Here is a 177,225-nt window from a genome sequence, read left to right as displayed (position 1 = left end):
TTGGCGACACACTCGTTCCACACCCAGCGGCATCGGTCCCACTCCGCCACCAGGGCCGTACGCGCCGTGGACGGCACACGCAGCCGGTAGGTGTATCGGGCATGCCCCGCCTCCGCAACCGCCCCCACCTGCGTCATCTCGCCTCCCCTCACGACCCCGGCCGGGACACCGCGCTATCCCGAACCCTGCGAAGGACCATACGTACGACAGCCGCACATACGCACCCCTATCCCCCAGCCATCACCCCGACCAGCGACCACAGGCACACGCGTTCGCATCACCCCGGCGATACCGACAGCGGTACGGGCGCCCCGCGCCCTGAACCGGATGCGGCGACGCTCCACGTCGCGACACCCGGATGCGATTCCTCCCCGGCGTGAACGCCGGAGCCTCCTCGCAAGAAGCAGGTCACGATTCGCCGCAGGTGTCCCACTCGACCGGATCGGGCGCGCGGACGAGGTCGCCGACGCGGTGGCCCCGGCCCCGACCGTCACTGACGCGGCACCCCGTCCAGGCGGCCAACCCCGCGCCCCTGAAGGGGCTCAGCCCTTCTTCAATACCAGCTCCGTGTTGCGGTCTCCCGCCTCGCCGCTCAAGTCCGTTCGGGCGCCCGGGGCGTTGGAGGAGAGTTCTCGGTAGAGGGCGGCGAGGCCCGTCTGGGAGAGGTCGGCGAAGTCCGTGGTGTGCGGGGCGCCGGACTCGATGAGCGTGGTGAACAGGGAGACCGTGCCGTCGTGGTTGTCGACGATCTCGATCACCCGGGCGAGCTGCGGGAAGTCGACGTGGGAGGCGGTGGAGACCTCCCAGAAGGAACGGCCGTCCGGGGCGGAGTGCGGGGTGATCTTGTTCTTGTGGCTGTGGCCGTTCACCCAGGCCAGCACCGAGCGGTACTTGCCGAGGAGGGCGAGCACCTCGTCGCCGCCGTGCCGCCGCTCGCCCGGGTGGGCCGGGTCCTCGCGGAGGTTACGCATCGACTTGCTGGTGTGGTGGCTGAACACGACGACGTGTTCCTTGTTCTTCTCGGCCGCCTTCAACGTGCGCTCCAGCCACCGCAGTTGGGCGGTGCCGAGCGAGCCCTCGTAGTGGCCGCCCGGGTCCGTGCTGTCGAGGCTGACGCCGAGCAGGCCGTCGGCGATGCGGAAGGTGTAGTACTGCGTCCTCGCGGCGAGGTTGGCCTGCGAGTAGCCGTGCCCGACGGGGCCCGCTCCGGTGTGCGCGGGGTCGAGGTGTGCCTGGAGGTACTCGGCGGGGGTGAAGGGGGCGCGGCCCTCGTCCGGGGTGACCGAACGCATCCTCCGTGCCTGGGACTTGAGCATCGCCTTGAAGGCCGCGCCCTTGGGGTCGCCGCCCTTCTTGACGTTGTTCCAGATGGCGACGCCCTGCGACTCGTCGAGGGTCATCAGCTTCTTGCCGCCGACCGCGAAGTCGGTGAAGAAGGAGTCGCCGGGCGCGTAGCAGCCGCCGGGCAGGGAGTCGTGGTTGCCGACCGTGGAGTACCAGGGGAGGTTGAGGCCGGGGCTGCGCAGTTCGCGGATCGCGGCGGCGAGGAAGCCGTCGATGCGCGGGAAGCCGAGCTGCTTGTCGGCGTCGCGCAGGGCCGCGTCGGGCTGCCAGTACAGCTTGAGGTCGCTGTTCTGGACGCCCTCGTAGCGGTTCGGGTCACCGGAGTTGGGGGTGATCCGGCCGCCGCTCATCACCTTCAGGAACCAGTCCAGCTCCGTCTTGGCGTTGTTGTCGGTGTTGTCGCCGGTGGTCATCACGAAGTGCAGGGGCGAGCCGGTGACGGGGGCGCCGCGCAGCGCGTTGACCCGCTCGACGAGCGAGACCGCGCCGGGCACCGACAGGGCCTCCTGGGGGCGCCAGGCGCTGGCGGTCTGGGCGCGCAGGTACTCGTAGCGCAGCGGGTGCTGTACGTCGACCAGGTGCAGGTCCGTGAACTGCACGAACGCGGCGAGCGCGGTGCGCCGTTCGCCGCGGCCCGCCTTGGGCGCGGCCAGGTCGCCGCGGACGACGCGGGACCAGGCGGGCCCGTCGCCGAGCCGCCGGTAGCCGGAGCCGCCGCGCGGGACCGCGACCGTCGAGAGGGTGGTGCCGCGGGTGTACGGGGCCAGCGGCGCGGCCGGTGCCGGGCGGGAGACCGCGAGGGGCTGCCCCTGGGTCGAGGCGGTGTGCGCGGCGGCCTCGCCCGAACCGGGCCGCAGCGCGAGGCCGATGCCCGCGGAGAGGGACACCGCCCCGGTGGCGGCCAGGAAGGCTCGGCGGTCACGAACAGTGGCGGTGGCGACAGAGCGTATGCGCGACATGGCGCGATCTCCCCGGGTCCGAACGCGTCAGCAGTGGTCGCGGGCGGTTCACTGACGCGAACTGCCCGCTCATACTGGATCGTTGGCACCAGGGGTGACCTGCGCGTTAACTGGACAGCAACGGGCAGCGCCGATCACCGTACGTGGATCTTGGTTACCCTCCGCGTCCACCGAGCCCTCTTCGAACCGAGAGGAGGCGGTCACTCCAAGTTCACCTGGCTGGGTACGGAAACTATTTCCCGGAGGTCTCGGGGTACTCGGGGATGCCCGTCGCTCGCCCCACCGCCGGCCGGTCCCGCCACAGTTTGAGACCCACGTCGACGAGGCCGACCCGGTCCAGGGCGGACACCTCGTCGAGAGGATGCCAGGCGGCCAGGTCGGTGGAGCCGTCGGTCTCGGGGCGCAGTTCGCCGCCGGTGACGCCGACCTCGTAGACGATCCGCAGGCCCTGGAAGTCGGCGGCGGGTCCGAGGCGGCGCGCGTAGCTGCGCCGGACGGAGTCGACGCCCAGCAGCGCGAGGGGCTCGACCGTGTACCCGGTCTCCTCCTCCGCCTCCCGGATCACGGTGTCGTACGGGTCCTCGCCGTGGTCCATGCCGCCGCCGGGCAGCGTCCAGGGCCTGGTGCCGTTCTTCTCCACCAGGCGGGCGAGCAGAATCCGGCCGTCGCGCACGCATACGGCGTAGGCCGCCACCCTCAACTCCTTGTGCATGCGCCGACGTTATTACGGCAGGGTCGGGTTCGCCGGTGAGTATTCGGGCGGCGTCCAGCGCAGCGGGCTCGCCGCGGGCGTGTCCACGACCGCCTCGACGGTGAAGCGGACGGTGCGGGTGCCGTCGGGGGCGAACTCCGTGCGGGCCGTGCCGGAGAGCTGGAGGGCGGCGCCCGTCTCCCAGTCGAGGAGGAGGAGTCCGGCGCGCGGGTCGGCGGCGAGGTTGCCGAGGGTGAGGAACATGGAGTTGCCGGGGTAGTCGCGCCAGCTCAGCTCGGTCGGCGAAGTGACGTGCACGAAGCCGGGGTTGCCGCCGCGGTGGCTGGCGTCGGCGCCGTCCCCGTGCACGGTGGCGAGGAAGAAGGTGTCGGCGGCGCGGACGAACTCCCGCTGGGCCGCGCCGAGTTCGCTGCCGCGCAGCGGCTCGCCCGGGGTGCGCGCGACCGTCTCGTACGACTCCCGTTTCTGGAGGTACTTGGGGCAGTTGGAGAAGACCTGGTCGGCCTTGACCGCCAGGCCGCGGGGCGTGGGCCGGGAGCGGCCGTTGAGCCGCATGCGGCGGCGGGTGCGCGGGTCGAGCGCGATGGTGCCGACCGGGGTCCCGGCGACGGCGAGCGCGGAGGTGAGTGGGTCGCCCGCGCGTGGGCCGCCCTGGACCGAGATCTGGCGCGGTCCGGTGGCCCGTACGAAGCCGGGCTCGCCGGTGACCGGGGAGGCCCACACCCGGCCGGTGTCCGGGTCGGCGGCGCCGAGCACGAGCATCGGCTGGAGCTCCAGGAAGGCGGCGGCCACCGGTCGCAGCCCCTCCCCGATGGACCGTCCGACATGATCGGCCATGTCACGCACACCGACCCGGTCCTGCACGGCACGCGAGCCGGAGTGATAGGTCACGGTGTCCTCCTCCATCGGTTCGGCCTAGAAGAATCCGCAGGTCGGAGCCTCGCCCGACGGCGCCGGGGCCCCCTCCGCGCCGTGGGCCGTGCAGATCTCCAGGCGGGTGCCGTCCGGGTCGTGGAAGAAGATGCCGCCGGACGCGGCGCCCTCGCGGTGGGCCACGACGCCCTCGTGGGCGAAGTCCACGCCATGGGCGCGCAGTGCCGTCTCGTACGCCCTGACCTGCTCGACCGTGTCGACCTCCAGGGCCAGGTGGTGCAGCCCCGCGCCGGTCGCCGTGTATCCGTGGTCGGCCTGCTGCCACAGCGTGAGCACGGGGCGGCCGTCCTCGCCGAGGAACGCGTACCGCCGGTCCTCCTCCTTGCCCTCGACGATCACCGTGAAGCCGAGGAGGTCCCGGTAGAAGGCGAGCGAGCGGTCGAGATCCGTGACGTTGAGGCCGGTGTGGCCGGTGCGCGGTGCGGTGGTCGTCGACATGGCACTCCCCTTGCGTCGGGCCCAGCATGAACTAACCGTTGTAAGTGACTTTAGAGGTTAGAATCGGTTGGCGTCAACCGGTCACATACTCTTGACCGGTTAGCAGGGGCAGCCGGTAGGTGCACGCCGACCGGGAAAGCAGGGAGCCGTCAGATGTCCGTCGCCGCCCGGGATCCACGTCCGCTCACCGGGGAGCCGCTCTCCCTGGACCTGCTCAACACACGGTGGATGCACGAGGGTGTGATCCAGGACCTGCTGACGGACACCGACGGGCTCGCGGTGTGGCTGGCCGCCAACGCGCTGGAGTTCACGGCCGACGAGGCGACCCTGCGCCACGCGCTGACGGCACGGGACGCGCTGCGGGCCACCGTGGACGGATCCCTGACGGACGGATCCCTGGCGGAGGGCGCGGGCCGGGTCGACGCCGTGCTCGCGCACGGGCGGATCCGGGCCACCCTGACCGCGGAGGGGCCCGGCGAAGAGGCCGAGTTCCGCGACCCGTCCTGGGGACCGGCCTGGCTCGCGGCCCGCGACTACCTGGAACTGCTGGACACCGCCCCCGACCGCGTCCGGCGCTGCGCCCACGAGTCGTGCGTCCTGCACTTCTTCGACACCTCGCGGAACGGCACCCGCCGGTGGTGCTCGATGGCCTCCTGCGGCAACCGCGCGAAGGCATCCCGCCACTACGCGCGCACGCGAGAGGGCTGAGCCCTCCGGGAATGTCCGGCCATACACGGCTATGCCTCCGGTGGCGTATGGCGGAATTACGCCATGGACACTTCACGTCACGGTCAACCCTCCCCAAACATCCATCACTTGGGTAAAGCTGAGCGGTCATCCGGGTTCACATACCGGACTGGGGCGATCGTTCCGATCGTCAACGGACTTTCCTTTACCTACAAGGATGCTGATGACCCCCAACCCTCAGCGAGCTCCGATCACCGGCGCGAGACGCGCGGCGCGCATAGCCGTGGCCGCCGGTCTCGTGGCCGCACTCTCCGCGGCGGGGCCGATACCCATGGCCTTCTCCGCGGACGATCCGGGTACGCCCGTCGACACATCGGTCAAGTCCGCGAGCGGCAAGCTCGGTTCGGACGACGCCGACCTCCTCGCCGAGGCCGAGGCCGGCGGCGACAAGAACGTCACGATGATGGTCGCCACCGCGCCGGGGCAGACCGAGCAGGTCGCGGACCAGCTCGACGCGGTGAAGGGCGGCTCCGTGGGCCGTACCTACGACAAGCTCGGCTACGTCCGCGCCACCGTCCCGACCGCCAAGGCCGACGCGGCCATCAAGGCGGCCGCCAAGCTCTCCTCCGTGCACGGCATCGACCTGCGCCAGGAGATCGCGCTGGACGACCCGACGCCGTCCGCCGACACCGCCAAGGGTGCCAAGAAGGGCCCGACGGCCGGCGCCTACCCGGCGCCCGGCAAGAACACCCCCGCCGAGAACCCGTACAACCCGTCGTTCGAGACGGGTGCCGTCGACTTCGTGAAGAAGAACCCGAAGGCGGACGGCCGGGGCATCACGATCGGCGTCCTCGACTCCGGCGTGGACCTGGCGCACCCCGCGCTGCAGAAGACCACCACCGGCGAGCGCAAGATCGTCGACTGGGTGACGTCCACCGACCCGATCATCGACGGCGACGCGTCCTGGCGCGCGATGCTGACCTCCGTGTCCGGGCCCACGTTCGCCTTCAGCGGCAAGACGTGGACCGCGCCTGCGGGCAGCTACCAGGTGAACCTCTTCCGCGAGTCCGCGACCGCCGGCGGCGACGCGGCCGGCGACGTGAACCGCGACGGCGACACCACCGACGCCTGGGGTGTGCTGTACGACGCGGCGGCCGGCACGGTGCGTGTCGACTCCAACGGCAACAGCGACTTCACCGACGACGCGCCGATGAAGCCGTACAAGGACGGGTACCAGATCGGCTACTTCGGTACCGACAACCCGGCCACCGACGTGGTCGAGCGGCAGCCGTTCGTCGTGGAGATCCGCAAGGACGTCCCGATGGACCCGCTGGGCGGCGACTGGGTCGGCCAGAAGCGCGACTTCGTCAACATCGGCCTGATATCGAGCGAGCACGGCACGCACGTCGCCGGCATCACCGCCGCGAACGGGCTGTTCGGCGGCAAGATGAACGGTGCCGCGCCCGGTGCGAAGGTCGTCTCCTCCCGCGCCTGCCTCTTCGGCCCCAGCTGCACCAACGTCGCGCTCACCGAGGGCATGATCGACCTCGTCGCCAACCGCGGCGTCGACATCGTCAACATGTCCATCGGCGGCCTCCCGGCGCTGAACGACGGCAACAACGCGCGCGCCGAGCTCTACACCCGCCTCATCGACACCTACGGCGTCGAGCTGGTCATCTCGGCCGGCAACTCGGGCCCCGGCGCCAACACGATCGGCGACCCCGGCCTGGCCGACAAGGTCATCTCGGTCGGCGCGTCCATCTCCAAGGAGACCTGGGCGTCCAACTACGGCTCGGCGGTGGAGAAGAAGTACGCGATGCTGCCCTTCTCCTCGCGCGGACCGCGCGAGGACGGCGGCTTCACGCCGACGCTGACCGCGCCCGGCGCCTCCATCAACACCACGCAGACTTGGCTGCCCGGCAGCCCGGTCGCCGAGGCGGGCTACTCCCTGCCGGCCGGCTACTCGATGCTCCAGGGCACCTCGATGGCGTCCCCGCAGGCCGCGGGCGCGTCCGCGCTGCTGCTGAGCGCCGCGAAGCAGAAGAACATCGACCTGACGCCCGCCAAGCTGCGCACCGCGCTCACCTCGACCGCGGACCACATCAGCGGCACGCAGGCGTACGCGGAGGGCGCGGGCCTCGTCAACATCCCCGACGCCTGGGACTCGATCCGTGACGGCGCCACCGCCCACGAGTACACGGTGAAGGCCCCGGTCGACACCGCGATCGACTTCGCGCTCAAGACCCCGGGCTTCGGCACGGGCCTCTACGACCGCGAGGGCGGCCTCAAGGTCGGCCAGAAGAAGACGTACGACGTCACCATCACCCGTACGACCGGTGCCGACCGTGCGATCCGGCACGAGCTGCACCTGGAGAACAACCGGGACGACACGTTCAGGATCGTCGGCAGTGACGAGGTGTCCCTGCCGCTGAACAAGCCGGTGACCGTGAAGGTCGCCGCCAAGCCGGAGAACTCCGGTCTCAGCAGCGCGATCCTGGAGGTCGACGACCCGAGGACCGAGGGCATCGACAAGCAGGTCCTCACCACGGTCGTGGTCTCCGCCCCGCTGAAGTACACCTACTCGGCGTCCGGCAATGTCCAGCGCAACGAGAGCAAGTCGTACTTCGTGACCGTCCCCGAGGGCGCCAAGGCCCTTGAGGTCGCGATCGGCGGGCTGAAGGACAAGAGCCAGACCCGGTTCATCGCCATCCACCCGTACGGCGTTCCGGTCGACAACACCTCGACGCCGTTCTGCTACAACAACTACCTCGACGGCAACGGCTGCAAGCCCGACGTGCGTGCGTACGCCGACCCTCAGCCCGGCGTCTGGGAGATCGAGGTCGAGTCCCGCCGTACGTCGCCGGTGCTCGACAACCCGTACAAGCTGAAGGTCGAGGTGCTCGGCGCCGACTTCGACCCGGCGGTCGTGACCGTCCCCGAGGCCAAGGTCGGCACGCCGGCCCCGGTCTCCTGGAAGGTGACGAACAAGCTCGCCACGGTCGACGGTTCGCTGAAGGGCGGCCCGCTCGGCTCCTCCAAGAACGCGCGGCCGACCATCGCCGACGGCGCCACGGACACCACCACGGTGGACGTGCCCGCGGGCGCCGGTTCGCTCGACGTCACCATCGGCAACGTCTCGGACGCCGCGGCGGACCTCGACCTGACCGTCTACGACGCGCAGGGCAACCAGGTCGCTCAGTCCGCGGACGGCGACTCCGAGGAGTCCGTCTCCGTCCCGTCGCCCGCCGCCGGCACGTACACCATCGAGGTCGTCGGCTACGCGATCCCGGCGGGCTCCACGGCGTACGACTACCTCGACGTGTACTTCGCGCCGTCGCTCGGCGAGGTCCAGGTCGACTCGACGCCCGTGAAGCTCGGCACCGGGGCCACCGCCTCGGTCGAGGCGAAGGTCGTCGCGAACGCGGCGCCGCCGGAGGGCCGGACGTTCTTCGGGCGCGCGCAGCTCGTGAACGCGCGGGGCACGGTGGCCGGTACCGGCAGCGTGCTGATCGAGAAGGTCACGCCGTAGCGTCGCGACCCTCTGAAAGGCCGTGTTCCTTGAACGGCCTTGCTCTCTGAGCGACTTGCTCTCTGTACGAGAAGGGCGGGCGTCCGGTCCCACCGGGCGCCCGCCCTTCCCGTCGTCCACCGGCCCTACCCCCCGTTCGGGCCCGCGCACTCCATCCCCCGCGCTCCCGGCAGCGCCTCCAGGATGCCCTTGCGGGCGTCGCCGACGCCCCAGCCGGTCTCCCAGTCCTGCCGGTCCTGCGGGAACACCGGCACCCTGACCAGGGTGTACGTGCCGACCTTCAGGTCCGCCCTGGCACTGTCGAGCAGCGTTACCGTGATCGTCGGGTGGTCCGCCACGGACTGCTCGGGCCGGTAGTAGCGCTTCACCTTCAGCACGACGCGTACGTTCCCGTCGGCGGCGGGCGTGATGCTCTGTACGGTCCCCTCGACGAGGACCTTGGAGCACGCGAGGTGCGTCTCGGGCGAGTACGACGACTCGTTGCCCCCGCTGTCGTCATGCTTCGCGGCCGACGAGTCGGAGGAACCGCCGTCGGCGGCGCCCCCATGCATCCCGAGCCACACCATCCCGCCGAGCATCGCCGTGCCCGCGCCCACCACGAGGGTGCCGAGGGCGACCCCCGCGTAACGCCGGAACCAGAGCGGCGGGGACGGCCGGGACGGCCTCACCGGTTTCGGCGCCCTGAGCGACTTCGGCTTCCTGAGCGGCTTCGGTGTCCTGTGCGGTGCGGGGGCCGGCAACGGCTCGGCTTCGGACCGCCCGCCTCCCGCGACCGGTTTCGCTGGACTCGGTGTCTCCGCACCCGATGTCTCGGCGGCCAGCGTGTCGCCCATCATCCGCAGCTGTTCCCTGAGCAGGGCGACGTCCGCGAGGGCCGACCGGTGCTCCGCCTGGAACTCCGCGTCGTCCCGGGCGCCCTCGGGAAGGGGCTCGTCCGTGAGCGCGGCCAGCAGCGCGTCCATTCCTTCGTACTCGGCCACGTCACACCACCTCGTCCTCGTGCAGACGGGCGCGCAGCGCGCGGACCGCCGTGTGCAGCCTGCTCTTGACCGTGCCCTCCGGGATGCCGAGCTCCTCGGCGATGCCACGGACGGGCAGGTCGGCGTAGAAACGCAGCACGAGGATCTGCCGCTGGGCGTCCGGCAGTTCGTCCAGACCCTGGGCCACGGCGAGCGACATCACCTTCGTGTCCTCACCCGACTCCCCCGCGACCTGCTCCGGCGGCCTCAGCGAGGCCAGCCGCTCGCCGATCCGCTCCTGGCGGCGCCTCGCGCGATGCCAGTCCATCGCCAGGTTCGAGGCGACGACCGCCACCCACGCCGACACGTCACGCGGCGCCTCCGCCCCGCTCGCCGCCCGCTCCAGGAGCCGCAGCCGGACCTGCTGTACCCCGTCCGGCAGGTCCGCCTGCGGCACCCCGCCGAGCGCGAGCACGGCTCGCACCCGGCGCTCCTGGGCCGCGTCCAGAGGGTCGTCGAGCGTCCCCCCGGCGCTCTCCCCGCCCCCCTGGACGCGGCGGGCTTTTCTGCGCAGCACAGCCACCCCTCCCCTCGCCGCGTTTTCTCTAGGACGCCGCTGGTGCGGGAAACGTTCGGCCCGATCCGGGAGATCTTTTCGGCCCGATCGCGGAGATCTTTACGGACCCTCATCCTCCACATTTCCCGCTTATCGACTTCACACCGTCTCCACTGCCACCATGTGCCGCATGACGCACATCACCAAAGGTGCCAACACCCCTGTTCCCGCAGCTCTGTTGCGTGTGGCGGTCTGTCGGCGGAACGTTCCGGGGGCTCCGTCCGTGGATGCCTCGGCGCTGCTTCTCGACGCCCTGGGCAAGGTACGCGGCGACGCCGACCTGGTCTTCTACAACCAGCCCGCGCACCCCTCCGGGGCCGTACGCCACGCGGGCACGGCCGACGGCGGCGGGCAGCTCGCCGAGTGGCTGGAGCTGAACCTGCCGCACATCGAACCCGAGGTGCAGCGGGTGGTGATCGCCGGGTCCTGCGACGGCGGGGTCTTCGGCTCCGTGCCCGGGCTGAGTGTGCAGGCGCTCACCGGGGACGGCACCGTCGTCGCCCACTACGACGTGACCGACGCGTCCGACGAGACGGCCTTCGTGCTCGGCGAGTTCTACCGCAGGAACGGCACCTGGAAGTTCCGCGCGGTGGGCCAGGGCTACGCGTCCGGACTCGCGGGCCTCGCGACCGACTTCGGGATAGCGGTGGAGGATCCGACACCGCCCCCGATACCGGCGCCCATACCGGTTCCGGCCCCGACCGCACCACCCGCCTACGACGTCCGGGACGCGGTGCCGCCGCACCCCGGCCCGGCGCCGCAGGCACCGGTGGCGGCCGTCTCCTTCGGCCCCGACTTCCAGCCCTTCGTACAGCGCGGCCGCGGCAACGGGGTGGTCTCCGTCAACGCGCCCATTCCGCCTGGTCCGGTGGTCGTCGAGGCGTGGCACGAGGGGGAAGGCTACTTCTGCATGCACACCCTCGACCGCCGCAACAAGGACGACGACCTCCTCTACAACAGCACCCTGCGCGACTTCCGCGGCCGCACCCTCGTGCACCCGCCGGAGGGCATCCCCCTGCGGCTGCGGGTGGAGGCCGACAACGACTGGACGGTCATGGTCCAGCCGCTCTCGGTGACCCGCCGGCTGGACTCCCCGCTCCAGGGGTACGGCCCGGAGGTGGTGGCGTACACCGGCACCGCGGCCGACATCGACGTGGAGTTCGCCGGTGACGAGGACGGCAGCGGCTACTTCGCGCTCAGGAGCCAGGAGATCGCGAACCTGCGGAACCCGGACGAGTACGACCTGCTCGTCAACGAGACCGACGCGCTGCGCCAGACCGTGCCCGTCCCGGCCGGCCCCCTCCTGCTCCTCATCGAGGCCGACGGCCCCTGGCAGCTCACCGCCCGCCCCCTGCCCGTGCTCGACCGGGCCGCGGCCCAGGCCTCCGGCGTCTACACGGGCCGGGGCAAGAGCACGGTCACGCTGGTCAACCCGGCCCCGGGGCGGCCCGCGATCCTGGAGTACGCGATCTCGGACGAGGGCTCGTTCATGGGGTACGAGGTCAAACTGCTCGACGAGTACGACGACGAGGAAAAGCTTCTGCGGGGCGACAACAACGGGCGTCGCGGCCGCACACTCCTGTTCCGCAAGGGCGAGCCCGAAGCCAGGCTGCGGATCGAGGACGCCGGTGACTGGAGTCTTCGGCTGCTGCCGGTCGAGCAGGCGCAGCCGCTGACGGGCTCGGTGGAGGGCGTGGGCAGCACGGTGCTCGGCTACACCGGTCCGCCCGCCCTGGTCGGCCTGCGCCGGACCACCGGCGACGACGGCTGGCTGGACAGCTGGACCGTGCAGCCCGAGGGCAAGCGTGCGATCTGCGCGGACACGGCGGGGCGCCGCCGGCCGGTGACCGGCCCGCTGTGGGTGTCGGAGGCCGGGTACTGCTTCCTCCTGGTCCAGGCGGGTGACGAGACCGGCTGGCGGCTCGATCACGCTCCCCTCGACACGGCTCCCGCCCTCGGCGGACAGGGCCGCCAGGTGTCGGGGCAGGGCTATGGAGTCGTACGTCACACCGGTCCGGAAACCGAGATGATGCTCACCCACGAGGGCCGGGGCATGCTCGACCTGCTGGTGATCTGGGAGCTCGACGAAAGCCTGCGGCCCGTACGCCGGATCAGTACGGCCTCCGGGCTGCAGCGGCTGCCCGGGGGCTTCCTCCAGATCAGGACCAACGGAAACTGGACGATCGAGAACCGCGGCTGACCGCCCCTTCGCGGGACCCCCGGCCCGTCCCAGCACTCGGTCTCCGAGGTCAAAGGATTGGACAGGCGGGCCGGGGTGAGACGCATGATGGAAACACTGGCCAGTAATGCACAGGCAAAAGGAGTCGCCGTGAAGGTAGGAATCGTCGGAGCCACCGGTCAGGTCGGCACGGTCATGCTCAAGATCCTCGCTGAGCGGGACTTCCCGATGGAGACGCTGCGGCTGTTCGCCTCGGCGCGGTCGGCCGGTTCGACGATCGACTACAAGGACTCGGCCGTGACCGTGGAGGACGCCTCCACCGCCGACTACAGCGGTCTGGACATCGTCCTGTTCTCCGCGGGCGGCGCCACCTCCAAGGTCCTCGCCGAGAAGGTCGCCGCCCAGGGTGCCGTCGTGATCGACAACTCGTCGGCGTGGCGCAGGGACCCGGAGGTGCCCCTCGTGGTCTCCGAGGTGAACCCGCACGCGATCGCCGACCGTCCCAAGGGCATCATCGCCAACCCGAACTGCACGACGATGGCCGCGATGCCGGTGCTCAAGCCGCTCCACGAGGAGGCGGGCCTCGAAGCGCTGGTCGTCGCGACGTACCAGGCCGTGTCCGGGTCGGGGCTCGCGGGCGTGGCGGAGCTGCACGGTCAGGTGCAGAAGGTCGTGGCGGACGCGGACAAGCTGACGCACGACGGTTCCGCGGTCGACTTCCCCGAGCCGGGCGTCTACAAGCGCCCCATCGCCTTCAACGTGCTGCCGCTCGCCGGCTCGATCGTCGACGACGGTCTGAACGAGACGGACGAGGAGCAGAAGCTCCGCAACGAGTCCCGCAAGATCCTGGAGATCCCGGCGCTCAAGGTCTCCGGTACGTGTGTCCGCGTCCCGGTGTTCTCGGGCCACTCGCTCCAGGTCAACGCCCGTTTCGCGCGTCCGCTTTCGGTGGAGCGCGCCACGGAGCTCCTCGCGGGCGCCCCGGGTGTCACCCTCTCCGACATCCCGACCCCCCTCCAGGCCGCCGGCCAGGACCCCTCCTTCGTCGGCCGCATCCGCACCGACGAGACCGTCGACCACGGCCTCGCCCTCTTCGTCTCCAACGACAACCTCCGCAAGGGCGCGGCACTGAACGCGATCCAGATCGCGGAACTGGTGGCAGCGGAGCTCAAGGCCTGACCTGACCCTGGGGGCTGCCGCGCTCGTCCTCAAACGCCGGACAGGCTGAAATTCAGCCCCTCCGGCGTTTGAGGAGCGGGGGTTCGGGGGCGGAGCCCCTGAGTAAGTGACGGGAATGGGTAGGGGCGGCGGGGGCGAAAAAAGCCCTACGGCCGCCGCACCTCATACAGAAAGCACCCGTACTCCACCGCACGAACGTGCACCAGAGCCACCCCAGGATCGGCGAAGGCCTCAGAGAAGGCCGCGTCCAGCGATTCGTCGGGCATCGACGGCAGGTCGAGAAAACGCCCCCCGAGGATGCGCCCCTCGCGGGAGTACCGCCGCACGACACGCAACACCCCGGCCCGGGCGAACGGATATCGCTCGCCCCCACCCCCCACCGGCCCCCCACACTCCCCGGCGTGGACGAAGACGGGCCCCTGCTCGTCGTACGCCCCGGGGTCGACCCCCACCCCCGCGGCCCACCGCCGCAAGGGAGCGTACGAGACGAGAGCGACCCGCTCACCCGTCTCACTCCGCCGCAGACAGCACCGCAGCGGACTCCCGCCCTCCCCCTCCACGAACGGAACACACGCCCGCCCCGCGTCGTCGACGTCACGGAGTTCCTTCAGCGCACCCGGCTCGATCGGCCTCGCGGTATATGTCGTCATGCGTTCCAGACTCCCGCCCCCGCACGCCTCCCACCGGCGGGAAACGGACATCGCGTTCCCCGCATCAGCCGTGGAAGGATGGCGCAACCCACACATAACGAGGAGATGACCGCGTGCCTGGCACAAACCTGACCCGTGAAGAGGCGCAGCAGCGGGCGAAGCTGCTCACCGTTGACTCGTACGAGATCGATCTCGACCTCTCCGGCGCGCAGGGTGAGGAAGGCACCTACCGGTCCGTGACCACCGTGCGCTTCGACTCGGCCGAGACCGGCGCCGAGTCGTTCATCGACCTGGTGGCCCCGGCCGTCCTCGAAGTCACCCTCAACGGCGACTCCCTCGACCCGACCGAGGTCTTCAAGGACTCACGGATCGCGCTGCCCGGCATCCTGGAGGGCCGCAACGTCCTGCGGGTCGTCGCCGACTGCGCGTACACCAACACCGGTGAGGGTCTGCACCGGTTCGTCGACCCGGTCGACCAGCAGGCGTATCTCTACACGCAGTTCGAGGTCCCGGACGCCCGCCGTGTCTTCGCGAGCTTCGAGCAGCCGGACCTGAAGGCCACCTTCCAGTTCACCGTGAAGGCGCCCACCGGCTGGACCGTCATCTCCAACTCGCCGACGCCGGAGCCCAAGGACGACGTCTGGGTCTTCGAGCCGACGCCGCGTATCTCCACGTACATCACGGCGCTCATCCTGGGCCCGTACCACTCGGTGCACAGCGTGTACGAGAAGGACGGTCAGTCGGTTCCGCTCGGGATCTACTGCCGGCCCTCGCTCGCCGAGTTCCTCGACTCGGACGCGATCTTCGAGGTGACGCGGCAGGGCTTCGAGTGGTTCCAGGAGAAGTTCGACTACGCGTACCCGTTCAAGAAGTACGACCAGCTGTTCGTGCCGGAGTTCAACGCGGGCGCGATGGAGAACGCGGGCGCGGTCACCATCCGCGACCAGTACGTGTTCCGCTCGAAGGTCACGGACGCCGCATACGAGGTGCGGGCCTCCACGATCCTGCACGAGCTGGCGCACATGTGGTTCGGCGACCTGGTCACCATGGAGTGGTGGAACGACCTGTGGCTGAACGAGTCGTTCGCCACCTACGCCGAGGCCGCGTGCCAGGCGTACGCCCCCCAGTCGCGCTGGCCGCACTCCTGGACCACGTTCGCCAACTCCATGAAGACGTGGGCGTACCGGCAGGACCAACTGCCGTCCACGCACCCGATCATGGCCGAGATCAACGACCTCGACGACGTGCTGGTCAACTTCGACGGCATCACGTACGCCAAGGGCGCGAGCGTTCTCAAGCAGCTCGTCGCCTATGTCGGTGAGGACGAGTTCTTCCAGGGCGTGCAGGCCTACTTCAAGCGGCACGCGTTCGGCAACACGCGCCTGTCCGACCTGCTGGGCGCCCTGGAGGAGACCTCGGGGCGGGATCTGAAGACCTGGTCGAAGGCGTGGCTGGAGACGGCCGGCATCAACGTCCTGCGTCCGGAGATCGAGACGGACGCGAACGGCGTCATCACCTCCTTCGCCGTCCGCCAGGAGGCCCCCGCCCTGCCCACGGGCGCCAAGGGCGAGTCGACGCTGCGTCCACACCGCATCGCGATCGGCCTCTACGACCTCGATGACGACAGCGGCAAGCTGCTGCGGGAGGACAGCAACGAAGGCGCCGGCCGTATCGAGCTGGACGTCGAGGGCGAACTGACCGCCGTGCCCGAGCTGGTGGGCAGGCGCCGCCCGGCGGTGATCCTGCTCAACGACGACGATCTCTCGTACGCGAAGGTCCGGCTCGACGAGCAGTCGCTGGCCTTCGTCACCGAGCACCTCGGGGACTTCGAGTCCTCCCTGCCGCGCGCCCTGTGCTGGGCCTCGGCCTGGGACATGACGCGCGACGCCGAGCTGGCGACCCGCGACTACCTGTCCCTCGTGCTGTCCGGCATCGGCAAGGAGTCGGACATCGGCGTGGTGCAGTCGCTGCACCGGCAGGTGAAGCTGGCGATCGAGCTGTACGCCGACCCGACCGCACGCGAGGCACTGCTGACCCGCTGGACGGACGCCACTCTGGCCCACCTGAAGTCCGCCGCGGGCGGCAGCGACCACCAGCTGGCCTGGGCGCGCGCCTTCGCGGCGACGGCCCGTACGCCGGAGCAGCTGGACCTCCTGGAGGGCCTGCTCGACGGCCGGGAGACCATCGAGGGTCTGGCCGTCGACACCGAGCTGCGCTGGGCGTTCGTGCAGCAGCTCGCGGCGGTGGGGCGCTTCGACGAGGCGGAGATCGCGGGCGAGTACGACCGCGACAGGACGGCCGCCGGTGAGCGCCACGCGGCGACCGCCCGCTCCGCCCGCCCGACGGAGGAGGCGAAGTCGGAGGCCTGGGCGTCGGTCGTCGAGTCCGACAAGCTGCCGAACGCCGTGCAGGAGGCCGTGATCGGCGGCTTCGTCCAGACCGGCCAGCGCGAGCTGCTCGCCCCGTACACGGAGAAGTACTTCGCGGCGGTCAAGGACGTCTGGGACTCGCGCTCGCACGAGATGGCCCAGCAGATCGTGGTCGGGCTCTACCCGTCCGTCCAGGTCTCCGAGGAGACGCTCCGCAGGACGGACGAGTGGCTGGCCTCCGCCGAGCCCGGCCCGGCGCTGCGCCGGCTGATCTCGGAGTCCCGCGCTGGCATCGAGCGCGCGCTCAGGGCCCAGGCGGCGGACGCGGCGGCCACCACCCTGTAGGCCGTACGTGACGGCTACAGCCCCGTAGGCCGTACGTGATGGGGGCGCCCGGTGTGACACCGGGCGCCCTTCTTCATGCGCCGACCAGTTGCCGGGTCAGGTGCAGCATCGTGCGGATGTGCAGCGCGGTCTGCCGGTGCACCGGCACCCAGCGCGCGACGAAGGTGGTCTCCAGCTCCTGGCTCCAGTCGCGTACGAGGGTGTCGAGGGCCTCGGGCGGTTCGTCGAGGGCGCTGCGCATCATCGCGGCCGCGCGCAGGGGGATGCGGCGGGCGGCTATGCCGAGGGAGACGGAGTTGCCGACGGTGGTGGCGAGTTCGGCGTCGCCGAGGCCCTGCGCGTCGTGGGTGTTCCAGGTGTCCACCACGCCGGGGCCGATGTCCATGAGTTCGCGCGCCGCGGTGTGGAACGGCAGCCGGCGCTCGTCCGCGGGCGGCCGGTCGGCGAGCGCCCCGAGCACCTTCTCCAGCTGTTTGGCGCGGCTGAGCAGGATCTCGGCGGCCCGGGAGATCTCCCGCTGCGGCCGGCTGACGGGGCTCGGATCGCTCACGCCGGCCACGCTCCAGAAGGGGGTCTCGACGACGGCGGAGACCGTCCCGTGCCGCATCGCGTACATCCAGGTCGCCTGGGAGGTGTAGCCGGAGGGGTCGCGTTCGTCGGGAGGGCTGCCATCGGGCAGGACGAGCACTCCGGGGCTGTCGACGAACCAGCCCATGCCGTCGAACGGCCGGTACTCCAGCGGGATGCCGAGCTCCGCCGCCACGGACCGGAAGGCGCGTGGCGCTCCGGGTACGGGACGGGTCAACTGCAGGAACGATCCTCCTACTTCGACGCCGTGCAGGGAGAACTGGACCAGGGGCCGCAGCTCGTCGATGAGCCGGGTCAGCGCCCGGGACTCGGGCATCACGGTGTGCGGATCCGTGTCCACGGGCGGGAACTCGGGCTGGCTGACGAACGCGGGCCGGTAGAAGCCGCGGTAGTAGCCGTCCAGGGTCGGCGCCGAGGCCGGGTGCCCGGCGAACCGGCGCTCGCCGAGGGTCGTGCCGTCCGGGTCCAGACAGAGCAGGAAGTGCCAGGTGCAGCCGAGTTCGTCCAGGACACGCGGGTCCCGTACGAAGTCCTCGGCGAGGGTGAGCGACGAGGCGCCGCCGACCGGTTCGTTGGCGTGGGCGCCGGCCACGGTGAGTATCTGGTGCTCGCCGTGACCCGCGGAGAGCAGCCACAGGGGGCGGCCCGCGCGGGACGTTCCGACGGTTCGCAGACGCAGGGTGCCGGGCCGCTCCGCGACCATCGCCCGCGCGCGGTACGCCAGCTCGTCGACGGTGGGATACGGGTTTCCCCGGCTGCGAGCGCTCTCTGCCCTCACGCCAACTCCTCACCTCGGTACGGCCGTTGAGCGTCTCGAACGGGCGGTTCCGGGGGTCCGGGGAGCGCGCCCCGTCAAGGCTCGATGTGCCGGGTCAGGGTGTCAAGGGGCCCTTGGGGCGGCCGCGACGGAGATCAACTTGTGTGAATATGCCGGGTGCGTTTTCGCCCCCGCCGGGGCGAGAAAAGGTCACCCAGGACGGCGAGCCGTCAACGCCCGCGCCTCCGCCCGCAGAGCGTCAAGCACGGACGCCACCGCCGGCGCCCCCTCACCCCCACGCCGCACCGCGGCCACCACATGCCGCCGCGGCCGGTCGGCGTCGAGGGCCCGCGTGACCACGCCATCCCCTCGCCCCGCGACGGCCAGAGCCATCCGGGGCACCAGCGCGACCCCCATGCCCGCCCCCACCATGGCGAGGATGGCCGTCCACCCGGCCGCCGAATGCCCCTGCCGAGGGGCGAACCCGGCCGCCTCGCACGCCCCCCGCGTGATGTCGGACCACGCCCCGCTCCCCCCGAAGATCCACGACTCCCCCGCCAGATCGGCGAGCCGCACCTCCGCCGCCCCCGCCAGCACGTGGTCGACGGGCAGCGCGACATCCAGCGGATCGGCGAGCAACGGCACCCGGGTGAACCGCCCGTCCCCCGCGTCCGGCACGGCCCGCGCCGCGAGTGACAGCGCGAGATCGACCTCCCCGGCCCCCAGCAACTCGTACGCCTCCCCCGCCTCGGCCTCCCGCACCTGCACCCGGACCCCTGGCCGCGCCACCCGCAGCGCCCGCACGACGGGTACGACGAGCGCGGGCACGGCCGTGGAGAAGGCGCCCACCCGCACCTCCCCGACCTCCCCGACCTCCCCGTTCGTGTACGCCGCCAACTCCGCGTCCGCCCGCTCCAGTTGCTCGAACACCGCCTCCGCGTGCCGCAGGACGAGATGCGCCGCGCCGGTGAGCCGTACCCGCCGCCCCTGCGCCTCCAGCAGCGGCACACCGAGCTGCTTGGCGAGGTTGGTGAGCTGCTGGGAGACGGCCGAGGGGGTCAGCAGGAGGGCCTGTGCCGTCGCGGTGACGGTGCCCCGCTCGCGCAACGTACGCAGAATGATCAGCTTCTTGATGTCCCACTTGTCGTGCTCGGCCATGGACGGCAACCTATCCGGCGCTCCTGCCCGCCCCTCTTGTCCGGCACTCCTATCCGGCGCTGAGGACTACTCCGCCGATGATCAGCAGCATGCAGAGCAGTTGCACGGGACCAGTCGCCTCGCCCAGGACCACGTACGACAGCGCCGCCACACACACCGGCTGGAGGTAGTAGACCGCCCCGGCCCGGGCCGCGCCGATCAGCGCGATCGCCCTGCTCCAGGCGAAGAAGGCGAGCGCGGAGGAGAAGACGCCGACGTAGAGGATCGGCCCGACGGTCGACGGCGTCGGGTCGAAGGTGCCCTGCACGGCGAGACTCACCGCGTACGCCGGGAGCAGCATCGCCGTCCCGAGCACGAACGCCGCGAAGAGGAAGGCGAGTTGGTCGATCTCGCGCGGCTTGTGACGCAGCAGCGCGCTGTACGACGCGAAGCACGCGGCGGCCCCCGCCATCCAGAGATCCCCGGCACCGAAGTCGAGCGAGAGCCTCCCGCCGCCCATGAGCAGCAGGACCCCGGCGCAGGCGATCAGCATGCCCACGATCCGGCGCACCCCGAGACGTACGCCGCCGACGCGTTCGTACACCGCCATCAGGACCGGCGACGCGGCCATGATCATGCCCATGGTGCCCGCGGAGGTGGAGAGGGCCGCCTGGTTGACGAGGGTGTTGTACGCGGCGATGCCGAGGAGGGAGGCGAGGAGGAGGAAGCCGAGGTGGCGGCGGAGTACGTGCCGTTGCCGCCAGGCGGCCCGCGCCGCGAACGGGGCGAGGGCCGCGAGCGCCACGACCCAGCGCCAGAAGGCCTGTTGGACGGGCGGGACGCTGTCGTGCAGGGCGCGGGAGGTGACGAAGCTGCCGGACCAGACGACGGTGGCGACCGCCGCGAGCACGAGTCCGAGCCCGAGGCGGGGACGGGGACGGGGACGGGGGTGAGGGTCGGCGTCGGGTGCGGGCCCGGATGCGAGGCCGGATGCGGGGCCGGTTCGCTTTGCTCGGCCCGCGTCCGACGAATTGTGCGTACGGGTGGTCGGGTCCGGGACTCCCACGGTGCAACCCACGCCTCTCGTCCCGCCGCCTGGGAACTCGGTCGACGTGGCTCCACCGTCCCAGGGGTCAAACCGTCACGTCCATCGAATCTTTTCGACGACTCCTTTCAGCTGAGCTGAACGTTTCCTCGGTACGCGCAGGACGCGCAGGCCGCGCCCCGAGCTGGCCCAACACCGTCGCCCCGAAAGCCAGCGCCATGCCCGCCAACTGCACGGGGCCCAGCGCCTGGCCGAGCGCCGCCCAGCCGATGACGGCCGCCGTGAGCGGGGAGAGCGGGCCGAGGAAGGTGACCTGGGTGGCGGTGAGCCTGCCGATGCCGCGGAACCAGAGCCAGTACGCGACCGCCGTGTTGGCCAGCGCCAGATAGAGGTAGCCGCCGACCGCCCGGCCGTCGAGCGCGGGCGGCGTACCCTCCACGAGCAGCGCGACCGGGGCGATCAGCAGCCCGCCCGCGGTCAGCTGCCAGCCGGTGAGGGCCAGCGGGCCCACCCCCTCCGGACGCCCCCACCTCTTCGTCAGCACGGTGCCCGCGGACATCGACGCGGTCGCGGCGAGGGCCGCCGGCACACCCACGGCGTCCAGCGCACCCGCCGCCTTCAGCACGACCAGGCTCACCCCGAGGGCCGCCGCGATGCCCGTGAGGAGCGTACGGAGGGTCGGGCGCTCGCCGAGCAGGGCCGCCGCGAGACCCACCACGAAGAGCGGGCCGACAGAACCGACGACCGCCGCCATCCCGCCCGGCAGCCGGTACGCGGAGAGGAAGAGCAGCGGGAAGAAGGCGCCGATGTTCAGCGCGCCCAGGACCGCCGCCTTCCACCACCAGACCCCGCGGGGCAGCCTGCGGGCCAGGGCGAGCAGGACGAGCCCGGCCGGCAGGGCGCGCATCAGGCCCGTGAACAGGGGGCGGTCGGCCGGCAGGAACTCGGTGGTGACGGCGTAGGTACTGCCCCAGGAGACGGGCGCCAGGGCGGTGAGCGCTATGACGGTACTGCGATTCATGACCGGCTCCATGAGGGAGATGGCTTGAGAGAGATGGCTTGAGGGAATGGCCCGGGCGGGATGGCCCGGGGGGGGATGACTCGGGGACCTGGTTCCGCGAATTAGCTTGGCAGTAATTAGCTTAGTGCTAAGCAACTTATCGTCAAGTCACCTTCTTGCAGCCGGGTGACGCGGTGCGGATACTCGCCCCATGAGCACATCCAAGGCCGCCAGGACCCCCACGGACCCCGTCGACGCGATCATCGACCAGTGGGCCGCCGTCCGGCCCGACCTGGACACGGCCGCCATGGAGGTCTTCGGCCGCGTCTTCCGGCTCTCGCGGGCGATGGGCGACCGGATGGAGAAGACGTACGCGCGGCTCGGCATCTCGCGCGGCGAGTTCGACGTGCTCGCCACCCTGCGGCGGTCCGGCGACCCGTACACCCTCTCGCCCCGCCAGCTCTCGGCGACGCTGATGCTGACCACGGGCGGCATGACCGGCCGCCTCGACAAGCTGGAACGGGCCGGTCTGCTCCGCAGGTCCCCCGACCCCCACGACCGCCGCGCCCTCCAAGTGACGCTCACGGACAAGGGGTTGACGCTCGTCGACGAGGCGGTCGGGGCCGGGCTCACCGTCCAGACGGAGGCGTTGTCGTCCCTCGACGAGGGACAGGCCGGGCAACTGGCCGATCTGTTGCGCCAGTTGCTGTCCGGCACGGACCGGACGAGCCGCTAGCGACTCGCCGGAGAGGGGGGTCCTGTTCGTGGCCGCCCGCGGGTCGGATGCGGCTTGTCGCGCCCCTTGAAGGAGCGCGGGGTCAGTCCCGTCCCACCGTCGCCGCCAGTGCTGCTTCGAGTTCCTCGGCGGTCGGCTCCTCCGCCGCCCAGGCCGCGTAGCCGTCCGGGCGGATCAGGAGGGTTGTGCGACGGTCGCTTGCCCAACTGGCCACCGTGAGACGGTCCTTGCGGGCGCCTGAACCAGTGTCGATGCCGGTGCCGGGGGCCGTGGGCGCGTCGGACGGGGTGACCAGTACGAACCTGCCGCCGCGCAGGGCCTCGTACAGGCGGCCGTCCCGAAGTGCCAGGTCCGGGACGCGCCTGCCGACCAGGGGGTGGGCGCCGCGTGGGGACGGGTAGGAGTAGCCGATGCCGGTGATCCGGCCGATCATGCGGGTTCGGGCCGGGCGGGCGTGGTCCAGGAACGTGGTGAGCAGGGCGCGGGCCGCCAGCGTCCAGGGCCGGTTGGCCATCGCGAGCCGTACGATCCCGCCGCTGCTGCGGAGGACGGACTTTCCGACGGGGTGGCGCTCGGACTGGTAGGTGTCCAACAGGTCCGCTTGGGCGTGGCCGTTGAGTGTCGCCGCCAGTTTCCAGCTCAGGTTGGCGGCGTCCTGGAGGCCGGTGTTCATGCCCTGGCCGCCGGCCGGGGTGTGGACGTGCGCCGCGTCCCCGGCCAGGAAGACCCGGCCCACCCGGTAGGCCGGAGCTTGTCGCTCGTCGCTGTGGAAGCGGGACATCCAGCGAGCGTCGTGCATGCCGAAGTCGCGGCCGAGGGCGAGCCGGGTGATCTCCTTGACCTCGTCGAGGTCGAGGGGCGCGTCGTCGGCGACGTCGCGCCGGCGGTCCCAGCCGATCACCCGGTAGTAGCCGTCCCCGAAGGGCGCGAGGAACACGAACGCGTCCCCGACCGCGTTCACCGTCAGCAGCGTCTCCGGCTCCTGGGCGAGCCGGACGTCAGCGAGGACGACGGATCGGATAGCCGAACGCCCGGGAAACGGCAGCCCCACCGCCTCCCGCACGGCACTGCGCATCCCGTCCGTCCCGACGACGTACGCGGCCCGCAACTCCTCCGGACCCCTGTCGGCTCCGGCGACTCCGGCGACTCCGGCGACTCCGGCGAGCGTGCGCACCCGGAGGGTCACCCCGTCCGCGTCCTGGACCAGCCCGGTCACCTCGGTCTCGTACGCGAACCGCGCCCCGGCCTCCACCGCCCGCCGCTCCAACGCCCGCTCCACCTCGTACTGCGGCAGCACGAGCAGGTGGTTGAACCGGGACGGGAGGGTGGTCAGGTCGACGGTCAGGCGGGAGAAGAGCCGGAGCCGGTCGAGCGTCTGCCCCTTGCTCTCCAGTTCGTCGGCGAGGCCTCGGGCGTCGAGCTGCTCCAGCGTGCGGGCGTGCAGGACGAACGCGCGGGAGAGGTTGCTGGTCCGGTGCGGGCGCTTCTCGACGAGGGTGACGGGGATGCCGGCGGCGGCGAGATCGCCGGCCAGCAGCAGACCGGTGGGTCCCGCGCCGACGACGATGACGTCGCGGGAAGCGACAGCCGCAGCGGCAGCGGCAGCATCAGCGGTGCGGGAGGTGCCGTTGTTGTCGGTCGTGCCGGTCGTGCCTGCCATGACGGCCTCCTGGTGCCAACGGTTGTTGGTCAAGGGCTGTTGGCCAACACCGGATGGCCCGGCTGCTTGCCAACACTCGTAGGCCAACACTTGTAGGCCAACGCCCGTTTGCCACCATAGGGCGACACCCCTGGCACGTCAACAACTGTTGGCCTACGCTTGTTGGCATGACCGACACCGACTCCCCCACCCGGCCCCCTCAGCCCGCCCGCCGCTCCGACGCCACCCGCGCCACGATCCTCACCGCCGCTCGCGAACGCTTCGCCGCCGACGGGTACGAGCGCGCGACCATCCGCGCCATCGCCCGTGACGCGAAGATCGACCCGTCGATGGTGATGCGCTACTACGGCAACAAGGAGGGCCTGTTCGCGGCGGCCGTCGACATCGATCTGCGGCTGCCGGTGCCGGAGAAGGTGCCGAAGGAAGAGGCCGGCCGGATCTTCGTCGAGCACTTCGTGGCGCTGTGGGAGAAGAACGAGGTGCTCACGGCGTTGCTGCGGGTCGGAGTCACCAACGCCGCCGGAGCCGAGCGCATGCAGGGCATCTTCAAGGAGCAGTTGGTGCCGGTGGCCCTGCGCGTCTGCCCCGACCCCGAGCAGGTCCCGGCCCGCGCCGCGCTCGTCGCGTCACAGATGCTGGGCATGGCGCTGACCCGGTACGTCCTGCGCCTCCCGCCCGCCGTGGACCTGACCCGCGAGGAGATCGTGGCCTGGCTGGCGCCGACCGTCCAGCGCTACCTGACGGCCCCGGACCCGGGCCCCTCCCACTGAAGCCCCAGCCGCAACCGCCGAACGCGGTGCCCGCACCGGCCGACGGCCGACCGGCCGGGAACACGTCGAGGGCACCGTCCTCGTGTACGTACGACGAATGCCGTAGGTACACGAGGACGGTGCCCTCGAAGCGGAAAGCCTCAGTGGCCGGAGCGGGCCGAGGTCAGGAGGACTTCACGGCCGCCTTCGTCGGAGCCTTGCCGTTGGCCTTGCCCTTCGCCTTCGGGTGACGGTCCGTCGACCCGTCGAGGACCCAGACCAGACCGGCGATGAGCAGGAACAGCCCGATCGGCGCCACGACGTAGAGCCCCAGCGTCTCGATGACGCTCAGGCCCGGACCGGGATCGTCGCCGTCGTCAGGCGTCACCGCGAGCGCGGGGGACGACATCAGCAGCATCATCAGCGTCGTACCGGCAGCCAGGGCGCCGGCGCGCAGGGCGTTCTTCTTGTCCACGGTGCAAACGTAGCGAACACCTAATCCGGGCGCGCGCCCGGGGGTGCCGAACGAGGCGGAGTGGCTCCCGCGTCCGGCCCGCAGCCGCCCACCGCGCGACCCTCCCGGCCCGCGCGCAGCACGTCGATGAGGGCGTGCAGCCGGGGTGAGGCGGCGAGTTCCTCCAGGGTTACGGGGCGGCCCTCGGCGTCGGCAACGGGCAGGCGCCAGTTGGGGTACTGGTCCCAGGTGCCGGGCAGGTTCTGCGGGCGGCGGTCGCCGACGGCGTCCGGGAGCCAGAGGCCGATCATGCGGGCGGGGGTGCGCAGCAGGAACCGGTGCAGGCCCTGGATCTGCGCCTCCTCCGAGTCCTCCGACTGCCCGCCGGAGGCTCCTTGGAGCAGTCCGAGCCGGGCGAGCAGTGCCAGCCACTCCCCCACGTCGGTGGCGGCCTCGGCCCGTTCCTCCTCCACGGGGCGGGTCAACAGGCCCAGCCGGTCGCGGAGTTCGACGTGGTCGCCGGTGAGCCGGGACGCGGTGGGCGGCAGGTCGTGGGTGGTGGCGGTGGCGAGGCAGTCGGCACGCCAGCCTTCGGCGGGCAACGGCAGGCCCGTACCGTCCCAGTCGCGTTCGAACCACAGCACCGAGGTGCCGAGCACGCCGTGTTCGTGGAGTTTCTCCCGGACGCCCGGTTCGACGGTGCCGAGGTCCTCGCCGATCACCAGTGCCCCGGCGCGGTACGCCTCCAGCGCGAGGATCGCGAGCATGGCCTCGGCGTCGTAACGGACGTACGTGCCCTCGGTGGCCGGGCGGCCCTGTGGGATCCACCAGAGGCGGAAGAGGCCCATGACGTGGTCGATGCGGAGGGCGCCGGCGTACCGGAAGAGGGCGCGCAGGAGGCGGCGGTAGGGGGCGTAGCCGGACGCGGCGAGGCGGTCCGGGCGCCACGGCGGCAGCCCCCAGTCCTGGCCCTGCACGCTGAACGCGTCCGGGGGCGCGCCGACCGACATGCCCGCCGCGAAGTACTCCTGCTGCGCCCAGGCGTCGGCTCCGCCGGGGTGGACGCCCACCGCGAGGTCGTGCACGAGCCCCACGCCCATGCCCGCGTCGCGCGCGCTGCGCTGGGCGGTGGCGAGCTGGGCGTCCGTGAGCCAGGCGAGGCGGCCGTGGAAGTCGACGCGGTCCATCAACTCGCCCCGGGCGCGGGCGGTTTCGGCCGAGCGGGGGTCGCGCAGGGCGGCCGGCCACTTCTGCCAGTCGGAGCCGTACACCTCGGCGAGCGCGCACCAGGTGGCGTGGTCCTCCAGGGCCTCGCCCTCCTCGGCGAGGAAGTCGCAGTAGGCGGCGCGGCGTCCGGGCCCGAGCGGCACGTCCCGCACGAGCTCCAGGGCCTCGCGCTTCAGCTCCCACACGGCGTCGCGGTCGATCAACGCGCCTTTGTCCAGCACGGATTCGCGCTGCCGTCCGGCCCGCTCCAGAAGCGTACGGACGCGGTCGCGGTCACGCTCTCCGGCGTACGCGAACTCGGGGACGTCCTCGACCCTCAGGTACACGGGGTCGGGGTAGCGGCGGGAGGAGGGCCGGTACGGGGAGGGGTCGGTGGGTGTGCCGGGCACGGCCGCGTGCATCGGGTTGACCTGTACGAACCCGGCGCCGAGCGCCCGTCCCGCCCAGGCCGTCAGCTCGGCGAGGTCCCCGAGGTCGCCCATGCCCCAGGAGCGCCGGGACAGCAGCGAGTAGACCTGCACGAGCAGCCCGTACGTACGCCCCGGTGCCGCGGGCAGCCGCCTCGGCGCGACGACGAGATGGGCGCGGGCGGTCCGTCCGTCGGGAGCGGTGGCCTCCAACTCGTGCACACCGAGGGGCAGTTGCTCGGCGGAGGCACGCGTCTCCCCCTGCTCGGTACGGATCCGCAGCCGGGTCCCGGCGGGCAGCGCGGCGAGGGCGGAGTCGAGCGAGGAGTCTCCCGGGAGGCCGGGAGGGGCGGCCGAGACGGCCGGGTCCTGGCCCGCCTGCGTGCTCTCGTCCACCGCGGGCCGGTTCTCGTCCGGCGCGGGCCTGCCCTCGCCCGGCGCAACTGGGCTCTCGTCCAGCGTGCGCCCGTCGTCGCCCGCCCCCGGGGCGGGTTCGCGCGCCCCGGGGCCGTCGTCGCTCCCGGCGGCCGTCGCCGCGCCGCTCCAGCACACCAGTGTCGGTGGGAGCAGTCGTTCCCGTAGCTCCGTCTCGCGCGCCGTGAGCGCCGTGCGGACGGCGTCCGGGGTGTCGGCGGCGACGCCCAGTGCGGCGAGGACGGCGACGACCGCGGCGTCCGAGGCCGCGACCGTGCGCCCCGGGGACGGGCTGAAGGAGGTGGCGACGCCGTGCAGCGCGGCGAGCCGGGAGAGCGGCATCAGACCCCCGATGGGTCCAGGCCCGCGGCGGCGCCCGTGGAGGTGGGCTCGCTCGTCAGGGGCGCGGCGTCGGCGAGGGGCGGTTCGCTGGTGAGGGGGGCGGCGTCGGGCAGCGGCGGCTCACTGGTGAGCGGCGTCTCCGCACAGGGCCCTTCGGCGGTGAAGACACAGATGCACGGGTCGGGGTCGGCGGGCCGGTCCGCCGGGCGTTTGGAGAGGGCCGAGAGCAGAAGCTGTGCTGATGCGGCCACGGGGGCCTCCTTGCTCGTTGCGGGTTGCCGTACGGCATCCGTCCCGGGTAGCCGTACGGCGGGTCAGGGCAGCCCTACCCAGCGGGCGGGCGCGCAGACGTGACAGCCCGGACAACGTGCCCTTGTTCACATTCTGACCCTTCTGCGCCGGGTGACCAAGAGCGCCCGCGCGACCACCGTCCGCGACCGGGCTCCTCCCGGGGTACGGCCCAGGCCCCCGGGGCGCGGCCGAGGTTTTTCCGCGATCACTATTCACTCGCTACATATACTGAGTACATAATGGTCGCCATGAGCACCCGCCACATCCTCCTGGGGCTGCTCGCCGGAGGGCCGAGTCACGGCTACGACCTCAAGCGACGCCACGACGAACGCTTCCCGCAGGCCCGCCCGCTGGCCTACGGCCAGGTCTATACGACGCTGCAGCGCCTGGTCCGCGACGGTCTCGCGGAGGTCGACGGGACCGGTTCGGACGGCGGTCCGGAGCGGACGCTGTACCGGGCCACCGACGAGGGGGCCCTGGAACTCGTCGCGTGGACGGGCGAGATCACCCCGCCCGCCCCCTTCGTGACGAACGAGATCTTCGCCAAGGTCGTGTGCGCGATCCTCGCCTCGGCCGATCCCGCCGAGTATCTGAGCGCCCAGCGCGCCGCGCACATGGCGCGTATGCGGGAGCTCACGGCGGTCAAGACGGCGCCCGGCGCCGATCTCGCGACGGTCCTCTCGGCCGACTACGCCCTCAACCACCTCGACGCCGATCTGCGCTGGATGACCACCACCGCGGCCCGGCTCACCACTCTGACCGCGGAGGTCGACGGAGCATGAGCAGCCCGCCCACGAGCAGTACACACAAGGCCCTGCCGATCCTGGCGGCCCGCGGCCTCACCAAGACGCACGGCAGGACCCAGGCGCTACGGGGCGCCTCGGTGGAGCTGCGTGCGGGGGAGATCCTCGCCGTCACCGGCGCGAGCGGCAGCGGCAAATCCACGCTGCTGCACTGCCTGGCCGGGATCGTCCGCCCCGACGAGGGCTCGGTCGTCTACGCGGGGCAGCGTATCGACCAGCTGCCGGAGAAGCGGCTGAGCGAGTTGCGGCGTACGGAGTTCGGGGTGGTGTTCCAGTTCGGGCAGCTGATCCCCGAGTTGACCGCGCTCGACAACGTCGCGCTGCCGCTGCTGCTCGCGGGGACCGCCCGCAAGGAGGCCCACGAGCGGGCGGGCGAGTGGCTGGAGCGGTTCGGCGTACGCGGTCAGGAGGAGCTGCGGCCCGGCGAGATGAGCGGAGGGCAGGCCCAACGGGTGTCGCTGGCACGGGCGTTGGTGACCGGCCCGCAGGTCGTCTTCGCGGACGAGCCCACCGGCGCGCTCGACTCGTTCGCGAGCGAGGGCGTGATGACGGCGCTGGCGCACACGGCCCGGGAGTCCGGCACGGCGGTCCTGCTCATCACGCACGACGCCCAGATCGCGGCGTACGCGGACCGCGAGGTGGAGCTGCGCGACGGGGCCGTCGGTACCGGGGCCGACACCGTCGTGGAGGTGTCCCGATGAGGGCCGACCTGCGGCTCGCACTGCTGCTGACGCGGGGCTCGGACCGGCGGGAGTGGTGGCGGGTGATACTGACGGCGGTGGGGGCCGCGCTGGCCACCGGCCTCGGGCTCGCGGCGGTGGCGATCGCCTCGGTGGAGGGGCAGGTGTCCACCTCGTACTTTCACGGTCTTCTGGACCAGCCCGGGCAGCGCGCCGGGGTGGTCGTCACGCTGTTGCTCCTGTGGGTGCCGGTGCTCGGCTTCCTCGCCCAGTGCGCGCGTATCGGCGCCGTGCACCGCGACCGCAGGCTGGCCGGGCTCCGGCTCGCCGGGGCGACGCCGAGGCAGGTTCGGCGCATCGCGGCCCTGGAGTCCGGCCTCGCCTGTCTGCTGGGGGCGGTGGTCGCCGCGGTGTTCTCCGCGCTCCTCATGGTGAACCTGTTGCAGCAGCGGCTTCCGTTGCCGGCCTGGGGCGGTTTCGCCCTGGTGACGCTCGCCGTGCCGCTCCTCGCCGTGCTGGTGAGTGTGGTCGCGCTGCGCCGGGTCGTGGCCTCGCCGCTCGGCTGGGTACGCCGGGTGCGGCCGGGCCATGGCCGGGTCGCCGCTCTCGCCCTGGTGGTACCGGCGGTGCTGGTGGGCCTGGCCGCCCTGCTGATCGTCATGCGGGTCACCGGGCCGGGGGCCGCCCCATTCGCCCTGCTGGTGTTCTCCGCGGTGGCGCTGACCGGTGCGGGCTCGGTGGCGGTTGCCGGGTTCACCGCACGGGCCATCGGCAGACGGCTCGCCGCCCGGACCGAGAACCCCGCGGTCCTGATCGCCGCCGAACGGCTCCAGGCCGACCCGTGGGCCACCGCGCGCACCAACGCGGCGGTACTCCTGGTGGCCGTCGTGGGCGTGGGCTTCGTGGGCGTACGCCAGATGTTCCTCGACTCCGTGCATCACCCGCAGGAGGGCCTGCCCCACAGCCCCGAGGACCTGGCGTTCTACACCACCGGCGTCAACCTGGCGGGCGCCGCCGTCCTGGTGGCGCTGCTGATCAGCCTGGGCGGTCTTGCCGTGGGCACCGTCGAGTCGCTCGCCACCCGGCGCCGGGGCCTCGCCGCGCAGACCGCGGCGGGCGTACCGCAGAAGGTGCTCGGCCGGGCGCTGCTCCTTGAGACCGCCCTTCCGCTGGCCCCGGCGATGCTGCTCGCGGGCTTCGGCGGCACGGCGGTGTACATCGCGTACGGAACGGTCGTGGACGCTGCGACCATCCCGATACTGGTGCCGCTGCTCGTCCCGCCGGCCGTCTACGCGGCCTGCCTCCTCGCCGCCGCCACTTCTCTGCCCCTGCTGCGCCGTTCGGTGCATCCGGCGGAGCTGCGGTTCGCGTAGCCGCGCCGGTCCACCCGGCGCACGAGCGGGACTCCGGCTCTCCGGGAGGCACGAGGGGACTTCCCGGAGGGCCGGAAAAGGCGGCGAACCGGCCCGTACGAAGCAGCGGAACCGGCCCGCACAAGGCAAGACGAAGGCCCGGATCGTCAGGCGGAAATGCCGTCGATCCGGGCCATCGCGTCCTCCGCGCCGTACGGCTGCAGGTACGGCAGCCAGCGCGGGTCCCTGTGTCCGGTTCCGATGATGCGCCAAGCGAGCCCCGATGGCGGGGCCGGTTTATGGCGCAGGCGCCAGCCGATCTCGACCAGGTGGCGGTCGGCCTTGGTGTGGTTGCAGCGGCGGCAGGACGCCACCACGTTGTCCCAGACGTGCTGACCTCCGCGGCTGCGCGGGATGACGTGGTCGACGCTGGTTGCGACGCCACCGCAGTACATGCACCGGCCCCCGTCGCGGGCGAAGAGCGCCCGGCGGGTCAGCGGAACGGGCCCCCGGTAAGGGACCCGTACGAACCTCTTCAGCCGGACCACGCTGGGTGCGGGGACAGTAACGGTTGCACTATGCATAAAGGCGCCGGATTCCTCGAGGCAGACAGCCTTGTTCTCGAGGACGAGGACGAGCGCGCGGCGGAGCGGTACGACGCCGAGGGGCTCGTACGACGCGTTGAGGACCAGGACATGCGGCACGGATGGCCTCCTTGTACGCCGGCGGCGCGTGGCTCGCGCCGGGACGATCTGTAGTCAGTCTCCCCTCATGCCTGGTGGAAGCGCCACCATGTCCCGGTAACGGGCTGGGAGTGTTTTCGACCACACCCTCTTCATCCCCAGGTGAGCACAGTCTCTCCCTCGAACATTGCAACGATCCGCACACGCTGCCCCGTTAGTGTGGTGGTTCTGCCCGCCGGTGCCCCTATTCCGATGTCCCTGCCGCGGGCGGACCGCTACGCCTGGAGGTACCTGCCGTGTTCTTGTCCGTCCTGTCGGCCGCCGATCCCACCGAGGAACCGACGGCGCCAACGCTCCAGGACGCCCAGGAAAGCGCGACGAACGCCGCGAGCTGGGTCGAGCAGAACTGGTCCACATGGCTCAGCATCGGCCTGCGGGTGCTGCTGATCCTGGTGATAGCGGCAGTGCTGAGAGTGGTCATACGGCGGACCATCACGAAGTTCATAGACCGGATGAACCGTACGGCCCAGGCGGTCGACGGGACGGCCCTCGGCGGCCTCCTGGTCAACGTCGAGCGCCGCCGCCAGCGGTCCCAGGCCATCGGTTCGGTGCTCCGCTCGGTCGCGTCCTTCGGAATCATGAGCACGGCCGCGCTGATGATCCTCGGCACGTTCGAGATCAACCTGGCCCCGCTGCTGGCCTCCGCCGGTGTGGCGGGCGTAGCCATCGGTTTCGGCGCCCGCAACCTGGTCACGGACTTCCTCTCCGGCGTCTTCATGATCCTGGAGGACCAGTACGGCGTGGGCGACACGGTCGACGCGGGCGTCGCCTCCGGCGAGGTCATCGAGGTGGGCCTGCGCGTCACCAAGCTCCGCGGCGACAACGGCGAGATCTGGTACGTCCGCAACGGCGAGGTCAAGCGCATCGGCAACCTCTCCCAGGGCTGGGCGACGGCCGGTGTCGATGTCACGGTCCACCCCTCGGAGGACCTGGACCGGGTGAAGACCCTCCTCAACCAGGTCGGCGAGGACATGAGCAAGGCCGAGCCCTGGAACGAACGCCTCTGGGGCCCCATCGAGGTCCTCGGCCTCGACAGCGTCCTGCTCGACTCGATGGTCGTCCACGTCTCCGCGAAGACGATGCCGGGCAAGGCTCTCAGCGTGGAGCGCGAGCTCCGCTGGCGCATCAAGCACGCCCTCGACGGGGCCGGTATCCGCATCGTCGGCGGCCTCCCCGCCCAGCTGGACGAGGAGCAGGCCCCCGACCCGACGGCGGGCATGGCGGCCCCGTCGGCCTACTCCAACTCGGCGTCCCCCCAGTCACAGACCGCGTCCCCGATAACCCCGGCCGTACCGGCGGTCCCGACGAATGTGACGAAGTAGCGGCGAGAGCTTTCTCATACGCGCACCGGCCTCTGTGGGGCGGTATCCGGTCACCCCGGGTGCCGCCCCACACGCGTGTCACCCCGGGTGCCGTGCCACGCGTATGACGACGCCCGTGGGCGGGCCGTCCTCCCGCCGATAGGCACACGGCCGGCCGAGCATGGCAGGAACACGACCCACCGGACGCCCAGGCGATCCGGCCGAGGCATGCCCGAATTCGGAACCGCGGAATCCGCGCCCGGAAAGGGCCTGTGACAGGCGTTGACGCCCTGCCCGGAGGGGACGCGGGACACGTGGCGCGTTCCGAGGAGTGACTCATTCCGCACCCCTGGAAGCGATGCCGCGCTCAAGGACGAGCAGGTCGCCGTGGGAAGCCGGAGGCTCGTATTCCCGTACTGGGTTCGGTAGTTGGCGAGAATTCACTTGATCCGAACGGCCTGTTTGGCTCATGCTGGCCCCTGCCCGGTCGGAGTGGATCACCGATCGGAATGACGCGCCGCCCTGACCAGCGGAGCGTCCACGCGGCCGGAAACCGCGCGTCCGTCATGGACGCGGCGGTCCGGAGGCCGCGGCGACCGGGCGCGGAGGGACACGGGGACAACGGGGGACAAGGGGACACGGGGGTCCGAATCATGCGCGTTTCACACTGCGTTGCCGCCAGGCACGAGATGCCGGCCGTCCGCGACGCCCACCACCGGTAGCAGCCGCCCTCCACCGGCGATCCGGCAGGGCCGGCGTCGGTGTGCGCGGTTCCGTCATGACCGCGCGCCTTCCACATCACTGTTCAGTTCGCACAAGGAGACATCCATGCGCCTACGCACCATGGCCGCCACCGCGGCCGTCGCCTCGCTGGCACTCAGCGGGCTCGCCGCCACACCGTCGTTCGCCGCGGACGACCCCACCGGAGTCGTGACGGACGTCCTCACGCCCGAGCAGGAGGCTCAGGTCCACGCGGAGGCGGACGCCGCCGACACGGTGGACATGTTCTACAAGGGCCAGAGAATCGACCCCGCGTCCGGCTGGTCCGGCGCGCAGATCTGCGTCGAGGTGTCCGCGGACGGCACGATGCAGTGCTTCGACACCGACGCCGAGGCGAACCGTTACCTCAGCGCCAACGCGCCGACCGCGGAGGCCCGGGCGGGAGCCAAGCGGGCCCTCACGAACCGGGCCTACCGCGACTGCCCGAATTCCTACGTGTGCCTCTGGCAGAACTCCAACTACTCGGGCCGACGGCTGCAGTGGCCGACGTATGACGAGAGCAAGACCCGCCACCTCAACCAGTACTCTCCGTCGTTCCGGGACAAGGCCTCCTCCGCGTACATAAACCGTCCGCAGCGGGGCGTCGAGCTCTACGACTTCCGCACGGGCCTGCCCGACGCCCACCTGTTCCTGGGTTCGGGTTACAGCCGCTACGCCAACTTCTCCAACATCGACTACGCCTACGGCGGCAGCTGGAACGACAGGGCCGACGCCATCAAGTTCTGACCCCTGGACCCAATCCGTACCGGCGTCCCTCTGCGGGGCGCCGGTACGGTGTCCTCCCGCTTCTGGCCCATGCAAGACGACGGAGACCTTCAGTGAAGCCCACCCCCCACACCGCTGCCGTTCTCGGGCTCTGTGCCGCCCTGTTCGCCTGCGCCACCGCCTGCACCGCCGAGGACACCGCGAAGCCCGACAAGGTCGGCGCGGCGGAAACCCTGCCGACGGACACGGACAAGAAGGAGTCCAGGAAGCAGGCCGAGGATTTCCGCTCCTGGGTGAAGGAGCACGGAACCACTCAGGAGAAAGCCGCGGTGGTGCGCGTCGAACGCATCATCGGCGAATGGGACGAGCACACCGGAAACGCCTACGTCTCCACCGACATCAACGGCGGGAAAACCGAGGTGAAGGATCCGCAGGCCGCAGCCGACGCCATCGTCGAGGCATTCGGCGGGTGGAAGGATTCGGACCAGGGATTCGTGTCCGTGTACGACGTGTTCGGCAATGCGATGGTCACCAACAAGAAGTTCTGACCGTTCCCGAAGCACCGAGCGGGAGTGAGCCCGTTTTGCCAGAACCGCGGCTCGATGGCGCTGCTGTGTCGCGTGTCACAGGGAACCGGAGGCGGGTTGCGGACACTTCGTTTCGTGGAGACATCGCCGAGTGAGCGAGTGCGGTCCGGGAGCCGGGCAGCATTCGATGAGATCTTCGACGCACACGCGGGAGTCGTGTATGCGCATGCCCTTCGGGTGACAGGGAACTGGGCCGTGGCCGAGGACGTGGTGTCCTTGACGTTCCTGGAGGCCTGGCGGCTGCGGGAGAAGCTGCGGGCCGAGGTGCTGAGCGTCCGGGCCTGGCTGCTGGGCATCACGAACAATGTGCTGCGCAACACCACGCGGGCGGCCCGCCGGCACCGGGCAGCGATGTCTCGGGTGCCGCCCGGGCCCGCCGTGCCCGATCTCGCGGAAGAGGTGGTGGGCCGGCTCGCCGACACCGAACAGCTTCAGGCGGCGGCTCGCGCGCTGGGCAGGCTGCGACGGGCCGACCGCGAGGTGTTCACCCTGTGCGTGTGGTCGGACCTGAGTTACGCGGAGGCCGCCGAGGTTCTCGGGATCCCGGTGGGCACCGTCCGGTCCCGGCTGTCGCGCGCCCGTACGCGGCTGCGTGAACTCGCCCACGACGAACTGCGCGGCGGCCGGAAGCCGATGGAACGCGGCGGTCCGAAGCCGATGGAACCCCTGGCGGGCAGCGGACACATATCAGGCAGCCGCACTCCTGCGGCCCGGTCACCACAGGAGAGGAACCGATGAACGCCGTCTCCCAGCAGCAGCCCGAGCACAACGAGCGGGCGGAGCGCGAGGAACTGGCCCGGCTGCTGCCGGCCGCGGCCCACCCCGGCCTGACTCCCGACCGTCACCGCCTGCGCAAGGGACATGTCTTGAACGAGATCGACTTCGACGCACCGGCCGCCGCGGACGCGGCCCGGCGTTCCCGCAAACGCCTGGTGCTCGTCCTGGCCCCCACCGCCGCCGCCTGCGCCCTGGCTCTGTCGGTCGCGCTCGGCGGATTCGACGGGCTCACCGGCGGAGGGGACACGGCCGGCCCCGCGAACGTGGCGAGCTCGCCCGTGGCGTCGCCCGCCGCGGTCGAACTGCTGAACCGCATCGCGCTGACCGCCGGCGAACAGCCCGGCACGCAGGTCCGCGACGGCCAGTACACCTACGTCAAGGTCGTCGGCTTCGCCACCGCCCTGGACGGGGAGACCGGCAGGACGGAACGGACCGACGAAGCCAAGGAGGAGTGGACCTCCGTGGACGGCACCGACCGCACCCTGCAGCGCCACGACCGTGAGGACGACTGGCTGGACGCCCCGGGGGCCGGTACGTCGAGCTCGCCCACCTACAAAATGCTGGAGGGCCTGCCCACGGACCCCACGGCGCTGCTGAAGGCGATCTACAAGGACGCCGATCTCAACCATGGTTCGGGCACCGATTCGACACTCGGCTCGGACCAGGCGGCCTTCGTCGCCATCGGTGACATGCTGCGCTACTCGGCGGCCCCGCCCGCCACCAGCGCTGCGCTGTACCGGGCCGCCACCCGCATCCCCGGCGTCACCACCCGTCCCGACGCCGTCGACGCCGCGGGCCGCCACGGCGTCGCGGTCACCCGCACCCATGACGGCGAACGCAACGAATGGATCTTCGACAAGGACACCCTGCGCCTGCTGGGCACGCGGACCGTCCTGGTGAATGACGGCGACTGGGGCAAGGCCGGCAGCGCGGTCGAGTCCGTCGCCATCACCGCCACGGGCATCGTCGACAAGCCCGGACAGTCGCCCGCGGGGACCTCCGACAGTCCCGAGAGCTCCAAGCTCGGCGCCTGACCGCACCGACCGTGTGGGGTGGTATCCGGAGCGATCCGGACACCACCCCACACGCATCCGCGGCCCACGCCGACCGCCGCCACGGTTCAGCACGCTCGTTCGAGTGAATGCTCATGGCATTCCCAGGCCACAGGGGCCCCGAGTGCCCATGGCCCTGTTCATCACGGGCTTCCATGCCCACCATCGCAAAGCGACGGAGCTCGACGAGTCGTACCGCAAGGCTCACAAGGGCCGGTATCCGATTGACATGATCACCCTGGTCGGTGAGGTCACCTCGACCAACCACGAGACGGACACCGGCCCCAAGCTGCGCACGTACGCCGCCGCCGGTGTCCCCGTCTATGTCCTGATCAACCGCCGCCAGGAGACGGCCCACTGCTACTCCGCCCCGATCACCCCCGGCGACGACCCCACCGAGGCGTACTACGACACCGAGATCAAGGTCGACCTGGGTGAGCCGCTCCCGCTCCCCACGCCGTACCCGACCTCGAAACGGCTCCCTTCCTGGAGACAGAGGCGTAAACGGCTGGGCCGACGACCGGCCGAGCCCAGTACACACTCACAGGCTCAGCCGAACCAGCTCACCTGAACCACAACGATCCGCTCCCCACGTACGTCCGTCAGATAGGTGAGCATGAGCAACCCCCGGCTCTCGGTTCGCACACCCGGCCCGGGCCCGGTGTAGGCAGCACCCTCCAGAAAGACCATGGACTCCCGTACGGCGATCTCGTTGGCCAGCCGCTCGGTCTCGGCACGGGCCACCTCCGGGAGTCCGTCCAGCAAGTCGTCCTGGAACGGCTCCCAGCGCCAGTCAGCCACCCGCAACCTCGCGGTGCGCCGCGCGCACGATGTCCCCGGCTTCCTGGACGGCACGGTCACGCACGGCCGGATCGGGGCTGCTGATCGCCTGCTCGGCGGCGTGCAGCCGACGTGCGGTCTCGGGGAACCGCTCGATCTCGACCACCACGCCCCACTGCCGGTAGAACATCCGGATCGGTACGACACTGTCCTCGTCACCGGCCCGCACAAAGGCCTTCTGCAGATCCTCGAAGAACTCGGGAAGCCGGGACGGAGCAACCGTGGCGACGGCTTGGCGCAGAGCCGGAAGCGTCAGTTCGGGCCGGGGAATGAGCGGACCGCCCCCGTCCGCGTACGGCATGGTCATCGGCCGCCCCTTCCGCTTGTCGAGCGCCCCTGTGGCACGGGCCCACGCTAGCGCCATTCCCGTCACTCCTTCACAGCCACGAGCGGATTGGCTCCCACTGACGTGGGGGCGAGCGCCCACTCCGCGTACACGGTCTTGCCGATGCTGCGCGGCTCGACGCCCCACTACACCGTCGCTGTCCGCGACTCAAAGGGTCTCGACGGCCCAATACTCCGCTTCGCTCCCAGCACCTGGGCTGAGTTCACCGCGTCGCTGGATTGAAACGGGCCCGTCTCGGGTGGGCACGAGGCAGAGACGGCAAGCTGATCCAGGGTGTTGGGTCGACAAGGGACAGTCTTGGGGCGCACCGGCTCAGCGGGCCATCCACCGGTCCATCTCCCGCACCCACGTGTCCAGCGCGGTGACGACCGCGGCTCACGCGGTCCGGGGATTGCCGGGGACCTGCACGTCGCGCTGGACGCCACCCCGCACATGGCCGGACTCCGGTCCGGGCATCTCCACCTCGATTCCCGCGCGCCGCGCGAGCGCGACCGCCGTCACCACGAACCCCTCGGAGAGCGCGAGGATCACGGAGCCAGGTGGCGCCAATACTGGCGATCGTGCGGGAGAGCACCCCCGACCGAGAACGGTGGCGCGGATTGTGTCGGTGCTGGAGTCCAAAGCGGGCCGGGATTGGCATGCGCTGGCGGCAGTTGGCTGTCGCGCTGGGGCCTGAGGCCATCCCGCCGAAGGCCGAGCGGCTGCGGTCGAAGGCGAAATGCCTGGTGGAGCGGGGGTAAGCGCTCCAGGTGCCACCGGGAGTATTCACAGCGCTCGCGGTGCCGGCCGCCTGAAGTCCGCTGGGCGGGATCCCACCCTTTCTCGCTGATTCTCACACCCGCGGGTGGATGGCGCGCAGCACTACGGCCCCGGCTGACAACCGGAAGCTGAGCCGCTCAGGTGAACAGGTTCAGCGACAGAACTCCATGATGGTGTCGTCGAAGTCGGGGAACTCTCGTGTGGCCTGCTCAATCACGGCGGCTGCTGGCGCGCGGTGATCTGGTGCGAACTGTTCAGCTACGGCCGTCAGCTCACGATGGGAGTGCGGAACCCACCCGGGCTCGTACGAGGTCGCTGCCTCCCAAGGACCGAAGCCGCCAGCCAGCAGCCATAGGAAGGCGCCCAGGCTGCAGGCGACGACGCCGGTCTCCCCTTCGGAGCCGAGGAAGACAACAGGCTGCTCGACCAGTGCCCGGCCTGGGCGGATCAGCCAGAAGGCGACGTATCCGCCAGTGCCATCCTGCCCGAACACGCGGAAGCCGTCGCCGTTCACCTCACCGTTGCCGGTCCATGCCCGGAACCAGTCGGTCGCGTCATCGGCGGACAGGAAGGCCGCGAAAGGTTCGAAGTCGACACCGTCACCGCCCGCACAGTCGAACCGAACCGCCATGGCAGCAGCGAGCGCGGCAGGAAACTGGCGGTCTTCGGTCGGCGTCATGCGAACACATTAGCGATCAGGTTGGGTGGCACAGCCAGGAAGTGCGGGGCCGGGGCGGTGAGGAGGTGTCGCGGGCGGGCCTGCGGAGTAGGTACCCGCCTTGGAGCACGCGTCGGACTTCCAAGGAATCGACGGCGAGCCGCAGCGCAGCCCCCTCCACTCCCCGCCGTGTCACGAACGTCATCCGAGTATCACGCTCCCCTCTTCTCCTCCCCACAGGTAACGACTTCGTTGCCCGCCAGTGGCCGGTATTGACGCATCCCCCGCCCCGGGCCTACCTTCCTCCCACCGATAGGAAAGTTTCCTAACAGTGCTTCCGCGGTGGACTTCCCGGTGGCACCACTGGGAAGCTGGGCAGCCGAAAGGCAGGTGTCGAAACTCATGGCAGGAACCGCCGGTACGCCGGGCACCCCTCGCGTCCTGCGCGCCATGAACGACCGTGCCGCGCTCGATCTCCTGCTGGAGCACGGGCCGTTGTCCCGGACCCGCATCGGCAAGCTGACCGGCCTGTCGAAGCCGACCGCTTCGCAGCTGCTGGCCCGGCTGGAGGCGGCGGGGCTCGTCCTCGTCACCGGCACCAGCGAGGGCCGGCCGGGGCCCAACGCACAGCTTTACGCGGTGAACCCGGCCGCCGCCTACGCCGCCGGGCTCGACGTGACGCCCGAGCGGATCCTCGCCGCCGTCGCCGATGTGACGGGGCGGACGGTGGGAGAGTACGAACTGCTCACCCCCGGCCGCCGCGCAGGACAGACCGTCGTACGGCAGGTCACCGACGCCCTCGACGGCGCCGTGAAGGCGGCGGGGCTGGTCCGGGCCGACATCCAGCGGCTCGTCATCGGCACCCCCGGCGCGTTCGACCCCAACACGGGGCGGCTGCGCTACGCCTCCCACCTCCCCGGGTGGCACACCCCCGCCCTGCTCGACGAGCTCGCGGCCACACTGCCGATGCCCGTCGAGTACGAGAACGACGTCAACCTCGTCGCCATAGCCGAGCAGCGGCTCGGTGCGGCCCGGGGCCACGAGAACTTCGTGCTGCTGTGGAACGAGGGCGGTCTCGGTGCCGCGCTCGTGATCGGCGGACGCCTGCACCGCGGCTGGACCGGCGGCGCGGGCGAGGTCGGATTCCTCCCCGTACCCGGCGCGCCGCTCGTCCGGCACGTCGCCAAGACCAACAGCGGCGGCTACCAGGAGCTGGCGGGCTCCCAGGCCATCCCGAAACTCGCCCGCGAACTCGGCATCCAGCCCTTGCCCAACGGCCCGTACGCCGAAGTCGCCGCCGCGCTCGTCGAGCAGGCGGCGGACATCAACGCCGGGGCCCACCGGCAGCTCCTGGAGACGTACGCGACGGGGCTCGCCACCGGTCTCGCCTCGCTCGTCTCCGTCCTCGACCCCGAACTCGTCGTCCTCAGCGGGGCCTCGCTCACCAGGGGCGGCGAACTGCTGCGCGCCCTGGTGCAGGCCGAGCTGGAGGAGCTGGCCGCACCCCGGCCGCGCCTCGTGGTCGGCGACGTCGACGAACACCCCGTGCTGCGCGGCGCGTTGGAGAGCGCGCTCGCGGCCACCCGCGACGAGGCCTTCGACACCTCGCGCTGAGCAGGACCCGCACGCCTCCCCCCGCACATCTCCGTACACATCCCGTCCCACACCACCCCGTCCCGCCCCAGGGAGACCTTGCCATGCCCAGAATGCCCAGGAAAGCGGTGTTCGCCGCCGCCTCGATAGCCCTTCTCACCACCGCGTGCACCGGCCAGTCGGACACCGGAGCCACAGACGATCCGAACGCGTCGACCACGATCACGTTCTGGCACGGCTGGAGCGCTCCCGCCGAGGTCAAGGCCATCCAGGCGAACATCGACCGCTTCGAGAAGGAACACCCCAACATCAAGGTGAAGGTCGTCGGCAACATCAACGACGACAAGCTCAACCAGGCGCTGCGCGCGGGTGGTTCCAACGGCCCCGACGTGGTGTCGTCGTTCACCACGTCCAACATCGGGAAGTTCTGTTCGTCCGGCGCCTTCGCCGACCTCAAGCCGTTCATCGAGAAGTCGAAGCTCGACCTCGACAAGATCATTCCGAAGCCGATGCTGGAGTACACCCAGTTCGAGGGCAAGCGCTGCGCGATGCCGCTGCTGGGAGACGCGTACGGCCTCTACTACAACAAGGACGCCTTCAAGGCGGCAGGCATCAAGGCGCCGCCGAAGACGTGGTCCGAGTTCACCGAGGTCGCCAAGAAGCTGACGAAGACCAAGGGCGACTCGTACGAGCAGCTCGGCTTCATGCCGAACTACCACGGCTACGAGACCGTCGTGGACCACTACATGTCGCAGTGGGACCACGCCTACTTCGGCAAGGACGGCAAGTCCAGCATCGCCGAGGACCCGGCCTTCGCCGAGATGTTCACGTACCAGAAGAAACTCGTCGACAGCCTCGGCGGCTTCCAGAAGCTGGAGAAGTACCGCAACACGTTCGGCGACGAATGGGGCGCCAAGCACCCCTTCCAGACCGGCCAGGTGGCCATGCAGCTCGACGGCGAGTGGCGGCTCGGCATGGCCAAGGACGCGGGCGTGAAGTTCGACATCGGCACGGCTCCCATGCCCGTCGCCGACGACGAGGTCTCCGAGTACGGCAAGGGCTTCCTCTCCGGCACGATCATGGGCATCGCCCCGCAGAGCAAGAAGCAGAACGCGGCCTGGGAGCTGGTGAAGTACATGACGACCGACACCCAGGCCGTCGTCTCCTTCGCCAACGCCATCCACAACGTGCCGTCCACGTTCGCCGCGCTGAAGTCGCCCGACCTGACGGTCGACCCGGGCTTCAAGACCTTCCTGGACATCGCGCAGAACCCGCACTCCAACACCCCGCCGGCCTCCATCAACGGCTCGACGTACCAGACGACCCTCCAGGACTTCGGCTACCAGTACGAGTCCGGCAAGGCGAAGGATCTGAAGGCCGGTCTGAAGAAGACGGCCAGCCAGATCAACCGTGACATCGAGCAGGCGAAGTAGCTCCCGATGGCCACGTTCACGTCCGCGTCCACATCCGCGTCCACGCTCACTCTGCGTACGAAACGCCGTCGCTCCGCACTGCGTACGGCCGCCTTCATGTCGCCGTGGCTGATCGGCTTCAGCGTCTTCTTCGCGTATCCGCTGATCTCGACCGTGTACTTCTCGTTCATGAAGTACGACGGCTTCGGTGTCCCCGAGTTCAGGGGTCTGGAGAACTGGAACTACGTCTTCAACGACTACCCCATGTTCTGGCCCGCGCTGCGCAACACCCTGTGGCTGGTGGTCGTCATGGTCACCCTGCGGGTCGCGTTCGGCCTGGGCATCGGCCTGTTGATCACGAAGATCAAGACGGGCACGGGTGTGTTCCGCACCCTCTTCTACCTGCCCTACCTGGCGCCGCCCGTCGCGGCGACGCTGGCCTTCGTCTTCCTGCTCAACCCGGGTACGGGACCGGTCAACTCGGTCCTGGGCGACCTCGGTCTGCCGACGCCCGGCTGGTTCACGGACGCCGCGTGGTCCAAGCCCGCCCTCACCATGCTGGCCCTCTGGGGCGTCGGCGACCTGATGGTCATCTTCATGGCCGCGCTGCTCGACGTACCGAAGGAGCAGTACGAGGCCGCCGAGCTGGACGGCGCGTCCGCCTGGCACCGGTTCCGGTTCGTGACGCTGCCGAACATCTCACCGATCGTCATGTTCGCGGTGGTGACCGGTGTGATCCAGACGATGCAGTACTACACACAGCCGCTCGTCGCGGGAAAGGTCGCCTCCGGGATCATCGGCGGCTCGGGCCAGCAGTTCGAACCGGGATACCCCGACAAGTCGACGCTCACCCTGCCGCAGCTCGTCTACAACCTCGGCTTCCAGCGCTTCGACTACGGCTCCGCGTGCGTGGTCGCGCTGGTGCTGTTCACCCTGTCCATGGTGTTCACCGCGTTCCTGATGCGGCGCCGGGGCGGTCTCATCCAGGCAGGTGACTGACCCATGACCCAAGTACTCGACAAGCCAGTGGAGTTGGGGGCGCCGCCGGCGACACCCGCCGAGCGGACCGCCCGCCGCAGGGCGCTCCTCGAATGGATCGCCGTGCACGCGCTCGGCGTCGCGGCGGCGCTGTTCTTCGTCCTGCCCTTCGTGTTCGTCGTCCTCACCTCCCTGATGAGCGACAACCAGACCCTCACCAGGGACCTGATCCCGCACACCTGGGAGTGGGGCAACTACGCGAAGGTCTTCGACACGCCCGGCTTCCTCACCTGGTGGAAGAACACCCTTCTGTACGCGGGCGCCGGCACCGTCCTGACCGTCGTGTCCAGCATTCCGGTGGCTTACGCGCTCGCCAAGTTCCGCTTCCGTGGCCGGAACCTGTCGTTGATGCTGGTCATCTCCATGATGATGCTGCCGCCGCAGGTCATCATCATCCCGATGTACCTGTTCTGGGCGAAGCAGCTGGATCTGTCGGGCACCCTGTGGCCGCTGATCATCCCGATGGCGTTCGGGGACGCGTTCACCATCTTCCTGCTGCGGCAGTTCCTGATGACGATCCCGAACGAGTACATCGACGCGGCGAAGGTCGACGGCTGCGGGGACTTCAGAACCCTGCTGAAGGTCGTCCTTCCGATGGCCAAGCCCGGCATCGCCGCCGTCGCGCTGTTCCAGTTCTTCTACGCCTGGAACGACTACTTCGGACCGCAGATCTACGCGTCCGAGAATCCCGGCGCCTGGACCCTGAGCTACGGCCTGGAGTCCTTCAAGGGCGCGCACCACACCGACTGGAATCTGACGATGGCCGCGACCGTCCTGGTCATGGCCCCCGTGATCCTCGTGTTCTTCTTCGCGCAGAAGGCGTTCGTCGAGGGCGTCACGCTCACCGGAGTGAAGGGCTGAAATGAAACTCGCAGTAGTGGGCGGGGGCTCCACCTACACCCCTGAACTCATCGACGGATTCGCCCGGTTGAGGGACACCCTGCCCATAGAAGAGCTGGTCCTCGTCGACCCCGCCCTCGACCGTCTCGAACTCGTCGGCGGTCTGGCGCGACGCATCTTCGCCAAGCAGGGGCACCCCGGGCGTATCACCACGACCGACGATCTCGACGCGGGTGTCGAGGGCGCCGACGCGGTGCTGCTCCAGCTCCGTGTCGGCGGGCAGGCCGCCCGGAACGAGGACGAGACCTGGCCGTTGGAGTGCGGCTGTGTCGGCCAGGAGACGACCGGCGCGGGCGGTCTCGCCAAGGCGCTGCGTACGGTCCCGGTGGTGCTCGACATCGCCGAGCGCGTACGGCGTGCCAACCCGGACGCCTGGATCATCGACTTCACCAACCCCGTCGGCATCGTGACCCGCACCCTGCTCCAGGCCGGTCACAAAGCGGTCGGACTGTGCAACGTGGCGATCGGATTCCAGCGGAGGTTCGCCGGAATGCTGGGGGTCACCCCCGCCGATGTGCACCTGGACCATGTGGGCCTCAACCACCTCACCTGGGAAACCGGTGTGCGTCTCGGCGGCCCCGAGGGCGAGAACGTTCTGCCGAAGCTGCTCGCCGAGCACGGTGACACCCTCGCCGACACCCTGCGCCTGCCGCGCGAGATCCTCGACCGGCTGGGCGTCGTCCCGTCCTACTACCTGCGCTACTTCTACGCGCACGACGAGGTCGTACGAGAACTGGGTACGAAGCCGTCGCGGGCCGCCGAAGTGGCGGAGATGGAGCGGGAGTTGCTCACGATGTACGGCGACCCGGAGCTCGACGAGAAGCCGGCGCTGCTCGCCAAGCGGGGCGGGGCCTACTACTCCGAGGCGGCCGTCGACCTCGCCGCGTCGCTGCTGGGCGGGGGCGGGAGCACCTACCAGGTCGTCAACACGTACAACCGCGGGACGCTGCCGTTCCTGCCCGACGACGCCGTGATCGAGGTGCAGGCCGCGGTCGGGCACTCGGGGGCGACCCCGCTGCCGGTGGACCCGGTGGACCCGCTGTACGCGGGGCTGATGGCGAACGTCACCGCGTACGAGGACCTGGCCCTGGAGGCCGCGCTGCGCGGGGGACGCGAGCGGGTGTTCCGGGCGCTGCTCGCACATCCCCTGGTGGGCCAGTACGCGTACGCCGAGGGCCTCACCGACCGGCTGATCGCGCACAACCGGGAGCACCTCGCGTGGGCGTGACCGCACGTGTCCTCGCCGTCGACGCGGGGAACAGCAAGACCGACGTCGCGGTCGTGGCGGACGACGGGAGCGTGCTCGCCACGGCCCGCGCCGGCGGGTTCCGGCCGCCCGTCGTCGGCATCCGGGAGGCGGTCGACACGGTCGCGGACGCCGTCGGCCGGGCCTTCGCCGCGGCGGGCGTCGACTCCGTGGACCATGTCTCGGCGTGTCTGGCCAACGCCGATCTGCCCGTGGAGGAGGAGCAGTTGGCCGCCGCGCTGCACGAGCGCGCGTGGGGCACGACGGTGCGGGTCCGCAACGACACCTTCGCGATCCTGCGGGCCGGTGTGGAGGAACCGCGGGGTGTGGCCGTGGTGTGCGGCGCGGGCATCAACTGCGTGGGCATGCGGCCCGACGGCCGGGTCGCCCGGTTCCCCGCCCTGGGCCGTATCTCCGGTGACTGGGGCGGGGGCTGGGGTCTCTCGGAGGAGGCCCTGTGGCACGGGGCGCGGGCCGAGGACGGGCGGGGCGGTCCGACCGCGCTGGCCCGCACCCTGCCCGCGCACTTCGGCCTCGACTCCATGTACGCGCTGATCGAGGCCCTGCACCTGGAACACATCGAGCACGCGCGGCGCCACGAGCTGACACCGGTCCTGTTCGCCACGGCGACGGACGGCGACCCGGTCGCCCGCGCGCTCGTCGACCGGCTCGCGGACGAGGTCACGGCCATGTCGGTCGTCGCCCTGACCCGTCTCGACCTGCTCGACGAGGAGACGCCGGTCCTGCTCGGCGGGGGCGTCCTCGCCGCCCGTCACCCCCAACTCGACGACCGGATAAGGGAACTGCTGGCCGAGCGCGCCCCCAAGGCCGTACCCAGCGTCGTCACCGCCCGGCCGGTCCTCGGATCCGCCCTCCTCGGACTCGACCACGAGGGTGCCCCGGCCCTGGCGCACGCCCGCGTGCGGGAGTTTTACGAGAGGGTCTGAGCGCGCCGGGAACCGAACAGTTCGGGTTGGCGTATTCATGGTCAGGGGTGGTACGGGATCTTCGCCGTGCTGCGATCCGGGCAAGGCCTTGCTGCGATCGGAACAAGATCGCGTCAAGGCCTGTGCGGATGTCAGTCCCGGCGGCGATACTTGCGGCCGTGCACCTCTTCCCGCGCTTCCTGGCGCCCGGGAGGAGGTGACCGGCCTATGACCATGGGGGAGGTCGAGTGACATATCAGCAGAAGGGCGGTGCGGCGCCACCGGGGGCGCCCGCACCCACCATGCCCGCGGTGCCGCCGCAGGCCCCGCCGCCCGGGCCGCAGGTCCGCTCCGCCGTGCCCGACACCGGGCCTCCCCGCCGTACGGCGTGGGCCGAGGGCGTCGACCAGCTGCGTGCCGCGGCGACCACCGAGCCCGGGCGGCTGCGCATCATCGGCGCGGTGCTGGCCCTCCTCGTCGTCGCCTTCGGGGCGGTCACCGCCTGGGAGATGGCGGACCGTTCGGCCGCCGCGGACGACGTGCTGCACAGCAGCCAGCCGCTGAGCGCCGACGCGGCGGACATATACCGCTCCCTCGCCGACGCCAACACGGCCGCGTCCAGCGGCTTCCTCGCGGGCGGCCAGGAGACGGAGGAGTCCCGCACGCGCTACGAGCGGGACATCAGCAACGCCGCGGACAAGCTGGTCACCGCCGCGGCCAACTCGGAACCGGGCTCCACCTCCGAGAAGACCATCACCAAGCTGAACAGGATGCTGCCCGAGTACAAGGGCCTGGTGGAGCGCGCCCGGGCCAACAACCGCCAGGGCTTCCCCCTCGGCGGCGCCTACCTCCGGTACGCGAACTCGAAGATGCAGGTGATGCTCGATGACGCCGAGCGTCTCTACACGGTGGAGAACCAGCGCCTGCGTTCCGACTACGACGACGCGACGCCCTACCCGTGGATCGCGATCGGCGCGGGCGTCCTCGCCATCGGCGGCCTCGCCTGGGCACAGCACCGCAACTACCGGCGTACGAACCGCGTGCTGAACCACGGCCTGGTCGCCGCCACGGCCGCCTCCACGGTCGTCCTGCTCTGGCTGGTCGTCGGCCACAGCGTCGCCCGCGCCGGCCTGAACGACTCGTACGACAACGCGGTCCGCTCGCTGAACACGCTGAACGACGCCCGGATCGCCTCGCTCAAGGCCCGGGGCAACGAGAACCTCACACTGGTCGCCCGCGGCGCGGAGACCAGGACCGTGGGCACGAAGACCGTGGACGCGTACGACTACGACTTCGAGCAGCAGATGAAGGACCTCACCGTAAAGCTGGCGGCCGCCGAGGGCCTCGCCGACAACAGCGCGGGCAAGAAGCCGGTCGAGGCCGCGACGGCCAACATGCTGGTCTGGAAGGAACGCCACAAGGAAGCCCGCGCGGAGGACACGCTGGGCAACTACCAGGGCGCGCTCGACAAGGTGATCGGCACCAAGGACAAGAAGCCGACGGGCGAGTGCTTCGACAAGGTCGACGAGGCCCTGAAGACGGCGATAGGCCGCGAGGAGACCGAGTTCAAGCAGGCCGCCGGAAACGGCCGGGGCGCGATGAACGGCCTCGTGCTCGGCGCCGCGGTGCTCGCCGTGCTGGCCGCGGCCGGCGCGGTGCTCGGCATCGGGCGCAGGCTGTCGGAGTACCGGTGAGAGGGGGCATGACGATGAACGCACGGCGTTTGCGAGCCAGTCTGAGGGGCTGGGGCGGGGTGGGCGCGATGGCGGTCGTCTGCGCCCTCGCGGCGATGTTCGCGCTACTGCTCCCGGTCGCCCAGTCCCGCGAGGGCGACGGCACGGGCGTCGGCGGCCAGGGGGTCGCCCGGGGCGAGCCGGCGAAGGCCGAGAAGTGCGTGGACCCCGAGGACCAGAGCCTGGCACCGGGCTCCGGCCCCCAGGACGGCGCGACGGTCCAGAAGATCAAGGAGAACGGCTATCTGACGGTCGGCGTCGACCAGAACAGCTACCGCTTCGGCTACCGCGACCCGAACAGCACGTTGAAGACCGCCCAGTTGGAGGGCTTCGACATCGACCTGGTGCACGCGATCGCGGACGAGATCCTCGGCAAGAAGAACGCCGAGGTCCGCTTCAAGGCCATCCCGACCAGCGAGCGCATCCCCGCGATCCAGACCGGCAAGGTCGACATGGTCGTGCGCACCATGACGATCAACTGCGACCGTCTGAAGGACGTCGCCTTCTCGTCCCCCTACTTCGAGACCGGCCAGCAGGTGCTCGCCCCGAAGAAGTCGGACATCACCGGGTACGACAAGTCGCTGGCCGACAAGCGGATCTGCACGGCGAAGGGCTCCACCGCCTTCGACGCGCTGGAGGCGGGCAAGAAGGACGGCACCCTCGTCGCGTCCGCGGACTTCGAGAAGCGCACCGTGCCGAACCAACTCGACTGCCTGGTACGGCTGCAGCTCGGTGAGGTCGACGCCGTGGTCACCGACGGCGCGCTCGCCGCCAGCCAGGCCGCGCAGGACCCCACGGTCCAGCTCAAGGGCGAGCCGTTCACGGACGAGTACTACGGCGTGGCGATGAAGAAGGACGCAACCGATCTGATACGCCGGGTCAACCAGATCCTGGTGGACTACCGCAAGGCCGACTGGCAGAAGTCGTACGACACCTGGCTCGCCGGGACGCTCGGCAAGAGCACCGGGCCGCCCGCGGTCCAGTACAAGTAGCCGGACCGGTGCACACTGCCGGACCGGTACAAGCAGCCTGAATGTTCCAGTAGTTCTTCACGAAGCGAGGGGTGATCGATGGGCGTCACGGGACCCTCCGGGCCGGTGATGGACCGGGACGAGGTGGACCGTGCGCTGGCGCGGCTCGGCGCGGAGCACGAGGCCATCGAGACCTCGCTCCTCGCCCTCCAGGACCACGCGGGCCGCAGACTCCTCGAAGGCGCCGAACTCACTGGTACGACCAAGGAGCGCTGGGGTGCCGCCGAGGCGTCGATCTCCCTGCTGTGGGCGTACTTCGACGCGTACGCCGACGCGTTGCGCTCCGCGCGGGAGATCCGCTCGCGCAGACGCTGGTCGAACCGCGACGACCTCGTGGAGCTGACGGAGCTGCTGCGCGGCGAGAGCGTCACGGTCGCCGGCAGCGCGTCCGCCACGGCCGCCGCGCCCACGATGGCGGGCACCGGCAAGCTCAGCGAGAGCTTCTCCCTCGCCGAACTCGTGGAGCGCATGAACGAGTTGTACGCGACCTCGCTGGACATGGTCGTGACGGCCGACGCCGTGTGGTCGGCGCTGCCCGCCCGGATCGATTTACTGGCCGCGGAGTTGCAGCGCACCCGCCAGCTCGCGCACTCCGTGGGCGTACGGCCCGGTGAGCACCCCTCGGGCGACGACCTGGAGCGGATCACGCGCACCCTGACCGTGCTGCGCGAGCGGGTGGTGTCCGATCCGCTGGACTTCTGGCTGCCCGCGCAGGGCAGTTCGGCGCCCGGCGGCGGCCGCCCCGACACCACGCGCTACGACCGCGAGGCGCGCGCCCTGGAGGAGGTGCGCCGCGAGATCGACGCGGTGCTCACCGTGCGACAGGACGCGGAGGCGCGGCTGGTGCGGCTGCGGGACGTGCTGAGCCGCGCGGACCGCACACTCTCCGAGGCGCGGAACGCCCGTGGCGAGGTCCTCGCGAAGATCGCCGCGTCCGAGGTGCCCGCGGTGAGCGGCCCGCCGACCGCGCTGCAGGAACAGCTGGCGACGGCCGCCGAGTACCGCAGGCACGCCCAGTGGCACCGCCTCTCGCCGCTCCTGGAGGCCCTGGAGGCGAAGGCGGACGACGAACTGCTGCGCGCCCGCGAGTCGTTGAGCGCGGTCACCGCGCCGCTCGCGGTCCGCGCGGAGCTGCGCGGCCGGCTCGACGCGTACAAGGCGAAGGTCGCCCGGCACGGCTTCGCCGAGGACCCGCTGCTGGTGGAGCGGTACGACGCGGCGCGGCGCATGCTGTGGAGCGCGCCCTGCGACCTGCGGGTGGCGGAACAGGCGGTGCTGCGGTACCAGCACGCGGCCGCCGAAGTGCTGGTGCCCAGGGTCCCCGGGCACGGCGGACCACAGGACCGGAGGGGGGAATCGTGAGTCAGCAGAACGTCAACAGCGAAGCGAGTGGGCAGAGTTCGCAGGATCCGTGTCAGCGGCCGGGCTGCTCGGGGTCGTACGAGGACGTGGGCGGCGGCGAGCTGTACTGCGACACCTGCGGTCTGGCCCCGGTCGTCTCGTCCGGGGGAGGCATGGTGGGCTCCCCGCCGACCGGGATCACCGGGGGCGGCAGGAGCAGTTCGCGGGGTTCGGGCAGCGCCAGTTCGCGCTCCAGCTCCCGCGCCTCCTCACGTGCCTCGTCGCGGTCGTCCCAGTCGCGGCGCTCGGTGTCGGGCCGTCTCTCGCGCTCGGTGTCGGGCCGCACCACGGGCCGTTCGGTGTCGGTGCGCAGCTCCGGCTCGACCGCCGGGTCCTCGGGGCGCGGCCGGCTCGGCGTCGGTCTGGTGCAGGTCCCGGACGTGCCACGGCCCGACCCGCGCGGGATGATCCAGGAGAACCCCGAGGTCCCCGAGCGCAAGCGGTTCTGCTCGCGCTCCGACTGCGGTGCGCCGGTGGGGCGTTCGCGCGGCGAGCGGTCCGGCCGTACGGAGGGCTTCTGCACCAAGTGCGGCCACCCGTACTCGTTCGTGCCGAAGCTGCAGACCGGCGACATCGTGCACGGGCAGTACGAGGTCGCGGGCTGCCTCGCGCACGGCGGGCTCGGCTGGGTCTATCTCGCCGTCGACCGCGCGGTGTCCGACCGCTGGGTGGTCCTCAAGGGCCTCCTCGACACGGGCGACCAGGACGCGATGGCGGCCGCGATCTCCGAGCGCCGCTTCCTCGCCGAGATCGAGCACTCCAACATCGTGCGGATCTACAACTTCGTGGAGCACCTCGACCAGCGGACGGGTTCGCTGGACGGGTACATCGTCATGGAGTACGTGGGCGGCAAGTCCCTCAAGGAGATCGCCAACGGCCGCCGCACGGCGACCGGCAAGCGTGACCCGCTGCCGGTGGAGCAGGCCTGCGCGTACGGCATCGAGGCGCTCGAAGCCCTCGGCCATCTGCACAGCCGCAACCTCCTGTACTGCGACTTCAAGGTCGACAACGCGATACAGACCGAGGACCAGCTCAAGCTGATCGACATGGGCGCGGTGCGCAGGATGGACGACGACGAGTCGGCCATCTACGGCACGGTCGGCTACCAGGCTCCGGAGGTCGCCGACGTCGGCCCGTCGGTCGCCTCCGACCTCTACACGGTCGCCCGCACGCTGGCGGTCCTGACCTTCGACTTCCAGGGCTACACGAACGTGTTCGTGGACTCCCTGCCCGACCCCGACAACATCGAGGTCTTCCGCACGTACGAGTCGTTCTACCGGCTCCTCGTGCGCGCCACCGACCCCGACCCGGCCCGCCGGTTCGCCTCCGCGCAGGAGATGGCCGAGCAGCTCACGGGTGTGCTGCGCGAGGTCGTCTCCGTGCAGACGGGCCGCGCCCGGCCCTCGCTGTCCACCCTGTTCGGACCCGAACTGAAGGTCACGGACACGGAGTTGTTCGGCTCACTGGCCGGCGACGTCTCACGACTGGGCGTGCGGATCGATCCCGTACGGGGAAAGAAGGGCGTGCCCGCGCTAACGGCCGGGGCGAGCGGAACGAACGTGGCCCGCGCGGTGAACGGGGCTTCAGGGGCGAACGGCACGCCGTTCGTCCCGCCGGCCTCCGCGGCCGCTCGGGCCGCCCTCGTGAAGCCGCTGAACACCGCCGCCGCGGCCCTGGCGCTGCCGGTGCCGCGGGTGGACCCGGGCGACCCGAACGCGGGGTTCCTGGCCGGGCTGATGACGTCCGCGCCGGCCGAGCTGATCACCGCGCTGCACTCGGCGCCCACCGGTTCCCTGGAGCTGCGGCTGCGCGAGCTGCGGGCACGCCTGGAGATGGGCGAGCTGGACCAGGCGACCAGGACGCTCGAAGCCCTGGAGTCGGACCATCCCGACGACTGGCGGGTGGTCTGGTACCGGGGCGTGGCGGCGCTCGCGACCGGCGACCACGAGGTCGCGGCGGTGTCCTTCGACGCCATATACGACGCGTTCCCCGGCGAGCCCGCGCCCAAGCTGGCCCTCGGTGTGTGCGCGGAGGTCCTCGGGCAGCTGGACAACGCCGCCGAGTACTACCGCCTGGTGTGGACGACCGACCCCAGCTATGTGAGCACCGCGTTCGGCCTGGCCCGCGTCCAGCTGGCGGCGGGCGACCGCCGTGGCTCCGTACGGACGCTGGAGTCGGTGCCGGAGGCCTCGATCCACTACACGGCGGCCCGGGTGGCCGCCGTCCGGGCACGGCTGCGCCAGCGACTGGCCGAGACCGCGCCGCCCCCACCGGGTCCACCGGCTCTGGGTACGTCCGGTACGGCGGTGCCCGCGGCGGGCGTGCCGGGTACGGGAGTTCCCGGGCCGGGGCTGCCCGGTGCGGGAGTTCCCGACGCCCCGTTCCTGGACGACCTGACCTCGGCCGCGGCCCAGGTCGAGGCGCTGGACGGGTACGGTCTGGACGCGGTGCGCCGCGAGCAGTTGTCCACAGAGGTCCTTGGTTGCGCCCTGGACTGGGTACTCTCCGGTAGCCAGGGTTCCGCACCGCCGAGCACTGGGTCGCGGACCGTACTGCTCGGCAGCGACCTGGACGAGCGGGGCCTGCGCTTCGGTCTGGAGCGCTCGTACCGGACACTGGCCCGGCTCGCCCAGCGTGGCGAGGAGAGGATCGATCTGGTGGAGCGCGCCAACCGCTACCGCCCCCGGACGTGGGTGTAATTGATGTCGCAGATGCCTCAACTGGCCGCCTGCCCCAGCTGCGAGGAGCCGCTGGAGTCGGGGGACCGTTTCTGCGGTGCGTGCGGGTACGACCTCACCGCCGTACCCGCGCCACCGGACGACAACCCCACGGTCGCCGTCAACGGGGCCGCGCCGCGGCCCCCTTCGGCCGCGGCGTCCGTGGACTGGCCGGTCGCCCCCGAGGTGGACACCTCGGACACGCCCGCGCCCGTGGTCCTGCCGACGGACATCGACGGCCGCGAGTCGGCCGGCTCCGACAGCCCGGGCGTACGGTTCGACCGGCCCGCGCAGCCGTCGTCGCCCCCCGCCGCACCACCGCCGCCGTCCCCCGCGCAGGCGCCGCAGCCCGCCGGGCAGGTGTCCGCGGAACCGGACGAGTACCCGCTCGCCGCGCCGCTGCCTCCCGAGGTGCCGCCCGCCGATCCGCGTACGGCCGATCTCCCGACGCCCGCCGCGGGCACGAAGGTCTGCGTGGCCTGCCGCGCGGGCCAGGTCGACCGGGACGGCTACTGCGAGAACTGCGGGCACGCGCAGCCGCGTGAGCGCGACCACATGGAGCAGGAGCTGGGCGCGGTGGCCGCGGTCAGCGACCGGGGTCTGCGCCACCACCGCAACGAGGACGCGTTCACGGTGTCCTCGACCGCGCTGTCCGACGGCTCGCCCGCGGTCGTAGCGATCGTGTGCGACGGCGTCTCCTCGGCGACCCGCCCCGACGAGGCCTCCCTGGCCGCCTCCCGTGCGGCCAACGAGTCCCTCCTTGCGGCCCTGCCGCGCGGCACGCACCCGCAGCAGGCGATGCACGACGCGATCCTGGCGGCCTCGGAGGCCGTCAACTCCCTTGCGGACCGCGGCACTCCGGCGCACGAGCACCAGCCGCACGTGAACGCGCCCGCCTGCACCATCGTCGGCTCCGTCGTCACGCCCAGCCTGCTGATCGTCGGCTGGGTCGGCGACAGCCGCGCCTACTGGGTGCCCGTGGACCGGTCGTCGCCCCCGGCGCGGCTCACCGAGGACGACTCCTGGGCCGCCCAGATGGTCGCCGCGGGCCTGATGAACGAGGCCGAGGCGTACGCGGACGAGCGCGCCCACGCCATCACGGGCTGGCTCGGGGCGGACGCGTACGAACTGGAGCCGCACACCGCTTCCTTCAAGCCGGACCGGCCGGGTGTGGTGGTGGTGTGCACCGACGGACTGTGGAACTACGCGGAGGCGGCGGAGGAGATGGCCGAGGTCATCCCGCCCGACGCGGCGGACCGGCCGCTGCACAGCGCCCAGGTCCTGGTGGGTCACGCGCTGGACGGCGGGGGCCACGACAACGTAACAGTGGCCGTCGTGCCGTTCCCCGCCCCGCCGCAGGGGGCAGGATCGGCCTGAGGCCGAAGCGGTACGAAACGGCGTCGGCCTCGGAGGGGCAAGGACCGGAGGGGACCGGTCCGCCCACCGACATCACCCACACCTCGTGGGAGTCCTGAGGGGGAGCAGAGAAGGCATGGCCAATTTCTCGAAGTCGAACGTGCCGCAGTTCTCGGTGGAGGTGTACCAGAACGAGTACCTGCCGGAAGGCGGCCGCGAGGTCAACGCGATCGTCACGGTGACCTCCACCGGCGGCGGCACCGTGGGCAGTGCCGTGGCGGCACCCCACCTCTACACACCCGGTGAGGGCCCGGACGCGGCCGTGGCGATCATGGTCGACTGTTCGGGGTCGATGGACTATCCGCCGACGAAGATGCGGGGTGCCCGGGACGCGACGGCCGCGGCGATCGACGCGGTGCGCGACGGGGTGCACTTCGCGGTGATCGGCGGGACGCACGTGGCCAAGGAGGTCTACCCGGGCGGCGGGCGGCTCGCCGTCGCCGACGCGCAGACCCGCGACCAGGCCAAGCAGGCGCTGCGCAAGCTGAGCGCGGGCGGCGGCACGGCGATCGGCACCTGGCTGCGGCTGGCCGACCGGCTGCTGTCCTCGGCGGACGTCGCCATCCGGCACGGCATCGTGCTCACCGACGGCCGCAACGAACACGAGTCGCCCGAGGACCTCAAGGCCGCGCTGGAGGCCTGCGCGGGCCGGTTCACCGCGGACGCGCGGGGCGTCGGCACGGACTGGGAGGTCAAGGAGGTCACCGGGATCGCGTCCGCGCTGCTCGGCACCTCCGACATCGTCGCCGACCCGGCGGGCCTGTCCGCCGACTTCACGCAGATGATGGAGACGGCCATGGGCAAGGAGGTCGCGGACGTGGCGCTGCGGCTGTGGACCCCGGTCGGCACGGCGATCAGGTTCGTCAAGCAGGTCGCGCCCACGGTCGAGGAGTTGACCGACCGCCGCACGGAGGTGGGACCGCGCGCCGGGGACTACCCCACCGGCTCCTGGGGGGACGAGTCCCGTGACTACCACGTGTGCGTCGAGGTCCCCGAGGCCGACCTCGGCCAGGAGATGCTCGCCGCCCGCGTCTCCCTGGTGATCCCGCAGGGCGACGGCACCGCCCAGACACTGGGCGCCCAGGGGCTCGTACGGGCCGTGTGGACCGACGACATGGCGGCGTCCACGTCGATCAACCCGCAGGTCGCGCACTACACAGGTCAGGCGGAACTGGCACAAGTCATCCAACAGGGCCTGGACGCACGCAAAGCGGGAGATGTCGACGGAGCAACGGCCAAGCTGGGACGTGCCGTTCAGCTCGCCAGCGCCTCCGGAAACGCGGATACGGCGAAACTGCTTTCGAAGGTGGTGGACGTGGTCGACGCCGCGGCAGGTACTGTGCGATTGAAGGCGAAGGTCGCGGAGGCCGACGAGATGACTCTTGAGACACGGTCCACAAAGACTGTTCGTGTAAAGAAGTAGAGCGGTACGCACTCGACACCGAGCGCGGCGGCGAACAGACAGTAACCAGCAGTACGCAAGCGGTTTGCACGATTTGCGGCCCTCCTCGGGCCGAACAGGAGAGGGGGAAGCGCCGACATGCCGACCTGCCCGAACGGACACCAGTCGGGTTCCGACGACTGGTGCGAGGTCTGTGGTCACCGCATGGCCGGTGCCGTGCCCCCGCCACCTCCACCGCCGCCCCCGGCGGCCGGCTACGGCTATCCGCCGCCCGGCTCGCCCCCGCCGCCCGGCCAGGGCGGCCGCCCGCACCTCTCCGCGGTGCCCGACGCGCTCTCGGCCGAGCTCTGCCCGCAGTGCCGTACTCCGCGTGAGGGCGGGGCGCCGTTCTGCGAGGAGTGCCGGTGGAACTTCCTGACGAACACCGCGACCTCGTACACCCCGGCCGCGCCGCGCCCTCCGGGGCCCGGCGGCGGTCCCGGTCCCGGCGGTCCCGGCCCCGGCGGTCCCGGCCCCGGCGGTCCCGGCCCCGGCGGTCCCGGCCCTGGTCCTGGTGGGCAGAACCCGGCGCTGCGCTTCCAGCAGCAGCCGCCCGGGCAGCCCGGTGGCGCCCCCGGCGGGTACGACTACCAGGGCTCCAGGCCCTCGCAGATCAACCGGCCCGCCGAGCCGATCCCGCCGTACGGCGAGAACCCCTCGGGCTTCCCCGGTGATCCGTCACGACCGGTTCCGCCGCCGCCCGGCCCGGGCGGCACGGGACCCGGAATGCCCGGCGGCTTCGGCGGACCCGGTGGGCCTCCCGGCGGACCGGGTGGACCTGGTGGCCAGGGTGGGCCTGGCGGCCCCGGCGGCCCGAACGGTCTCGGCGGCCCTGGCGGGCCGAACGGACCCGGCGGTCCGGGTGGCCATGGCGGTCCCGGTGGGCCCGGTCCTGGTGGTCCCGGCGGTCCAGGTGCTCCGCAGGGGTACCAGCAGTCCGGCCCGCCCGCTCCGCCCGCGTACCCGCAGGAAACCGGGCGCCCTCAGGGTCCCGGCGGACCTGGTGGTCCCGGCGGACCTGGTGGTCCCGGCGGACCCGGCGGACAGTCCTTCGGCGGCGGTGAGGACGACTGGGTGCTGCCGCCCCCGTCGACCGGTACGCCCGGTGGTCCCGGTGGTCCTCCCGGCCCCGGTGGCGGCCCGGGCGGTGGCTACGGCTACCCGCAGCCCGGCGCGACGCAGGCGCCGCCCGTCTACCAGCAGCAGCCGCTGTCGTGGAGCATCACGATCGGGCCCGACCGTGAGTACTTCATGGCGATGATGCAGCGCTCGGGACCGGAGGCCGCGGGGCTGAACCTGCCCGCGTACTCGCCCGAGCAGCAGCGTCCGCTCACCGGCAACCAGATCACCATCGGCCGCCGCCGGCACTCCACGGGCGAGTCCCCGGACATCGACCTGGCGGTGCCGCCGGAGGACCCGGGCGTCTCGCACCAGCACGCGGTGCTCGTCCAGCAGCCCGACGGCAGCTGGGCGGTCGTCGACCAGAACTCCACCAACGGCACCACGGTCAACGGCGCCGAGGAGCCCATCCAGCCCTTCGTCCCCGTACCGCTGCAGGACGGCGACCGGGTGCACGTGGGCGCGTGGACGACGATCACGGTCCGACGGGGCTAGGCGGAACCGGGCGGAACCAGGCCCCGTAAGGGGCGCGGGGCCGTGACATGTGCGGCTCTGCCGCGATGGGGCGCCCGGCCCCCACCGGCCCACCGCCGACGAACCGCACAACCGGCGGAGCTCACGGCAGCGGCCAGGTGTACGGCCCCGCGGGGTCGTCCAGCCACGCCCACGCACGGCCGCCGTCGACCGTGATCCCGTACCGCTGCCGGGGCGGCTGCCCCTCGCGCTCCCAGATCCCGTACGCCTCGTGCGGGTCGAGGCCGGCCGCCGTCAGGGTCAGCAGGAAGCGGAACAGCTCGTGGCCCCTGGTCCGGCGGGGCAGCCCCGTCAGGTCCGCGTCCGGGAGTTCGGGCCCGGGCGGGCCGCCGCGCAGGGGCACGAAATAGGCGGGCGTGTGCAGGAAGCGGCCCTCGGCGTACCCGGAGTCACGTACCCGCAGCGCGATGAGGCCGGTGGCGAACGGCGCGAGGATCCGGGCGCCCGGGGCGCACTGGGCCAGCCAGGCGCGCGGGATCGTGCTGAGCGTGCAGGTCGCGATGATCCGGTCGAAGGGGGCGCGCTCCGGGCAGCCGCGCGCCCCGTCGCCGGTGACGACGGTGGGGTGGTGGCCGGCGAGGGCCAGGTGCCGCCGGGCGGAGTCGGTGATCTCCGGGTCCAGATCGACCGTGGTGACCTGCGCGTCCCCCAGCCGGTGCGAGAGCAGGGCCGCGTTGTAGCCGGGGCCCGCGCCGATCTCCAGGACCGCGTCGCCGTCCCGTACCGCCAGCTCAACCAGCATCTTCGCCATCAGGGAGGGCTGGCTGCTGGACGACAGCAGCTCGCCGTCGCGCACCCGGGTGGCCAGCGGGGCGTCCGCGTACGCGCCGCGCATCCAGTTCTCGCGCCTGCGCGGGCTGGGGTCCTCGCCCCACCGGCGCTCGTGGCCGCCGCCGAGCGCGCCGACGTAGTAGTACGGCACGAAGAGGTGGCGCGGGACGCTCTCGAAGGCCTCCCGCCAGCTGGGGTCGGCGGCCCAGGCCCCGCTCGCCTCGATCTCGCGCACCAGCGCCGCCCGCGCCGTGGCGGCGAGGTCGTCGAGACCGGGGTCGATGGCGTGTGCGCCCATACCTCCACTGTGCTGCCGGACGGGCCGGGAGGCGAGCGCCCGGGACGACCGATCCGGAATCGGCCCTTCAACGATCCGGAACCGGGCCTTCGATGCGGGTGGTCCTAAGCCTTGAGTCCTCGGTCACCCCGTCTGAGACCATGGACAGCGTGCTGCATCTGCCGGGGGACGATCCCCGGACCCCCGGCCGAGACGACCGGGGACTGACCGGAGCGACCTTTGTGAGGGCCAACTGACGTGAAAGAGATTCCGCGCGGCACGCTTCAGGAGCAGACCTTCTACGAGCAGGTCGGCGGCGAGGAGACCTTCCGTCGACTGGTGCACCGGTTCTACGAGGGTGTCGCCGAGGACCCGCTGCTGCGGCCCATGTATCCCGAGGAGGACCTGGGCCCTGCCGAGGAGCGCTTCACCCTGTTCCTGATCCAGTACTGGGGCGGCCCGACCACGTACAGCGAGAACCGCGGTCACCCCCGGCTGCGGATGCGGCACGCCCCGTTCGCCGTCGACCGCGCGGCGCACGACGCCTGGCTGAAGCACATGCGGGTCGCCGTGGACGAGCTCGGCCTCTCCGAGGAGCACGAGCACACGCTGTGGAACTACCTGACGTACGCGGCGGCGTCGATGGTGAACACGGAGGGCTGAGCGCGGAAGGCGGTGCGGCGCCGGGCCGGACTCTGTCGGGCCGGAACACCGTGGGGCCGGGACTCTGTCACCGCCCCCGGTCGGTCGACTTGACGTGCGCATTCCGGTCGCCTGTCGCCGGATTCCGATCACGATCCGGTCAAAGTCGGCTCTCAAGCGCTTACCCCGGGGCGTCACCTCTGACAACATCGCCCGAAGATCCGGAGTGACGGGGACTCCGGGATACGGCGGGGGGCCGGGTGACGGGGTTCGTTTTTTCGCGCGTGCGGGCACATCGCCTGCTGCTGACCGCCGCGCTGCTCACCGTCGTACTCACCACGGCGGTCCTGGCGACCCTCACCGCGTACTCGGGCGCGATCGGTGACGCCGCCCTGCGTCACTCGCTCCTCGACACCTCACAGGGTGCCGGGCGCGAGGAGAGCGCGGCGGCCACGACACTGATCGTCAAGGCCGACGTACCCCCGCAGGAACGCGCCGCCGCCGACAAGGCCGTACGGGAGGGCGCGCGGCGCACCTTCGACGGGCTGCCGGTGACGCTGCGGACGCTGACGCGGTCGGGGCCGTACGCGCTGCCGAGGTCGCTGCAGCCGGCCGCCGAACGCTCGGGCGATCCGGACCTCACACACTTCGCGGCGCTCGACCGGACGCAGGTGCGGATGGTCGCGGGCCGCCTGCCCGGTGCTCCGGGAGACAGCCGCGAGATCGAGGTGGCCCTTCCCGAGGCGGCCGCGCGGGAACTCGCGCTGAAGACGGGCGCCCGGCTGACGCTCGTCGACCGGTTCGGCGGGCCCAAGGTGCGGATCGAGCTGACCGGGGTGTACCGGCCCGCGCGCGTCACCTCGCCCTACTGGCAGTTGGAGGACCTGCGCGGACGCGGGGTCAGCAGGCTGGACTTCACGACGTACGGGCCGCTGCTCGCCGATCCGGCGGTGTTCGCGGCGCCGACGGGCAGCGGGCAGAAAGGCGGGACGGACCGGGCGGGCGTGACGGTGAGCGCCGGGCACACCGGCTGGCTGGCGTCCGCCGACTTCTCCACGGTGACGACCGGGCGGATCGACACCCTGCGGGACACGGCACTCTCCGGGCCCCGTTCGCTGCTCAAGTCCCCCGCGCTGCACGGCACCACGGCCGTCACGACATCGTTGCCGGAGGAACTGGACCGGGTCGAGCGGTCGTTGCTGGTCTCCCGTTCCACGCTGCTGATCGTGGCGCTCCAGCTCTCGCTGCTCGCCGGGTACGCGCTGCTGCTCGTGGCCCGGCTGCTGAGTGTCGAACGGGCCGGTGAGACACGGCTGTTGAGGGCGCGTGGCGCCACGCGCGGCCGGGTGGCGTGGCTCGCCGCGCTGGAGGCACTGCTGCTGGCGATCCCGGCCGCCGTGTGCGCGCCGCTGCTCGCCGGGCCGTTGACGCGGCTGCTGGCCGGGCAGGGAGCGCTGTCGCGGATCGGGCTGCGGCTGGACACCTCGGTGACGGCGGGCGGTGTGTGGGTGGTGGCGGCCGGGGTGGCCCTCGGGTGCGCGCTGGCGGTGACCGTGCCCGCGCTGACCGGGGGTTCGGGAGGCGGCGGCCGGGCCCGGGCACTGCCCGCGCCGGTACGGGCCGGTGCGGATGTGGGGCTGCTGGTGATCGCGGCGGTCGCGTACTGGCAGTTGAGCAGCCAGAAGTCCGGCGCCGTCACCGACGACCGTTCGGGCACGCTCGGCATCGACCCGCTCCTCGTCTCCGCGCCCGCCCTCGCCCTGCTCGCCGGAACGGTTCTCACCCTGCGTCTGCTGCCTCCCGTCGCCCGTCTCGCCGAGCGGCGCGCGGCGAGCGGCCGGGGGCTGCCGACGGCGCTCGCGGGCTGGCAGTTCAGCCGTCGTCCGATGGGCGGCGCCGGGCCCGTCCTGCTGCTCGTCCTCGCCATCGCCATGGGCATGCTCGCGATCGGCCAGGGCGCGTCCTGGAACGGCTCGCAGGACGACCAGGCGGACTTCAGGGCCGGCACGTCCGTACGCGTGACCGGGGCCGGCGAGAGCGGGCTGGGGCAGGCCGGGATCTACTCCGCGGTCGACGGCGTGAGCGGGACGGCTCCCGCGCTGCGTACGACGCTGCCGCTGTCCGGGAACCGGACGGCGACGGTACTGGCGCTGGACACGGCGGACTCCGGGGGCGGAAGCGGTCTGCTGATGCGCGGGGATCTGGCCCAGGAGCCGGTGGGGCGGATGCTGGCCGGGCTCGGGCCGAAGCGGGGCGCGTCGCCCGGCGCGGTGCTGCCGAAGGGCAGTACGCGTCTGGGGCTGGTCCTGCGGATCCGGGCGGAGGCCGCGCCGGTGAAGAAGGGTTCGGGCTCGGCAGGGTCGGGCTCGGGTTCGGGCTCGGGTTCGGGTTCGGCGGCGTTCCGCTCCGAGATGTCGGCGGACGTGGCGGTGACGCTGGAGGACCGGTACGGCACTCCGTACCGCGTTCCCGTCGGTGAACTGCCCGCCGACGGACGGGCCCACCGGCTCACCCTGGACCTGGCGAAGGCGGCCGAGGCCCCGGCCGGCCGGGCCGCCGAACCGCTGGCGCTGACCGGGATGCAGCTGGACATGCTCCAGCCGACGGGTCGCGCCGAGCGTCACCAGCTGTCCGTCGAGGAGTTGACGGCCACGGCGGCCGACGGCTCGGAACGACGTATCGAGCAGCCCGCGTCCTGGCTGGCGAAGTCCCGCAGCAACAGCAGCACGGCGGATCCCGAGGCCGACTCCGGCCCGACGGCGGCGACCGTGAAGTCCGAGAAGCCGCTGACGGTCGGCTACGGCACCGGTTACGTACCCGGTGAATACGCCTGGGAGGTCTCGTCGTTGACGATCCGGCTCCGGGTGGACCGGCCCGACGTGCCCGAGGTCGCCGCGGTCGCGACGGACGGCTATCTCAGGGCCGCGGGCGCCCGTACGGGACAACGCGTGGACGTGACCTTCGACGGCTCGGCCGTACCGGTGCGGATCGTGGACCGCGTACAGGCGCTGCCGACCACCCAGGACGCGGGTGGCGGAGACCCGTCCGGCGGGGCGCTGCTGGTCGATCTCCGGTCCGTGAACCGGGTGTTGGAGCAGCGGTACGGGGAGAGCGTCGTGCCCAACGAGTGGTGGTTGCGGACCGAGCCGGGGGCGGCGGCGCGGGTGGCCGCGGAGCTGCGCGAGCGGCCCGATGTCGAGCCCTCGCAGGTGGTCGTGCGCGACGAGGTCGCCGAGGAGCTGCGGGACGACCCCTTCGGGGCGGGTCCCGAGGCGGCGTACGCGGCGGCGTCCGTGGTCGCGGCGGCACTGGCGGCAGTCGGCTTCGCGGTGAGCACGGCGGGGTCGTTGCAGGCGCGCAGCGGTGAGTTCGCGCTGCTGCGCGCGCTGGGGGCGCCGCGGCGTCAGCTCGCGCGGCTGGTCGCCGCCGAGCAGGGCGTGCTGCTGGCGCTGGCGCTGGTGGTGGGGGTGGCGCTGGGGGCGGTGCTGACCCGGGCGGTGATTCCGTTGATCGTGCTGACGTCCGGGGCGAGCCGGCCGGTCCCGGAGGTGTTGGTGGAACTGCCGCTCGGCCAGGTCGTGTTCCTGCTGGCCGCCGTCGTGGTCGCGCCGCTGGCCGTCACCGCGGTGCTGGCGCTGCGGCGGGAGGACACGGCTCCTTCGCTGCGGTCGATGAAGTCGCTGAACGGGCAGGACGGTGAGTGAGACGGTGAGTGAGATGGGGCGCGACTCCGGCTCCGACGGGCGTCCGCGTTTCCGGCGGCGGGACCACTCCGTCGCCCCCTGGATCCGTACCCGACTGCGCACGGCCCCCGGCGCCGCGGTCGCCCTCGCGCTCCTGGTGATGGCGACCGCCTGTCTGGCCGCGGCCTTCCCCCGTGCCGTCGAACGCTACGAGGACGCGGGCCTGCGTCAGGCCGTCGTGGACGCGACGGCACCCAGGACCTCCCTTCAGGTGTCCGCCCCGTCGCCCGGCAACTACGTCCCGCAGCCGGAACGGGAGTCGGCCCTGCGCCCGGACAGCATGCGCAAGGCGTACGAGCGGGTGCTGAACACGATCGAGCGGCCGCTCGCCGTCGACCCCGGGCAGTCGACGTACGGCGTCCGCAACGTCAACAACCTCGAAGCGGCGGAGACCTGGCTGCCGATGCCGAGCGGGCTGCCCGCGCGGCTGTCGCTCGCCGCGCAGAGCGGAGTCGCCGAGCACTCCAAGGTGAGCGCGGGCCGCCTCCCGCGCGCCGACGACACGGTGTCCGCCGCGACCCCGGAGGTGGAGGCCGCGGTCACCACGGAGACCGCCGAGCGGCTCGACATCAAGGTGGGTTCGGTGATCCATGTGCCCGGCGTGCAGCGCGACCCGCTCGCCGTACGCATCACCGGCATCGTCGCCCCGCGCGACCCCGAGGGCACGTACTGGACCACGCAGCCCCTCCTGCGCACCCCGTCCCTGATCCGGCCGCCCACGCAGGGCGCCGAGCCGGAGACCTACTGGCTGGGCGCCCTGCTGCTGCCGCCGGACGCGGCCCCCGTGCTGCTCGGCACCCCGGGCAAACCCGTGCGCTACTGGCTGCTCGCCCCGGACCCCGCCGCGCTCACCGCGCACGACCTGGCCCGGCTGGGCAGCGCGGTCGCCTCGCTGGAATCGGGCCCGGGTCTGGTGAAGGTCCGCACGTCCACGGACGCGGACACCGCTGTGAGCACCGACCTCGACGAGGTGCTCGCCTCGTACGCCGAACTCCGTTCCGGTGTCCGGCCCCTGGTCTCCGTCGCCGCCTTCGGCACCGGTGCGGTCGCGGTCGTCGTCCTGCTGATGGCGGGCCGCCTCACCGCCGACCGCCGCCGCACCGAACTCGCCCTCCTGCGTGCCCGTGGCGCCTCGCTGCGCGGACTCACCAGGCGGCTGCTCACCGAGACCGCGGTGGTCGCGCTGCCCGCGGGCGCGCTCGGCCTCGCGGGCGCGCTGCTCCTCGTCCCGTACGGCCGCGCACCGTACGCCGTCGGGGCGGCCCTCGCGGTCACCCTCCTCGCCTGCGCCGCGCTGCCCCTGCGCGCCCTGGCCGCCCACCGGGTCGTGGGAGTGCACGGCGCCCGGGAGGACCTCGCGTCCGTACGGCCCTCGCGGCGGCGCACCATCGCCGAACTCACGCTGCTCGTGCTGGCGTCGGCGGCGGTGCTCGCGCTGCGCAGCCGGGGGACGTCGGGCACCTCCGACGAGGCGCTCGACTCCGGCGCCTCCGGCGACCTGGGCGGCTCCGGCGACCAACTCGTCGCGATGGCACCGGTGTTGATCGGTGTCATCGCCGCGCTCCTCCTGGTCCGGCTCTATCCGCTGCCGCTGCGCTGGCTGGCCCGTCCCGCGGGCCGGCTGCGCGGCGCGATCGGCCATCTGTCGCTGGCCCGCGCGGGCCGTACCTCCGTCTCCACGGTTCTCCCGCTGCTCGCCCTGCTGACGGCGCTCACCACGGCCGCGTTCGGGGGTTCGGTCCTCGCGGGCGTCGCGGACGCGCGGGACCGGGCGGCCGTGCTCAACCTCGGCGCGGACGCCCGCGTCGAGGCGGAGGGCGCCCTGCCCACCGCCCTCCCGGAGCGGGTCCGCTCGGCACCCGGTGTACGGGAGGTCACCCCCCTGAGCATCGCGTACGAGGCCAAGCCGGGAGCCGGCGTGGATTCGGTGCCCCTGGCCGGGGTGGACCCCGAGGGGTACGCACGGCTGGCGGAACGGACGGGTCTCGGGGCGTTCCCGGCGGGCGAGTTGAAGGCCTCACCGGCAGGCGGCCCGTCGAAGTCAGGCGCCGACGGCGGCTCGGCGAAGCCCGGCACCGAAGACTCGGCGGAGTCCGGCGGCAGCGGCTCCGCGAAGGCCCCGCTTCCCGCCCTCGCCTCCTCCGCCGTCGCCGACCGCTACGGCACCCGTCCCTTCTCGCTGCGGCTGTCGGACGGCAGCGACGTCACCGTCCGCATCACCCTCGTACGCGACCTGACCCCGGCCCTGCCGGGCGCGTACTTCCTCATCGTGGACCGGGCCGGCCTCGGCACCGTCGCCGCGCGCCCAACCGCACTCCTGGTGACGGGCGACCACGTGAGCGCGGCTGCCCTCCGCAAGGCCGTCGCCGCCGGTACGGGCGCCAATGCGGATGCCACCGCCCGTGCGGACGTACGGCTGCGTTCGGAGGAGCGGGCGCGTTACGTCGACTCCCCTCTCCAGTCCGGCGCGGAACGCGTCTACGCGGCCGCGGTGGCGGCGGGCTCCGGATACGCCGTACTCGCGCTGCTGCTCGCCCTGGTGCGCGCCGCGCCCGAGCGTGTCGCACTGCTGGCCCGGCTGCGCACGATGGGCCTCACCCGGGGCCAAGGGCGCCGACTGCTCGTGCTGGAGGCGTTGCCCCAGGCGCTCCTCGCCGCGGCGGGCGGCGTCCTGACCGGCTGGGCCGTGGTCCGTCTCCTGGCCCCGGGCATCGACCTCACCTCCATCGCCCTGGCCACCCCCGGCGGCACGCCCCCGACCGGCACCGCCGCGCTGCACACGGACCCGGCGTCCCTGTTCCTGCCCGCCCTGACCGTCCTCCTCCTGGCCACCTCGATCGCGGCGGGCCAGGCCTGGTGGACGGGCCGACGCGGCTCGGTGCGGGAACTGAGGGCGGGGGACAGCCGATGACTCGCGGCGACGGCGGACACGTGCCCGCCACGACGGCCGACAGCGGCGGGAACGTGCTCATCACGACGGTGGGCAGCGGCGGACATGCGCGCGCCACGACGACCGGCACCGGCGAGGGCATGCCCACCACGAGCGCCGGCAGCGGCAGTTGCGTGCCGTCCACGACGACAGACGCCGGCATGGGCCTGCCCGCCAGGACGGCCGGAACCGGCGCACACACGCCCATCGCGAACACCGGCTTCGGCGCAGGCGTGCCCAACACGACAACCGGCACCGGCGGAGACGTGCCCTCCACGACGATCACCACGGGAGTCGCCCGATGACCACCACCGAGCCCACCGGCCCCAGCTTCGCCGACCTGGCCGAGCGTGCCGCCGCCCGGCGCGACCGGCCCGCCTACGGTCACGACGCCCTGATCACCTGCGACCGGCTGGTGCGGATCTTCTCCGCGGACGGCGTCGAGGTCCAGGCGCTCCAGGGCCTCGATCTCCTCGTCCGGGAGGGCGAGTTGATGGCGCTGGTGGGCGCGTCCGGCAGCGGCAAGTCGACCCTGATGAACATCCTGGCCGGCCTGGACACCCCCACCGCGGGTGCCGCCCGGGTCTCCGGCCACGACCTGCTGACCATGAACGCGAAGGACCGACTCCGCTACCGCCGCGACACCGTCGGCTTCGTCTGGCAGCAGACGGCCCGCAACCTGCTGCCCTATCTGACGGCCGCCCAGAACGTCACCCTGCCGATGCAGCTCACCGGCGGCCGCAAAGGCCGTCGCGCCCAGTCCGAACGTGCCCTGGAACTCCTGGAGTTGCTGGGCGTCGCCGACTGCCGGGCCCGCCGCCCGTTCCAGATGTCCGGCGGTCAGCAGCAGCGCGTGGCCATCGCCGTGGCCCTGGCCAACGCCCCCGCCGTGCTCCTCGCCGACGAGCCCACCGGTGAACTCGACTCACACACCGCCGAGCAGATCTTCGCCGCCTTCCGCACCGCGAACGAACACCTCGGCACCACCGTCGTCATCGTCACGCACGACCAGGCGGTCGCGGGCGAGGTCCGCCGCACGGTCGCCATCCGCGACGGCCGCACCTCCACGGAGGTCCTGCGCCGCACCGAGGTCGACGCCACGACCGGCCACGAGACGGTGGTGGCCCGCGAGTACGCGATGCTCGACCGCGCGGGCCGGCTGCAGCTCCCCGCCGAGTACACCGAGGCCCTCGGCATGCGCGACCGCGTCGCCCTGGAACTGGAACCGGACCACATCGGCGTATGGCCGGACGACAGCGAACACGCCTGACGAGGGCATTCGGCTTACGAATGGCCCCGGCCGACACTCACCGCCGCCGGTCCGAGAAATTCAGGACGGTCAGCTCAGCGAACGCTGACGTCCAACGCCCCGAGTCCCGCCCTGCGTACGGCGATCGACCCGTACGCCGTACGCAGCCTGAGCCACGCGCCCGACGAGAGCAGCCGCAGTACGGCCTCGTCGGGGGCGGCCGTGGTCGCGGCCGCGTTCGTGGTCGCGGCCGGGCGCGCGGGCCGCAGGAATCCCAGCGACTGGGCGGCGTGCGCGGCCCGGACCGGGAGTTCGGTGTCGCCGACCGGCCGGGACCAGATCTCCCGCCCGATCCGGTCGAGAGCGGTCCGCGTACGCCCCTCGAGCGTCAACTCGTCGATGCGCGAACGGAATTCGGCGACCGCCCCGGCCACCATGGTCCGCACCGCGTCGGGCCCCGGCAGCCCCGGCTCGGGCCGCCAGCCCCCGCGGGGCGGCAGCACCCCGGCCCACGGCGGTCCGGTGACGGCGGCGGGCACGGCCGCGGTGGCCGCCGACTCGTCGAGGGACTCCAGGAGTTCACCGGCCGAGACGGTCACGTCGAGCGAGAGGTCGAGCCCGTTCTCGTACGGCTTGTCGAGGCGTGCCGTACGGATCGCGAGCACCTCGAACGACGGTGGCCGGCCGAACACCGCGAGCGTCGTCCCCGACGCCTGCAGCCGCACCGCGGCCGCGCGGTCGTAGTGGATCAGACGGGCCAGGAAGGCGGCGAGGTCCGCCGCCTCCCCCTCGTCGGCGAGGTGCAGGGCCGTCATGCCGCGACAGCCCCCGAAGGGTCGTCCTCGTCGTCCGCGTACTCCGCGAGGAACTCCCGCTCCTCGGCGGTCAGACGACGCGGCCGCTGCGCCTCGAAGTCGAACGGCACTATGACCGTCTGGGCCCGGACGTACACCTGGTCCGGGTCCTTGACCTCGTAGGCGATGGTGAACGACGCCGCCCTGACCTGTGTCACCCACAGCTCGATGTCCACCGGCCGGTGCCGGTGGACCAACTGCTGCTTGTAGTCGATCTCATGGCGTGCCACCACGGACCCCTGCTGGAAATCCTTGTCCGGGCGGAACAGGAAGTCGATACGCGCCTCCTCCAGATAGCGGAGGAAGACCACGTTGTTGATGTGGCCGTACGCGTCCATGTCCGCCCAGCGCAGCGGGCAGCGGTAGATGTGCCGCAAGAGATCAGCCCCGGGTCAGCTTCTTGTAGGTGGCGCGGTGCGGACGCGCGGCGTCCGGTCCGAGCCGCTCGATCTTGTTCTTCTCGTAGGACTCGAAGTTGCCCTCGAACCAGTACCACTTCGAGTCGCCCTCGTAGGCGAGGATGTGCGTCGCGACCCGGTCCAGGAACCAGCGGTCGTGGGAGATGACCACCGCGGCACCCGGGAACTCCAGGAGCGCGTTCTCCAGCGACGACAGGGTCTCGACGTCGAGGTCGTTCGTGGGCTCGTCGAGGAGCAGCAGGTTGCCGCCCTCCTTGAGGGTGAGAGCCAGGTTCAGACGGTTGCGCTCACCGCCGGAGAGGACACCGGCGGGCTTCTGCTGGTCCGGGCCCTTGAAGCCGAAGGCGGACACATAGGCCCGCGACGGCATCTCGACGTGACCGACGTTGATGTAGTCGAGTTCGTCGGAGACGACGGCCCACAGCGACTTCTTGGGGTCGATGTTGGCGCGGCTCTGGTCGACGTAACTGATCTTGACGGTGTCGCCGACCTTGATCGCACCGGAGTCCGGCGTCTCAAGGCCCTGGATCATCTTGAAGAGGGTGGTCTTGCCGGCGCCGTTGGGACCGATGACCCCGACGATCCCGTTACGCGGCAGCGTGAAGCTCAGGTCGTCGATGAGGACCTTGTCACCGAAGGCCTTGGAGAGGTTGTTGACCTCGACGACGATGGAGCCCAGCCGCGGGCCCGGCGGGATCTGGATCTCCTCGAAGTCCAGCTTCCGCATCTTGTCGGCCTCGGCTGCCATCTCCTCGTAACGGGCGAGGCGTGCCTTGGACTTGGTCTGCCGGCCCTTGGCGTTGGACCGGACCCACTCCAGCTCTTCCTTGAGCCGCTTCTGACGCTTCTCGTCCTTGCGGCCCTCGACCTTGAGGCGGGTGGACTTCTTGTCGAGGTACGTGGAGTAGTTGCCCTCGTAAGCGATCGCACGGCCGCGGTCCAGCTCGAGGATCCACTCGGCGACGTTGTTCAGGAAGTACCGGTCGTGGGTGACGGCGATGACGCAGCCCGCGTACTTCGAGAGGTGCTGCTCCAGCCAGTTCACCGACTCGGCGTCCAGGTGGTTGGTGGGCTCGTCGAGGAGCAACAGGTCCGGAGCCTCGATCAGCAGCTTGCAGAGCGCGACGCGGCGCTTCTCACCACCGGAGAGGTTGACGACCGGCCAGTCGCCGGGCGGGCAGCCCAGCGCGTCCATGGCCTGCTCCAACTGCGCGTCGAGGTCCCAGGCGTTGGAGTGGTCCAGGTCTTCCTGGAGCTTGCCCATCTCGTCCATCAGCGCGTCCGAGTAGTCGGTCGCCATCAGCTCGGCGACCTCGTTGAAGCGCTTGAGCTTGCCCATGAGCTCGGCGGCACCGTCCTGGACGTTCTCCAGGACCGTCTTGGTCTCGTCCAGCTTCGGCTCCTGCATGAGGATGCCGACGGTGTAACCCGGAGACAGGAACGCGTCACCGTTGGACGGCTGCTCAAGCCCCGCCATGATCTTGAGAACGGTGGACTTACCGGCACCGTTCGGCCCGACCACACCGATCTTCGCGCCTGGCAGGAAGCTCAGGGTGACGTCATCGAGAATCACCTTGTCGCCGTGCGCCTTGCGCGTCTTGCGCATGGTGTAAATGAACTCAGCCAAGAGAAACCGTCCGGACGCTTGAAATCGGCAGTGGGCAGATACACCCCATCTTGCCGTACCGCCACCCCTCGAAGGAAACCCGTTCCACCCGGGGGCCGGTGACCGGACACCGCCCGACCGTGCCCGTAACCGAGCCGTCACCTACCGTCGCCATCCGTCGCCGCGGACACGCGAACGTCCAGTCAGCGAGCGGTTACCCACTGTCCAGTTGTCAAGGTGCCGTCTTCGTGCCGTCTTCCGCGTTCCTTCAGTCCTGCTCGGGGGTCTTCTTCTTGCGGACGAAGAGCACCGCCGCGCCGCCGATCACGACCAGGCCGATCGCGATCCCGGTTATCACCGGGGTGGAGCTGGAGGCGCCGGTCTCGGCGAGGTCGACCGTGGTGGCGGAGGTGCCGCCCACCGTGGCCGGGCTGGGGTCGCTCAGCGTCTGGGTCGTCTCACCGGCGGTACTGCTCTGCGTCCGGCAGTCGAGTACGCCCTTGAACCGCTTCTCGTAGCCGTTCGGCCCCTTGATCGTGAAGTCGTACGCCTGGTCCTCCTGCAGCGGGATCGTCACGGTCTGTGACGCGCCTGCCGCGATGGTGTGCTCGACGCCCATCAGCTCGAAGGTGAACGCCTCGTCGCCCTCGTTGGCCGCCGTGATGTCCACGCCGCCCTCGGCGCAGTTCTTCTCGGCCGACAGCGCGGGTATCGCGCCGGTCTTCGCCCAGTTCGCGGTGGCCGTCGCCGAGACCGTCGACTCGCTGGAGCCGGCGAGGATCTGGGTCTGACTCCTCGTCTCGGAGGCGAAGGCGCGCCCGACCGGGACGGTGGTCGAGGCCTGCACCGTCAGCGCGGCCGAACCGTCCGCGGTGTCCTCGGGAACGTCGAAGAACAGCTCGCCGCCGTCGGCCGCGGACGTGATCTCCTTGCCGTCCTTGTCGACGACCAGCACTCCGCTGGTCGCGTCGGCGGGCGGCGTGACCGTCACGCTGTCCGCGTTGGTGTGCACGGTGACCGGGCCGAGCAGCTCACCGGCCTGACCGGAGACCGCGGGCGGGTCCAGGGTCAGCGAGGCCTCGGGCTCCGCGAGGTCGCGCGCGTTGTGCTGCAGATAGTCGGCGAGCTTCTCCGCCTGCGGGTCGACGGCGTCCACGTCGGCACCGTCCGAGTACCGCCAGATCGCGACCTGCGTGCCGGCCGCCGCGTCCTGCTCGGTGAGACCGCTCGCGCCTGCCTTGGCGGCCAGTGCGGCGAGGTCGTTGACCTGCGGGTAGGAGTTCTGCAGGATCCAGCGGATGCGGCCCGCGTCGGGGTTGCCGTTCAGCGACGTGCCGCTCCAGGGCGTCTCCTGGTACTTGGCGTCCATCTGCGTCGGGTTGTGGAGGTCGACGCAGTAGGTCTGCAGGGTGCCGCCGTTGTCGACGGACATCTCGAACAGCCCCGCGGGCACCTGCTTGTCCTCGCCGTTCTCGTGGATGACGGCGGTTCCGGACGTCTTCAGCTCACCTATGGTGGCGGTCGCGCCGCCCCGGCTCAGGGGGAGTTCGTCGGCGGCGGCCGTGCCCGCGGCCGTCAGGGCGCTCACGGCAGCGAGTCCGGACACCAGCGCCGCCGCGGCGAGCCGGGCGGCGCCCCGCCCGCGCACGGACGACGCAGAGAACGAAGAAAACACAGAATTCCCCTTCGAGCAGGACCCGTTGACGTGGGGGGGTTACGGTCCCACCAGCAGAATCAGCGGCCCCAAGAGCTATGCCCGGCATCCTAAGGACGGGGCGCACCTCTCTCCCCGGTCATGACATCGGACAAGCGATCCGACTCGGAATCGTTATCGCCGAGATGAGGCGTGAGCTGGGCTTATCGACAAATCCACGAGAACTGTTCGGAACACATTCGCCGATAAGCCGCACTTCGGCCAGAGGGTGAATCCAGCATCTTGTGTGTACTGACGTCACATCACCAGAGCCGGTTCCTGATGATGTTGACGCCGCTGCGCGCGCTGCCCCCGCTGTCCGTGATGTTCTCGTTGCTCTTGTTGCCCCTGTTGTTCCTGTTGCCCCTGCTGCTGTTGAGCGGTCTCGGCCGCCTGAGCCGTCGGCTCCGTCTCCCAGTTCGGCTCCGGCCTGGCCGACGTCTCCGACGGTGTCTCGCCCTTGTGGGCCCGCCGGAACGCCGCGGTGCCGCGCGCCAGATCGTGGCCGATCGCCGTGGCCTCGATGTCCGCGCCCGTCCACGACTGCCCGTCGCGCTGCTCGGAGCGGACCTTCAGCCTCCCCCGCACCACGAGCGGCTCGCCCACGGAGACGGACGCCTGCACATTCGTCGCGAGCGCCCGATTGGCCCACACCGTGAAGAAGTTGGTGTGCCCGTCCGTCCAGGCGTTCTTCTCCCGGTCCCAGTACCGCTGCGTCACCGCCAGCCGGAACCTCGCCGACGCGCCCGTCGCCGTCTCCCGGAACACCGGCTGCGTCGCCACGTTCCCCACCACACACACCGTCGTCTCGTTCATCGCGCATTCCCTCCCTGCCCACGCCTACGGGCCCGTCCCGTACGGCTGCGTCCGGTGCGGCGACCGCGATGTGATCGCGTCGTGATCGCCGCGGTTCCAGACTGCCTCCGCCGGCCCGAGCCCGCTGAGCGCTGTGCACCACCGCCCGGTTGTGGACAACTCCGCCACCCGAACGAGGACTTCCCCCCGTCCCGAGCCTGCCTGACAGTGCCTAGACGCCGACCCCCGTGACCCGCAGGTACTGCTCCCGCACCTCCCGATACCGCAGCAGCTCCGCCGCCAGCGGATCGAGGACCCGGGCCCGGCCGCACCCCGACGCCGCCTCCCGCAACCGTCGTTCGGCCTCCAGCCCGTACCGCCGGGCCGGGCCGCGCGCCGCCAGTCGGCAGGCCCACTCGACGCCCGGCCCGCCCACGATGCCGATCACCATCAGCAGCACCGGCACCCCGAGATTCGGCGACATGAAGCCGACGACCTGCCCCAGCAGCCAGAGTCCGCCGACGGCCTGGAGCACCGTCATGGCCGCCTGGGCCAGTACCGCGACCGGCCACCAGCCGGGCCTCGGCGGCCGTCCCACCGGCGCACCGGCTCGTACGGCCAGCTCGTCGAGCGCCTCGCACAACCCCTGTGACCCTCGTACGGCCGCCTCGCGTACCGCCTGTGCCCAGGGCGTGGGCAGTCCGCCCGCCGCCTGCTCCGCCACCGTACGGACCGCCTGTTCGACGCGCTGCCGTGCCGTGGCCTCCTCGTCGGCGTGGGTCCGTACGGACAGGCGCCCGGTCGGTGGTTCGCGCCGGTCCTGGTACCAGCGCCACAGCCGCAGCCAGGGCGTGCCGCACGCGCGGTTGGCGTTGCGGCGCCACGCGCGCTCGGCCGCCTCGCCCGCCGCCGTGGCGCCGACCGCGTCCGCCAGCCGGTCGGCGAACTCGTCGCGCGCCTCCTCGGTGAGCCCGGCCTGCCGCCGGTTCGCGTAGACCGGCCACAGACGGGCCGCTGCCGCGTCCACATCGGCGGAGATCCGGCGTGCCGCGGCTCCCCGCTCGGCCACGAAGTGACCGAGTACCTCGCGCAGTTCCGGGATGCCGTCCCCGGTGAGCGCGGACAGCGAGAGGACGGTCGCGCCCGGCTCGCCGTACTCGCCGAGCGCGATCCCGTCCTCGTCGAGCAGCCGCCGCAGGTCGTCGAGGACCTGGTCGGCGGCCTCCCCGGGCAGCCGGTCGATCTGGTTGAGGACCACGAAGGTGACCTCCGCGTGTCCTGCCATGGGCCGCAGATAGCGCTCGTGCAGCACGGCGTCGGCGTACTTCTCCGGGTCGACGACCCAGATGACGGCGTCGACGAGCGCCAGGATGCGGTCCACCTGTTCGCGGTGCTGGACCGCCGCGGAGTCGTGGTCGGGCAGGTCCACCAGGACGAGCCCGCGCAACTGCGCCTCGGCCTCCGCGCTCTGCAGCGGTCGCCGTCGCAGCCGCCCGGGGATGCCGAGCCGGTCGATGAGGCTCGCCGCGCCGTCGCTCCAGCTGCACGCGATGGGCGCCGCGGTGGTCGGTCTGCGTACCCCGGTCTCCGAAATGGCCACTCCGGCGAGCGCGTTGAAGAGCTGCGACTTGCCGCTTCCGGTGGCGCCCGCGATGGCGACGACGGTGTGCTGTCCGGAAAGCCTGCGCCGCGCGGTGGCCTCGTCAAGGACCTGTCCCGCCTCGGCGAGCGTCCTGCTGTCGAGCCGGGTGCGGGAGAGCCCCACCAGTTCACGCAGCGCGTCGAGACGAGACCGTAGCGACCCGTCGTACGCGAGAGGGATCACTACGGGTGGCCTGTTGTCCACGACTGCCTCCTTCACGGGCTTGGCCTGTCCCTCCGCCGTGGAGGACACGCGCCGCGCGATCAGCCCGTCGTCCCAGGAGACGCCGGATTCCGCGGCGTCGGCGGCGTCCGCGCCGGTCGTGCCGTCCGCGCGGCCCTTGTTGCCGATGCCGGCGGAGCCGTCCATGCCGTCCGTGTCGTCCCCGGAAGCGGGCTTCTCGGGGTAGTCGTCGATCTCCACGCGCACGAGCCCGAACATGCGGCTCTCCGAACGGACACCTCCCTTGACGGCGTCCTTCTTGCCGGAATGCCGCTTGCCGAAGTCCCTCTTGTCAAAGTCCTTCTTGTCGAAGTCCTTCCCGCTGGGGTCCTTCTTGCTGGAGTCCTTCTTGCCGGGGTCCTTCTTGCCGGGGTCCTTCTTGGGGGCGTCTTTGCCGTCGGTCACGAAATCGTCCTCCACGCGCGCGTGCCCACTGCCCTCACGCCCTTCGTCGTCTCCGGGGTGATCGGCGTGATCCGTGTGGTCCGTGACGGCGGTCACCACGATCACCTCTCCTTCTGCAGTACGGACAACGCGGCGATGAGTTCGGCCTGGGGTTCGGGGTGTACGTCGAGTGCGTCGAGCGGCGCGAGCCGCCGCTCCCGTTCGGTGTGCAGGGTCTTGTCGAGGTAGTCGCTGAGCAGGCGGCCGCCCTTGTCGCGCAGCCGCAGGGCGCCGTGGGCCCCGATCCGCTCGGCGAGTCCTTCGCCCGCCGACCGCGCCCGCCTGCCGCCCAGGAGCGCGGTGGCGACCAGCGCCGCCACCACCTCGGGGTCCGGCGCGACGCTCTTCTCAAGGGCACGCACTTCTTCCTCCGCGTACTCCTCGATGACCCGCCGCCAGCGCCGTACGGCCATCCCGATGCGGTGCTCGGCGCTCTCCAGCGTCGGATCACGGTCCGTCAGCCCCGGCGCGGACGCGCCGGGTTCGCGGCGCCAGGCCTCGTCGATGCGCTCGTCGGCGGCGGTGACCGCGCACAGCAGCAGTGCGGCCAGGCTCTCGGCGAGGGCGTCGAGCAGTTCGCCGGCGGCGCAGTCCAGCGGATAGCTGCGCCAACGCTTGAGCGCGTCCCCGGCGAGCACGGCCCCGGCCTGCAAACGGCCCCGTACGCGCGCGTGCTCGCTGTCGTACGCCCCGTCGACGGCCGCGGTGAGCCGCAGGGCGGCGGCGTACTGCGCGGCCGCCGCACCGGCCAGCTCGGGCATCCGCGTCTTCAGCGAGTCGAGCACCCCGTACGCCGTGCGTGCCATCGCCTGCTGTCGGGCTCCCGGATCCTCCACCTGTTCCGTGAGCCAGGCGAGCAGGGGCGCCACGGCGGTGGCCGGAAGCAGCCCCCCACCCCATGCCGACTCGGGCAACTCGGGCACGGTGAAGCGGGGTACGTCGCCGAGCCCTGCCTTGGCGAGGAGCGCGCCGTACTGACGCGACACCTCCGACACGACCTGGTGGGGCACCCGGTCGAGGACCGTGACGAGCGTCGCGTCGTGTTCCTTCGCGGTACGCAGCAGATGCCACGGCACCGCGTCCGCGTAGCGGGCGGCCGTGGTGACCATCACCCAGATGTCGGCCGCGCAGATGAGTTCGGCGGCGAGCACCCTGTTGTCGGCCACGAGGGAGTCGATGTCGGGCGCGTCGAGGAGGGCGAGCCCGCGCGGGAGGGTGTCGGCGGTCTCGATGCGCAGCACGCGCCCGTCGTCCTCACCCGGCAGCAGTGGATCGTCCCCGGCGTCCTGTTGGGGCACCCACACGCGCGTGAGGTCGGGCAGTACGCGCATACCGCTGAACCAGTGATGGTCCTCCGGGTGGCACACGAGCACCGGAGTACGGGTCGTGGGCCGCAGCACCCCGGCTTCACTGACCCGCCGCCCCACAAGGGAGTTGACCAGTGTGGACTTGCCCGCCCCCGTCGATCCTCCGATCACGGCGAGCAAGGGTGCTTCGGGTTCTCTCAACCGGGGCACGAGATAGTCGTCGAGTTGCGCGAGCAGTTCGTCGCGGTTGGCACGCGCGCGTGGAGCCCCCGCCAGGGGCAGCGGGAAGCGTGCGGCGGCGACACGGTCGCGCAGGGCGGAAAGTGCGTCGAGAAGCTGGGGCCGTACGTCCAAGGTCACCACATGCGAAGAATGCCCAATTTTGGAGGCTTTCTGAAGCATATGGGCATGTCTGCGCGCCGATCGGACATACGAGGCGGAAGGGACGCATGGGGCGCAGGCATAACGAGTGCACAACACCCGGGGCGCGAGACGCCAAAAGCGATGCACGATTCGCACCTGCCTGCGATTATCAGGATCGCTTCACTGAACCTCCACATCGAGCCACGGAGGCGAAGCACCAAGGACAGGGACCCGGGCGCTCTATCCTTGTCCCCGGCAAGGTCACGGACCCGCCCACACCCGGGCACCAGCACCACAGGCCACCACACCCGGCCCCCGTAGCTCAGTGGATAGAGCAGGCGCCTTCTAAGCGCTTGGCCGCAGGTTCGAGTCCTGCCGGGGGCGCGCACACCCTCTCCCTGCGGAAACGCGTGAGGGGTTCTTTGATGTCCGGATGCACATCGCTGTGAGAGCAAGCGCCTTGACCGTCCACGATCGTGGATACATACCCCGACATCGGGGTTGCAGTTCGCGCCGACGGATGCCTGGCTACCGCTCCTCGTCCAGTACCTGGGCAGCCGCGCGTGGGTCCATGAGGTTGGACCACGCCTGTTCGGCCGGGAGCAGGTCCCGCTCTGGCAGGGCGTACTCCGGATACCAGCCCTCAGCCTCGCAGCCGGGGACGTTGCGCAGGATCAGCACGGTCAGGTTCGGCGGTACGGAGCCGGTGATCCGGACGGCGAGGTAGGTCTCGTGACCGTCGTCCGCACGCACCTGGAGGCCAAGGGTGAAGGTGTCGAACTCGCGTGTGTGCTCACGGCCGTCGCGCAGCGTGTCGTGCGCCAGGTCCAGCAGAGTCGCCCGCAGGCGGCGCACGAAGCGGACACCGGCCTCGGCGCGGTACCGGACATGGTCCTCGCGTGCGGGCAGGAGGTGAGCGGTGTGTGTCGCGGTCTTCAGCCCGTCGGAATGTTCCGCGTTGTAGCGAGCCCGGACGGCGCGGCCGTCGGCCTCCAGGGCTGCATAGAAGTCATCGCCCGAGCCGTCCTCGCGCCGACCTGCCGCGACCAGCCACGGCAGATCGGCGTCCAGCCATACCGCGCCGCGCCATCGCTGCACCTTGACCTTGAACAGCACCTGGTCGTCCACGGACCGGATGCGTTCGTGCTTGCCGTCCTCGTCCGCGAACTGCTCGGACGCCTTGGCCAGCACCGGGTGGTCGATCTCGTCCAGCGGCACCGTGACCGGCGGCACTGCGAGGCACAAATCCTCGCGTAAGCAGCGCAGCGTCGGGCGGGCCGGGCGCAGCGGGCCGGGCCCGCTCATTCCTCGATTCCCCCGACCGCGTCGATCTCCTCTGCGGTCAGCCCGGTCAGCAGCATCACATCCGATTTCAGCGAGCCATCCAGCACACTCAGCGCCTCCACCATGCCGGACCGCAGATCCTCACGGCGCTGCTCCAGATACACCCGGACCGCCTCGGCCACCAGGTCCTTCTTCGTCAGCCCCAGGAAATGAGCGCCCTGACTGATCAATTTGTCCGTCGCCGGGTCCACCTTCAGCGGGGACTGGCGTACCGACTTCGCCGCCGTCGTCATCGTCAACACCTCCGCTGCCATAGTACCTAAATACCTCACGCATAGTTGATTCCGGTGTCACTGCTGTCGATCGCCCTGACCTCCGATCGACGCCACGGCTACCCGAGCCGACCATCGAGCAGGCACCCCGGAACGCCCCCATCGGCCATTGGCACCCACAGGGGACAACTGCTGGCCAAAGCGTCCCGGAATCGACAGCAACTTCGTCCAGATGACGGAGTCGCGCCCTCTCCGCCCCGGCTCGCCACCCTGCGACCGGGGCTGCACTGTGCCAGGGCAGGTCACGGCCGCCGCCCGAGTGTCCTGCCTCATAGAAGGCGGCACAGCCTCACTGAATCTGGCTAGATTCAACGACCAGATGCGACCCGGCTCAGCGCGTCGCCAACTCATGTCACGCAAGGCCTCGACCTACGCGGCGATGTCACGCCGGGGGTTTCGGTGAGCAGCACGCGCCAATACGGTGACCGGATGATGTCGATCAAGAAGTTCCAAGTCACCTTCGACTGCGCAGAACCTGAGCGGCTTGCTCGTTTCTGGTGCGAGGTGTTGGGGTACGTCATACCGCCGCCACCGGCGGGGTTTGCCACTTGGGACGATTTCAAGCGCTCGCAGCCACCTGAGCAGCGGGATTCCTGGTTCGCCTGCGTCGATCCCTCAGGTGTGGGCCCGCGGGTGTACTTCCAGCGTGTCCCCGAGGGGAAGGCCGCCAAGAACCGGGTGCATCTTGATGTGCGGGTCGGCACCGGACTCGTGGGGGAAGAGCGCCTCGCCGCACTTGAGGCGGAATGCGCACGACTGGTCCCGCTCGGTGCGGTGCACGTGCGCACGCTGTACGACGGCAATGATTCGTGCATCCCGATGCTGGACATCGAGGGCAACGAGTTCTGCATCGACTGAGAGGCCGCGAACGTGCCTTCGCCCTGTCCCCATGAGCCAGGGCGAAGGCACGAGGGGCGGTCATCAGCCAAAGGTCCCCCGGAAATGACAGCAAGCGCTTTGACGGCATTCGTTCGCGAGCGACCAGCGACGACGCAGGTGAGCACATCGCTCAACCCCTGACACCTTCTAAGCGCTTGGCCGCAGGTTCGAGTCCTGCCGGGGGCGCCTATCCCCGCCCTCCCCTCCGGGAGGGCTTTTTTGCTGGCCGGAGCATCCCTCCGCGGGCGGCCGCAGCGGACACGCGCGGCGTTCCCCGACTCCTCCCGGCCCGTCTTGAGCGCCTTGGCGCCCCAGGGACACCTGAACCGGGCGTCGTTCACCGTCCGGGATCCGAAAACTGTCCGAAACTAACCCGTTGTCACGCCACCGCTCGACACCGATGGACCGGTCACGACGTCGGGGAGAACCGGCACACCCGCCCTTGACCAGCCCATGGTCCCCCCATGGACCACCGGTCGGAAACCAGCCACGCCTCGGTCACCAGGTGTTGGCCCACGGCGGAAACGATGCGGCGGATCGTTCGATGCGCGACGGATCGTTCGATCCCCTCCCAGAGGCCACAACTGCGGACACGGCCTCTCCCACCCGACGAAACGACGGCCCACCCATGAAGCGACGCCCCATGAGACGACCCATGAAACGCCTGTCCCTCGGTCTCACTCCCGCCCTCGCCCTGTGCGCCCTCCTCTCCGGCGCGCTCCCCGCCCACGCCGCGAGCCACTCGACCGGCAACTCGGCCGACGGGCACAGCGACAGCTACGGGACGAAGGCGTCGTACGAACCCGGCCAGAACCCGCGCACCTACCGAGCCGCGCCCCGCGGATTCGAGCCGGTGTTCACGGAGAACGTCTCCCGGCACGGGTCCCGTGCCGCGACCGACAGCGGGGACGGGGACCTCATCCTCAAGCTGTGGGACCAGGCGGCGAGCGAGGGGCAGCTGACCAGCGCGGGCAAGGAGTTCGGGCCCCAGGTGCGGGCGCTGCTCGACGCCATGGCCAAGGTCGGGTACGGAAACCTGAGCGGGCGCGGCAGGCAGGAGATCCAGGACACCGCCGTCCGCATGGAGAAGCGGCTCCCGGGGCTGTTCGCGCACATCGCGAAGGACGGCGAGCCGATCGACGTCGTCAGCTCCGGGCAGGGGCGCGCGGTGGACAGCGCGGGCGAGTTCGCGACCGCGCTCACCAAGGCCGACCCGGCGCTGAAGCCGCTGATCGGGCCCGCCCGCGCCGACGCCGACCTGCTGTACTTCCACAAGGCGGCCGGGGGCGCCGCGTACCGCGACTACATCGACAACGACAAGCGGCTCGCGGACACCCTCAAGAGCGTCACCGACCAGCCGGCCACCCACCGCGCCGCCGTGAACGTACTGAAGAAGATCTTCAAACCGGCGTTCGTCGCACGGATCTCCGCGGGTGAGTTCTCGGCCGTCGGCAGCGACGTCGACGCGGCCGAGGCCGTCTACAACCTCTACGGCATCGCCCCCGCGATGAGCGACGAGAGCCCGGGCGGCCGCGGCTGGCACATGGAGCGGTACATCGCGCCGCGCGACGCCGCCTGGTTCGGCTATCTGAGCGACGCCGAGGACTTCTACGAGAAGGGCCCCGGCTTCGCCGACAGCGACATCACCTACAAGATGGCCGGCGTCCTGCTCGACGACTTCTTCAAGAAGGTCGAGGCCAGGCGGGCCGGCACCAGCGACCTCGGCGCTGAACTGCGCTTCACCCACGCCGAGGAGATCATCCCGCTGGCCGCGCTGATGGGTCTGCCAGGCAGTACGAAGCCGGTGACCGCCCAGCGCCCGTACATCTACGCCGACAACCCCTGGCGCGGCGCGTCCGTGGCGCCGATGGCCGCGAACATCCAGTGGGACGTGTTCCGCAAGGGCCACACCTATCTCGTACGGATGCTCTACAACGAGAAGGAGACCGCGTTCAAGCAGGGCTGCCGCCCGGTGTCCAAGGGCAGCACGTTCTACGAGCTGAACGAACTGGAGCGCTGCTTCGGACGTACGCACCCGACGTCCTGAGGGCCGGACGAGCCCCACTGATCTGTCGGCCATTAATCTGTCGGCCATGAACGCATCGGGGGACATGGTCGACGGGCGGTTCGAGCTGCTCGGACGGCTCGGCAGCGGCGGTATGGGGACGGTGTGGCGGGCCCGCGACAGCGTGCTGCACCGCGAGGTCGCCCTCAAGGCCGTACGGCACGACGCGGCGGCCTCCCACTCCGTCCGCGAGCGGGTGCTGCGCGAGGCGCGGGCCCTCGCCCGGATCAGCCATCCGAACGTGGTGATGATCCACCACATCATCGACGACGACCCGCACCCCTGGCTCGTCATGGAACTGGTGGACGGCGTCTCGCTCCAGGAGCGGCTGGCCGACGGCCCGTTGGCCCCCTCGGAAGCCGCCCGTCTCGGCCGTCAGGTGCTCGCCGCCCTGCGCGCGGCGGTCGCGGCGGGCATCCAGCACCGGGACGTCAAGCCCGCCAACATCCTGCTGCGCGCCGACGGCTCCGCCGTGCTCACCGACTTCGGCATCGCGGCCCTCCAGGGCTCGACCGCGCTGACGGCGACCGGCGAACTCATCGGCTCCCCCGAGTACATCGCGCCCGAGCGGATCCGCGGCAACGACGACGACCCGGCGTCCGACCTCTGGTCCCTGGGGCTCGTCCTGTACGTCTGCGTGGAGGGCGTCAGCCCGTTGCGCCGCGGCACCACCCTGGGCACCCTCGCCGCCGTCCTCGACGAGGCCGTACCGCCGCCGGTGCGCTCCGGCCCGCTCTCGCCCGTGCTCCAGGCCCTGCTCGTACGGGATCCGGCGGCCCGCCCCGACGCGGCGCGGCTGGACGCGATGCTGGCGCAGGTCGAGTCGGGTACGACTCCGGACTGGTCGCTGCCGACGGCGACGGCCCCGCTGCCTCCCGGCCCCACGACGGCACCGACGCACGTCCTGCCCGCACCGCCCACAGCCGGCGGCACGGTTCCCGGCGGCCCCAGGCCCGGCGGCGCGGTACCCGGCGGTTCCGGGCCCGGCAGCACGGTTCACGGCGGTCCCGGGCCCGCCGAGCCGGTCGGCGAGCACCCGACGCGCGTCCAGAACGTGCCGCAGCGGGGGCGCGGGGCGCGCCCCGCTCTCCTCGCCACCGTCGCGGTCGTCGTGGCCGCCCTCGCGACGGCCGCGACCGCGCTCGTCCTCACCCTGCGCGAGTCGGACGGCGACGACAGCAAGGCCAAGGGCGGCGGCGTTTCGGCGTCCGGCACCGCGACGTCCCCGTCCGCGAAGCAGACGCCCACGCCCGCGTCGAAACCAGCGCCGTCGAAGCAGGCTTCGCAGCCGGCCGCGTCCCCGTCGGAGGAGGCGACCACCCCGTCCGCCTCCGAAGGCCGCTGGATCGCCCAGCTGTTCTCCGAGCCGGTCGGCTCCGGCACCGCCGCGCGGGACCAACGGCTCGCGGCCGTCCGCAAGACCGTCCCCGAGGCGGTCTACGTCCGCAGCGACGACTACGCCTCACTCCGCCCCGGTTTCTGGGTCATCTACGCCCCGGGCCCGTTCACCGACGGCCGCGGCGCCCTGAGCTTCTGCGCGGAACGCGGGAGGACCACGCCGACCACCTGCGTCGGCCGCTACCTGAGCACGGCGTCGGCGGACTACAGCCTCCAGTGCAGCCCCCCGGCCGCCGGCCCGAAGGGCCGCTGCACCCGCCAGTGAGCCGGGCACCGGCCTCGACGCAGCCCTGACCCAGCCCTGAGACGCCTCCGTCTCACCCCGACCTCACCCCGGTTCCTCTCGACCTCACCCCGGTCCCTCCCGACCAGGACTCGAACATCGAGGACACTCATATGCTTTATCGCCCCATTTGAAGGAGCTTGGTGGATGATGCCCGGCTGAGCACCGTTACCCCCTGTGGGCCCTCGCGTTGAACGGTCTGTGCGGTCGCGTCGGAGCAGCCGCGCTCACCGAAATCGAAGGAGTGAACGTGAAGTCTCGCATCGCGAAGGCGGCCGGTGTGGCCCTCGGCACGGGTGCCGTTGTGATCAGTGGAGCCGGTCTGGCCATGGCGGACGCGGGCGCCGAGGGCAAGGCCGTCGGCTCGCCCGGCGTCCTGTCGGGCAACGTCATCCAGGTCCCGGTCCACGTGCCGGTCAACGTCTGCGGCAACACCGTGAACGTCATCGCCCTGCTGAACCCGACCTTCGGCAACGAGTGCGCGAACGTCGACGACGGCCCGAAGGGGCACCCCGGCCCCCAGGGACACGGCCCCAAGGGCTACGGCCACTGAGTCACCGTACTCACGCGAAGGCCCCCGGCGGTACACACCACCGGGGGCCTTCCCCTGTCACCCGTAACCCGCAACCCGTCACCGGTAGATCAGACGCACCAACGGATCAGACGTACCGGTAGATCCGGCTGTGGTCCTCCAGCTCGTCCGGCGTCATGCCCCACGGCGGCATCTCCTCGTGGCGTGCCACCACGCGCCCCCGCTGCCGGTCCCCGAGTTCGGGCGGCGACGCGGGCAGATACCGGGCGCCCTGGTGCCGCTTCTGCCAGCGCGTCCAGAGCAGGTCCACGAAGGAGTGGTGCAGCCAGAAGACGGGGTCGTTGACCGAGGCCCCGCCGAGCATGTGCCCGCCGACCCAGCGGTGCACGCGATTGTGGTTGCGCCAGGCGTCGTTGCCCTGCCCGGTCCCCCACCCTTCGAGCTTGTTCCGGAAGCCGCGGGTGGAGGTGGAGTCCCAGGGCGTCGTGTCGTACACGGGGTCCTTGAGGGCCCGCGCGAGCTCGTCGGCGGTCGGGAGGGCGAGCGGATCGTGGGGGCGGCCGAGGTCGCGCATGAGGTACTCGCCGTCGGTCATCGACTCCTTGACGACCCACTTCTTGTGCCGGTAGGCGAACGGCCCGGTCGTCACCTGCCGGTCGGAGCGCCGCCCGTTGCCCCCGAGCAGGTCCTCCCCCCACAGCGAGGCGGCGGGCGTCCGGTCCTTCGTCCAGTCCCAGTACGGCACGGACACCCCGGAGTCGACCCGCCGCAGCGCCCGCTCCAGCTCCAGCAGGAACCGCCGGTGCCAGGGCAGGAAGGACGGCGCCATATGGGCCGTACGCAGCCCGCCGTCGCCGTCCGACACGTAGTGGTCGATGTGCATGCGGACGAACTCGTCGTACTCGCCGGTGCGTTTGATCTCCAGGAACGCGCCGACGAGCCTGCGACGCTCGGCCCCTGTCAGCGCGCTCACGTTCTTACGCGTGTACGCCATGCCCGTGCCCCTCCCCCCGCCCCGCCCCCGTGGCGGCCGCGCGCAGCCGCAGTGTGCCGCCCAGTTCGTCGACGGCCCCGCGGGCGGCGGCGAGCGGCGTCGGATACGACTGGTAGTGGTCGACCATGGTCAGATAGCCGCCGTCGGCCCGCCGCATGAGGTGCAGTGGCCGGTCGTCCACGGTTACCCGCCACTGCCCGGCCGGTGCGGGGCCTGCGGCACCGGCGTGCCGGACACCACTCGCGGTGTCATCTGCGCCCGCGGCGTCCGAGAACCCGCGGATCCGTCGTCCTCGGTACATCTCGTCGAACCCGGCCGCGAGATCGGTCTCGAACCCGGTTCCGAACTCGGCCTCGGACGCGGGCGGTTCGCCGGGCCCGGGCGGTTGGGGGCGCGACGGTCGCGAGGCCGCGAGGAGCGGAGCCAGGGCGGCGGTGACGGCCGCGACGAGCAGCCCTCTCAGGACGTCTCGCCGCGTGCCGTTCGCCACTGCCACCCGTACTCCTCCATGAACTGTTGGGCCCGGACGGCCGGTTGGCCGGTCGGCCCGTTGTGTCTACAGCCCGGGCGCGAGGCCCAGGGTCGCCCCCGGTGCCGCCTGCAGCACCGGCGCGAGGAGACCGACCTCGGGCAGCTTCGGGGCCGGGAGGCCGAGCTTGTCCGCCTGAGGCGCGGTCAACGGAGCGTCCAACGAGGCACCCGGCGTCAGGGCACGCAGGTCGGAGGTGGGCGTGCTGGCGGCGACGTGGTCGAAGGTGTCCCCGAGCACGCGCGGCACCGGCGTACGCAGGTCGAGGGACGGCAGGTCGCTGGTGACCGGCAGTTGCGGGACGGCCCGGTCCGGCAGCAGCCGGCCCTCGACGTACCGCGGCCCGTCGGGGTTGCCCGGCGTGGGCAGCGGCAGGGTGCCGCCGATCCTGGGCATCTCCATGTTCAGCGAGTTCTCCACACCGTCCAGCGGTACGGCGACCGGGAGCCCGTCGGCCGCGACAGCGGGCGTCGCGACGGCGGCCGCCACACAGGTGACGACGGCGGCAAGAGTTCCTCGGGTGGTCGACTTCATCTCAGGCACGGGCCTTTCGGGATTCGGGGGCTGCGTCCGAAACGCGTAACGACCCGGCACACGGCATCAGATCAAAATTCCCCCGGTGGATGCAATTGTCAGCTCGTCCAGAAGTCCCACCAACGCGTCAACACGAGTATTCCGATGATCCCCAGATGCAGGACCGGCGGCACCCAGGTGAATTCGGCGAGGAATCCCTTCACCCAGCCGGGCGCGGGCAGGAATTCATTTCGTACGTTGAACGCCGTGACGTACCAGAACATGACGACGGTGGCGATCCAGGCGAGGCAGCACCACAGGCACAGCGCGTTGATGCTGTACAGCGACTCGTACTGGAGCCACGTCACGAAGCCGACGCCGAACAACGTGCCCGCGTCGAGCGTCAGCCAGTACCGGCGCGGGAACACCGCACCGGCCAGCAGGCTCGCGCCGACGCAGATCACGATGCCGTAGGCGACCAGACCGAGCATCGGATTGGGGAACCCGAAGGCGGAGGCCTGGTCGCTCTTCATGATGTTGCCGCAGGAGACGACCGGGTTCAGGCTGCAGCCGGGGGTGAAGCCCGGGTCCTCCAGCAGCTTGAACTTGTCGATGGTGATGACCCAGGAGGCCAGCAGTCCGGCGGCGCCCGTGATCACCAGCAGCAGGGCGAACGCGCGGCCGGCGCCCGCGGTGCGCATCGTCAGCCGCGCAGGCTGCGCGCCGGGAGGAGGGCGTGAGCCGCGCTGTTCAGGGTCTTCTCGTCGCCGGCGAAGGCGGCCAGCGCCTCCGGCGCGACGGGCTTGCCCGGCTCGGCCTCGGGCCAGGGGCGGGTGGTGAACAGGAAGTAGGCGTAGCCGCGCTCGCCGACCGCGGCGAGCCACTCCGGCGGCACGGTGCACTGGGCGTTGAGGTGGGCCATGGTGACCACGGCCTGGCCGGCCTCGACGAGGAGACCGACGGGGAAGCTGGGCTGCCGGGTGCCGTCGACGATCTCGTCGCCGATGGGCAGGCCGGTGCGGTGCAGCAGTTGCTCGACGGCGACCGCGGAGCCCTCGGGGCCGCCCTCGCCGTCACCGAGCGAGTAGGCAAGCAGGAAGGGCATGTCGCCGTCGGGGTGTTCGCCGCTCCACGCCATGACGACGAGCGTGCCGAGGTCGACGGCACGGAAAGGACGCGTTTCGCTTGATGTTGAGGTCACCGCGGAACCGTATCGACGCGCCGGAATGCGTCCGCTCCGTTTCTCACTCGCCCGGGGGATTTCCAGCGGGGTCTCCACACGAACGGGGGACGGCATCGAACGGCCGGAAAGAGAAAACGGAACGGCACGGATAATCGGAGAACAGAGCGAAGGGCCGGTTCCGCGTGATGCGGAACCGGCCCTTCGCTACTTTCGGAGCGGCTTCCGGAGTCGCGTCCGATGCCGCGTCCGGGGTTACGTCCGAAGTCACTTCTGGAGGGGAAGCCCGCCCAGGAGCCCCGTGGGCCCCTCCGCCGAGTTGAGGGCCTTCGTCGCGCCGTCGACGGTGTTCAGCACGGAGTCCTTGTTCGACGTGTCGAGCGCGTTCGACTGCGACTGCAGGGGCATGGCGTCCGCGGCGTCCACCGGCTCGGTGGTGAGTGCGGTGAGCGCCGAGTCGAGGCCGCCGTTGAGACTGGAGGGCGTGAGGTCGGCGGCAAAGGCGGGCGCTGCGGCAGCAGCGATGACCAGGGACCCGGCGACGACAGCGGCGGCCTTCAGGGACTTCATCGTGTTCCTTTCGTCGGCAACTCGCGTCGCCGGAGGGAAATTTCGCTGAACTGCGCCCTGCCCAACGATCCCCGTTCTGGACGGAAACTCCGTCGGCCGAAGATTTCTGAAAGCCACCCAATTGAAGGGTGTGTCAAATCGTCAAATGGGATCCCTCATATGAAATCAGCCGTCGGGCCGGCCCGGACGACGGGCCGGCCCGACGGCCGGGGTGAGGCGACCGCTTCGCCTCAGCCACCGCTCCCCGTACTCAGGAGGGCGGTGGCCTGTGGGTCGTTCAGGACGGCAGCAGGCCGCCGGTGGGCAGCGGCAGCGCGCCCGTCGGCAGGGGCAGCTTGGGCAGACCCGGCAGGTTCGGCACGGGCAGGCCGCCGCCGAGGACCGTGGCGACGACGACGTTGACGAGGCCGGTCACGACGGCCAGCGCGGCCGCCGCGACACCGGCGACGTCACCGCTGGTGGCGGCCTTGACCAGGGAGTCGGCCGCGGCCTGCAGAGCCTTGAGCGCGTCGGCCTTGAGGTCGAGCGGGACCTCGGCGACCGCACGCTCGGCGCCGTTCGGCACCGGCAGCGCGGGGGCCGCCGGAAGCTTCGGCACCTCCGGAAGCGCGGCCGGCGGGGCGACCGGGGTGACGGGGGTGACCGGCGTGGCCGGAGCCGCGGGCTTGGCGGGGGTCGTGGGAGTGGCCGGCGTGCTCGGCAGGACCGGCGACGTCGCGGCGTCGGGCGCCGCGGGCTTGGCCGGCGCCGACGGAACGGCGGGCGTGGTCGGAACCGCCGGCTTGGCCGGGGCCGTCGGCGTGGGCGGCGCGGTCGGCACGGCCTGCTCCCGCTCGGCCTTGACGGGCGGGGTCAACGCGCCGGCGGCCGGGGCGGCCGCGGAGGCCTTGGCGATGGCGGCCTTCACCGCGTCGGCGAGCTTGGCCGCGTCGGCGGCGGGGAGCTGGCCGTTGTCGGCCTTGAGCACGGCGTTGAGCAGGTCGGTGACCGGAGTGAGCACTCCGCCGACGTCGCCGAGGCTCTTGACCTGCGCCAGCAGAGCGTCCGCTCCGGGCACCGGCGCCTGGGCCGCTATCGAACGGGCGTCGCGGGTCGAGTCGTGGTCGGCGGCCACGGCGGCCGGTCCGGCGATCCCGAGCAGAAGCGTGGCGCAGAGTGCGGGGGCCGCGATACGCCGTGCGGGCAGAGCACGCATGGAGGGGTTCCTTTCGGTGGTGCGTACGGATCTTGTGCCCACCGTGGAATCGGTGACCGCCGCCTGCAACCGAACGACCGCGCTCCGTAGCGGCCCGGGCGGGCCGCCGCATCCGTTGTCGCTGGTGAGGTGCCGTGCCCGGGCGTTCCCGGGTGGTTGGCGCCCCTCCCTCCATTCGGGGCAACGCGGACCGGCCGCCCTCCCTGTGGGAGGACGGCCGGTCAAGGGCTGCGCAGCGACGTCAGTCGTTGGCGCACTCGTTGCCGAACGCCGGGTTCAGCAGCGCGATGACGTTCACGGTGTTGCCGCAGACGTTGACCGGCACGTGGACGGGGACCTGGACCAGGTTGCCCGACAGGACGCCCGGGGAGTGGGCGGCGAAGCCGTGCGCGTCACTGTCGGCGGCGGCGACGCCACCGGTGCCCGCCATGGCGGCGGCGGCAACGGAGGTAAGGACCAGGCCCTTCGCGATACGCGACATGGAGAGGTGCTCCTTGGGATTGACACAACAATCCGGGCGGGGTGCCCGGCTCTGGAATCAACGCGCGGCGCTGGCCCGGGTTGTGCCACCGAACGGGTGAAGTCCCGGACCGAGTACCGGGCGGAGGCCGGGCCCACGACGGAGGCTCCGCCCGACGCGGCGTCAACCAGTGTATGCAGCATGATTACGACACACTTGACGGGTTTCACCGATAAATACGGATAGCGGCTACAGTTGCGTTCCTCCTCAGGCCGCTTGAAACAGACGGGGAGTCATGGCGGCCCTCATGTGATGTCCACGGCCTGTCCGTCCGCAGGGTCAGTACCTCTTCCCGAATTCCCCCGAAAGGGCAACGCCGGTCATGCGCAATTCCCTGGGTCCTCTGCTGCGCCGTGGGATGGTGGGTGTCTTTTCCCTCGCCTCGCTGTGGGCACCGGGCGGACCGGCGGCGGCCGCACCTGCCATGCCCACGGCGTCAACAGCGCCGGCCGCCGAGGCCGAGAGTCTCCCCTTCACCCAGCGGTACCGCGCGCTCCAGCACGGCGGGATCGTCCGGGCCGCCAACTCGTCCATCACCTGCCGGCGGCCCGTCGAGCGGTCGGCGGCGTCCTGTCCCGCCGCACGCGAGGGCCGGGCGGCCGCGAACGACGACAACGACGACTTCGAGATGTTCTACATCGATGTCGACAACGACCCGAACACCTACAACTCCAGCCGCGCCGAGGTCCGTCCGCCGGCCGGCGCCCAGGTCTCGTACGCGCGGCTGTACTGGGGCGGCAACCTCCGGGTCGGTGAGCAGAAGCCGCCCAAGGACAACGGGCGGGTGCTGATCGCCGAGCCGGGCGGCCAGTACAAGGAGGTGCTCGCGGACACCGTCGTCGGGCACCGGGTCGCGAACGGCGCGGACGCGTTCCAGGCCTCGGCGGACGTCACCCCTCTGGTGCGCGCCAGCGGCGCGGGCGTCTACACCGTGGCGCAGGTCAACGTGGCGATGGGCCACTCGGCGGCCGGGGCGTGGGGCGGCTGGACGCTGATGGTGGCGTACGAGAAGGAGTCGGAGCCGCTGCGGCATCTGGCGATGTGGGACGGCTTCGACCCGCTGGGCGCGGGCGGGGACCGGACGGTCCGGCTGTCCGGCATGCGGTTCCCCGAGGGGGCCCGAGGGAGTGCGGGGCTCGTCGCCTACAACGGTGACCGCGGGCGGACCGGCGGCTCGCTCACCCTGTCGGCAGGCGGTCTGACGACCCCTCTGGCCAACGGCACGAACCCCCGTGACGACGTACTGAACTCGACCATCAGCGAGCCCGGCGGAACGGCCCCGGGACGCACGCCCGCGTATCCGAACACGCTCGGGTACGACTCCGACGTCTTCGAGCTCGACAAGGGGCTGCGGCACGGCGGTGACCGGCTGGACTTCCGCCTGGTGTCGCCGCGCGACACGGCCTGGGCCGGAGCGCTGTTCGTCGCCGTCGACGCGAAGCGCTGACGGCTTTCCCCCGACCTTCCCCCTTTCCCCGTGAGTTCCCCAGTGACCTCCACCTGAGCCCCTCCGAGCGCCACCCGTGAGCGAGGAACGCACGCATGCAACTGTCACCGACCGGCCCTCGGCCGCGGGTCCTGCACGTCTCCCAGCCCGTCGACGGCGGGGTGGCCCGCGTGATCACGGATCTCGCAGGGGCCCAGCTGGCCGCCGGGAACGAGGTCACCGTCGCCTGCCCCGCGGGCGGAGAACTCGCTGCGGCGGCCGAGGCACTGGGCTGCGGCGTACGGACCTGGCACGCGACCCGTTCGCCCGGGCCGTGGCTCGCGCAGGAGGTACGGAGTCTGCGCCAGGTCGTGCGGGAGGTGGACCCCGACGTGGTGCACGCGCACAGCGCCAAGGCAGGACTCGCGGCCCGGCTCGCCGTGCGCGGGCGGGTGCCGACCGTGTTCCAGCCGCACGCCTGGTCGTTCGAGGCGGCCGGCGGGGTCACCGGGCTGCTGGCCCTCAACTGGGAGCGACTGGGCGCGCGTTGGGCCTCCCGGGTGGTGTGCGTCAGTGAGGCCGAGCGGCGGACCGGACGGCGGTCGGGGATCGCCGGGCGGTTCACCGTGATCCCCAACGGGGTCGATCCGGAGCGTTTCCACCCGGCGTCCGTCGGGACCGTACGGGCCGGGATTCCGTTGCTCGACGGGGTCGATCCGGCGGCGCCCCTGGTGGTCTGCGTCGGGCGGCTGTGCCGGCAGAAGGGGCAGGACGTCCTGCTGGACGCCTGGCGCGAGGTGAGCCGGCGGGTGCCTCAGGCGCGGCTCGTGCTGGTGGGTGACGGGCCGGACGCGCAGGCGCTGCGGGCCGCCGCTCCCTCGTCCGTGCTGTTCGCCGGGGCCGTCACCGATGCCGTGCCCTGGTACCAGGCCGCCGATCTGGTGGTCCTGCCGTCCCGTTGGGAGGGCATGGCGCTGGCTCCGCTGGAGGCCATGGCCTGCGGGCGGCCGGTCGTGATCACCGACGTGGACGGGGCGCGCGAGAGTCTGCCGCCGGGCCAGGGACCGCGCTGTCTGGTGCCGCCGGAGCGGCCGGACGAACTGGCCGCGGCCGTCGCCGAGTTGCTGCTCGACCCGCTGCTGCGCGAGTCGCTCGGCCATCAGGGGCGCCGGTACGTAACGACCACGCACGACGTCGGGCGCATGGCGAAGGCCGTCGCCGAGGTGTACCGCGAGCTGATCGGCACCCGGCCGACGCGGTCGACGCGGCCGAGAGGACGGAACACGGGCGTGGAAGCCACCGAGTGCAGGGAGTCCATCCACACGTGACTGCGGAAAGTACCGTTCCCTCCCCCGGCGGCCGGCCGCGGGCGACGGACCACGGATTCTCGCCCGTCTCGGTCATCCAGCCGCGCGAGGCCGGCGCCTTCAGATTCCCCAGCGGCGGACGGCCGTTCGTACGTCGGGCCTCGCGGCTGCCGCTGCCCGCCATGGACGTCTGCGCGGCACTGCTCGGCGGCGGCCTGGTGCTGCCCTGGACGCATCCGCTTCCGCTCCTCCTGCTGGTGCTCGCGGTGCTGTGGCTGAACGCGCACGGGTCGCTGTACCGCGCCGCGCCCGTCCCCGCGGTGCTGGACGAACTGCCCGCCGTCTGCGGCCGGATCGCGGTGGGCTGGTGCGCGCTGGCGGCCCTGCTCGCGGCGTACTCCCCCGATCACGCGCTGTCCGCCCGCACGCTGGTCGTCGGCTGCGCGGTGCAGTCGGCGGCGAGTTGCCTGGGCCGCGGCGCCGTGCACGGGCGGCGGCGCCGGGCGCTGCTGCGGCGGCCTCGCGCGGCTCTGGTGGTCGGCCGGGCCGCGACCGCTCAGCGCGTGGCGGCCGCCTTCCTGCGCCACCAGGCGTGCGGGGTACGGCCGGTGGGTGTCGTCTCCGACGAGACGTCCGGCGGCGAGGGGCTGCCGGTCCTGACCACGGGCGAGGAGGTCCAGCGGGCGCTCATCCAGAACGGCGTGCAGGACGTGCTCGTGGTGGGCCCCGCCGCACGCACCGAACAGGGGCCGCTGCTGCGGGCGTTGGGCGAGTCGGGCTGCGCGGTGTGGGAGGTGGACCCGGACTCACCGGCGTACGAGAGAGCGGACCGGCTCGCCGGGTTCGCCTGTCGGCGGCTGCCGATGGGGCGGCGGTACGGGAACGCCGGGAAGCGGCTGCTCGACGTGCTGGTGTCCGGGGTGCTGCTGCTGATGGTCAGTCCGGTGCTGCTGGTGTGCGCGGTCGTGCTGCGCCTCACCGACGGGCCCGGGGTGGTGTTCCGGCAGGAGCGGATCGGCAAGGACGGGCGGCCGTTCACGCTGCTGAAGTTCCGTACGCACCGGCCGGTCGACGCGCACGAGGCGGCGACGCGGTGGAGCGTGGCGAACGAGCACGAGATGCGCTGGTTCTGCCGCTTCCTGCGCCGGACCTCGCTGGACGAGCTGCTCCAGCTGTGGAACGTCTTCTGGGGCGACATGAGCCTGGTCGGTCCGCGGCCCGAACGGCCTTATTTCGTGGGCCAGTTCAGCCAGACGTACCCCGGTTACGCGGCCCGCCACCGGATGCGGACCGGGATCACCGGGCTCGCGCAGATCCATGGGCTGCGCGGTGACACCTCGATCGAGGACCGCTGCCGGTTCGACAACGCGTACATCGACAACTGGTCGTTCTGGCAGGACGTGTGCATCCTGCTGCGCACGGCCGCCTCGCTCGTGCGCCCGACGGGGAGCTGACCGCGTGACCCAGCTGCTGACCGCTCCTCCTCTCACGACCGCCGCGTCGGCGCCGCGCCGCTTCCTTCCCGTGCTGCCCGTGGTGGCCCTCGTCGCCATGATGGCGCTGCCGGTCTCCGGGAGCGGCGACGGAGGAGGCGGCACCGTCGCCGACGCCGTGTCCGGACTGGTGGTGCTGTACTGCGCGATCCGTCTCGTACGCGACCGCCGGCGCCCGCTGTCCCGTACCGCTGCCGTCGTGCTCGCCCTGCCCGTCGTCGGGATCGCGCTCGCCGCGGCGGGGGCGGCCTCGCCGGGGGTGGGGATCACCGGACTCGTGCGCTATCTGCAGATCTTCGTGCTCGTCCCCGCGGCGGTCATGCTGCTGATCCGCGACCGCCGGGACGCACGCCTGGTCGCCTGGTCGCTGATCGGGCTCGCGCTGTGGCAGGGGGCGATCGGGGTCCATCAGTACGTGACCGGCACCGGGGCCTCGTACATGGGCGAGGAGATCCGGGCGGTCGGCACGTTCGGGGCGGCGGACGTCATGGGGATGGCGACCGTGGTGTCCTTCGGCGTGGTGTGCGCGCTCGGGCTGGCGCTCGGCGCGGGACCGGGCCGGCAGCGGACGATGGCGGCTCTGTGCTCGCTTGCCCTGTTGCTGCCGCTGGCGCTGTCGTTCAGCCGGGGCGCGTGGATCGCGACGGCCGTGACGTGCGGGGCCCAACTCGCGCTCGCCGGGATGCGGCGGGCGGTGAAGGTGTTCGCGGTGGTGGCCGCCGCGTCGGTGATCCTCGTCGGCGGGCTCGGCGTGGGCACCGCGATGCTCCAGGAGCGGATCAGCAGCATCACGCAGGTCGCGGACGCGCCGGACCAGTCGGTGACGGACCGTTACACGATGTGGGCGGCCGCGGTCGACATGTGGCGCGACCAGCCGCTGACCGGGGTCGGCCTGAAGGGCTTCCCCGACCATCGCGACGGGAACGCCTCGCTCGCTCTGTCGTCGGGCAGCGACACGGAGGGCGCGGGCGCCGGCTTCAAGCGCCAGCCTCTCCTGTCGCCGCACAACATGTACCTGCTGATCCTCAGCGAGCAGGGGCTCCTGGGCCTGCTCGCGCTGGCCGGGAGCTGGCTGGCCCTGCTGGTGTGCGGGCTGCGGAGACTCTTCCGCGCCCGGCGGCCCGTACACGAACGGCGGCCGGCGCCGCGCGGTCTCGACTGCGCGCTCGTCGCGTGCGGGCTGCTGACCTGGCAGCTCGTCGACTTCGCGTACGCCGACATCGGCGGCCCCTCGACCGCGCTCACCGCGGTCCTCTTCGGCCTCGGCGCCTGGTGGGCGCTGGCCTCCGAGGAGGCCGGGGACCGATGACGGTGACGCCCTCCCGGGCGGAGGGGGAGGACGCGGTGGTCCGGACCGGGGGTCGTGGTGGGTCGGGGCCGACGACAGCGGCTGGGGTCGAGGGGCACGGTGCGGCCCCTGTATCCGGGTCGTCGGCACCCGCGCCCGCGCCTGCGCCTGCGCCTGCGGGGCATCCCGGCGAGGGGCCCGCGGCCGGGCACGGCACAGAGGCGGCCGGGCAGCGCACCGTCCACGCGGCCCGGCACGGTACGGAAGCCACCGCCGGGAACCCGATCGCGTTGCCCGCGGCCCGGGTCGGGACCGCCGGTGCCGTGCCGTCCGACGAGGTCGCCCCGCCCACCCGCGGGTTCCTCGCCAAGGCCACGCTCGTCACCGCTGTGCTCTCCATCGCCGGTGCCCTGCTCGGTCTCGGGCGGGACCAGGCGCTCGCGCATCTCTTCGGGGCCGGGACCGAGACGGACGCCTTTCTGGTGGCGTGGACGGTGCCGGAGGTGGCGGCGACGCTGCTGATCGAGGACGGGATGGCGTTCGTGCTGGTCCCGGCGTTCAGCCTGGCCGTGGCCCGGCGGGCGCGCGGAACCGGCACCGGCGCCGACCCCGTCCGCGCGCTCGTCGCCTCGACCCTGCCGCGCCTCGCACTCGCCTTCGTGGCGGTCGCGGCGCTGCTGATGGCCGGGGCGCCCTACCTGGTCGCGGCCCTCGCGCCGGGGCTGCCCGACCCCGGGCTCGCCGTCGACTGCACGCGGCTGACCGCGACCTGCGTCCTGAGCTTCGGGCTCGCCGGTTACTGCAGCGCGGCCCTGCGCGCGCACCGCCGTTTCCTGGCGCCCGCGGCCATCTACGTCGCCTACAACACCGGCATCATCACGGCGATGTTCGTCCTCGGCGACCGCTGGGGCGTACGGTCGGCGGCCGTCGGCGTCGCGATCGGCGGCTGTCTGATGGTGGTGGCGCAGGCACCCTCCCTCGCCCGGCAGCTCTTCGGCCGCCGCCGGTCCGCCCCGGAGGCCGAAGCCGCCGCCGCACAGGGCCCGTTGCCCCGCACCGGCCCCGAGAACACCAAGATCACCAAAGGCACCAAGAACGCCGAGGCCGCCAAGGACGTCCAAGTCACCGAGGTCACCGATGTCCCCGACAGCCCTGCCGTCTCGGTGAAGCACTCGGTCGAACTCGCCCTCATCGCGCCCGTGCTGATGTTCGCCCTGTGCCGTCAGTCCCAGGTCCTCATCGAGCGCTTCCTCGCCTCGACCCTCCCCTCCGGAGCCATCTCGCATCTGAACTACGCGCAGAAGGTGGCCCAGATCCCGATGACGCTCTCGCTGATGCTGTGCACCGTCACCTTCCCGGTGCTGGCGCAGGCGCTCGCCGAGGGGGACACCGAGCGGGCCCGCTCCCGGGTGGAGCGGGACGTGGCGGTCGCCTCGTGCCTGGTGCTGCTGGGCGCCGCCGCGGTGTTCGCGTGCGCTCCGCAGATCATCCAACTCCTGTTCCAGCGAGGCGCGTTCACCGCCCAGGACACGGCGGCCACGGCCACCGTCATGCGGGTCTACTCCGTCGGCCTGCTCGGGCACACGCTGGTGGGCGCGCTGGTGCGGACGTACTTCTCGGCCGGCCGGCCCACCTGGTACCCGCTGGCCGCGATGGCGGCGGGCATCGTCGCCACCTCCTGGATCGGCGCGGGCACCGTCGAGGCCTGGGGGGTGCGCGGGATCGCCGCCGCCAACGCGATCGGGATCACCGTCACCGCGGCCCTGCTGCTGTCCGGCATGGGCGAGCGGCGCAGCGTACCGATCCGCACCCGCCGGGTCGTCCACGAACTCTCCAAGCCGGTCCGGGCGTCCGTGTGCGCGGCCGTCGCGGGGGCCTTCTGCGCGAGCCGCGTGGACTCCCCCGAACTCTCCCTGGCCGTCGGCGGTCTGACCGTGACCGTCGTCTACGTCCTGCTGCTCCGGGTGCTCGGCGTCGAGGCCGTCGCGCCCGCCTTCCGTACCGCCCTCCGCTCCGTCACACGAAGGCTGCCGCATGTCCGTTTCCGCTGAGACTCCCGACCTGACCCGTACCGACCCGCGCCCGGCCGCGCCCCTGTGGGTGGCGATGTACCACTCGGTGGGCGACTGCTCGGACGACCCGTACCGCATCACGGTCTCGCCCGACCGCCTCGACCGGCAGCTCGGCTGGCTGCGCCGCCGGGGCCTGCGCGGGGTGAGCATGGCGGACCTGCTCGCGGCCCGCGCCCGGGGCGAGGGGCGGGACCTCGTCGGGCTGACCTTCGACGACGGGTATGCCGACTTCACCGACAACGCCCTTCCCGTACTGCGGCGTTGGGACTGCGGTGCCACCGTCTTCGTGCTCCCCGGCAGGCTGGGCGGCACGAACGAATGGGACCCGCTCGGCCCGCGCAAGCCGCTCCTCACCTCCGACGGCATCCGCCGGCTCGCGGACACCGAGGGCCTGGAGATCGCCTCGCACGGCCTCACCCATGTCGACCTCACCGAGGCGGACGACGCCCTGCTGGGCGCCGAGACCGGTGGCAGCCGCGCCCTGCTCTCCGAGCTGACGGGCCGCGAGGTGCTGGGCTTCTGCTACCCGTACGGGACCGTCGACCAGCGGGTCGCCGACGTGGTGCGGGCGGCCGGGTACGAGTACGCGTGCGCGATCGACCCCGGCCCGCTGACCGGCCCGTACGCCCTCCCTCGCGTCCACATCGGCGAGAACGACACCTCCTGGCGGCTGCTGCTGAAGTACCGCCTCAACCGGCTCCGCCGCCGCCCGGTTCCGCTCACTCCGCCGGAGCCCCTCCCCGCCTCCGTGTCCCTGCCGTCCCCCGCCTCACCGAAGTCACCGGAGTCCTCGGTGAAGGAGACCCCGTGAAGGCCCTGCACGTCATCACCGGTCTCGGGGTGGGCGGGGCAGAGCAGCAACTGCGCCTGCTGGTCCGCCACTTGCCGGTCGACTGCGACGTGGTGACCCTCACCAACCCGGGCGCGGTCGCCGAGGACCTCACCGCGGACGGCGTACGCGTCACGCACCTCGGCATGCACGGCAACCGGGACCTGTCGGCGCTGCCCCGCCTGGTCCGCGAGATCCGCGGCGGCCGGTACGACGTGGTGCACACGCATCTCTACCGGGCCTGCGTGTACGGCAGGATCGCCGCGCGCCTCGCGGGTGTACGGGCCGTGGTGGCCACCGAGCACTCGCTGGGCGACTCGCAGATGGAGGGCCGCCGGCTCACCTCGGGCGTCCGCGCGCTGTATCTGGCGAGCGAGCGTCTGGGGCGCGCGACGGTCGCCGTCTCGCCCACGGTCGCCGAGCGCCTGCGCCGCTGGGGCGTGCCCGGGCCGCGCATCGAGGTCGTACCGAACGGCATCGACGTGGCGCGCTTCCGCTTCGACGCGGCCCGGCGCGAGAGCACCCGGCGGCGGCTCGGGCTGCCGCAGGGCGCGTACGTCGTCGGGGGTGTCGGACGGCTGGCGGCCGGCAAGCGCTTTGAGGTGCTCGTGCGGGCGCTGGCCGAACTCCCCGACGACGTCTGGCTGTTGCTGGTCGGCGGCGGCCCGGAGGAGAACGTGCTGCGGCGTACGGCGCAGGCCGCGGGTGTCGCCGACCGGGTGCTGTTCACCGGCGAGCGGCCCAACACGGCTGCCCCACAAGGCGGTTCGGGTCTCGATCTGCCCTCCCTGATAGGAGCAATGGACGCGCTCGCGTCGCCGAGCGCCGAGGAGGCGTTCGGTCTGGCCGTCGTGGAGGCCCTCGCGGCGGGTCTGCCCGTGCTCTACGTCTCCTGTCCGGCCGTCGACGACCTGCCGCCGGACGCGGCCCCGTTCGCCCGGCGCGTCCAGGGCGGCGCCGACTCGTTCGTACGGGCCCTGCGGCAGGTGCGCGCGCAGGGCCCGAGGCCGCGCTCGGCGCCCGAGGCGGCCCACCACTACAGCATCGCCCGCAGTGCCGACCGGCTCATGGACATCTACACGGCCGCAACTCTGGGAGTGAGTTCCGCATGACCGAAAACCCCACTCGTACAACCGGCCGGCCGGTGACGGCACTTGTCCGCGCCAAGAGGCTGCCGCCCTGGTCCCTGCTGGCCGCGGGCGCCGTCCTCGGCGGCCTGCTCGGCGGCGCGTACGGCGAGCTGAAGACTCCGCAGTACTCGGCCACCAGCTACGTCATCGCGGTCCCGGACGAGAAGTCGGACCCGGCTGCGGCGCTCGGCTTCGCGCAGGCGTACGGCCGGGTCGCCACCCAGCTCGCGGTGCTCGGGGACGCCCAGGTGTGGGCGGGCGTACCGGTGTCGACGCTGCGCGAGAGCGTACAGACGGCGACCTCGCCGGACGCCCCGATGGTCGCCGTGACCGCCACCTCAGCGCGCCCCGACCTCGCCGCGGACATGGCCAACGCCGTGTCGCGCTCGCTGACCCGGCACGCGAACTCCGCCGAGGACAGCACCCACGTGGAGCTGCTGCAGTTCTCCCGCGCGATGAAGCCGACCGAGGCGTCGTCGGCGTCCTCGACGGTGACCGGGCTGGTCGGCGCGAGCGCGGGCGGGCTGCTCGGCGCTCTGGTGCTGCTGGTCCGGCCGCGCCGGCCCTCGGAGGTCGCTCCCACCCCGTCGGTGCCCGGCCCGGCCACCGCCGCCGATGTCCACGGGCAGCTGTGAACGGCACGGTGACCGGTGCCGCGACCGGCACGGCGGTGACCGAACTGTGCACGGACGAGCGGGAGTTCGGCCGGCTGGCCGAGGAGTGGGGGCGGCTGTACCGGCGGTGCGGCGCGGCGACCCCGTTCCAGAGCCACGCCTGGCTGCACTCCTGGTGGCTCTCGTACGGCAGACCCGGCCGGCTCCGGCTCGTCCTCGTCCGCGAGGGCGGTGAACTGGTCGCCGCCGCCCCGCTGATGCTCGTACGGCAGCCGTGGCCGGCCCTGGTGCCGCTCGGCGGGTCGATCTCCGACTTCGGTGACGTGCTCATCGAGGACGGCGAGCGCACCGACCGGGCGGCCACCGCCCTCGCCGACGGGCTCGCCCTGGCCGCCCGCACCGCGCTGATCGACTTCCGCGAGGTACGGCCCGGTGGCGCGGTGGAGCGGGTCTACGCGAGCTGGCGCGGGCCGCGACGGCGGGTGCGTGACTCGCTGTGCCTGGAGCTGCCCGGCGCGTCGATGGACGACCTGATCGGACGGCTCGCGACGGCCAAGGCCCAGCAGCGGGTCCGTGCCAAGCTGCGCAAGCTCACCTCGCTGGGGGTCGAACGGCGTGCCGTGCGCCCCGACGAGGTGGGCGCGGCCCTGCGCCGGCTCCTGGAACTGCACCGGCTCCAGTGGCAGGGCCGCAAGGTGACCACCGAGCATCTGCAGGAGCGGTTCGCCGAGCATCTGGTCCGGTCGGTGGGGCCGATGGTCGACGCCGGTGACGCGGTGGTGACCGAGTTCCGGCTCGGCGACACGGTGATGGCGGTCGATCTGACGCTGCTGTCACGGCAGTTGGCGGGCGGCTACCTCTACGGCGCCCATCCGCAGCTGCGCGAGCGGAAGGCGGACGTGGCGACGATGCTGCTGCACGCCTGCGCCCAGCACACCGAGGCGGGTGGCCGCCGGGTGCTGAGCCTGCTGCGCGGCAACGAGCCCTACAAGCACCACTGGCGGCCCCAGCCCGTCGTCAATCAGCGCTTTCTGCTCGCCCGGCGGCGGACGGCCCCGCTGATGTCGGCGGCCGTCTGTGACGTGGCCGCCCGCAGCCGGGGCAAGGAACTGCTCGACCGCTTCCACGGCTGGAGGGAACGCGGTGGCGGCAGGCCGTGACCGACCCGCCGCCACCGCCCCGTCGGCGGATGCCCGCTCAGCGGTGGCGCGACCACCAGTCGAAGCGCAGGCAGAGCTTCCCGCCGAGCCAGTACTCGACCCAGTCGCCCAGCTCCAGCGGCGAGCAGTTCGGCGGGTGCACCGGCGTCGGCTTGGGTACCGGGGTCGGTGCGGTCGGCTTCGGCGCCGGGTCGGTGGGCTTGGGGAGCGGCGTCGTGTCGGTGCGGCCGAAGAGCGCCGCCCGGTAGATCTCGGACGCCTTGGGGTTGTCGCCGCACTGCCACACGCCGTGCGGGCAGTAGTCGGTGAGCGTGTTGTACAGCGGCTTGTGCTCGTCCATCCATTCGAGCATGCGTTTCATGTACGTCGGGTTGTCGCCGTTGCGGAAGAGGCCCCATTCCGGATAGGAGATCGGCTTTCCGTGGGCCTTCGCGAAGTCGACGTGCGCCTGAAGTCCGTAGGGCTCCGAAACGGCCTCGTCGAATGACAGGCCCCGCGGCTGGTCGTACGAATCCATGCCGATGATGTCGACCGTGTCGTCGCCCGGATAGCACTGGGTCCAGGGAATGGCGTCCCGGCCGCGGTTCGGCGTGAAGTCGAACCTGAATTTCTGCCCCGGCACCGCCCGCATGGTGGTGACGATTCTGTTCCAGTACTTCTTCCAGGCCTCCGGGTCCGGCCCGCAGCGATGGGTGTACGTCATGCCGTTCATTTCCCAGCCGAGCACGATGACGGTGTCGGGCGCCTCCAGGTCGACGAGCCGCTCGGCCAGCTTGCGGAAGTGCTGGTCGAAGTCTCCGGCCGCGCCGCGGCGCAGCTGGAAGCGGACCTCCGCGTCGGAGACGTTCTCCTCGTTGCGCTCCAGCATGGGGACGTTGAGGACGAAGAGCCGGTCCTTCTCGGTCGCCCGCCAGTCCGCCCAGGTGTCGAGGAAGCCGGGCAGGCCCTCGATGTTGCTCCAGCGGTCGCCGGGCAGATACGTGTGCGCCACCCGCAGGTCGGCGCCGCCCAGCCAGCGGCTGAGCTCGGCGATCCGGGCCACGCCACGGGGGCCGTAGTCCAGGTAGGCGCCGAAGGCGGGGCCCCCGGGCTCCTTCGCGGGCGTCACGGTCGGGGTGGGCGTCGCCGTCGGGGTGGCCGCCACGGGCGCGGCCGGCGCGACGGGCCGCTCCGGTGCCACGGGCGCGACGACGGCGGTGGGAACGGTTGGCGTCGGAGCCGGCGGATCCCCCACTCCAGCGCCCACGGCGTACCCCGGCCCGGAGGCGAGGGCGGCCGACGCGACGAGTCCGGCGGTGAGTGCGGCGGTGGCGTACACCAGCCGTCTGGTTCGGGTCCGTTGCAGTGGGGCCATGTCCGCTCCTCGCGCTCCTTTTCCACCATCCACTGACACCCAGTCACATAAATGTGCGGTGCGCCAACCGGGCCGGGCAACCGGGGATATCCCAAATCACCCGCACGAGTGAGACATCAGAAGAGACAACAGAGAAGACCTCAAGGAAATATGCCCATGCCGACCTTCGACACCCGCGTCCCCGCCGTACTTCTGCGAATCGACCGGAATCCCTTTCACCACGGAACGCTGGGAGCCGTACGCTCCCTCGGCCGGGCCGGAATCGACGTGCACGTGGTCGCCGATTCCACCGGAAGTCCGGTGCGCAGATCGCGCTTTGTCCACCGGATGCATCCGCCGCCCGCACCCGACGCCTCACCCGCCGACATCGCGCTGACATTGCGCCGAGTGGCGGCCCGGGTGTCCCGTCCCGCCGTACTGATCCCAATGGATGACGCGAGCGCGGTCGCGGTGGACCGGATGCGGGACGCCCTCGCGCCCCGCTATCTGCTTCCCCTCTCCCCCGCCGGTCTCGCCGAACGCGTCGCGGACAAGGCGGAACTGGCCGCCGTGTGCGAGGCCGCGGGCATCCCGCACCCGCCGACGCTGGTGCCCGACACCCCGGCGCAGGCGACCGCGGCCGTCCGGCGCCTCGGGCTGCCCGTGGTCGCGAAGTGGAGCCGCCCCTGGCTGCTTCCCTCGGGTACGGACCTGCGCAGCACGGTGGTGCTGCGCTCGGCGCGGGAGGCCCACACGCTGTGCCGCCGAGCCGAGGAGGCGGGCAGCAGGCTGCTCCTCCAGGCGTTCCTGCCACCGGCGCCCGACCAGGACTGGTTCTTCCACGGGTACTCGGACCGGTCCGGGGCGGTGTGCGGCGGCGGCCCGGGCCGCAAGCTGCGCGCCTGGCCGCGCGGGGCGGGGCTGACCGCGGTGGGCCGCTGGACCCCGAACCCCGCCGTCCAGGCTCTGGCGGAACGGCTGACGTCGGTACTCGGCTACCGCGGCGTCTTCGACCTGGACTTCCGCCGCGAACACACCACGGGCGCGTACCACCTGCTCGACTTCAACCCGCGGCCCGGCGCCCAGTTCCGGCTCTTCGCCGACGGGTCGGGGCTCGACGTGGTGCGTGCGCTGCACCTGGATCTGACCCACCGTCCGCTGCCGCCGCCCGCCCCACTGCCCGGCCGGACCTTCGTGGCGGAGAACTACGCGCCGCTCGCCGCGCTCGGCCCCGGCACCGAGCGGGCCTGGCACGCCCGGGACGACCTCGGGCCCGGTGCGGCCCTGTGGCCACTGTGGTCCCGCCATGCGGTCCGCCGCGTGCTGCACCGCGCCCGCCGGGCGACCGCCGCACCGGCCCTCGGCTCACGGGTCGTCCGGCAGTCGGCCCGCCATGACGCCAACCCCCTGTCCGACGACGAGAAAGCGAGCAGCTGCTGATGTACGACCTGCTGGTGGTGGGGGCCGGTCCCTACGGTCTGTCCATCGCCTCCCACGCCGCGGCGGCCGGCCTGAGCCTGCGCGTGTTCGGCCGGCCGATGGCGTCCTGGCGCGACCACATGCCCCGCGGCATGTTCCTCAAGTCGGAGCCGTGGGCGTCCAGCCTCTCGGACCCCGAGGGCCGTCTGCGCCTGGACACCTACTGCGCGGAACAGGGGGTACGGGCCCGGCACGGGGAGCCCGTCCCGGTCGAGACATTTGCCTCGTACGGACTGTGGTTCGCGCGGCACGCGGTCCCCGAGATCGACGAGCGCATGGTGACCGGTGTGCATCCCTGCCTGGGCGGCTTCGAGGCGGTCGTCGAGGACGGCAGGACGGTCCGCGCGCGAACGGTCGTACTGGCCGTCGGCGTCCTACCCTTCACCGAAGTACCCGCGGTCTTCGGCGAGTTGGGCCCCGAGCACGTCTCGCACAGCAGCGACCACGGCGACCTCGACCGCTTCCGCGGCAAGGACGTGACCGTCATCGGCGGCGGCCAGGCGGCCCTGGAGACGGCGGCCCTGCTCGCCGAACAGGGCACCCGCGTCCGGGTGATCGCCCGCGCCGGCGGACTCCGGTGGAACGACGTGCCCCCGCCCTGGGACCGCCCCTGGTGGCAGTCGGCCCGCGCCCCGCACAGCGGCCTGGGCTGCGGCTGGCGCAACTGGTTCTACGCCGAACGCCCCGGCGCCTTCCGTGCTCTCCCCGAGTCCACCCGCACCCGGGTCGCCGCCACGGCACTGGGCCCCGCGGGCGCCTGGTGGGTCCGCGACCGGGTCGAACCGGCCGTCGAACTGCTGCTGGGCCACGAGGTCGCGGCGGCCTATCCGGCCCAGGGCGCCGTACGCCTCGAAACGCTGGGCCGCTCCGGCGAGTTGACGTCCCTGGACACCGAACACGTCATCGCCGCAACGGGGTTCAGGGCGACCCGCGACCGCCTGGGCCTGCTGGCCGAGGACGTACGGGCGACCCTGGCCGTGTCACCCGACGGATCCCCTTTCGTGGGGCGGGAGTTCGAGTCCTCCTGCCCCGGCCTCTTCCTGGCGGGCCTGGTCACAGCCTCCGGCTTCGGCCCCGCGATGCGCTTCGTGCAGGGCGCCTCGTTCACGGCCCGGACTCTCGTACGAGGGGTGCGGCGCAGGCTGCGTACGGGCCCGGCGCGGGTGCCCGTGCCGGGCGCCCGGGAGCGGCGCGGGGTGCTCGGGGCCGCGGGTCACTGACGGTGCGGGTGCCGGGCGCGAGGCGTCCGGCACCCGACGCGTCACCACTGACGGGACGCGACCCGGCTTCGCCGGTACAGCACCGCTCCGCCGATCAGCAGCCCCGCACTCGCGACCGAGGCCGCGGCCAGCCCGTCGCCACCGGTGTGCGCCAGCTGCGGACCCCTGGCCCCCGGCCCCGGAGGGATCGTGGCAGGCGGCACGGTCACCGGAGGAGTCGTGGCCGGCGGGATCGTCACAGGCGGGGTCGTGACAGGCGGGGTCCTGGTCGGTGGTGCTGTGGTGGGAGGCGCCGTCGTCGGCGGGTTGACCGTCGGCGGCGTGGTGGTGGGAGGCGTGGTGATGGGAGGAGCGGAAGTGGGAGGCGTGGCCGGGGGCTTCACAGGAGGCGTGCTCGGCGGCTTCGTGGGCGGAGTGGTCGGGGGCTTGGTCGGCGGGGTGTCGTCGCCGTAGCCCTCCGGGCCATGACCCTGCGGACCGTTGTGGTGCGGGCCGTGGGTCTGGGGTCCGTTGTGGTGTGGGCCGTTGTGGTGCGGACCATGGCTCTGCGGGCCATGGTGGCGCGGGCCGCTGTGGTTCGCGCACTTGTTGCCGAACGCCGGGTTCAGCAGGGCGACCACGTCCACGGTGTTGCCGCACGCGTTGACCGGCACGTCCACCGGCACCTGCGCGTTGTTGCCCGATCCGACGCCGGGCGAGTTGTGCGCCCCGCCGTGCGCGGTGGAGCCACCACCGTGGTGGCCGGAACCACCACCGCGCCCGGGACCGCCGTGGTGGCCCGGGCCCTGGTGACCGGAACCGTGGCGGCCCGGGCCGTCACCGTGGTCCGAGCCGTAACCGTCGTGCCGGCCATAGCCATATTCCGAGCCGTAGTCATAGTCGTAGTCCGAGCCGTAGCCATGGTCGGAGCCGTAGCCATAGCCGTCACCCGAGCCGTAACCGCTGTCCGAGTCATAGCCGGACGGAGCGGTGTGTCTGGGTGAGTCCGGCTTCCTGTGCTTGCCCGTGCCCGGGGCGCCGGCGCAGGAGTTGCCGAACGTCGGGTTGAGGCCTGCCGCCACATCCACGGAGTTGCCGCACGCGTTCACCGGGACGTTCACCGGCGCCTGCACGCTGTTGCCGGACAGCACTCCGGGCGAGTCCGCTGCGACCCCGTTCGCGTTCGTGTCGGCGAACGCCTGGGGGGTGTACAGGGACATGAAGCTCGTCGCGGCGGCGGCCGCGACCATTCCCCTGCTCAGGGTCTTTCGCAATCTCGTTGTCTTCTCTGCTCGTAGAAGTGGGAAAGCCGGCCTTGGCGCCGAAAGGCGATCCAAGGCCGGCGTGACACAGCCGGTCGGCTGGTGCGTTACGACGTCAGTCGTTGACGCACTCGTTGCCGAACGCCGGGTTCAGCAGGCCGATCACGTTGATCGAGTTGCCGCACACGTTGACGGGAACGTGGACGGGAACCTGGACCACGTTGCCCGAGAGGACACCGGGCGAGCCGACAGCGGCACCCTGCGCCTCGGAGTCGGCGAAGGCCGGGGCGGCCATTCCCATGGCCATGATCGCGCCGGCAACGACGACGGCACTCTTCTTGTGCTTCACGTACTTCCCTTTCTCTGCGGTCATGCCCCTATGACGGCCGAAACCGGACGAGCCCAGCCTGAACGGCTCGCACCATGACCTGCGGGCTGTAGAACGAGGGGAAGGGGGCCGAAGAAACTACAGAAGGTGCGGCTCCCGGTAATTCACCCGAACGCTCCGCGTGGATTCGACAGGGGAAACGTCACTGCCATAAGGGAAGACCAACGGAAGAACCGACAGAAAGCAAAAACAGAAAATAATGTCAAAGAGCCCGGGTGCCCCCTGCGCGAAGTGCGAAGGGGCCGCCCGGGCGTCCTCTGTGACGGTGGGTCAGCTGCGGTCGGCACCGTTGCCCGAGAGCACCGGGATGTTGTCCAGGACGTGCGACACGGGCTCGTCACCCTTGGCCTGGGTGGAGTTCTCGGCGCACTGCTGGTTCTGCGGGGCCGAGAGGACCGGCACGTCCTGGAGGACGGTGACCGGGACCAGGATGCCGACGAGTGAACCCGCGTTGACCTTGGCCGGCAGGCCGACACAGAGCTTGTTCAGCGAGCCCTGGACCAGCTGCCCCTGGGGGCTCATGTCGCCGCCCGTCTTGGCGTTGCCGAACGCCTGCTCGGCGTGGTTGCCGTTGGCCGTGGTGACGCCGTCGTCGTTCCCGATGGCAAGCGCCTGGGGGGCTGCCGCCGCCGAGACGCCGACGACAGAAGCGGCGACCGCCGCCGTGGCCATTGCCTTCTTGAGCATTTCTCCGGTCCTTTCCTGGCAGAGACACATGTTCCTGCTTTCGCATCAACCGGAAGCGGCTCCATTGGTTTCGTACTGTCACCCGGTTGGCCCGTTCGGCACCCCGGAATTAAGGAATCCCTCGCGCGCGTGCGCCGTACAAACAGGCTTACCAAATGGGCCATCGGAGTGAATCGGAGCAACTATGCGGGCCGGGGGCAGTTGTCCAGGGCGCTCCGGTGGACGGGGTTACTCCAGAAGGGACCAGCAAGTGATCAAGAAGGTTATGGCTGCCGCGGCGGTCGCCGCTTCCGTCGCCGGTGTTTCGGCTGCCGCCGCGCCCCAGGCGATGGCGATCGGCAACGACGGTGGCGTCACCACCGCCAACGGCAACCACGCCGCGCAGATCTACGGCAACCAGGCGACGTACGGGAACATGAGCCCGCAGATGGCGCTCATCCAGGGCTCGCTGAACAAGCCCTGCATCGGCCTGCCGGCCAAGGCCAACCTGGCCTCGCTCGTCGGCCTCGTGCCGGTCACCGTCGCGCAGGACGTGCCGATCCTGTCGGCCCCGCAGAACCAGCAGTGCACCGAGAACTCCACCCAGGCCAAGGGTGACGAGCCGCTGTCGCACATCCTCTCCAACATCCCGGTGCTCTCCGGCAACGGCGCCGACCGCAGCTGACCTGCCGCACCACGCAGCGGACCGCTCGTCTCACGGCGGTCCGCTGCCCCTCTCACGTCTTCACGTCTTACGGCGGCGCGCGCAACTTCGGTCCCGAGGAACCCTGTGGGCCAATCGGGGCAAACCCCGCAACCGCACCGTCCACCGCACTGTTGATGAGTATGCGGCTCCGTTACGGGGCCATTCTCCGAAAGGGAACGAACATGAAGAAGCTGATGGCGACCGCGGCCATTGCCGCCTCTGTCGCCGGTCTGTCGGCCGCCGCCGCGCCCCAGGCGCTGGCCATCGGCAACGACGACGGCGTCACCACCGCCAACGGCAACGGTTCCGTCCAGAAGTACGGCAACCAGGCGACGCACGGCAAGATGAGCCCCCAGCTCTCGCTCGTGCAGGGCTCGCTGAACAAGCCGTGTGTCGGTCTGCCGGTCAAGGCCAACCTGGCCTCGCTCGTCGGTGTCGTGCCGGTCACCGTCCTCCAGGACGTGCCGATCCTGTCGGCCCCGCAGAACCAGCAGTGCACCGAGAACTCCACCCAGGCCAAGGGCGACGAGCCGCTGTCGCACATCCTCTCCAACATCCCGGTCCTGTCGGGCAACGGCGCCGACCGCAGCTGATCTCCGCAGCGGCGCGAACAGCGGGTCACCCCTCGTGGGTGGCCCGCTGTTCCCATGCCCGGCCCCGGTCGCCCGCCCGGCCGCAGCCGCCGTGCCCCGGTCTCAGCCTCCGTACAGCGCCTCGATCTCCTTGGTGTACGCGGCCGTCACCGCGTGGCGCTTGACCTTCAGGGACGGGGTGAGCAGGCCGTTCTCCTCGGTGAACTCGCCTTCCACCAGGGCGAATTCGCGGATCGACTCGGCGCGGGAGACGGCCTGGTTCGCGTGGTCGACGACCTTCTGGACGTCGGCGCGTATGCGGGGGTCGTGAACGAGCTCTGAGACCGGGGTGTCCGCCGGCATCCCGCGGACGTAGAGCCAGTGGGAGAGGTCCTCCCGGTCCAGGGTGATCAGGGCGGCGACATAGGGGCGGTTGTCGCCGACGACGACGCACTGGCCGACCGGGGGGCGGCTGCGGAGACGGTCCTCCAGGACGGCCGGGGAGACGTTCTTGCCGCCGGAGGTGACGAGGATGTCCTTCTTGCGGCCGGTGATGGTGAGATAGCCGTCCTCGTCGAGGTCCCCGAGGTCGCCGGTCGCGAACCACTCGTCGGCCAGCGCGGCGTCGGTGGCGTCCGGGTTGTTCCAGTAGGCGCCGAAGACGATGCCGCCCCTGATGAGTACCTCGCCGTCGTCGGCGATACGGATCGACGTGCCGGGGACGGGGAGGCCAACCGTGCCGGGGCGCGGGTCGAGGGGCGGGACGATCGTCGCGGCGGCGGTGGTCTCGGTCAGGCCGTAGCCCTCGTAGACCATGATGCCGGCGGCGTAGAAGAAGAGGTTGAGGTCGCGGTCGAGCGGGGAGCCGCCGCTGATGGCGTAGCGCGTGCGGCCGCCGAGTTCCCTGCGGATGCGGCGGTAGACCAGCAGGTCGTACAGGGCCCAGGCGGCGTACAGGCCGGGGCCCGGGCCCTTGCCGCGGCCGAGGAACCGGTCGAGGTGCGCCTCGCCGAAGCGGACGGCGATGCGGTGCGCGCGGTCGAAGGAGGCGGCGCGGCCGATCCGTTCGGCGGTGGCGCGGCCGGTGCCGTGGATCTTCTCGAAGAGGTACGGCACGCCGACCAGGAAGGTGGGCCGGAACTCCCGTAGCGCCGGGCGGAGTTCGTCGGGCTTGATGCTCGGGAAGTGGCCCAGTTCTATTCGGGCCGTCAGACAGGCGATCTGGAGGGTGCGGCCCAGGATGTGGGCGAGGGGAAGGAAGAGGAGGGTCGAGGCGATCTGGCTGGTGACCTCCTTGAAGACGGGGTGCAGCAGCTCGACGGTGTTCGCGGCCTCGGCGTGCAGGTTGGCGTGGGTGAGGACGCAGCCCTTGGGGCGGCCGGTGGTGCCGGAGGTGTAGCAGATCGTCGCGACGGTGTCTGGGGTGAGGGCCGCGCGGCGCCTGGTGACCTCTTCGTCGGGGATGCCGCCGCCCAGCACGGTCAGGTCGGAGATCGCTCCCCCGTCGAGCTGCCACACGTGCGGCGGATCGGGGTGGTCGGCCGTGCCGGTCGCGACCGCCGCCGCGTTCTCGGGGGTCTCGACGACGACGAAACGGGCGTCCGAGTCGCGGACGATCCACTCGATCTGCTCGGGTGACGACGTGGGGTACACGGGCACGCTCAGACCGCCCGCCGCCCAGACGGCGAAGTCGAGAAGCGTCCACTCGTAGCGCGTACGGGACATGACCGCGACGCGGCCGCCCGGTTCGAGGCCCGCCGCGATCAACCCCTTGGCGACGGCGGTGACTTCGTCGGCGAAGGCGGCGGCGGTCACCGGCCGCCAGGTGCCGTGCTGCTTGCGCCGGAGGACCACGGCGTCGGGGGCCTCGGCCTCGTTGGTGAAGGGCAGATCGGCGATGCTGCCGGTGGCGGCCTTCGGGGCGAGGGCAGGCATGCGCGCCTCACGGACGACTCCATGGTGGTCCCTGGTGATCCCGGCCTTGGCGCGGGCCGCCAGTTCGGTGCGCTTCTTCGCCTGTTTCAGGTCCTTGCGTACGCCCATGACGGCTCCCGGTCTCGCGGCTCGCGTTGCGCGTACTTACTTCCGGGTCAACTTACTCACGCGTAGGGGATTTTCAACCCGCTTGGAGATTTCCCGCCGTCGGGCGGAGTGCCCCGGCGGCCCGTGGACGGGCCTCCGGCGGCGGCCCGTTCCCGCTCCGGCTCCGTCTCCGGCTCCGGCTCCTTGCGGGTGCCTGGCCCGGGCAGAGGGCCTGCTCAACGCCTCCGTGGAGCTGGAGTGGACGCGGCGCGTCTACCGCGCGCTCGTCGGGGAGGTCCCGCACGGGTCCCAGGCGCAGCAGGGCCCGGACGCGTCGGCCGCGCTCGTCGTCGATACGTTGCTGCACGGCGCGGGCGACGGTCCGGCGCCGACCGACCTCCTTTCGAAGGGAATTCCGTGCGCCCCCACCGCCTTCGGTCCGTCTTCGTCACCGCTGTCGTGATCGCCGCCGCGGCCGTCTCCGGCACGGCGTCCGCGACTGCCCGTGTTCCGGCCGTCGCACACGCGTCGACCGCCCCCGCATCCGAACTCGGCGCCCTCACCGAGTTGTTCACCGAGCGGCTGTTGCTGGCCGACAAGGTGGCGGCGGCCAAGTACGGCACCGAGATGCCCATCGACGACCCGGTGCGTGAGCGGCAGATCCTGGACGACGTCTCCGCGCGGGCGGCCGGGCTCGGGCTCGACCCCGACTCCGTGGCCGCCGTCTTCCGCGACCAGATCGAGGCCAACAAGCTGGTCCAGCGCGGCCTGTACGCACGCTGGGACGCCCACCCCGACGAGCGACCCACCGAGCGCCCCGACCTGGCCAAGGAGGTCCGCCCGGCGCTCGACCTGATCACCACCCGGCTGCTGGCCGCACTCCGGGAGACGGTCCCGGTTCGCGGCGACGCCTCCTGCGGGCCGCGCCTGTACGCCGCGGCCGCGCTGTCCGCGTACGGGCACCGGCTGGACGTACTGCGGCTGAAGGGGCTCGGGCGGGCGCTGCCGTCGGTCTGCGGCGCGGGCTGACTTGGCGTCAGTTCCTTCTGCCCCTTCCCCCGTTCGGCCCACCTCGGGCGTCAAGCTCGGCTTGACGCGGGCCGATGAACGGGGCATGACGTCGACGCACTCTCCCGCGCATCCCTCGTACCCGAAGCCCCGTCCGCCCTCTTCTCCCTCCTCCGCCAGGTCGCTGCTGCCCGGGCCTGGGCAGCGGGCGGTGTGGGCGGACCGGGCCCGGCCGGCGGTGTGGCTCGGGCCCGCGCTCGTGGTGGCGTACGCCGGGTTCCAGCGGCGGTGGATGTCCGACGACGCCTATATCTACGTACGGACCGTGCGGCAGGTGCTGGCGGGGAACGGGCCCGTGTTCAACGCGGGTGACCGGGTCGAGTCGTCGACCGGGACCCTGTGGCAGTGGCTGCTCGTGGCGGCCGGGGCCGTGGGGGTGGATCCGGTGTCGGCGGCGGTGCTCGGGGGGCTGCTGCTGACCGCCGTGGGGTTCGCGTTCGCGGGGCTCGGGGCGCTGCGGACGTACGGCGGGCGGGCGACCGTACCGCTGGGGTCGCTGGTGCTCCTCGGGCTGCCGCCCGTGTGGGACTTCGCCACCTCGGGCCTTGAGACGGGGCTCGCGACGTGCTGGATCGCGGGGGCGTGGCTGGCGCTGATCACACGGCCCGCCTCGCTGGTGACCGCGGCGGTCATCGGGCTCGGGCCGCTCGTACGGCCCGACCTGGGGCTCGTGTCGGTCGTCTTCCTCGGCGCGCAGTGGCTGCTCGTGCGGCCGTCGTGGCGGGGCGCGCTCGGGGGTGCGGGGGCGGCGGGCGCGCTGCCGGCCGCGTACGAGGTGTTCCGGGCCGGGTACTACGGGCATCTGGTGCCGCTGCCCGCCGTGACGAAGGAGGCCTCGCAGAGTCTGTGGGGGCGGGGCCTCGGGTATCTCGGGGACTTCGCGCATCCCTATCTGCTGTGGGTGCCCGCGCTGTTCGTGGCGGCGGCGGTGCTGCCCGTGCGCGGGGGGCTCGGGGGCCGTGGGGGGCTCGGGGACAGCGGGGTCGCGCGGCTCGTTCCCGTGCTCGCGCCCGTCGTCGCCGGGGCGCTGTGCTGGCTGTACGTCATCAAGGTCGGCGGTGACTTCATGCACGGGCGGATGCTGCTGCCCGGGCTGCTGCTGATGCTGATGCCCGTCTTCGTGGTGCCGGTGACACGGGTGGGTGCGCTGGCGGCGGTCGGGGTCGGCCTGTGGGCGGTGGTGTGCGCGGGGTGGCTGAGGATTCCGTACGGCGGGCAGATCGGTCCGGCGGGGATCGCGGACGAGCGCGGGGTGTACGTCCGCCACAACGCCGATCCGCATCCGGTGCGGCACACCTTCGTGGGGGCTCCGCACCACCTGGAGTACGCGCGGAAGGTGTGGGCGGCTCGGTACTCCGGGGCGCCGGCGCTGCTGTTCGGCAAGGAGGGGCGGGTGGCGGCGCCGGTGGGCGCGGGCGCTCCTTCCATGACGGCCAGTTATGTGGTGCTGGGGCTCAACGGGTCCCTCGTGCCGCTGGACGGGGCCGCGCTCGATCCGATCGGGCTGGCCTATCCGGTGGCCGCGCACTCCGAGCGGGTCGGGGGCGGGCGGGTCGGGCACGACAAGCGGCTGCCGGCGGCGTGGCTCGCGGCCGACCGGGGTGTGCGGGGGGATGTGCCGGATTGGGTCGATCCCGCACAGGTCGCCGCTGCTCGGCGTGCTCTGCGGTGCGGTGGGCTTGCCGAGTTGAACTCGGCGACTCGGGGGCCGCTGACCCCGAGCCGCTTTCTCCGCAACGCGGCCGGGGCCTGGGAGCGGACTTCGTTCCGCTTCCCGAACGATCCGGTGCGGGCGGAGAGGGAACTGTGCGGGTGAGTGGGGGCTGGGGTGCGCGGTTCCTCGCGCCCCTCAAAGGGCCAGCCCCCACCCGCTCGCTACCCCAGGTCCGTGGCTCGGTCGATCGTCTCGGCCAGTTGGCGGATCGGCTTGCTTTCTGTGTCGGAGGCCAACTCGTCGGCTCGGTCGGCTAGTTCGCGTAGGGAGGGCGGGGCCGGCGCCGTGGCCCCGCCGGGGGCGTCGGAGCGGAGCACGTCCGCGAAGTACGCGGCTATCGCGGTGACTTGGAGACCGCTGCGCGCCGTCTCCGCGCCCCACAGACTCCGGTCGAGGGAGTCGGCCTCGATCTGTCCCGTCTCTTCGTGCGGAGTACGGGAGTTGGGGTCGAGCCACCGCACCGTGGCCGTGGCCAGATGCCCCGACGCCCCCGGCCTGACCCGCACCGCGTACAGGGCCGTGACCGTGTGGCCGGGGCCTATCTCGCCGCCGTCCACGCGGTCGTCGCGGAAGTCCTCGTCGGCGACCTGGCGGTTGTCGTAGCCGATCAGCCGGAACCGGTCGACGGTCTCCGGGTCGAAGGAGACCTGCGCCTTGGCGTCGCGGGCGGTGAGGTCGATGTTCCTCGGGAGCTGGTCGCAGAAGACCGTACGGGCGTCCTCGGCGTTGGACACGTACGTGGTGTGGCCGTCGCCCTTGTCGGCGAGGCGTTCCATCAGGGCGTCGCCGTAGTCGCTGCCCACGCCGACACCGAAGAGCGTGATGCCGTGCTCGCGGCGGGCGTCGGCGATGCGGTCGAGGATCGCGTCGGCGTCGGTCTCGCCGGTGTTGGCGAGGGCGTCGGAGAGCAGCACGACCCGGTTGGTGGCGCCCTCGCGCAGGCCGTCCACGGCGGTGCGGTAACCGGTGGTGACGCCCGCGCCGAGGTTGGTCGAGTCGGTGGGTTCGAGGGTGTCGATCGCCTCGTGGACACGATCGCGGTGGTCGCCGAGGCGGGTCATCGGGAGCACGGTCCTGGCCTCGTCGCTGAAGGAGACCAGCGCGACCGCGTCGTCGTCGCGCAGCCGTTCCGTCATCACGCCCAGGGACTCCTTGACCAGGTCGAGGCGGCCCGGCTCCGCCATGGAGCCGGAGACGTCGATGACGAAGGTCAGGGCGGCGGGCGGGCGTTCGTCGGCGTCCTCGGCCTCCCGGGTGGCGAGGCCGACCCTGAGGAAGCGCCAGTCCCGGTTCTCCTGACCGAACGTGTCGGAGTTGGGGTTCTCCTCGCCGCGTGAACCGTCCGGGGCCGCCGTGCGGGCGCCGTCGACCGTGACCGTGAAGCCGTTGCCGTCCGGGCGGTCGTAGTCCTGGCCGAAGCTGTTGATGAACTCCTCGGGGCGAATGGTGGACGGGTCGGGCCTGCGCCCTTCTTCAAGGGTGCGGCGCGCGTAGCCGTACGAGGCCGTGTCGACGTCCAGGGCGAAGGTGGAGAGGTAGTCGGCCGGTGGCGCGCTCTCGCGGAGTTCGCCCTTCCGGTCGCCCTCGGTGGTGCCGTCCTCGGCGCCCGAGGAGCCGGTCGGCCGGACGGGGCCCGGGGCCGGGAAGCCGTCACTCCCCTTGCCCTTGCTGCCACCCCGGTCGTACGAGCTGTCGCCGTTTCCGCCGCCACCGCAGGCCGTGAGCAGGAGTCCGGCGGCCACGGTCCCCGCGACGAGCGCGGCGCGTAGGCGCTGCCTCCCCCGCCGTCCCTGCCGAACCTGTCCGGCCCGGCCTCCCCGCGTGTCACGTTCTTCCCGCTCGTCCCACCGTGCCTGATGCCGTCCGTTGCGCCTCATGCGTGCCCCCTCGGGTGACCTCTTTGAGTCGACGTCTGTGACTGTGACGGCGGAGGCGGCCGGAAGGAGCGGGCCAAGGCGTTGCGGATGAATCTCAATGCGGCCACGGTGGGCGGCGGTTGAGACCGGTGGGAGACCCTCCGGAGACCTGGGAGTGTCCGGAGGGCCCGTACGGCGACGCTACCGGGATTCATTCGCAGTGCATCGGCCTTCAGGTGGTGAAGCGAATCTCGTGGTGTCGGCGTGGAGCGTCACGGATGCTGTTCCGCGGAGCAGGACAGCGCAGACGTCCATCACGGCCGGCGCGGAGCGTCAGTGGCCCTGATCCGGCGAAGCCGGGCAACACCCCCCCTGACCGAATTATCCGGCTTGTTCCGATCTTGCCGGTTCTTTCGGTTCCATGGGGTACTGGCCGTTCATATGTTCCCTCTGGTGACCGGGTGGCGCTCGTTCGTACGATCACCGCATGCAGCTTCGGTACTCCTTCCGGCTGTACCCGGACACCGGCCAGCGCGCGGCTGGGCTGGCCTTCCCCACCGCCGGGCACCTGTCGAAACAGCTGATCACCCGTGCGAAGCAGACCACAGAGCGGTCCTGGCTGGGCGAGGTCTCCGCGGTGGTGCTCCAGCAGTCCCTGCGCGACGCGGAGACCGCCTACCGCAACTTCTTCGCCTCCCTCAAGGGTGAGCGCAGGGACGCGAAGAGCGGTGCGCCCCGCTTCAAGTCCCGCAAGGACAGCCGTCAGTCGATCCGCTTCACCGCCAATGCCCACTGGTCGGTCACCGGCAGTGGGCGGCTGAACCTCCCGAAGGTCGGGGCGGTGAAGGTGAAGTGGTCCCGCACTCTGCCCGGGCAGCCTTCCTCGGTCACCGTGGTCAAGGACGCGGCCGGACGGTACTTTGCCTCGTTCGTCATCGACACCGACCCGCACGCCGACGCCGCCCGGATGCCCACCACCGACCACACCGTGGGCATCGACCTGGGCCTGACGCACTTCGCAGTCCTCTCCGACGGGACGAAGATCGACTCCCCGCGGTTCCTGCGCCGCGCGGAGAAGAAGCTGAAGAGGGCTCAGCGGGAGATGTCCCGTAAGCAGAAGGGGTCCAGGAACCGGGAGAAGGCCCGCCTCAAGGTCGCCCGCGCCCACGCGCAAGTGGCCGATGCGCGCCGCGAGTTCCACCACCAGCTCTCCACGAAGCTGATCTCCGAGAACCAAGGGATCGGAGTGGAGGACCTGGCGGTCAAAGGACTGGCGCGCACCCGACTGGCGAAGAGTGTGCATGACGCGGGCTGGACGCAGTTCGTGCACATGCTGGAGTACAAAGCGGTCCGGTACGGGCGCACCTTGGTGAAAATCGGCCGGTTCGAGCCGACCAGTCAGATGTGTTCGGCGTGCGGGGCCAAGGACGGCCCCAAGCCCCTGCACATCCGGGAGTGGACCTGTGCCGCCTGCGGCGCGGTCCACGACCGGGACCACAATGCCGCGAAGAACGTGAGAACGGCCGCCGGACTGGCGGTTGCAGCCTGTGGAGCGCAGGTCAGACCAGGACCCGTCCTGGCACAGCGCGACGAAGCAGGAAGCCACGGACTCCCGCCCGAACCCCGTGCCGCATAGCGGCACAGCAACGGACGGGAAGGCCAGAATCCCCGGGCTTCAGCCCGAGGAGCAAGTCAAGACACCACGTCCTTGCGGGCGAAGCCGCGGAAGGCCAGGGCGAACAGCACCAGCGCGTAGGTGACCGAGAGGGACGTGCCCTGGATCATGTCGCTCCAGTCGAGCTGCGGCTGGACGGCGTCGAGCCAGGCGTACTGCCAGTGCGCGGGCACGAAGTGGCGCCAGTCGCCGAGCGCCGTCACCTCGTCGAGGACGTTGCCGATGATGGTCAGCCCCACCGCTCCGCCGACCGCTCCCAGCGGGGCGTCCGTCCTGGTCGACAGCCAGAACGCCAGGGCCGCGGTGATCAGTTGGGACACGAGGATGTACGCCACGACGATCAGCAGGCGCAGGGCGGCGGTCCCGACGGGCAGCGTGCCGCCGACGGGGAGCTGCAGTGGCCCCCAGCCGTAGGCCGCCGTACCGACGGCGAGCGCGACGAGCGGCAGCAGCAGCAGCGCGGCCAGGCTGAGGCCGAAGGCGACGGCCAGCTTGGACCACAGCAGACGGGCCCGGGGCACCGGCGCCGCGAGCAGATAGCGCAGCGACGACCAGCTCGCCTCCGAGGCGACCGTGTCCCCGAAGAACAGCGCCACCGGGATGACGAGCAGGAAGCCCGCGGAGGCGAAGAGGTTCACGGCGGCGAAGTTCGCCCCGGACGTCGTCGCGGTGTCCATCAGGTTGATCCGCTGGGAGCCGTTGCCGCCGCCGCCCGGGTCGCCGACCTGGAAGGCGATCAGCAGGATGAAGGGCAGGGCGAACAGCATCCCGCCCATGACCATCGTGCGGCGCCGCTTCAGCTGCCGGACCAGTTCGACCCTCAGGGGCAGCGTGCGGCCCGCGCGGTAGCCGTCGGCGACCTCGACGGGCCGGGCGGAGCCGTCCCCCGCACGTTCCTCGGCGCGCTCTTCGCGCTCCTCGCGCTCCTCCGCGCGGTCGGTCAGCGTGCTCATGCGGACTCTCCGATCAAGGTGAGGAAGGCGTCTTCGAGACGGCGGTGGGGACCCACGGACTCCACGGGTACGTCCATCCGTACGAGCTCGGCGACCAGGCGCCGTGCGCTTCCGTCCGCGTCGAGCCGGACCAGGAGTCCGTCGTCGGTGCGGACGGCCGAGACGACGCCCGGCAGCGCGGCGACCTTCTCGACGACGGGCTCGTCCATCGGCGTGGCCGTGCCCACCAGCAGCGTGTCGCCCGAGCCGATGATCTCCTTCACCGGGCCCGCCTGGACCAGCTTCCCGTGGTCCATGACCACCAGGTGGGTGCAGGTCTGCTCGACCTCCGCGAGGAGGTGGCTGGAGACGATCACCGTACGGCCGGCCGCCGCGTAGCGGATCATGACCTCGCGCATCTCGCGGATCTGGGGCGGGTCGAGGCCGTTGGTCGGTTCGTCGAGGATGAGCAGGTCCGGCAGGCCGAGCATGGCCTGGGCGATGGCGAGGCGCTGGCGCATGCCCTGGGAGTACGTCCGTACCGCTCGGGACAGTGCGTCGCCGAGGCCCGCGATCTTCAGCGCCTCGTCCAGGTGCGCGTCCTCGGGCGGGCGGCCCGTCGCCCGCCAGTACAGTTCGAGGTTCTCGCGGCCGGAGAGGTGCGGCAGGAAGCCCGCTCCCTCGACGAACGCCCCGACGCGCGACAGCACCGGCGCGCCCGGCCGGATCGCGTGGCCGAAGACGCGGATCTCTCCGCCGTCCGGCTTGATCAGGCCCATCAGCATGCGCAGTGTCGTGGTCTTGCCCGCGCCGTTCGGCCCGAGCAGGCCCAGGACCTGGCCCTTCTCCACGCGGAAGGTGAGGTCCCGTACGGCGTAGCGGTCCGCCGACTTGGCGTACCGCTTGCTCAAGTCCGTGATCTGGAGCGGGACTTCGGCCTCTGCCGGGTCCGGGGCGGGTGCCGCCGTGCGGCGCCGTCCGCTGAGCAGCAGGGCCAGCGCGAGCCCGGCACCGGCGAGCGGAAGCCACCACACCCATGCGGGGAGCGCTGACGCGGCGGTGTCCCCGCCGAGCGGCGTGGGCACGGTCAGGGCGCTCTTCTGGGAGACCTGGGAGACGGTGTACGTCGCCGGGGCCGTCGGTGAGGCGTAGCCGAGGTCCGTCGAGGCGAGGACCAGGCGCAGCCGGTGGCCGTCGTCCACTTCGTGGTCGATCGCCGGAAGGGTGATGCGGACGTCCTTGCCGGCCTTGGCGCCCTCGACGCGGACGGGCTCGACCAGTTGCGAGGGCAGCACCGGCTGGGCACTGCCCGGGCCGACGTCGTACAGTTTCGCGAAGAGGACCGCGTCCTCGCTCGTCGACTTCACGTGGACCGTGACCGTCGGCGAGCCGGTGATCTGCAGGTCCTCCTTCAGGGGCGCCGACTCGAACGAGGCGAACTGGCCGGGGAAGTCGAGGGACACCCCGACTCCGAGGGAGGACAGCTGGGACAGGCCGCCCGCGCCGCCGAGGCCGGGCAGGGCCGAGATGGCGGGCGGGCTGGCGCCCGCCGGGTTGTCGAAACGCTGCTCGCGACCGGTCAGGGCGATCGACTGCCCCCCGCTCGTCAGGCCGGGGTATTTGTCCTCGGTCTCGCTGCCCAGCCGGGGCTCTCCGTCGCCGGAGCCCAGGCCGAGGGTCCGGGTGACCCGGAAGGCGGGGCCGGTGTCGACGCCCTTCTCGTCCTTCAGGTAGCGGTCGAACCACGTCTGGGTGCGGGCCTGGACACGGCTCGCCTCCATGTCGCCGCCGTCGTGCCCGCCCGCGATCCAGTCGACGTCCACGGGGGCGCCGTTGGCGCGGATCGCCTTCGCCGCGGTGTCGGCCTGGCCGAGCGGGAAGAGCGAGTCGGTCTGGCCCTGCATGAGGAGCGTGGGGACCTTGATGCGGTCGCCGACGGCGGCGGGGCTGCGCTCCTGAAGGAGCTTCGTCGCCGCCGCGTCGGGCTTGCCGGACTCCGCGACCCGGTCGTACATCTCGCACAGCTGCTTCTCGAACTTGTCGCAGCCGCCGCCGGTGTTGATGAAGATGCCGGCCCACAGCTTCTTGAAGACGCCGTTCGGGAACAGCGCGTCCGCGAGGCTCCAGTACGTGATCGCCGGGGCGATGGCGTCCACCCGGTCGTCGGTCCCGGCGGTGAGCAGGGAGACCGCGCCGCCGTAGGACGCGCCCGCCATGCCGACGCGCGGGTCGCCGGTCTTGTCGAGCTGGACCTCCGGCCTCTTGGCCAGCCAGTCGATCAGCTTGGAGGCGTCGGCGACCTCGCCCTTGGGGTCGTTCAGCCCGATCTTCCCCGTGGATCTGCCGAAGCCGCGGGCCGACCACGTCAGGACCGCGTACCCGTCGCGGGCGAGGTCCTCCGCCTGGGTGCGTACGTCCTTCTTGCTGCCGCCGAAGCCGTGCGCGAGGAGGACTGCGGGCCGGCGTCCGGCACTGTCGCCGGTGAAGTACGACGTGTCGATTCTCACCCCGTCGCTCGTACTGATGAGCTGGTCGGAGCGGTGTACCGCGGGTGCCCCGTCGGAGGCGACGGCACTCCACGTGCCGGCGCCGGCGAGCACCACGACGGCGGCCCCGGCGGCTATCCACCGTCGGGGCCGCCGCAGTGCGGGCAGTCGAAGATCCATGCGTCAACAGTACGGGCCGTACCTGTCGGCCCCGGACAGCTTCAGGCTGAACCCCCACCCCTCCCACGGGAGTACGGGACCCCCACCAGGTACCGCGTCCGCGGTACGCGGGGAGAGGGGAATTCGGGCAGCCGTGCCGGCGCGGGCGTCCGGCGGGTGCTCAGTGGTTGCGCGGGAAGCCGAGGTCGACGCCGGTGGGGGCGTCGGCGGGGTCGGGCCACCGGGTCGTGACGACCTTGCCGCGGGTGTAGAAGTGCGTGCCGTCGTTGCCGTAGATGTGGTGGTCCCCGAAGAGGGAGTCCTTCCAGCCACCGAAGGAGTGATAGCCCACCGGCACCGGGATCGGCACGTTCACGCCGACCATGCCCGCCTCGATCTCCAGCTGGAAGCGACGGGCCGCGCCGCCGTCCCGCGTGAAGATCGCGGTGCCGTTGCCGAAGGGGGACCCGTTGATCAGGGCCACGCCCTCGTCGTACGTGTCGACGCGCAGCACGCACAGCACCGGGCCGAAGATCTCGTCGCGGTAGGCGTCCGAGGCGACCGGCACGCGGTCGAGCAGCGAGAGCCCGATCCAGTGGCCGTTCTCGTGGCCTTCCACCGTGTAGCCGGTGCCGTCGAGGACGACCTCGGAGCCCTGGGCGGCCGCGCCCGTCACGTACGAGGCGACCTTGTCGCGGTGGGCCGCCGTGATCAGCGGGCCCATCTCCGAGGCCGGGTCGTTGCCGGGGCCGATCTTGATCTTCTCGGCGCGCTCGCGGATCTTCGCGACCAGTTCGTCGCCGATCGCGCCGACGGCGACGACGGCCGAGATGGCCATGCAGCGCTCGCCCGCCGAGCCGTACGCCGCCGAGACGGCCGCGTCGGCCGCCGCGTCCAGGTCGGCGTCCGGGAGGACCAGCATGTGGTTCTTGGCGCCGCCGAGGGCCTGGACGCGCTTGCCGTTGGCGGAGGCGGTGGTGTGGATGTGGCGGGCGATCGGGGTCGAGCCGACGAAGGAGACCGCCTTGACGTCCGGGTGCTCCAGGAGGCGGTCGACGGCCACCTTGTCGCCGTGGACGACGTTCAGCACGCCGTCCGGCAGCCCTGCCTCCGCGAACAGCTCCGCGAGGCGGACGGACGCCGACGGGTCCTTCTCGCTCGGCTTCAGCACGAAGGTGTTGCCGCACGCGATGGCCAGCGGGAACATCCACATCGGCACCATGGCCGGGAAGTTGAACGGCGTGATGCCGGCCACGACACCGAGCGGCTGGCGGATCGAGGCGACGTCGACCCGGGAGGCCACCTCGGTCGACAGCTCGCCCTTCAACTGGACGGTGATCCCGCACGCCAGGTCGACGATCTCCAGGCCGCGCGCGACCTCGCCGAGCGCGTCCGAGTGCACCTTGCCGTGCTCGGCGGTGATCAGCTCGGCGATCTCGTCGCGGTGGGCGTCCAGCAGCGCGCGGAACTTGAAGAGGATCGCGGACCGCCTGGCGAGCGAGGAGGTGCCCCAGCTCGCGTAGGCGTCCTTCGCCGCGGCGACCGCGGCGTCCACCTCGTCGACCGTCGCGAAGGCGACCTTGGTGGTCACGGCACCGGTCGCCGGGTCGGTCACCGGCCCGTACGTGCCCGACGCGCCCGCGGCGTTCTCCGCGGGCTTGCCGCCGATCCAGTGGTTGACGATCTTCGTCATGACCGAGTGCTCCTTCACAGATGGCGGCGCCGGGTGGAGACGTGCCGTTCGTACAGCTCACGGGCCTTGACCGCCGACGGTCGGGTCGCGGTCTCGGCCACGGGAACATCCCACCAGGCCTGGGCCGGAGGCGCGCCCGACACTGTGTCTGCCGTTTGGGTCTCCACGTAGACACAAGTGGGAGTGTCGTCGGCCCGGGCCTCGGCGAGGGCGGCCCGCAGGTCGCGTACGGTCTTCGCGCGCAGGACCCGCATGCCCAGGCTGGCCGCGTTGGCGGCCAGGTCGACGGGCAGCGGACGCCCCGTGTAGGTGCCGTCCTCGGACCGGTGGCGGTAGGCGGTCGCGAACCGCTCGCCGCCGACCGTCTCGGAGAGGCCGCCGATGGACGCGTACCCGTGGTTCTGCAGGATCACGACCTTGATCGCGATGCCCTCCTGGACGGCGGTGACGATCTCCGTCGGCATCATCAGGTACGTGCCGTCGCCGACCAGCGCCCAGACGGGCCGGTCGGGCGCCGCGAGGCGTACGCCGATGGCCGCCGGGATCTCGTAGCCCATGCAGGAGTAGCCGTACTCGACGTGGTACTGGTCGCGGGAGCGGGCGCGCCAGAGTTTGTGCAGGTCACCGGGGAGGGAGCCGGCCGCGTTGATGACGATGTCGTCGCCGGTGACGATCTCGTCGAGCAGCCCGAGGACCTGCGGCTGGGTGGGCCGGATGTCCGGGTCCTCGGCCTCGTAGGCGGCGTCGACGCGGTACTCCCAGCGCTCCTTGTCGTCCGTGTACTCGGTGACGTACGCGGGTTCGGCGCGGTGCTTGTGCAGTGCGAGCGCCTCGGTGAGGGACTCCAGGGCCGTGCGGGCGTCCGCGATCAGCGGCTGTCCGGAGAGCTTGTGGCCGTCGAAGGACGCGATGTTGAGGTTCAGGAAGCGCACGCCCTGGGCGGTGAAGAGGGTGCCGGAGGCGGTCGTGAAGTCGGTGTAGCGGGTGCCGACGCCGATCACCAGGTCCGCGGTGCGGGCGAGTTCGCAGGCGGTCGCGGTGCCGGTGTGCCCGACTCCGCCGACGTCCGCCGGGTGGTCCCAGGTCAGCGAGCCCTTGCCGGCCTGTGTGGAGGCGACCGGGATGCGGGTGAGGTCGGCGAACTCCTTCAGCGCGTCCTCGGCCTCGCTGTGGTGGACCCCGCCGCCCGCGACGACCAGGGGGCGCCGGGCGTCCCGAACCGCCCTTACGGCGGCGGCCAGTTCCTCCGGGTCGGCGACCGGACGGCGGACCTTCCAGACGCGCTCGGCGAAGAACTCCTCGGGCCAGTCGAAGGCCTCCGCCTGCACGTCCTGCGGGAGCGCGAGCGTGACGGCACCCGTCTCTACCGGGTCGGTGAGCACCCGCATCGCCTGGAGGGCGGCGGGGATCAGGGCCTCGGGGCGGGTGATCCGGTCGAAGTACCTCGACACCGGGCGCAGACAGTCGTTGACCGACACATCGCCCGCGTACGGAACTTCGAGCTGCTGGAGGACCGGGTCGGCGGGGCGGGTCGCGAAGACGTCACCGGGCAGCAGGAGCACCGGCAGGTGGTTGACCGTGGCGAGGGCGGCGCCGGTGACGAGGTTGGTGGCACCGGGCCCGATGGACGTCGTGACCGCCTGGACGGAGAGGCGGTTGGACTGGCGCGCGTAGCCGACGGCCGCGTGGACCATGGACTGTTCGTTGCGGCCCTGGTGGTAGGGCATCACGGGGGGCTCGGGGGGTGTCCCCCCGGACGACACAGTGCCGTACTCCAGGAGCGCCTGCCCGAGCCCGGCGACGTTGCCGTGCCCGAAGATGCCCCAGGTGGAGTCGACCAGGCGGCGTCGCACGCCGTCGCGTTCCGTGTACTGGGCGGCGAGGAACCGCACCAGTGCCTGCGCGACCGTCAGCCTTGTCGTCGTTGACGTCGGCTCTGTCATCGGTAGCCCTCTGCGCTTTCTTCGTGTCCCGGGTGGAAGCAGATCCGCCACGTCATACGTCTGAACGGGCCTTACGTCTCTACGACCCGCCCGCCGATCCGTACGGCCCGCCCGCCGATCCGTACGGCCCGCCCGCCGGTCCGTCGCCGTGCACAGCCGATGACGGAGACCTCCGGCGCGGGGCCGTAGCGGGCGGGGAGTCGTCGCTCGCACTTCGCTCCTGCCAGGGCGAAGCGGCTTCCCGCGCCGGAGGCGATCAGCACCCGGGCGTCACAGGGAGTGTGCGCGAAGTCGGTGACTCCGTCGAACACGCCCTCCCCGCCCGGGAGTTCAAATGGTTTGTCCTCTTTATTCCCCTCTGTGCGCACAGTACAACCGCCGCCGGGGAGGTGTGGCTCGTCGGTCATCTCGGCTTCCCCTCACAGCAGCCCGACGGCGGTGTCGACCGCGGCCCCGACATCGCCGTCGGCCGGGTAGAGCAGCGAGCGTCCCACCACCAGCCCCTGGACGGTGGGCAGTTGGAGAGCACCGCGCCATTTCTCGTACGCACCCTCCTGGTCGGCGCCGACGTCTCCGCCGAGCAGGACGGCCGGGAGCGTAGAGGTTTCCATGACGCGGGCCATGTCGTCCGGGTTCTCCGTGACGGGGACCTTCAGCCAGGTGTACGCCGAACTGCCGCCCAGGCCGCTCGCGATGGCGATGGACCTGGTCACCGCGTCGGCGCCCAGGTCGTTGCGCAGCGTGCCGGTGGTGGGGTCGCGGCGGCTGAGGAACGGCTCGACGAACACGGGGAGCCGGCGCTCGGCCATGTCGTCCACGGCACGGGCCGCCGACTCCAGGGTGGTGAGCGAGCCCGGGTCGTCGTGGTCGATCCGCAGCAGCAGTTTGCCCGCGTCGAAGCGGAGCCGCTCGATGTCCCGCGGGCGGTGTCCGGTGAACCGGTCGTCCAACTCCCAGGCGGCGCCCGCGAGTCCGCCCCGGTTCATCGAGCCCATGACCACCTTGTGGTCCAGCGCGCCGAGCAGCAGCAGGTCGTCGAGGATGTCGGCGGTCGCGAGGACGCCGTCGACCCCCGGGCGGGAGAGGGCGAGGCAGAGCCGTTCGAGCAGGTCGATCCGGTTGGCCATGGCGAGCCTGCGGTCGCCCACGGAGAGGGCTCCCCGGGCGGGATGGTCGGCGGCGACGATCATCAGCCGCCCGGACTCGCCGAGGAGCGGCCGGCGGGGCCGCCGGGCGGCGGCCTCCTCGACGGCCTCGGGGCGCTGGGCCCGGATCCGGACGAGCTCCGAGACGTCGATGCCCGTCGCGGCGCCACCCGCGGAGGCGTACGCCCCTGAGGCGCCCTCTTCGCGTCGGCCGGCCCCCGCGGATCCCGTCCTCACAGCACGGCCCCCGCCTTCAGGGCCTGCTCGACCTCCGCCGGGGTCGGCATCGCGGAGGAGCACTCCAGGCGGGACGCGACGATGGCTCCGGCGGCGTTGGCGTGCCGCATGATCCGCTCCAGGTCCCAGCCCGCGAGGAGGCCGTGGCAGAGGGAGCCGCCGAACGCGTCGCCCGCGCCGAGGCCGTTGAGGACCGTCACCGGGAGGGGCGGCACCTCCGCCGACTCGCCCTGCCGGTTCACGGCCAGGACGCCCTTGGGGCCCTGCTTGACCACGGCCAGCTCCACGCCCGCGTCCAGGAGGGCGCGGGCGGCCGCGTGGGGCTCGCGCACGCCCGTGGCGACCTCCACCTCGTCGAGGTTGCCGACGGCGACGGTGGTGTGGCGCAGGGCCTCGGCGTAGAAGGGCCGGGCGGCCTCCGGGTCGGCCCAGGCTGTGTCTTTCCAAAACGCCGGCCGCCAGTCCAGGTCGAAGACAGTCGTGCCGGACTTGGCGCGGTGGGCGAGGGCCGCGAGCGTCGCCGTGCGGCTGGGCTCCTCGCTCAGGCCCGTGCCCGTGACCCAGAAGATCCGGGTGTCGCGGATGGCGTCCAGGTCCAGTTCGTGGGCGTCGATCTCCAGGTCGGGCGCCTTGGGGAGCCGGTAGAAGTACAGCGGGAAGTCGTCCGGCGGGAACACCTCGCAGAAGGTGACCGGCGTCGGCAGTCCGGGCACGGGTGTCACCCAGCGGTCGTCGACCCCGAAGTCCCGCAGCGCCTCGTGCAGATACGTCCCGAAGGGATCGTCACCGGTCCGCGTCACCACGGCCGTACGCCGCCCGAGCCGAGCCGCCGCCACCGCCACGTTGGTGGCCGAACCGCCGAGGAACTTCCCGAAGGAGGTCACCCGCGGGAGCGGCACCCCGGTCTGCAGCGGGTAGAGGTCCACGCCGATCCGCCCCATGGTGATGAGGTCGTACGCACTGGACTCCGCGGACTCGGCCATCGAGTTCCCTTCGTATCGGTAGACCCAAGGTCTAGCGGCGCTCACAGAACCCTGTCAATTGGTTGTCCGGACATTCGGACAGGCCTTGACACCTCTCCCCGACGGACCCGAAGCTGACGCTCATGACGTCGTTGTCACCTCAGTCATCGCCTCAGTCCTCACTGTCGCGCATCCGCGTCGGCTCGGCCCCCGACTCCTGGGGGGTGTGGTTCCCCGACGACCCCCAGCAGGTCCCCTGGCAGCGCTTCCTCGACGAGGTCGCCGAGTCCGGGTACGAGTGGATCGAGCTGGGCCCGTACGGCTATCTGCCGAGCGAGCCGGCCGTCCTCGCGGACGAGACCGCGCGCCGCAACCTGCGGGTGTCGGCCGGCACGGTCTTCACCGGGCTGCACCGCGGCCCGGACGTGTGGGACGCCACCTGGGCCCATGTCTCGGACATCGCCGCGCTCACCCAGGCGATGGGCGCCGAGCACCTGGTCGTCATCCCGTCCTTCTGGCGGGACGACAAGACCGGCGAGGTCCTGGAACCCGACACGCTCACGGCCGAGCAGTGGCGCCACCTCACCACGCAGACCGAACGGCTCGGGCACGAGGTGCGCGAGCGGTACGGGCTGAAAATCGTCGTCCACCCGCACGCGGACACGCACATCGACAGCGAGGAGAACGTGGCGCGTTTCCTCGACGGCACGGACTCGTCGCTGGTGTCGCTGTGTCTGGACACCGGGCACTACGCCTACTGCGGCGGCGACAGCGTCAAGCTCATCGAGACGTACGGTGAGCGGATCGGGTACCTCCACCTCAAGCAGGTGGACCCGGAGATCCTCGCCGACGTGCGGGCCAACGAGGTTCCGTTCGGGCCCGCGGTGGCGCGTGGCGTGATGTGCGAACCGCCGGCCGGGGTGCCCGCGCTGGAGCCGGTGCTGGCCGCCGCGCAGAAGCTGGACGTGGAGTTGTTCGCCATCGTCGAGCAGGACATGTACCCGTGCGAGCCGGACAAGCCGTTGCCGATCGCCCAGCGCACGCGGGCGTTCCTGAGGTCCTGCGGAGCGTGACGGCTCCGCCGGGGCGCGTTCTCGGCCGCGGGTCGGTCGGGGCCGGCCGCGCAGTTCCCCGCGCCCCTGAAGGGGCGCGGGTCTTCTGTTGCGCAATGCGTCACTCGTGTCACAAAAGACCCCTTCCTGTCACACATGTCGCGTGTACGCGGGTCTTGCGTCACACCCGCGCGACAGGCGCTACCGGGTGGTCACGCTGTGTCGTTGAGCGGGCACAGGCTTTGTGATCGCCAGCGCAGTGCCCGGCTCCCCCGACGGCCGCCCCTCGGCCGCCGCTGCGGCGCGCGCAGGGAGGTGCAACTCATGACCGACCGAAGGCTCTGGTCGTACAAGGAGATCGCGGCGCACATCAAGGTGCAGCCGGACACCGTGCGGTCCTACCGCAAGCACGGGCTGCTGCCCCCGCCCGACCACGTGGAGAGCGGCAAGCCCTACTGGTACGCCGACACGGTCCGCGCCTGGGTCGCCTCCCGGCCCGGCAACAGAGGCCGCAGAGACGGCTGATCACCTCCCGGCACGCCAACCACGACCACAGGGCCCCCGCACGGCAGGCGTGCGGGGGCCCTCCCATGTCGGTCCGGGGATGCCGGGCCCGGAGACGGCGGTCCGGGGAGCGGGCGGCTCACGCCCACGGCTCGATGATCGTCACCCCCGCCCCCGGCGCCGCCCCCATCGACGCCAGCGCCGCGGGGGCCGCGTCCAGGGGGATCGTGGACGTCACCAGGAGGTCCGGACGCAGCACCCCGGCCCGTACGGACTCCAGCATCGGCGGGTAGGCGCGTGCGGGCATGCCGTGGCTGCCGAGGAGTTCGAGTTCCAGGCCGATCACCCGGGACATCGGCAGCGTCGGGTCCTGGGGCAGCAGGCCGACCTGGACGTGCCGGCCCCGGCGGCGCAGGCTGCCGACCGACGCCGCGCAGGTGGCCGGTGAGCCGAGGGCGTCGAGGGACAGGTGGGCGCCGCCGCCGGTCAGTTCGCGGACGGCCTCCGCCGTCTCGTCGGGCCGGGCGTCCCGGGCCGCCGCCACGCACTCCGCCGCCCCGAACTGCCGCGCCAGTTCCAGCGCCCGGGGCGAGAGGTCGACCGCGACGACCCGCGCGCCCGCCGCCGCCGCGATCATCACGGCGGACAGCCCGACCCCGCCGCAGCCGTACACGGCCACCCACTCCCCCGCCGCCACCCGCCCCTGCGCGACGACCGCGCGGAACGCCGTGGCGAACCGGCAGCCCAGCGAGGCCGCCGTCCCGAAGGACAGCTCGTCCGCGACGGCGACGAGGTTCACGTCGGCGTGGTCCAGGGCCACGAACTCGGCGAACGACCCCCAGTGCGTGAACCCCGGCTGGGTCTGCCGCTCGCACACCTGCTGGTCGCCCGCCGCACAGGAGGCGCAGCCGCCGCAGGCGCAGACGAAGGGCACCGTGACCCGGTCGCCGGGGCGCCAGCCGGTCACCAGGCCGCCCACCGCCTCGACGGTTCCGGCGAGTTCGTGCCCCGGGACGTGCGGCAGCGCGATGTCCGGGTCGTGGCCCTGCCAGCCGTGCCAGTCGCTTCGACAGAGGCCGGTTGCCTCGACGCGCACCACCACTCCGTGCGGCGCGGGGGTCGGGTCCGGCACGGTTCGCAGTTCGGGCGGCTTTCCGTACTGCTCGAACACCACTGCGCGCATATGTTTCGCCCCTCCGCCGTCGTCCTGTGGATCACTGTTCCTGATCGAACGCTAGATGCCCTGCGGGCAGGCGGGGGCCGGCCGCACCCCTCGCCCTCGGCCCGCATATGCCAGAAAGGCGCATAACGACCACTTGCCATAAAGTGCGGACAACTCCTCCAAGATCGGCTCTCCGAGTCGCACTTCCGAGCACGAGGGACCTGTCGTGACCCAGCCCCCGCCGCCCGGCACACCCCGAGCTCGCATCCCCGGCCCTCAGCAGCCCCCTCGCTCCTACCCCCGCCCCCGCACCGGTCTGTGGCGGCGGTGCCTGTGGGGCGGGCTGGCACTCTGGGCGCTCAGCGTGCTCGTCACGTACGCGACCGGGAACACCACCCTGCTGCCGACGCTGATCCTGCTCGGCAGCTTCCTGGTCCCGGTCGTCTTCGTGCTGTGGGCGTACGAGCACCACGGCCGTGACCTGGGCGTGAACGTGATCCTCGGCTGCTTCCTGACCGGTGGCGTACTGGGCGTGCTCGGCGCCTCGGTGATGGAGTACTACCTGCTCCATCCGTCGCTGTGGATGTTCGTCGGGGTCGGGCTCATCGAGGAGGCGGTGAAGGCGGCGGCGCTGATGTTCGTGCTGCGCCGGCAGACCCGCATCCGCGGACTGCGGGCCGGACTCGTGCTCGGGGCGTCGGTCGGTTTCGGGTTCGCGGCACTGGAGAGCGCGGGGTACGCGTTCAACGCGGCCGTCTCGACCGAGGGCATCGATCTGCGGGCGCTGCTGGAGACCGAGATCCTGCGGGGCGTGCTCGCCCCCTTCGGGCACGGGCTGTGGACGGCGATCACGGGCGCGGTCCTGCTCGCGCACCGCCGCCCGGGCGGGCACTTCGCGTTCACCGCCCCGGTCGTCGCCACGTACGCCGGTGTCGCGCTCCTGCACGCCCTGTGGGACTCGACACACGGCATCGCGCTCTGGCTGGTGGCGCGGCTGACGCACGCGGGGCTCGACCCGGCCCTTTTCGGCGCGGGTTACCTGCCGGCCGTGACGGACCAGCAGAAACATCTCTTCACGCTGTTCTCGGTCGGCGGCATGGCCGCCGTGTCGCTGATGGGCATCGCCTGGGTGCGCTCACTGGTGCGTCGCGACCCCTCTTGGCGAAATACCCCCTAGGGGTACAGTGTGGTTAGTGTGAGGCCCTCGTGGGCCACGCACGCCCCACACGTCTCGACGAGGAGCAACGACATGACCGCCCAGACCGACACCCCGGGCTCCCTCACCACCGTCTACCAGGTGAGCGGGATGAGCTGCGGACACTGCGAAGGCTCGGTGTCCGGCGAGATCTCCGAGATCGCCGGTGTCACCTCGGTGAAGGCCGTCGCCTCCACCGGCGAGGTGACCGTGGTCTCCGCCGCCCCGCTCGACGAGGAGGCCGTGCGCGCCGCCGTCGACGAGGCCGGCTTCGAGCTCGTCGGCGGGGCCTGACACCGGCGAAACCCGGAGCACGGAGATGACCGGCACCACCGCAGCGACTCCGACAGGCGCGACCGCCGAGGTCGAGCTGACGATCGGCGGGATGACCTGCGCCTCCTGCGCGGCCCGCGTCGAGAAGAAGCTCAACCGCATGGACGGGGTCACCGCCACGGTGAACTACGCGACGGAGAAGGCCAAGGTCTCGTACGCGCCGGAGGTGCTGGTCACCGACCTGATCGCCACGGTGGTGAAGACGGGGTACACGGCCGAGGAGCCTCCCCCGCCGAGGACCGAGCCGCCGGAGACCGACGCCGAAGAGGCGGTCGAGCGGGACCCCGAGCTGTCCTCCCTCCGCGAACGCCTCACCGTCTCTGTCCTCCTCGCTCTCCCGGTCGTCCTGCTGTCGATGGTCCCGGCGCTGCAGTTCGACAACTGGCAGTGGCTGGCACTCACCCTCGCCGCGCCCGTCGTCGTCTGGGGCGGGCTGCCCTTCCACCGGGCGGCGTTCACGAACGCCCGGCACGGCGCGGCCACCATGGACACCCTCATCTCGATCGGCACGCTGGCCGCGTTCGGCTGGTCCCTGTGGGCGCTGTTCCTCGGCGACGCGGGCATGGAGGGCATGCGGGACGAGGGCTTCTCGCTCACCGTCTCCCGTACGGAGGGCTCGTCGGCGATCTACCTCGAAGTCGCCGCCGGGGTCGTCGCCCTGATCCTCCTCGGCCGCTATCTGGAGGCCCGTTCCAAGAGGCGCGCGGGTGCCGCCCTGCGGGCCCTCATGGAGCTGGGCTCGAAGGACGTCTCCGTCGTACGGGACGGCCGTGAGATCCGCGTCCCGGTGGCCGCTCTGGCCGTGGGCGACCGCTTCGTCGTACGGCCCGGGGAGAAGGTCGCCACGGACGGCACGGTCGTCGAGGGTTCCTCGGCGGTCGACGCGTCCATGCTGACCGGCGAGTCGGTGCCGGTGGACGTGACGGTCGGTTCGGCCGTCACGGGCGCGACCGTGAACGCGGGCGGGCGGCTCGTCGTCGAGGCGACCCGGGTCGGCGCGGACACCCAGCTCGCGCGGATGGCACGGCTGGTGGAGGACGCGCAGAACGGCAAGGCCCAGGTGCAGCGCCTCGCCGACCGGGTCTCCGGCGTCTTCGTACCCGTCGTGCTGCTGATCGCGGCCGGCACGTTCGGGGGCTGGCTCGGTGTCACCGGTGACACGGCCGCCGCGTTCACCGCCGCCGTCGCCGTGCTGATCATCGCCTGCCCGTGCGCGCTGGGCCTCGCCACCCCGACCGCGCTCATGGTCGGCACCGGCCGCGGCGCCCAGCTCGGCATCCTCATCAAGGGCCCCGAGGTCCTGGAGTCCACCCGCCGCGTCGACACGGTCGTCCTGGACAAGACCGGCACGGTCACCACCGGCCGCATGACCCTTCAGGAGGTGTACGCGGCCGACGGCACCGACGAGGAGCGCGTACTGCGGCTCGCGGGGGCCCTGGAGCACGCCTCGGAGCATCCGGTGGCCCGGGCGGTCGCCGAGGGCGCCCAGGCCCGTACAGGCCCTCTGGCGGCCGTGGACGGCTTCGAGAACGTGGCCGGGCTCGGTGTGCGCGGCACGGTCGAGGGCCACGAGGTCCTCGTCGGACGGGCCCGCCTCCTCGAAGAGGCCGGGATCGCGCTGCCGGACGAGCTGGTCGCGTTCAGGACGCGGGCCGAGGAGGACGGACACACCGCGGTGGCCGTCGCCTGGGACGGGACGGCACGCGGTGTCGTCACCGTCGCCGACGCGGTCAAGGAGACCAGCGCGGAGGCGGTACGCGCCCTGCGCGCCCTGGGCCTGCGGCCGGTGCTGCTGACCGGGGACAACCGGACCGTCGCCGAGTCCGTGGCCCGCGCGGTCGGCATCGACCCCGCCGACGTGATCGCCGAGGTGCTGCCGCGGGACAAGGTCGACGTGATCGAGCGGCTGCGCGGCGAGGGGCGGACCGTGGCGATGGTCGGCGACGGCGTCAACGACGCGGCCGCCCTCGCCACCGCCGACCTGGGCCTGGCCATGGGCACCGGGACGGACGCGGCGATCGAGGCGAGCGACCTGACACTCGTACGGGGGGATCTGCGGGTGGCCGCGGACGCCATCCGGCTGTCGCGGAAGACCCTCTCCACGATCAGGGGAAACCTCGTCTGGGCCTTCGGCTACAACGTGGCGGCGCTGCCGCTCGCCGCGGCCGGACTGCTGAACCCGATGATCGCGGGCGCGGCCATGGCCTTCTCCTCGGTGTTCGTGGTGACGAACAGCCTGCGGCTCAGGGCATTTTCATGACGTAGAGGTAAGAGTCCCCCTAGAGTCCGGCACACGCCTTCACATAAGCTCTTCACAAGGCTCGCGCATCATCCTTACTCTTGGGTTCCGATAGCGATATCGGAGCGCTTGCGTATCTTCAGGACATACGCAAGAGACGCAGATCACAGTGATGTGAACGTAACCATCGAAGGGGTTCGTGAGTCTAGATTGACGATGTCAGACACGTCTTGGGGGGCGTAGCTGACATCTGGGGACGTCTTGGGGGACGTTCTCGGAATTGCGTTGCCGGGACACGTGCAGCGGGGAGCTTTGAGCGGCCCTCCCGTACGTGCGGGTCCCGGCAGACCGCAGCACACCGGTCCAACCAGTTTTGCTCGTTTTGCTCGCAGCGACTCAGGCGCTGCCTCCAGACGCCCGGCCGGATCCCGTGGGGGGAATCCGCACCGGGACATGGGAAGGCGCCCCGATCTACGGCCCGTGGGGGGACCGTAGCGGGGCGCCTTCTGTAATTTCTTCTCCCTCGCGCCGATGGGCCGGACCCCACCGGGGTCCGGCCCATCGGACGAACGAACTGCCTAGCGCTCCTCGACAGGAACGAAGTCCCGCTCGACCACACCGGTGTAGATCTGGCGCGGGCGGCCGATGCGCGAACCCGGCTCCTTGATCATCTCGTGCCACTGGGCGATCCAGCCCGGGAGGCGGCCGAGGGCGAACAGGACCGTGAACATCTCGGTCGGGAAGCCCATGGCCCGGTAGATCAGGCCGGTGTAGAAGTCCACGTTCGGGTAGAGGTTGCGCGAGACGAAGTAGTCGTCGGAGAGCGCGTGCTCCTCCAGCTTGAGCGCGATGTCCAGCAGCTCGTCGGACTTGCCGAGGGCCGAGAGGACGTCGTGCGCCGCCGCCTTGATGATCTTGGCGCGCGGGTCGAAGGACTTGTACACCCGGTGGCCGAAGCCCATCAGGCGGACGCCGTCCTCCTTGTTCTTCACCTTGCGGATGAAGGAGTCGACGTCGCCGCCGTTGGCCTTGATGCCTTCCAGCATCTCCAGGACCGACTGGTTGGCGCCGCCGTGCAGCGGGCCCCAGAGGGCGCTGATGCCGGCCGAGATCGAGGCGAACATGTTCGCCTGCGACGAGCCCACCAGACGGACGGTGGAGGTCGAACAGTTCTGCTCGTGGTCCGCGTGCAGGATGAGCAGCTTGTCGAGCGCGGAGACGACGACCGGGTCCAGGTCGTACTCCTGGGCGGGGACCGAGAAGGTCATGCGCAGGAAGTTCTCGACGTACCCGAGGTCGTTGCGCGGGTAGACGAAGGGGTGACCGATGGACTTCTTGTACGCGTACGCCGCGATCGTCGGAAGCTTGGCGAGAAGGCGGATCGTCGAGAGGTGACGCTGCTTCTCGTCGAACGGGTTGTGGCTGTCCTGGTAGAACGTCGACAGGGCGCTGACCACCGACGACAGCATCGCCATCGGGTGGGCGTCGCGCGGGAAGCCCTGGTAGAAGCGCTTGACGTCCTCGTGCAGCAGGGTGTGCTGCGTGATCTCGTTCTTGAAGACGGAGAGCTCGTCGACCGTGGGCAGCTCGCCGTTGATCAGCAGGGAGGCCACCTCCAGGAAGGTGGAGCGCTCGGCCAGCTGCTCGATCGGGTAGCCGCGGTAGCGGAGGATGCCCTGCTCACCGTCGAGGTAGGTGATGGCGGATTTATAGGCGGCGGTGTTTCCGTACCCGCTGTCCAGTGTCACCAGACCGGTCTGGGCGCGGAGCTTCCCGATGTCGAAGCCCTTGTCGCCGACGGTGCTGTCGATCACCGGGTAGGTGTACTCGCCGTCGCCGTGCCGCAGTACTACAGAGTTGTCGCTCACGTCATCCCTCACCGACGTTGTGCCTCTTCTTCGAGGTGCCCTGACTGTCTCTACCATCCCCCATTTGGCGCAGGAGAGTGCACTCGGGGTCGACCATTGGGCCTATTGGCGGCACTCAGTGCCGCCAACCTGTTCATCCTGCCCGGTTCCTCCAGCTTCCGAAAGTGCCGTGTGACGTTTCCGACTCATTTGATCGATCATTTTTTCCGCGGGTGGGGCGGGGCCGGCCGCGCGGCCCCCGCCGGGCCGGGCGGACGGGCTCAGTCCGGGAGCCGGGCTCCGGACAGGCGGTGGTCCAGAGCGGTGCAGCGCCGGCCGGCGGAGACCGTGCGGACGGCCTGGCCGAGGGCCTTGCGGGAGCCGACCAGGACCACGAGCTGTTTGGCGCGGGTGACGGCCGTATACAGAAGGTTGCGCTGGAGCATCATCCAGGCGCCCGTGGTGACGGGGATGACGACGGCGGGGTACTCACTGCCCTGGGAGCGGTGGATCGTCACCGCGTACGCGTGGGCCAGCTCGTCGAGTTCGTCGAACTCGTACGGGACCTCCTCGTCCTCGTCCGTCAGGACCGTGAGGCGCTGGTCGTCGAGGTTGAGGGAAGTCACCACCCCCACCGTGCCGTTGAAGACGCCGTTCTCGCCCTTCTCGTAGTTGTTGCGGATCTGGGTGACCTTGTCGCCGACCCGGAAGACGCGACCGCCGAACCGCTTCTCGGGGAGGTCGGGGCGGGCCGGTGTGATCGCCTGCTGGAGCAGGCCGTTGAGCGTGCCGGCGCCCGCGGGGCCGCGGTGCATGGGGGCCAGGACCTGGACGTCACGGCGGGGATCCAGGCCGAACTTGGCCGGAATGCGCCGCGCGGCCACATCGACCGTCAGACGCCCGGCCTCCTCCGTTTCGTCCTCGACGAAGAGGAAGAAGTCCTTCAACTTGTCCGTGACCGGCTGCTGCCCCGCGTTGATCCGGTGAGCGTTCGTGATGACACCTGATTGCTGGGCCTGGCGGAACACCCGGGTGAGACGGACCGCCGGGACCGGCCCACGCTCTGCGAGCAGGTCGCGCAGCACCTCGCCCGCGCCGACGCTCGGCAGCTGGTCGACGTCCCCGACGAAAAGCAGATGGGCTCCCGGAGGGACCGCCTTCACCAGCTTGTTGGCGAGCAGCAGGTCCAGCATCGACGCCTCGTCCACGACCACCAGGTCCGCGTCCAGCGGGCGGTCCTTGTCGTACGCCGCGTCTCCACCCGGCCTCAGCTCCAGGAGCCGGTGCACGGTGGAGGCGTCCGCGCCGGTCAGTTCGGCAAGTCGCTTGGCGGCGCGGCCCGTCGGCGCGGCCAGCACGACCTTCGCCTTCTTCGCCCTGGCCAGCTCCACGATCGAACGGACCGTGAAGGACTTGCCGCAGCCGGGCCCGCCCGTGAGCACGGCGACCTTCTCGGTGAGGGCGAGCCGGACCGCCGCCTCCTGCTCGGGGGCCAACTCCACCCCCGTACGGTCCTTGAGCCAGGCCAGTGCCTTGTCCCAGGCCACGTTCCGGAAGCCCGGCATGCGGTCCTCGTCCGTACGCAGGAGGCGCAACAGCTGGGCCGAGAGGGACAGTTCGGCCCGGTGGAAGGGGACCAGGTAGACGGCGGTGACCGGTTCGCCGCCGTCCAGGCCGGGCACGCGCTCCCGCACGACACCCGGCTCCTCGCCCTCCTCGGACGGTGCCGCCAGCTCGGCGAGGCACTCGATGACCAGGCCCGTGTCCACCTGGAGCAGTTTCACCGCGTCCGCGATCAGCTGTTCCTCCGGGAGGAAGCAGTGGCCCTGGTCGGTGGACTGCGAAAGGGCGTACTGGAGACCGGCCTTGACGCGCTCCGGGCTGTCGTGCGGGATTCCCACGGACTGGGCGATCTTGTCGGCGGTGAGGAAGCCGATGCCCCAGACGTCCGACGCGAGGCGGTACGGCTGGTTCTTCACGACCGAGATCGACGCGTCGCCGTACTTCTTGTAGATGCGGACCGCGATCGACGTGGACACCTCGACGGTCTGGAGGAAGAGCATGACCTCCTTGATCGCCTTCTGCTCCTCCCAGGCCTCGGCGATCTTCTTGGTGCGCTTGGGGCCGAGCCCGGGCACCTCGATGAGCCGCTTCGGCTCCTCCTCGATGATCTGGAGGGTGTCCAGCCCGAAGTGCCGCGTGATCCGGTCGGCGAAGATCGGACCGATGCCCTTCACCAGACCGGAGCCCAGATAACGGCGGATGCCCTGGACCGTGGCCGGGAGGACCGTCGTGTAGTTCTCCACCGTGAACTGCTTGCCGTACTGCGAGTGGGAGCCCCAACGCCCCTCCATCCGCAGGGACTCCCCCACCTGCGCACCGAGCAGCGCCCCCACGACCGTGAGGAGATCGCCACCACCCCTGCCCGTGTCCACCCGGGCCACCGTGTAGCCGTTCTCCTCGTTGGCGTACGTGATCCGCTCCAGTACGCCTTCCAGAACCGCCAGGTTCCGTTCCCCGCTCCCCGCCCCTTGCTTGGACATGATCCGACGCTACATCCCACCGCTGACAACGCGGGTGGGCATCCCTCACGGCCCCGGCCCGACAACGGACGGTCCCCACACCACACCCCCACCCACCCCACCCCCCTCCATCACGATCCGGTCTCAGGGGCTTGTTAACTTCCGTGTAATCGATTCCAATCCTTTCCTTAGGCGCATGTAATCGATTCCACAAGGAGGTGGAGCGTCGATGGCGAGCATCAAGGACGTCGCCGCCGAGGCAGGCGTATCCGTCGCCACGGTCTCGCGCGTCCTGAACGACCACCCCTCGGTCAGCCCGGCCGCACGCGCCCAGGTGCTGGCCGCGGTCGAGACGCTGGGCTACCGCCCGAACGCCGTCGCCCGCTCCCTGCGCACCGACCAGACCCGCACCCTGGGCCTGGTCATCAGTGACGTGCTCAACCCGTACTTCACCGAACTGGCCCGCTCCGTCGAGGAGGAGGCCCGCGCCCTCGGCTACAGCGTGATCATCGGAAACGCCGACGAACGGCCCGAGCTGCAGGACCACCACGTCCGTACGCTCCTCGACCGCCGTATCGACGGCCTGCTGGTCTCCCCCACGGACGGCGGCTCCCCGCTGATGCTGGACGCCGCGCGCGCGGGGACCCCGATGGTCTTCGTGGACCGCTGGATCCCGGGCATGGACGTGCCCGTCGTCCGGGCCGACGGACGGACGGCCGTACGCGATCTCGTCGCCCACCTGCACGCCCTCGGCCACCGCAGGCTCGCCATCATCGCGGGCCCGGCGGCCACCACGACCGGCAGCGAGCGCGTCGACGCCTTCCGGGACGCCCTCCGGGAGTACGGACTCCCGCTGCCCGACGCCTACACAGGGCAGGGCGACTTCCAGGCGGCCAGCGGTCGCCGGGTCACCGAGGAGTTCCTCGACCTGCCCGAACCGCCCGAGGTCGTCTTCGCGGCCGACAACCTGATGGCCCTGGGTGCCCTGGACGCCATCCGCGCGCGCGGGATGCGGGTTCCCGACGACATCGCGCTCGCGGCGTTCGACGACATCGCCTGGTTCGTGCACACCGACCCGCCGATCACGGCGATCGCCCAGCCCACCCCCGAGCTGGGCCGCGCCGCCGTACGCGCCCTCGTCGACAGCATCGAGGGCCGGCCCCCGCAGTCCGTCACCCTCCCCGCCCGTCTCGTCGTCCGCCGCTCGTGCGGCGAGGCGCCCGGCGAGCCCCCGTACCCGCACTCGTCCCCGCAAAGGAGCAACACGTGAGCAGTCCCGACGAGTTGCTGCGTATCGAAGGCATACGCAAGACCTTCCCCGGTGTGGTCGCGCTCGACAGCGTCGACTTCGATCTGCGCCGCGGCGAGGTGCACGTGCTGCTCGGTGAGAATGGCGCCGGCAAGAGCACCCTCATCAAGATGCTGTCCGGCGCCTACCGGCCCGACGCCGGCAAGATCGTGGTCGACGGCAAGAAGGTCCGTATCCATGGCGCGCAGGACGCCGAGCGCCTCGGGATCGCGACCATCTACCAGGAGTTCAACCTGGTCCCCGATCTGACGGTCGCCGAGAACATCTTCCTGGGCCGCCAGCCGCGCCGCTTCGGGCTGATCGACCGGAAGACGATGGAGGCCGACGCCGCCGTACTCCTGGAGCGGGTCGGCGTGAACGTGTCCCCGCGCGCGCGGGTGCGTGAACTCGGCATCGCGCGGCTCCAGATGGTCGAGATCGCCAAGGCGCTGAGCCTGGACGCACGCGTCCTGATCATGGACGAGCCGACCGCGGTGCTCACCTCCGGAGAGGTCGAGAAACTCTTCCGGATCGTGCGGCAGCTGCGCGAGGACGGCGTCGGCGTCGTCTTCATCACGCACCACCTGGAGGAGATCGCCGCCCTGGGGGACCGCGTCACGGTCCTGCGGGACGGCCGGAGCATCGGCCAGGTGCCCGCGTCCACACCCGAGGACGAGCTCGTACGTCTCATGGTGGGCCGCTCCATCGAACTGCAGTATCCGCGCGAACGGGCCGACACCGGGACCCCGTTGCTCACCGTGGAGGGGCTCACCAGGGACGGTGTCTTCCACGACGTGAGTTTCGAGGTGCGGGCCGGTGAGGTCGTCGGCATCGCGGGGCTCGTCGGAGCGGGACGTACCGAGGTCGTACGGGCCGTCTTCGGGGCGGATCCGTACGACAAGGGGTCCGTGGCCGTGGCCGGCGAGCGGCTGCCGCGCCACGACGTGAGCGCGGCCATGACCGCGGGCATCGGGCTCGTCCCCGAGGACCGCAAGGGCCAGGGGCTCCTGCTCGACGCCTCCGTCGAGGAGAACCTCGGGCTCGTCACGCTGCGGGCGGCGACCCGCGGCGGGCTCGTCGACCTCAAGGGGCAGCGGACGGCCGCCGCGAGGATCGCCGAGCAGCTCGGCGTACGGATGGCCGGGCTCGGCCAGCACGTGCGCACGCTCTCCGGCGGCAACCAGCAGAAGGTCGTCATCGGCAAGTGGCTGCTCGCCGACACCAAGGTGCTGATCCTCGACGAGCCGACGCGCGGTATCGACGTCGGCGCCAAGGTCGAGATCTACCAGCTGATCAACGAACTCACCGCCGCCGGCCACGCCGTCCTGATGATCTCCAGCGATCTGCCCGAGGTGCTCGGCATGAGCGACCGGGTGCTGGTGATGGCCCAGGGCCGGATCGCCGGCGAACTCTCCGCCGACGAGGCGACCCAGGACTCCGTGATGGCGCTCGCCGTCAGCTCACCCATCGCACCAACCACTACTACCGACTCCGTTACCGCTGTGGAGGACCCCCGTGGCCACTGACACGCTCAAGAGCACACCGGGCGCGAGTGGCGCCCCGGGCGGCCTGCGCCGGCTCCTGCTCGACAACGGCGCGCTCACCGCGCTGATCATTCTCGTCATCGCGATGTCGGCGCTGTCCGGCGACTTCCTGACGACGGACAACCTGCTGAACATCGGCGTCCAGGCGGCCGTGACGGCCATCCTCGCCTTCGGTGTGACCTTCGTGATCGTCTCGGCGGGCATCGACCTGTCGGTCGGTTCGGTCGCCGCGCTGTCCGCCACCGTCCTTGCCTGGACGGCGACTTCGGAGGGCGTACCGGTCTGGATCGCGGTGATCCTCGCGATCGCCACCGGCATAGCCTGCGGCCTGGTCAACGGCGTGCTGATCTCGTACGGGAAGCTGCCGCCGTTCATCGCGACGCTCGCCATGCTGTCGGTGGGCCGCGGTCTGTCGCTGGTGATCTCGCAGGGCAGCCCGATCGCGTTCCCCGAGTCCGTCTCGCACCTCGGTGACACGCTCGGCGGCTGGCTGCCGGTGCCGGTCCTCGTGATGATCGTCATGGGGCTGATCACCGCCCTGATCCTGGGGCGTACGTACATCGGGCGTTCCATGTACGCGATCGGCGGCAACGAGGAGGCGGCCCGTCTCTCCGGGCTGCGGGTGAAGAAGCAGAAGCTCGTCATCTACGCGCTGTCCGGTCTGTTCGCGGCCGCCGCGGGCATCGTGCTCGCCTCGCGGCTCTCCTCCGCGCAGCCGCAGGCCGCGCAGGGGTACGAGCTGGACGCGATCGCCGCGGTCGTCATCGGCGGCGCCTCCCTCGCGGGCGGTACGGGCAAGGCGTCCGGGACGCTGATCGGCGCGCTGATCCTCGCGGTGCTGCGCAACGGCCTCAACCTCCTCTCCGTGTCGGCGTTCTGGCAGCAGGTCGTCATCGGTGTGGTCATCGCGCTGGCGGTGCTCCTCGACACCGTGCGGCGCAAGGCGGGCGCGACTCCGGTCGCCGCCGGTGCCGGAGGCTCGTCGGGACTGAAGGGGCCGCAGGCCATCAAGTACGGGCTCGCCGTGGTTCTCGTGGCGGCGATCGTGGGCGGGCTGTCCCTGTTCAACAACGGCTCGTCCTCGTCGAACCCGAAGGTCGGCCTGTCCCTCTCCACGCTGAACAACCCCTTCTTCGTACAGATCAAGGAGGGTGCGCAGGCGGAGGCGAAGAAGCTCGGCGCGGACCTGACCGTCACGGACGCGCAGAACGACGCCTCGCAGCAGGCCAACCAGCTGCAGAACTTCACCAGCGAGGGCGTCGACTCGATCATCGTCAACCCGGTGGACTCGGACGCGGCGGGCCCCTCGGTGCGCTCCGCGAACAAGGCCGACATCCCCGTCGTCGGCGTCGACCGCGGCGTCAACAAGGCGGAGACGGCCGCGCTCGTGGCCTCCGACAACGTCGAGGGCGGCAAGCTGGGCGCCAAGGCGCTCGCCGAGAAGCTGGGTGGCAAGGGAAAGATCGTCATCCTTCAGGGCCTGGCCGGTACGTCCGCGAGCCGTGAGCGCGGCGCGGGCTTCGCGGAGGGCCTGAAGGCCTACCCGGGCATCGACGTCGTCGCCAAGCAGCCGGCCGACTTCGACCGCACCAAGGGCCTCGACGTGATGACCAACCTGCTTCAGGCCCACGGGGACGTCCAGGGCGTCTTCGCCGAGAACGACGAGATGGCGCTCGGCGCGGTCAAGGCGCTGGGCTCCAAGGCCGGGAAGTCCGTCCAGGTCATCGGCTTCGACGGCACGCCCGACGGGCTGAAGGCTGTCAAGGAGGGCACGATGTACGCCTCCGTGGCACAGCAGCCGAAGGAACTCGGCAGGATCGCGGTGGAGAACGCGCTGCGGGCGGCCGACGACAAGGAGGTCGACAAGACGGTGAAGGTTCCGGTGAAGGTCGTCACGGCGAAGAACGTGGACGAGTTCACCGGCTGACCCCGACCGACGTCGAGGGGCGGGTGCACGGCCGCTGCCGTCCGCCCGCCCTCAACCCACCCCCACAGGGAGACTGTTCATGTACGACTACGACCTGCTGGTCGTGGGATCGGCCAACGCCGACCTCGTCATCGGTGTCGAGCGGCGGCCGGACGCCGGGGAGACCGTCCTCGGCTCCGACCTGGCCCTTCACCCGGGCGGCAAGGGCGCCAACCAGGCGGTCGCCGCCGCCCGCCTCGGGGCGCGTACGGGGCTCCTCGCCCGGGTCGGCGACGACGCGCACGGCCGGCTGCTGCTCGACTCGCAGCGGGCGGCCGGGGTCGACACGGCCGGGGTCCTCGTCGGCGGGGCGCCCACCGGGGTCGCGCTGATCACGGTGGACCCGTCCGGCGACAACAGCATCGTCGTGTCGCCCGGCGCGAACGGCCGACTCACCCCGGCCGACGTCCACGCGGCCTCGGCCCTGCTCGCCGCCTCCCGGGTGGTCTCGGCCCAGCTGGAGATCCCGCTGGAGACGGTCGTGGAGGTCGTACGCGGTCTGCCGTCCGGCACCCGATTCGTACTGAACCCGTCCCCGCCCCGGGAGCTGCCCGAGGAGGTGCTCGCGGCCTGCGACCCGCTGATCGTGAACGAGCACGAGGCGCGGGTGGTGCTCGGCGCCGACGCGGGCGACACACCCGAGGAGTGGGCCGAGGCTCTGCTCGCGCTCGGGCCGCGCTCGGTGGTCGTCACCCTGGGCGAGGAGGGCGCACTCGTCGCCGACACCTCCGGCACGGCTCGGGTGCCGTCCGTGAAGGTGAACGCCGTGGACACGACCGGCGCGGGCGACTCCTTCACCGCCGCGCTGGCCTGGCGCCTCGGCGCCGGGGAGTCCCTCGCGGACGCGGCGGCGTACGCGGCCCGCGTGGGCGCCGTCGCCGTCACCCGCGAGGGCGCGCAGGCGTCCTTCCCCACCGCCGAAGAGGTCGCCGCCGTATGAAGAAGGCCGGAATACTGAACCGTCATCTCGCGGGCGCGACAGCCGAACTGGGCCACGGCGACGGCGTACTGATCTGCGACGCGGGCATGCCCATCCCGGCCGGGCCGCGGGTGGTGGACCTCGCCTTCCGCGCGGGCGTCCCGTCCTTCGAGGAGGTCCTTGAGGGCCTGCTGGAGGAGCTGGTCGTGGAGAGTGCCACGGCGGCGAAGGAGGTGCGGGAGGCGAACCCGGAGGCGTCCGCGCTGCTGGCCGGCCGCTTCCCCGACGCGCTGACCCTCGTCTCCCACGAGGACCTGAAGATCCTCTCGGCGGACGCCCGCCTGGTGGTGCGGACCGGCGAGGCCCGCCCGTACGCGAATGTGCTGTTGCACTGCGGGGTCTTCTTCTGACCCCGGTGAGCCCTGGGCACGAGTGCCCGGACAAGCTTCGAGGGGGCCCGGTCCGTCGACCGGGCCCCCTCGGTTTCCCCTCCCCCAGAACCAGAACCCCCGCGATCCCCCCGGATCCCCCTCCAGAAGTCCTGATGCAAAGTAGACCCACGGGGTGCGGGGAGGGTTGCACAGTCTCTTGGAGTTTTTTCGGCTGCTACCGCGGGGCCGAGTCGGAAGCCGAGTCCAGCGATGCGATCCGCGCGCCTCTGCTTTCAGCGACACGTTTGACGTCCCGCAGGGACTCGCTGCGCAGACTGGCGAGGTAGTGCAGCTCTCCGCTTGTCACGGCATGCTCCGCGAGGAGTTCGACGGCGTGGTCGAGCAGGTCGCCCGCCATTCCGAGCTGGATGCTCTCGATCTCGTCCGCGAGACGCGATACATGGCCCCCGCCGTCACCCATGACATAGCAGGGCTTGCCTTCCGAGCCGGTCCACGGCAACAGACGTGCGACCGACACTTCGTGAGGTCCGTAGGTCACGCGCCCGCCTCCGCTCGTAGCGGCGCCGTCTGCCACTCGTGTACGAGCAGGTAGGGACGGACCACGGGGCTGTCCTCACCCCGCAACGGACGCTCGCCCCTGTGGTAACCGGTCGGGCCGCCGACGTAGTCGCACGAGTACGGACACGCCACACGCGTACGAACACGGGGGTGGGCACCTGTGCGGTGCCGCCGTCCGCCGGCGGGGAAGAGGAAACCCAGCAACGGCTCCAGGAGCCGGGCGATAAGGTCGATCACGTCAGCCTGCTTTCTTCTGTTGCCAGGTTGGCCACGCCCCCGGACCGACGGCATCGGTCGCGGGGGTTTGCTGTCACCTGCGGCGACTCCGCTCTGTGGCGAATCACTCACAGAATGGGGTCGGCGGTGGCTACGCTTCCAGTACCGGAGCGTTGACAGCACGCCCGTCAGGTTGGGGAGTTGGCCGTATGGAGAACCGCCGTAAGCCTCGGACGCCACGGGAGAAGTACGGAGAGGAACTGAGGCTGCGACGGGCCGCGGCCGAGCTCACTCAGGAGGCCCTGGGCGACCAGGTCATCTGCTCACCCACCTTGATCAGCCACTTCGAGGCGGGCAGGCGGCTCCCGAAGCCCGACGACGCACAACGGATCGACCGGGCTCTGGGGACGGACGGGTTCTTCGCGCGGTGGCTGGAGGATCTGGACAGCAAGTACGACGACTGCTTCGCCGCCGCTGCCGAACTGGAGCGACAGGCCACGCTGATCCAGCAGTTCGCGCTCGCGCTGGTTCCCGGCGTGCTCCAGACCCCCGCCTACGCGCGGGCCGTGTTCAGCGCGTACCGACCCAACCACACGGCCGAGGAGCTTGACAGAGAAGTTGTCATCCGAACAGGGCGTGCCCGAATCCTGGATGGGTCGTCGAAGCCCGTCGTCTGGACGCTCCTCGACGAGGCGGTCCTGCGGCGTCGAGTCGGCGGCCCTCAGATCATGGCCGAGCAGCTACACAAGATCGCGGACATGGCCGAGGCGGGACGACTACGCCTGCACGTGCTCCCCTACAGCGTCGGTGCTCACCCGCTTCAGCAGAGCCTGCTCACCCTCATGAGCTTTGAAGACTCTGCCCCGGTGGCCTACGTCGAGGGCTTCCTCACGGGCAACTTGATCGATGATCCGGCGCTGGTGGCCGCCAGCCAGACGGCCTACGCTCTTGCACTGAGCGACGCGTTGTCGCAGCAGGAGTCACTGGCCCTTGTCAGGGCGGCAGCAGAGGAACACGCGCATGGTCAGCAGTGAACACACCGTCCCCGACTCGTCCGTCATTACCGGATGGTTCAAGTCGAGCTACAGCGGCGGCAACCAGGGCGAATGCCTTGAGGTCGCCCGTGGCCACGCCGGCGTGCCCGTCCGTGACAGCAAGGCCGTCTCCGGTCCGGCGTTGGTGTTCTCGGCGGGCGGCTGGTCGGCGTTCGTCGGCGCTGCGAAGGACGGCCGGATCGGCGGCTGAGACACATCTGGTCCCGCCCGGCGGCCCACCGACCGGGCAGGACAGGCACGCTCACGGGTACTCCAGGAATCACGTTCGCAGTTCCTGATCACGCAGGAGGGCGAGTACGTCGCCCTCCACGGCGAACAGGATCTCGCAGCCCCACCGGCGCAGGTACTTGCCCACCAGTTGTCCACAGCCTGAGCGAGACCTCGAACACCGCGACGCCACCCTCGCGAGTCCGGCCCGCCACCAATGCAGCCACCGCCCCAAGCCGAAGGGTCCTCTGCGCCGACGGCGACAACTGCCGTGCGTCCCCCACAAGTTCACTCACAAATGGACTAGCGACCCAGAACACCTACCGTTTCGGATCAACAACTCAGGGCCATTGCGTCCGGCTCCGACTCCAGCGCGCCATCGACACCCTGGGCGATGTACTGGCTGAGGGCGGCGACTCCGAAGAGCCGCCGCCCTCAGCGGTGGTCGTCCGCTGACGTTGCCGTCGGCGTTGCCGTCAAACGGTGTTACGCAGGACTCTGGCCAACTGATTCCACAGGAATATGGGCCACAGTTATTACGCCAGAGAATGAACTCTCCACCACAATGCGGTCACCGGGAGAATAAACCCAGAGTTCCGGTATGGATTCCGTGATGTCCGGCAGGTGAGAGAGGGATGATTCGAGCCCCATCTCTACACTCGGAACTGCCAGGCTCTCCCAGAAGAAGATTAGGCTGCTAGCTTTCGGGGCGAACTGTTGAATTACGGTGCTCAGCTCGATGGAACCCGACTCCATCGAGCTGAGCACCAAACCATCAGCCACCGCGCCCCACGCGATCGCACCGTCAGAGCTGCGCGGGTAATGACTGAGGCTTTCGCGCTCGTACTGGAGATGCTGCTCTAGGTTCAGCAACTGCACACCCGGCCGCCCAACCCAAGCCAGCCGTCGGTCACCCTGTTGATCTGCACGAACCACTCGAACCATAGATCGGGGCAGGAGGTCCGGCCTGGTTCCGTATACACCGTCGAGCGTCACGAATTACCGCCAAGCATTCTCGCAAAATCGTCTTCCGTGCCATTCCATGGCACTGCCCATTTACGTGCAGAGTCGCCCTTACCGACTTCCACGTTGATATGGGGACCCTTCACCGGATCGTAATCCATTCTGAACCTCTTGAATTCGCCGTTCACCCGAGTAGTGAATCCCACTACCTTGCCGTAAGTCGTCGGCGCGGATTCGAGACGGCCGACGTACGGCTGCCGAGTAGGTGGCACCGCAGTTGCGCTCTTCGCCGGTGACGCAGACCGCCTCCATGATCGGCAGCGCCAGAGGGTCGGGGACGGTGGTCACGCGGTACTCGCGGAAGCGGTAGCGCCCCCGAGAGGAGTTGCGTACCGGTGCGCCGGCGGTCGGAGAGTCAGGCATCCTCGGTCGCCTCTTCCTGATCCGGGATGCGCTGTCCGCGCGAGTCCGCGACCCTGAGCGCGTCCGCCAGGGCTTCTGTCAACCGGCGGGCCAACCAACGGTATTCGGTCGCCGACAAGGTTTCCGCGCCGGGTGCCGTGGCGTCGCGGGCGTAGTCCAGCAGTTCCTGGCCCATGCTGAGCTGTACCGTCTCGATGCTGTCGGCGAGGGTGGAGAGGTAGCCCCGGCCATCGGTGCTCAGGTAGCAGGGCTTCCCCTCCGGGCTGGTCCACGGCAGTAAGCGGGGACCTCCCCCACCCGACGCGGCGTCGTACAGCTCTCTGCGACGCATGCGGTCGGCATCGCTCCTGGGCTGGCTCACTGGGCACCCCCGGCCTGGGTCACTGATGGTGGACACACCGACCGTAGGCGCTGACTGGCTGTCACCCCAGGTAGGAGCCATGGCAGTTCGCGACTCTTGGCTCACGAACTGCCACGCTGCGTGGCAGCTATCCGACGACGCCCAGATAGTCGGCCATTTCGCGCATTTCCGTCGTGAGGGTGCGCTTGCGCTTGCCGAGGATCTCCTGCATGGTCTCGGCGGCACCGTTCTGGTGCCGCAGCCACTGCGGGGCGGCTTCCCGGGCGCGGGTCAACTCGTCCATGGCGGCGGACAGGTCGCCGGTCCGGGTGTGGGCGCGCGCCACTTCGAGGGTGAAGCGGTTTCCGTCGTTGGGGCTGGGCCTGCCCAGGCGCTTCCACGCCTTGGGCGACAACTCCTCCTGCTCGCCTGCCTTGCGCACCACCGCGCGGGCGTCACCGATGACCATGGAGTCTTCGAGTGCCTTGACGGCGACGGTGACCGGGCCGAAGACGGACCAGTGCCGGGAGATGTTGCGATGTGCCGTCCCGACAGCGGTTGCCGCGACCCGGGCGGCCTGACGGTACTCCTTCGCCTCGTCGGGACGGTTGTTCCTCACGGCTGCGGCGGCGGCCTCCATCGCCAGGCCGCCCCACACGGCGTAGTGGTCCGGCTCGGCCCCGGTGATCTTCGGTTCCACCGCGTCCATGCTCCGGGCGGCGACCTGTTCCGCCTCGTCCAAGCGGCCCTGGCGCACCAGCAGCCAGCACATGCCGCCAACCCCGGAGCCTGCCGCAAGCATGTCTCCGGCCTGACGGGCATCCATGATGGCGCCGCGCAGTGCGGCGTACGCGATGTCGTACTGCCGCACCTGGGTGAGGTAGGTGCCGGCCAGACGCAGCGCCTCGGAGCGGGCCAGCAGGGCCTGCCGGTGCTCGTCCCCGCTGTCGTAGTAGGCGACGGCCTGTGCGGCATCACGCAGCAGGACCGGCAGTTGAGCCGCGACGCTCTTGTAGCTGTCGGAGAAGTACAGCACCCGTGCGTCTTGCAGCGTCCGCCGGAAGGTGCGCAGGTTAGGCTCCTCGACCACGGCCTCGGCGTCCCGCTCCACGAGCCCGACAGCCGGGGTGAGGACGGCGCGGAGCTGGATCAGGTTGACGCGGTTCGGCTCCTCGGTCCGCCCGACGGGCTCCGGGGCATCCGAGGCCATCAGCGCGGCCGTGGTCACGCCCAGTGCGCGGGCGAGCGTATGCAGGGTCTCCATGCGGAGAGTGCCGCCCTGCTCGGCCTTGCGTACCGTGCCCGGCGATACGCCTGCGGCGTGGGCCAGTTCCTCCTGGCTCATCCCCGCGCGACGCCGGTACCTGCGGACGTTGTCGGCCAGCTCCGTAGTCATCAACTCACCACCTCCCACTCCACGGTACGCCCGGCCGGCACATCAGCCGGGGGCGATCCGGCAGACACCCACCCACAGGGGTGGCCCACCACGTGGCCGGCCGGAACTCCGGCAGGATCGGGGCCTGAGCGGGAGGGGGTCCCTCGTCGGTCGGGCAGCTTCGCCGTGCCAGGGTTCCCCGGGGGCCGCCAAGGCTCACTTCGTGACGCGTGCGCTCGGCCTTGGCGGCCCCCGGGGGTTCCTGGTACGCCTCCGGTGACCGGGCGGCGAGGGACCCCCTCCCGCGACCTCGACCCCACACCACGACGAAGCCGCACCCGTAAGTCGGCCCCCTGCCCCTCAGAGAGAGGGCCGGGGTCTGGGGCAGGGCCCCAGGATGGTTCGCTGTGCTGGCTGTTGCGCGCCCGGACCGGCGGGGCCGACGCCAGCGGGGCGGAGACAGGAGCGGGCGGCGGCCCCGGGGGGCCGGACGCGCGCGGGCCGCGTCAGCGGGCCGCCTTGATCAAGTAAAGAAACTCTGAACAGCTCGCCTTGGGTGCCTCGTGTCCTGCCGCTCTACCGCGTGCGGTCGGTTCAGCGTCGGCGTCTGCCTTCGTTCAGCCGGTCGTGCAGGCGCTGGGCCTTGGCGGCGGTCTCTTCTGGCGTGTAGTTGCCGCTGAGACGCTTGCGTTGCTCCATGACGGCGCGCATGGCATCACGGTGGGCGGTGGCGGCTTCGAACTCGGTGCTGGCCTTGGTGAATCGTTCCTCGGCGGCGGCGAGTTCGGCGGCCACTTCGTCGTCGCTCTTTCCGCTGAGCCGCACCGCTTCCTCGTCCGCACGGCGCTGAGCCGCCATTTCCTCCAACCCCTCGTTGTAGCGCTTGAGGAACTGATCGCGCGGGCTGAGCTGGCGAACGAAGACGCCCCGGCCCTGCACGGAATAGATCAGCCCCTCCTCCTTGAGGACCCGCAGGGCGTTCTGCGCGGTGGAGTTGGCGATGCCGTACTGAGCTTGCAGGTCGCGGGCGGACGGAAGCTTGGCGCCCGGCGCAAGTCGGCCGTCCTGGATCTGCTTGCGGAGTTCGTCCGCAGTCCGCACGTACGGGGGGCGCGGATCGTCGGCAGGACTGTCGGCGGCCTGCCAACCACGTCGGAGGTCGCCGAGACCGATGTACTCAGGATCGGACTCGCCAGGATCGACCTTGTTTTCCTCGACGGCGTCTGCCTTCGCTTCGGCGGGTGCCATCGGCTTCGGCGCTCGGACGTAGCTGCCCCGGCCCAGGACCGAGTAGATCAGCCCCTCCTCCTTGAGCAGCCGCAGGGCGTTTTGGACCGTGGAGCTGGCGATGCCGAAGCGCTTTTGCAGCTCGCGCGCGGCGGGGAGCCGCTCGCCTGGGCGCAGCTCGCCGTCGTGGATGGCGGCGCGCAGGACGTCGGCGGCCTGGACGTATGGCGGCCGGGGGTCCTCTCCCAGGGGCAGCTTCATGGCACGAGGGTAGCGGGGCCAGCACTCACGGCACACCCGGGCGTCCTCGGCGTTCTAGCCATATCGCTGTAGCGATACGAATCGAGCGTTGCGGGTGTAGCGAGTGTGCCGCTATGGTCATGGCGAGTCGATCAAGCGGCTCCATCGAACGAGGATGTGATGGCATGGCCATGACCCGTATCCGTGTTGCCCTGCTGCCGTCGGCGGTCTGCATCGCAGGCACCGAGCCGGTACTGAAGATCAAGGACCAGCAGACCGGGGAGGTCGCCACCGACCGGGAGACCGGCGCGTCGCTCTACACGGTGACCGTGATGCTCATGGAGGACGGCCGGGCCGAAGTCCTGAAGATCACGGTCCCGGAGACGGGCTTGGCGGCCGGGCTCAAGCCGGGCGCGATGGTGCGGCCGGTGGACCTGTTCGCGACCCCGTGGGCGCGGATCTTCAACGGGCAGCTTTCCGATGGCGTCGCCTACCGGGCCGCCCGCCTGGAGCTGGCGACGGTGGAGGCGGCACAGTGATCCGCCGCGAAAGCCCTGCCCCGGAGCGGGAGTTGTACCCACTCCGGCCCCTGCCGGGGACCGAAGGCAAAGCCACGTTCTCCGTCTCCTCTGCGGTGCTCGATCTGCTCGGCCTGAGCCCGGAGCACGCGACCCGCCTGGACCTGGGCCACATGCTCCGCCTGATACACGAAGAGGGGGCCTGACATGGACGCCGTAACGAAATACGCGCCGTACGCGCTGCTGGTCGCGACCGTGCTGGTCGTCATGTGGCTGATTGTGACGGTGGTGCGCTACGTGCGTGCCGACCGGGGCACGCGGGTGAGCATGCGGCAGGCCGTCCGGGTGCGGTGGGGCTGGGTACGGCTCGCGCGGATGGCCGGGTTGACTGTCACCGATAAGACCCCGGGCCTGCTCGCGCAGATCACCGCGGCCAAAGACGGCCCCGCCCCCGCACCTCGGGTGCTCACTCCCCGGATCAAGGTGACGCCGGACCGGTTCGGCGTGATCGTGCGGGCCAGGACGCTGCCGCAGGTCGGGCTGGAGGAGTACCAGAAGGCGGCGCGGTTCCTGGCTGATGCCTGGCGGTGCACGCGGGTGTCCGTGCTGCCGGACGGCCCCGGCAAGGTGGTGATCCGGGGCGTGCGCTCCGACCCGCTGACCACGTCGACCGGGCATCGGCCCACCGGCCGCCCGCCCACGGACCTGACACGTTGGGAGCTGGGCGTGGACGAGTACGCCGCCAAGGTGTGCGTGTCCTTGGCCAACGTGCCCGGCGTGACCGTGGCCGGCACCCCCGGCTCGGGCAAGACCTCGACCGTCAACAAGTTCGTCTGCGACTTCGCACCCTCGGCGGCCGTGCAGATCGCGGGTGCGGACGGCAAGGTGTCACGGGCCTCGGAGGGCGACTACGCCGACCTGGTCAAGCGAATGTTCGCGTTCTGCGGGGACGACCTTGACGAAGCCAACGCGCTGTTCAAGCGGCTGGTGGAGCTGCGTCGACGCCGGTCCTCGACCATCCGTGACGTGCTGGGCGTGAAGAACATGTGGCACGTCGGCCCCTCGCCGCAGTGGCCGCTCACGGTCCTGATCATCGACGAGGCGCACACGTTCTTCCGCGAGTACAAGGGCAGCGACGCCGAGACGAAACGTTTGGGCGCGCTGACGGCGGAGAATGCCCGGCTGGTGGAGGACTTGGTCAAGAAGGGCCGCAGCGTCGGCATCCTGGTGATCCTGATCAGCCAGAAGACCACCGGTGACGCCCTCCCGACCTTCATCCGCGACGTGTGCCCCATCGGGCTGTCCTTCGCACAGAAGACCGTGGAAGCCGCGGTGGCTGCGCTGGGTGACGACATCCGCAACTGGCCCGACGCCAGCCCGGTCACCTTGCAGGACCCCGCCTACGTCGGCGTCGCTGTGATGGCGATGCAGGGCCGCCCCGGCTACACCCGCATCCGCACCCCCTACGTCTCGGACTCCGACGCGCCCGCGTCGCCGAGGACACTTCCCATCTGACCGCCGATCCCACCCTGTGCCTGGACGCCCTCCTCGCCTCGACCAGCCGCACGATCCTCGATGACGAGCCGGACGACGCCATTGCATCGCTCGCCAAGTAGCCCCGAAAAGCCCATTCCAGGAAGGAGGTTGAGGATATGGCGGAGGAACGGTTCACCCGGCGCACCGTGACCGTGGTCATGGCGGTCATCGCGGCCCTGGCCTTCGTCTTCTCCTTCGGCAACGTCTGGGCGCTAGCCCTGCGGCTCGGCGTTCCCCACCCGATAGCGCCACTGATCGCTCCCATGGTGGACCTGTCCGTCGTCGGGCTCCTGGTCGCCCTGCGGTTCCTCGCCCTGCGCGGCGTCCCCGAGACGGAGTTGAAGGCCGGTACCCGACTGCTGCACCTGTGTGGCCTGCTCGCCCTCGCCCTGAACACTGCCGAACCGCTGCTGAGCGGACGCTACGGCCGGGCCTGCCTGGACACCGTCGCCCCGCTCCTGCTCCTGGGCTGGGGCCACGTCGGCCCCGCTTTCCTCGCCCAGTTCCACACCCTCACCCGCCCCACCCCGCACCTGGAGGCCGCCGCCCCCATCTCTGAACCGGTGCCCGACGACGCACCCGCACCCGATCCCCCGACGCCCGCCCCGGCTCCGGCCGCCGATCTGCCTGTCGCCGTCGCCAATACGACTCGGCCCGCCTCCGGCCCGGCCCTGCCAGCCGCCCTGATCGACTCAGCCCGGCGCATCGCGGACACCCACCGCGCCGAGCACGGAACGCCCATCACCGCCGCCCACCTGGGCACGCGCATGGGCGTCGCCCTGCCGGTGGCCACCGCCGCACTCGCTCAGCTCTGAGCCCCGGCCGCCCCCGGGCAAATCCCCCTCTCTGAACCCACGCCCGCCAACGGGTCTGGTTCGCCCTGCCCCGAGCAGCACCAACACGCCTACAGATCCGGCTGGTTGCTGCTCGGGGCCACCCACCCGAACAGAAGGGACACGCCCCGAATGGTCACCCTGGACCTGCACCACGTGGCAAGCCCCGCCGTGCGGGACCTGCTCCACCTCGTCAACCACCCCGACTTCGACCGCGCACAGCAGCAGATCGAGCGCCTCGGCGGCTGCACCGGACCCGTACGTCTGATCGGCCGCACCGCCACCGTCGACACCGCAACAGGTGAGGTGCTGCGCTCCTACACCACATCCGAGGAACCCACGGGCAGTCTGCTCACCACGTGCGGCAACCGCCGCGCCTCGCGCTGCCCGGCCTGCTCCCGCATCTACGCCGCAGACACCTACCAGCTCATCCGCGCCGGCCTGTCCGGCGGCAAGACCGTGCCCGACACCGTCCGCACCCACCCCCGCGTCTTCGCCACCCTCACCCCGCCGTCCTTCGGCCCCGTCCACAACCGCCCCACCACCCCCGGCGGTGGTATCCGGCGTTGCCGCTGCCGCAAGCTCCACGAACCTACGGACGCTCTGCTCGGGACGCCGCTGAATCCGGCGACGTACGACTACGAGGGCGCGGTTCTGTTCAACGCCCACGCCTCCGCCCTGTGGGCCCGCTTCACCACCTACCTGCGCCGCGAGATCGCCGCCGGCCTCGGCATGACCCAGAAGGCTGCCCACGCGGTCCTGCGGGTGTCTTTCGCGAAGGTCGCCGAGTACCAGCAGCGCGGCCTGGTCCACTTCCACGCCGTCATCCGACTCGACGGCCCCGACGGCAACACCACGTCCCCGCCGCCGTACGCCACCGTCGCCGTACTCACCAAGGCCGCCCGCGCCGCCGCCGCACGGGTCCGCGTCACGGTCGAGTCGGATGCGGTCGGGGAACGTGAACTCGGCTGGGGCGAACAACTCGACGTGCGCGAGATCGCGGCCTTCGGCACTGACGCCGAATTCACCGACCAGGCCGTGGCCGCCTACGTGGCGAAGTACGCCACCAAATCCGCCGACGCCTCCGGCACCCTCGACCACACCCTCCTCTGCCGCCCCTGCCAGGGACGCGGCGCCACCCTCCTGCCCCACGGGACGCCACTCCCGTGCACCGCCTGTGACGGGACCGGGCAGGCCCGGCCGCTGACCCGGCTCCCCGTCGCACGCCATGTGCGGCAGATGATTCGCACCTGCTGGGACCTGGGCAGCCTGCCGGAGTTCGCCCACCTCAAGCTCCGGAAGTGGGCCCACATACTCGGCTTCCGGGGCCACTTCTCCACCAAGTCCCGCCGATACTCCACCACCCTCGGCGCGCTGCGCGAGGCCCGCCGCGCCTGGCGCACCGAACAGGCCCGCGCCCACGCCGACCTGCCCGACCTCGACCCGACCACCACTCTCGTCGTCGGCCACTGGGACTACCTCGGCTCGGGCTACAGCCCCGGCGCCGCACTCCTCGCCGCCCACGTCCGGCATCGCAAGGAACTGGAACGGCAGTTCGCGGCCGAAGGGGGCTGCTGATGGCCTCGCCCCCGCTCGCCGTCCTCCACGCGCAGACGGCACCGGCGCTGGATCTGCTCACGGTGCCCCAGGTGATGGCCCGCCTCCAGCTCGGCCGCTCCGCCGTCTACGACCTCCTCCGCTCCGGCCAACTCGCCTCGATCACCCTCGGCCGCGCCCGCCGCATCCCCACCCACGCCCTCACCGACTTCATCCGCACCCGCCTCGAACAGGAAGCCGCCTGATGACCACAACCCGCCCCGCTTCGCCCCGCCGCTCCCGCACCCGTGCGAACGGCGACGGGACCGTCTACCAGCGCAAGGACGGGCGTTGGGAAGCCGCCGGATACGTCCTCGCCCCCGGCAACACCCGCAAACGCGTCCGCGTCTACGGCATCACCCGCAAAGACGCCCTGGCCAAGCTCACCGAGAAGATCGCCGCCAGCAACCGCGGTCTCCCCGTCGCGGCAGCCGACAGCACCGTGAGCGCCTATCTCGCGTACTGGCTGGACGGCGTCGCCGTTCACCACCTGCGGGAGAACACCCACAACCGCTACGCGGCCTCCATCCGTCTCCACCTCAATCCCGGCCTCGGTGCCAAGAAGGTCGCCCGGCTCACCACCCGCGACGTCCGCGCCTTCCTCGACGGACTCCGCACCACCTGCCAGTGCTGCGCCCAGAAACGGGACTCCGTCCGGCGATCCTGCTGCGCCATCGGCCAGTGCTGCGGAAAGCGGCTCTCGCCGCTGACCGTGACGTACGTCCACGCCGTGCTCAAGTCCGCCCTGGAACATGCCGTCCGCGAGGATGAACTTCCGCGCAACGTCGCCCGGAACGTCAAGACGGCCGCGCCCCGCCCCAGGCGTTTCCAGCCCCTCACTGCCGCCGAAGCCCGGCAACTCCTCCATGCGGCCAACGGCGACCGGCTACACGCCCTGTACGAACTCGCTCTGCGCACCGGACTCCGCAAAGGCGAACTCCTCGGCCTCCACTGGGAAGACCTCGACCTCGACGGCGGCACCGCCACCATCCACCGGTCCCTCCAGCGCACCCGCAGCCAGGGGCTGACCGTCCTGAACACCAAGACCCTGGCCTCCGAGCGGCGCATCGCCCTCCCCACCGAATGCATCAGCTCCCTCAAGATCCACCAGGAACGGCAGGACGAAGAGCGCCAGACAGCCGGAACGAGCTGGACAGACAACGGGCTCGTCTTCACCACCCCGAAGGGCAGGCCGCTCGACCCCACCAACCTCACCCGCCGCTTTCGCCGCCTCCTCCACGGCGTAGGACTCCGGACGATCCGCTTCCACGACCTCCGGCACTCGACCGCCACCCTGCTCCTGGAACAAGGCGTCGACCTCGTCGTCATCAAAGAACTCCTCGGCCACGCCCACATCGGCGTCACCGCCGGCGTCTACGCCCACGTACGCCTCCGCCTCCAACGCCAGGCCATCGACACCCTCGGCAGCATCCTCGGCCCGATCGACGCCCCGGACGACCCGCCCACCGCAGCCGTCGTCCGCTGACGTTGCCGTCACCGTTGCCGTCAAATCGCCAAAGAAGCCCCACCGGGAACCTCCGGTGGGGCTTCTTTGGCGCAACGACGTGGGCCTTATTCTTCCCTGCCCGACCCAAGGAATAGCCTCAGCTCGGTCATTCCGGTTGACCATTCAGAGATGCGATTCCCGTCATCGTCGATCGTGCAGCGCGGACGCATGAAATGCCAGGGTTCTTCGGCGTCAAATCTGCTGTCCAGCTCGTCCAGAAATACGACCGAGTTTTGCACGTAGACATCTTCTCCGCTGCGATAGAGCGGCCAGCAGAATACGAAGTTGCTGTTTTCCGGGTCGGTGATTGAGGAGATCAGACACGAGATTGCAGCCTCATCGTCTGCGAGCACTTGCAATGCACGCTTCCAACTCCGGCGATAGTCGCTCACGCTCCAGAAGCTCAGATCCATGCGGAACGTTTCCGCAAACTCCCCGACCGTGATCCTGCCCACCGCCTCGGAGGACGCACCCTGCACATCCTCCGAGGCGGCACTATCGACCACCTCAATCGCGAAGCCGTTACTCCTTGAGGTAGTTGAGATCTGGGTCATAGGTACCAATCCGTTGCCCTCTGCGGTTGAACATCTTCCAACCGCCCGTCACATTGTGGCCGTCAACATCGGGCGTGATGTAGTTCTTGCCATTGGAGAAAACCACCTGCCCGTGCGAGTCGAAGGGGGCTTTTTGTGCGGGAATTCTGGTCCTGTATCCAAGACCACCAGCCCTGTCGCCGACGCTTCCAGCGTAGAGTTCCCTATTCTGCGCACTCCGACCAGCAACCGAATCCGGATGGTACGGATCTCCCTTAAGCGCCGGAGATGACGTATACCCCTCGGGAAGGTCGCAATTACTATTGTGAACAAGGACCGGAGTAGCCCCCGCCAGCACATAGTACGTGTGCAGGCCCTCAATGGTGAGGTTGTAGGTGCGTGCGCGCTGTTCGTACTGGCGGGTGGCGGTGACCTTGACTGTGCGCCCGTTGTCCGTGCGCAGAGTCATGCCGGGCTTGAGCTTTCCGGCTTCGATCCACTCGTGTTCGGAGACGGACCAGAAGGGGTGCTCGTGCGTGGCGGTCAGGTGCTCCCGGCCGTCCGGTGTCGAGATGGTGAGGTCGGTGAACTGCTTGTCGTCGTCCGTGACGATGGTCGCGGTGACTTCACGTTCACTGGTCTTGCCGGTTTCCGGGTCAGTGGCGAGCACCTTGTCGCCGAGTTCGATGTCCTCGATGTTCTTGGTGCTGCCGTCGGCCATGAGGACGCCTGTGCCGGCAAGGAAGCACTTGCATCCAGGCACTCCATCGGCAGCCTTCTCGGTCTTCTTGACGAGTTTGAGTGCCTTGAGGAGCTTGAACCACGGCAGGTCCGCTGCCGTGCTGGCGCAGTCCTCCGACAGCCCGGGATTGCTGCCGCATTCCTTCCAGGCGTCGGTGTCAGGGAGGACGGCGTCCTTCCACGCCCTGCCGTTCTCCTTGAGACCGCACTTGACGTCGAAGAAGCTGCACTCGCTCTTCCACAGCTGGTTCCAGCCGCACTTGACGTCGAAGAATCCGCAGTTGCCCGACTCCTTCGCGCTGGCCGTTGTTACATGGCTGACGCCGCGGCTGTTCCCCCCGGCGCTCTGGACGTATCCGCCACTGGTTGTACCGCCGTTGCCGCCGCCCCGCTTCGACGAGACGATGCTCTTGTAGGTGTTGTACGCCTTGACGACGGCTTTGACGACCTTGACGATCTTGGCAATCGCGCAGAAGTAGCAGAGGCCGCTGGGGTCCGAGAAGGTGACCGGACTGTTGTTGCTGTAGGCGTAGCCGTTGATCTGCTGGGGATCGTTGAGGTCCATCACCGGGTCGACGGAGATGAACCGGCCGATGGTGGCGTCGTATTCGCGGGCCCCGAGGTGGGTCAGGCCGGTGGCGGCCGTGTCGTCGGTGCCGCCGACGTATCCCTTGGTGCCGGGCCAGGTGCCGGTGCTGTCACCGCGTTCTCCGCCGAACGGCAGTGTGCGGCGCTGGGACAGGCCCAAGTCGCCGATCTTGATGGCGAGTTGGCCGGTACCCAGGTGGTCGGCGACGGTGATGGAGATGCTGCCGTCATCGGACTGCACGGCCTGGCTGCCGCTGCCCAGGCCGATGTAGCGGGTGGCCTTGGCCTTGGTGGCTCCCTTGGCCAGGACAAGTTCGCCCTGGTCGAGGTAGAGGGTGGTGGAGTCCGGGCCGCGGGCGATCAGGCGGCTGCCGTCGGTGTCGTAGACGTACGAGGTGACCTCGTCGGCCTTGCCCTCGACGGGCTGGGTGACCTTGGCGAGGTGGCCTTCGGCGTCCCATTCCAGCTTCTGGGTGTCGCCGCCGATCACACGGTCGGTGGTGTTGCCGGTGTCGTCGTAGTCGTAGCTGCTCTTCGAGGTGCCGGAGGGCCCGGACTGGGTGACCTCGCTGAGCGTGTGCGGCTGGCTGGTGCCGGCGGCCGGGTAGGTGTAGGTCCTCTTCGTTTCCTTGGCGGTGTCGCCGGTGAGGTCGTGAAGGGTTTCGGTCTTGCGGTTGCCGACCTTGTCGTAGGTGTAGGAGTGCCAGTACGGCGCCACACCGCCGACCGCGTCGGCCGAGGGGCCGGCGGCACAGGTGGTGTCGCCTTCGGCCCATGCTTCGGTCATACGGCGCAGGTAGTCGTAGCCGAAGCACTGGGTGTCCGTGCCGGCCCGTGACACGTCGGAGACGGACAGGATGTTGCCCGCCTCGTCGTACTGGTAGGTGTTGAGCCGGTCGACTCCGGCGATGTCCTGGCGGTCGACACGGGAGGTGGCCAGGCGCTGGGTGCCCCACTGGTAGGTGTTGGTGACCCAGGACTTCTTCGCTCCGCTCGCGGTGGAGCCGTAGGCGTACTGCAGCGGCTTGCCGGTCAGCGAGTGCGTCGTGTCGGACTGGAACCCGTCGCCCAGCATTGACGCGGGTCGCAGGGCCTCGTCGTAGCCATAGGAGTAGGAGCCGCCCGGCAACGAGCCCGCCGCCGAGTAGGACACGCCCGCGACCAGGCCGGAGGGCTTGTAGCTGGTGCCGGTCTGGTAGGTACCGGCCAGCGCGCCCTCCGAGGCCGGGACCGTGACGGAGGTACGCATCGGTCGGTACAGCGGGTCGTACTGGGTGACCTTGGTGGTGTACTCGTTCGTGCCCACAAACCGGGTGGAGGAGGCCAGTTGGCCCTTCGCCCCGGTGACCGTGTCGTAGGCCCAGGAGGCACGCAGGGGGCCGGAGGCGTTCGTCTCGCGCAGTTCGGTCTGGCGGCCGAGCTGGTCGTAGGCGCGGAACAGGACCGTGTGGCGGGCGTCTTCGGTGGTGGCGAGCCGGTCGCGGTCGTCGTAGGTGCTCTTGGTGACTCCCTTGTCCGGGTCGGTGGCCTTCGTCTGGCGGCCGAGCTGGTCGTACTCGTAGAGCCACTTGTTGCTCGCCGGGTCGGTGACCTCGGAGAGCTTTCCGGACGGCGTGTACTTGTAGCTTGTCGTGTCGAACGCGGCGCTCGCACTGCGTGTGTGGTGCTGGCGCAGTTCGGTCTCGTGGTCGCGGGCGTCGGTCAGAGTGGTCGTCGCCGTGCCGCCCACCGGCGGGATGACCGTGGTGCGGTCGCCGCCGTGGATGGTCTTCGTGGTGGCGAGGACGCTGCCGCCGTCGCCGTTCCCGGCGATCTGCTTCGACTCGGTCTCGCGGCCCAGACCGTCGTAGGCGTGACGGGTCTGGGTCTCGACGCTCAAGGCGTCCGCGGGCTTGAACAGTTCCCGGTTCGGGGCGCCTTCGGCGTAGTAGGAAGAGAAGGTTTTGGCGACCTGGCCGCGTTCGTCGTAGAACGTGTCGGCCAGCAACCGCCCACCGTCGGGTCCTACGCCCTGGGCCTGGCGCTCACGCAGGAGGCCGTCGTACAGGGTGTAGGCCGCGACCTGGCCACCCTCGTTGTTGAGGGTCTGGGTGCGGATGGCGGCGGGCTTGCCCTCTTCGACGAAGTAGTCGAAGTCGTAGGACGGGGTCTGGCTGGTGCTGCGGTTGGCGAGCCAGACCTTGTCGGCGCGGCCGAGCGCGTCGTAGGTGAAGTTCTTGCTCTTGTTGTTGGTGTCCTTCTGGGAGGTCGGCAGGCCTCGCAGCGGGTCGAGGGTGGTGACCGTGGTCTGCGCCGAGGAGGCATCAAGTGCCTTGGCCGGCGGGGTGGTCGTGGTCGTGGTGGTCGGGAACCCGGTGACCGGGCTGTAGACGGTGGTGTTGGTCAGACCGTCGTCGCGCGAGGAGCGGACCGGGGCAGCTCCCTCGGTCGCGGTCACGTCGGCCTTGAGGTCGGTCACCTTCAAGGCACGGCCGTAGCCGTCGTACGTAACGGCCGACTCCAGGTAAGTGGCCTTGGTGCCGTCGTGCTTCTTCAGCGTCGCCGAAGCCGTCTTGTCGCCCGCGGTCGGAGCCGCGCCGTAGGCGCCGCCGTCGTACGCGGTGCGCTCGTCGGAGATGACCATGCCGTCCTTGGAACGGTCCGGCGTGGTCGCACAGTCGACGGCGACGGTCTCCACCCGCGAGGGCAGAGTGAGGATGTTCATGTCGGTGTTGGTGGCGTACGTGGTGCGGGTGCACCGGTCGTCCGCCTTGGTGGACGTGTCGCCCTCGTCGTTGACCTTCGTCACCCGGCCCGCGACGGTGTCGTGCTCCGTCGAGACGGCGGTCGTACGCCAGTTGGCACCGGCGCCGTCGTCCAGGGACGTGTAGGTCTTCGAGCCGGCGGTGCCGGTGAAGTTCGCGGTCACCGTGCCCCAGTCACGAACCTTCTTCGCGGTCTCGTGGTGCCAGGGCCGCTCGACGCTCTTGTTCAGGACCTTGCCGCCGGGACCGGAGTACTGGACCGTCTTGTAGGTGAATCCGGCCGCCGACGCGTGGTCGGTGATCGGGTCTCCTTCGCCCGCGCCGAGGGTGACGGAGACGGACTTGGTGCCGCCGGAGGTGTCCTTGCGGTCGCCGTTCATGCCGCGCAGGAAGTAGGAGTCGGCTTGCGACTTCATGGCCTCCTCACCGCCCTGGCCGCCGGTCCTGACCCGGACGTGGCCGTAGCCGCGCCACTGCGACCAGGTCTTGTACTTCTCCTTGGTGAGGCCGTCATCGTCGTCGTAGTGCCAGGCCGCGTCGCCCAGGTACTCGTACGCGGTCACCGCGTCCGGGGCGCCGCCGGTGCGGTCCGTGGCGGTCACCGAGGTGACGACGTACTTGTTGAACCAGTGCCGTTCGGGATCCTCGGTGTCCGAGCCGCCCAGCATCTGCGGGAAGCAGCGCGTCGTGTTCGACTGCGGGGTGGGCAGCGAGGAGGCGTTGCACGCTTCGCCCGAGTAGTTGACGTCGGTCTGGCCGCCGTACTCGTCCGCGATCGTGGAAAGGCGGGCCTTGATGAACGGGGCGTAGCCGTCGCCCGTCCTGTCCAGCCGGTTGGCCAGTTGCGTGTACGCGAAGGTGGTTTTCGGCAGCGTGATCTCGGGTGTGGCGGTGTGGCCGGTGCGCTGGATGGAGTCCAGCAGCAGCTGGTAGTCGACGTCCGCCTGGCCCCAGCGGTGGGACAGCTTCCAGGAGTCGACCTTGCCGTACGCCCCGTCCTTGAGGACCTGGGTGCTGATGCCGGTCAGCCGCTTACGCGTCCAGAACGACGGTGCGAGGCGGCCGTTGTCGCATTCACTGGCCTCGTCGCAGTTCAGGTCCCACGGCGTGTCGTACCAGTGGAACGAGTCCTTGGAGATCGACGAGCAGTCCGTGCTCGCGTTGGGGATGCACCGCTCGGAGCTGGCGAAGTCGACCTTGGCCAGCGCCTTCGTATCGTACATCGAGGACGACTTCAGGCCGTACTCGACGCGGTCGAGGTAACCGCCGCGGGTGTAGCGGGTGTCGTCGGACGCCTTGAGGTTGCGCCCGTAGGAGTTGTCCTCCTTGGCGTAGTAGTACGCCATCGCGTTGCCGTGCGTGTCGACGGCGTAGTCGAGGTTCCACCGCCATGCCTGTCGGCACCACGAGTCGGCGAACGAGGAGGCGTGGCACGGCTCGCCGGAGTCATCGCCGTAAACCGGCATGTTCCAGGTCGAGTCGGTCGTCTCCTTGCCATCGGCCCAGCCGGGCAGGCGGTTGTAGCCGAAGTAGTAGCGGTTGCCCTGCGGGTCGGTGAGGCGCCAGTACTCGCCGTCAGCGTCGCCGTTGCCACGGTCGGTGGACTTCAGGCGGGCGATGCGGGAGCCGTCGTCCTGCTGGAACTTGAACTCGTCGTCCTTGCCGGTCGGGACGAGCTCACCGCCCTTGCCGTTGAAGGTGATGGAGGCGTTGTCGTAGCCCCAGCACAGGTCGCCGGGCTTGTTGACGCCGTCCTCGGCCTTCTGCCCGTCGTCCGCGCACGGCTTGTAGCGGCGCTCGATGAAACCGGGCGACAGCTCGAAGCCGTCACCGACCCAGGAGGACTGGTTGTTGGTGTTGCCGGTGCGGCCGTCGATGCTCCCCGAGGAGTACGACAAGCCCAGCTTGGGCGCCATCTCACCGGGTACCTCGGGCACCGGGATGTCGTACGACCAGCCGAAGTCACCGGTGTTGAGGTCCGTGGTCCAGGCTGCCGAGGGGGACAGGGGCGTGGCCTTGTAGTCACCGGACTTGGCGTCGTCACCGGCGACCGCGGCCAGCACGGTCGGTGCACCCGCATCGAGCGAAACCGACCGGGCCGTCAGAGTCTTCTTCTCGGTGTCGTTGTCCGTCGCGACCGGCGTCGCGGTACGGCACGTGGCCTTGTCCGGCGTCGTCAGCGCACAGGCGGGCAGTTCGACCAGGGTCAGACGCCCGCCGTAGCCACCGCCGTACGCCTCGGCGAAGTCCGCGTAGTCCACGCTCGTACCAACCGTGCCCGCGTCCTTGGCGGACCGGGGCTCAAGGGTGAACAGCAGCCCGTCGACACCGGCCTTCTTCGCGGCCTTCTGCGACAGGACGCGGGTGGTGACCTTGCCATCGAGCGGCTTCTTGGCCTGCTTCGTCGACGGGGTGTTGAGCCGGAGCGGGAGTCCCTCGGCCCGAACCGGGCTGCTCGCCTTGGAAGTCGGTTCGGCGAGCGTGACCACCGCGGCGTCTGCCTCGGGCCAGGTGGCCTTCGGAGCCTTCTGCGGAGTCCGCGGACCCTTTTGGACCCTGCGCGGCTCCGCATTGGCGAGGCTCTTGCCCGCGACGGGCTTGTCGGGGTCGGTGACCCCGGGGCGGCCCTTGCCTGCAGCGTCGGCAGCCGGCGCGAAGGCGACCGCCTGAATCAGCGTGGCCACCATGACTGTTGAAACACCTAGCGCGATCCTGCGCCGCAGTAGTTTCACGGGGCGGCGTGGCCGTCTTATTCCGTGCATTTATGGATCTTTCCTCTTGGAAGGGTATGCGCGGCCACGACGTCGGGCACGCGCGGTTCTTGGGACGGGAACGGGGCGCTGGGCCATAGCCCAGCGCCCCGCATCAAGGCGGTCAGCCGCCCGGAACCTCAGTGGGTACGTCGAACCAGCTGATCGCCAGCTTTTCGACCTGGGCATCGCTCAGCGCGCCCTGGAAGGTCCACACGTCGTCGACCAGACCGGGGAAGTAGTGGCCCGCCCGGCTGCCGGTGCCCTCGCGGCCCACCTGCAACGAGGCGGCCTTGAAGGACAGAGCATTCTCCGCCCACGGCACCAGGTCGGCGCAGGTCGAGCTGTCGCTCTCCCCGTCACCGTCGGCGTCGGTGCAGGCCACTTCCGCCAGACCGCCGTTGACGTACAGGCGTGCTTCCTTGGCGAAGCCGTCGTAGACCAGGGCCAGGTGGTTCCATTCACGGGCGTCGTAGAACTCGCCGTTGTTGACCTCGGCCAGAGTGGCGCCGCTGCTGTCGCTGTTGGCCACCGTCAACTGCCAACGCCCCGGGTTCGCCTCGGGATCGGTGGCATCGGGCACGTAACGCACCGCGAACGCACTCTGGTTGCCGCCTTCTGCGCTCGTCAGGGCGACCGCACCGTCGGGCATGGCCGCGGCCTGCGCCCACGCGGTGAGCGTAAAGCTGCCCGAGGTGTCGACCGGCACCCGATCCGCGCTGGCGTAACCGGTGGTGCCGTTCAACTCCATCGCACCGAAGTCGATGAAGCCCATGTCCGACTTGGTCGCACCGCCGTTGAGGGTCAGCTTGTTACCGGTGCCCGCCGCGTCCGCAGTAGTCACCGGGCTGGTGCCGGAGGTCTCCTCGAACATCCACCGGCCGGTCACCAACGGCCGCTGCTGGAACATCTGCTGGATCTCCTCGGCCGACACCGACCGGTCCAGCAGGCGTACGTCGTCGATCGTGCCGGGGAAGTAAGCGTCCATGACACCGCTGTAGTTGCTGCCTCCGATGTACATCGACTGGTCCGCGTAGAACGCTCCGGCCAGCTTTGTCGACCCGGCCCTAACGCCGTTGACGTACAGGGTGAGCGTGTCCGCCACCGGGTCATGGACACCCACCAGGTGCACCCATTCCCCAGCGCGCGCCGTCACACCATCGGCCTGCATGGCCCGCACCGGCGTGGCATCGGCGGCATCCGCCGAGTACTGGTTGAACGCCCAACGGTCGTACGCGGCCGAGTAGTACAGCTCGAAGCCGGGCCGGTCCTTGCCCGCCTGCGCGGCGATCACCGCAGCACCGGTGGGCTTCTTGTCCAGTTTCGCCCACGCCGAGACGGTAAAGGCACGCGAGGTGTTCACATGCGGACCGCTGGTCTGGCCGATCTTCGCGTAGCCGCTGGAGCCGTCGAAGCGTGCGGCCTTGCCCGCGATGCCGTCCACCCCGGTGGTCACCGTGCCGTTGTACTTGACGGGCAGCACCCCGCCGTGTCCGGTGATCTCGGTGGCGTCCGCGGGCTCGTCGAGGTCGAAGACCGCGATCGCCGGGCGGCCCGGGTCACCCACCGTCTGCTTGACGTGCAGCTTGTCGACCTCGTCCTGGGCCAGCGGCTTGTCGAACAACTGGAGCGAGTCGATCGTCCCGGGGAAGAACGACAGAGCCGTCCCAGTGAAGTTCTTGCCACCGACCTGCAGACCCCGGCGGGCCTCCCACGGCGTGCTGTGGACCACCGATTCGGCCAGCTTGCCGTCCACGAACAACTGCAGCAGGTCATTGGTCGAGGAGTACGAGCCGACCAGGTGCGTCCATGTTCCGGCGGTCACCTTGCTGGTGTCGCCCTGGTCTGCGCGGACCAGGCCGCCGGAACCGTCGTCGGACCTGTACTGGTTGAAGGACCAGCCGTAAGTGGTGGAGTAGTACAGCTCGAAGCCGGGGGCGTTGTTGCCGGGCGCCACCGCCACATCGGCGGTCTTGTCCGGGATCCTGTCCAGCTTCACCCATGCCGACACCGCGAACCCGCCACTGGTGTTGACCGCCGGGAGGTCGGTGGCGGCGTAACCGTCTGTGCCGTTGAACTGCACCGCCGTGTCCTGCACGCCGGCCACGCCTGGCGTGACACCGCCGTTCACGGTCAGATTACGGGGCGGAGTCGAGCCCTTGGCCTCGCTCGCCCCGGCAGACTCGTCCAACTGCCAGGTGGCGCGCTCGGGCTGGCCGGACTTCACGCGGTACTGGTAGGTGCGGATCTCGCTGCCGTTGCCGGCCGAGTCAAATGCCTGCGCGGTGAAGAAGTTCACCCCGGGCTTCGCCGGAAGCACCTTCGCGATCTTGGCAGCGCCGCCCGACGTGGTGACCTTGTTCTTCGAGGAGGGGTCGCCGTTGACGCCGTACCAGTACGTCGTCACGTCGCTCTCGGCAGCCTTCATCTCGAACGACCCGTAGCGGCCAACGCCGTCGTACCACGGGTCATCCGGGTTGTCCGGCTCCGAGGCCGGGTACTCGCCCGAGCTGATCGCCGGAGCCTTGGGCACCTTCGTGTCGTACACGAAGTAGCACGCACTCGGATCACCCGCGTACGACCACGGCGAGTACTGCGCCCCGTCGTAGGAGCGGGCGTACCAGTTGACCGTCTTGTTCTCAGGGATCGACGACGGCAGGCTGATCGCGAACGTGGAACCGGACTTCTTGGACGAGGTCTTCGCCGGACTCCACGAGCCGCCGTCCCACTTCGCCTGGAACTGGACCGAAAGGCTGTCGCCGTCGGGGTCGGTGACGTTGTTCGCGTAGATCTTGCCCTGGGTACGGACACGCGCCGCGCTGGAGGGCTTCTTGCAGGTGCCGCCGTACTCCATGGTCAGCTGCGACATCTTGATCTGCGTCGGCGGCCGGTTGTACTTCACCCGCAGGTACGCCTTGTCGGAAAACCGCTTCCAGGCATTGCCGTCGGACTCGCCGGCGGCCCGCAGGCCGAAGGTCATGGTGGAGTCCTTGCTGTTGGCGGCCGACTGCACCGCCGACTTCACGTTGAACTCCGCGTCCTTGGCGCTACAGCCCGAGTAGCCGTACGCGAACGACTTCGACGCCAGCTGCTTGACCCAGAACCCGGACGCGTTCTGCGAATTCCACGTCGTGGACGAGGAGATCCCCTTGGTCTCCCACAACTCCACGCTGCGGTCCGAGCAAGAAGCCGACCAGGTGTTCCGCACCACGAACTCTGCCGACAGGATCGACTTGCCCGCGAACTTCGACACCGGGATGCGGTAGAAGAGCCGCTTGGTGTCGTGCGGCTGGCAGTAGTTCCAGTTGCAGTAGCCCATGCCGGCGTCCGAGTCGCCGTTGAACTTCCACTGGGGTGAGGAAGCCCAGTACTTCGACGCCATCGTCCAGGCCGAAGCCCGAGGGGAGTACCACTGCGGGTCGATGAACACGGGGTACTTGGTGTCCTCGCCCTTCAACACGTCCGTGTCCGGGGTCAGCACCAACTCGTTCTGACCGGACGGCACCTCGACGCCCACCGGCGCGAGCTTCCCTGACTCGCCGGCGCCAGGTTCGCCGTCCGCGCCGTCCGCGCCGTCCGCCGCCAACGACGACTTCAGCGTCTTCACGGCAGCGGTCTCGCCGGAGCTGGAGTCCCACATCATCGGCTTCGGTGCCTCGAACACGGCACCCTTCGCGCCCGCATCGACAGCCTGCAAGCCGCCCTCGGAAGTCTCCTTGACGTCCATGCCGTCGGCGGCGAGCTTGAGCCGCAACTCGGCGAGCTCCGAACTGGCCGCGCCCTCAGCGGACTTCACCACCAGCAGCTGACTGAAGCCGTCCTCCTGTGCCGTCATGCGCAGATCGACATCCGGGAGCACCGACGGGTACGTCGCCACCGCCCCCGACAGCTCCGGCTTCGGCAGCGAGGTCGGCCACGACAGGCTCAACTTCCGCCCCGCGCGCTCCATGCGCACCAGCGGCGCCTTGTCACCGCCGCCGGAGAACTCGACGTTCACCGTCGTCGACCTGGCGGCGACCATCCCCTCCCCGGTCGCCACCAAGTCCGTATCCACGTGCTTCCAGCCGCCGCCTGTACGCGCCCACACCGGACGCAGATACTCGCGGGCCTCCAGATCCCCCTCAGGGGTCGCGAAGACCTCGCTGCTCTCGCCCCGCAGGGCGGTGACCTCCACCGGCTCACCGGACCTCTTGGCCTTCGCCAGGGCATCCGCCTCGGAGTGAACAGTCGTCTCGTCCGCTGCATTTGTGGACGTCGCCGCGGTAGGCACTGCCGCCGATGCCCCATCGACCGGCGCCACAACCCCGACAGCCAGCGCCGCCCCGAGCAAAGCTCCGATGGCTCTGCTTCCGCCCCGAGACCGGAACCACAACCCCGCCATATTCCCCCCACAACATGCTCATAGTTTCCTCGAGTAACCAACGCCACCGGCCTGGATGGAGTCAACGCCGAGAGTCGGACATACTTGCGCCAAGTTCCTGCGATCCGAGTGATGTTGGGCACATCGACAGAAGGTTGTGCGGGTAAATCGATCAATTCCGTAACCGTACGGCGACCGCGAGATCACACCGTGCGCATGTCGCGGGCGCGGGCTCTCACATCTGAGGGCGCGATCCTGCGGCGCGCTCGGCCGTGAACAACTCCCGACGTCGCATCGCCCGGTCGGCGCCCGCGCCTCCCGCGCTCAGCCTGTCATGGGCCCAGGCCGAGAGCGGGAGACATTCCACCCGCAGAGAGTGGGGCGCTTCACACGCTCCGAACGCAGCGCGGCCAAGTTGCGTGCAGCACAGGACGCATCGGTCTGCCTGACCGCCGAACGGGCGCGCACAGGCGAACCGTCACGGGTGATCCGTCACAGGCGAACGGGCGTCAGGCCGCGTGTTCCACGAACCGGGCCGCCGTCTCTGTGAGCACCTCGCGGCCGTCCCTGGCCCACAACCCGTCGTTGAACAGCTCGACTTCGATGGGTCCGGTGTAGCCGGCCGCCTCCACGTACGCCTTCCACTCGCGCATGTCGATCGAGCCGTCGCCGATCTGGCCCCGGCCGTTCAGGACGCCCTCGGGCAACGGGGTTGTCCAGTCGGCGAGTTGGAAGGTGTGGATGCGGTCGCCGGCACCCGCGCGGGCGATCTGCGCGGGCGCCTGGTCGTCCCACCAGATGTGGTACGTGTCGACCGCGACGCCGACCTGGTTCGCGGGGAAGCGTTCCGCGAGGTCGAGGGCCTGGGTGAGGGTCGAGACCACACAGCGGTCCGAGGCGTACATCGGGTGGAGCGGCTCGATGGCCAGCCGGACCCCGTTGGCCGCCGCGTACGGACCCAACTCCCCCAGCGCGTCCGCGATGCGCTCCCTCGCGCCGTGGAGGTCCTTCGAGCCCGCCGGAAGACCTCCCGAGACGAGGACGAGCGTGTCCGTGCCCAGAGTGGCCGCCTCGTCGATGGCGCGGCGGTTGTCGGCCAGGGCCTCGGCGCGCTCGGCCGGGTCGATGGCCGTGAAGAAGCCGCCTCGGCAGAGGGTGGTGACGGCCAGACCCGCGTCGCGGACCAGCTTGGCCGTCTCCTCCAGGCCGTACGTCTCGACCGGCGCACGCCACAGGCCGACGCCGGGGACGCCCAACTCCAGGCAGGTGTCGACCAGTTCGGGCATCGACAGCTGCTTGACCGTCATCTGGTTGATGCTGAAGCGGGAGAGGTCGCCGAGGTGGCTGCTCGTACTGCTCGTGCTCACTGGTTCACTCCGTACAGGGAGAGCAGGTTCTTCATGCGGGCTTCCGCGAGTGCGGGGTCCGGGAACAGGCCCAGGCCGTCGGCGAGTTCGTACGCGCGGGCGAAGTGCGGCAGCGAGCGGGCCGCCTGGAGGCCGCCGACCATCGTGAAGTGCTCCTGGTGGCCCGCGAGCCAGGCCAGGAAGACCACGCCCGTCTTGTAGAAACGGGTCGGGGTCTGGAACAGGTGGCGGGACAACTCGACGGTGGGGTCGAGGAGTTCACGGAAGCCGCCGGTGTTGCCGGTGTCGAGGACCCGTACGGCCTCGGCGGCCAGCGGACCCAGCGGGTCGAAGATGCCGAGCAGGGCGTGGCTGAAGCCCTGGTCGTCGCCCGCGATCAGCTCGGGGTAGTTGAAGTCGTCGCCGGTGTAGCAGCGCACCCCGTCCGGGAGCTTGCGGCGCAGGTCGATCTCGCGCTGGGCGTCGAGGAGGGAGACCTTGATGCCGTCGACCTTGTCGGGGTGGGCGGCGATGACCTCCAGGAAGGTGCTGGTGGCGGCGTCGAGGTCGGTGCTGCCCCAGTAGCCTTCGAGCGCCGGGTCGAACATCGGGCCCAGCCAGTGCAGGATCACCGGCTCGGCGGCCTGGCGGAGCAGGTGGCCGTAGACCTCCAGGTAGTCCTCGGGCCCCTTGGCGATGGCGGCCAGCGCCCGCGAGGCCATGAGGATGGCCCGCGAGCCGGACTCCTCGACGAGGGCCAGCTGCTCCTCGTACGCGGCCCGCACCTCGTCCAGGCTGTACGGGTAGCCGACCTCGGTGACCGGCAACTGGTCCGTGCCGACGCCGCAGGCGATCAGCCCGCCGACCGCCTTCGCCTCGGCCGACGAACGGCGGATCAGCTCGGCCGCGCCCGCCCAGTCGAGCCCCATCCCGCGCTGGGCGGTGTCCATGGCCTCCGCGACGCCGAGCCCGTGGGACCACAGGTGGCGGCGGAAGGCGAGGGTGGCGTCCCAGTCGACGGCGGCCGGGGAGTCGGGGGTGGTGTCGGCGTACGGGTCGGCGACCACGTGGGCCGCCGAGTAGACCGTACGGGAGGTGAAGGGGGAGCCGGTGGTGAGGGGCAGGGGTTCGGTGCGGGGCGTGTAGGCGCGCAACAAGCCGTCCGCGTCGGGTAGTTGGATGTGCCCGTTCGTCACAGTGCGATCTCCGGTACGTCGAAGCGGCGGCCCTCGGCCGAGGACTTCAGGCCCAGTTCGGCGAGCTGGACGCCACGGGCGCCGGCCAGCAGGTCCCAGTGGTAGGGCGCGTCGGCGTAGACGTGCCTGAGGAACAGCTCCCACTGGGCCTTGAAGCCGTTGTCGAACTCGGCGTTGTCGGGGATCTCCTGCCACTGGTCGCGGAAGGAGTAGGTGGCCGGGATGTCGGGGTTCCAGACCGGCTTGGGGGTCGAACTGCGGTGCTGGACACGGCAGTTGCGCAGGCCCGCGACGGCCGAGCCCTCGGTGCCGTCGACCTGGAACTCGACGAGCTCGTCGCGGTTGACGCGGACGGCCCAGGAGGAGTTGATCTGGGCGATGGCTCCGCCTTCGAGCTCGAAGACTCCGTAGGCGGCGTCGTCGGCCGTGGCGTCGTACGGCTTGTCCTGCTCGTCCCAGCGCTGCGGGATGTGTGTGGCGGTCAGGGCCTGTACGGACTTCACACGGCCGAACAGCTCGTGGAGGACGTACTCCCAGTGCGGGAACATGTCGACAACGATGCCACCGCCGTCCTCGGAGCGGTAATTCCAGGACGGGCGCTGGGCCGACTGCCAGTCGCCCTCGAAGACCCAGTAGCCGAACTCTCCGCGGATGGAGAGGATGCGGCCGAAGAAGCCGCCGTCGATGAGCCGCTTCAGCTTGAGCAGGCCCGGGAGGAAGAGCTTGTCCTGGACCACGCCGTGCTTGATGCCGGCGGCGGTGGCCAGCCGGGCCAGTTCCAGGGCGCCGTCCAGGCCCGTCGCGGTCGGCTTCTCGGTGTAGATGTGCTTGCCCGCCGCGATCGCCTTCCTGATCGCCTCCTCGCGGGCCGAGGTGACCTGGGCGTCGAAGTAGATCTCGACGGTCGGGTCGGCGAGGACCGCGTCGACGTCCGTGGAGATGTTCTCCGGGTCCAGGCCGTGCTGCTCCGCGAGTGCCTTCAGGGCGTGCTCGCGGCGGCCGACGAGGACCGGCTCGGGCCACAGCACGGTGCCGTCGCCGAGGTCGAGACCGCCCTGTTCGCGCAGGGCGAGGATCGAGCGGACGAGGTGCTGGCGGTAGCCCATGCGCCCCGTCACACCGTTCATCGCGATGCGCACCGTCTTGCGTGTCACGTCATTCCCTTCGTACGCGTCCCGCGCCGCGTACGCCCCACAGGTGGACCCCGGTACGTCCGGTGCACCCTGGTGAACTGGTGAGCGTCACAGCAAGCGCTTTCTATGTGTAGAGAAGCTAGCCTCTGAGGAGCGGTCTGGACAAGACCGTGACGGGGATGAGTTGTTCGAGGGGGCGAACAACTGGGGGTTTCGGCCATAGGGTCTGCACGGAACCGTGCCGGTGTGCCCGTGCGCCTGTGTGTACAGGGGCATGGCACGCCCCGCGCGTGCGGGGCATGCGGGGCATGCGGGGCATGCGGGGCATGCGGGGGCATTGGAACGCCCGCGTGTGCGGGGCTTGGCACGGAACGGTGTACGAGGACGTACGACGAGATGCGCGACCGGAGGACGACGAAGATGACGGTGACCCTGGCGGACGTGGCGGCCCGCGCGCAGGTCTCGCCCGCGACGGTGTCGCGCGTGCTGAACGGGAACTATCCCGTGGCCGCCTCCACCCGTGAGCGGGTGCTGCGGGCCGTGGACGAGCTGGACTACGTACTGAACGGCCCCGCGAGCGCGCTCGCCGCGGCGACTTCCGACCTGGTCGGGATCCTGGTCAACGACATCGCCGACCCGTTCTTCGGGATCATGGCGGGGGCGATCCAGGGCGAGATCGGGGGGCCGGGGGGCCGGGCCGGCGGGGAGCGGCTCGCCGTTGTGTGCAACACCGGCGGTTCCGCCGAACGGGAGCTCACGTACCTCACGCTGCTCCAGCGGCAGCGGGCCGCGGCGGTCGTGCTGACCGGCGGAGCCGTGGAGAACACCGCGCACGCGGAGGCCGTGGCGACGAAGCTGCGCAAGCTCGCGGCGGCCGGGACGCGGATCGTGCTGTGCGGTCGGCCGCCCGCGCCGGCCGACACCGACGCGGTGGCGCTCACCTTCGACAACCGGGGTGGCGGGCGGCGGCTCACCGAGCATCTGATCGAGCTCGGGCATCTGCGTATGGGGTACATCGCGGGGCCCGAGGAGCGTACGACTACGCGGCATCGGCTGGAGGGGCATCGGGACGCGCTTGCGGCGCACGGCATTCCGGACGAGGCCGCGCGGACTGTGCATGGGCGGTACGACCGGCGGGCCGGGTACGAGGCGACGCTCGAACTGCTGCGTCGGGACCCGGAGTTGACGGCTGTTGTCGCCGCGAATGACACGGTTGCTCTTGGGGCGTGTGCCGCTCTGCGGGACTCTGGGTTGCGGATTCCGGATGACGTGTCCGTTGTGGGGTTCGACGATCTTCCCTTCAGTGTTGACGCGGTGCCTGCGCTGACGACTGTGCGGTTGCCGTTGGCGGAGGCGGGGACGCGGGCCGGGCGGATCGCCATGGGGCGGGAGGAGGCGCCGCCTGGGGGGATCGCCACGATTCGGGGGGAGTTGATGGTGCGGGGGTCTACGGGGGCGCCGAAGAACTCCTGAGGTTGGTGTGTTGCCGTGTTGGGTGCGGGTGCGCTTGGGTGCTGGTTGCGCAGTTCCCCGCGCCCCTAAAGATGCGCCTGCCGTTCGTCGTGGGTCGGGGCCGCGACGGGGCATCCGATCGCAGCTGTGTCATCCCCTGCCTATTGGGTGCCCTCGGGAGGTCGTGCTGCGATCGGAAACCCCGACACGACCCCTTCGTCCGGAGGGCGGCTGCCGCCCGGTGGGGCAACTTGCAGGAGTGCTACGCCGCTTCAGGGGTGCGGGCAACTGTGCGCTCAGCCCATGAGCCCACGGACCCACGAGGAGGCTCGCTTGGGCACCGATCTCGCTTGCGCACCAACCTCAGGCGTCATGTCCTTCAGGGGCGCGGGGAACGGCGCAGTCTTTTAGGGGCGCGGGGAACTGCGCGCTCAGCCCCCGCTCACCCGTAGCCAAGACTCCGCCCTCCTGCGGGACGCTACATCGCGTCCAAGCGAGCCAGTTGCCCCGGGCTGAGGCGGAGCGCTCCGGCCGCGATGTTCTCTTCCAGGTGGGGGAGGCGGGCCGTGCCGGGGATCGGCAGGATGGCTGGTGAGTGGGTGAGGAGCCAGGCGAGGGCCACCTGCGTGGGTGTGGCGTCGAGTTCGGTCGCGACCGCTGCGATCTCGGCCCTGTCCCCCGACGTACCCCACGCCACGGTCCGCCACGGCAGGAACGCGATACCCGCCGCCTCGCAGGCAGCCAACACCGGCTCGTGCTCGCGGTCTAGCAGGTTGTAGCGGTTCTGGACGCTCGCGATGTCCACGGTCTGCCGCGCCTGGTCGAGTTCGTCGACCGTCACCTCGGACAGGCCGATCCGGCCCACCTTGCCCTCGTCCCGGAGGTCCCGCAGCGCGCCCAGTTGGTCGGCGAGCGGTGTCGCCGGGTCGATGCGGTGCAGTTGCAGGAGTTCGATGCGTTCCATACGGAGGCGGCGCAGGGCCTTGTCGACCTGGGTCCGCAGGACCTCCGGGCGGCCGTTCAGCTCCCACTCACCCGAGGCCGCCGACCGTTCGAGGCCGATCTTGGTGGTGACCAACAGCCCGTCCGCGTACGGGTACAGCGCTTCGGCGAGGAGTTCCTCGTTGGCGCCGCCGCCGTACATGTACGCCGTGTCGATCAGTGTCACTCCGAGTTCGACGGCCCGCCGGGCCACCGCGATCGCCGCCTCGCGCGCGTCGGCCGGCTCGGTGGGCAGGTGCATCGCCCCGAAACCGAGCCGCCCCACCTCCAGGTCCCCGCCGATCCGGAACGTACTCGATGTGGTCGTCGTCATATACGAGTCTCCCCCTCGTTCGAACGGCCACGCTAACAGCGCGCGGAGACCGGAAAAACCCGTGCGACCACTGCCCACAGCGGGCATAATCTCTGACTGAGTCAGCTATCCAGTCCGAGGTATGAGCCCCAAGGCAGGTGTCAAAGGCAGGTGCCGGACGTCATGACCATTCAAGAGATCCGTGCTTTCAACCGCTTCTACACGAACCTCATCGGCGCGCTCGACTACAGCCGCCAGCTCCACGCCCCGTACACGCTCACGGAGTCCCGCGTGCTGTACGAACTCGCCCACTCGCCCCGTACGGACGCGGCCGACCTCCGCGGTGAACTCTGTCTGGATTCCGGCTACTTGAGCCGACTGCTCACGAAGTTCGAGAAGGACGGGCTGATCGAGCGGGCACCGTCGGAGAAGGACACCCGGCGGCGCCGGATCACGCTCACGGCCAGCGGGCGGGAGACCGCCGACCTGCTGAACGAGCGCTCGCGGGACGCCGTCGGCTCGCTGCTCTCCACCGTGCCGCCGGAGGACCGGCCGCGGCTCGCCGATGCCATGCGGGACATCCGCGAGATCCTCTCGGACGCGAGCCGGCGGCCGCCGCGTCGGGAGGACGTACTGCTGCGCGAGCCGGGCCCCGGCGACCTCGGCTGGATCGTGCAGCGCAACGCCGCGCTCTACGCCTCCGAGTACGGCTTCAACACCGACTACGAGGGCCTCGTCGCCCGGATCGTCGCCGACTTCGCCGAGGACCACGACCCGCACCTGGAGCGGGTGTGGATCGCGGAGCTCGACGGCCGACCGGTCGGCTGCGTGATGTGTGTACGGGACGAGGCGCCCGGTGCCGCCCGGCTGCGCCTCCTGCTCGTCGAACCGGACGCGCGCGGCCTCGGCATCGGCGATCAACTGGTGGGCGCCTGCGTCGAGTTCGCACGCGGTGTCGGCTACCGGGAGATGGCCCTGTGGACGAACGACGTCCTGTCCGCTGCCCGTCACATCTACCAGCGCCACGGCTTCGTCCTCGTCGACGAGAAGCCGCATCGCTCCTTCGGCACCGACCTCAACGGCCAGGACTGGCGCCTGGACCTGCACAGCGCGGGCTGAGCTGAGGCGCGCGATCCTTTACGGCCTCGGGGGACATCGGTACAGCGGTTGGCGCTGAGAACGATCATGGTCAGCCAGCACACCGGCTGGAGGCCCCGCTGGGGTTCGCGGAAAGATCGCCGGGCGGGCACCGGTGCTGGCTACGGTCCGCTCGTGCCGGTGGAGTTTCTGACTGATGAGCAGGCTGAGGCGTACGGGACGTTCGCCAGTGCTGGAGGACCTGGCCCGCAACCGCGTGAACCTGAACAAGGTGATCACGCACTGGCCGGACACCGGCCTTGGGGACCAACGGAACAGCCATTAGCGCTAAGTACTTGATCTTGTTCCCTGGGCCGCCGAGGTGAGGACGCCCCACCGCATTTCGGCGTTCGGGTGGGGCTGGGACTGGAGCCGATCGCGCAGGTCGATCTCCTCGGCGGTGAGCGGGTCCTCGGCCCGGCGGATACGGGCGGGCTTGGGCCGCAGCGGCAGACTGTCGTCCACTGCGGCGCCTTCGACTTCGGCCGGCGCCCGGTAGAGCGAGGCGACCGAGGGGTTCTTGCCCGCGCTCTTCCCGACCGTGATGGTGAGCTTCTTCGCGATGTCGGGGACGGGGTCGCCTTTGTCCTTCAGCGCGATGGCGAAGGTGAGCATGTCGTCGTCGATGACCTTCGGCCGTCCGCCGTGGTTGCCCTTGGACGCGGCGATGACCTGTCCTTCGAGGGTCTTCTCCCGGATGTAGTTGCGCTCGATCTGCCCTGCGACGGCGAGCACGGCGAAGAACATCGCGCCCATGCCGTCGGGGTCGTAGATCCCGGTGAGCGGCCCGGTGAGGAGTTCGAGAGCGCGGGGCCCTGCTTCCACGCGCGGCCCGGGTGCCGGTCGGCGGGGACGGGGATCTCCAGTTCCTCGCGAAGTGCGGGGACGAGGACGAAGCGGGGGGTGTGGTATTTGGCGGCGGTCTTCCCGCCCCGGGTGCGGCAGGCGCTGCCGGCGGGCGCGTCACATTTCGCGCAGTCGTGACGCTCCCTCTACCGCAATTGCTGCCTGATCGGGCGTGAGATCCATGCGGGAATTCCCTCGGAAGTGCCTCGCACAACGTGCGGGTTTCGAGAGGGCTTTCGCGAGCGGCGACCTGCGGAAACCTGATCACTCAGGAGCCGTTCTCGGAACTCCCACAGATGACCATTTATGAGAGTGACGCTCCGTGAGACCCATGGCCCTGAGTGGCCGGTCGTCGAATTTCCCGGCGGGGAGCGGGAGTCCGTCCGATTCTGCCAATGCTGACTGTCAGTGGTCGCCTGCACACTCTTCGCTGAGTATCGACCATGAGGGGGGCCGATGGCGTTTCAGGCTGTGCACGCGAGTTGGGCTGTGCACGCGAGTTGGGGGACCGTCTTCGCACATCTGCCGGATCTCGGCTGCGGGCAGGCGTGGGGAGCAGGGTGGAAGGTGAAGCCGCCCGCGCCGATCACCTGCGTGGAGTGCCGGCACCCGATGTACGCGAAGACCTCCCGGGCGGGGATGCCAGGTCCCCGGGCAGCGCCGCGTCCGCCCGCCGGACCTCCCTTGGCGACCGTGGCGTGCAGCCGTTCCTCCGCGATTCCGCGGACCTCGGCGACCTCCCGGGCCAGCACGCTCACCCCAGGCAGCAGCACGCGGTTGCGGCGCAGCCAGCCCACCGAATGATCGAACAGGGCCTTCGGCCCCTCGGCGTGCGCCGTCCACGCCCGCCCGTGCAGGAACGACCGGAACTTCCGGCCCTGACCGTGGTCCTCGTACTGGTAGTAGCCGTACGCCTCGCGTATCTCCCACGCGTGCTCGTACGCCGTCATCTGCCGCTCGGTGTACCGCTTGATCTGGGACGCATCCTCGGTCTCCAGCTGCGCGGCCAGGTGCTCCACCACCGGCCACGGCACGGCCGAGGGGTCCTCCAGGAACAGCCCGATGTACCTCACCGTGCACATCTGGAGAGCGAAGCCGAGGCGATTTTGGTCACCACGCCGCTTCGCGATCAGCTTCCGGTCCTCGTCATCGAGGAAGAAGAACCGTTACAGCTCAGGTCTCGTCGGCTCATCCGTGAACGATCCGAACGCGGTGGCCTGCTCATCAGTCAAAAATTCCACGGGCATATCGCGGACGTGACCAGCCGCGGCGAGCGACCGTGGACCTTCCGCCGAACACCCCCGACGAGCCGATCATGTGCGCTAAACGGCCAAGATCAAGTGCTTAGCGCCAATGGCTGTTCCCTTGGTCCCCAAGGCCGGACATGCTGAAGGTCGCCGGTTCCCTGGTCACCAACCAGGTCCGCGCCTACGACCTGCTGCGCGTGTTCGGCCGCGAGGGACGCCCCGCCCCGCTGGGGCGGGCGTTCGCCGAGTGCGGGCGTATCGCCAAGACCGAACACCTGCTCCGCGTGATCGACCCGGTCGACGACACCTACCGCCGCCAGTGAACCGGCAGCTCACCGTGCAGGAGTCCCGCCACAAGCTCGCCCGCGACGTCTGCCACAGCAAGCGCGGCACCATCCACCAGGCGTACCGCGACGGCATGGAGGACCAGCTCGGCGTCCTCGGCCTGGGCACCGGGCCAAGGCGTGCGCGTGCTGGTCGAGCCTCAGACCCCCGCGGCCTCGTCGGCCGGCCGTGTCGCGCCGAACTCGGCGGCGGCGAGGACAGAGTCCAGTCGGGCTCGCGTGGCGGCAAGGTCCCGCATGTGATCGTCGAGGCGGTCCCGCTCCGCGCGAAGCCGGGCGATCATCTCCGGGCCGGCGATACCGGTGTGCACGCAC

145 protein-coding genes, 1 tRNA gene and 4 pseudogenes (1 of these 150 only partly in view) are annotated in these 177,225 nt (G+C 70.9%); 79 read left to right on the top strand and 71 right to left on the bottom strand.

All coding sequences use genetic code 11. From position 1 onward, the window contains the following. The 5 genes and pseudogenes from ACH4YP_RS17445 to ACH4YP_RS17425 all read right to left on the bottom strand — a co-directional run. A pseudogene (locus ACH4YP_RS17445) lies at window positions 1-137 on the bottom strand (RNA-guided endonuclease TnpB family protein); the annotation flags it as partial. Between the two features lie 405 nt (window positions 138-542). After that, complete coding sequence (locus ACH4YP_RS17440) at window positions 543-2,303, bottom strand: TIGR03767 family metallophosphoesterase (RefSeq protein WP_361064179.1); 1,761 nt, start codon at window positions 2,301-2,303, stop codon at window positions 543-545. Window positions 2,304-2,535: 232 nt separating this feature from the next. After that, the gene (locus ACH4YP_RS17435) at window positions 2,536-3,015 is read right to left on the bottom strand and encodes an NUDIX hydrolase (protein WP_361064177.1); all 480 of its coding nucleotides are present in this window, start codon (window positions 3,013-3,015) and stop codon (window positions 2,536-2,538) included. Window positions 3,016-3,027: 12 nt separating this feature from the next. After that, window positions 3,028-3,921 (bottom strand): pyridoxamine 5'-phosphate oxidase family protein, encoded by an 894-nt coding sequence (locus ACH4YP_RS17430; protein WP_398491070.1) that lies wholly within the window; start codon window positions 3,919-3,921, stop codon window positions 3,028-3,030. A gap of 9 nt (window positions 3,922-3,930) precedes the next feature. After that, window positions 3,931-4,386 carry a VOC family protein gene (locus ACH4YP_RS17425; RefSeq protein ID WP_361064174.1) on the bottom strand — a complete coding sequence of 152 codons (456 nt, stop codon included), beginning with the start codon at window positions 4,384-4,386 and terminating at the stop codon, window positions 3,931-3,933. A 153-nt stretch (window positions 4,387-4,539) separates the two neighbouring features. Between ACH4YP_RS17425 and ACH4YP_RS17420 the strand changes: the two genes are divergently transcribed. Both ACH4YP_RS17420 and ACH4YP_RS17415 read left to right on the top strand, forming a co-directional pair. Continuing rightward, window positions 4,540-5,094 (top strand): CGNR zinc finger domain-containing protein, encoded by a 555-nt coding sequence (locus ACH4YP_RS17420; RefSeq protein ID WP_398491069.1) that lies wholly within the window; start codon window positions 4,540-4,542, stop codon window positions 5,092-5,094. 202 nt (window positions 5,095-5,296) lie between these two features. Then, window positions 5,297-8,602, top strand: coding sequence for a S8 family serine peptidase (locus ACH4YP_RS17415; RefSeq protein WP_398491068.1), 3,306 nt, complete (start codon window positions 5,297-5,299; stop codon window positions 8,600-8,602). Between the two features lie 125 nt (window positions 8,603-8,727). Here the strand turns inward: ACH4YP_RS17415 and ACH4YP_RS17410 are convergent, their stop codons facing one another. Continuing rightward, window positions 8,728-9,582, bottom strand: coding sequence for a hypothetical protein (locus tag ACH4YP_RS17410; protein WP_398491067.1), 855 nt, complete (start codon window positions 9,580-9,582; stop codon window positions 8,728-8,730). Between the two features lies 1 nt (window position 9,583). Further along, window positions 9,584-10,144: an RNA polymerase sigma factor gene (locus tag ACH4YP_RS17405; protein WP_398491066.1), complete on the bottom strand. Its 561-nt coding sequence runs from the start codon at window positions 10,142-10,144 to the stop codon at window positions 9,584-9,586. 163 nt (window positions 10,145-10,307) lie between these two features. On the opposite strand from ACH4YP_RS17405, the gene ACH4YP_RS17400 reads away from it, so the two are divergent. Together ACH4YP_RS17400 and ACH4YP_RS17395 are read left to right on the top strand one after the other, a co-directional pair. After that, on the top strand, window positions 10,308-12,377 hold the full coding sequence (locus ACH4YP_RS17400; RefSeq protein WP_398491065.1) for a TerD family protein: 2,070 nt from the start codon (window positions 10,308-10,310) through the stop codon (window positions 12,375-12,377). 129 nt (window positions 12,378-12,506) lie between these two features. Beyond that, entirely contained in the window at window positions 12,507-13,535 is a 1,029-nt protein-coding gene (locus ACH4YP_RS17395) for an aspartate-semialdehyde dehydrogenase (protein WP_398491064.1), read from the top strand. A 146-nt stretch (window positions 13,536-13,681) separates the two neighbouring features. Here the strand turns inward: ACH4YP_RS17395 and ACH4YP_RS17390 are convergent, their stop codons facing one another. Next, window positions 13,682-14,185: a DUF1203 domain-containing protein gene (locus ACH4YP_RS17390; RefSeq protein WP_398491063.1), complete on the bottom strand. Its 504-nt coding sequence runs from the start codon at window positions 14,183-14,185 to the stop codon at window positions 13,682-13,684. Window positions 14,186-14,298: 113 nt separating this feature from the next. Between ACH4YP_RS17390 and pepN the strand changes: the two genes are divergently transcribed. Beyond that, entirely contained in the window at window positions 14,299-16,899 is a 2,601-nt protein-coding gene (gene pepN, locus ACH4YP_RS17385) for an aminopeptidase N (protein ID WP_398491062.1), read from the top strand. 73 nt (window positions 16,900-16,972) lie between these two features. Here pepN and ACH4YP_RS17380 read toward each other — a convergent pair whose 3' ends face one another. The 4 genes from ACH4YP_RS17380 to ACH4YP_RS17365 form a co-directional block, all read right to left on the bottom strand. Then, entirely contained in the window at window positions 16,973-18,265 is a 1,293-nt protein-coding gene (locus tag ACH4YP_RS17380) for a M14 family zinc carboxypeptidase (RefSeq protein ID WP_361064148.1), read from the bottom strand. 189 nt (window positions 18,266-18,454) lie between these two features. Beyond that, window positions 18,455-19,402, bottom strand: coding sequence for a LysR substrate-binding domain-containing protein (locus ACH4YP_RS17375; RefSeq protein ID WP_398491061.1), 948 nt, complete (start codon window positions 19,400-19,402; stop codon window positions 18,455-18,457). Between the two features lie 49 nt (window positions 19,403-19,451). Further along, window positions 19,452-20,291 carry a DMT family transporter gene (locus ACH4YP_RS17370; RefSeq protein ID WP_398491060.1) on the bottom strand — a complete coding sequence of 280 codons (840 nt, stop codon included), beginning with the start codon at window positions 20,289-20,291 and terminating at the stop codon, window positions 19,452-19,454. Window positions 20,292-20,514: 223 nt separating this feature from the next. Further along, a complete protein-coding gene (locus ACH4YP_RS17365; RefSeq protein ID WP_361064143.1) occupies window positions 20,515-21,447 on the bottom strand; it encodes an EamA family transporter in 933 nt (310 codons plus the stop codon). Between the two features lie 190 nt (window positions 21,448-21,637). On the opposite strand from ACH4YP_RS17365, the gene ACH4YP_RS17360 reads away from it, so the two are divergent. Further along, window positions 21,638-22,162: a MarR family transcriptional regulator gene (locus tag ACH4YP_RS17360; protein ID WP_361064141.1), complete on the top strand. Its 525-nt coding sequence runs from the start codon at window positions 21,638-21,640 to the stop codon at window positions 22,160-22,162. An 82-nt stretch (window positions 22,163-22,244) separates the two neighbouring features. Here the strand turns inward: ACH4YP_RS17360 and ACH4YP_RS17355 are convergent, their stop codons facing one another. Continuing rightward, the gene (locus ACH4YP_RS17355) at window positions 22,245-23,822 is read right to left on the bottom strand and encodes an FAD-dependent monooxygenase (RefSeq protein ID WP_398491059.1); all 1,578 of its coding nucleotides are present in this window, start codon (window positions 23,820-23,822) and stop codon (window positions 22,245-22,247) included. Window positions 23,823-23,989: 167 nt separating this feature from the next. On the opposite strand from ACH4YP_RS17355, the gene ACH4YP_RS17350 reads away from it, so the two are divergent. Beyond that, complete coding sequence (locus ACH4YP_RS17350; protein ID WP_361064135.1) at window positions 23,990-24,592, top strand: TetR family transcriptional regulator; 603 nt, start codon at window positions 23,990-23,992, stop codon at window positions 24,590-24,592. 163 nt (window positions 24,593-24,755) lie between these two features. Here ACH4YP_RS17350 and ACH4YP_RS17345 read toward each other — a convergent pair whose 3' ends face one another. The 3 genes from ACH4YP_RS17345 to ACH4YP_RS17335 are packed head-to-tail and all read right to left on the bottom strand — an operon-like array spanning window position 24,756 to window position 27,666. Then, on the bottom strand, window positions 24,756-25,046 hold the full coding sequence (locus ACH4YP_RS17345; protein WP_361073379.1) for a hypothetical protein: 291 nt from the start codon (window positions 25,044-25,046) through the stop codon (window positions 24,756-24,758). A gap of 20 nt (window positions 25,047-25,066) precedes the next feature. Beyond that, the gene (gene malQ / locus ACH4YP_RS17340) at window positions 25,067-27,415 is read right to left on the bottom strand and encodes a 4-alpha-glucanotransferase (protein ID WP_398491058.1); all 2,349 of its coding nucleotides are present in this window, start codon (window positions 27,413-27,415) and stop codon (window positions 25,067-25,069) included. Further along, entirely contained in the window at window positions 27,415-27,666 is a 252-nt protein-coding gene (locus ACH4YP_RS17335) for a hypothetical protein (RefSeq protein WP_398491057.1), read from the bottom strand. Before ACH4YP_RS17335 ends, malQ begins: the two co-directional genes overlap by 1 nt. A gap of 288 nt (window positions 27,667-27,954) precedes the next feature. Here ACH4YP_RS17335 and ACH4YP_RS17330 point away from each other — a divergent pair, with 288 nt between their 5' ends. From ACH4YP_RS17330 to ACH4YP_RS17320, 3 genes are read left to right on the top strand one after another with little or no spacing between them, the layout of a single operon-like run. Further along, window positions 27,955-28,488, top strand: a complete 534-nt coding sequence (locus tag ACH4YP_RS17330) for a PadR family transcriptional regulator (protein ID WP_398491056.1) — start codon at window positions 27,955-27,957, stop codon at window positions 28,486-28,488. Then, a complete protein-coding gene (locus ACH4YP_RS17325) occupies window positions 28,485-29,210 on the top strand; it encodes an ABC transporter ATP-binding protein (RefSeq protein WP_398491055.1) in 726 nt (241 codons plus the stop codon). Before ACH4YP_RS17330 ends, ACH4YP_RS17325 begins: the two co-directional genes overlap by 4 nt. Then, window positions 29,207-30,562 carry an FtsX-like permease family protein gene (locus ACH4YP_RS17320; RefSeq protein ID WP_398491054.1) on the top strand — a complete coding sequence of 452 codons (1,356 nt, stop codon included), beginning with the start codon at window positions 29,207-29,209 and terminating at the stop codon, window positions 30,560-30,562. The genes ACH4YP_RS17325 and ACH4YP_RS17320 overlap by 4 nt, the downstream gene beginning before the upstream one ends. Before the next feature lie 146 nt (window positions 30,563-30,708). On the opposite strand, the gene ACH4YP_RS17315 is transcribed toward ACH4YP_RS17320, so the two are convergent. Next, the gene (locus ACH4YP_RS17315) at window positions 30,709-31,245 is read right to left on the bottom strand and encodes an HNH endonuclease (RefSeq protein WP_361068000.1); all 537 of its coding nucleotides are present in this window, start codon (window positions 31,243-31,245) and stop codon (window positions 30,709-30,711) included. Between the two features lie 275 nt (window positions 31,246-31,520). Here ACH4YP_RS17315 and ACH4YP_RS17310 point away from each other — a divergent pair, with 275 nt between their 5' ends. From ACH4YP_RS17310 to ACH4YP_RS17285, 6 genes are all read left to right on the top strand, one after another. After that, complete coding sequence (locus ACH4YP_RS17310) at window positions 31,521-32,606, top strand: mechanosensitive ion channel family protein (RefSeq protein WP_361068003.1); 1,086 nt, start codon at window positions 31,521-31,523, stop codon at window positions 32,604-32,606. A gap of 807 nt (window positions 32,607-33,413) precedes the next feature. Then, window positions 33,414-34,091, top strand: coding sequence for a peptidase inhibitor family I36 protein (locus ACH4YP_RS17305; protein WP_398491053.1), 678 nt, complete (start codon window positions 33,414-33,416; stop codon window positions 34,089-34,091). Window positions 34,092-34,183: 92 nt separating this feature from the next. Next, entirely contained in the window at window positions 34,184-34,618 is a 435-nt protein-coding gene (locus tag ACH4YP_RS17300; protein ID WP_361068009.1) for a hypothetical protein, read from the top strand. A 114-nt stretch (window positions 34,619-34,732) separates the two neighbouring features. Further along, window positions 34,733-35,395 carry an RNA polymerase sigma factor gene (locus tag ACH4YP_RS17295; RefSeq protein WP_398491052.1) on the top strand — a complete coding sequence of 221 codons (663 nt, stop codon included), beginning with the start codon at window positions 34,733-34,735 and terminating at the stop codon, window positions 35,393-35,395. Continuing rightward, the gene (locus ACH4YP_RS17290; RefSeq protein WP_361068012.1) at window positions 35,392-36,468 is read left to right on the top strand and encodes a CU044_5270 family protein; all 1,077 of its coding nucleotides are present in this window, start codon (window positions 35,392-35,394) and stop codon (window positions 36,466-36,468) included. Before ACH4YP_RS17295 ends, ACH4YP_RS17290 begins: the two co-directional genes overlap by 4 nt. 148 nt (window positions 36,469-36,616) lie before the next feature. Further along, window positions 36,617-37,057 (top strand): Uma2 family endonuclease, encoded by a 441-nt coding sequence (locus ACH4YP_RS17285; protein ID WP_398491051.1) that lies wholly within the window; start codon window positions 36,617-36,619, stop codon window positions 37,055-37,057. On the opposite strand, the gene ACH4YP_RS17280 is transcribed toward ACH4YP_RS17285, so the two are convergent. Together ACH4YP_RS17280 and ACH4YP_RS17275 are read right to left on the bottom strand one after the other, a co-directional pair. Next, the gene (locus tag ACH4YP_RS17280; protein WP_361068018.1) at window positions 37,036-37,287 is read right to left on the bottom strand and encodes a hypothetical protein; all 252 of its coding nucleotides are present in this window, start codon (window positions 37,285-37,287) and stop codon (window positions 37,036-37,038) included. The two genes, ACH4YP_RS17285 and ACH4YP_RS17280, sit on opposite strands and share 22 nt — an antisense overlap. Then, window positions 37,280-37,690, bottom strand: coding sequence for a hypothetical protein (locus tag ACH4YP_RS17275; RefSeq protein WP_398491050.1), 411 nt, complete (start codon window positions 37,688-37,690; stop codon window positions 37,280-37,282). The genes ACH4YP_RS17280 and ACH4YP_RS17275 overlap by 8 nt, the downstream gene beginning before the upstream one ends. Before the next feature lie 84 nt (window positions 37,691-37,774). Between ACH4YP_RS17275 and ACH4YP_RS17270 the strand changes: the two genes are divergently transcribed. Next, complete coding sequence (locus ACH4YP_RS17270; RefSeq protein WP_361068065.1) at window positions 37,775-37,894, top strand: DUF397 domain-containing protein; 120 nt, start codon at window positions 37,775-37,777, stop codon at window positions 37,892-37,894. 153 nt (window positions 37,895-38,047) lie between these two features. Here ACH4YP_RS17270 and ACH4YP_RS17265 read toward each other — a convergent pair whose 3' ends face one another. After that, window positions 38,048-38,221, bottom strand: coding sequence for a hypothetical protein (locus ACH4YP_RS17265; RefSeq protein WP_398491049.1), 174 nt, complete (start codon window positions 38,219-38,221; stop codon window positions 38,048-38,050). A 361-nt stretch (window positions 38,222-38,582) separates the two neighbouring features. Then, window positions 38,583-39,110, bottom strand: coding sequence for an SMI1/KNR4 family protein (locus tag ACH4YP_RS17260; protein ID WP_398491048.1), 528 nt, complete (start codon window positions 39,108-39,110; stop codon window positions 38,583-38,585). Between the two features lie 381 nt (window positions 39,111-39,491). Between ACH4YP_RS17260 and ACH4YP_RS17255 the strand changes: the two genes are divergently transcribed. The 13 genes from ACH4YP_RS17255 (at window position 39,492) to ACH4YP_RS17195 (ending at window position 57,557) form a co-directional block, all read left to right on the top strand. Further along, the gene (locus tag ACH4YP_RS17255; RefSeq protein WP_361068029.1) at window positions 39,492-40,703 is read left to right on the top strand and encodes an ROK family transcriptional regulator; all 1,212 of its coding nucleotides are present in this window, start codon (window positions 39,492-39,494) and stop codon (window positions 40,701-40,703) included. 83 nt (window positions 40,704-40,786) lie between these two features. Next, on the top strand, window positions 40,787-42,115 hold the full coding sequence (locus tag ACH4YP_RS17250) for an ABC transporter substrate-binding protein (protein WP_361068032.1): 1,329 nt from the start codon (window positions 40,787-40,789) through the stop codon (window positions 42,113-42,115). 6 nt (window positions 42,116-42,121) lie between these two features. Further along, window positions 42,122-43,093, top strand: coding sequence for a sugar ABC transporter permease (locus ACH4YP_RS17245; protein WP_361068035.1), 972 nt, complete (start codon window positions 42,122-42,124; stop codon window positions 43,091-43,093). 3 nt (window positions 43,094-43,096) lie between these two features. After that, on the top strand, window positions 43,097-43,993 hold the full coding sequence (locus ACH4YP_RS17240; RefSeq protein ID WP_361068038.1) for a carbohydrate ABC transporter permease: 897 nt from the start codon (window positions 43,097-43,099) through the stop codon (window positions 43,991-43,993). 1 nt (window position 43,994) lies between these two features. After that, entirely contained in the window at window positions 43,995-45,260 is a 1,266-nt protein-coding gene (locus ACH4YP_RS17235; RefSeq protein ID WP_361068041.1) for a 6-phospho-beta-glucosidase, read from the top strand. Beyond that, window positions 45,251-46,225, top strand: coding sequence for a BadF/BadG/BcrA/BcrD ATPase family protein (locus ACH4YP_RS17230; RefSeq protein WP_361068044.1), 975 nt, complete (start codon window positions 45,251-45,253; stop codon window positions 46,223-46,225). The genes ACH4YP_RS17235 and ACH4YP_RS17230 overlap by 10 nt, the downstream gene beginning before the upstream one ends. A gap of 227 nt (window positions 46,226-46,452) precedes the next feature. Continuing rightward, window positions 46,453-47,898 carry a hypothetical protein gene (locus ACH4YP_RS17225; RefSeq protein ID WP_398491047.1) on the top strand — a complete coding sequence of 482 codons (1,446 nt, stop codon included), beginning with the start codon at window positions 46,453-46,455 and terminating at the stop codon, window positions 47,896-47,898. A 14-nt stretch (window positions 47,899-47,912) separates the two neighbouring features. Then, entirely contained in the window at window positions 47,913-48,929 is a 1,017-nt protein-coding gene (locus ACH4YP_RS17220; RefSeq protein WP_361068047.1) for a glutamate ABC transporter substrate-binding protein, read from the top strand. Between the two features lie 78 nt (window positions 48,930-49,007). Then, window positions 49,008-50,330, top strand: coding sequence for a hypothetical protein (locus ACH4YP_RS17215; RefSeq protein WP_398491046.1), 1,323 nt, complete (start codon window positions 49,008-49,010; stop codon window positions 50,328-50,330). Beyond that, window positions 50,327-53,068 carry a tetratricopeptide repeat protein gene (locus tag ACH4YP_RS17210; RefSeq protein ID WP_398491045.1) on the top strand — a complete coding sequence of 914 codons (2,742 nt, stop codon included), beginning with the start codon at window positions 50,327-50,329 and terminating at the stop codon, window positions 53,066-53,068. Before ACH4YP_RS17215 ends, ACH4YP_RS17210 begins: the two co-directional genes overlap by 4 nt. A 3-nt stretch (window positions 53,069-53,071) precedes the next feature. Next, a complete protein-coding gene (locus ACH4YP_RS17205; protein ID WP_398491044.1) occupies window positions 53,072-54,463 on the top strand; it encodes a PP2C family serine/threonine-protein phosphatase in 1,392 nt (463 codons plus the stop codon). A 115-nt stretch (window positions 54,464-54,578) separates the two neighbouring features. Next, on the top strand, window positions 54,579-55,925 hold the full coding sequence (locus ACH4YP_RS17200; protein WP_361068059.1) for a VWA domain-containing protein: 1,347 nt from the start codon (window positions 54,579-54,581) through the stop codon (window positions 55,923-55,925). Between the two features lie 117 nt (window positions 55,926-56,042). Further along, window positions 56,043-57,557, top strand: a complete 1,515-nt coding sequence (locus tag ACH4YP_RS17195; RefSeq protein ID WP_398491043.1) for an FHA domain-containing protein — start codon at window positions 56,043-56,045, stop codon at window positions 57,555-57,557. Between the two features lie 121 nt (window positions 57,558-57,678). Here ACH4YP_RS17195 and ACH4YP_RS17190 read toward each other — a convergent pair whose 3' ends face one another. After that, window positions 57,679-58,665, bottom strand: a complete 987-nt coding sequence (locus tag ACH4YP_RS17190; RefSeq protein ID WP_361067692.1) for a methyltransferase domain-containing protein — start codon at window positions 58,663-58,665, stop codon at window positions 57,679-57,681. A 237-nt stretch (window positions 58,666-58,902) separates the two neighbouring features. Here ACH4YP_RS17190 and ACH4YP_RS17185 point away from each other — a divergent pair, with 237 nt between their 5' ends. The 5 genes from ACH4YP_RS17185 (at window position 58,903) to ACH4YP_RS17165 (ending at window position 67,228) form a co-directional block, all read left to right on the top strand. After that, window positions 58,903-59,307 carry a globin gene (locus ACH4YP_RS17185; protein WP_055611684.1) on the top strand — a complete coding sequence of 135 codons (405 nt, stop codon included), beginning with the start codon at window positions 58,903-58,905 and terminating at the stop codon, window positions 59,305-59,307. Window positions 59,308-59,570: 263 nt separating this feature from the next. Next, window positions 59,571-62,990, top strand: coding sequence for an FtsX-like permease family protein (locus tag ACH4YP_RS17180; protein ID WP_398491042.1), 3,420 nt, complete (start codon window positions 59,571-59,573; stop codon window positions 62,988-62,990). Between the two features lie 13 nt (window positions 62,991-63,003). Continuing rightward, window positions 63,004-65,940 (top strand): FtsX-like permease family protein, encoded by a 2,937-nt coding sequence (locus tag ACH4YP_RS17175; protein WP_398491041.1) that lies wholly within the window; start codon window positions 63,004-63,006, stop codon window positions 65,938-65,940. Continuing rightward, on the top strand, window positions 65,937-66,263 hold the full coding sequence (locus tag ACH4YP_RS17170; RefSeq protein WP_398491040.1) for a hypothetical protein: 327 nt from the start codon (window positions 65,937-65,939) through the stop codon (window positions 66,261-66,263). Before ACH4YP_RS17175 ends, ACH4YP_RS17170 begins: the two co-directional genes overlap by 4 nt. Further along, entirely contained in the window at window positions 66,260-67,228 is a 969-nt protein-coding gene (locus ACH4YP_RS17165) for an ABC transporter ATP-binding protein (RefSeq protein ID WP_361067679.1), read from the top strand. Before ACH4YP_RS17170 ends, ACH4YP_RS17165 begins: the two co-directional genes overlap by 4 nt. Before the next feature lie 74 nt (window positions 67,229-67,302). On the opposite strand, the gene ACH4YP_RS17160 is transcribed toward ACH4YP_RS17165, so the two are convergent. From ACH4YP_RS17160 to ACH4YP_RS17130, 7 genes are all read right to left on the bottom strand, one after another. Further along, the gene (locus ACH4YP_RS17160) at window positions 67,303-68,022 is read right to left on the bottom strand and encodes a hypothetical protein (protein ID WP_398491039.1); all 720 of its coding nucleotides are present in this window, start codon (window positions 68,020-68,022) and stop codon (window positions 67,303-67,305) included. Further along, window positions 68,019-68,438, bottom strand: coding sequence for a thioesterase family protein (locus tag ACH4YP_RS17155; RefSeq protein ID WP_361067673.1), 420 nt, complete (start codon window positions 68,436-68,438; stop codon window positions 68,019-68,021). Before ACH4YP_RS17155 ends, ACH4YP_RS17160 begins: the two co-directional genes overlap by 4 nt. 4 nt (window positions 68,439-68,442) lie before the next feature. Beyond that, window positions 68,443-70,107 (bottom strand): energy-dependent translational throttle protein EttA, encoded by a 1,665-nt coding sequence (ettA, locus tag ACH4YP_RS17150; RefSeq protein ID WP_361067670.1) that lies wholly within the window; start codon window positions 70,105-70,107, stop codon window positions 68,443-68,445. 247 nt (window positions 70,108-70,354) lie between these two features. Beyond that, complete coding sequence (locus ACH4YP_RS17145; RefSeq protein ID WP_398491038.1) at window positions 70,355-71,761, bottom strand: TQXA domain-containing protein; 1,407 nt, start codon at window positions 71,759-71,761, stop codon at window positions 70,355-70,357. A 276-nt stretch (window positions 71,762-72,037) separates the two neighbouring features. Continuing rightward, window positions 72,038-72,595 (bottom strand): single-stranded DNA-binding protein, encoded by a 558-nt coding sequence (locus ACH4YP_RS17140; protein ID WP_398491037.1) that lies wholly within the window; start codon window positions 72,593-72,595, stop codon window positions 72,038-72,040. A 211-nt stretch (window positions 72,596-72,806) separates the two neighbouring features. Beyond that, window positions 72,807-74,585: a YfjP family GTPase gene (locus ACH4YP_RS17135; RefSeq protein ID WP_361067695.1), complete on the bottom strand. Its 1,779-nt coding sequence runs from the start codon at window positions 74,583-74,585 to the stop codon at window positions 72,807-72,809. 359 nt (window positions 74,586-74,944) lie between these two features. Next, a complete protein-coding gene (locus ACH4YP_RS17130; RefSeq protein WP_361067661.1) occupies window positions 74,945-76,552 on the bottom strand; it encodes a dynamin family protein in 1,608 nt (535 codons plus the stop codon). A gap of 311 nt (window positions 76,553-76,863) precedes the next feature. Here ACH4YP_RS17130 and ACH4YP_RS17125 point away from each other — a divergent pair. Next, window positions 76,864-76,936, top strand: a tRNA-Arg gene (locus ACH4YP_RS17125). A 144-nt stretch (window positions 76,937-77,080) separates the two neighbouring features. Here ACH4YP_RS17125 and ACH4YP_RS17120 read toward each other — a convergent pair. Together ACH4YP_RS17120 and ACH4YP_RS17115 are read right to left on the bottom strand one after the other, a co-directional pair. Then, entirely contained in the window at window positions 77,081-77,857 is a 777-nt protein-coding gene (locus ACH4YP_RS17120) for a hypothetical protein (RefSeq protein ID WP_398491036.1), read from the bottom strand. Continuing rightward, window positions 77,854-78,129, bottom strand: coding sequence for a hypothetical protein (locus ACH4YP_RS17115; protein WP_062648491.1), 276 nt, complete (start codon window positions 78,127-78,129; stop codon window positions 77,854-77,856). The genes ACH4YP_RS17120 and ACH4YP_RS17115 overlap by 4 nt, the downstream gene beginning before the upstream one ends. A 468-nt stretch (window positions 78,130-78,597) precedes the next feature. Between ACH4YP_RS17115 and ACH4YP_RS17110 the strand changes: the two genes are divergently transcribed. The 4 genes from ACH4YP_RS17110 to ACH4YP_RS17095 all read left to right on the top strand — a co-directional run bounded on the left by ACH4YP_RS17110 (window position 78,598) and on the right by ACH4YP_RS17095 (window position 83,346). Then, window positions 78,598-79,026: a VOC family protein gene (locus ACH4YP_RS17110; RefSeq protein ID WP_398491035.1), complete on the top strand. Its 429-nt coding sequence runs from the start codon at window positions 78,598-78,600 to the stop codon at window positions 79,024-79,026. A 676-nt stretch (window positions 79,027-79,702) separates the two neighbouring features. Continuing rightward, a complete protein-coding gene (locus tag ACH4YP_RS17105; RefSeq protein ID WP_398491034.1) occupies window positions 79,703-81,094 on the top strand; it encodes a histidine-type phosphatase in 1,392 nt (463 codons plus the stop codon). A gap of 46 nt (window positions 81,095-81,140) precedes the next feature. Then, a complete protein-coding gene (locus ACH4YP_RS17100) occupies window positions 81,141-82,775 on the top strand; it encodes a protein kinase (protein WP_398491033.1) in 1,635 nt (544 codons plus the stop codon). A gap of 268 nt (window positions 82,776-83,043) precedes the next feature. Then, complete coding sequence (locus tag ACH4YP_RS17095; RefSeq protein ID WP_361067652.1) at window positions 83,044-83,346, top strand: chaplin; 303 nt, start codon at window positions 83,044-83,046, stop codon at window positions 83,344-83,346. Window positions 83,347-83,452: 106 nt separating this feature from the next. On the opposite strand, the gene ACH4YP_RS17090 is transcribed toward ACH4YP_RS17095, so the two are convergent. The 8 genes from ACH4YP_RS17090 to ACH4YP_RS17055 all read right to left on the bottom strand — a co-directional run bounded on the left by ACH4YP_RS17090 (window position 83,453) and on the right by ACH4YP_RS17055 (window position 88,787). Further along, window positions 83,453-84,319 (bottom strand): tyrosinase family protein, encoded by an 867-nt coding sequence (locus tag ACH4YP_RS17090; protein ID WP_398491032.1) that lies wholly within the window; start codon window positions 84,317-84,319, stop codon window positions 83,453-83,455. Beyond that, complete coding sequence (locus ACH4YP_RS17085; RefSeq protein ID WP_398491031.1) at window positions 84,303-84,815, bottom strand: tyrosinase family oxidase copper chaperone; 513 nt, start codon at window positions 84,813-84,815, stop codon at window positions 84,303-84,305. Before ACH4YP_RS17085 ends, ACH4YP_RS17090 begins: the two co-directional genes overlap by 17 nt. A 60-nt stretch (window positions 84,816-84,875) precedes the next feature. Then, the gene (locus ACH4YP_RS17080; protein WP_361067643.1) at window positions 84,876-85,382 is read right to left on the bottom strand and encodes a hypothetical protein; all 507 of its coding nucleotides are present in this window, start codon (window positions 85,380-85,382) and stop codon (window positions 84,876-84,878) included. 98 nt (window positions 85,383-85,480) lie between these two features. Continuing rightward, complete coding sequence (locus ACH4YP_RS17075; RefSeq protein ID WP_398491030.1) at window positions 85,481-86,062, bottom strand: vitamin K epoxide reductase family protein; 582 nt, start codon at window positions 86,060-86,062, stop codon at window positions 85,481-85,483. Between the two features lie 2 nt (window positions 86,063-86,064). Beyond that, on the bottom strand, window positions 86,065-86,562 hold the full coding sequence (locus ACH4YP_RS17070) for a DUF5949 family protein (RefSeq protein ID WP_361067637.1): 498 nt from the start codon (window positions 86,560-86,562) through the stop codon (window positions 86,065-86,067). 246 nt (window positions 86,563-86,808) lie between these two features. Beyond that, entirely contained in the window at window positions 86,809-87,111 is a 303-nt protein-coding gene (locus ACH4YP_RS17065; RefSeq protein WP_361067634.1) for a hypothetical protein, read from the bottom strand. Window positions 87,112-87,388: 277 nt separating this feature from the next. After that, complete coding sequence (locus ACH4YP_RS17060; protein WP_398491029.1) at window positions 87,389-88,306, bottom strand: hypothetical protein; 918 nt, start codon at window positions 88,304-88,306, stop codon at window positions 87,389-87,391. A 241-nt stretch (window positions 88,307-88,547) separates the two neighbouring features. Then, the gene (locus ACH4YP_RS17055; RefSeq protein WP_055618009.1) at window positions 88,548-88,787 is read right to left on the bottom strand and encodes a chaplin; all 240 of its coding nucleotides are present in this window, start codon (window positions 88,785-88,787) and stop codon (window positions 88,548-88,550) included. A gap of 361 nt (window positions 88,788-89,148) precedes the next feature. On the opposite strand from ACH4YP_RS17055, the gene ACH4YP_RS17050 reads away from it, so the two are divergent. The 9 genes from ACH4YP_RS17050 to ACH4YP_RS17010 all read left to right on the top strand — a co-directional run bounded on the left by ACH4YP_RS17050 (window position 89,149) and on the right by ACH4YP_RS17010 (window position 100,145). After that, entirely contained in the window at window positions 89,149-90,273 is a 1,125-nt protein-coding gene (locus tag ACH4YP_RS17050) for a DUF3344 domain-containing protein (RefSeq protein WP_398491028.1), read from the top strand. 95 nt (window positions 90,274-90,368) lie between these two features. Next, window positions 90,369-91,580, top strand: coding sequence for a glycosyltransferase (locus ACH4YP_RS17045; RefSeq protein ID WP_398491027.1), 1,212 nt, complete (start codon window positions 90,369-90,371; stop codon window positions 91,578-91,580). Next, window positions 91,577-93,013: an exopolysaccharide biosynthesis polyprenyl glycosylphosphotransferase gene (locus tag ACH4YP_RS17040; RefSeq protein ID WP_398491026.1), complete on the top strand. Its 1,437-nt coding sequence runs from the start codon at window positions 91,577-91,579 to the stop codon at window positions 93,011-93,013. Before ACH4YP_RS17045 ends, ACH4YP_RS17040 begins: the two co-directional genes overlap by 4 nt. A gap of 13 nt (window positions 93,014-93,026) precedes the next feature. Beyond that, the gene (locus ACH4YP_RS17035; protein ID WP_361059174.1) at window positions 93,027-94,361 is read left to right on the top strand and encodes an O-antigen ligase family protein; all 1,335 of its coding nucleotides are present in this window, start codon (window positions 93,027-93,029) and stop codon (window positions 94,359-94,361) included. Next, entirely contained in the window at window positions 94,358-96,391 is a 2,034-nt protein-coding gene (murJ, locus tag ACH4YP_RS17030) for a lipid II flippase MurJ (RefSeq protein WP_361059157.1), read from the top strand. The genes ACH4YP_RS17035 and murJ overlap by 4 nt, the downstream gene beginning before the upstream one ends. Window positions 96,392-96,446: 55 nt before the next feature. Beyond that, window positions 96,447-97,223 carry a polysaccharide deacetylase family protein gene (locus ACH4YP_RS17025; RefSeq protein WP_398491081.1) on the top strand — a complete coding sequence of 259 codons (777 nt, stop codon included), beginning with the start codon at window positions 96,447-96,449 and terminating at the stop codon, window positions 97,221-97,223. Continuing rightward, window positions 97,220-98,353 (top strand): glycosyltransferase, encoded by a 1,134-nt coding sequence (locus ACH4YP_RS17020; protein WP_361059153.1) that lies wholly within the window; start codon window positions 97,220-97,222, stop codon window positions 98,351-98,353. Before ACH4YP_RS17025 ends, ACH4YP_RS17020 begins: the two co-directional genes overlap by 4 nt. Beyond that, complete coding sequence (locus tag ACH4YP_RS17015; RefSeq protein ID WP_361059151.1) at window positions 98,350-99,006, top strand: lipopolysaccharide biosynthesis protein; 657 nt, start codon at window positions 98,350-98,352, stop codon at window positions 99,004-99,006. Before ACH4YP_RS17020 ends, ACH4YP_RS17015 begins: the two co-directional genes overlap by 4 nt. Next, window positions 99,003-100,145: a GNAT family N-acetyltransferase gene (locus tag ACH4YP_RS17010; protein WP_361059149.1), complete on the top strand. Its 1,143-nt coding sequence runs from the start codon at window positions 99,003-99,005 to the stop codon at window positions 100,143-100,145. Before ACH4YP_RS17015 ends, ACH4YP_RS17010 begins: the two co-directional genes overlap by 4 nt. 37 nt (window positions 100,146-100,182) lie before the next feature. On the opposite strand, the gene ACH4YP_RS17005 is transcribed toward ACH4YP_RS17010, so the two are convergent. Then, window positions 100,183-101,499 carry a glycosyl hydrolase gene (locus tag ACH4YP_RS17005; protein ID WP_361059147.1) on the bottom strand — a complete coding sequence of 439 codons (1,317 nt, stop codon included), beginning with the start codon at window positions 101,497-101,499 and terminating at the stop codon, window positions 100,183-100,185. A gap of 156 nt (window positions 101,500-101,655) precedes the next feature. On the opposite strand from ACH4YP_RS17005, the gene ACH4YP_RS17000 reads away from it, so the two are divergent. After that, window positions 101,656-102,918, top strand: a complete 1,263-nt coding sequence (locus ACH4YP_RS17000; protein ID WP_361059145.1) for an ATP-grasp domain-containing protein — start codon at window positions 101,656-101,658, stop codon at window positions 102,916-102,918. Beyond that, window positions 102,918-104,177, top strand: coding sequence for an FAD-dependent oxidoreductase (locus ACH4YP_RS16995; RefSeq protein WP_398491025.1), 1,260 nt, complete (start codon window positions 102,918-102,920; stop codon window positions 104,175-104,177). The genes ACH4YP_RS17000 and ACH4YP_RS16995 overlap by 1 nt, the downstream gene beginning before the upstream one ends. A 41-nt stretch (window positions 104,178-104,218) precedes the next feature. Here ACH4YP_RS16995 and ACH4YP_RS16990 read toward each other — a convergent pair whose 3' ends face one another. The 3 genes from ACH4YP_RS16990 to ACH4YP_RS16980 form a co-directional block, all read right to left on the bottom strand. Beyond that, on the bottom strand, window positions 104,219-105,430 hold the full coding sequence (locus ACH4YP_RS16990) for a chaplin (protein WP_398491024.1): 1,212 nt from the start codon (window positions 105,428-105,430) through the stop codon (window positions 104,219-104,221). Window positions 105,431-105,533: 103 nt separating this feature from the next. Beyond that, the gene (locus ACH4YP_RS16985) at window positions 105,534-105,791 is read right to left on the bottom strand and encodes a chaplin (RefSeq protein ID WP_398491023.1); all 258 of its coding nucleotides are present in this window, start codon (window positions 105,789-105,791) and stop codon (window positions 105,534-105,536) included. 285 nt (window positions 105,792-106,076) lie between these two features. Continuing rightward, window positions 106,077-106,493 carry a rodlin gene (locus tag ACH4YP_RS16980; protein ID WP_361059139.1) on the bottom strand — a complete coding sequence of 139 codons (417 nt, stop codon included), beginning with the start codon at window positions 106,491-106,493 and terminating at the stop codon, window positions 106,077-106,079. A 250-nt stretch (window positions 106,494-106,743) separates the two neighbouring features. Here ACH4YP_RS16980 and ACH4YP_RS16975 point away from each other — a divergent pair, with 250 nt between their 5' ends. Continuing rightward, window positions 106,744-107,157: a rodlin gene (locus ACH4YP_RS16975; protein WP_360060168.1), complete on the top strand. Its 414-nt coding sequence runs from the start codon at window positions 106,744-106,746 to the stop codon at window positions 107,155-107,157. Between the two features lie 203 nt (window positions 107,158-107,360). Beyond that, window positions 107,361-107,771 (top strand): rodlin, encoded by a 411-nt coding sequence (locus ACH4YP_RS16970; protein ID WP_398491022.1) that lies wholly within the window; start codon window positions 107,361-107,363, stop codon window positions 107,769-107,771. 102 nt (window positions 107,772-107,873) lie between these two features. On the opposite strand, the gene ACH4YP_RS16965 is transcribed toward ACH4YP_RS16970, so the two are convergent. Continuing rightward, window positions 107,874-109,793 (bottom strand): AMP-dependent synthetase/ligase, encoded by a 1,920-nt coding sequence (locus ACH4YP_RS16965; protein ID WP_398491021.1) that lies wholly within the window; start codon window positions 109,791-109,793, stop codon window positions 107,874-107,876. 226 nt (window positions 109,794-110,019) lie between these two features. Here ACH4YP_RS16965 and ACH4YP_RS16960 point away from each other — a divergent pair, with 226 nt between their 5' ends. The 3 genes from ACH4YP_RS16960 (at window position 110,020) to ACH4YP_RS16950 (ending at window position 112,656) form a co-directional block, all read left to right on the top strand. Next, window positions 110,020-110,235, top strand: coding sequence for a hypothetical protein (locus tag ACH4YP_RS16960; protein ID WP_398491020.1), 216 nt, complete (start codon window positions 110,020-110,022; stop codon window positions 110,233-110,235). Continuing rightward, window positions 110,190-110,801 (top strand): chorismate mutase, encoded by a 612-nt coding sequence (locus tag ACH4YP_RS16955; RefSeq protein ID WP_398491019.1) that lies wholly within the window; start codon window positions 110,190-110,192, stop codon window positions 110,799-110,801. Before ACH4YP_RS16960 ends, ACH4YP_RS16955 begins: the two co-directional genes overlap by 46 nt. Window positions 110,802-110,886: 85 nt before the next feature. Beyond that, window positions 110,887-112,656, top strand: a complete 1,770-nt coding sequence (locus tag ACH4YP_RS16950; protein WP_398491018.1) for a hypothetical protein — start codon at window positions 110,887-110,889, stop codon at window positions 112,654-112,656. Between the two features lie 59 nt (window positions 112,657-112,715). On the opposite strand, the gene ACH4YP_RS16945 is transcribed toward ACH4YP_RS16950, so the two are convergent. Next, window positions 112,716-114,431 carry a von Willebrand factor type A domain-containing protein gene (locus ACH4YP_RS16945; RefSeq protein WP_398491017.1) on the bottom strand — a complete coding sequence of 572 codons (1,716 nt, stop codon included), beginning with the start codon at window positions 114,429-114,431 and terminating at the stop codon, window positions 112,716-112,718. A 466-nt stretch (window positions 114,432-114,897) separates the two neighbouring features. Here ACH4YP_RS16945 and ACH4YP_RS16940 point away from each other — a divergent pair, with 466 nt between their 5' ends. Beyond that, window positions 114,898-116,046 (top strand): RNA-guided endonuclease InsQ/TnpB family protein, encoded by a 1,149-nt coding sequence (locus ACH4YP_RS16940; RefSeq protein ID WP_398491016.1) that lies wholly within the window; start codon window positions 114,898-114,900, stop codon window positions 116,044-116,046. 56 nt (window positions 116,047-116,102) lie between these two features. On the opposite strand, the gene ACH4YP_RS16935 is transcribed toward ACH4YP_RS16940, so the two are convergent. The 7 genes and pseudogenes from ACH4YP_RS16935 to iolC form a co-directional block, all read right to left on the bottom strand. Then, window positions 116,103-117,038, bottom strand: a complete 936-nt coding sequence (locus ACH4YP_RS16935) for an ABC transporter permease (protein WP_361059122.1) — start codon at window positions 117,036-117,038, stop codon at window positions 116,103-116,105. Continuing rightward, entirely contained in the window at window positions 117,035-119,683 is a 2,649-nt protein-coding gene (locus ACH4YP_RS16930; RefSeq protein ID WP_398491015.1) for a CocE/NonD family hydrolase, read from the bottom strand. The genes ACH4YP_RS16935 and ACH4YP_RS16930 overlap by 4 nt, the downstream gene beginning before the upstream one ends. Window positions 119,684-119,843: 160 nt before the next feature. Continuing rightward, a complete protein-coding gene (gene mmsA / locus ACH4YP_RS16925; RefSeq protein ID WP_398491014.1) occupies window positions 119,844-121,355 on the bottom strand; it encodes a CoA-acylating methylmalonate-semialdehyde dehydrogenase in 1,512 nt (503 codons plus the stop codon). Window positions 121,356-121,369: 14 nt separating this feature from the next. Continuing rightward, entirely contained in the window at window positions 121,370-123,298 is a 1,929-nt protein-coding gene (gene iolD / locus ACH4YP_RS16920) for a 3D-(3,5/4)-trihydroxycyclohexane-1,2-dione acylhydrolase (decyclizing) (RefSeq protein WP_398491013.1), read from the bottom strand. Window positions 123,299-123,459: 161 nt separating this feature from the next. Further along, window positions 123,460-123,678: pseudogene (locus ACH4YP_RS16915) on the bottom strand (5-deoxy-glucuronate isomerase); the annotation flags it as partial. A gap of 39 nt (window positions 123,679-123,717) precedes the next feature. After that, on the bottom strand, window positions 123,718-124,596 hold the full coding sequence (locus tag ACH4YP_RS16910; RefSeq protein ID WP_361059170.1) for a deoxyribose-phosphate aldolase: 879 nt from the start codon (window positions 124,594-124,596) through the stop codon (window positions 123,718-123,720). 80 nt (window positions 124,597-124,676) lie between these two features. Next, window positions 124,677-125,663, bottom strand: coding sequence for a 5-dehydro-2-deoxygluconokinase (iolC, locus tag ACH4YP_RS16905; RefSeq protein WP_398491012.1), 987 nt, complete (start codon window positions 125,661-125,663; stop codon window positions 124,677-124,679). A gap of 122 nt (window positions 125,664-125,785) precedes the next feature. Here iolC and ACH4YP_RS16900 point away from each other — a divergent pair, with 122 nt between their 5' ends. Both ACH4YP_RS16900 and ACH4YP_RS16895 read left to right on the top strand, forming a co-directional pair. Further along, entirely contained in the window at window positions 125,786-126,715 is a 930-nt protein-coding gene (locus ACH4YP_RS16900; RefSeq protein ID WP_398491011.1) for a sugar phosphate isomerase/epimerase family protein, read from the top strand. Window positions 126,716-127,018: 303 nt separating this feature from the next. After that, complete coding sequence (locus ACH4YP_RS16895; protein ID WP_055615575.1) at window positions 127,019-127,219, top strand: AlpA family transcriptional regulator; 201 nt, start codon at window positions 127,019-127,021, stop codon at window positions 127,217-127,219. Between the two features lie 118 nt (window positions 127,220-127,337). Here ACH4YP_RS16895 and ACH4YP_RS16890 read toward each other — a convergent pair whose 3' ends face one another. Continuing rightward, the gene (locus ACH4YP_RS16890) at window positions 127,338-128,381 is read right to left on the bottom strand and encodes a zinc-dependent alcohol dehydrogenase family protein (protein WP_361059109.1); all 1,044 of its coding nucleotides are present in this window, start codon (window positions 128,379-128,381) and stop codon (window positions 127,338-127,340) included. A gap of 205 nt (window positions 128,382-128,586) precedes the next feature. Here ACH4YP_RS16890 and ACH4YP_RS16885 point away from each other — a divergent pair, with 205 nt between their 5' ends. The 3 genes from ACH4YP_RS16885 to ACH4YP_RS16875 all read left to right on the top strand — a co-directional run bounded on the left by ACH4YP_RS16885 (window position 128,587) and on the right by ACH4YP_RS16875 (window position 132,148). Then, window positions 128,587-129,537: a PrsW family intramembrane metalloprotease gene (locus tag ACH4YP_RS16885; protein WP_361059107.1), complete on the top strand. Its 951-nt coding sequence runs from the start codon at window positions 128,587-128,589 to the stop codon at window positions 129,535-129,537. Between the two features lie 72 nt (window positions 129,538-129,609). Then, window positions 129,610-129,849: a heavy-metal-associated domain-containing protein gene (locus tag ACH4YP_RS16880; RefSeq protein WP_361059105.1), complete on the top strand. Its 240-nt coding sequence runs from the start codon at window positions 129,610-129,612 to the stop codon at window positions 129,847-129,849. 25 nt (window positions 129,850-129,874) lie between these two features. Then, a complete protein-coding gene (locus tag ACH4YP_RS16875; protein ID WP_398491010.1) occupies window positions 129,875-132,148 on the top strand; it encodes a heavy metal translocating P-type ATPase in 2,274 nt (757 codons plus the stop codon). Between the two features lie 557 nt (window positions 132,149-132,705). Here ACH4YP_RS16875 and ACH4YP_RS16870 read toward each other — a convergent pair. Both ACH4YP_RS16870 and ACH4YP_RS16865 read right to left on the bottom strand, forming a co-directional pair. Then, window positions 132,706-133,995 carry a citrate synthase gene (locus ACH4YP_RS16870; RefSeq protein WP_143632365.1) on the bottom strand — a complete coding sequence of 430 codons (1,290 nt, stop codon included), beginning with the start codon at window positions 133,993-133,995 and terminating at the stop codon, window positions 132,706-132,708. Window positions 133,996-134,255: 260 nt separating this feature from the next. After that, window positions 134,256-136,517 (bottom strand): ATP-dependent RecD-like DNA helicase, encoded by a 2,262-nt coding sequence (locus ACH4YP_RS16865; RefSeq protein WP_398491009.1) that lies wholly within the window; start codon window positions 136,515-136,517, stop codon window positions 134,256-134,258. Window positions 136,518-136,725: 208 nt separating this feature from the next. On the opposite strand from ACH4YP_RS16865, the gene ACH4YP_RS16860 reads away from it, so the two are divergent. The 5 genes from ACH4YP_RS16860 (at window position 136,726) to rbsD (ending at window position 142,623) form a co-directional block, all read left to right on the top strand. Beyond that, entirely contained in the window at window positions 136,726-137,766 is a 1,041-nt protein-coding gene (locus tag ACH4YP_RS16860; protein ID WP_361059098.1) for a LacI family DNA-binding transcriptional regulator, read from the top strand. Further along, window positions 137,763-139,310 carry a sugar ABC transporter ATP-binding protein gene (locus tag ACH4YP_RS16855; protein ID WP_398491008.1) on the top strand — a complete coding sequence of 516 codons (1,548 nt, stop codon included), beginning with the start codon at window positions 137,763-137,765 and terminating at the stop codon, window positions 139,308-139,310. The genes ACH4YP_RS16860 and ACH4YP_RS16855 overlap by 4 nt, the downstream gene beginning before the upstream one ends. Further along, window positions 139,300-141,255, top strand: a complete 1,956-nt coding sequence (locus tag ACH4YP_RS16850) for a substrate-binding domain-containing protein (protein ID WP_398491007.1) — start codon at window positions 139,300-139,302, stop codon at window positions 141,253-141,255. The genes ACH4YP_RS16855 and ACH4YP_RS16850 overlap by 11 nt, the downstream gene beginning before the upstream one ends. A gap of 79 nt (window positions 141,256-141,334) precedes the next feature. Further along, the gene (rbsK, locus tag ACH4YP_RS16845) at window positions 141,335-142,234 is read left to right on the top strand and encodes a ribokinase (protein WP_398491006.1); all 900 of its coding nucleotides are present in this window, start codon (window positions 141,335-141,337) and stop codon (window positions 142,232-142,234) included. Continuing rightward, complete coding sequence (gene rbsD, locus ACH4YP_RS16840) at window positions 142,231-142,623, top strand: D-ribose pyranase (RefSeq protein WP_398491005.1); 393 nt, start codon at window positions 142,231-142,233, stop codon at window positions 142,621-142,623. Before rbsK ends, rbsD begins: the two co-directional genes overlap by 4 nt. Window positions 142,624-142,819: 196 nt before the next feature. On the opposite strand, the gene ACH4YP_RS16835 is transcribed toward rbsD, so the two are convergent. Both ACH4YP_RS16835 and ACH4YP_RS16830 read right to left on the bottom strand, forming a co-directional pair. Then, window positions 142,820-143,065, bottom strand: coding sequence for a hypothetical protein (locus ACH4YP_RS16835; protein ID WP_398491080.1), 246 nt, complete (start codon window positions 143,063-143,065; stop codon window positions 142,820-142,822). Between the two features lie 74 nt (window positions 143,066-143,139). Beyond that, window positions 143,140-143,400, bottom strand: a complete 261-nt coding sequence (locus tag ACH4YP_RS16830) for a hypothetical protein (RefSeq protein WP_398491004.1) — start codon at window positions 143,398-143,400, stop codon at window positions 143,140-143,142. A gap of 188 nt (window positions 143,401-143,588) precedes the next feature. On the opposite strand from ACH4YP_RS16830, the gene ACH4YP_RS16825 reads away from it, so the two are divergent. Together ACH4YP_RS16825 and ACH4YP_RS16820 are read left to right on the top strand one after the other, a co-directional pair. Further along, a complete protein-coding gene (locus ACH4YP_RS16825; RefSeq protein WP_398491003.1) occupies window positions 143,589-144,413 on the top strand; it encodes a Scr1 family TA system antitoxin-like transcriptional regulator in 825 nt (274 codons plus the stop codon). Continuing rightward, the gene (locus tag ACH4YP_RS16820; protein WP_398491002.1) at window positions 144,400-144,624 is read left to right on the top strand and encodes a DUF397 domain-containing protein; all 225 of its coding nucleotides are present in this window, start codon (window positions 144,400-144,402) and stop codon (window positions 144,622-144,624) included. The genes ACH4YP_RS16825 and ACH4YP_RS16820 overlap by 14 nt, the downstream gene beginning before the upstream one ends. 503 nt (window positions 144,625-145,127) lie before the next feature. On the opposite strand, the gene ACH4YP_RS16815 is transcribed toward ACH4YP_RS16820, so the two are convergent. The 4 genes from ACH4YP_RS16815 to ACH4YP_RS16800 all read right to left on the bottom strand — a co-directional run bounded on the left by ACH4YP_RS16815 (window position 145,128) and on the right by ACH4YP_RS16800 (window position 149,230). Beyond that, window positions 145,128-145,520, bottom strand: a complete 393-nt coding sequence (locus ACH4YP_RS16815) for a hypothetical protein (RefSeq protein WP_398491001.1) — start codon at window positions 145,518-145,520, stop codon at window positions 145,128-145,130. A gap of 499 nt (window positions 145,521-146,019) precedes the next feature. Further along, complete coding sequence (locus tag ACH4YP_RS16810; RefSeq protein ID WP_398491000.1) at window positions 146,020-146,358, bottom strand: hypothetical protein; 339 nt, start codon at window positions 146,356-146,358, stop codon at window positions 146,020-146,022. A gap of 157 nt (window positions 146,359-146,515) precedes the next feature. After that, a complete protein-coding gene (locus ACH4YP_RS16805) occupies window positions 146,516-147,763 on the bottom strand; it encodes a helix-turn-helix domain-containing protein (RefSeq protein WP_398490999.1) in 1,248 nt (415 codons plus the stop codon). A 573-nt stretch (window positions 147,764-148,336) separates the two neighbouring features. Then, the gene (locus ACH4YP_RS16800) at window positions 148,337-149,230 is read right to left on the bottom strand and encodes a GntR family transcriptional regulator (protein ID WP_398490998.1); all 894 of its coding nucleotides are present in this window, start codon (window positions 149,228-149,230) and stop codon (window positions 148,337-148,339) included. A gap of 164 nt (window positions 149,231-149,394) precedes the next feature. Between ACH4YP_RS16800 and ACH4YP_RS16795 the strand changes: the two genes are divergently transcribed. From ACH4YP_RS16795 to ACH4YP_RS16770, 6 genes are all read left to right on the top strand, one after another. Beyond that, window positions 149,395-149,748: a hypothetical protein gene (locus ACH4YP_RS16795; protein WP_398490997.1), complete on the top strand. Its 354-nt coding sequence runs from the start codon at window positions 149,395-149,397 to the stop codon at window positions 149,746-149,748. Between the two features lie 186 nt (window positions 149,749-149,934). Beyond that, complete coding sequence (locus tag ACH4YP_RS16790) at window positions 149,935-151,242, top strand: FtsK/SpoIIIE domain-containing protein (RefSeq protein WP_398490996.1); 1,308 nt, start codon at window positions 149,935-149,937, stop codon at window positions 151,240-151,242. A gap of 137 nt (window positions 151,243-151,379) precedes the next feature. Continuing rightward, entirely contained in the window at window positions 151,380-152,078 is a 699-nt protein-coding gene (locus ACH4YP_RS16785) for a DUF2637 domain-containing protein (protein ID WP_398490995.1), read from the top strand. Between the two features lie 150 nt (window positions 152,079-152,228). Then, entirely contained in the window at window positions 152,229-153,674 is a 1,446-nt protein-coding gene (locus tag ACH4YP_RS16780; RefSeq protein ID WP_398490994.1) for a replication initiator, read from the top strand. Further along, window positions 153,674-153,898, top strand: a complete 225-nt coding sequence (locus ACH4YP_RS16775; RefSeq protein WP_398490993.1) for a helix-turn-helix domain-containing protein — start codon at window positions 153,674-153,676, stop codon at window positions 153,896-153,898. Before ACH4YP_RS16780 ends, ACH4YP_RS16775 begins: the two co-directional genes overlap by 1 nt. After that, on the top strand, window positions 153,898-155,178 hold the full coding sequence (locus ACH4YP_RS16770) for a tyrosine-type recombinase/integrase (protein ID WP_398490992.1): 1,281 nt from the start codon (window positions 153,898-153,900) through the stop codon (window positions 155,176-155,178). Before ACH4YP_RS16775 ends, ACH4YP_RS16770 begins: the two co-directional genes overlap by 1 nt. Window positions 155,179-155,264: 86 nt before the next feature. Here the strand turns inward: ACH4YP_RS16770 and ACH4YP_RS16765 are convergent, their stop codons facing one another. From ACH4YP_RS16765 to ACH4YP_RS16740, 6 genes are all read right to left on the bottom strand, one after another. Continuing rightward, window positions 155,265-155,753 (bottom strand): hypothetical protein, encoded by a 489-nt coding sequence (locus ACH4YP_RS16765; RefSeq protein ID WP_398490991.1) that lies wholly within the window; start codon window positions 155,751-155,753, stop codon window positions 155,265-155,267. After that, the gene (locus tag ACH4YP_RS16760) at window positions 155,722-162,492 is read right to left on the bottom strand and encodes a polymorphic toxin-type HINT domain-containing protein (RefSeq protein WP_398490990.1); all 6,771 of its coding nucleotides are present in this window, start codon (window positions 162,490-162,492) and stop codon (window positions 155,722-155,724) included. The genes ACH4YP_RS16765 and ACH4YP_RS16760 overlap by 32 nt, the downstream gene beginning before the upstream one ends. Before the next feature lie 187 nt (window positions 162,493-162,679). Next, the gene (locus ACH4YP_RS16755) at window positions 162,680-166,936 is read right to left on the bottom strand and encodes a LamG-like jellyroll fold domain-containing protein (RefSeq protein ID WP_398490989.1); all 4,257 of its coding nucleotides are present in this window, start codon (window positions 166,934-166,936) and stop codon (window positions 162,680-162,682) included. Window positions 166,937-167,424: 488 nt separating this feature from the next. After that, window positions 167,425-168,222 carry a sugar phosphate isomerase/epimerase family protein gene (locus tag ACH4YP_RS16750; protein WP_398491079.1) on the bottom strand — a complete coding sequence of 266 codons (798 nt, stop codon included), beginning with the start codon at window positions 168,220-168,222 and terminating at the stop codon, window positions 167,425-167,427. Between the two features lie 56 nt (window positions 168,223-168,278). Next, window positions 168,279-169,457 carry a dihydrodipicolinate synthase family protein gene (locus ACH4YP_RS16745; RefSeq protein ID WP_398490988.1) on the bottom strand — a complete coding sequence of 393 codons (1,179 nt, stop codon included), beginning with the start codon at window positions 169,455-169,457 and terminating at the stop codon, window positions 168,279-168,281. Further along, on the bottom strand, window positions 169,454-170,611 hold the full coding sequence (locus tag ACH4YP_RS16740; protein ID WP_361059082.1) for a Gfo/Idh/MocA family oxidoreductase: 1,158 nt from the start codon (window positions 170,609-170,611) through the stop codon (window positions 169,454-169,456). The genes ACH4YP_RS16745 and ACH4YP_RS16740 overlap by 4 nt, the downstream gene beginning before the upstream one ends. Before the next feature lie 399 nt (window positions 170,612-171,010). Between ACH4YP_RS16740 and ACH4YP_RS16735 the strand changes: the two genes are divergently transcribed. Beyond that, window positions 171,011-172,063, top strand: coding sequence for a LacI family DNA-binding transcriptional regulator (locus ACH4YP_RS16735; protein WP_361059080.1), 1,053 nt, complete (start codon window positions 171,011-171,013; stop codon window positions 172,061-172,063). Between the two features lie 457 nt (window positions 172,064-172,520). Here the strand turns inward: ACH4YP_RS16735 and ACH4YP_RS16730 are convergent, their stop codons facing one another. Further along, the gene (locus tag ACH4YP_RS16730) at window positions 172,521-173,357 is read right to left on the bottom strand and encodes an aldo/keto reductase (protein ID WP_398490987.1); all 837 of its coding nucleotides are present in this window, start codon (window positions 173,355-173,357) and stop codon (window positions 172,521-172,523) included. A gap of 162 nt (window positions 173,358-173,519) precedes the next feature. On the opposite strand from ACH4YP_RS16730, the gene ACH4YP_RS16725 reads away from it, so the two are divergent. After that, window positions 173,520-174,455, top strand: a complete 936-nt coding sequence (locus tag ACH4YP_RS16725) for a GNAT family N-acetyltransferase (protein WP_398490986.1) — start codon at window positions 173,520-173,522, stop codon at window positions 174,453-174,455. Window positions 174,456-174,630: 175 nt separating this feature from the next. Next, window positions 174,631-174,759, top strand: coding sequence for a hypothetical protein (locus tag ACH4YP_RS16720; RefSeq protein ID WP_398491083.1), 129 nt, complete (start codon window positions 174,631-174,633; stop codon window positions 174,757-174,759). Window positions 174,760-174,761: 2 nt separating this feature from the next. Here ACH4YP_RS16720 and ACH4YP_RS16715 read toward each other — a convergent pair whose 3' ends face one another. After that, window positions 174,762-175,298 (bottom strand): hypothetical protein, encoded by a 537-nt coding sequence (locus tag ACH4YP_RS16715; protein ID WP_361059072.1) that lies wholly within the window; start codon window positions 175,296-175,298, stop codon window positions 174,762-174,764. 658 nt (window positions 175,299-175,956) lie between these two features. After that, a pseudogene (locus ACH4YP_RS16710) lies at window positions 175,957-176,566 on the bottom strand (DUF4158 domain-containing protein); the annotation flags it as partial. Window positions 176,567-176,700: 134 nt separating this feature from the next. Here ACH4YP_RS16710 and ACH4YP_RS16705 point away from each other — a divergent pair. Beyond that, a pseudogene (locus ACH4YP_RS16705) lies at window positions 176,701-177,014 on the top strand (Tn3 family transposase); the annotation flags it as partial. A gap of 36 nt (window positions 177,015-177,050) precedes the next feature. Here the strand turns inward: ACH4YP_RS16705 and ACH4YP_RS16700 are convergent. Further along, window positions 177,051-177,225 carry the final stretch of a MerR family transcriptional regulator gene (locus ACH4YP_RS16700; protein WP_361073346.1) on the bottom strand. Its footprint extends 200 nt past the window's final position, so 175 of the gene's 375 nt are visible here — the last part of the coding sequence; the start codon falls outside the window, past its right edge; the stop codon is at window positions 177,051-177,053.

The organism is Streptomyces sp. NPDC020747 (assembly GCF_044334695.1).
Taxonomy (GTDB): Bacteria; Actinomycetota; Actinomycetes; order Streptomycetales; family Streptomycetaceae; genus Streptomyces.
This window is presented reverse-complemented; position numbering and strand designations above follow the sequence as displayed.

Bases quoted from the DNA above. Each gene is read 5' to 3' on its own strand.
- ACH4YP_RS16950 (WP_398491018.1), top strand. From the start codon at position 110,887: ATGACGTCGACGCACTCTCCCGCGCATCCCTCGTACCCGAAGCCCCGT.
- murJ (WP_361059157.1), top strand. From the start codon at position 94,358: ATGACGGTGACGCCCTCCCGGGCGGAGGGGGAGGACGCGGTGGTCCGG.
- ACH4YP_RS17235 (WP_361068041.1), top strand. From the start codon at position 43,995: ATGAAACTCGCAGTAGTGGGCGGGGGCTCCACCTACACCCCTGAACTC.
- ACH4YP_RS16720 (WP_398491083.1), top strand. From the start codon at position 174,631: ATGAGCAGGCTGAGGCGTACGGGACGTTCGCCAGTGCTGGAGGACCTG.
- ACH4YP_RS16940 (WP_398491016.1), top strand. From the start codon at position 114,898: ATGCAGCTTCGGTACTCCTTCCGGCTGTACCCGGACACCGGCCAGCGC.
- ACH4YP_RS16935 (WP_361059122.1), bottom strand. From the start codon at position 117,038: ATGAGCACGCTGACCGACCGCGCGGAGGAGCGCGAGGAGCGCGAAGAG.
- ACH4YP_RS17025 (WP_398491081.1), top strand. From the start codon at position 96,447: ATGTACCACTCGGTGGGCGACTGCTCGGACGACCCGTACCGCATCACG.
- ACH4YP_RS16755 (WP_398490989.1), bottom strand. From the start codon at position 166,936: ATGGCGGGGTTGTGGTTCCGGTCTCGGGGCGGAAGCAGAGCCATCGGA.
- ACH4YP_RS17110 (WP_398491035.1), top strand. From the start codon at position 78,598: ATGATGTCGATCAAGAAGTTCCAAGTCACCTTCGACTGCGCAGAACCT.
- ACH4YP_RS16965 (WP_398491021.1), bottom strand. From the start codon at position 109,793: ATGGGCGTACGCAAGGACCTGAAACAGGCGAAGAAGCGCACCGAACTG.
- ACH4YP_RS17285 (WP_398491051.1), top strand. From the start codon at position 36,617: ATGGCCCTGTTCATCACGGGCTTCCATGCCCACCATCGCAAAGCGACG.
- ACH4YP_RS17065 (WP_361067634.1), bottom strand. From the start codon at position 87,111: ATGAAGTCCCTGAAGGCCGCCGCTGTCGTCGCCGGGTCCCTGGTCATC.
- ACH4YP_RS16930 (WP_398491015.1), bottom strand. From the start codon at position 119,683: ATGGATCTTCGACTGCCCGCACTGCGGCGGCCCCGACGGTGGATAGCC.
- ACH4YP_RS17115 (WP_062648491.1), bottom strand. From the start codon at position 78,129: ATGACGACGGCGGCGAAGTCGGTACGCCAGTCCCCGCTGAAGGTGGAC.
- mmsA (WP_398491014.1), bottom strand. From the start codon at position 121,355: ATGACGAAGATCGTCAACCACTGGATCGGCGGCAAGCCCGCGGAGAAC.
- ACH4YP_RS16810 (WP_398491000.1), bottom strand. From the start codon at position 146,358: ATGCGTCGCAGAGAGCTGTACGACGCCGCGTCGGGTGGGGGAGGTCCC.
- ACH4YP_RS16900 (WP_398491011.1), top strand. From the start codon at position 125,786: ATGACGTCGTTGTCACCTCAGTCATCGCCTCAGTCCTCACTGTCGCGC.
- ACH4YP_RS17135 (WP_361067695.1), bottom strand. From the start codon at position 74,585: ATGGACGGCTCCGCCGGCATCGGCAACAAGGGCCGCGCGGACGGCACG.
- ACH4YP_RS16835 (WP_398491080.1), bottom strand. From the start codon at position 143,065: ATGGGTGACGGCGGGGGCCATGTATCGCGTCTCGCGGACGAGATCGAG.
- ACH4YP_RS17255 (WP_361068029.1), top strand. From the start codon at position 39,492: ATGGCAGGAACCGCCGGTACGCCGGGCACCCCTCGCGTCCTGCGCGCC.
- ACH4YP_RS16945 (WP_398491017.1), bottom strand. From the start codon at position 114,431: ATGAGGCGCAACGGACGGCATCAGGCACGGTGGGACGAGCGGGAAGAA.
- ACH4YP_RS17330 (WP_398491056.1), top strand. From the start codon at position 27,955: ATGAGCACCCGCCACATCCTCCTGGGGCTGCTCGCCGGAGGGCCGAGT.
- ACH4YP_RS17120 (WP_398491036.1), bottom strand. From the start codon at position 77,857: ATGAGCGGGCCCGGCCCGCTGCGCCCGGCCCGCCCGACGCTGCGCTGC.
- ACH4YP_RS16890 (WP_361059109.1), bottom strand. From the start codon at position 128,381: ATGCGCGCAGTGGTGTTCGAGCAGTACGGAAAGCCGCCCGAACTGCGA.
- ACH4YP_RS17060 (WP_398491029.1), bottom strand. From the start codon at position 88,306: ATGCGTGCTCTGCCCGCACGGCGTATCGCGGCCCCCGCACTCTGCGCC.
- ACH4YP_RS17160 (WP_398491039.1), bottom strand. From the start codon at position 68,022: ATGACGGCCCTGCACCTCGCCGACGAGGGGGAGGCGGCGGACCTCGCC.
- ACH4YP_RS17390 (WP_398491063.1), bottom strand. From the start codon at position 14,185: ATGACGACATATACCGCGAGGCCGATCGAGCCGGGTGCGCTGAAGGAA.
- ACH4YP_RS17375 (WP_398491061.1), bottom strand. From the start codon at position 19,402: ATGGCCGAGCACGACAAGTGGGACATCAAGAAGCTGATCATTCTGCGT.
- ACH4YP_RS16780 (WP_398490994.1), top strand. From the start codon at position 152,229: ATGGTCACCCTGGACCTGCACCACGTGGCAAGCCCCGCCGTGCGGGAC.
- ACH4YP_RS16760 (WP_398490990.1), bottom strand. From the start codon at position 162,492: ATGGTGGCCACGCTGATTCAGGCGGTCGCCTTCGCGCCGGCTGCCGAC.
- ACH4YP_RS17320 (WP_398491054.1), top strand. From the start codon at position 29,207: ATGAGGGCCGACCTGCGGCTCGCACTGCTGCTGACGCGGGGCTCGGAC.
- ACH4YP_RS17250 (WP_361068032.1), top strand. From the start codon at position 40,787: ATGCCCAGAATGCCCAGGAAAGCGGTGTTCGCCGCCGCCTCGATAGCC.
- ACH4YP_RS16820 (WP_398491002.1), top strand. From the start codon at position 144,400: ATGGTCAGCAGTGAACACACCGTCCCCGACTCGTCCGTCATTACCGGA.
- ACH4YP_RS16865 (WP_398491009.1), bottom strand. From the start codon at position 136,517: ATGTCCAAGCAAGGGGCGGGGAGCGGGGAACGGAACCTGGCGGTTCTG.
- ACH4YP_RS16860 (WP_361059098.1), top strand. From the start codon at position 136,726: ATGGCGAGCATCAAGGACGTCGCCGCCGAGGCAGGCGTATCCGTCGCC.
- ACH4YP_RS17175 (WP_398491041.1), top strand. From the start codon at position 63,004: ATGGGGCGCGACTCCGGCTCCGACGGGCGTCCGCGTTTCCGGCGGCGG.
- rbsK (WP_398491006.1), top strand. From the start codon at position 141,335: ATGTACGACTACGACCTGCTGGTCGTGGGATCGGCCAACGCCGACCTC.
- ACH4YP_RS17420 (WP_398491069.1), top strand. From the start codon at position 4,540: ATGTCCGTCGCCGCCCGGGATCCACGTCCGCTCACCGGGGAGCCGCTC.
- ACH4YP_RS16985 (WP_398491023.1), bottom strand. From the start codon at position 105,791: ATGACCGCAGAGAAAGGGAAGTACGTGAAGCACAAGAAGAGTGCCGTC.
- ACH4YP_RS16730 (WP_398490987.1), bottom strand. From the start codon at position 173,357: ATGACGACGACCACATCGAGTACGTTCCGGATCGGCGGGGACCTGGAG.
- ACH4YP_RS16725 (WP_398490986.1), top strand. From the start codon at position 173,520: ATGACCATTCAAGAGATCCGTGCTTTCAACCGCTTCTACACGAACCTC.
- ACH4YP_RS17045 (WP_398491027.1), top strand. From the start codon at position 90,369: ATGCAACTGTCACCGACCGGCCCTCGGCCGCGGGTCCTGCACGTCTCC.
- ACH4YP_RS17430 (WP_398491070.1), bottom strand. From the start codon at position 3,921: ATGGAGGAGGACACCGTGACCTATCACTCCGGCTCGCGTGCCGTGCAG.
- ACH4YP_RS17055 (WP_055618009.1), bottom strand. From the start codon at position 88,787: ATGTCGCGTATCGCGAAGGGCCTGGTCCTTACCTCCGTTGCCGCCGCC.
- ACH4YP_RS17365 (WP_361064143.1), bottom strand. From the start codon at position 21,447: ATGAATCGCAGTACCGTCATAGCGCTCACCGCCCTGGCGCCCGTCTCC.
- ACH4YP_RS16785 (WP_398490995.1), top strand. From the start codon at position 151,380: ATGGCGGAGGAACGGTTCACCCGGCGCACCGTGACCGTGGTCATGGCG.
- rbsD (WP_398491005.1), top strand. From the start codon at position 142,231: ATGAAGAAGGCCGGAATACTGAACCGTCATCTCGCGGGCGCGACAGCC.
- ACH4YP_RS17170 (WP_398491040.1), top strand. From the start codon at position 65,937: ATGACTCGCGGCGACGGCGGACACGTGCCCGCCACGACGGCCGACAGC.
- ACH4YP_RS17205 (WP_398491044.1), top strand. From the start codon at position 53,072: ATGTCGCAGATGCCTCAACTGGCCGCCTGCCCCAGCTGCGAGGAGCCG.
- ACH4YP_RS17355 (WP_398491059.1), bottom strand. From the start codon at position 23,822: ATGGCAGGCACGACCGGCACGACCGACAACAACGGCACCTCCCGCACC.
- ACH4YP_RS16880 (WP_361059105.1), top strand. From the start codon at position 129,610: ATGACCGCCCAGACCGACACCCCGGGCTCCCTCACCACCGTCTACCAG.
- ACH4YP_RS17080 (WP_361067643.1), bottom strand. From the start codon at position 85,382: ATGAAGTCGACCACCCGAGGAACTCTTGCCGCCGTCGTCACCTGTGTG.
- ACH4YP_RS17200 (WP_361068059.1), top strand. From the start codon at position 54,579: ATGGCCAATTTCTCGAAGTCGAACGTGCCGCAGTTCTCGGTGGAGGTG.
- ACH4YP_RS17435 (WP_361064177.1), bottom strand. From the start codon at position 3,015: ATGCACAAGGAGTTGAGGGTGGCGGCCTACGCCGTATGCGTGCGCGAC.
- ACH4YP_RS17190 (WP_361067692.1), bottom strand. From the start codon at position 58,665: ATGGGCGCACACGCCATCGACCCCGGTCTCGACGACCTCGCCGCCACG.
- ACH4YP_RS16875 (WP_398491010.1), top strand. From the start codon at position 129,875: ATGACCGGCACCACCGCAGCGACTCCGACAGGCGCGACCGCCGAGGTC.
- ACH4YP_RS17425 (WP_361064174.1), bottom strand. From the start codon at position 4,386: ATGTCGACGACCACCGCACCGCGCACCGGCCACACCGGCCTCAACGTC.
- ACH4YP_RS16970 (WP_398491022.1), top strand. From the start codon at position 107,361: ATGAAGAAGCTGATGGCGACCGCGGCCATTGCCGCCTCTGTCGCCGGT.
- ACH4YP_RS17090 (WP_398491032.1), bottom strand. From the start codon at position 84,319: ATGGCGTACACGCGTAAGAACGTGAGCGCGCTGACAGGGGCCGAGCGT.
- ACH4YP_RS17360 (WP_361064141.1), top strand. From the start codon at position 21,638: ATGAGCACATCCAAGGCCGCCAGGACCCCCACGGACCCCGTCGACGCG.
- ACH4YP_RS17075 (WP_398491030.1), bottom strand. From the start codon at position 86,062: ATGCGCACCGCGGGCGCCGGCCGCGCGTTCGCCCTGCTGCTGGTGATC.
- ACH4YP_RS16770 (WP_398490992.1), top strand. From the start codon at position 153,898: ATGACCACAACCCGCCCCGCTTCGCCCCGCCGCTCCCGCACCCGTGCG.
- ACH4YP_RS16980 (WP_361059139.1), bottom strand. From the start codon at position 106,493: ATGCTCAAGAAGGCAATGGCCACGGCGGCGGTCGCCGCTTCTGTCGTC.
- ACH4YP_RS16805 (WP_398490999.1), bottom strand. From the start codon at position 147,763: ATGACTACGGAGCTGGCCGACAACGTCCGCAGGTACCGGCGTCGCGCG.
- ACH4YP_RS17325 (WP_398491055.1), top strand. From the start codon at position 28,485: ATGAGCAGCCCGCCCACGAGCAGTACACACAAGGCCCTGCCGATCCTG.
- ACH4YP_RS17245 (WP_361068035.1), top strand. From the start codon at position 42,122: ATGGCCACGTTCACGTCCGCGTCCACATCCGCGTCCACGCTCACTCTG.
- ACH4YP_RS17240 (WP_361068038.1), top strand. From the start codon at position 43,097: ATGACCCAAGTACTCGACAAGCCAGTGGAGTTGGGGGCGCCGCCGGCG.
- iolC (WP_398491012.1), bottom strand. From the start codon at position 125,663: ATGGCCGAGTCCGCGGAGTCCAGTGCGTACGACCTCATCACCATGGGG.
- ACH4YP_RS17165 (WP_361067679.1), top strand. From the start codon at position 66,260: ATGACCACCACCGAGCCCACCGGCCCCAGCTTCGCCGACCTGGCCGAG.
- ACH4YP_RS16800 (WP_398490998.1), bottom strand. From the start codon at position 149,230: ATGAAGCTGCCCCTGGGAGAGGACCCCCGGCCGCCATACGTCCAGGCC.
- ACH4YP_RS17140 (WP_398491037.1), bottom strand. From the start codon at position 72,595: ATGAACGAGACGACGGTGTGTGTGGTGGGGAACGTGGCGACGCAGCCG.
- ACH4YP_RS17215 (WP_398491046.1), top strand. From the start codon at position 49,008: ATGGGCGTCACGGGACCCTCCGGGCCGGTGATGGACCGGGACGAGGTG.
- ACH4YP_RS17415 (WP_398491068.1), top strand. From the start codon at position 5,297: ATGACCCCCAACCCTCAGCGAGCTCCGATCACCGGCGCGAGACGCGCG.
- ACH4YP_RS17015 (WP_361059151.1), top strand. From the start codon at position 98,350: ATGACCGAAAACCCCACTCGTACAACCGGCCGGCCGGTGACGGCACTT.
- ACH4YP_RS17100 (WP_398491033.1), top strand. From the start codon at position 81,141: ATGAACGCATCGGGGGACATGGTCGACGGGCGGTTCGAGCTGCTCGGA.
- ACH4YP_RS16775 (WP_398490993.1), top strand. From the start codon at position 153,674: ATGGCCTCGCCCCCGCTCGCCGTCCTCCACGCGCAGACGGCACCGGCG.
- ACH4YP_RS17305 (WP_398491053.1), top strand. From the start codon at position 33,414: ATGCGCCTACGCACCATGGCCGCCACCGCGGCCGTCGCCTCGCTGGCA.
- ACH4YP_RS16765 (WP_398490991.1), bottom strand. From the start codon at position 155,753: ATGACCCAGATCTCAACTACCTCAAGGAGTAACGGCTTCGCGATTGAG.
- ACH4YP_RS17260 (WP_398491048.1), bottom strand. From the start codon at position 39,110: ATGACGCCGACCGAAGACCGCCAGTTTCCTGCCGCGCTCGCTGCTGCC.
- ACH4YP_RS17400 (WP_398491065.1), top strand. From the start codon at position 10,308: ATGACGCACATCACCAAAGGTGCCAACACCCCTGTTCCCGCAGCTCTG.
- ACH4YP_RS17440 (WP_361064179.1), bottom strand. From the start codon at position 2,303: ATGTCGCGCATACGCTCTGTCGCCACCGCCACTGTTCGTGACCGCCGA.
- ACH4YP_RS16735 (WP_361059080.1), top strand. From the start codon at position 171,011: ATGACGGTGACCCTGGCGGACGTGGCGGCCCGCGCGCAGGTCTCGCCC.
- ACH4YP_RS17270 (WP_361068065.1), top strand. From the start codon at position 37,775: ATGCTGCGCGGCTCGACGCCCCACTACACCGTCGCTGTCCGCGACTCA.
- ACH4YP_RS16895 (WP_055615575.1), top strand. From the start codon at position 127,019: ATGACCGACCGAAGGCTCTGGTCGTACAAGGAGATCGCGGCGCACATC.
- ACH4YP_RS17105 (WP_398491034.1), top strand. From the start codon at position 79,703: ATGAAACGCCTGTCCCTCGGTCTCACTCCCGCCCTCGCCCTGTGCGCC.
- ACH4YP_RS17195 (WP_398491043.1), top strand. From the start codon at position 56,043: ATGCCGACCTGCCCGAACGGACACCAGTCGGGTTCCGACGACTGGTGC.
- ACH4YP_RS16795 (WP_398490997.1), top strand. From the start codon at position 149,395: ATGGCCATGACCCGTATCCGTGTTGCCCTGCTGCCGTCGGCGGTCTGC.
- ACH4YP_RS17000 (WP_361059145.1), top strand. From the start codon at position 101,656: ATGCCGACCTTCGACACCCGCGTCCCCGCCGTACTTCTGCGAATCGAC.
- ACH4YP_RS17005 (WP_361059147.1), bottom strand. From the start codon at position 101,499: ATGGCCCCACTGCAACGGACCCGAACCAGACGGCTGGTGTACGCCACC.
- ACH4YP_RS17050 (WP_398491028.1), top strand. From the start codon at position 89,149: ATGCGCAATTCCCTGGGTCCTCTGCTGCGCCGTGGGATGGTGGGTGTC.
- malQ (WP_398491058.1), bottom strand. From the start codon at position 27,415: ATGCCGCTCTCCCGGCTCGCCGCGCTGCACGGCGTCGCCACCTCCTTC.
- ACH4YP_RS17220 (WP_361068047.1), top strand. From the start codon at position 47,913: ATGAACGCACGGCGTTTGCGAGCCAGTCTGAGGGGCTGGGGCGGGGTG.
- iolD (WP_398491013.1), bottom strand. From the start codon at position 123,298: ATGACAGAGCCGACGTCAACGACGACAAGGCTGACGGTCGCGCAGGCA.
- ACH4YP_RS17290 (WP_361068012.1), top strand. From the start codon at position 35,392: ATGAACGCCGTCTCCCAGCAGCAGCCCGAGCACAACGAGCGGGCGGAG.
- ACH4YP_RS16995 (WP_398491025.1), top strand. From the start codon at position 102,918: ATGTACGACCTGCTGGTGGTGGGGGCCGGTCCCTACGGTCTGTCCATC.
- ACH4YP_RS16790 (WP_398490996.1), top strand. From the start codon at position 149,935: ATGGACGCCGTAACGAAATACGCGCCGTACGCGCTGCTGGTCGCGACC.
- ACH4YP_RS16825 (WP_398491003.1), top strand. From the start codon at position 143,589: ATGGAGAACCGCCGTAAGCCTCGGACGCCACGGGAGAAGTACGGAGAG.
- ACH4YP_RS17275 (WP_398491050.1), bottom strand. From the start codon at position 37,690: ATGGCGCTAGCGTGGGCCCGTGCCACAGGGGCGCTCGACAAGCGGAAG.
- ACH4YP_RS17350 (WP_361064135.1), top strand. From the start codon at position 23,990: ATGACCGACACCGACTCCCCCACCCGGCCCCCTCAGCCCGCCCGCCGC.
- ACH4YP_RS16750 (WP_398491079.1), bottom strand. From the start codon at position 168,222: ATGACGGTCAAGCAGCTGTCGATGCCCGAACTGGTCGACACCTGCCTG.